General features: G+C 61.5%; 159 protein-coding genes, 2 tRNA genes and 3 pseudogenes. 92 read left to right on the forward strand and 72 right to left on the reverse strand.

Translation table 11 applies throughout. From position 1 onward, the window contains the following. Positions 1 to 145: 145 nt before the first annotated feature. Positions 146 to 403 carry a hypothetical protein gene (locus KUL93_RS01915; protein WP_217125445.1) on the forward strand — a complete coding sequence of 86 codons (258 nt, stop codon included), beginning with the start codon at positions 146 to 148 and terminating at the stop codon, positions 401 to 403. Positions 404 to 488: 85 nt separating this feature from the next. Here KUL93_RS01915 and KUL93_RS11780 read toward each other — a convergent pair. Together KUL93_RS11780 and KUL93_RS11785 are read right to left on the reverse strand one after the other, a co-directional pair. Next, positions 489 to 674, reverse strand: a pseudogene (locus KUL93_RS11780) (ISAs1 family transposase); the annotation flags it as partial. Further along, entirely contained in the window at positions 667 to 987 is a 321-nt protein-coding gene (locus KUL93_RS11785; protein WP_217125446.1) for a transposase family protein, read from the reverse strand. The gene KUL93_RS11785 and the pseudogene KUL93_RS11780, both read right to left, overlap by 8 nt. A gap of 76 nt (positions 988 to 1,063) precedes the next feature. On the opposite strand from KUL93_RS11785, the gene KUL93_RS01930 reads away from it, so the two are divergent. Next, the gene (locus tag KUL93_RS01930; protein ID WP_217125447.1) at positions 1,064 to 1,600 is read left to right on the forward strand and encodes a hypothetical protein; all 537 of its coding nucleotides are present in this window, start codon (positions 1,064 to 1,066) and stop codon (positions 1,598 to 1,600) included. Positions 1,601 to 1,665: 65 nt separating this feature from the next. Then, positions 1,666 to 2,436: pseudogene (locus tag KUL93_RS01935) on the forward strand (integrase core domain-containing protein). Here KUL93_RS01935 and KUL93_RS01940 read toward each other — a convergent pair. Next, a complete protein-coding gene (locus KUL93_RS01940) occupies positions 2,401 to 2,604 on the reverse strand; it encodes a hypothetical protein (RefSeq protein WP_217125448.1) in 204 nt (67 codons plus the stop codon). The pseudogene KUL93_RS01935 and the gene KUL93_RS01940 overlap by 36 nt on opposite strands. Positions 2,605 to 2,695: 91 nt before the next feature. Here KUL93_RS01940 and KUL93_RS01945 point away from each other — a divergent pair, with 91 nt between their 5' ends. Continuing rightward, positions 2,696 to 3,997 (forward strand): MFS transporter, encoded by a 1,302-nt coding sequence (locus tag KUL93_RS01945; protein WP_217125449.1) that lies wholly within the window; start codon positions 2,696 to 2,698, stop codon positions 3,995 to 3,997. On the opposite strand, the gene KUL93_RS01950 is transcribed toward KUL93_RS01945, so the two are convergent. Then, positions 3,966 to 4,763 carry an alpha/beta fold hydrolase gene (locus KUL93_RS01950; RefSeq protein WP_217125450.1) on the reverse strand — a complete coding sequence of 266 codons (798 nt, stop codon included), beginning with the start codon at positions 4,761 to 4,763 and terminating at the stop codon, positions 3,966 to 3,968. The genes KUL93_RS01945 and KUL93_RS01950 overlap by 32 nt on opposite strands. A gap of 97 nt (positions 4,764 to 4,860) precedes the next feature. Here KUL93_RS01950 and KUL93_RS01955 point away from each other — a divergent pair, with 97 nt between their 5' ends. The 3 genes from KUL93_RS01955 to xth are packed head-to-tail and all read left to right on the forward strand — an operon-like array spanning position 4,861 to position 8,450. After that, positions 4,861 to 6,999 carry a M3 family metallopeptidase gene (locus tag KUL93_RS01955; RefSeq protein ID WP_217125451.1) on the forward strand — a complete coding sequence of 713 codons (2,139 nt, stop codon included), beginning with the start codon at positions 4,861 to 4,863 and terminating at the stop codon, positions 6,997 to 6,999. A gap of 3 nt (positions 7,000 to 7,002) precedes the next feature. Further along, positions 7,003 to 7,614 carry a YqiA/YcfP family alpha/beta fold hydrolase gene (locus tag KUL93_RS01960; protein WP_217125452.1) on the forward strand — a complete coding sequence of 204 codons (612 nt, stop codon included), beginning with the start codon at positions 7,003 to 7,005 and terminating at the stop codon, positions 7,612 to 7,614. Beyond that, complete coding sequence (gene xth, locus KUL93_RS01965; RefSeq protein WP_119335240.1) at positions 7,611 to 8,450, forward strand: exodeoxyribonuclease III; 840 nt, start codon at positions 7,611 to 7,613, stop codon at positions 8,448 to 8,450. The genes KUL93_RS01960 and xth overlap by 4 nt, the downstream gene beginning before the upstream one ends. On the opposite strand, the gene KUL93_RS01970 is transcribed toward xth, so the two are convergent. Beyond that, positions 8,429 to 9,499 (reverse strand): alkene reductase, encoded by a 1,071-nt coding sequence (locus KUL93_RS01970; RefSeq protein WP_217125453.1) that lies wholly within the window; start codon positions 9,497 to 9,499, stop codon positions 8,429 to 8,431. The two genes, xth and KUL93_RS01970, sit on opposite strands and share 22 nt — an antisense overlap. 85 nt (positions 9,500 to 9,584) lie before the next feature. Here KUL93_RS01970 and KUL93_RS01975 point away from each other — a divergent pair, with 85 nt between their 5' ends. Further along, complete coding sequence (locus KUL93_RS01975) at positions 9,585 to 10,847, forward strand: Eco57I restriction-modification methylase domain-containing protein (protein WP_217125454.1); 1,263 nt, start codon at positions 9,585 to 9,587, stop codon at positions 10,845 to 10,847. Here KUL93_RS01975 and KUL93_RS01980 read toward each other — a convergent pair. Next, positions 10,819 to 12,306, reverse strand: a complete 1,488-nt coding sequence (locus KUL93_RS01980; RefSeq protein ID WP_217125455.1) for a DNA recombination protein RmuC — start codon at positions 12,304 to 12,306, stop codon at positions 10,819 to 10,821. The genes KUL93_RS01975 and KUL93_RS01980 overlap by 29 nt on opposite strands. A 67-nt stretch (positions 12,307 to 12,373) precedes the next feature. Between KUL93_RS01980 and KUL93_RS01985 the strand changes: the two genes are divergently transcribed. Next, positions 12,374 to 12,592 (forward strand): YgaP family membrane protein, encoded by a 219-nt coding sequence (locus KUL93_RS01985; protein ID WP_119335244.1) that lies wholly within the window; start codon positions 12,374 to 12,376, stop codon positions 12,590 to 12,592. An 8-nt stretch (positions 12,593 to 12,600) separates the two neighbouring features. Here KUL93_RS01985 and rsmA read toward each other — a convergent pair whose 3' ends face one another. The 4 genes from rsmA to lptD are packed head-to-tail and all read right to left on the reverse strand — an operon-like array spanning position 12,601 to position 17,767. Next, positions 12,601 to 13,413: a 16S rRNA (adenine(1518)-N(6)/adenine(1519)-N(6))-dimethyltransferase RsmA gene (rsmA, locus tag KUL93_RS01990; RefSeq protein ID WP_217125456.1), complete on the reverse strand. Its 813-nt coding sequence runs from the start codon at positions 13,411 to 13,413 to the stop codon at positions 12,601 to 12,603. After that, a complete protein-coding gene (gene pdxA, locus KUL93_RS01995) occupies positions 13,410 to 14,360 on the reverse strand; it encodes a 4-hydroxythreonine-4-phosphate dehydrogenase PdxA (RefSeq protein ID WP_346731614.1) in 951 nt (316 codons plus the stop codon). Before pdxA ends, rsmA begins: the two co-directional genes overlap by 4 nt. After that, positions 14,357 to 15,349: a peptidylprolyl isomerase gene (locus KUL93_RS02000; protein ID WP_217125457.1), complete on the reverse strand. Its 993-nt coding sequence runs from the start codon at positions 15,347 to 15,349 to the stop codon at positions 14,357 to 14,359. Before KUL93_RS02000 ends, pdxA begins: the two co-directional genes overlap by 4 nt. Before the next feature lie 9 nt (positions 15,350 to 15,358). Then, a complete protein-coding gene (gene lptD / locus KUL93_RS02005) occupies positions 15,359 to 17,767 on the reverse strand; it encodes an LPS assembly protein LptD (protein WP_217125458.1) in 2,409 nt (802 codons plus the stop codon). A 117-nt stretch (positions 17,768 to 17,884) separates the two neighbouring features. On the opposite strand from lptD, the gene KUL93_RS02010 reads away from it, so the two are divergent. The 9 genes and pseudogenes from KUL93_RS02010 to KUL93_RS02050 form a co-directional block, all read left to right on the forward strand. Continuing rightward, positions 17,885 to 18,910 (forward strand): aminoglycoside phosphotransferase family protein, encoded by a 1,026-nt coding sequence (locus KUL93_RS02010; protein WP_217125459.1) that lies wholly within the window; start codon positions 17,885 to 17,887, stop codon positions 18,908 to 18,910. A 9-nt stretch (positions 18,911 to 18,919) separates the two neighbouring features. Next, on the forward strand, positions 18,920 to 19,663 hold the full coding sequence (locus KUL93_RS02015) for a nucleotidyltransferase family protein (protein ID WP_217125460.1): 744 nt from the start codon (positions 18,920 to 18,922) through the stop codon (positions 19,661 to 19,663). Continuing rightward, positions 19,660 to 21,033, forward strand: a complete 1,374-nt coding sequence (locus tag KUL93_RS02020) for an aminopeptidase P N-terminal domain-containing protein (RefSeq protein ID WP_217125461.1) — start codon at positions 19,660 to 19,662, stop codon at positions 21,031 to 21,033. Before KUL93_RS02015 ends, KUL93_RS02020 begins: the two co-directional genes overlap by 4 nt. Positions 21,034 to 21,072: 39 nt before the next feature. After that, positions 21,073 to 22,062 carry a tRNA dihydrouridine synthase DusB gene (dusB, locus tag KUL93_RS02025; protein WP_217125462.1) on the forward strand — a complete coding sequence of 330 codons (990 nt, stop codon included), beginning with the start codon at positions 21,073 to 21,075 and terminating at the stop codon, positions 22,060 to 22,062. Then, positions 22,059 to 22,340 carry a helix-turn-helix domain-containing protein gene (locus tag KUL93_RS02030; protein WP_217125463.1) on the forward strand — a complete coding sequence of 94 codons (282 nt, stop codon included), beginning with the start codon at positions 22,059 to 22,061 and terminating at the stop codon, positions 22,338 to 22,340. The genes dusB and KUL93_RS02030 overlap by 4 nt, the downstream gene beginning before the upstream one ends. Positions 22,341 to 22,361: 21 nt before the next feature. Next, positions 22,362 to 23,936, forward strand: coding sequence for a bifunctional phosphoribosylaminoimidazolecarboxamide formyltransferase/IMP cyclohydrolase (purH, locus tag KUL93_RS02035; RefSeq protein WP_119335254.1), 1,575 nt, complete (start codon positions 22,362 to 22,364; stop codon positions 23,934 to 23,936). Positions 23,937 to 24,006: 70 nt separating this feature from the next. Continuing rightward, entirely contained in the window at positions 24,007 to 25,326 is a 1,320-nt protein-coding gene (gene purD, locus KUL93_RS02040) for a phosphoribosylamine--glycine ligase (protein WP_217125464.1), read from the forward strand. Beyond that, positions 25,326 to 26,294: an oxygen-dependent coproporphyrinogen oxidase gene (hemF, locus tag KUL93_RS02045; protein WP_217125465.1), complete on the forward strand. Its 969-nt coding sequence runs from the start codon at positions 25,326 to 25,328 to the stop codon at positions 26,292 to 26,294. The genes purD and hemF overlap by 1 nt, the downstream gene beginning before the upstream one ends. Positions 26,295 to 26,378: 84 nt before the next feature. Beyond that, positions 26,379 to 27,128 (forward strand): annotated as a pseudogene (locus tag KUL93_RS02050) (HDOD domain-containing protein); the annotation flags it as partial. 47 nt (positions 27,129 to 27,175) lie between these two features. On the opposite strand, the gene KUL93_RS02055 reads toward KUL93_RS02050, so the two are convergent. Continuing rightward, positions 27,176 to 27,757, reverse strand: coding sequence for a DUF1415 domain-containing protein (locus KUL93_RS02055; protein ID WP_217125467.1), 582 nt, complete (start codon positions 27,755 to 27,757; stop codon positions 27,176 to 27,178). Between the two features lie 92 nt (positions 27,758 to 27,849). Here KUL93_RS02055 and KUL93_RS02060 point away from each other — a divergent pair, with 92 nt between their 5' ends. Next, complete coding sequence (locus KUL93_RS02060; protein WP_217125468.1) at positions 27,850 to 28,710, forward strand: HDOD domain-containing protein; 861 nt, start codon at positions 27,850 to 27,852, stop codon at positions 28,708 to 28,710. Then, positions 28,686 to 30,626, forward strand: coding sequence for a bifunctional diguanylate cyclase/phosphodiesterase (locus KUL93_RS02065; RefSeq protein WP_217125469.1), 1,941 nt, complete (start codon positions 28,686 to 28,688; stop codon positions 30,624 to 30,626). Before KUL93_RS02060 ends, KUL93_RS02065 begins: the two co-directional genes overlap by 25 nt. Here the strand turns inward: KUL93_RS02065 and KUL93_RS02070 are convergent. From KUL93_RS02070 to ffh, 3 genes are read right to left on the reverse strand one after another with little or no spacing between them, the layout of a single operon-like run. Further along, the gene (locus KUL93_RS02070) at positions 30,583 to 31,329 is read right to left on the reverse strand and encodes a competence/damage-inducible protein A (protein WP_346731619.1); all 747 of its coding nucleotides are present in this window, start codon (positions 31,327 to 31,329) and stop codon (positions 30,583 to 30,585) included. The genes KUL93_RS02065 and KUL93_RS02070 overlap by 44 nt on opposite strands. Further along, the gene (locus KUL93_RS02075) at positions 31,329 to 32,180 is read right to left on the reverse strand and encodes an EI24 domain-containing protein (protein ID WP_217125471.1); all 852 of its coding nucleotides are present in this window, start codon (positions 32,178 to 32,180) and stop codon (positions 31,329 to 31,331) included. Before KUL93_RS02075 ends, KUL93_RS02070 begins: the two co-directional genes overlap by 1 nt. A gap of 10 nt (positions 32,181 to 32,190) precedes the next feature. Next, positions 32,191 to 33,546, reverse strand: coding sequence for a signal recognition particle protein (ffh, locus tag KUL93_RS02080; RefSeq protein ID WP_217125472.1), 1,356 nt, complete (start codon positions 33,544 to 33,546; stop codon positions 32,191 to 32,193). Positions 33,547 to 33,582: 36 nt separating this feature from the next. On the opposite strand from ffh, the gene KUL93_RS02085 reads away from it, so the two are divergent. The 9 genes from KUL93_RS02085 to argB are packed head-to-tail and all read left to right on the forward strand — an operon-like array spanning position 33,583 to position 44,225. Further along, on the forward strand, positions 33,583 to 34,413 hold the full coding sequence (locus tag KUL93_RS02085; protein ID WP_217125473.1) for a cytochrome C assembly family protein: 831 nt from the start codon (positions 33,583 to 33,585) through the stop codon (positions 34,411 to 34,413). After that, positions 34,410 to 35,699, forward strand: a complete 1,290-nt coding sequence (locus KUL93_RS02090; protein WP_217125474.1) for an HlyC/CorC family transporter — start codon at positions 34,410 to 34,412, stop codon at positions 35,697 to 35,699. The genes KUL93_RS02085 and KUL93_RS02090 overlap by 4 nt, the downstream gene beginning before the upstream one ends. Then, entirely contained in the window at positions 35,696 to 37,411 is a 1,716-nt protein-coding gene (gene pilB / locus KUL93_RS02095) for a type IV-A pilus assembly ATPase PilB (RefSeq protein WP_217125475.1), read from the forward strand. The genes KUL93_RS02090 and pilB overlap by 4 nt, the downstream gene beginning before the upstream one ends. 13 nt (positions 37,412 to 37,424) lie before the next feature. After that, positions 37,425 to 38,636, forward strand: coding sequence for a type II secretion system F family protein (locus KUL93_RS02100; protein ID WP_346731615.1), 1,212 nt, complete (start codon positions 37,425 to 37,427; stop codon positions 38,634 to 38,636). Positions 38,637 to 38,652: 16 nt separating this feature from the next. Then, entirely contained in the window at positions 38,653 to 39,540 is an 888-nt protein-coding gene (locus KUL93_RS02105; RefSeq protein WP_217125476.1) for a prepilin peptidase, read from the forward strand. Between the two features lie 57 nt (positions 39,541 to 39,597). Continuing rightward, positions 39,598 to 39,870 (forward strand): FmdB family zinc ribbon protein, encoded by a 273-nt coding sequence (locus KUL93_RS02110; protein WP_119335268.1) that lies wholly within the window; start codon positions 39,598 to 39,600, stop codon positions 39,868 to 39,870. A gap of 22 nt (positions 39,871 to 39,892) precedes the next feature. Next, positions 39,893 to 41,683, forward strand: coding sequence for an aspartate--tRNA ligase (gene aspS / locus KUL93_RS02115; RefSeq protein ID WP_249419186.1), 1,791 nt, complete (start codon positions 39,893 to 39,895; stop codon positions 41,681 to 41,683). Positions 41,684 to 41,698: 15 nt separating this feature from the next. Then, the gene (locus tag KUL93_RS02120; RefSeq protein ID WP_217125477.1) at positions 41,699 to 43,282 is read left to right on the forward strand and encodes a tetratricopeptide repeat protein; all 1,584 of its coding nucleotides are present in this window, start codon (positions 41,699 to 41,701) and stop codon (positions 43,280 to 43,282) included. A gap of 52 nt (positions 43,283 to 43,334) precedes the next feature. Then, positions 43,335 to 44,225, forward strand: coding sequence for an acetylglutamate kinase (gene argB, locus KUL93_RS02125; RefSeq protein ID WP_119335271.1), 891 nt, complete (start codon positions 43,335 to 43,337; stop codon positions 44,223 to 44,225). 36 nt (positions 44,226 to 44,261) lie between these two features. On the opposite strand, the gene KUL93_RS02130 is transcribed toward argB, so the two are convergent. Then, positions 44,262 to 44,525 (reverse strand): acyl carrier protein, encoded by a 264-nt coding sequence (locus KUL93_RS02130; protein WP_217125478.1) that lies wholly within the window; start codon positions 44,523 to 44,525, stop codon positions 44,262 to 44,264. A gap of 74 nt (positions 44,526 to 44,599) precedes the next feature. On the opposite strand from KUL93_RS02130, the gene KUL93_RS02135 reads away from it, so the two are divergent. The 7 genes from KUL93_RS02135 (at position 44,600) to KUL93_RS02165 (ending at position 51,811) form a co-directional block, all read left to right on the forward strand. Then, on the forward strand, positions 44,600 to 46,222 hold the full coding sequence (locus tag KUL93_RS02135; protein ID WP_217125479.1) for an AMP-binding protein: 1,623 nt from the start codon (positions 44,600 to 44,602) through the stop codon (positions 46,220 to 46,222). Positions 46,223 to 46,246: 24 nt separating this feature from the next. Continuing rightward, positions 46,247 to 47,494: a pyridoxal-dependent decarboxylase, exosortase A system-associated gene (locus tag KUL93_RS02140; RefSeq protein WP_217125480.1), complete on the forward strand. Its 1,248-nt coding sequence runs from the start codon at positions 46,247 to 46,249 to the stop codon at positions 47,492 to 47,494. Between the two features lie 10 nt (positions 47,495 to 47,504). Next, the gene (locus KUL93_RS02145) at positions 47,505 to 48,281 is read left to right on the forward strand and encodes a TerC family protein (RefSeq protein ID WP_217125481.1); all 777 of its coding nucleotides are present in this window, start codon (positions 47,505 to 47,507) and stop codon (positions 48,279 to 48,281) included. A 131-nt stretch (positions 48,282 to 48,412) separates the two neighbouring features. Beyond that, positions 48,413 to 49,669, forward strand: a complete 1,257-nt coding sequence (gene glyA / locus KUL93_RS02150; protein ID WP_119335276.1) for a serine hydroxymethyltransferase — start codon at positions 48,413 to 48,415, stop codon at positions 49,667 to 49,669. Between the two features lie 16 nt (positions 49,670 to 49,685). Continuing rightward, a complete protein-coding gene (gene nrdR / locus KUL93_RS02155) occupies positions 49,686 to 50,237 on the forward strand; it encodes a transcriptional regulator NrdR (RefSeq protein ID WP_217125482.1) in 552 nt (183 codons plus the stop codon). 13 nt (positions 50,238 to 50,250) lie between these two features. Beyond that, positions 50,251 to 51,432, forward strand: a complete 1,182-nt coding sequence (gene ribD, locus KUL93_RS02160) for a bifunctional diaminohydroxyphosphoribosylaminopyrimidine deaminase/5-amino-6-(5-phosphoribosylamino)uracil reductase RibD (protein WP_346731616.1) — start codon at positions 50,251 to 50,253, stop codon at positions 51,430 to 51,432. Then, positions 51,398 to 51,811: a sirohydrochlorin chelatase gene (locus tag KUL93_RS02165; protein WP_217125483.1), complete on the forward strand. Its 414-nt coding sequence runs from the start codon at positions 51,398 to 51,400 to the stop codon at positions 51,809 to 51,811. The genes ribD and KUL93_RS02165 overlap by 35 nt, the downstream gene beginning before the upstream one ends. Positions 51,812 to 51,844: 33 nt before the next feature. Here the strand turns inward: KUL93_RS02165 and KUL93_RS02170 are convergent, their stop codons facing one another. Genes KUL93_RS02170 through gpmA form a run of 5 tightly spaced genes read right to left on the reverse strand, consistent with a single transcriptional unit; the run spans position 51,845 to position 56,630 of the window. Further along, on the reverse strand, positions 51,845 to 52,666 hold the full coding sequence (locus tag KUL93_RS02170; protein WP_217125484.1) for a HesA/MoeB/ThiF family protein: 822 nt from the start codon (positions 52,664 to 52,666) through the stop codon (positions 51,845 to 51,847). Then, positions 52,623 to 53,069 (reverse strand): hypothetical protein, encoded by a 447-nt coding sequence (locus KUL93_RS02175; RefSeq protein ID WP_217125485.1) that lies wholly within the window; start codon positions 53,067 to 53,069, stop codon positions 52,623 to 52,625. The genes KUL93_RS02170 and KUL93_RS02175 overlap by 44 nt, the downstream gene beginning before the upstream one ends. Positions 53,070 to 53,112: 43 nt before the next feature. Continuing rightward, on the reverse strand, positions 53,113 to 54,570 hold the full coding sequence (locus KUL93_RS02180) for a S41 family peptidase (RefSeq protein WP_346731620.1): 1,458 nt from the start codon (positions 54,568 to 54,570) through the stop codon (positions 53,113 to 53,115). 9 nt (positions 54,571 to 54,579) lie between these two features. Continuing rightward, positions 54,580 to 55,875, reverse strand: a complete 1,296-nt coding sequence (locus tag KUL93_RS11645) for a murein hydrolase activator EnvC family protein (RefSeq protein WP_217125487.1) — start codon at positions 55,873 to 55,875, stop codon at positions 54,580 to 54,582. Positions 55,876 to 55,883: 8 nt separating this feature from the next. Beyond that, positions 55,884 to 56,630: a 2,3-diphosphoglycerate-dependent phosphoglycerate mutase gene (gene gpmA, locus KUL93_RS02190; protein ID WP_217125488.1), complete on the reverse strand. Its 747-nt coding sequence runs from the start codon at positions 56,628 to 56,630 to the stop codon at positions 55,884 to 55,886. 115 nt (positions 56,631 to 56,745) lie between these two features. Between gpmA and KUL93_RS02195 the strand changes: the two genes are divergently transcribed. Genes KUL93_RS02195 through KUL93_RS02220 form a run of 6 tightly spaced genes read left to right on the forward strand, consistent with a single transcriptional unit; the run spans position 56,746 to position 59,843 of the window. Beyond that, positions 56,746 to 57,060, forward strand: a complete 315-nt coding sequence (locus tag KUL93_RS02195; RefSeq protein WP_217125489.1) for an ArsR/SmtB family transcription factor — start codon at positions 56,746 to 56,748, stop codon at positions 57,058 to 57,060. 21 nt (positions 57,061 to 57,081) lie between these two features. Next, positions 57,082 to 57,519: a rhodanese-like domain-containing protein gene (locus KUL93_RS02200; RefSeq protein ID WP_217125490.1), complete on the forward strand. Its 438-nt coding sequence runs from the start codon at positions 57,082 to 57,084 to the stop codon at positions 57,517 to 57,519. Then, positions 57,516 to 57,782, forward strand: a complete 267-nt coding sequence (gene grxC / locus KUL93_RS02205; RefSeq protein ID WP_217125491.1) for a glutaredoxin 3 — start codon at positions 57,516 to 57,518, stop codon at positions 57,780 to 57,782. Before KUL93_RS02200 ends, grxC begins: the two co-directional genes overlap by 4 nt. 46 nt (positions 57,783 to 57,828) lie before the next feature. Further along, complete coding sequence (gene secB / locus KUL93_RS02210; RefSeq protein WP_217125492.1) at positions 57,829 to 58,317, forward strand: protein-export chaperone SecB; 489 nt, start codon at positions 57,829 to 57,831, stop codon at positions 58,315 to 58,317. Between the two features lie 18 nt (positions 58,318 to 58,335). Beyond that, positions 58,336 to 58,833: an SH3 domain-containing protein gene (locus KUL93_RS02215; RefSeq protein ID WP_217125493.1), complete on the forward strand. Its 498-nt coding sequence runs from the start codon at positions 58,336 to 58,338 to the stop codon at positions 58,831 to 58,833. Between the two features lie 5 nt (positions 58,834 to 58,838). Continuing rightward, on the forward strand, positions 58,839 to 59,843 hold the full coding sequence (locus KUL93_RS02220; RefSeq protein ID WP_217125494.1) for an NAD(P)H-dependent glycerol-3-phosphate dehydrogenase: 1,005 nt from the start codon (positions 58,839 to 58,841) through the stop codon (positions 59,841 to 59,843). Positions 59,844 to 59,851: 8 nt separating this feature from the next. On the opposite strand, the gene KUL93_RS02225 is transcribed toward KUL93_RS02220, so the two are convergent. The 6 genes from KUL93_RS02225 to KUL93_RS02250 all read right to left on the reverse strand — a co-directional run bounded on the left by KUL93_RS02225 (position 59,852) and on the right by KUL93_RS02250 (position 64,615). Next, entirely contained in the window at positions 59,852 to 60,316 is a 465-nt protein-coding gene (locus KUL93_RS02225) for a tRNA (cytidine(34)-2'-O)-methyltransferase (protein ID WP_217125495.1), read from the reverse strand. Beyond that, positions 60,317 to 60,844 (reverse strand): PqiC family protein, encoded by a 528-nt coding sequence (locus KUL93_RS02230; RefSeq protein WP_217125496.1) that lies wholly within the window; start codon positions 60,842 to 60,844, stop codon positions 60,317 to 60,319. A gap of 107 nt (positions 60,845 to 60,951) precedes the next feature. Further along, entirely contained in the window at positions 60,952 to 62,622 is a 1,671-nt protein-coding gene (locus tag KUL93_RS02235; RefSeq protein ID WP_217125497.1) for a PqiB family protein, read from the reverse strand. Continuing rightward, on the reverse strand, positions 62,609 to 63,244 hold the full coding sequence (locus tag KUL93_RS02240) for a paraquat-inducible protein A (protein WP_217125498.1): 636 nt from the start codon (positions 63,242 to 63,244) through the stop codon (positions 62,609 to 62,611). The genes KUL93_RS02235 and KUL93_RS02240 overlap by 14 nt, the downstream gene beginning before the upstream one ends. Continuing rightward, positions 63,226 to 63,840 carry a paraquat-inducible protein A gene (locus KUL93_RS02245; RefSeq protein WP_217125499.1) on the reverse strand — a complete coding sequence of 205 codons (615 nt, stop codon included), beginning with the start codon at positions 63,838 to 63,840 and terminating at the stop codon, positions 63,226 to 63,228. The genes KUL93_RS02240 and KUL93_RS02245 overlap by 19 nt, the downstream gene beginning before the upstream one ends. Positions 63,841 to 63,874: 34 nt before the next feature. Then, a complete protein-coding gene (locus KUL93_RS02250) occupies positions 63,875 to 64,615 on the reverse strand; it encodes a ComF family protein (protein WP_217125500.1) in 741 nt (246 codons plus the stop codon). Positions 64,616 to 64,644: 29 nt separating this feature from the next. On the opposite strand from KUL93_RS02250, the gene bioB reads away from it, so the two are divergent. From bioB to bioD, 6 genes are read left to right on the forward strand one after another with little or no spacing between them, the layout of a single operon-like run. Then, complete coding sequence (gene bioB / locus KUL93_RS02255; RefSeq protein WP_217125501.1) at positions 64,645 to 65,634, forward strand: biotin synthase BioB; 990 nt, start codon at positions 64,645 to 64,647, stop codon at positions 65,632 to 65,634. Next, positions 65,631 to 67,007 (forward strand): adenosylmethionine--8-amino-7-oxononanoate transaminase, encoded by a 1,377-nt coding sequence (locus tag KUL93_RS02260; protein ID WP_217125502.1) that lies wholly within the window; start codon positions 65,631 to 65,633, stop codon positions 67,005 to 67,007. The genes bioB and KUL93_RS02260 overlap by 4 nt, the downstream gene beginning before the upstream one ends. Continuing rightward, positions 67,004 to 68,209, forward strand: a complete 1,206-nt coding sequence (bioF, locus tag KUL93_RS02265) for an 8-amino-7-oxononanoate synthase (protein WP_217125503.1) — start codon at positions 67,004 to 67,006, stop codon at positions 68,207 to 68,209. Before KUL93_RS02260 ends, bioF begins: the two co-directional genes overlap by 4 nt. Positions 68,210 to 68,219: 10 nt before the next feature. Next, a complete protein-coding gene (locus tag KUL93_RS02270; protein ID WP_217125504.1) occupies positions 68,220 to 69,053 on the forward strand; it encodes a methyltransferase domain-containing protein in 834 nt (277 codons plus the stop codon). Next, a complete protein-coding gene (locus KUL93_RS02275; RefSeq protein WP_217125505.1) occupies positions 69,050 to 70,942 on the forward strand; it encodes an ATP-binding cassette domain-containing protein in 1,893 nt (630 codons plus the stop codon). The genes KUL93_RS02270 and KUL93_RS02275 overlap by 4 nt, the downstream gene beginning before the upstream one ends. A gap of 13 nt (positions 70,943 to 70,955) precedes the next feature. After that, positions 70,956 to 71,603 (forward strand): dethiobiotin synthase, encoded by a 648-nt coding sequence (gene bioD / locus KUL93_RS02280; RefSeq protein ID WP_217125506.1) that lies wholly within the window; start codon positions 70,956 to 70,958, stop codon positions 71,601 to 71,603. A gap of 70 nt (positions 71,604 to 71,673) precedes the next feature. Here the strand turns inward: bioD and KUL93_RS02285 are convergent, their stop codons facing one another. From KUL93_RS02285 to KUL93_RS02360, 16 genes are all read right to left on the reverse strand, one after another. Further along, positions 71,674 to 72,231, reverse strand: coding sequence for a hypothetical protein (locus tag KUL93_RS02285; RefSeq protein ID WP_217125507.1), 558 nt, complete (start codon positions 72,229 to 72,231; stop codon positions 71,674 to 71,676). Positions 72,232 to 72,479: 248 nt separating this feature from the next. After that, positions 72,480 to 73,031, reverse strand: a complete 552-nt coding sequence (locus KUL93_RS02290) for a chromate transporter (RefSeq protein WP_217125508.1) — start codon at positions 73,029 to 73,031, stop codon at positions 72,480 to 72,482. Next, on the reverse strand, positions 73,028 to 73,633 hold the full coding sequence (locus KUL93_RS02295) for a chromate transporter (RefSeq protein ID WP_119335302.1): 606 nt from the start codon (positions 73,631 to 73,633) through the stop codon (positions 73,028 to 73,030). Before KUL93_RS02295 ends, KUL93_RS02290 begins: the two co-directional genes overlap by 4 nt. A gap of 24 nt (positions 73,634 to 73,657) precedes the next feature. Beyond that, a complete protein-coding gene (ggt, locus tag KUL93_RS02300; protein WP_430408195.1) occupies positions 73,658 to 75,496 on the reverse strand; it encodes a gamma-glutamyltransferase in 1,839 nt (612 codons plus the stop codon). A 28-nt stretch (positions 75,497 to 75,524) separates the two neighbouring features. Beyond that, positions 75,525 to 76,847 (reverse strand): histidinol dehydrogenase, encoded by a 1,323-nt coding sequence (gene hisD, locus KUL93_RS02305; protein WP_217125510.1) that lies wholly within the window; start codon positions 76,845 to 76,847, stop codon positions 75,525 to 75,527. Beyond that, positions 76,828 to 77,484, reverse strand: a complete 657-nt coding sequence (hisG, locus tag KUL93_RS02310; protein ID WP_217125511.1) for an ATP phosphoribosyltransferase — start codon at positions 77,482 to 77,484, stop codon at positions 76,828 to 76,830. Before hisG ends, hisD begins: the two co-directional genes overlap by 20 nt. 9 nt (positions 77,485 to 77,493) lie before the next feature. Then, positions 77,494 to 78,765 carry a UDP-N-acetylglucosamine 1-carboxyvinyltransferase gene (gene murA, locus KUL93_RS02315; RefSeq protein ID WP_217125512.1) on the reverse strand — a complete coding sequence of 424 codons (1,272 nt, stop codon included), beginning with the start codon at positions 78,763 to 78,765 and terminating at the stop codon, positions 77,494 to 77,496. Positions 78,766 to 78,769: 4 nt separating this feature from the next. Next, entirely contained in the window at positions 78,770 to 79,024 is a 255-nt protein-coding gene (locus KUL93_RS02320) for a BolA family protein (RefSeq protein ID WP_217125513.1), read from the reverse strand. A gap of 32 nt (positions 79,025 to 79,056) precedes the next feature. Further along, the gene (locus KUL93_RS02325; RefSeq protein WP_346731621.1) at positions 79,057 to 79,842 is read right to left on the reverse strand and encodes an ABC transporter permease; all 786 of its coding nucleotides are present in this window, start codon (positions 79,840 to 79,842) and stop codon (positions 79,057 to 79,059) included. Positions 79,843 to 79,852: 10 nt separating this feature from the next. Beyond that, positions 79,853 to 80,581, reverse strand: coding sequence for an ABC transporter ATP-binding protein (locus tag KUL93_RS02330; protein WP_217125515.1), 729 nt, complete (start codon positions 80,579 to 80,581; stop codon positions 79,853 to 79,855). Next, positions 80,578 to 80,841, reverse strand: coding sequence for an STAS domain-containing protein (locus tag KUL93_RS02335; RefSeq protein ID WP_217125516.1), 264 nt, complete (start codon positions 80,839 to 80,841; stop codon positions 80,578 to 80,580). The genes KUL93_RS02330 and KUL93_RS02335 overlap by 4 nt, the downstream gene beginning before the upstream one ends. Beyond that, positions 80,834 to 81,508, reverse strand: a complete 675-nt coding sequence (locus KUL93_RS02340; protein WP_217125517.1) for an MlaC/ttg2D family ABC transporter substrate-binding protein — start codon at positions 81,506 to 81,508, stop codon at positions 80,834 to 80,836. The genes KUL93_RS02335 and KUL93_RS02340 overlap by 8 nt, the downstream gene beginning before the upstream one ends. A gap of 10 nt (positions 81,509 to 81,518) precedes the next feature. After that, positions 81,519 to 82,301, reverse strand: a complete 783-nt coding sequence (locus KUL93_RS02345) for an MlaA family lipoprotein (RefSeq protein WP_217125518.1) — start codon at positions 82,299 to 82,301, stop codon at positions 81,519 to 81,521. Positions 82,302 to 82,306: 5 nt separating this feature from the next. Beyond that, a complete protein-coding gene (gene mlaD / locus KUL93_RS02350) occupies positions 82,307 to 82,765 on the reverse strand; it encodes an outer membrane lipid asymmetry maintenance protein MlaD (protein ID WP_217125519.1) in 459 nt (152 codons plus the stop codon). Between the two features lies 1 nt (position 82,766). Further along, positions 82,767 to 83,549 carry a lipid asymmetry maintenance ABC transporter permease subunit MlaE gene (gene mlaE / locus KUL93_RS02355; RefSeq protein WP_217125520.1) on the reverse strand — a complete coding sequence of 261 codons (783 nt, stop codon included), beginning with the start codon at positions 83,547 to 83,549 and terminating at the stop codon, positions 82,767 to 82,769. After that, on the reverse strand, positions 83,546 to 84,349 hold the full coding sequence (locus KUL93_RS02360) for an ABC transporter ATP-binding protein (protein ID WP_217125521.1): 804 nt from the start codon (positions 84,347 to 84,349) through the stop codon (positions 83,546 to 83,548). Before KUL93_RS02360 ends, mlaE begins: the two co-directional genes overlap by 4 nt. A gap of 143 nt (positions 84,350 to 84,492) precedes the next feature. On the opposite strand from KUL93_RS02360, the gene KUL93_RS02365 reads away from it, so the two are divergent. Both KUL93_RS02365 and KUL93_RS02370 read left to right on the forward strand, forming a co-directional pair. Continuing rightward, the gene (locus tag KUL93_RS02365; protein WP_217125522.1) at positions 84,493 to 85,176 is read left to right on the forward strand and encodes a FlgO family outer membrane protein; all 684 of its coding nucleotides are present in this window, start codon (positions 84,493 to 84,495) and stop codon (positions 85,174 to 85,176) included. After that, positions 85,176 to 85,769 carry a FlgO family outer membrane protein gene (locus tag KUL93_RS02370; RefSeq protein WP_217125523.1) on the forward strand — a complete coding sequence of 198 codons (594 nt, stop codon included), beginning with the start codon at positions 85,176 to 85,178 and terminating at the stop codon, positions 85,767 to 85,769. The genes KUL93_RS02365 and KUL93_RS02370 overlap by 1 nt, the downstream gene beginning before the upstream one ends. Positions 85,770 to 85,813: 44 nt before the next feature. Here KUL93_RS02370 and KUL93_RS02375 read toward each other — a convergent pair whose 3' ends face one another. Continuing rightward, positions 85,814 to 87,796 (reverse strand): monovalent cation:proton antiporter family protein, encoded by a 1,983-nt coding sequence (locus KUL93_RS02375; protein WP_217125524.1) that lies wholly within the window; start codon positions 87,794 to 87,796, stop codon positions 85,814 to 85,816. Between the two features lie 58 nt (positions 87,797 to 87,854). On the opposite strand from KUL93_RS02375, the gene KUL93_RS02380 reads away from it, so the two are divergent. From KUL93_RS02380 to dacB, 9 genes are all read left to right on the forward strand, one after another. Next, entirely contained in the window at positions 87,855 to 88,853 is a 999-nt protein-coding gene (locus KUL93_RS02380; RefSeq protein WP_217125525.1) for a KpsF/GutQ family sugar-phosphate isomerase, read from the forward strand. After that, positions 88,854 to 89,387: a KdsC family phosphatase gene (locus KUL93_RS02385; protein ID WP_217125526.1), complete on the forward strand. Its 534-nt coding sequence runs from the start codon at positions 88,854 to 88,856 to the stop codon at positions 89,385 to 89,387. After that, entirely contained in the window at positions 89,384 to 90,019 is a 636-nt protein-coding gene (gene lptC / locus KUL93_RS02390; RefSeq protein ID WP_217125527.1) for an LPS export ABC transporter periplasmic protein LptC, read from the forward strand. The genes KUL93_RS02385 and lptC overlap by 4 nt, the downstream gene beginning before the upstream one ends. Then, complete coding sequence (gene lptA, locus KUL93_RS02395; protein WP_217125528.1) at positions 90,016 to 90,573, forward strand: lipopolysaccharide transport periplasmic protein LptA; 558 nt, start codon at positions 90,016 to 90,018, stop codon at positions 90,571 to 90,573. The genes lptC and lptA overlap by 4 nt, the downstream gene beginning before the upstream one ends. Beyond that, entirely contained in the window at positions 90,570 to 91,358 is a 789-nt protein-coding gene (locus KUL93_RS02400) for an enoyl-CoA hydratase (RefSeq protein ID WP_119335321.1), read from the forward strand. Before lptA ends, KUL93_RS02400 begins: the two co-directional genes overlap by 4 nt. Before the next feature lie 100 nt (positions 91,359 to 91,458). Then, positions 91,459 to 92,046, forward strand: coding sequence for a phasin family protein (locus KUL93_RS02405; RefSeq protein ID WP_217125529.1), 588 nt, complete (start codon positions 91,459 to 91,461; stop codon positions 92,044 to 92,046). 160 nt (positions 92,047 to 92,206) lie between these two features. Next, positions 92,207 to 92,410 carry an LPS translocon maturation chaperone LptM gene (gene lptM, locus KUL93_RS11650; RefSeq protein ID WP_346731618.1) on the forward strand — a complete coding sequence of 68 codons (204 nt, stop codon included), beginning with the start codon at positions 92,207 to 92,209 and terminating at the stop codon, positions 92,408 to 92,410. Then, positions 92,397 to 93,677, forward strand: a complete 1,281-nt coding sequence (lysA, locus tag KUL93_RS02410) for a diaminopimelate decarboxylase (RefSeq protein WP_217125530.1) — start codon at positions 92,397 to 92,399, stop codon at positions 93,675 to 93,677. Before lptM ends, lysA begins: the two co-directional genes overlap by 14 nt. 17 nt (positions 93,678 to 93,694) lie before the next feature. Continuing rightward, complete coding sequence (gene dacB, locus KUL93_RS02415; protein ID WP_217125531.1) at positions 93,695 to 95,131, forward strand: D-alanyl-D-alanine carboxypeptidase/D-alanyl-D-alanine endopeptidase; 1,437 nt, start codon at positions 93,695 to 93,697, stop codon at positions 95,129 to 95,131. Between the two features lie 130 nt (positions 95,132 to 95,261). On the opposite strand, the gene pnp is transcribed toward dacB, so the two are convergent. The 8 genes from pnp to purL form a co-directional block, all read right to left on the reverse strand. Next, the gene (gene pnp, locus KUL93_RS02420; RefSeq protein ID WP_217125532.1) at positions 95,262 to 97,403 is read right to left on the reverse strand and encodes a polyribonucleotide nucleotidyltransferase; all 2,142 of its coding nucleotides are present in this window, start codon (positions 97,401 to 97,403) and stop codon (positions 95,262 to 95,264) included. 71 nt (positions 97,404 to 97,474) lie between these two features. After that, on the reverse strand, positions 97,475 to 97,741 hold the full coding sequence (gene rpsO, locus KUL93_RS02425; RefSeq protein WP_217125533.1) for a 30S ribosomal protein S15: 267 nt from the start codon (positions 97,739 to 97,741) through the stop codon (positions 97,475 to 97,477). Beyond that, positions 97,731 to 98,795: a tRNA pseudouridine(55) synthase TruB gene (gene truB / locus KUL93_RS02430; RefSeq protein ID WP_430408196.1), complete on the reverse strand. Its 1,065-nt coding sequence runs from the start codon at positions 98,793 to 98,795 to the stop codon at positions 97,731 to 97,733. Before truB ends, rpsO begins: the two co-directional genes overlap by 11 nt. Beyond that, the gene (gene rbfA / locus KUL93_RS02435; protein WP_217125535.1) at positions 98,770 to 99,192 is read right to left on the reverse strand and encodes a 30S ribosome-binding factor RbfA; all 423 of its coding nucleotides are present in this window, start codon (positions 99,190 to 99,192) and stop codon (positions 98,770 to 98,772) included. Before rbfA ends, truB begins: the two co-directional genes overlap by 26 nt. Before the next feature lie 10 nt (positions 99,193 to 99,202). Then, positions 99,203 to 102,064: a translation initiation factor IF-2 gene (infB, locus tag KUL93_RS02440; RefSeq protein ID WP_217125536.1), complete on the reverse strand. Its 2,862-nt coding sequence runs from the start codon at positions 102,062 to 102,064 to the stop codon at positions 99,203 to 99,205. A 13-nt stretch (positions 102,065 to 102,077) separates the two neighbouring features. Then, positions 102,078 to 103,550 carry a transcription termination factor NusA gene (nusA, locus tag KUL93_RS02445; protein ID WP_217125537.1) on the reverse strand — a complete coding sequence of 491 codons (1,473 nt, stop codon included), beginning with the start codon at positions 103,548 to 103,550 and terminating at the stop codon, positions 102,078 to 102,080. Positions 103,551 to 103,575: 25 nt separating this feature from the next. Continuing rightward, the gene (gene rimP, locus KUL93_RS02450) at positions 103,576 to 104,010 is read right to left on the reverse strand and encodes a ribosome maturation factor RimP (RefSeq protein WP_283249540.1); all 435 of its coding nucleotides are present in this window, start codon (positions 104,008 to 104,010) and stop codon (positions 103,576 to 103,578) included. 121 nt (positions 104,011 to 104,131) lie between these two features. Then, on the reverse strand, positions 104,132 to 108,082 hold the full coding sequence (gene purL, locus KUL93_RS02455) for a phosphoribosylformylglycinamidine synthase (protein ID WP_217125539.1): 3,951 nt from the start codon (positions 108,080 to 108,082) through the stop codon (positions 104,132 to 104,134). 98 nt (positions 108,083 to 108,180) lie between these two features. Here purL and KUL93_RS02460 point away from each other — a divergent pair, with 98 nt between their 5' ends. From KUL93_RS02460 to trmD, 9 genes are all read left to right on the forward strand, one after another. Next, positions 108,181 to 108,759: a CBS domain-containing protein gene (locus KUL93_RS02460; protein ID WP_217125540.1), complete on the forward strand. Its 579-nt coding sequence runs from the start codon at positions 108,181 to 108,183 to the stop codon at positions 108,757 to 108,759. After that, positions 108,756 to 109,538 carry a phosphatase PAP2 family protein gene (locus KUL93_RS02465; RefSeq protein ID WP_217125541.1) on the forward strand — a complete coding sequence of 261 codons (783 nt, stop codon included), beginning with the start codon at positions 108,756 to 108,758 and terminating at the stop codon, positions 109,536 to 109,538. The genes KUL93_RS02460 and KUL93_RS02465 overlap by 4 nt, the downstream gene beginning before the upstream one ends. A 17-nt stretch (positions 109,539 to 109,555) precedes the next feature. Next, positions 109,556 to 110,401: a lysylphosphatidylglycerol synthase domain-containing protein gene (locus KUL93_RS02470; RefSeq protein ID WP_217125542.1), complete on the forward strand. Its 846-nt coding sequence runs from the start codon at positions 109,556 to 109,558 to the stop codon at positions 110,399 to 110,401. Then, positions 110,398 to 111,444 carry a glycosyltransferase family 2 protein gene (locus KUL93_RS02475; RefSeq protein WP_217125543.1) on the forward strand — a complete coding sequence of 349 codons (1,047 nt, stop codon included), beginning with the start codon at positions 110,398 to 110,400 and terminating at the stop codon, positions 111,442 to 111,444. Before KUL93_RS02470 ends, KUL93_RS02475 begins: the two co-directional genes overlap by 4 nt. Continuing rightward, the gene (locus tag KUL93_RS02480) at positions 111,441 to 113,024 is read left to right on the forward strand and encodes an ArnT family glycosyltransferase (protein ID WP_217125544.1); all 1,584 of its coding nucleotides are present in this window, start codon (positions 111,441 to 111,443) and stop codon (positions 113,022 to 113,024) included. Before KUL93_RS02475 ends, KUL93_RS02480 begins: the two co-directional genes overlap by 4 nt. Continuing rightward, entirely contained in the window at positions 113,021 to 113,719 is a 699-nt protein-coding gene (locus KUL93_RS02485) for a hypothetical protein (RefSeq protein WP_217125545.1), read from the forward strand. The genes KUL93_RS02480 and KUL93_RS02485 overlap by 4 nt, the downstream gene beginning before the upstream one ends. A 62-nt stretch (positions 113,720 to 113,781) precedes the next feature. After that, the gene (gene rpsP / locus KUL93_RS02490) at positions 113,782 to 114,030 is read left to right on the forward strand and encodes a 30S ribosomal protein S16 (protein WP_119335336.1); all 249 of its coding nucleotides are present in this window, start codon (positions 113,782 to 113,784) and stop codon (positions 114,028 to 114,030) included. Positions 114,031 to 114,050: 20 nt separating this feature from the next. Next, positions 114,051 to 114,566 carry a ribosome maturation factor RimM gene (gene rimM / locus KUL93_RS02495; protein WP_217125546.1) on the forward strand — a complete coding sequence of 172 codons (516 nt, stop codon included), beginning with the start codon at positions 114,051 to 114,053 and terminating at the stop codon, positions 114,564 to 114,566. Positions 114,567 to 114,578: 12 nt separating this feature from the next. Next, entirely contained in the window at positions 114,579 to 115,292 is a 714-nt protein-coding gene (gene trmD, locus KUL93_RS02500; RefSeq protein WP_217125547.1) for a tRNA (guanosine(37)-N1)-methyltransferase TrmD, read from the forward strand. Here the strand turns inward: trmD and KUL93_RS02505 are convergent. After that, positions 115,282 to 115,734 (reverse strand): Hsp20/alpha crystallin family protein, encoded by a 453-nt coding sequence (locus KUL93_RS02505; RefSeq protein WP_119335338.1) that lies wholly within the window; start codon positions 115,732 to 115,734, stop codon positions 115,282 to 115,284. The genes trmD and KUL93_RS02505 overlap by 11 nt on opposite strands. A gap of 186 nt (positions 115,735 to 115,920) precedes the next feature. Between KUL93_RS02505 and rplS the strand changes: the two genes are divergently transcribed. Continuing rightward, complete coding sequence (rplS, locus tag KUL93_RS02510) at positions 115,921 to 116,310, forward strand: 50S ribosomal protein L19 (RefSeq protein WP_119335339.1); 390 nt, start codon at positions 115,921 to 115,923, stop codon at positions 116,308 to 116,310. Between the two features lie 61 nt (positions 116,311 to 116,371). On the opposite strand, the gene lptG is transcribed toward rplS, so the two are convergent. Further along, on the reverse strand, positions 116,372 to 117,463 hold the full coding sequence (lptG, locus tag KUL93_RS02515; protein WP_217125548.1) for an LPS export ABC transporter permease LptG: 1,092 nt from the start codon (positions 117,461 to 117,463) through the stop codon (positions 116,372 to 116,374). After that, positions 117,460 to 118,524 (reverse strand): LPS export ABC transporter permease LptF, encoded by a 1,065-nt coding sequence (gene lptF / locus KUL93_RS02520; RefSeq protein ID WP_217125549.1) that lies wholly within the window; start codon positions 118,522 to 118,524, stop codon positions 117,460 to 117,462. Before lptF ends, lptG begins: the two co-directional genes overlap by 4 nt. A gap of 24 nt (positions 118,525 to 118,548) precedes the next feature. Here lptF and KUL93_RS02525 point away from each other — a divergent pair, with 24 nt between their 5' ends. The 9 genes from KUL93_RS02525 (at position 118,549) to KUL93_RS02565 (ending at position 127,858) form a co-directional block, all read left to right on the forward strand. Continuing rightward, positions 118,549 to 120,099 (forward strand): leucyl aminopeptidase, encoded by a 1,551-nt coding sequence (locus KUL93_RS02525; RefSeq protein ID WP_217125550.1) that lies wholly within the window; start codon positions 118,549 to 118,551, stop codon positions 120,097 to 120,099. Positions 120,100 to 120,108: 9 nt separating this feature from the next. Further along, positions 120,109 to 120,534, forward strand: coding sequence for a DNA polymerase III subunit chi (locus KUL93_RS02530; protein WP_217125551.1), 426 nt, complete (start codon positions 120,109 to 120,111; stop codon positions 120,532 to 120,534). Then, the gene (locus KUL93_RS02535; protein ID WP_217125552.1) at positions 120,531 to 120,959 is read left to right on the forward strand and encodes a hypothetical protein; all 429 of its coding nucleotides are present in this window, start codon (positions 120,531 to 120,533) and stop codon (positions 120,957 to 120,959) included. The genes KUL93_RS02530 and KUL93_RS02535 overlap by 4 nt, the downstream gene beginning before the upstream one ends. A 31-nt stretch (positions 120,960 to 120,990) precedes the next feature. Beyond that, positions 120,991 to 123,846, forward strand: coding sequence for a valine--tRNA ligase (locus KUL93_RS02540; protein ID WP_217125553.1), 2,856 nt, complete (start codon positions 120,991 to 120,993; stop codon positions 123,844 to 123,846). A 110-nt stretch (positions 123,847 to 123,956) separates the two neighbouring features. Then, positions 123,957 to 124,721: an ABC transporter substrate-binding protein gene (locus tag KUL93_RS02545; protein WP_119335346.1), complete on the forward strand. Its 765-nt coding sequence runs from the start codon at positions 123,957 to 123,959 to the stop codon at positions 124,719 to 124,721. 32 nt (positions 124,722 to 124,753) lie between these two features. After that, positions 124,754 to 125,512, forward strand: coding sequence for an amino acid ABC transporter permease (locus KUL93_RS02550; protein WP_217125554.1), 759 nt, complete (start codon positions 124,754 to 124,756; stop codon positions 125,510 to 125,512). Between the two features lie 3 nt (positions 125,513 to 125,515). Continuing rightward, positions 125,516 to 126,262 (forward strand): amino acid ABC transporter ATP-binding protein, encoded by a 747-nt coding sequence (locus KUL93_RS02555; RefSeq protein ID WP_217125555.1) that lies wholly within the window; start codon positions 125,516 to 125,518, stop codon positions 126,260 to 126,262. Positions 126,263 to 126,283: 21 nt separating this feature from the next. Continuing rightward, positions 126,284 to 126,883 (forward strand): MarC family protein, encoded by a 600-nt coding sequence (locus tag KUL93_RS02560; protein WP_217125556.1) that lies wholly within the window; start codon positions 126,284 to 126,286, stop codon positions 126,881 to 126,883. A gap of 33 nt (positions 126,884 to 126,916) precedes the next feature. Then, the gene (locus KUL93_RS02565; RefSeq protein ID WP_119335350.1) at positions 126,917 to 127,858 is read left to right on the forward strand and encodes a DMT family transporter; all 942 of its coding nucleotides are present in this window, start codon (positions 126,917 to 126,919) and stop codon (positions 127,856 to 127,858) included. A gap of 55 nt (positions 127,859 to 127,913) precedes the next feature. Here KUL93_RS02565 and KUL93_RS02570 read toward each other — a convergent pair whose 3' ends face one another. The 3 genes from KUL93_RS02570 to KUL93_RS02580 all read right to left on the reverse strand — a co-directional run bounded on the left by KUL93_RS02570 (position 127,914) and on the right by KUL93_RS02580 (position 129,562). Next, complete coding sequence (locus KUL93_RS02570) at positions 127,914 to 128,144, reverse strand: sulfurtransferase TusA family protein (protein WP_217125557.1); 231 nt, start codon at positions 128,142 to 128,144, stop codon at positions 127,914 to 127,916. Positions 128,145 to 128,185: 41 nt separating this feature from the next. Further along, a complete protein-coding gene (locus KUL93_RS02575) occupies positions 128,186 to 129,442 on the reverse strand; it encodes an ArsB/NhaD family transporter (protein WP_217125558.1) in 1,257 nt (418 codons plus the stop codon). A 26-nt stretch (positions 129,443 to 129,468) separates the two neighbouring features. Next, positions 129,469 to 129,562: transfer RNA gene (locus KUL93_RS02580), tRNA-Ser, on the reverse strand. Between the two features lie 75 nt (positions 129,563 to 129,637). Between KUL93_RS02580 and KUL93_RS02585 the strand changes: the two genes are divergently transcribed. Together KUL93_RS02585 and KUL93_RS02590 are read left to right on the forward strand one after the other, a co-directional pair. Further along, entirely contained in the window at positions 129,638 to 130,504 is an 867-nt protein-coding gene (locus KUL93_RS02585) for a fumarylacetoacetate hydrolase family protein (protein ID WP_217125559.1), read from the forward strand. Between the two features lie 39 nt (positions 130,505 to 130,543). Continuing rightward, positions 130,544 to 131,953: a dihydrolipoyl dehydrogenase gene (locus KUL93_RS02590; RefSeq protein ID WP_217125560.1), complete on the forward strand. Its 1,410-nt coding sequence runs from the start codon at positions 130,544 to 130,546 to the stop codon at positions 131,951 to 131,953. 122 nt (positions 131,954 to 132,075) lie between these two features. Here KUL93_RS02590 and KUL93_RS02595 read toward each other — a convergent pair whose 3' ends face one another. From KUL93_RS02595 to KUL93_RS02630, 8 genes are all read right to left on the reverse strand, one after another. Next, entirely contained in the window at positions 132,076 to 133,050 is a 975-nt protein-coding gene (locus KUL93_RS02595; protein ID WP_430408197.1) for a cytochrome-c peroxidase, read from the reverse strand. A gap of 157 nt (positions 133,051 to 133,207) precedes the next feature. Then, positions 133,208 to 134,530: a 30S ribosomal protein S12 methylthiotransferase RimO gene (rimO, locus tag KUL93_RS02600; RefSeq protein ID WP_217125562.1), complete on the reverse strand. Its 1,323-nt coding sequence runs from the start codon at positions 134,528 to 134,530 to the stop codon at positions 133,208 to 133,210. Continuing rightward, positions 134,517 to 135,092: a polyhydroxyalkanoate synthesis repressor PhaR gene (gene phaR, locus KUL93_RS02605; RefSeq protein ID WP_119335357.1), complete on the reverse strand. Its 576-nt coding sequence runs from the start codon at positions 135,090 to 135,092 to the stop codon at positions 134,517 to 134,519. The genes rimO and phaR overlap by 14 nt, the downstream gene beginning before the upstream one ends. Before the next feature lie 99 nt (positions 135,093 to 135,191). Next, positions 135,192 to 135,938: a 3-oxoacyl-[acyl-carrier-protein] reductase gene (fabG, locus tag KUL93_RS02610; protein WP_217125563.1), complete on the reverse strand. Its 747-nt coding sequence runs from the start codon at positions 135,936 to 135,938 to the stop codon at positions 135,192 to 135,194. Between the two features lie 116 nt (positions 135,939 to 136,054). Continuing rightward, positions 136,055 to 136,795, reverse strand: coding sequence for an acetoacetyl-CoA reductase (gene phbB / locus KUL93_RS02615; RefSeq protein WP_217125564.1), 741 nt, complete (start codon positions 136,793 to 136,795; stop codon positions 136,055 to 136,057). A 63-nt stretch (positions 136,796 to 136,858) separates the two neighbouring features. Then, positions 136,859 to 138,652: a PHA/PHB synthase family protein gene (locus KUL93_RS02620; RefSeq protein WP_217125565.1), complete on the reverse strand. Its 1,794-nt coding sequence runs from the start codon at positions 138,650 to 138,652 to the stop codon at positions 136,859 to 136,861. 18 nt (positions 138,653 to 138,670) lie between these two features. Further along, the gene (gene pgeF / locus KUL93_RS02625; RefSeq protein ID WP_217125566.1) at positions 138,671 to 139,429 is read right to left on the reverse strand and encodes a peptidoglycan editing factor PgeF; all 759 of its coding nucleotides are present in this window, start codon (positions 139,427 to 139,429) and stop codon (positions 138,671 to 138,673) included. 17 nt (positions 139,430 to 139,446) lie between these two features. Next, positions 139,447 to 140,397 (reverse strand): RluA family pseudouridine synthase, encoded by a 951-nt coding sequence (locus KUL93_RS02630; RefSeq protein WP_217125567.1) that lies wholly within the window; start codon positions 140,395 to 140,397, stop codon positions 139,447 to 139,449. Between KUL93_RS02630 and KUL93_RS02635 the strand changes: the two genes are divergently transcribed. Next, the gene (locus tag KUL93_RS02635; protein WP_119335361.1) at positions 140,396 to 141,193 is read left to right on the forward strand and encodes an outer membrane protein assembly factor BamD; all 798 of its coding nucleotides are present in this window, start codon (positions 140,396 to 140,398) and stop codon (positions 141,191 to 141,193) included. The genes KUL93_RS02630 and KUL93_RS02635 overlap by 2 nt on opposite strands. Positions 141,194 to 141,322: 129 nt before the next feature. Here KUL93_RS02635 and KUL93_RS02640 read toward each other — a convergent pair. Then, positions 141,323 to 141,399 (reverse strand) — tRNA-Arg (locus KUL93_RS02640). A gap of 71 nt (positions 141,400 to 141,470) precedes the next feature. Next, complete coding sequence (ppsA, locus tag KUL93_RS02645; RefSeq protein WP_217125568.1) at positions 141,471 to 143,834, reverse strand: phosphoenolpyruvate synthase; 2,364 nt, start codon at positions 143,832 to 143,834, stop codon at positions 141,471 to 141,473. A 96-nt stretch (positions 143,835 to 143,930) separates the two neighbouring features. On the opposite strand from ppsA, the gene ppsR reads away from it, so the two are divergent. Genes ppsR through KUL93_RS02665 form a run of 4 tightly spaced genes read left to right on the forward strand, consistent with a single transcriptional unit; the run spans position 143,931 to position 149,554 of the window. Then, the gene (ppsR, locus tag KUL93_RS02650) at positions 143,931 to 144,770 is read left to right on the forward strand and encodes a posphoenolpyruvate synthetase regulatory kinase/phosphorylase PpsR (protein ID WP_217125569.1); all 840 of its coding nucleotides are present in this window, start codon (positions 143,931 to 143,933) and stop codon (positions 144,768 to 144,770) included. 13 nt (positions 144,771 to 144,783) lie between these two features. Then, complete coding sequence (locus tag KUL93_RS02655) at positions 144,784 to 145,995, forward strand: DUF2863 family protein (RefSeq protein WP_217125570.1); 1,212 nt, start codon at positions 144,784 to 144,786, stop codon at positions 145,993 to 145,995. A gap of 43 nt (positions 145,996 to 146,038) precedes the next feature. Continuing rightward, positions 146,039 to 148,501 carry a DNA internalization-related competence protein ComEC/Rec2 gene (locus tag KUL93_RS02660; RefSeq protein WP_217125571.1) on the forward strand — a complete coding sequence of 821 codons (2,463 nt, stop codon included), beginning with the start codon at positions 146,039 to 146,041 and terminating at the stop codon, positions 148,499 to 148,501. Between the two features lie 60 nt (positions 148,502 to 148,561). Beyond that, a complete protein-coding gene (locus KUL93_RS02665; RefSeq protein ID WP_217125572.1) occupies positions 148,562 to 149,554 on the forward strand; it encodes an alpha/beta fold hydrolase in 993 nt (330 codons plus the stop codon). Here the strand turns inward: KUL93_RS02665 and lolD are convergent. Together lolD and KUL93_RS02675 are read right to left on the reverse strand one after the other, a co-directional pair. After that, on the reverse strand, positions 149,551 to 150,234 hold the full coding sequence (gene lolD, locus KUL93_RS02670) for a lipoprotein-releasing ABC transporter ATP-binding protein LolD (protein WP_217125573.1): 684 nt from the start codon (positions 150,232 to 150,234) through the stop codon (positions 149,551 to 149,553). The genes KUL93_RS02665 and lolD overlap by 4 nt on opposite strands. After that, positions 150,227 to 151,474 carry a lipoprotein-releasing ABC transporter permease subunit gene (locus KUL93_RS02675; protein WP_217125574.1) on the reverse strand — a complete coding sequence of 416 codons (1,248 nt, stop codon included), beginning with the start codon at positions 151,472 to 151,474 and terminating at the stop codon, positions 150,227 to 150,229. The genes lolD and KUL93_RS02675 overlap by 8 nt, the downstream gene beginning before the upstream one ends. 30 nt (positions 151,475 to 151,504) lie before the next feature. Here KUL93_RS02675 and KUL93_RS02680 point away from each other — a divergent pair, with 30 nt between their 5' ends. The 5 genes from KUL93_RS02680 (at position 151,505) to KUL93_RS02700 (ending at position 158,936) form a co-directional block, all read left to right on the forward strand. After that, positions 151,505 to 152,542, forward strand: coding sequence for a hypothetical protein (locus KUL93_RS02680; protein WP_217125575.1), 1,038 nt, complete (start codon positions 151,505 to 151,507; stop codon positions 152,540 to 152,542). Beyond that, positions 152,542 to 154,272 (forward strand): single-stranded-DNA-specific exonuclease RecJ, encoded by a 1,731-nt coding sequence (gene recJ / locus KUL93_RS02685; protein WP_346731623.1) that lies wholly within the window; start codon positions 152,542 to 152,544, stop codon positions 154,270 to 154,272. Before KUL93_RS02680 ends, recJ begins: the two co-directional genes overlap by 1 nt. Before the next feature lie 43 nt (positions 154,273 to 154,315). After that, positions 154,316 to 155,453, forward strand: a protein-coding gene (gene prfB, locus KUL93_RS02690) for a peptide chain release factor 2 (protein WP_217125588.1) whose coding sequence is annotated in 2 segments (ribosomal slippage) — positions 154,316 to 154,396 and positions 154,398 to 155,453 — 1,137 coding nt in all. Because the reading frame shifts where the segments join, the coding sequence is not laid out codon by codon here. Positions 155,454 to 155,487: 34 nt separating this feature from the next. Continuing rightward, positions 155,488 to 156,318, forward strand: a complete 831-nt coding sequence (gene map / locus KUL93_RS02695; RefSeq protein ID WP_217125577.1) for a type I methionyl aminopeptidase — start codon at positions 155,488 to 155,490, stop codon at positions 156,316 to 156,318. 17 nt (positions 156,319 to 156,335) lie between these two features. Beyond that, the gene (locus KUL93_RS02700) at positions 156,336 to 158,936 is read left to right on the forward strand and encodes a [protein-PII] uridylyltransferase (protein ID WP_217125578.1); all 2,601 of its coding nucleotides are present in this window, start codon (positions 156,336 to 156,338) and stop codon (positions 158,934 to 158,936) included. A gap of 39 nt (positions 158,937 to 158,975) precedes the next feature. Here the strand turns inward: KUL93_RS02700 and KUL93_RS02705 are convergent, their stop codons facing one another. Continuing rightward, positions 158,976 to 159,404: a hypothetical protein gene (locus KUL93_RS02705; protein WP_217125579.1), complete on the reverse strand. Its 429-nt coding sequence runs from the start codon at positions 159,402 to 159,404 to the stop codon at positions 158,976 to 158,978. Between the two features lie 120 nt (positions 159,405 to 159,524). On the opposite strand from KUL93_RS02705, the gene KUL93_RS02710 reads away from it, so the two are divergent. Beyond that, complete coding sequence (locus KUL93_RS02710) at positions 159,525 to 159,983, forward strand: hypothetical protein (protein WP_217125580.1); 459 nt, start codon at positions 159,525 to 159,527, stop codon at positions 159,981 to 159,983. Next, positions 159,961 to 161,067 carry an Sfum_1244 family protein gene (locus KUL93_RS02715; protein ID WP_217125581.1) on the forward strand — a complete coding sequence of 369 codons (1,107 nt, stop codon included), beginning with the start codon at positions 159,961 to 159,963 and terminating at the stop codon, positions 161,065 to 161,067. Before KUL93_RS02710 ends, KUL93_RS02715 begins: the two co-directional genes overlap by 23 nt. On the opposite strand, the gene KUL93_RS02720 is transcribed toward KUL93_RS02715, so the two are convergent. Next, positions 161,061 to 161,576, reverse strand: a complete 516-nt coding sequence (locus tag KUL93_RS02720; RefSeq protein ID WP_217125582.1) for a TIGR00645 family protein — start codon at positions 161,574 to 161,576, stop codon at positions 161,061 to 161,063. The two genes, KUL93_RS02715 and KUL93_RS02720, sit on opposite strands and share 7 nt — an antisense overlap. Positions 161,577 to 161,680: 104 nt before the next feature. Then, positions 161,681 to 162,478 carry an undecaprenyl-diphosphate phosphatase gene (locus tag KUL93_RS02725; protein ID WP_217125583.1) on the reverse strand — a complete coding sequence of 266 codons (798 nt, stop codon included), beginning with the start codon at positions 162,476 to 162,478 and terminating at the stop codon, positions 161,681 to 161,683. Positions 162,479 to 162,687: the final 209 nt, after the last annotated feature.

Consider the following 162,687-nt stretch of genomic DNA (forward strand, 5'->3'; position numbering starts at 1 on the left):
AGAAACGGGGCGAAAGCCAGCCGAAAATGGCGGCAAAAAAGACATTTCTTGCCCACCGAGGTGTGAATGTCGAAGGGATACGGTCACTCTCGCTCATTTCCAGTAAAATGCTTATTTGTTCAGCGTGTCCTTAGTACATTCGCCTATGAATGCCGTCATCGCCATTGTCGCCTTCCTGCTAGCCTTTGCCGCCAGCTTGGCGTTGCCCGTTTGGGCTGCGCTGCTCTTGGGTGCTGCCGTTCCGCTGCTCATTGCCCCGGCGCTGGCAGTGCTCGTGGACACCCCTTGCCACGACTCGTCATCCAGGGTACGAACGATGCGCGGTGGGACTCGAACCGACACAAGCCCCACTGGCGCGGCCTCACTTCCGGTCCGGGCACATCGCATCACCACCGCGAAGTAGTTAACCACAGCCGTGTGTCAAAGCAGGTGATCGCAAGGCAATCGCATGAACGGCTTACTGCAGGCCGAGTAGCTGAGCGCGGTGGAATGTGTTTCAAGACGGTGAGATTGTGAGCAGCATGGCCGGTAGGAGCGCGCATTTGATCATCGGCGAAGGCGACATCCAGACACCAATGCAGGCGGTTCTCCACGGCCCAATGTGCGCGTACTGCCCGGACCAGGCGGTGGGCATCGGCAGGCAGGCTGGAGAGGTAGAAGCGGCGTTCAAGGCTCGGGCTTGTGTAAGCAGTCTCGTTCGATTTCGCCGCCGTCGACCGCCACTACCGTGTCTGCACCCAGGGCCGGCAGGATCGCACCAACCCAGCGCCGGAACGCCGCTTCGAATCCCGTCGGATCGATCAGACCAAACAGCCGTCCGTAGGTGTCGGCGCCAACCAGCACCGCATTGACCGCCACTACCAACAGTTCGACCAGGTCGTGTTTGACCTTGCCTGCTTGCCTCGGATCATTGATCGATACGAATACGTCCGCCAACCGCAGCTTGTTCCCCGTCTCCATGGGCCACCCCAAGACAGCGTCATTCATGCGATTGCCCTGCACAGGAGACCCCGGCCCCCTATCTTCGCGCTACAATTGGCTAACGTGCGAAACGGAGCGAGCGATGACACAAACCCGCGTCGATGACATGCTCATCGAAATGATCACCCCGAAAGTGCGAGAGATCGAAGAGAAGTTCTCCCGCGGGGAGGGCTTGACCCAGGAGGACATCAATACGCTGCTTCTCAAAAGCCAGTACAACCACATCAACCACCTCGATCAAAAACTCGATGAGGTAACCGCAAGCGTCGTCGCGCTCGAGGGGAAGTTTCAGGCGCTGGAAGGGAAGTTTCAGGCGCTGGAAGGGAAGTTCCAGACCTTCAAGGCCGAGATGATCGCTGAGTTTGAAAGACGCATGGGGGCGTTAGAGTCCAAAATGGAAGCCCGTATGGGTGCGTTAGAATCCAAAATGGAAGCCCGTATGGGTGCGTTAGAGTCCAAAATGGAAGCCCGTATGGGTAGCCTCGAGACCAAATTCGAGCAGGCGCAAGTCAAGATGCAAGAAACCATCATCACCACCATGAAGTGGTACATCGGTGGCGCAGGGGTTATCCTCGTGGTGCTCAAGGCGCTCGATATTTTCGTCTCCAGCTCTCAATAGCCATTGACCGCATCGTTAGCGGCAATGGCCTCTTTTCTGGCGCTGCGCCCAACCCCCAAGGTCCCATATCATTGCCGCGTATTCATGCCAACCCCCGAACGACACCCCGGATTCGCCTCAAAAATCCAACAAGCACCGGTTTGGGTCAGTCACCGCGAGCTTGCCCGGACGTTCCTCAACCCCAATCTGAGCCGCTCGCGACGCTACCTGCGTCGCCACGGGGTCTCGAACCTCAGGGCACTGCAGAAGGAACGTGAAAGCATCGAAGGTAGTCCCGAAAGCACCACGCGGCAGTTCAAAGCGTACGAACCCGGATTTCTCCACATCGACGTCAAATACCTGCCGCAGATGCCCGATGAGGAGAAACGGCGCTACCTCTTTGTCGCGATCGATCGGGCAACGCGCTTTCTTGCAAACGTCCTTGCCAACGCTCCTTTCGTGGTGCGTACGGTGCTGACCGATGACGGCAAGGAGTTCTCCGACCGCTTCTCCTCCGCAGGCGAACGCCAAATCACGGGGCGCCATCCGTTCGATCGGCTCCGTGGTGAAAAGCGCATCGCGCATCGGCTCATCCAACCCCGCCATCCGCAAACCAACGGGATGGTGGAACGCTTCAACGGTCGCATTGCCGAGATTCTGCGCGCTTGAAGCGCTTTGTTTTTCCGCAGCCGACCTGCAAGAGACGCGCTCGCGATACCTTTCGCGCGTACCATCACCCCATTCCTCAACGCGCTTTGGGTCACATGACTCCCATTGAGAACCTCAGATGGTGGCAAACCGAGCGACCAGACCGCTTTGTTTCAAGGGTAGATGATGTCAAGAGTCTTGACAATTAGCCCCAGGATGAACAGGAATGCAAACCAGCTGACGACGGTATCAAGCGATTCCAAGCCCTTCTCACCGCGAAGGTACGCAATCAAAAGCGGCGGAACAAACAGAAAGGACGCGAAGGCCCATTGCATCCAGGTATGTTCGTTGATCGAAGCGAGGATCGATTTCAGCATCTCAGCACTCACTAACCGCTCGTGAAGGCTCCACTTGCTCGACGATTCCATCATACAATGCCAATCATCTACTTGCCAACCGGATGACCTGATGGCCTCAACCAATCTCACACACACTACATCATCTCAACCCTCCGCCGCAGCGCGGCGCTTGGCGCTGGTTGCCGTTGTGGCCGCTTACGTCCTCTCGTTCTTTCACCGTTTTGCGCCGGCTGGAATTGCCCAAGAGCTTGCCGCAGCGTTTCAGACCTCTGCGGCGTCGCTAGGCGTGCTTGCTGCAACCTATTTTTATGTGTACACCCTGATGCAGCTTCCCACGGGGATTTTGGCCGATACCCTTGGGCCGAAACGGGTGATCGTTGCGGGCGGGTTCGTCGCAGCGGCGGGAAGCCTGCTCTTTGCGTTGGCACCAACGCTCTCCTGGGCGATTGCCGGTCGAACCCTCACCGGTTTGGGGGTTTCGGTCACCTTCATCGCAATGCTCAAACTCTTTGCGCTCTGGTGCGACGAACGGCGATTCGCGTCGCTCGTCGGTCTTGCGCTCTTTTTGGGCAACCTGGGTTCGATGCTCGCGGGCACGCCCCTCACCGCAGTGGCGCAGCTCACCGGGTGGCGCGGCGTCTTTCTCTTTACCGCGCTACTTTCCTTCGTGGTGGCGCTGCTTTGTTGGCGGCTCATCGAAAACGAACCCAGCGAACACCGCCGCCCGATCGAACGCAGCACCGTGATGAACGGTTTGATGGCCATCGTGCGCAACCGGCGCACTTGGCCTGCCGTGGTTGCCAATTTCGGCATCGCGGGCAGCTTTTTTGCGTTCGCTGGCCTTTGGGCAACGCCCTACCTGATGAGCGTTCATGGCGCCGACAAAATTCTGGCGTCACACCACCTTTCTGCCTATTTCCTGGCGTTTGCCATCGGATGCCTGGCGTTGGGTGCGCTTTCGGATCGCCTGGCGCGCCGCAAAACCGTTTTGGTAGCCGCCAGCACCGTCTATGTGGCCTGTTGGGGAGCGTTCCTCACCCTTTCCGCACAACCCGTAATCGTTACCTTCCCGCTCTTCTTGGTGATGGGTTTTGCCAATGCGGCGTTCGTCCTCACTTGGGCGTGCGCAAAAGAGGTCAACCCGCCGCACCTTTCCGGGATGAGCACCGCGCTCACCAATATGGGCGGCTTTTTGAGCGGCGCTTTACTGCAGCCGATTGTTGGGGCGATCTTGGACGCGCTGGGGGGCGCGACGGTGGTCGATGGGGTCCGCCTCTACCCGCCCGACGCGATGACGGCCGCGATCAGTGTCTTGGCTGGGGCCGCGGTGATCGGGTGGCTGGCGGGTTTCATGGTCACGGAAACGCGCGCGCGCAACGTCACGCTAAACGGCGCCGAAACCAAGCGGTAATCGCGGTCATCACCTCGTCGGGCCGTTCGCGATGCGGAAGATGGCCGCAGTCGCGTAGGATCACTTGTTCTGCCGGCCCTACGACGCCTGCGGCAATCGCGTTGGGAAACGCTTCAGAGCCGTATTCGTCGCGATCCCCGTGAATCGCCAATACCGGTGCGGTGACTTTGGGCAGCACCGAAACAAGCGACCAATCCCGGAAAGCCGAATCGAGCCACGTTTCGGTCCACGCATCGAGTACCCATTGCGCTTTTGCTCCGTGCCAGCGGGTAAGCCGCGCACGTTGTTCGGGGTGCGCAAACAGCGCTTTCGCGGCACGAATGCCCTCGAGCGTGCGCTGCTCGACGAACGCCTGCGCCGCGATCGTCACCACGCCCGCGACGCGCTCTGGGTGGATTGCCGCGGCAGTGAGCGCCATCGCGCCCCCGACGCTGTGACCGAGCAACACACAACGGTCGATTTCGAGCGCGTCCAGTATCGGGACGATGCCCTCATCTGCTTCGTCGGCAATGAACGACAGCGTCTGCGGACCAGTTTTCGCGCTGGAGCGTCCGTAACCAAGGCGATCATAGGCATGGACCGGCACCCCAAGGGTTTGCGACAGGCGCACGGGAAAATCGCGCCACAGCCCTACACACCCCAACGAATCGTGGAGCAGCAAAAAAGGGACGTTCGCGCTACCAGAAGGCGCAACCGGATCCGGCTGCCAACTGGCTACGAAAAGCTTCCCCTTGGGGTGTTCGACAAAGCGTTCAAACTGGTTCATCTTGCGTCCTACACGCACGTGTGCACCGGGCACGGCGAATCGCGGTTGCCGCCGGTACAATTGCGGCTATCGATTCCACTCGGTACGCGATTTTCCCATGACAACGATGACAGAGAAAACCCCAACTTCCGACGACCTCACCCCTTTGCTGACCCATTGGCAATTCCCTCCGTTCGATGCGCTGACACCGGAGCGGGCAACTGCGGCGATCCGTTCTGCGCTGGCTACGGCGCAAGCCGCGGTCACTCAGGCGAAACGGGCGGTGCAGACCACAAACGCCGCGTTGACGTGGGCCGAATGGTACGCCCCTCTCGACGAAGCGCTGGAACGCTTAGGCGCGCTTTGGGGCGTGGTCGCGCATTTGCATAGTGTGCTGGACACTCCCGAGTGGCGTGCCGTCTATAACGAATTGCTGCCGGAGATGACCCGCTTTTGGAGCGAATTGGGGCAAGACCCCGATCTCTACGGGGGCATGAAGCGCTTGCTCGCGCAGGCACCGGACCTCAACGCATGGCGGCGCCGCGCTCTGGAATTGGAAGTGCGCGACCGGCTGCTTTCGGGCGCCGAACTTCCCGAGACGGCCCGTCCGCGCTTCCTTGCCATCCAGGAGCGGCTCTCTGCACTGGCAGCGAAATTTTCCGAAAACCTTCTCGATGCGACGAACGCTTATAGCGAACTCGTCACCGACGAAGCGCAATTGGCCGGGCTACCGGAAACGGTCCGTGCGATGGCGCGTGCCGCAGCAGAACGCGACGGCGCTTCGGGGTGGAAGTTCACGCTGCAGATGCCTTTTTATCTGCCGGTGATGCAGTATGCCGAAGATCGCGCCTGGCGCGCTCGCTTTTACCGAGCCTACGCGACCCGCGCCTCCGAATTCGGTCCGCCCGAACAGGACAACGGCCCGATTCTCACGGAAATCTTGGCACTGCGGCAGGAAGAGGCGCAGCTTTTGGGCTTTCCCCACTACGCCGCCTATTCGCTTGCGCCGAAAATGGCACCGTCACCGGAGGCGGTGCGCGACTTCCTGGCCGATCTAGCCCGCGCGGCGCGTCCCTACGCGGAACGGGACAAAGCGGAGTTGGAGCGCTTTGCGCGCGACACCCTGGGGGTGAGCCCACTGGAAGCATGGGACATCGCGTTCGCCAGCGAAAAGCTGCGCCAAGCGAAATACGCCTTTTCCGACGACGAACTGCGGCAATACTTTCCGCTTCCCAAAGTGCTCGACGGGCTCTTCGCGCTCATCACGCGCCTCTACGGCGTCACGTTCGAAGAGGTGGTGCTGCCCACGTGGCACGCTGACGTACGCACCTACCGGCTCGACAAAGCGGGAGAAACGGTCGGTTACCTCTACCTCGACCTCTTCGCGCGGGAGACGAAAAAAGGCGGCGCATGGATGAACGACGCGAAAAGCCGCCATCGTCACCTCGATGGTCGCGTGGATCATCCGGTGGTCTATTTGGTGTGCAATTTCGCGCCACCTGTGGGCGACAAGCCCACTACCCTCACCCACGACGAAGTCCTCACCCTCTTTCATGAGATGGGGCACGGGCTGCACCACCTACTTACCCAAGTGGAAGAGCGCGAGATCGCCGGGCTCAACCACGTGGAATGGGACGCAGTGGAACTACCCAGTCAGTTTTTCGAATTTTTCGCGTGGGAGTGGGAAGTACTGCAGACCCTCACCGCGCATGTCGAAACGGGCGAGACACTGCCGCGCGCGCTCTTCGACAAGATGACCGCCGCGCGCTTCTTCCAGGCGGGAATGCAAACGGTCCGCCAGATCGAATTCGCGCTCTTCGACTTTCGCATCCACAGCGAATTGGGCGTTGCGGCAACCCCAGAAGGACGGCATGACGTCGCGCTAGACGACGTGATGCGGATCCTCGACGAAGTCCGCGCCGAAGTGGCGGTGTTTACTCCGCCCCAATGGCACCGCTTTCCCCACAGCTTCAGCCACATCTTCGCCGGTGGTTACGCGGCAGGGTACTACTCGTACAAATGGGCCGAAGTGCTCGCCGCCGATGCGTATCAGGCGTTTCTGGAAGCGGGGAAACAGCACGGAAGCGTCGTCGATCCCACGGTGGGCGAACGATTCTGGCGAGAGATCCTTGCGGTGGGGGCAAGCCGACCCGCGCTCGAATCGTTCGTTGCATTCCGCGGGCGTGAACCGAAGATCGATGCGCTGTTGGCGCTTACACTCGGCTCCCAACCAGACACCGAACCGACGGGAGCCTGAGGGATGGCGCTGACGCACCTGCTCTATCTCCACGGTTTTCGCTCGTCGCCGCAATCGTTCAAAGCCCAGCTGCTCAAGGCCTATTTGGCGGAGCACCATCCCGAGATCGTTTGGCACTGCCCAGCGCTGCCACCGGCCCCTTTTGCCGCCGCAGCGCTGATCGACCGCTGGTACGCCGCGCTTCCTGCGGACGCGCGACTCGGGATCGTCGGTTCGTCCCTGGGCGGTTTTTACGCCACTTGGCTCGCTGCCAAAGCCGTGACTGCGCGGGTGGTTTTGCTGAACCCTGCCATCTACCCCGCACGCGATCTACGGGCGCAGATCGGTGAGCAGACCTGCTGGCATGATCCCACGCAGCGTTTCACCTTCACCGCGGCACACGTCGCACAACTGGAAGCGCTCGCCGTGGGGCTACTTCCCAATCCCGAGCGCGTTTTGCTCGTCGCCGCAAAAGGTGATGAGCTTCTCGACTGGCGTGAGATGGTTGCCCGCTACCCAGGGGCGCACCACTGGATGCTGGAAGGGGGTGACCATGCGCTTTCGAATTTTTCTGAGCTACTTCCGCAGGTAGTCGCCTTTCTGGTTGCCCACGCAGTGCCAGGAGCCGCACTATGAGCTGTGATGCGAATCGGTTCGTGACCTGGAACGTCAATTCGCTCAAGGTGCGCTTGCCCCACGTGCTGCGCTATCTGGACGAAAAGCGCCCAACGCTCGTCGCGTTGCAGGAGCTGAAATGCGTCACCGAACAGGTGCCCACGGAACCGTTCGCGGAACGGGGATACCAAATTCTGGCATTTGGACAACCCACCTACAACGGCGTCGCCCTCATCGCACCCAACGAATGGCAGGCGCAGGAAGTCCATCGCGGCATCCCTGGCTTTGCCGACGACGCCGCGCGACTCTTAGCGGTTGAGTGGCGCATTCCCGCTCAAACGCGCCCCCTCTGGACCGTTTCCGCCTATTTCCCGAACGGTCAAGCAGTGGGCAGCGAAAAATTCGCGTACAAACTCCGATGGATCGAAGCGCTCACTGCGTGGCTCGCCGCGCTCGACCCCCAGCGTCAAGCGATCTTTGTGATGGGAGACGCCAATATCGCACCCGAAGCGCGCGACGCCCACCCGAGCTGGCCCGAAGAGTCGATCCACGTCTCCAGTGCCGAACGTGCCGCGTGGGCAGAACTCGTCGCGCAGGGTTTCACCGACGCCGTACGCATCTGCCACCCAGAGGAGGTCCTCTACTCGTGGTGGGATTATCGCCAAGGGGCGTTTCGGCGCAACATCGGGTTGCGGATCGATCACATCTTGGTGAGCGCGCCGCTTGCCCGATGCGTGATCGCCGCAGGCGTCGACCGGGAACCGCGGACGTGGCAGCGCCCCTCGGACCATGCACCGGTGTGGGTGGAATGGCTTCCCCCCACAAATATGGCAACTCAATCGTCGAACTCGGTGTAACCCTTCGCCCCGCCCTGATAGAACGTTTTCGGGTCGGGGGCGCGCAGCGCTCTACCGGTACGGAACTTCTCGACCAAATCGGGGTTGCTCAGGTAGAGCGCCCCATACGCGACCGCATCGGCCAGGCCATCGTGAATCCATTGGTTACCGGTATCGCGATCCGCACCGTGGTTCGCGACGAACACGCCCGGCCACCGCTTCTTGAGCGTAAGCGGCTCGAAAAATGGCCCTGCTTTCCCCGGTTGGTCGATTCCCATGCGTGTCACATGCAGGTAAGCAAGTGGCCACGCTTGCACCATTTCGACCACCCGGGTAAACGTCGCTTCGGGGTTGGAGTCGGACATCGAATTGAACGGCTGAACGGGGGAGAGCCGCAAACCGACACGATCTGCTCCAACCGCCTGCACGACGGCGTCGAGCACTTCCATCAGGAAACGGGCGCGGTTTTCGATCGACCCCCCGTACCGATCGGTGCGGTGGTTGCTGCCGTCCCGCAAGAACTGGTCGATGAGGTAGCCATTCGCGCCATGGACCTCGACACCGTCGAAACCCACCGCGATCGCGCGCCGCGCTGCGTCGGCAAACTGCTGAACGATTCCGGGGATTTCGTCCGTTTCGAGCGCGCGCGGTGTGACGAACGGTTTAGGCCCTTCGTAGGTGTAGACCGTCCCTTCAGGCGCAATCGCTGACGGGGCAATCGGCAACGCCCCGTTGGGTTGCAAATCGGGATGGGAGACCCGGCCCACGTGCCAAATTTGACAATAGATTCGGCCGCCGGCGCGATGGACCGCTTCGGTTACGTGCTGCCACGCCGCTTGCTGGCGGTCGTTCCAAATCCCCGGGGTATAGATGTAGCCAATCCCTTCGGGCGCGACCGCGGTCGCTTCGGTGATGATCAACCCGCTTGATGCGCGCTGCGCATAGTATTCCGCCATGATCGGAGTCGGCGTACCATCACGTTCCGCACGACACCGCGTCATCGGTGCCATCAGAATCCGATTGGGCAGGGTCAAACGCCCCATCTGGAGCGGGGTAAAGAGATCGGCCATCGTCTGCTCCTTTCTTTTAGTGACTTGTTGGTTATTAACAATGGATCATCTTAAACCAGAACCTCCAAACAGTCAATCCGCCGCTGTGTCCAAACAAGCGCTTTTGGGGCAATTTTTCACGCCGCCCAATGTGGCGCGATTGATCGCGTCCTTGGTCACTCCACGTGGTCCGGTTCTTGAACCGGCGGCTGGTGATGGCGCGATTCTGCGTGCGCTCAGAGAACGCTTTGGCGCCACGCCCTTGGCGATCGTCGCGGTGGAAAGAGACCCCGCCGTTGCGCTACCGGGCACGCACCTTGCCAATTTTTTCGCTTGGGAACCCGAAGCGACGTTTGCGACCATCGTCGGTAATCCCCCGTACGTTCGTGGACAATGGATCGATAAGACCACACGCAAATTGTGGCGATCCCTGAGCGACCAGTTCGCGTTGCCCAAACTCGACGCCCGCGCCAACCTTTACCTCTATTTCATTGCCGAGGGAGTCCGCCGGCTACGCCCGGGGGGCGAACTGATTTTCATCACCCCACGCGATTGGCTCAAAGCCACCGCGGCAGTGCCGCTCAACCGCTGGCTCTTTGCGCAAGGAACGATCACCCACCTCATCGGGCTGGGTGACGCGCGGATCTTTGCCGACGCCCTCCCGAACTGTCAGATTTTTCGTTATGTAAAAAACGACTTTTCCCGCCGCACTCTGGTCGCTACCGTCAAAGGCGGTGATCCCATACCCGACGACGCGGCACGACTCACCTGGGAGCTGCGCCACTTCACCGAGTGCGCTGGCCACCTGTTGTTCCTTTCGGATCACCATCCGTTTCGCCTCAACCAGATCGCCTCGGTCAAAGTGGGGGCGGTTTCGGGTGCCGACGCGATTTTCGCGAATCCTCGCTATGCCAACCGCGAATTCGTCTATTCGGCTACGGTGCGCACCGGAAAGACGCGGCGCATGTTCTGGCCGGACCCGGCTGCCCCTGCACCGTGGTTACTCGAACACAAAACGCGGTTGATCAACCGCCGGGTACGCCGCTTCGACGAAAGCAATTGGTGGCATTGGGGGCGGAGCCACCCTCAGACCGACGCGCCACGCGTCTATGTCAATACCAAAACCCGTGCCCCAAAACCCTTTTTCCTCCACCCCTGCCGCGACTTCGAGGGTTCCGTGTTGGCGCTATTTCCCCATGACACCACCGTCGATCTGGAAGCGCTGTGCGCTGCGCTGAATCGTGTCGCTTGGGAAGCGCTCGGTTTCGTCTGCGACGGCCGTTATCTTTTCACGCAACGATCACTGGAAAATGCGCCACTTCCGGAGTGGTTCGCGCCTTTTATTCCGCAGGCAGCTCAGGATTCGTAACCGATAAGCGCTGTGTGAGATCGGCTTCTTCTTCGCACTCTGCCGCTTGCTCGGACCACGCCTCGGGAACCGTTTTCTTCGGTTTCACCCCCAGCGCTTTCAATTGCTCCGCTTGCCAGACAAGGCTACCACGGCCGCTCACCAGCCGTTTTTCGGCCGTTTCGAATGCCCGGTTCGCTTGCGCCAAGCGTTGCTTGACCTCGGTCATCGCGTCGAGAAAACCGACCAATTTGTCGTAGAGTTCCGCGCCGCGCTGCGCGATCTCCTGCGCGTTGCGGCTTTGCGCCTCTTGCCGCCACAAGTGTTCGACGGTGCGCAGCACGAAGAGCAGCGTCGAAGGGCTCGTGAGCAAGACGTTTTTGTCCCAGGCTTCGGCAAAGAGCGTTGGCGCCCGCTCCAACGCGGCGAGAAACGCCGGTTCGACCGCGACGAACAGGACGACGAAATCGAGCGTCTTACCAGGAAAGAGCGCAGGATAGTGGCGTTTCGCAAGGCCGTCGATGTGGCGCCGGATCGACGCGACGTGCGCGTTCAGTGCCCGTTCGCGCGCCGCATCTTCGGTTGCGGCGACGGCTTCGGTATAGGCAGTGAGCGACACTTTGGCGTCGATCACCAATACCCGATCGCCCGGCAGTTGCACCACCATGTCTGGCCGCAACCGTTCGCCGTCGACGGTGTGGCTCACCTGGGTGAAGTATTCGCGCCCTTCATGGAGTCCGGTCAATTCCAAAAGCCGTTCGAGCACGATCTCTCCCCATGCCCCTTGCGTCTGCTGCGTACCTTTCAACGCGTGGGTGAGTTGCCGCGCCTCTTCGGAAAGGGTCTGGTTGAGGCGCATCAGCTGCCGCACCTGCTCGGCGATTGCGGCGCGGTCCTTGCTTTCGGTGACGTAGATCTCTTCCACTTTTTGGCGAAATCCGTCCAACCGTTCGCGCAAGGGGTTCAAAAGCGCGCTCAACTGCTCTTGGTTGAGCGCCGTAAAACGCTGGCTCTTCTCTTCGAAGAGCTGGTGCGCGATCGTCTGGAACTCACGAGTAAGGGTTTCGCGTGCCGACTCCAAGAGCGCCAATTTTTCGCGCCATGCGGCGTCACGCTCGGCTTCGAGCGCGTCACGCGCCGCAAGCGCCTTTTGGTGCTGCTCTTCACGAGCGGCGAGCTCCATCCGATGGCGTTCGGTCAATGCCGCCAACATTTGCTGGTGTTGCTTTTCGAGCGCTTCGAGCGCTTCCCGGTGGCGCGCCCGCTCCGCTTCGAGCTTTTGCTGAAGCTCGCTGCGCGCCGCAGCCAATTCGGCCTCCAGGCGGGCCGCTTGCGCCAACAGGGTGGCGCGCGCGTCTGCCCAATTCTGCGCGTCATCGAAGTAGCGTTGACGCCAAATCATGCTTTGACGCCAACCCCAACCCGCCGCGACCAATGCTGCGACCCCAACAATCCACCCGATGATACTTTCACCCGCCATGCTTGTCTCTCGTCGATCAATACACTATGATATAGTGAGATTCCATAGAACCTGAAGGAGAACGACCATGAAAACCAACGTGGGTGGCATCGACAAAATCCTGCGCATTGCCGTAGGCGCAATTCTGCTCGTTCTGGCGATCATGGGAATCGGTACCCCGTGGACGTGGATTGGCGTTGTCCCGCTCGTCACCGGGCTGGTTGGATTCTGCCCCCTCTATACCATTCTGGGCATGAACACCTGTCCGGTCAAGCCGCAGCAAAACGAAGGCGGGAGCAACGGCTGACCCCGCCGTTACGGCTCTGTTTGGACGCTTGTGCGTAACGGCACACGAGTCAAACGCACGAACGCGTCCACGGGCAGCGTTTCAGCGCGCGCGTTGGGGTCGATACCCAGCGCGCGTATCGTTTCACTATCGATCTCCCCTTTGAGCGCGTTGGCCAAGGTTTTACGCCGCTGTCCAAACGCCGTGCGCACCACCGTTTCGAACCGCTTCTCGTCGAGTTGCGGATAGGGGTCTGGCCGTAACGGTTCGAGCTTCACCACGCTCGAGACCACTTTCGGTACCGGCCAGAAAGCGCCGGGCGGCACGTCGAAACATTTCGTGACGCGAAAACGGCGCTGCACCATCACGCTCAACCGCCCGTAGGTTTTACTGCCTGGCTGCGCCGCGATCCGCTCGACCACCTCTTTCTGCAGCATCAAAACGAGCCGAACGATCTGTTCGTGAAAGCGCGCGAAGTGAAAAAGCAGCGGCGATGAGACGTTGTACGGCAAATTGCCGACGATCACCAAAAGCGCACCGAACGCGGCAAAATCGACTTGCAGTGCGTCCGACGCGACCACGTTGATCGGTGCACCCTGCGCCGCGCGTTCTTGCCAGTAGGCGGCCAGGTCGCGGTCGAGCTCGACCACCGTCAATCGCCCCCCCTGCTCTGCCACGACACGGCTGAGCGGTTCGGTGAGCGCACCCCGCCCCGGGCCGATTTCGATGACCTTTTCGCCGGGTTGCGGCGCAATCGCAGCGACGATGCGCGCCACCACGTTGCGATCGCGCAGAAAGTTCTGGCCAAACCGCTTGCGAGGCGCGGGAAAAGATCGGTTCATTGCGCGAGTTCGGATGCCAGCGTTACGGCAGCAAACAAGCTACCGGGATCGGCAACCCCTTTTCCCGCAAGGTCGAGCGCAGTGCCGTGATCGACACTCGTGCGCACGAACGGCAACCCCAATGTGACATTGACCCCGGTGCCGAAGCTGGCGTATTTGAGCACCGCCAATCCTTGGTCGTGGTACATCGCCAATTGGGCGTCAGACCCTGTGAGCACCCGTGGGGTAAACAGCGTATCGGCAGGAAGCGGCCCAACGAGGTCGAGTCCTTCTTCCCGCAACCGCGCGAGCGTAGGCGCGATCACTTCGACCTCTTCGCGCCCCAGATGCCCCCCTTCACCCGCGTGGGGGTTGAGCCCAGCAACCAAGATGCGTGGCGCACCGATCCGGAAACGATGGACAAGATCGTGGTGCAGGACCCGGATCACCGCTTCGAGCCGTTCTGCGGTGATAGCCGCTGGCACTTCGGCAAGCGGCAAATGGGTGGTAGCCAACGCCACGCGAAGGCCGCCCCCCACCAACATCATCACCACTTGGGTGACCTGAGCTTTTTCCATCAAATATTCGGTGTGGCCGGTAAAGGGGATCCCCGCGTCGTTGATCACCCCTTTATGCACCGGCGCCGTGACGATGCCCGAGAATGCGCCCGCCAATGCGCCGTCGATCGCGCGATCCAGTGTGGCAAGGACATAGGCAGCATTCGCGGGATCGAGCAGACCCGGCGTGACGGGTGCCACAAGCGGAACTGGCAGGATCGATAAGGGCACCCGCTTGTTCGGTTCGTATTCCGGCAACGTCACACCATAGCGCGCAAGCAATGCGGGATCTCCGATCAGCACCAACGGGTGCGGCCAGCGCCGTTCGACCAGCCGGGCACAGAGTTCCGGGCCGATGCCAGCCGGCTCTCCCAGCGTGATTGCCAACGGAGCGCGTGCGTTTTCGTTCACCGCGGTAAACCCTCACCAGTCGGTCGCTCGATCACTGCTTCGGCTTCGAGCGATTGGACGAACGCCTCATACGCCTGCTGCCGTTTCCGCTCGCGAAGTTTGTTGCGCGCGTAATTGCGGAACGCGTCGGGATCGTCGGCAAGCGGCCGCCGCGCCACCACCTGGATCAAATGCCATCCGAACCGCGTTTTCACCGGATCGGAAACCGCGCCGACCGGCAAGCGGTTCATTACCGTTTCGAATTCCGGGACGAAATCGCCCGGCAACACCCAACCCAGGTCACCGCCATTGGCGGCCGAGCCGTCTTCGGAATGGAGGCGCGCGAGTTCCGCGAAATCTTCACCGCGGGCCAACCGCTCTTTGAGCGCGACGAGGCGCGCTTTTGCCTCCTCGTCCGTGAGGGTCGCCCCCGTTTTGTGCAGAATGTGGCGAACGTGGGTTTGCACGACGTTCGCCGCCTCTTCGGCAAAACGGCGTTTGAGGTCAGGAAACGCTGCGATGAAATGGTCGAGTTCAGCGTCACTGACGGTGTCGGACCCTTGCGTTACCCGCGCTTGCAACCGCTGCAACAGGATTTGCCGGCGGATCTCCTCTTGGAACGTGGCCCAAGAGATTCCGTCTTGCTGCAATGCGGCTTCCAGTTGCGTCCGGTCCATCCCATTGCGCGCCGCGATCGAAGCGATCGCGTCGTCCACTTCACGCGGTTCGACCTCGATCCCGAATCGCTTCGCCGCCTGCAATTGAATACGCTCGACGATGAGCGACCGCAATGCTTCGTCGGCGATCTGTTGCGCAGGTGCCGCACGCCCTTGCTGGGCCAATTGGCGTTCGATCTGGGCGCGACGCCGTTCCAGTTGCAACGAGGTAACGGGTTCCCCATTGACGACGGCAACCACACCGATGGTATCCGTAGCCCACGCAGGCGGAAGCGCGACCATGACGCTCGCCAAAACCCATCGGATCACCCAGATACCTACCCTTTTTTTCATTCGCTTCTCCTACCACCCCGACTCGAGCGACCGCTCCGGGCCGGTCGGCGCAATTCTGCCATAGCCCGGTACAGCTCGCCGCAGGAGCGTCCCCGGGTCGTTGCCCAAACTCCCTAACCCATTGAGTTCGAGTTGGAAAAAGATCGCTGTGTTGTTGCTGGAGCTCGAAAGCGCATAGCGATGCAGTACGACCCGGCCAACCCAGCAGCCGCCGTTGTATTCGAACCCAGCGAGCAGTTCCGTCCAGCGGTCTTCTTGCAGTGACCGGACGATGCGGCTCACCCCGTACCAGCGCGGCGCAAGTGGCCATTGCCCCGAAAGCGCCACTTCCTCCAGCTGATCGCGCGTGTACCGGTAGTCGAAGCCGGCTACCTTCGCTGGCCCTGCCTCATAACGCACCGCGGCGTTGAAACGGCGGTTCACTCCTTCGTCGGGATCGTATTGCCAAAAGCCTTTGGTCCGCCAGCGCGCGAAAGGCTGCCAGACCACTTCCGCGAGCAGGTCGGTCGGCCGGTTACTCCACGGCGCCTCTCCGGGGAGCAATACTTTGGGATCGTCACGGTAAAAACGCTGCGCAAGCGACGCACGGATCCGTTCTCTACCCGTTTCGGGCTCCAGCAACCGCGACGTGACCGCCACCGTGACACTGTGACCGTCCGCAACGCGATCATACCCCGTATAAGGGTTCATCATGAAGAGCTGGGCAAAGCCAAAACCGTACCGATCGGTATCAAAAAGGGGAAAATCGGACTGATCGCGATAGGGCGCGTAGCGGTAAAAGAGGCGAGGCTCCAGCGTTTGCAACCAGTTGCGGCCAAAAAGCGTCCAGTCGCGTTCGAACGCCATCTGCGCATCGAGCGCAACGATCGGCAACGCGCGCGAAAGGGTCGTTCGCCCGCCGACAACCGCAGGTTGATCGAGGGAATAGTGGCTAAGGTGCGCTTGCACGCGCGGTTCCACCGACCACCATTCGGTTGCGATGGGCAGACGCCACTCGGGGGTCGCCACCCAGCGCGTCCCTTCGGTCCAATAGAGTCCCGTAGAAGAGAGCGACCCCACATTCGGGTGGCGGAACTGCGTCACCTGCCCCGAAAAGGTCACGGTGCCAAAGCGCCCGGCATTGCCCAACGCGACGGGTGCCGACCAGAGCCGCCACTGTGGCAGCAACCGGTAGGGCGTTTCGATGGTGCGATCGAGCGTTTGATACTGCTGCACCAGCAGTTGCGAACCCCACCCCTCGCCGTGGTACCAGAGCGAACCTTGCCGCAGCAGATGAACCGTTGAAGAAAGGCTCAGGCTGTTGCTCAAATCTTTGAAGTAGTCCCGGTCGCCCACCGCGTTGTAGTCGACCGTACCGTAGAGCTGGTCAGTGAAACGCTGCTCATGCCGCCAGATTCCCAGCGCGCGCGTTCGCCCCGCTTCGCGGTCGCTCGGCAACACCTCCGCTTCGAGCGTTCCGCGCATCGATTCGGTCAGATAACGGAATTGACTGCCCAACTGCAGCCCGCGGCGGCTATAGATTCGTGGCGTCAGCGTCAGGTCGTAATTCGGTGCCAGGTTGAAATAGTAAGGCACCGCAACCTGTACCCCGGCCCGGCTCGACACCCCGAACGAGGGGACGAGCCAGCCCGATTTCCGCTCCTTCGAAAGCGGAAACTCCAACCACGGCAGCGCCACAAGCGTGGTATCGCCGAAACGCAACCGCGCATCCTGCGCATAGCCGACGTTGGTATTGCGATCCAGTGTGATGCGATCGGCTTGGAGATACCAGTCGGGGTCCGGCGCCGCACAGGTGGTCCAACTTCCCCTTTCGATTCGATATTGGTTTGCGCCTTCGAAATAGACCGCTTGCGCTGCGCCGTGGGCGTCGGTTGCGTGCGGGTTTTTTTCCGACGGGGTGAAAAAGTAGCGCGGCTGCTGGAAGACCCCCGTCTTGTTCGCCAAAGTGTAGTGCGCTTCGGGACCGGTCACCCGAACCCCCAGGGCGCGATCCTCCAGGGTTACTGCACCCGTTGCGGTCACAGTTTCCGAGGGTTCGTCGTAGGTGAGCCGTTCGGCACGCACGAACTGCCCATCCCGCGCAACGACGACATCCCCTTCTGCGACCAATGTTTTACCCCGTTCGCCGCGAATGCGATCGGCCTCGACCACCGTGCCAGCCGGCAAAAACGGCAGATCGCGCTCACTGACCCGCTGCGCAGACGTTGCCGACGTCAGTGGCACCGGGACTTCAGACTCGCGGTTCGGGTTCGCGGCATCCTTCGGCGCTGCGTCATGAGGCAGAACGGGCGCTTGCTGAGGCGGAACCGCCGAAGGAGAACCCAGCAGAGAAGGATCGACTTCGAACGGAGGCAGCCCTTCCCCCCAAGTCCATGAGGAAAACCCCATCACCGCCAACCACGCGACAATAGGACGCAACCGCAGTCGCGGTCGCCTGCCGCGACGTCCATTCGAATCAAGTACGAAAGTCACTGGGCAATCAGTTCGGTTACAATCGTCTAGCGCGATTGTACACGAAAGGGTTTGGGCTGATCGATGGACGAACGCCGTCTGGCACTGATTGCCTGGTTGCACGACTTGGGGATCGCAAGCGACAGCTTGACGCCTGCTTCGGAAGACGCCAGCTTCCGACGCTATTGGCGCGTACGGTTGAACGACGGCACGACGCGCATCGTGATGGACGCACCGCCGGAGAAAGAGGCGATCCAGCCGTGGCTACAGATTCGGGCCTGTCTTGCCGAGGCCAACGTACCCGTTCCCACGGTCGAGGCCGTGGCTGCGGAACTGGGTTTCGTGTTGCTGAGCGACTTCGGCAGCGAGACGCTGGCGACGCGGCTAAACAGCCAACCGGAAACCACCCACGAATGGTATGCCGAAGCGTTGGCCACGCTCTTGGTGCTTCAAAAGCAACCTCGTCCCGCAGCGCTTCCGGAGTACGACGCCGCCAAACTCAAAGCCGAGCTCCGTCTGTTCCCGGAATGGTACCTAGGCCGCCATCTGGGTGTCACGCTTACCGCTACTGAGCAACAGATGCTGGAGCAGAGCTTCACCGCGCTGATCGAACGCGCTCAGGCGCAGCCTCAGGTTTTCGTCCATCGCGACTACCACAGTCGCAACCTCATGGTGCTGCCGGACAACCATCCGCTGCGCCCCCTTGGGGCGTTGGGTGTGCTCGATTTCCAAGATGCCGTCTGGGGGCCGATTACGTACGACCCGGTTTCACTCTTGCGCGACGCTTACCTCGAGTGGCCGGAGGAATTCACGCTCGACCTCCTCGTCCGCTACTGGCAGCAGGCACGACGGCTCGGCGTTCCCATCCATGAGCGGTTCGACGACTTCTACGCCGATTACGAATGGATGGGCGTACAGCGCCACCTCAAAGTGCTTGGGATCTTCGCCCGGCTGGCTTACCGCGACGGCAAAACCGGCTATCTCGACGACCTGCCACGGGTTCGGCGCTACTTGTGGAAAGCCCTGATGCGCTATACCGCACTGAAACCACTACTGCGTCTTTTCGAGCGGCTCCACCCCGAAGAGGTTCAAGTCGCGCTCACCTTCTGAACGGTTGCCATGACCAGTGCCTTGATCTTGGTGGCGGGGCGCGGCGAACGGTTGCGTCCGCTCACCGACACCACCCCGAAACCGCTCGTTCCCGATGCCGGGGGAACGCCGCTTCTCGCCCATTGGCTCAGCCGGTTAGCCGACGCAGGTATCTCTTCGGTGGTCCTCAACCCCTGTTGGCTGGGGGAACAAATCGAACAGTATGTCGGTGACGGAAGCAGGTGGCGCATCACGGTCTATTACAGCAGAGAAACCCTGCCTGGACTGGAAACGGCAGGTGGCATTCGCACGGCCCTTCCCCTCATCGATAGCGACCCCTTTTTGGTGGTCAATGGCGACGTCGATCTCGCACCCGCTTGGTCACTTGCCATGTTCGTGCGCCGAGGTGAAGCACAACTGAACACCCACCCGGATCACCTTGGGTACCTGCTGCTTGCGCCCAATCCGCCGGACCATCGCGACGGCGATTTCACGGTCACCTCCAGCGGCGCGTTGCTGCCCCATGCCGATACAACCCGGGGCAATACCTATACGTTCGCTGGTGTTGCCTTGTACCGTTTTGCGTTGCTCACTTCGCTGACGCCACAGACCCGTGCCCCGCTCGGCCCCTTGCTGCGCCAAGCCATCACAGAGGGACGCATCGGTTACGAAATTACCGACGCACCGTGGTGGGACATCGGCACGCCGCAGCGGCTCGCCCGCTGGCGCCGCGAACGGCAGGCGCTCATCGATTCGACGAAAGGAGACCCATGAATCCCTCGCTTCCCTCCCCTACCCCTGAACCCCCGCAACCGCCCGTTGGTCGGCTCGACTCCGACCCCGCCCCTTTTGCTACGCGGCGAGCGCTCATCCTGGCGGCGATGGAAGCCGCTGGGGGCGGGGCGCTGTTACTGCCCACCGCACGCGAACAGCGACGCAACCGCGACACCCACTACCCGTTTCGTTTCGACAGCGACTTTTACTACCTCACGGGGTTTACCGAACCCGACGCATGGTTACTCTTGCGCACCTTTGCCGAACCGCGCGCGGTGCTCTTTTGTCGCGACCGCAACCCCGAACAAGAAAAGTGGGACGGGTTTCGGCTGGGTGTCGAACGGGCCGCCGCAGCGCTTGCGCTCGACGACGCCTTTTCCCTGGACGAGCTCGACACCAAAATGCCGGACCTCTTGGCCGGTGCTGCGAACGTCTGGGCGCCGATCCTGGAACATGAGGCTGTCGACGCCCGGCTGCGTCTGTGGAAAAGCGCGCTCGAACGCAAAACCCGGCAGGGGGTCACCCCCCCTCAGGCGTGGTACGACGTCCGGGCGTTGATAGCACGCTTTCGTCAAATCAAAGATCGATACGAAATTGCGTGCCTCAAGATGAGTGCAGCGATCGCCGCAACCGCGCACCGCGCCGCGATGCAGATCACCCGTCCCGGCGTCAGCGAAGCGGCGCTCGAAGGCAAAATCCTTGCCACGTTCCGTGAACTGGGCGCCGAAGGGCCTGCCTACCCGCCGATCGTCGCAAGCGGCGCCAACGCCTGCATTCTGCACTACGTCGAAAACCGCGCGACCATTCCCGACGGCGCGCTGGTATTGATCGACGCCGGTTGCGAATATCGCGGTTACGCGAGCGACATCACGCGAACGTTTCCCGCCAACGGCCGCTTCTCGGGCGCGCAGCGCGCACTCTACGAGATCGTCCTCGCTGCTCAGAACGCCGCGATTGCCGCAACCCGCCCCGGGGCGCCGTTTGCCGCAGCGCACGACGCCGCCACCCGCGTCTTGGTCGAAGGCCTGGTCGATCTGGGACTGCTCTCCGGCGAGGTCGACACCCTCATCGCCGAAAAGCGCCATCTGCGCTTCTATCCCCACCGCACCGGCCATTGGCTGGGGCTCGACGTTCATGACGTCGGCCCCTATCAAATCGATGGGCAATCGATCACGTTACAGCCAGGGATGGTCACGACGATCGAACCGGGGCTTTACATCGACCCTGCCGAGGATATCCCCCGCGACTTTTGGGGTATCGGCATTCGCATCGAAGACGACGCACTGGTCACTGAAACGGGATGCACCTTGCTCACCCGTGACGTCCCGGTTGCAATCGACGAGATCGAAGCGCTGATGCGCGGGGGATAGGGTATACTTTTCCCCCCGAAAACTCGAACGATACGTGCCGTGAACTACCTCGGTTTTACGCTGCGCAACAATTTGTTCGTTGCTCCGATGGCAGGCGTCACCGACCGCCCGTTCCGCCAACTTTGCAAGCGCTTGGGAGCGGGGCTTGCGGTCTCTGAGATGGTGACCTCCAATTCGCTCCTCTACGGCAGTGTCAAAACACAGCGCCGTGCCAACCACGAGGGCGAAGTCGAGCCGATCGTCGTTCAGATCGCAGGCGCCGACCCCAAAATGATGGCCGAAGCGGCGCGCTACAACGTCGATCGCGGCGCTCAGATCATCGATATCAACATGGGGTGTCCCGCAAAGAAAGTCTGCAACGTCTTCGCTGGCTCGGCGTTGATGCAAGACCTCAAACTGGCTGCGGCGATTCTCGAAGCGGTGGTCAAAGCGGTTCCCGAAACCCCGGTGACCCTCAAGATGCGGACCGGCTGGAACCGGCAAAACAAGAATGCGCCGGAACTGGCGCGCATCGCTGAAGACCTTGGGATTCGTGCGCTGGCGATCCACGGTCGGACACGAGCCGACCAATATATGGGAGAGGCAGAGTACGACACCATCGCCCGGGTCAAAAGCCTCGTGTCGATTCCTGTGATCGCGAACGGGGATATCGACACACCCGAAAAAGCCAAATACGTCCTGGAATACACCGGTGCCGACGCCGTGATGATCGGTCGGGCCGCACAGGGTCGCCCGTGGATTTTCCGGGAAATCGAACACTACCTCGCCACCGGCAAACACCTTCCGCCTCCCTCCCGTGCCGAAATTCGCGCGATTCTGCTCGAACACCTGGAAGAACTCTATGCCTTTTACGGAGAAGAGACCGGAGTCAAAATCGCGCGTAAACACATCGGGTGGTACTCGAAAGGGTTACCGGGGGGCGCCGCGTTTCGCCGGGAGATGAACCAACTGGAGTGCGCGGCGGCACAGCGCGAACTCATCGACCGCTTTTTCACCGAATCGCCTGCCTTTGAGGAGCGCGTTGCATGAATGCGCCACAGAACCCCTACCCGCACGACCCCCTTCGCCCAGACGATACGTTGTGCATCGCGGTCAAAACGATGCTCGACCGCTATTTCGTCGATCTCGACGGCGCTCCTCCATCGGATCTGCACGCTATGGTCATGAAGCGGGTCGAACGCACGCTCTTCGAATACGTGCTCATCCGAACCCACGGCAACATCACCCGCGCTTCCGAACTCCTTGGTGTGACGCGCAACACCTTGCGCCGCAAACTGAAAGAGCACGACCTCTATCCCAATGCCTGAAATCGATCGAGGAAACCACCGATGACCCACCGCACCGCGCTCTTGAGCGTCTCCGACAAAACCGGCCTCATCCCCTTTGCCCAAGCGTTGGCGCAATTGGGCTACACGCTGCTTTCTACCGGCGGCACCGCGAAAGCGTTGCGTGACGCCGGTTTGACCGTCACCGACGTTGCCGAACACACCGGCTTTCCGGAAATCCTCGATGGCCGTGTCAAGACGCTGCACCCACGCGTGCACGGCGGCATCCTCGCCGATCGCAGCAACCCCGAGCACATCGCGACGCTCGCCGCGCACGACATCCCCCCCATCGAGATCGTCGCCGTCAATCTCTATCCGTTTGCCGCCACGGTTGCCCGTCCCGACTGCACGCTGGCCGAGGCGATCGAAAACATCGACATCGGCGGGCCGGCGATGGTTCGCGCCGCAGCGAAAAACCACGGCGACGAGCAGGGTGGCGTCACCGTGATCGTCGACCCGGCCGACTACACGCCCGTGCTCGACGAACTCAAAAACCGCGGCCAAGTGAGTTACGCCACACGCTTTCGTCTTGCTGCGAAAGCCTTCACCCACACGGCGCGATATGATGCAATGGTGAGCACCTACCTCACACAACGGCTCGAAGGCGACGCCACCTGGCCCCAAGCCCTCCACCTCTCCTTCGACCTGGTGATGCCGCTTCGCTATGGTGAAAACCCGCACCAGCAGGCGGCGTTCTACCGCGACCTCAATCCGGCGCCGGGCGCGCTTGCGCTTGCCGAAACGCTGCAAGGCAAAGCCCTTTCGTTCAACAACTTGGCAGATGCCGACGCCGCGTGGGAATGCGTGAAACAGTTCGATCCCCAGCAAGACGGAGCAGCGTGCGTGATCGTCAAACACGCCAACCCGTGCGGCGTTGCCGTAGCCGAATGCGCAGCGGATGCCTACCGCAAGGCGTTCGCAACCGACCCCACTTCTGCGTTCGGCGGGATCATCGCGTTCAATACCGTGGTCGATGCCGCAGCAGCCGAAGCCCTGACGCAGCAATTCCTCGAAGTAGTGATCGCGCCCGATTACACCCAAGAAGCTCGAGCGCGCCTTGCGGAGAAGAAAAACGTCCGGGTTTTGCGCTGTCCGTGGGGTCCGGCGGTTGCGCAGCAGGATCTCAAGCGCATCGGCGGCGGATTGCTCGTCCAGTCCAACGATACCGACCTGCTCGATCCCGCTCACCTCAAAGTGGTGACACGCCGCACACCAACGCAAGACGAAATGCGCGACCTCCTCTTTGTCTGGCGCGTTGCCAAATTCGTCAAATCGAACGCGATCGTCTACGGCAAAAACGGGCAAACGATCGGGATTGGCGCAGGCCAGATGAGTCGTGTGGACTCCTCGCGCATCGCCGTGATCAAAGCGCAAAACGCCGGGCTCGAGGTGCGCGGTTCGGTCGTGGCGTCGGACGCGTTCTTTCCGTTTCGCGACGGCGTCGATGTCCTTGCGCAAGCGGGCGCCACTGCAGTGATCCAACCGGGGGGCTCGGTGCGCGACGAAGAGGTGATCGCAGCCGCAAACGAACACGGGATTGCGATGGTTTTCACGGGCATGCGCCATTTCCGTCACTGAGCGCCACTCGACACCAAAACGAAGCGGATCGGTCATACAAGAAAGAAAGGCGAAGCAGAGGAAGGGCAAGATGAAACATCTGGGTTTAACCGTGATGGTGGTTGGGAGCGGCGGTCGCGAACATGCACTTGCCTGGAAACTCGCGCAGTCGCCGCGGGTGCAGCGCGTGTTCGTCGCGCCAGGCAACCCCGGGACCGCCGCGACGGAAAAATGTCGCAACCTCCCCGCGAATGACATTCCCTCCTGGATCGACGCGGCAAAGCGCCATCACGTCGATCTCACCGTGGTGGGCCCCGAAGCGCCACTTGCGGCGGGAATCGTCGATGCGTTCCAAGCCGAAGGGCTCACGATTTTCGGACCGACGCAAGCGGCTGCCCAGCTGGAAGCCAGCAAAGCGTTCGCCAAAGCCTTCATGGCTCGGCACGGTATCCCCACGGCGCCCTACGCCACCTTCTCTGACCCCGACAAAGCGCACGCCTACGTCGACGCCCAAGGCGCGCCGATCGTCATCAAAGCCGATGGGCTCGCGGCCGGGAAAGGCGTCGTCGTTGCGCAAACGCTCGACGAGGCACATGCGGCAATCGACAAAATGTTGGTGAGCCGGGAAATGGGGGAAGCGGGCGCGCGTGTGGTCATCGAAGCGTTCCTGGAAGGCGAGGAAGCGAGCTTCATCGTGATCGCCGACGGCAAAGAGGCGTTGGCGCTGGCGACCAGCCAAGACCACAAACGCCTTTTGGACGGTGACCAGGGGCCCAACACGGGCGGAATGGGGGCCTACAGCCCTGCTCCGGTCGTCACCCCCGACGTGCATGCGCGCGTGATGCGGGAAATCATCCGTCCCACACTCGCTGCGATGGCTGAAGAGGGTACGCCCTACGTCGGATTCCTCTATGCCGGGCTGATGATCGCGCCCAATGGCGCGCCTTTTGTGGTCGAATTCAACTGCCGCATGGGTGACCCGGAAACCCAACCGATCATGGCGCGGCTCAAATCGGATCTTGTCGACCTCATCGAAGCCGCGCTCGAAGGGCGAATCGGTGACGCCACTGCCGAATGGGATCGGCGTGTCGCGCTTGCGGTGGTGCTCGCTGCCCAAGGCTATCCCAACGCGCCGAAGAAAGGGGACCCGATCATGGGCCTACCTAAAGAACCGACACCGCTTGCCATCAATGACGATTCGGTGTTGATTTTCCACGCCGGCACGGCGCAACGCGACGACGGCACCCTCGTCACCGCAGGGGGGCGAGTCCTTGCGGTCACTGCATTGGGCGACTCGGTTGCCGCGGCACAACAGCGTGCCTATGCCGTCGCCGAACAGATTCGATTCCCGGGCAAACAGATGCGTCGCGACATCGGCCACCGCGCCATTGCCAAACCGGGACGGTCGTGATGGCGTTGCCAATCGCCGAACTGCGTGACCGTTTTCTTGCGCTCCAGCGCGAAATCGTCTCGTCGCTCGAAGCGTTCGACGGTGAGCCGTTTCACACCGATGCGTGGTCTCGTCCCGCTGGTGACCGTCTGCAAGGCGATGGGCTTACCCGTCTCATCGAAAATGGCCGCTTCTTCGAACGGGGCGGCTGCAACTTTTCCCATGTCCGGGGGGCGAGCCTTCCCCCTTCCGCCACGGCGCACCGTCAGGAACTTGCTGGCCGCCCGTTCGAAGCGCTGGGCGTATCGCTCGTGCTCCACCCGCGTAACCCCTACTGCCCGACGGTGCACCTCAACGTTCGCTTTTTCGTCGCGCACAGCAATGACACACAGCCTGACGTCTGGTGGTTCGGCGGCGGGATGGATCTCACCCCGTACTATCCGTTCGTCGAAGATATCGTCCATTTCCACCGCACCTGCCGCGACGCGGTCCATGCCGGTGGCGGAGACGATACGTGCTACCGGGAATGGAAAACGTGGTGTGACCGTTACTTCTTCCTCAAACACCGCAACGAACCACGGGGCGTCGGCGGCCTCTTCTTCGACGATCTTGGCGCCGACGGCAACACCCCGTTTGACGCTGCACAACGGCTCACCTTTGCGGTCGGCGACCATTTCCTGCCCGCCTATCTGCCGATCGTCGCGCGGCGCCGCCACCACCCCTACGGCGAACGGGAGCGGCAGTTCCAATGTTACCGGCGCGGGCGCTACGTCGAGTTCAACTTGGTCTGGGATCGGGGAACCATCTTCGGCCTGCAAACAGGGGGTCGAACCGAATCGATCTTAATGTCCCTGCCCCCAGTGGTCCATTGGCGCTACGATTGGCATCCCGAGCCCGGCTCACCCGAAGCACGACTCTATGAATTGCTCACGCCCCGGGACTGGGCGTTCGAAGGGAGCCACGGCGATGAACAATCCACCTCTGAGTGAGCAGACCGCACAGCAGCTGATCGCGCGCATCGCGATCCCGCCTCGCCCCCAAATCCTGACGGAGATTTTTTTTCTGCACTCCAATCCGATGCGCCCGATTTGCGCGCACTTTCTCGGCTCGTTGCCAGCGATGTCGCGCTCTCGGCCGCCGTGTTGAAAACGGTCAATTCCCCTTTTTACGGCTTACGGCGCAAAGTGGAATCGATCGATCAGGCGGTCACCCTGCTTGGCTTGGACAACATCGCTACCCTGGTGACCGGTTTTACGGTGCGTCATACCCTTGCCACCCCAAAACTCGAGCGTTTCTGGGACAGTTCGGCACGGATCGCCCTCCTTTCCGCAGCCATTGCCAAACAACTGAAAAATCTGTCCCCTAATCTCGCTTACCTGTTCGGGCTCTTTCGCGATTGTGGGATTCCTCTGATGGCGGCCCGCTTTCCGGATTATCTCGAAACACTCCGCGCCGCCAATGCCGAATTTCAGCGCCCCTTCACCGCAGTCGAAGAAGAACGCCATCAAACCAGCCATGCGATTGTTGGGAGTCTGCTTGCCAAGAATTGGGGACTTCCAGAGCCGATTTGTGAAGCGATTGCGCACCACCATGAACTGGACTGTTTTGCTTCAGAAAGCCTCTCAAACATGGCGCTCAACCTGATCGCGACAGCCCTTATCGCTGAACAAATCGATTACCGGGCCATGCGTTTGACCGAAAACTACGAATGGGAAAAACTCGGAAATGCCGCTCTGGAATTTCTCTTACTCTCCGAAGAAGAATACAATGCGCTCTGTGACGACTTGATCGCATTGCTCGACCCCTCGAACGCCGACACCTGACCGCTCGCGCCGCGAGGCCGACCGCACGCGCAGATTTTAGGCGCGCCTTACTTTTTTTCGTCTTCCAACTCCGGCCAGATCTTCAGCTTCGCCAACCCCGACCGCCCCAATTCGCGCATCAAGGCTACGTTGCGTTGCCAGATCGCGTCGGGGTTGGGATGATCAGCAACCGCTTGCGCAATACTGGCTTCGCGCAGGAGGTGCAGCGTCGGGTACGGTGCCCGATTGGTGTAGTGGCTCCAATCCCCTTCCGGCTCCTCGGCAAATTGAAATTGGGGATGGAACGACGCGATCTGGATCACCCCAACCAAATCGTGGTCCTCCAAACAGGCTTCGGCCAGATCCAAGAAATCGTTGAACGTCGCGAAATCAGGGAAAAGGGTGGGGTGGACGAGAAGCGTCGTGTCCAGGACCTTCGGGTCAGTCGTTACGAGCCGCTCCAGCTCTTCGTCCAAATGCTCCAGAAAATGATCGATGTGGCGTGCATCGCTTACTCGGATGCGCACTTGCTGGTTGAGCCAAACGGCTTTGGCGTACGGGCATAAGTTCAGCCCGATCACGGCCCTTTCGATCCAAGCACGCATCTGCTCGACCACCGCTGCTTCATCGATCGAATCCGTTGGCTCCATTCTGTCGTCGCTCCTTGTCATCAAATCGTCATCTCGATCCGCTACCCTTTCGACCAAACACCAGCACCGACGATACCGGGAGGAAAGCGATAATGCCATCTCTGAACGCATCAGAAAAGGCGCAAGAACGAAGCGCAACCGACCCGCTTCTCGCCAACATCCCCATTCCTCCGCGCCCGCAGATCCTGTCGGCGATCGACCAGGAATTACAGCGCAAACACCCCAGCATGCGTACTATTGCCGATCTGGTCACGCAAGATCTCGCACTGAGTGCTGCGGTACTGAAAACGGTCAATTCGCCAGCCTATGGTATCGCACGTCCGTTGGAATCGATCCGCCAAGCGGTCACGCTCCTAGGTGTGGAAACGCTGGTGACGCTGGTCACCGCAATCGCGTTACGCAATCAGATCTCCACCCCAATGCCGCGGTTCTGGGACAACAGCGTACGCATTGCTTCGTTGAGTGCCGCGATCGCGTCCCATCTGGGTTGCCTCAACCCCAGCGAAGCCTACCTTTTCGGCTTGTTTCGCGATTGTGGGATTGCGCTTCTTTGGCAACGTTTTCCCGATTATCCTGAAACCTTGCACGATGCCAACCGCGAATTCACGCGCGCCTTCACCGCGGTGGAGGACGAGCGACACGCGACGAATCACGCAGTCGTCGGCAGCCTGCTCGCTTCGCATTGGCACTTGCCCAAAAACGTCGTCGATGCCATCGCCCTCCACCACGATCGCAACGTCTTTCAACTGGATCACGCACCCGAGATCCTCAACCGGATCAGTATCGCCATTTTAGCGGAACGAATCGCGAACTTATGGTCCGGACGCGACGAACACTATGAGTGGGAAAAATTGGGGCAAGCTGCACTCGACCAGCTGCTGCTCAGTGACGAAGCCTTTGCGGCATTGACAGACGAATTGCGCGACAAATGGCGCGCACACGACGCCGCTTGAACTACCATGACCGACCCAATACCAATATGCCAACCGACGCGCACCACAACGTTGCAGAAAACCCCATGAACGCGATCCATTACACGTCACACATCCGCAACGACGACACAAGTGACTGGCGACTGACATTGGACGACATTCTGTGTCGACGCGCCCTCGTTGCCCATTTCCAACCGATTTGGCGGGCCCGTGATCTCACCTGCTACGGTTGGGAAGCGCTGATCCGTGGGCCGCAAGACAGCCCACTGGCCAGACCAGACGCGCTTTTTTCCGCAGCACGCGCGGCGCAGCGTATCGCCGAACTCGATTACGCCTGCCGCGAAGCGGCGATCGCTGCCTATGCGCACCAAATCGCCAATGGTGCGCCGCACAAGCTCTTCCTCAACGTCGAGCCGCTCGCGTTCATCCAGGGCGCCCAAAAAGGGTGGACCCGCCATCTTCTCACTGCGCACGGCATGGCACCGAGCCAGGTGGTGATCGAAATTACCGAAGCATCACCACACCTGGACTATGACACGCTGCGGCAGGCAGTAACCCATTACCGCCGCCAAGGGTTCGAGATCGCGATCGACGATCTGGGCGAAGGGTACGCGTCGCTTCGTGTCTGGTCGGAAATCCGTCCCGACTATGTCAAACTCGATCGCCACTTCGTCCACCAAGCGGTAACGGACGGCGCCGTCCGCCGTTTTCTGGAAGCGGTGGTGATGCTGAGCCAGACCACCGGAAGCCGCATCGTCGCAGAAGGGGTGGAAAAAGCGGCGGAATGGCATTTGGTGCAGCAGTTGGGGTTCGACTTCGTCCAAGGTTTTCTGTTCGCGCCACCGCAAAAAACGCTGGTTGATTCGCTACCCACGGAGAAACGGCGGCAATGGCTCCAAACAGGGAACGCGCAGGTGCTCACGAAAGCGCACACCCGGAACGTGGCTTCGCTCGCACTCGCAATCCCGCCAGCAACGCTCGAAACGAACAACGAAACGATCTATGCCCGTTTCACCGCCGATCCGGATTTGAGCGCAATCCCGGTAGTCGATACGGACGAACGTCCCCTGGGTCTCATTTTCCGCCACCCGTTCCTGGAAGATTTCGCCCGTCCCTACCGCCACGAACTCTTTGGCCGCAAATCGTGTCAGCACTACCTGAGCAAAGCGTTTGCGATCCGCTCCGACGCGACCATCCACGAACTCTCCCAGCAGCTGCAAACGCTCGCGCTCACCGAGCTGGGGCGACCGTTCCTCGTCGTCGGCGAAAGCGGCAAATACCTGGGGCTTGGCGACGGGCAGGCGCTGTTGCGCACCTTGGTGGAGCTGCAACTCGAAGCGGCACGGTACGCCAACCCGCTCACCGGCCTTCCCGGAAACTTGCCGATCAACGACCGCATCCAAAGCCTACTCACACAGCAACTACCGTTTGTCGTCGCCTACGTCGACATCGCCCACTTCAAAGCGTACAACGATCTCTATGGATTCGAGCGCGGCGACGAACTGATTCGGCTGGTTGCGGAACTCCTGAAGCGCCACGTCACCCATCCGGAAGACTTCATTGGCCACATCGGCGGCGACGACTTCATCGTCCTCTTTCGCGATCCCGCGTGGCAAGAACGGATCACGGCGCTCTTTTCCGCTTACACCGCCGCGCTTCCCAGTTTCTACAGCAGCGACGACTGGCAGCGCGGCGGCATCGAAGCAGAAGATCGCCGTGGCAACGTGGTCTTTCACCCCCTTTCCGCACTAACTGTAGGCGCACTACCGGTTCTGCCCCAGCAATTCGACAGCTACCGGGCGGTGGCCGCTGCGGCTGCGGAAGTGAAAAAGCTGGCGAAAAAGTTAAGTGCCGACCAGGCCAAGAGAGGGATCGTTCCCGCCAACGCGCTCTTTACGGAGCGAAGGCAACCCCCCGCGCCGTCAGCGCCGCTTTGAGCTCCGCGATCGCTTGCGAAACCTGCGCGGCAGGCCCTTTGAACCCCAGTTCGAGCCGCCAGCGACCGCCGCTCTCCTCCTTGAGGAACGGCAAAGAAAAAAGCGTCGCTTCGGGATACTTTTCGGTAAGCTGCTGCATCAGATCCAGGAGGTCGCCTTCACGGACATCCCAGGCAATGAGGCTCTCTTCCACCCAATCTTCGCGAGCGAAATGGTCACGGTAGTAGGTATCGAGCACCCATTCGACCATCGGCCACGCCATCCGCGGGAAACCGGGAACGAAGTGGTGGTGTTCGACGCTGAAACCGGGAATCTGGTTGTACGGGTTGGGAATGATCCGCGCCCCTTCCGGGAAAACCCCCATTTCCAGGCGTTGCGGCGTCGCGTCCGCACCCAGCCGAGCCCGAATGAGCGCCTCGGCCTCCGGGTGCAAGACAAGACGCCGCCCCAGCGCGGCAGCGGCGCACTGCCGCGTATGGTCGTCGGGCGTTGCGCCAATCCCGCCGAAGCTAAAGACCACATCGCTCGTAGCGAAGCTGCGCCGAAACGCTTCAGTGAGGCGCAACGGATCATCCCCCAGATAATGGGCCCAAGAGAGGCGTAACCCACGCTTCTTGAGGATGGCGATGAGCGCCTTGAGGTGTTTGTCTTCCCGCCGCCCCGAAAGGATCTCATCGCCGATGATATACGCGCCGATATGGATCATGGCAGCAACTCCCACGTTGGTTTCGTTTCCGTCGCTTCCCGGCTCGACGTCGGCGTCGTTCTTCCATTCCCCCGCTCCCAAGCGAGCAGCTCCAGGGTAGCATGAGCAAACAGGATCCCGATCAGCACCGGCGACAGGAGATTGACGAACGGAATCCACAACAGCAAAGCCCCGACCATACCGACTGCGAAGAGCCACCCTTTGTAGCGCTCGGCTACGCGACGCAGCTCCGTGCGATCGGCGACCTCGCTCAAACAGTCATAGACAAAGGTGCGCTGGTTGAGCCAGGCGGTGAGGACGAAAGGAAAAAGGACAAGCGCACCAGGTACCCACCACAGGAGCAGCGTCGCCACCATACCCAAGAGATAGAGCAGCACCGCGACGAGGGTATTGACGATACTGCCCGCCACCGAGCCCCCATGACGGAATTCGAGCGCGGAGTAATCGCGTTGCGCGATCCGACGAATCAGCCCCGGCAGTGTCCACACCGCCAACAGCACCAGCGCCGTCACGTAGATGAGTGGGATCACCCCCAGCCAAAAGGCAAACTTCACGCCAATCGCCAGCGCCCCCGCCCACCAGGGCACGTCACCCGCTGCCGCGCCATCGGGGGAACCGGCTGCTTCGAGCCAACCGCCCACCATCGCCGTGACCGGTTCCCACGCCAGCGCACCCACGACCAGCCAGATGAGGCTGGCGACGAGCACGGGCCAGATCAACGCGCCGATCGCCTCGCCACGCAACAAAGTTCTGAGCGAACGACGAAGCGCAAGCCACAGCAGGCCACTAAGGCCATCCGGCCACCGCGGCCCAGCGAAGTCGGCCGCGTCGCTTCCCGCATGCGTCATCGCACCTCCTTTAGCGCAAGCGCGGCAACACACCGCCCAGACCGCGCATCATCTTTTTGAGTCCGCCTTTGCCCAAGCTCTTCATCAACCGCTGGGTCTGATCGAACTGTTTGAGCAAGCGGTTCACTTCTTGCACCGTCACTCCGGCACCCGCCGCGATCCGCTGTTTGCGTTTCGCTTTGATGATTTCCGGGCGCGCACGCTCTTCGGGCGTCATGCTGTCGATGATCCCCTGAATCCGTCGGATCATTTTGTCGTCGCTGCCTGCCGGGAGCTGCCCCGCCATCTGCGCGATCTGCGCGGGCATTTTGTCAAGTAGCGCGGTCATCCCGCCCATCTTACGCAACTGCACGATCTGCTCACGAAAGTCGTTGAGGTCGAACCCTTTCCCTGACTGGATCTTCTTCGCCAGTTGTTTTGCTTTCTCCTCGTCGACCTCTTTGCGCGCCGCTTCCACCAGCCCCAGGATGTCCCCCATCCCCAAGATCCGACTGGCCATGCGCTCGGGGTAGAAGGGCTCCAAGCCGTCGAGTTTTTCACCGACGCCCGCGAATTTGATCGGCGCACCGGTGACGTATCGCACTGAAAGGGCCGCCCCACCGCGCGCGTCACCGTCGAGCTTCGTGAGCACCACGCCGGTAAGCGGCAGCGCGTCGTGAAACGCTTTCGCGGTATTGACCGCATCCTGCCCCAGCATCGCGTCGACCACGAACAGGGTCTCAGTCGGTTGCAGCGCGTCGTGGAGCGCGCGAATTTCGTCCATCATCGCCTCATCGACCGCAAGCCGACCGGCGGTATCGACGATCAGGACGTCATAGAGTCGCCTTTTTGCCTCTGCCAATGCCTTCTGCGCGATCGCGATGGGCGATTCGCTCGGCTGCGAAGGGAACCAGTCGACCCCTGCTGCTTGTGCGACCGTAGCCAATTGCTCGATCGCCGCTGGGCGGTAGACGTCGGTGGAGACCGTGAGCACTTTTTTGCGTTTCGTCTCTTTGAGCCATTTCCCCAATTTGCCCACCGTGGTGGTTTTACCCGCCCCTTGCAACCCCGCCATCAAAATGACGACGGGAGGCCGCGCGTTGAGTTGCAGCGGTGCCTCACCCCCCCCCATCAAGGCTTTCAGCTCATCAAAGACGACCCCCACGAGCGCCTGCCCTGGGGTGAGGGAACCGATCACCTCTTGCCCGACTGCTTTGCTCCGCACCCGCTCGATGAAGGCTTTGACCACAGGCAACGCAACGTCGGCCTCGAGAAGCGCCATGCGCACCTCACGCAGCGCCTCCTGAATGTTCTCTTCGGTCAAGCGCGCCTGCCCGCGGAGCGTCTTCACCACACGGCTGAGGCGTTGGGTCAGTTGGTCGAGCATCTTCAAATCTCTCCGAATCGGTTACACTTTTGCATTATGACGTCGATTCTACTGCATTTGGCCGCAGCCCTTTGCTACGCCCTCGTCGCGGTCGGGGGGTGGCGCCACTGTCGTGTCTCCGACCTACAATCCTGCCCACCGCATTGGCTCCGCCCCGCCTACGTCGCCGCACTCCTGGTTCATGCCGCTGCAGTCTGGGCGATCCTCTTTGGCGGCGTGACGAGCGGGATCCGTTTGGGTGTGGCGCCGGTCTTCTCCCTCACCCTCTGGTTGGCTGGCATCATCCTGGCGTGGGATCTGCGCCGTCCCGAAGGCCACTGGGCAACGCTCATCCATGCGCCAGCAGCTGCAGCGGTTGCCATCGTTGCGGCGGTTTTGCCGCTTTCGCTCGATCCGGTGGTCGCCGCCGGTCGCCCGGCACTGGTTGCTCATCTCTTGGTTGCGATCGTCAGCTATGCGCTCTTTTCCGTGGTCGCGATCCACGCTTTTCTCATGACCCTTGCCGAACAGGCGCTGCACCGCCACCGTTTTTTCCGATGGTTGGAGCGTCTGCCGCCGCTCATGACGATGGAGCGACAACTCTTTCGCATGATTGGAATGGGATTTGCTGCGCTCACGCTGACCAACCTCACCGGAATCTTTTTTTCCGAAGCCCTCTTTGGTCTACCTTGGCGCTGGGACCACAAAACGGTCTTCTCTCTTTCGGCGTGGCTTGTTTTCGCCGTGCTGCTTCTCGGGCGCTGGCGCTATGGTTGGCGCGGCCAAACGGCGCTGCGATGGTTGTGGGGCGGGATCGTGCTCCTCGTGCTTGCTTACCTGGGTTTTCATTTCGTTCGTGATTTCTTATTGAACCATCGATCGGCATGAGCGCCTCGTCCCAACTTGTCACGGTTACACCCTGGCACTTCGTTGCGCTCGTCGCGCTCCTTGTCGGCTCTGCTCTGGCGTCGATGAGCGAAACGGTGATGATGGCGGCAAACCGTCTTCGCTTGCAGGCGCTGGCTGCGCACGGCAACCGCAGCGCCCACTTTGCCACGGTGCTCTTGGCCGACACAGACCGCCTCTTGGGCGTCATTCTGCTTTTGAACAACGTGATCAACGTCGGCGCGGCGACACTTGCGTCGGTGATCACCCTTGCCCTATTTGGCGAACACGAAAGCGCGCTCGCTGTCGGCAGCTTCGTTCTGACCTTCGTGATCCTCGTCTTTTCGGAAATCACCCCGAAAGCAATCGGCGCACGCTACGCCGACACTTTGGTTCTCTGGTTCGCCTGGCCGCTCACGGTGCTCTTGAAACTCACCGGTCCGATCGTCGATTTCGTCAATCTCTTCGTCAAGGGGCTTCTGACCCTGTTGCGCCTCAATCGACGGCGGGATCTCAACAGCTACTCACTCGAAGAACTTCGCATGCTGCTAAGGCAAACGTCGGTGTGGCGTTTCCAAAACCACCGTGAGCTGTTGCTCAACCTCCTGGACATCGAACACCTTACCGTTGCCGACGTGATGAAACCGCGACGGGCGATCGAATCGCTCGACCTTTCCGAAAACGAAAATGCGTTGCGTGAGCAGTTGGCAACGGCATACCACACCCGGCTGCCGCTTATCGACAGCCGATCGGACGAAATCTTGGGAATCGTGCACGCCCGCCAGATCTTGAGCGCGCTGTTGCAGGATCAACCCTTTTCGCGCGAACTCCTCAAAAAGCGGGCAACGCCCGCCTATTTCATCCCGGCCAAGACCCCAGTATTGACACAACTCAACGAGTTCCAAAAACGGCAACAGCGGCTTGCGTTGGTGGTCGACGAATACGGTGAGCTTTTGGGGTTGGTGACGATCGACGACATCGTCGAAGAGATCGTTGGGCAATTTACCACGTCGCTGTCGGGCTCGCACCCGATCCAGTGGGATGAACAGGGCAGGGTCACGCTACCCGGAGAGACGTTGATTCGCGACATCAACCGCGCGCTGGGAATCCGCCTGCCGGAAGATCGTGGACGGACATTGAACGGCTTACTGCTTGCGACGTTACAAGCGCTCCCGGACGGGGAGACCGCGGTCCGTTTTGACGAGGTGGTAGTCGAAATCGTGCAAACCGACTCGCGAACGGTCCGCGTCGCGCGCCTGCGTCGCGTTTCTGAGGAACGTAGCGAATGAACGCCAAACGCCACATCACGGGTCTCATGCGCGCATTGGTGCACGCGGGCTGGGTTGACGAGGGGCAATTGCAAAGCGCGCTCGCACAGCCCGACGAGGGGCCATTCGGTGTCTTGCTCACGCTGATCACGATCGCGGATCTCTCGGAAAAGCGGTTGGCCCATTTTGCCGGCGAGCAGTTCGGCATCCCGATCCTGGACTTGGATGCCGTCGATCTCGACAAAATCCCCAAAGATCTGCTCGATCGCGAACTCGCGTTCAAACACGGCGTGCTTCCCCTTTCGCGGCGGAAAGGGAAAACCGTCGTCGCGATGGCCGACCCTTCGCAAGTGGAACTGCTCGATGCGTTGCGCTTCCAAAGCGGCCAGACGATCGAACCCGTCGTCGTTCCTGCGAAGACCCTATGGCGAACGCTCAACGAATTTTTCCAATCGGCAGCCGACGCGCTCGCGTCCCTGACTGACGAAGCGCTTGACCTCTCGGCCGAAATCCACTCGGAAGAGGATCGCGCAACAGCCACCCCAAGCGACGAAAAGATCGACGATGCCCCGGTTGTCAAATTCATCAACAAAATCCTTTTCGATGCGATCAACGAAGGGGCATCCGACATCCACTTCGAGCCCTACGAAAAACACTACCGCATCCGCTTTCGCGCCGACGGCGTCTTGCGGGAAGTGGCGCGTCCGCCGCTTGCGCTCAAAGACAAGATCACGGCGCGGATCAAGATCATGGCGCGGCTCGACATCTCGGAGCGGCGCGTCCCGCAGGATGGCCGCATCAAATTGGTGCTCAACCGCCAGAAAGCGATCGATTTTCGTGTCTCGACCCTCCCCACCCTTTGGGGAGAGAAGGTGGTGATGCGCATTCTCGACCCCTCTTCGGCGATGCTCGGCATCGACGCGTTGGGGTACGAACCCGATCAGAAAGCGGCGCTTCTCGAAGCGATTCACCGTCCCTACGGCATGGTTCTGGTCACCGGGCCAACGGGGTCGGGGAAGACCGTGTCGCTCTACACCTGTCTCAACATCCTCAACCAACCCGACGTCAATATCTCGACCGCCGAAGACCCGGTCGAAATCAACCTGCCGGGGATCAACCAGGTCAATATCAACGAAAAAACCGGGTTGACCTTTGCCGCGGCGTTGCGCGCCTTTTTGCGCCAAGACCCGGACATCATCATGGTGGGTGAGATCCGCGACCTCGAAACTGCCGATATCGCGGTCAAGGCGGCGCAGACCGGCCACCTGGTCCTATCGACGTTGCACACCAACGATGCCCCCTCGACGCTCGACCGTCTGCGCTCGATGGGTCTGCCGCCCTTCAACATCGCCTCCTCGGTGATCCTCATCACTGCGCAACGGCTTGCCAGACGCCTGTGCGCATGCAAAGTACCGCAGGAGATCCCAAAACCGGCGCTCCTTGCCGCGGGCTTTACCGAAGCCGACCTCGACGGCAGTTGGACGCTCTACGGCCCAAACCCGAAAGGGTGCGAACGCTGCCACGGATCGGGGTACAAGGGGCGGGTTGGCATCTACGAAGTGATGCCCATCTCGGATGCGATGCGCGAATTGATCATGACCAACGCGACTACGCTCGACCTCGAACGACAAGCGCGCGCCGAAGGGGTGCGGAGCTTGCGGCAATCGGGGCTTTTGAAAGTCAAACAAGGGGTGACGTCGCTTGCGGAAGTGCTCGCAGTGACCAACGACTAAAAAGGAGGAGAAGGTGGCACGAGCAACAGCCCAAGAAGAGAAATTGTTCGTCTGGGAAGGAACCGACGCCGCAGGGAAAAAAACACGCGGTGAAATCCGGGCTGCGAGCGAACTGGCGGCGAAATCGGCGTTGCGCCAAAAAGGGATTCGCGTCCGCAAACTCCAAGCGGTAAAGATGCGGCGCGGCCGCGTCCAAGAAAAAGACATCGCCCTTTTCACCCGGCAATTGGCCACGATGATGAAAGCGGGGGTGCCGCTTTTGCAAGCGTTCGACATTGCGATTCGCGGCACATCGAACCCGGCGCTCGCGCGGTTGTTGAACGAGATTCGCAGCGACATCGCGCAAGGCAATTCGCTTGCGCAAGCGTTTGCCAAACACCCGCTCTACTTCGACCGGCTTTTCGTCGCGCTCGTCGCCGCGGGCGAACACGCCGGGGTCCTCGACGATCTGCTCGACCGCATCGCAACCTACCAAGAAAAGATCATCGCAATCAAAAGTAAGATCAAATCGGCACTCTTTTATCCCGCCGCGGTGGTCGTGGTTGCGTTCATCGTCATCTCGATTTTGATGATTTTCGTGATCCCGCAATTCAAAGAGATCTTTTCGAGCTTCGGCGCCGATCTTCCGGCGCCCACGCTCCTCGTCATCTCGATCTCCGAATTCTTCGTCGCGTGGTGGTGGGCCATTTTCGGTACGCTGATCGCCGCGGTGGTGGCGTTCGTGCTCACGCACCGGAAATCGCAAACGTTTCGCGACCGTGTCGATCGTCTGCTACTGAAACTGCCTGTCGTCGGGGTCATTCTCCAAAAAGCAGCGATCGCGCGCTGGGCGCGTACCCTTGCGACGATGTTCGCCGCGGGCGTGCCGCTCAACGAAGCACTGGTTTCGGTTGCCGATGCGGCGGGAAATGCCGTTTACCGCGACGCCACTGAGCAGATTCGCACCCAGGTGACCCAAGGGGTCGCACTCACCGTTGCGATGATCGACGCCGGCGTCTTTCCGGCGATGGTGCCGCAAATGGTTTCGATTGGCGAAGAGTCGGGGCAACTCGACGACATGCTCAACAAAATCGCCGAATACTACGAAAGGGAGGTGGACGACGCCGTCGCGTCGCTCTCACAGCTTTTGGAACCGGTGATCATGGTCTTCCTCGGCGTGGTCGTCGGCGGTATCGTCGTCTCCATGTACCTGCCGATCTTCAAACTCGGACAAGTGGTCGGCTAAACGCGCAGGAATTGCGATGACGCCAACACAGACATTGCCTCTGCTCTTCTGGGTCGGAGCTGCCGCACTCCTCGGCGCGGTGGTGGGCAGTTTTCTCAACGTCGTGATCCACCGCTTGCCCAAGATGCTGGAACGGCGGTGGTATCGCGAAGCCACTGCCTATTTGGCCGAATGCGCAGGCACGGCAAAGACCCTTCCGGACCCCTCTGCTGATGCGCGCGTCGAAACCGAGCGCTTCAACCTTGCGTTTCCCGCGTCGCACTGTCCGCAGTGCCACCACCAGCTGGCGTGGTGGGAAAACCTGCCGATCCTCTCGTGGTTGCTGCTGCGTGGTAGCTGTCGCGCTTGCGGCAAGGCGATTCCTGCGCGGTACCTCGTCGTCGAAGGGGTCACGGCGCTCGTCACTGCGGGCATCGTCTGGCATTTTGGCCTCACGGTCGTGTCACTCTGTGCTGCCGTGTTCGCTTGGTCGTTGATCGCGTTGGCGTTCATCGACTGGGAAACCCAGTTGTTGCCGGACGACATTACCCTGCCACTCCTGTGGGCGGGCTTGCTCGTCAACCTCGAAAACCTGTTTGCCCCATTACCCCAAGCCGTTCTCGGCGCTGCGAGTGGCTACCTGCTTCTTTGGAGCATCTTCTGGCTCTTCAAATGGCTCACAGGCAAAGAAGGGATGGGATACGGTGACTTCAAACTGCTCGCCGCGCTCGGGGCGTGGTTCGGCGCCGCACAATTACCGCAAATTTTGCTCGTGAGCGCTTCGCTCGGTGCTGTGATCGGCGTGGTGGCGCGCGTACGTGGCCACTTGGCCGCTGGCGCGCCGATCCCGTTTGGCCCATTCCTGGCGTTTGCTGGCCTCATCACCCTCTTTTGGCCCGATCTCGTGACGCGCCTCACCTTTTAGCAAACCGCGCACCCGTTTATAATTTCGCGTTTGTGCCGTGTGTTTGGGAGAACCACGATGCCGATCTACGAATATCGTTGCGAATCGTGTGGTCATGAACAAGAACACCTGCAAAAGGTGAATGACGCTCCGATCACGACGTGCCCCACCTGTGGCAGCGGCACCTACGTGAAGCTCCTTTCTGCGGCTGGGTTTGCGTTCAAAGGGGACGGCTGGTACGTCACCGACTACAAAGGCAACAGCAACACGAAAAAGAGCACGAACGCAACCGCGGACAACAGCGGATGCGGTGCGGGCGCCTGTGAAGCCTGCGCAGCAACCACCGAATGACATCACAACGATAGGAATTGCGATGCGAAGCCACTACTGCGGAACCGTCACCGCGCAACACCTCGACCAGACCGTCACCCTCTGCGGATGGGCACGCCGTCGCCGCGACCACGGGGGCGTCATCTTCATCGACCTCGCCGACCGTTCCGGGATCGTCCAGGTCGTCGTCGACCCCGACCGCCCCGAAGCGTTCCGTTTGGCCGAAACGGTGCGCAACGAATATGTCCTGCGCGTCACCGGTACCGTTCGGCGGCGTCCTGAAGGAACGGAAAACCCCAACATTCCCACCGGGGAAATCGAAGTCTTCGTCGAAACGCTCGAAATCCTCAATACGAGCGCCCCGCTCCCCTTTTCCATCGACGACGAACACCTCTCTGAGACCGTGCGCCTGACCCACCGCGTGCTCGACCTGCGTCGCCCCACCATGCAAAAGAATCTGCTTTTGCGCTACCAGGTCACGCGCGCCTTTCGCCGCTTTCTCGACGCGCACGGATTCGTCGATATCGAAACCCCGATGCTTACCAAGAGCACGCCAGAAGGGGCGCGGGACTATCTCGTGCCGTCCCGGGTCCATCCCGGCCATTTCTTCGCGCTACCGCAATCCCCACAGCTTTTCAAGCAGCTCTTGATGGTAGCTGGTTTCGATCGCTACTACCAAATCACCAAATGTTTCCGTGACGAAGATCTGCGCGCCGACCGACAACCGGAATTCACCCAAGTCGATATCGAGACTTCGTTCCTGACCCAAGAAGAGATCATCGCCCTCATGGAGGAGATGATTCGCTCGGTCTTTGCCGAAGTGCTCGACGTGACGCTACCGAACCCGTTTCCCCGCCTCACCTATGACGAAGCGATGCTGCGCTACGGCTCGGACAAGCCGGACCTGCGTGTCACGCTGGAACTCACCGATGTGACCGATGCAGTGCGCGACGTCGCGTTCAAGGTCTTTTCTGGTCCCGCCAACAGTGGTGGCAAAGTGATGGCGCTGCGCGTACCGGGCGGCGCCGCGCTCACCCGAGGCGAAATCGACGACTACACCCGTTTCGTTGCGATCTACGGGGCCAAAGGGCTCGCGTACATCAAAGTCAACGACGCCGCCCAACCGAACGAAAAGGGGCTGCAGTCGCCGATCGTCAAGAACCTGCACGAACGGGCGTTGCGAACGATCCTCGAGCGTACCAGTGCGCAAACGGGGGATTTGCTCTTCTTCGGCGCAGACAAGCCAAAAATCGTCTACGATTCGTTGGGCGCGTTGCGCGTCAAACTCGGCCACGAAAAAGGATTCCTCACGGGGGCCGAGTGGGCGCCGGTTTGGGTGGTCGACTTCCCAATGTTCGAATACGACGAAGACGAAAAGCGCTGGGTGGCGTGCCACCACCCCTTCACCAGTCCGCGCGAAGCCGACCTCCCCTATCTGGAGAGCGACCCGGCGCGCGTACGCGCGCAAGCGTACGACCTCGCGTTGAACGGCTGGGAGATCGGCGGCGGGTCGATTCGTATCTACCGCGAAGCGGTGCAGCGCAAGGTTTTCGCGGCGTTGGGGATTTCCGAAGCAGAGGCGCAAGAGAAATTCGGCTTCCTCTTGGATGCGCTGAAATACGGTGCACCACCGCACGGCGGGTTGGCATTCGGGTTGGATCGGATCGTCACGTTGATGACTGGCGCGGAATCGATCCGTGACGTCATCGCGTTCCCGAAGACCCAGCGGGCGCAGTGTCTGCTCACCCACGCGCCGTCACCGGTTTCTGAGGCGCAACTCAAAGAGCTCCATTTGCGTCTGCGCCTTCCCGAAAAGGCCACGAACGCCTCGTGATACACGGCGGCGACGATGCGCGCGCTGCTTATCGAACCCCACGGGACGACGCGCGCACTCCTGCAGTCGGCGCTCTGCGAAAGCGGTTGTACGGCAGTCGAAGTCACAGCCACCTTCGCTGCCGCACAATCCGCGCTGGCGAATCAGAAGCCGGACCTCATCGTCTCGACATGGAGTGGCCCAGACGGTAACGCCCTCGACCTACTGGAAACGGTTCGCAGCTTTCCCGACGCGCGTGCCGGAACCCCTTTCGTGGTGCTCACCCAAGAGCGGCAAATGCAAGTGATCCTCAGCACTGCCGATCTCGGACCCGACGCAGTGCTGTTGCAACCGGTCAGCAGCTGGCAGCTGCAAAAGCGCGTCCATTCGGTCACCGCCCGTTACCAAGCACTCCTTCCCCTCTGGCGGCTTTGGGGTGACCCGGAGATCGAAACCGCGCAGAATGCATTACAAACCATTCTGAGAGCCGCACCGCAATTCCGTAACGCTGCGCTGCGCCTCTACGGGCACCTGCTCGAACGCGCCGGCCACTGGGAAGCGGCGCTGGCGCACTACGACGCAATCCTTGCGGAACACGCCAAACCCTGGGCGTCGTTGGGGAAAGCGCGCACATTGCTTGCGCTCGACCGACTCGACGAAGCCCAAGCGGTCGTCACTGCCCTTACCGACGCCCACCCCCGTTTTCTCGACGCGTGGGAAGTGCAGGCACTTATTGCGGAACGGTTGGGCGATCGCGAAGCCGCGGCGGCGGCTTTTCAGCAAATCGTCACGCAAGCCCCGATCAACCGCGTGCGTCTGCAGCACGCCTTGCCGATCCTTCTTGCCGCGGGCGATCACGAAACCGCGTGGCGCGCTCTGCAACGCTTGCAAACCCACCGCATCCCACGCAACGCCGAAGACAAAATGCTCATCGTCGAAGCGATGGCGGAAACCGGCCGATGGGACGAAGCCAAAGCGCTCGTTGCCGAACTGGGAAAATGGACCAAGAGCCCGTTGGAATTGGCGATTTTCCATTTTGCCCAATTTCGCCTGGCGCACCGTCAAGGTTTGGCAGAAGAAGCCACCGACGCGTTACGGCTCGCGTTACATTACGCATGTGACTCGGCAATTCCCGATCCACTTCCTGAATGGTTCTCCCGTCTGCTCCTTGCCGGACTCTCCGACGAAACGCTACGCAGTGATGCGTTGCGCTTACTGAAGCGGTTGCGCGAGTTGCTGCGCGACCACACGACGCGCCAACACCTCGCGGCGCAGTTGCGCAACGCAGGCTATGGGCAGTTGTGGGACGACGTCGAACGGCAACTTGCCGAATCGGCGAAAAAACTCGTGCTGCAAGGCGTCTCTTACGCCCAAACGAACGACTGGCCAGCCGCGATCCAAGCAATGGCCAAAGCCGTGGAAACGCTGCCGGGAAGCCCTGCGGTTCACTTCAACCTGGCGCTTGCGTTCCTTCGCGCCCGTGCGCACGGCGTGATCCCCGCAGAAGTCGCGCAAGAACAGGCGAAGCGCGCCGCGCGCACACTGCGCCGTCTCGACCCCAACTATCCGGGTTTACAGAAGTTGGAAACGCTGCTTGCCCCCCAGCAAGAAAACCCTTGATACAATCTTTCCATCCATTCTTTTCTTGTTCGTGAGACCAGGACCCACGCCAATGAACGACAACACGATCGACCCCCGTCTCAAAGCCAGCATCCTTTCGGAAGCACTTCCCTATATCCAGCGCTTTTTCGACAAAACCATCGTCATCAAATACGGGGGGAACGCAATGACAGACCCCCACCTCAAAGCCTGTTTCGCGCAAGACGTAGTGCTCCTGAAACTGGTGGGGATGAACCCGGTCGTCGTGCACGGCGGGGGGCCGCAAATCGAAAACCTGCTGCAACGCGTCGGGAAAAAGGGCGAATTCATCCAAGGCATGCGGGTCACCGACGCCGAAACGATGGATGTAGTCGAAATGGTCCTTGGAGGCCAGGTCAACAAAGAGATCGTCCATCTCATCAACCAGCATGGGGGTAAAGCAGTTGGCCTCACCGGCAAGGATGGGGGTGGCTTCATCCGCGCGCGGAAACTCTACATGAGGATGCCCGGTAAAGACGAAGACCTGATCGACCTCGGTCAGGTGGGCGAAATCACCCGCATCGACCCCAGCATCATCTCCTTTCTCGATTCCGGCGATTTCATCCCCGTGATCGCGCCAATCGGCGTCGGTGAAGACGGCCAAACCTACAACATCAACGCCGACGTCGTCGCCGGGAAAGTCGCCGAAGTCCTCCGCGCCGAAAAACTGGTGCTCCTCACCAATACCCCTGGGGTGCTCGACAAAGCGGGCAATCTGCTGACCGGACTCACCCCCAGCCTGATCGACCAACTGGTCGCCGACGGAACCCTCTCAGGCGGCATGTTGCCCAAGATCGCATCCGCACTTGAAGCGGCGAAAAACGGCGTGCGCTCCGTGCATATCATCGACGGCCGGGTCGAACACGCCCTTCTGCTCGAGATTCTCACCGACCATGGCGTCGGCACGATGATTCGTGCCGAATGAGCAGCAAACAGGATGATCGAGCATGCACAAGGCCGATCAGTTCAAAGCATCGCCACGCAGTTCCCGCACCCAATCCGCCAGTGCTTTCGCCGATGCGAAGCGGTCGCTCGTGACCGTCTCGTCTTCGATGGTCACGCCATACTGCGCTTCGATCGCATGGAGCAAATCCAATACCGCCATCGAATCGAGCTCCGGCAACGCGCCCAACAGCGGGGAATCGGGGGTCAATTGCGCCCGTCGCTGGGGAGAGAGCTCCAGCACCGTCGCAACCAGATCGAGCATTTCCGTTTCCAGAGCCAAGATAGACTCCTGCGCGTCCGTGAAGTGAGCGATTATACGCAAGAGTTGTGCAGCGCACCAAGAAAACGAAGCCAATGATCATCACCCTTGCCGCACTCGTGACGCACCAAGCGCAGCGTACACCGGAACAACAGGCGCTCATCGAGACGCGCGCCGGCGCGCGCCGCCTTACCTACTCGCAGCTCGACGCGCACGTCACCGCAACCGCCCAAGCGTGGCAGGCGCACCTCCATCCGGGGCAGCGTGTGCTGATCTGGCTCGACAAACGCGTTGAAACGATCATCGCGCTCCTGGCGGCAAACCGCCTGGGCGCGCTCTTCATCGTCGCCAACCCTGCGCTCAAGCCAGAACAGATCGCTTACCTCGTGCACGACGCACGCCCCTCGTTGATCGTCACCAGCACCGCCCGCGCCGACGCCTTGCGCGCCCACTTGGACGCAGCGAACGCCTGGCGCCCCCACACGCCCCCGTCGCCCCTTGCCGAATTGGCCGCGCCGCACGAACGCGATTCCCTTTTGTTGCTCACGCACGCCAACCCCGCATCGAATTCCGTTCGCGAGGACGCGAATCGGATCACCGAAAACGACCCCGCGGCGATCTTCTACACCTCGGGCAGCACCGGTTTCCCCAAGGGTGTGGTCGTTTCCCACCGCAACCTGCTTGCTGGCGCCCAAACCGTCGCCCACTACCTGGGCCTCACCACTACCGATCGGATCCTCGCGCTCTTGCCGCTCTCCTTCGATGCGGGCTTTTCCCAACTCACGACTGCTTGGACCGTTGGCGCGACGGTCGTGCTCCACGACTATTTTCTGCCCCGCGATGCGCTGGCGGTCGTCGGCGAACACCAGATCTCGGTATTGACCGCCGTACCCCCCCTGTGGCGGCAACTGCTCAACCTTTCCTGGCCCACAACCTTCGCCGAACATTTCCGTTTGGGCGCGAGTACCGGCGGAAAGATGCCGCCGCGCTGGGTGGCTGAGTGGTACGACCGTTGCCCAAAGAGCCCATTCTTCGTGATGTACGGGCTCACGGAAGCGTTCCGCGCCACCTACCTGCCGCCGTCCGAATGGCCGAAACGGCCGGAATCGATCGGCATCCCCGTTCCCAACAACGACGTAATCGTCGTTCGCGAAGATGGAACACGGGCCCCCCCCGGCGAAATCGGTGAAATCGTGCAGCGCGGCCCACTCGTTTCCCTGGGCTATTGGAACGATCCGGTCAAGACCCAAGCGCGCTTTCGGACGCTTCCACCCGCGTTGCGACCGGCCAATGGCGCATTGCCGCTGCCCGAAATCGCTGTCTTTTCCGGCGATTACGGCTATTGCGACGATGACGGCTTTCTCTACTTCGTCGGTCGCCGCGACGGTCAGATCAAAACCAGCGGCTACCGCGTGAGCCCAGAAGAGATCGAAAGTGTGCTCCTTGCGCACCCCGCGGTGGTCGAATGTTGTGCGTGCGGGCTCGACGATCCCCTCCTGGGCCAGAAAATCGCGGTTGCGGTCGTCGTCTCCCTAAACAACGTCACCGCCGCCGACCTAACCGCTCACTGCCGTCGCCATTTGGCCACCTACCAGGTCCCGGCGCTGATCGATCTGGTAACCGAACCGTTACCGCGCAACCCGAATGGCAAAATCGACCGTCATGCGGTTCGACAAGCGCTGCAATCTCGCTTCTGCACCGAGGTGCCTGCCAACTGAGCCGAGCAGAAACGGAGTTCCATCGTGACCGAACCCAGCCACCATCCCTCGCTTTTCTGGACCGCTCAGCCCGACGGTACCCTCTTGATCGGCGAGACCCCTCTACCGTTGGTTGCCGCGCGCGTGGGCGCCGCCTCGTTCTACGCCTACGATGCCGAACGGCTCCGAAAGCGCATCGCCGAATGCCGAGACGCCTTTGGCCCTCAGATCCACCTCCATTACGCAGTGAAAGCCAACCCGTTTCCTCCACTCGTTGCCGCGATGGCTGCCTGGGTCGATGGCTTCGACGTCGCATCGGAAAACGAAATGGCGCTTGCGCTCGACGTCGGAATGCCCCCAGGACGGATCGCGTTTGCAAGCCCTGGGAAACGTCCGGCGGCAATCCATCGTGCCATCGCCGCCGGCGTCACGGTCACGATCGAATCGCCCGATCAGCTCACTACTGTCCTTGCCGCCGCGGAGCAGCTCGGCGTCACCCCTGCCGTGGCGCTTCGGATCAACCCAGACTTCACGATGACCCGTGCGGGGATGAAAATGGGTGGTGGCGCACAACCATTCGGTGTCGACCGCGAAGCCGCCCCAGCGCTGATCGCCCGCATTCGAGCAAGTGGTGCACACTGGACAGGACTCCACCTCTTCGCCGGTTCACAACTCCTTGATACCGAACGGTTGATTGCCGCGCACCAAAACAGTTACGAAACTCTGGCTAGGTTGTGTGATGAAGCAGGCGCGGCACCGAAATGGTTCAACCTGGGGGGCGGTCTGGGCATTCCCTATTTCGCCGGAGAATCTCCGATCGATCGCGCCGCTGTTGGCGCGGCGCTGCACCGCCTGGCGCAAATCCACCGGCAGCGCTTCCCCACCACCCAACTCATCCTCGAGCTGGGGCGCTATCTCGTCGGCGAAGCGGGGGTGTTCGTCACCCAAATCCTCGAACGGAAAACCTCGCGCGGCGAGACCTTCCTCGTTTGCGACGCTGGGCTCAACGCGCACCTTGCCGCAACGGGTAACTTCGGACAGGTGCTCAAGAAAAACTACCCGGTTGCGATCGGTAACCGGATGAACGCCCCAGCAACGGAAAAGGTGACGATCGTCGGGCCCCTGTGCACGCCGCTCGACCGGTTGGCCAGCAACGTCCTCCTGCCCCGCGCCGAACCGGGGGACTGGGTCGTGGTCTTTCAGTCGGGCGCTTATGGTGCCACCGCAAGCCCGCAGCGCTTCCTGAGCCATCCCCCCGTGAGCGAAACTCTCGTCTGGCCAGTTACTGCGTGAAAGGATCCCCATGGCACTCGTTGAGCTATCCGACCTGATCTTTGCTTTCCTGACCCTGACGGCGCTTGAGATCATCCTTGGCATCGACAATGTGATTTTTCTTGCCATCCTGGTAAACCGCCTGCCCAAAGCGCAGCAAACCAAAGGCAGAATCCTGGGACTTTCCCTGGCGATGCTCACTCGCATCGCTCTTCTCTTTTCGCTGACCTGGATGATGCGCCTGACAACACCACTCTTTTCTCTCTTTTCCTGGTCATTCTCCGGGCGCGATCTCATTCTCCTTGGTGGGGGGCTCTTTCTGATCGCCAAGAGCGTCTCGGAAATTCATGAGAGTCTGGAAGGGTCCGGGGATCGTGCCGCGCAATCGCCCAAACCCAAAGCGTTCCTCGCCGTCCTGATCCAGATCGCATTGATCGACATTATCTTTTCGCTCGACTCAGTGATCACCGCAGTGGGGTTGGTGCAAAACCTGCCGGTGATGATCGCGGCGATCGTCGTCGCCGTGCTGGTGATGATGGTTGCCGCCGCGCCGATCGCCGCATTTATCGACCACCACCCCACGGTCAAAATGCTCGCACTCAGTTTCCTGGTGGTGATCGGGGTAGTGCTCATCTCCGAAGCGTTTGGCGTCCACGTGCCGAAGGGTTATCTCTACTTTGCGATGGCCTTCTCGTTTGTCGTCGAAATGCTCAACATCCGGTTGCGCAAACGGATGAATGGCAACGCTGTCGCTTTGCACACCCCGCACATGCCCACAAACGCCCCCCAGAACGAACGCAAAGAGTAACCCTTTTCCCGTTCGCTCCCGATTTCAGGAACGGCTTTTTGCGGATTGCGCTGCCAACCAGGTGATCGCCTGCACGCAGCGCCTCTTCCGTCATGTAAAATAGCGCCTTTGCGGCACCCAAAGGAATCACGATGTTCCGTCAATCCGATACTCTCGAAACCGTCGACCCGGAAATCTGGTCGCTCATCCAGGCCGAAAACCGTCGCCAAGAAGAACACATCGAACTCATCGCGTCGGAAAATTACGCCAGCCCAGCAGTGATGGCGGCGCAAGGAAGCCAGCTGACCAACAAATATGCTGAAGGCTACCCGGGCCGTCGCTACTACGGGGGTTGCGAATTCGTCGACGGCGTCGAGCAACTCGCGATCGACCGCCTGAAAGCACTCTTCGGCGCAGAAGCGGCAAACGTGCAACCCAACTCCGGTTCGCAAGCCAACCAAGCGGTGCTGATGGCGTTTGCGAAACCGGGCGACACGATCATGGGGATGAGCCTGGCCGAAGGGGGGCACCTCACCCATGGCATGCCGCTCAACCTCTCGGGCAAATGGTTCCACGTCGTCTCTTACGGGCTCAACGACCGTGAAGAGATCGACTACGACGCCGTCGAGCGGCTCGCGCACGAACACCGGCCGCGCATCATCGTCGCGGGGGCCTCCGCCTATGCGCTCAAAATCGATTGGGCGCGTTTTGCCGCGATCGCAAGGGCCGTCGGTGCGATCTTCTGGGTAGATATGGCGCATTACGCTGGCTTGATCGCCGCCGGGGTCTACCCCAACCCCGTGCCGCACGCCGACGTCGTCACGTCGACCACCCACAAGACGCTGCGCGGCCCACGGGGTGGGGTGATCCTCATGAAGGCGGAGCACGAAAAAGCGATCAACAGCGCTGTCTTCCCCGGGCTGCAAGGCGGGCCGCTGATGCACGTGATCGCCGCGAAAGCGGTCGCGTTCAAAGAAGCGATGACGCCCGAATTCCAACGCTACCAAGAACAGGTGGTGCAAAACGCTCAGGCGATGGCCGCCGTGCTCCAAGCGCGCGGGCTTCGAATCGTCTCCGGCCGAACCGAATCCCACCTGTTCCTGGTCGATCTGCGCGCCAAGGGGATCACGGGGAAAGCCGCCGAAGCCGCTTTGGGCCAAGCCCATATCACGGTGAACAAAAACGCGATTCCGAACGATCCGGAAAAACCGATGGTCACCTCGGGCATTCGCATCGGTACTCCTGCGATCACCACCCGCGGTTTCGGAGAAGCCGAAGCGGTCAAAACCGCGCACCTTATCGCCGACGTGCTCGAGGCACCGGAAGACGCCACGGTGATCGAGCGGGTCAAGGGCGAAGTCGCTGAGCTCTGTCGGCGCTTCCCAGTCTACGAATGGAGCCGCGTCTGATCGCGGTTGCGGCGCGATGCGTTGCCCCTTCTGCAGTGCGCCTGACACCCAAGTCCTGGAGACGCGTGACAGTGCCGACGGCGCGGTGATCCGCCGCCGCCGTCGCTGTGCCGCGTGCGGGCGGCGTTTCACCACCTTCGAGCGCGCCGAGATCAAACTGCCCGCAGTGATCAAACGCAACGGCGCGCGCGAACCCTATCAACGCGAAAAACTGCGCGCCAGTTTCGAGCTGGCGCTGCGCAAACGTCCCGTCTCGAACGACGCGATCGACGCAGCGATCGACGCGATCGAAGCGAAGCTCCTCGCAAGTGGCGCCAGCGAAATTGCCTCCGACCAGCTCGGTGAATGGGCGATGGACGCGCTCAAATCGCTCGACAAGATCGGTTATGTCCGTTTCGCTTCCGTCTACCGCAACTTCGAAGACGTCGACGCGTTCGCGCAATTCCTCCGCAACGTCAAACCGCGACGGCGAAAAAAAGGGGCGAAAGAGACGCACCCCCCGCTTTCCGAGCCTGGGGACCTCTTTGCCCCTACGCCCACAGAGGCCGACCCAGACGCCGCGTTCTAGGATCCGTCGCCCCGTGAATGATCAATTCCTCGCCCACGTGACAGCTACGGTTTCGCCTCAAGACGCATCCCCTTTTGCCCAGTGGATGCGGCGTGCGCTTCGCCTGGCGCGCCGGGGGATGAACACGACAACCCCCAATCCGCGCGTCGGCTGTGTGCTCGTTGCCCCCGATGGCACCCTTGTCGGCGAAGGGTGGCACGAACGCGCAGGGGGTCCCCATGCCGAAATTGGCGCGCTGCATCAAGCAGGTAACCGCGCACGCGGCGCAACCGCTGTCGTGACACTTGAACCGTGCGCCCACCACGGCAAGACGCCGCCGTGTGCCGACGCGTTGATCGCCGCTGGCGTCACCCGCGTCGTCTATGGCATGCGCGACCCAAATCCCCTCGTTGCCGGCAAAGGGTTGGCGAAACTTGCCGCTGCCGGAATCGAAGTGGTGGGTCCGGTGCTCGAGGCAGAGTGCCGCGCACTCAACCCCGGTTTCATTCGGCGCATGACGGCGCACCGCCCCGCTTTTTTCCTCAAAACCGCGGCAACGCTCGATGGCCGCATCGCGCTGGCTAACGGCATGAGTCGCTGGATCACGGGCGAAGCGGCGCGCCGTGACGTTCACCGCTGGCGCGCCCGCTGTTGCGCCGTCCTCACCGGTATCGGAACCGTGCTCGCCGACGATCCGCTACTCACGGTCCGTCACCGCCCGACACGCCGGCGACCGATCCGGATCGTTCTCGACAGCCGCTTGCGCATACCCGAAAGCGCACAGCTTCTCTGCGACCATGAAGCGCCCACTTGGGTAATCACCTCAGACACCGCGGATTCGGAGAAAATCGCCCGCTTGACGCAGATGGGATGTACCGTCCATTGCCTGCCCACGACCGTGGACGGAAGGATCGATCTCCACGCTCTGGCGCGGTGGCTAGCCGAACAGTCGCTCAACGAAGTCTTGGTCGAAGCCGGCGCCACCCTTGCCAGCGCGTTCCTGAAAAACAGCCTCGTCGACCGCTGGCTCCACTACCTTGCCCCGAAAGCGTTTGGCGGCGACGCCTATCCCCTTTTTCCGGCATGGGAACTCACTGCGGTGGCAGCCGCCCCCAAATGGCGTATTGACCGCGTGCGCCGTTTGGGCGACGATCTCTCTCTCGAATTGGTGGAGCCCGGCAGTGACTGCGACGAACCACACCGCGCCGCACCCTGAACCCACGCCGCGCCGCGCCCTCGTGCTCTTTGCGCATGGCGCACGCAACCCCGAGTGGGCGGAACCGCTTCGGTACGCCCAGAGCGTCCTCTCTGAGCGGCTACCGGATCACACGGTAACCGTGGCGTTCCTGGAGTTCCTCTCCCCGACGTTGACCGAAGCCGTTATGGAACTCGCCCCTACCCATAGCGAAATCGTGATCGTTCCCTGGTTCGTTGCCGAAGGGGGGCATCTACAGCGCGACCTACCCCAGCTGGTCAACAATTTGGCTACACGCTACCCGGCGGTCCAATTCTCTTGTTTTCCGCCAATTGGCACCCTCGAACCGGTGATCCGGGCGATCGCAGACGCCGTCGTTGCAACGCTTGCGGCATCCTGATCGACGCAGCGCTTTGAGCGCTTCGCGCAGGAATCATTCGACGCGATTTGGGCGGTCGCGGCAAACCGGGCAAGCCGGATCGCGGGGCACACGGATAGTGCGCCACTCCAACCCCAGGCCATCGAAAAGCCACAATTTCCCCCACGACGGTTCGCCGCATCCCACGATCACTTTCAGCGCCTCGTGGGCTTGCAGTGCGCCAACGACTCCTACCAATGGCGCAAAGACACCCATCGTGGCGCAGCGCACTTCGGTCACGTTTTCCCCTTCCGGGAAAAGACAGTGGTAGCACGGTGAAGCCGATGCGCGTACGTCAAAGACCGCAAGCTGCGCGTCGAACCGAATCGCGGCACCGCTCACGAGCGGCTTGCAATGGCGTACACAGGCACGATTGATCGCATGGCGCGTTGCGAAATTGTCGGTGCAATCCAGCACGACATCGCTTGCGGCTACCAGTGCGTCGAGGTCGTGCTGCGCCAGCCGATGGGGAACCGCGGTCACGGTGACGTCTGGGTTCGCCAGCCGCAACGCGTCGGCAGCCGCATCGGCTTTGGGGCGGCCGATATCGGACTCCGTATAGAGGATCTGCCGCTGCAAATTGGTGGCGTCGACCGTATCGCCATCGGCAACAGTCAGCACACCAACGCCCGCCCGGGCCAAATAGAGCGCTGCGGGACAACCCAAGCCGCCAGCCCCCACCACCAAGACACGCGCGGATCGGATCCGCGTCTGGCCTTCGATATCGATCTCCGGCAAGAGAATGTGGCGGCTGTAGCGCAGCAGCGCTGCATCGTCGAGAAGATCGGTTGCGTCAGTGGTAGTGGCGCAACTCTTCTGGGGCGGGATCGTGGTCACCGTGGGGATGCTCCTGGTACTCTTGAACGAAGGCGGTCTGTGCCTGCTTCAGCAGCCGCTCCGGTTGTTCGAGATGCTCGCGCTGGACCGCTTCGCAGTAATGGTACCAAGCGCGCTGGACGCGCGCCGCAAGGGTGTCGTCCAGTGTAAAACCGGCCGCGATGAGCGCCTCTTCCAGCTCGACCAGCAAGTGGTCACGCACCGAATATTCGACGACGAGTGTATCGGGGGGCTCGATCTGTACCTTGAGTTTCTTGCGTTCGGCCAACTGGAACGCCGCTTGTTCCAGTGTCTGGCCTGCTTTGAGTTGCACCCGCAACGCGCGGCGCTTTTCGATTCCCGAACATGGCACCTCCGGTGCTTTGACCCGTCCAGCCAAACGATAGGGCGTTTCCCGCTTCATCGCACCACCTCCTTTCACCGCCCGCTTCGGGTCATTTCGGCGTTCACGGTTTTTGCGCGACTGTCTGCGCCGTTGCGGCTTTTGCCTCTTTCGCCCAATCCGGCAACGCTCCCTGGCGCAACCAGTATAGTGCAGCTTGGAATTGCCGGTCCTGCTCACTGCCGTATTCGATCGGTTTCGTCGGCCCCTCATCGTTCGATTGTGTGTCGGCATCCGCCCCTTCGCCCCCACCGGCGTTGCCGTTTGGTTGGGTGGATGCGGCAGGACGACGAATCTGTCCTTTCGCGTCGAGCTCGATGTGCCCTTGCAGATCGGCTTCGCGCAACGCTTTACGCTTGCCGTTTTCCCGTTCGGGGACGACGAAATCGGGTTCGATACCTTCCGCCTGGATCGACCGGCCGCTGGGGGTATAGTACAGCGCGGTGGTGAGCTTCAGCGCAGTGCCATCGTTGAGCGGTAAAATCGTCTGCACCGACCCTTTGCCGAAACTCTTTTCGCCCAAGAGCTTGGCACGGCCGTGATCTTGCAGTGCGCCCGCTACGATTTCCGACGCCGACGCCGATCCCGCATTGATGAGCACCACCATGGGGACCGTGCGGAACATCTCTGGCCAATTGGCGAGATAGTCGCGTTGTTCGTCGCTTCCGCGCAGGTAGTCCTCTGCACGCGCATGGTATGCCCGCTGCGTATCCGGCAGTCGCCCCTTCGTCTTGACCACGAGCGCCTCTTCCGGCAAGAAAGCCGCCGAAACACCGATCGCTGCATGGAGCAATCCCCCCGGGTCATTGCGCAGGTCGAGAATGATCCCTTTGATTTCCCCGTTACGCGCTTGACGCTTGAGTTGCTCAGCGAGCATCGGTCCAGTGGTTTCTTGGAAATTGGTGATGCGCACGTACACGACGTCACCCTCTGCCACCCGCTTCACCTTGACGCTGCGTACTTTGATCACTTCGCGCGTGATCTTCACCGCAAACGGTTTGTCGTTTCCTTTGCGCAGCACTGTGAGCGTGATCGCCGTGCCTGGCTCGCCGCGCATCCGCTTCACCGCGTCGCGCAACGTCATACCTTTTACCGGAGTGTCGTCGAGCTTGATGATAAGATCGCCCGCCTGCAAGCCCGCGCGCGCCGCCGGCGTCTCTTCGATGGGCGAAACCACTTTGACGAACCCATCCTCCATCGTCACCTCGATGCCCAAGCCGCCGAACTCGCCTTGCGTGCCCACCTGCAGCTCACGATACTCTTCGGCATCGAGAAACGCCGAGTGGGGATCGAGGCTTGCGACCATCCCGCGGATCGCCTCGACCACCAATTTCTTGTCGTCCGGCTCTTCGACGTAGGCTTTATTGACCACGTCGAGCACGTCGGCAAACGTGCGCAGCTCTTGCAACGGCAGCGCGTTCGTCTCCGTGCGGCCTGCCCAACCCGTCACCGTCAGGGTCAGCAACACCCCGACGAACATGCCACTCACAGACCAAGCCATTCGGCGCCAACGTGTCGTCATCATCTCTTCCTACCGTTTGAGCCAGGGGCGGGGGTCGACCGGTTTCCCGCCCTTGCGCAGTTCAAAGTATAACCCGCTCAGCGCAAATTGTTCCGTGCGCCCCACACGACCAATCGTTGCTCCCTTGCGCACCGTTTCGCCCACCGCAACGAGCGGTGCGTCGAGATTGGCGTAAATCGTGAGGAGTCCCTCTCCGTGGTCGAGGATGACGAGTTGTCCATAGCCGCGAAGCCAATCGGCAAAGGCCACGACCCCATCGGCGATCGCGTGCACGGAAGCCCCCTCAGGCGCAGACCAGAAAAGCCCCTGCCAAGTTCCCCCTTCAGCCCGTCTTTCGCCGAAACGAGCGGTCAATTGCCCTTGCGCCACGGGTGACGGCAACGCCCCGCGTGGGGCGAGCATCGCGCGCGCTGGGGTGCGATCGCTTTCGGGGATCTTGCCAGTGGTCGCTTCTTCCTGCTGCCTTGGCGCTTCTTGCTGCCGCCGACGCGCCTCTTCTTGCGCGCGGCGCTTTGCTTCGGCTTCGAGCCGCTTCACGAGTTGCGACAACGCGCGCGCGTCTGCTTCGAGCGCTTTGCGCCGTTCCTCGACGTTCGCCAACGTTTCCGCCAACGCTTCGTGCAAGACTTTCCGCTTTTCCGCCAATTGCTCCCAACGCGCGCGCTCTTTGGCCAGTTCCGCTTGTTGTGCACTGAGCGCCGCCTGTTTCTGCGCCAACGCCTGCGCCATTTTCGCGGCATGCGCCCGTTGCGCTTCGGCTTGCGCGATCCAACCCTGAACCTGCGCCGCCGCCTGTTCGCGAACGCCCTCGGCGACGACCGAAATCACCTGCGGGCCCCCGCCCAAAACGGGATCGAGCGGCAGCGTCAGCGACAGCGCTTCGGCGAGATGGGCCAAACGCTGCCGGCTTTCCTGCGCCCGTGCGTGCGCCGCCTCCCACGCTTGTTTGGCCGCGACTACCTGTTGCTCGAGTCTTTGCGCTTCCGCTTCCAGCCGTGCCAGCCGCCGGGCCAGAATGACCGCAGAAGTTTCGGCTATTTGCAATCGCCGCTCGATCTCTGCCCGGCGCTCGGCAACACCTTTCGCTTTCTGTTCGAGCGCGCGCAACTCTGCACGCAGCGCGTCCAGTTGTGATTTGGCTTCCTGGGCGTTGGTGGGGCTGGCGTCGCCACCCTGGGCGTTGGTGGGGCTGGCGTCGCCACCCTGGGCGCTCGTTGTGCCTGCGCCCCACACCGCGAAAAACAAAAGGGCAGCCGCCCAAAAGGCGCCGCCCTGCTTTTCGACTTTCTGGCGCGGGTTGCGCACCGTTGCCCTTACTTCGCCCGCCCCTGCGCGGCCACTGCCGCTTGCTGGGCGCGAATCGTCTCTTCGTCGGCCAAATAGTAGTGTTTGATCGGCCGGCAGTTAGCGTCCAACTCATACACGAGCGGTTGCGCCGTGGGAATGTTGAGCCCGACGATCGCTTCGTCCGAGACGTCGTCAAGGTATTTGATCAGCGCACGCAGGCTATTGCCGTGCGCCGCGATCAAGATCCGCTCGCCCGCCAGGATGCGCGGCACGATCACCGTCTCCCAATAGGGCACGAAACGCGCGACGGTATCCTTCAAACACTCTGTGCGCGGAAATTCGCTTTTCGGCAGATCCCAGTAACGCGGATCGTCCGCATTCAAACGCGGGTCGTCCTCGGCAAGCGGCGGTGGTGGGACATCGTACGAACGCCGCCACACCAATACTTGCTCATCGCCATATTCCGCTGCGGTTTCGGCTTTGTTCAACCCCTGTAACGCGCCGTAATGGCGTTCGTTGAGCCGCCAAGACGACTCAACGGGAATCCACAATTGATCGAGCGTTTCTAAAACGATGTGCAGCGTTTTGATCGCGCGCTTCAGCCGTGAGGTAAAAGCTCTGTCGAACGCAAACCCGTGCGCTTTGAGCAGTTCGCCAGCCGCGCGCGCCTCTTCGACCCCTTTTTCGGTCAGATCGACATCGGTCCAACCGGTAAACCGGTTTTCGCGGTTCCACACCGATTCACCATGGCGCAGAAGAACGATCTTATACATCAGCATCCTCTGATATGATTATCAAAAAATTGGCAAGGAACGTTCCATGCCCCCCAAAAGCAACGAAACATTTTATACTAGCGGCTTCACAAAGCGTTCGCGAGACCCGTGGGAAATGTTGAGTCAATCGATCGTCGAGCTCGCTGGGAAAGACGAACAGATTGAAAGGGCGGCGCAGGCGTTGAAGTCGATCGCCCATCCCCTCCGTTTGAAGATTCTGTGCGTGATCGGAGAGGACGAAGCGTGCGTGCAAGAAATCGTCGACGCGGTGGGAACGTCACAGAGTAACGTCTCACAACATCTGGCGATCATGCGCGACAAAGGCATCCTTGCTACGCGCAAAGAGGCCAACCGTGTCTATTACCGCGTTGCCGATCCCCGGACCCTTCAGCTCGTCGTCATGATGCGCGAGCTCTTTTGTCACCGCTGAACGGCAACCCAAGGAGCCAGCATGACTGTTACCGATTATCTGTTGCACCAATGGCAGTGGAGCCTTCTGGCGCTCGTGAGCGGCAGTTGGTGGGTCGTCGAGACCATCCGTGCGCTGACCGACCGTTCGCGTCTCACGCCGCTTCAAGCCACCCTGATGATCAACCAAGAAGGCGCGGTCGCGGTCGATGTCCGCAGCGACTCCGAATACCAGAGCGACCATCTTCCGGGCGCGATTTTCGTGCCTTTGGAACGCATCCCGAACGACCCGGCGCTGCAGAAGGTCAAAAACCGCCCCCTGATCCTCTACTGCGAAAGCGGCGCCCGTTCCGCGGTAGCATTGAAAAAACTGCGTCGAGCGGGTTTCGAAAAAGTCTATCATCTGGTCGGTGGCTTGGTCGAGTGGCGCAAGGCCAACCTGCCGCTCGTCACCAGCAAAACGGAGAAGAAGCGCAAATGACGACCCCCACCATTCGCATGTACGCCACCCAATATTGTCCTTATTGCGTCCGTGCCGAGCAGTTGTTGCGCCGCAAAGGCGTCACCGAGATCGAAAAGATTTTGATCGATGACGATCTTTCGCGGCGCGCCGAGATGGAACGGATCACCGGGCGGCGAACGGTGCCGCAGATCTTCATCGGCGACACCCATGTCGGCGGCTGTGATGACCTCTACGCGCTGGAACGGGAAGGAAAACTCGATACCCTTTTGGGGTTGAAGTGACGCCGTCCCCAAACTCGAATCGTTTCTTGGTAAAGGAAGCCCTACGATGAGCGAAACCCACTCTGCCCTTAGCGGCAACGACCCAAGTCAGGCGCCAATGTTCACCATCGAAAAACTCTACGTCAAGGACCTCTCCGTCGAGGTCCCGCGCGCGCCCGACTGTTTCTTAGAAACGCAAGCGCCCAATATCCAAGTCGAAATGGGCACAGCCGCGCGCAAACTCGACGCGGCTCATTACGAAGTGGCGCTCACCCTCTCGGTCAAGGCCTCTGTCGAAGAGCGCGCGATTTTCCTCATCGAGCTCACCTATGGCGGTGTCTTTCAGGTGCGCAACGTCCCAGAAAGCGATGTCGAACCGCTGCTCTTCGTAGCTTGTCCCAGCATCCTCTACCCTTATGCGCGGGAAGTGATTTCGGATGCTTCGACACGCGCCGGTTTTCAGCCGGTGCTTCTTGCGCCGGTCAATTTCGAAGCGCTCTACCTCCAACAAAAGCAACAAGCGCAGCAAGCGCCCTCCACCACTACCCCTCAGTAACGAAAAGGAGTCTGCGCCATGCTCCGCCAGCCCTTTCTGCGACGGTCGCAAGACGCTGTGCTCAGCGGGCGCTTTTCCCACTGCCTGGCGCTCCTCCTCGCTACCTGTTCGTTCCTCTCCAGTGCCTACGCTGCCGATTACCGCAGTGTCCGCGACCCGGTACCGGCGAGAACAGTGCCCGAAGAGCAGGCACCCATTGCGTTCTACTACGGCCCAGGCACCCCGGTCGAACTCATCCAAGTCCGCAACGGCTGGGCCCAAGTGCGCGACAAAGATGGGGGCGGTCTCTTTTGGATTCCGGCCGATGCGCTCACGACGCAGCGCACGGTGATCACCCGCCACGGCGAAACCGAAGTTCGTTCTGCACCGGACCAAAGCGCGGCCCTTTTGAGCGTGCTGCCGGCAAATGCCGTATTGCGCCTGGACACCACACAGCACACACCCCCCGGATGGGTCGCGGTAGAAACGGCGCAAGGAACGGGGTACGTGGCCAAAACCGACGTTTGGGGCTGGTAAACGCGATGCGCCTTACGGTTCTGGGGGCCGGTGCCTGGGGCACGGCACTGGCGATCGCATGGGGACGACACCACTCGGTCACCCTCTGGTGTCGGTCACGCGCGTTGGCGCAGGCCATGCAAACCCAGCGCACCAACGAACGCTACCTCGCAGGCCCTGTGCTTCCCCCCAGCGTGCGTGTCACGGACGAGTGCGCTGCCGCAATCAGCGACGCGGAATTGGTGGTGATCGCCACCCCACTTGCCGGGCTAGCCCAAGCAGTGACCACCCTTGCCCAGACCGCACCGCACACCCCCTTCCTTTGGGCGTGCAAAGGAATTTTGCCCGAGACGCAAGAATTGCCGCACGAAATTGCGGAACGCGTCTGGAGTGAGACTACCTCGTGTGCGATGCCCAACCACGGCGTGCTCACAGGGCCGAGTTTTGCGTTGGAAGTGGCGCAAGGACTTCCCACCGCAGTTGTTTTGGCCTCACGCGATGCCCAATGGGCCAAAGCGATCATCGATCGGCTCCACCAGCCCCGCTTTCGCCTCTACGCGCACCACGACGTCACCGGTGCCGAAGTGGGTGGCGCGATCAAAAACGTCATCGCGATTGCCGCAGGGGTCGCCGAAGGGTTGGGGTTTGGGCTCAACACGCGCGCCGCGCTCATCACGCGGGGGCTTGCCGAAATGGGGCGGCTTGCCGAAGCCCTTGGCGCCGAGCGGGAAACGTTGATGGGCCTTGCCGGCATGGGCGACCTGATTTTGACCTGCACCGGAGGGCTTTCCCGCAACCGACGGTTGGGGCTGTTACTCGCTAGCGGGGAGTCGCTTTCTGATGCGCTAGCGGCGCTCGGGCACGTCGCAGAAGGGGTACCCACCACGCAAGCGTGTGTGCAACTCGCGAATACGCTTGGCATCGAAATGCCCATTGCGCAGGCGGTGCATGAAGTGCTCTTTACCCCGGGCAGTTCCGCAGAAGCGGTGGTTGAAAAACTCCTGGCACGCGATCCAAAATTCGAGTTCTGAACTTCCTGTCACGCCCCGCCGACAAACCCGTGCTGCCGCCACGCCTCATAGAGCACCAACGCGACGGTGTTTGCCAAATTGAGGCTGCGCTGTCCCGGACGCATCGGCACGCGCAACCGGTGGGCTGAAGGGAATTCCGCATGGATCGCTGGCGAAACGCCCCGCGATTCCGCGCCAAAGACCAGGACATCTTCGGGCGCAAACGCCACCTGATCGTACCGGGTTTCGCCTTGGGTGGTCAGCAAAAACCAGCGCCCTACCGTAAGAGCGGCGCGACACGCTGACCAATCGGCGTGGACGCGCATCGTCGCCCATTCGTGGTAATCCAAGCCGGCGCGGCGCAACTGTTTGTCGGACAATGTAAAACCCAACGGCCGCACTAGGTGGAGCTGCGCGCCGGTATTGGCGCACAGCCGAATGATATTGCCCGTGTTTTGCGGGATTTCGGGCTCGACGAGCACGATGTGAAACACTTATCGCCCCTCTGGTTCCAGCACACAGACGGAGAGGACTTCGTCGAGTAACGACTGCAACGCCTGTGCGATACCTTCGGGCGTTGCTTCGGCCTCGGTATGGAAAGCAAACGGCCGCTTCCATACGGTTTGGTTGCCCGCATGCAGCGAACAAGAGCCGTGCGCCAACGCGCCCCCCTTCAGATCGGCTTCGTAACGATCGAAAACAAATTGTAGCCGCATATCGGCTCGATTGGCCAGCGCCGACAGGTCGGAAACGAATACGTACGCCGGGTAGCGCACGGCAAGTCGCGTTCGAAGCGCCTCCTGAACTTCCTCGCCAAACGGCAAAGACCACTGATAGCGGTCATCGATCGTGTATCGCACCGCATCGGCACGAACGGTCAAAGCACGTCGATCGAGCGCCTGCGGCACCGATACGGCAATCCGGACCACCCGAACGCGCTCGGGCACTGCTTCTGCCGTCGTCACGGGGCTCGTAACACCGCTGGCCGGCTGGAGCGTAAACAGGTCGGTCGTTGGCGGCACCGTGCCACACCCCCCCAGAAACCCGGCAACGACCAACGCCCCTATTGAGCGCGCAATGCGCGAATATGACGACCCCCAATGCAACACGCTTTCTTCCTTTCTGCTTTTCACCGTGCCTTGCCGCGAATCAGCGACTCAGGATGGCGCGCAAGCGCTTCCGCGAGCAGTTCGACTGCTCGGGCTGCGCGCTGCGTCGATTGCAGCACTGCCTGGAGCTGTGCGCGGGGCACACCTTGTTCCCCCCAATCTTCCGCGAGCGAGGCAGTCAGATTTTCCAAGGTCGCTAGCGTTTCCCGCACTTGGGCCAAAGTGGACATCACCTCTTGGGGCGCGCGTTCCAATCCGGCCAACAATCGATCGGTCCGCTGCAGTACCGAACGCAACTGCCGCGGTGCCGAGCGGGGATCTTGGGCGTCGAGAAGCGCGCGCAACCCGTGCGCCGCATCGCGTAGCTCGGTGACCAGTTCTTTCCATGGGGCATCACGCAAGTCGGTTGCCAACTGGGTCACGGTTCGCGCCACCTCGTCGAACGCCGCGGGCAATGCCGGGAACGTGGGGTATCCCCCTTCCCAGACCAGCTCAGCCGGGGCTGCGCGGGGGACGAACACCAAGTCGATCATCTTCTGCCCGGTGAGCAGACTCATCGGTTTGGGCTGCGCCCGCAACCCTTCCTTGACCCATGCAGCAAAAATCGCTTGGACGCGCGCTTCCTCTTTCGGCAAATCGAGGCGCTCCGGCCAGACCTCGATCCAAACCTCCGGGCTCACCCGTTCCGTGCGTTCGTCGAAACGCGGCAAGACTCCCAACACCTGTCCCACTTCGAAACCCGAGAAGAAGACTGGCGTCCTGGGATAGAGTCCGCTCACCCCCTCAGGGAGCCGCAAACGAAAGATCAAGCGGAACTCGGGTGCAGGGTTTTCCGCCTCTTGCATGTTGGCGTAGAGCGGAAAAAGATGCCCTTCTTGCGCCTGCGCCGCGTCACCCCACGGTGGTCGCCAGTCGAACGCAATGCCACCGTGCAAGAGCGCCAAACCCGAAGCCACCTCGGCAACGATTCCGCGGCCGCCGATTTCGACGCGCGCCGCCTGCTGCACCCAGAATCGACTGCCCACGCGCACCTGTTCGTCGTACGGCGCGCGCACGAATACCGAAACACGCAACGTTCCTTCCGGATCCAGTGCCGCACCGACCACTTCCCCAACGGCCAAACCGCGAAAGTAGAGGGGCGTTCCCACCTCGAGCGGCGCGACGGTGCGCGACGTCAAAACGAAACGTTTCCCGCCACCCTCTGCGGACACCAACGGCGGTTCGTTCAGCCCTTGATAGTGGGATTGCCGCGCACCGTTTTTCCCCGGATCGAACGTTATGTACGCTCCCGACAGCAAGGTCTCCAGCCCGGTAACCGCACGCGCCGTCACACGCGGTTTCACCACCCAGAAGCGGGCATCCGCTCGCAGGTGTCTCGCCACGTCACGGTTGATCGATAGCGTCACGACCACTTGATCGAGCGCTGGATCGAGCGTCACTGCGGTCACCCGACCCACTTCCACCTCTTTGTAGCGAACGCGCGTCTTACCCGCTTCGATCCCGGCAGCGGTTGGAAAACGAACGGAAACCGTCACTCCCGCGTCACGCCACGCCTGATACCCCACCCAAAACGCGATCACCAACGCCGTGATCGGCAACAACCAAATCGCCCAGCGCGCGAACCCGGCACCACTCGGCGTCGCAGGCTGAGCTTCCGGCAATTGGGTCAAAAGATTCTCATGTTCCGTCAAAATCGGACTCCCACCACAACCACCGGGGTCGAAAACGCTCGGTGGCAACCATCGTGAGCACCACCACCGCGGCAAAAGCAAGCGTTCCGGCACCCGGTGTAATCGCCGCAATCTCGCCGAACTGCACCCATGCAGCCAAGAGCGCAACGACGAAGACATCGACCATCGACCATCGCCCCAACCAGGCGATCCACCTCAACCACCGCACCGCGACCGGTTGCCAACGTCGGCGGCGCGTGCCACTCACCCAGAGCACGAACCCCAGGACCACCATCTTCGCGAACGGGATCAAGACACTGGCCACCAGCACGATCGTGGCCAGCCCCCACGAACCGACCACATAAAGGTGGATCACGCCACCAATGAGCGTACTCGGTTCCGAACGTCCCAAATTGGCGACCGTCATCACCGGTAACAGGTTCGCCGGAAAGTAGAACGCAAACGCCGCAAGGAGCAGCGCCCAAACCACGCGTCGTTCTTGCGCGGTCTCTTCAACGCGCGGCAACGTGGCCCCACAGACCGCGCAGCGGCAGCGGTCACGGGTGACCCGGCGGTTGATCGCGCCGCAATGGTCACAGCGCGCCCACCCCAACATCGTAGCGGTCACGAAACGCGGTGGCATGCCAGCCACTCTGCACGGTAGCGATCCCAATCGAAAAGCGCGTGGATCACGGCCAACGAAACGGTGAAACCAACGAACGCCCACAGGCTGAGCCCCGGAAGCAGACGCGCCATATCCCCAAGTTTCACCACCGCGACGACCACGCCCAATAGAAAGACATCGAGCATCGCCCAGTGGCGGTGCCAGTGGGCATACCGCAACAACAGACGAATTCCGGGAACCGTTCGACGGCGCCACAAGGGAACCAAAAGCCATGTGTAGGTCAGCAACAACGCAAGCGGCGCAAAGACCGTCGTCACTGAAACGATCGCGGCCAAACCCGTTTCATGCCCCCGCGCAAGCGCCGCAGCCAACGTCCATAACGTCACCTCGGTAACCTGCCCGAAAAGCTCGAGCTGCGCAAGCGGCTGCACGCCGCTCGCAAACCACAGCACCCACGCAGTGACCACCCACGGCAGCAACGCGCGAAACGGCACGCCGCTGCGCCAAACAACTGCGCCACAACGCGGACAATAGGCACGCTTACCCCGCAGCGGCTTGGGCAACCGCGTCACCAGATCACATTCCGGACAGACCACCACGTCAGCGCGCGGCATCGCACCGGTTCGAACAGCCGTTTTCATCGCGCCATTATAGCGCGCCGTCCCCAGTGGAAACGGGCGCTGCGGTCCGCGCAGCGACCAAGAAATGGACTGCGTTCGCTCCGGCTGCCCGCAATGCTTCGCTGGCGGCGGCAAGCGTCGCCCCGGTGGTCATTACGTCGTCGACCACCATCACGTTTCGTCCCGTCACCAGGCGGCGATCGCGCACGACGAACGCCTGCGCGACGTTTTCCACACGGTGCGCGCGATCAAGGGTCGCCTGCATCGCCGTTTCTTTGCGCCGCCGCAACCCGTCCGCCTGCCAAGGAATGCCCCAGATACGCGCAACCGTCCGCGTGATCTCCGCCGCCTGATTGAACCCGCGCGTTCGTTGCCGTTCTGGAGCAAGCGGAATCGGCAGCAGCAAATCGCCCCGTGGTTCGGCGGTAGTGGCAAGTGCCGTGCCCAACGCCGTCGCATACGGTAACGCCCGGTGGAATTTCAAACGGTGCACCCAGCGATCAACCGGGGCTCGGTACCAAAACGCCGCTTGCGTCGATTGAAAGCTGGGTGGTGATGCCGCGCAGCGCGTGCAGACCCCAGCGGTTTCGCCGCCCCCCGAAGCGAGCGCTTCTCCGCAACGCACGCAGGCTTGCCCGGCGTCCCACCACGGCAACGCCTCGGCACACCGGTCACACCACGGCGCGTCGCCATAATGCGTACGTTCGCAGCCGATACAAACAGTTCCTGTCAATTTCGTCAAAATTCGCGTAAAATCACTGCTGATCATTTCACCGCTTCCTTGCTCTGGAGAATGCGATGGCCTCCGTTCTGTCTGCCCCCGCCGCAACTACCCGCACCTCAGAACCCGCATTCGAAACGCGCAAAGCCCAACTGCGCGAATGGTTCTCACTGCCGTTTTTCGACCTGCTGCACCGTGCGCACGAAACCCATCGCCGCCATTTTCCGGGTCACCGCGTGCAACGCTCGACGCTGCTGTCGATCAAAACCGGCGGCTGCTCCGAAGACTGTGGCTACTGTTCGCAGTCGGCACGCTACGAAAAAGCTACCGGTTTGTCTCGGCAACGGCTCCTCTCCGTCGACGAGGTGCGTGCCCGCGCCGAAGCGGCCAAAGCGGCTGGTGCGAGCCGTTTCTGCATGGGCGCGGCGTGGCGCGGCCCCAAAGGCCAAGACCTGGATCGGGTGGCGGAACTGATCGCCTCCGTGAAAGCGCTGGGGCTCGAAACCTGCGTCACGCTCGGGATGCTCACCGACGACCAAGCGGCCCGTCTCAAAGCGGCTGGGCTCGATTACTACAACCACAACGTCGACACCTCTCCCGAATACTACGACCAAGTGATCACCACGCATACCCTGCAAGATCGGTTGCGCACGTTGGAGGCGGTACGCAAAGCAGGGATCAAGGTTTGCTGTGGTGGCATCATCGGCATGGGTGAGACCCGCGAAGACCGTATCAGTATGCTCGCACTCTTGGCCGATCTCGACCCGCCGCCCGAATCGGTACCGATCAACCAACTCGTCCCGATTCCCGGCACCCCACTCGGCGATCAACCGCCGCTCGACCCATTTGAATTCGTCCGCACCATCGCCGTTGCCCGACTGGCGATGCCGACCAGTTACGTCCGCCTCTCCGCCGGTCGCAAAACGATGAGCGACGAACTGCAGGCGCTCTGCTTCTACGCCGGCGCCAACTCGATCTTCTATGGCGACGCGCTCCTCACCACCGGCAACCCGGACGTCGCCCACGACAACGCACTCTTCGAACGCTTGGGGCTGCAACCGGAATGAGCAGCGCACACCAGCTTGTCGAACGCTCCCTAGCGGCAATCTGGCACCCGTGCACGCAGATGCAGCGTCATCTGCACCCGGACCCGGCACGCCGCATTCCCCTGTTACCGGTGGCGCGGGCCGAAGGGCCGTGGCTCTTCGACCCGGATGGGAACCGCTACTTCGACGCATTCAGCTCTTGGTGGACCACCCTTTTTGGTCATTGCCACCCGCACATCGTCGCCGCGGTGCGCGAACAGATCGCGACGCTCGACCACGTACTCCTTGCCGGCTGCACCCACGCCCCAGCGGTAGAACTCGCCGAAAGGCTTGCGGCAAAAACCGACGGCACGCTGGGACACGCCTTCTTCGCGTCGGATGGCGCCAGCGCCGTCGAAATCGCGTTGAAGCTGGCAGCCCACTACTGGCGCAACCAGGGGTACCCCGAGAAACACCGCTTCGTCGCCTTTGCCGGTGGCTACCATGGCGAAACGGTTGGCGCGCTTGCCGTGACCGACATCCCACTCTTTCGCGAAGCGTACCAACCACTCATCCGCCCCGCGGCGATGATGCCGTCGCCCGATGCGCGGCGCGGTCCCCATGCCGCAGACGAAGCGCTGGCCGCGCTCGCAGAATACTTGGCGGTACACCACGCAGAAACCGCTGCGGTCATCGTCGAACCGCTCGTGCAGGGCGCTGGCGGCATGGCGATGCACCCGCCGTCGTTCCTGAATGCGCTGCGCGACCTGTGCACCCGCCACGACGTGCTTCTCATTTTCGACGAAATCGCCGTCGGCTGCGGCCGCACCGGTCGTTTCTTCGCCCATGAGCACGCGGATGTCCGACCGGACCTCCTCACCCTCTCCAAAGGCATCACGGGCGGCACGCTTCCGCTTGCGGTGGTGCTTGCGCGCGACGAACTCTTTCGCGCGTTCCTTGCCGACGAAGTCACGCGCGCCTTTCTCCATTCCCACTCCTACACGGGCAACCCGCTTGCCTGCCGCGCCGCATGCGCCACGCTCGACCTCTTGGACAATCCGGAGGTTTGGCCACAGATCGAAACGCTCGGCGCTGCGTTCGAAGCGGCGATGGCTCAAGTCGCCGCGCAGGTGGGTGGGGTTCACCTGCGCCGCACCGGCACGATCGTTGCGTTCGACCTCCCTGACGCCCCAGGCGATTTCGCCCCGCGGGTCGCGAAAGCAGCGCTTGCGGCAGGGCTCCTCTTGCGCCCCCTTGGCAACACCTGCTACGTGATGCCGCCGTTCGCCACCCCGCCGGAACTGGCCGAATGGTTCGGCACGCAGTTGTTGCGCACCCTCACGCAGGTGCTCGAGACCGCAGCCGCATCGGACTGCTTTCAACCGGCACACCCTCAGGAACCGCCGCTGCCATGACCGCGCACGATCCTTGGCAACTGCCTGCCGAATGGCTCGCGCAACGGCGAGCGCAGGGGCTCGAACGCCGCCACCGCCCCTTTGCCCCCAGTTCAACGAGTGGGATCGCCCATGCCCGCAATCGGCAATGGGTCAATTTCGCCAGCAACGACTACCTGGGGCTAGCCCACCATCCGGCGGTGATCGCAGCGTGGCAGGCAGGCGCCACGCGCTGGGGCGTGGGGTCCACCGCGTCGGCGCTCGTCTGCGGCTATACCGAAGCACACGAAACGCTCGAAAGCGCGCTCGCCGCGTGGCTTGGCTTCCCTGCGGCGCGGCTCTTCACCTCCGGCTACGCCGCGAACCTGGCTGCGGTGACGATGCTCGCAAGCGAATCCCCTTCGACGACCGCCATTTTTGCCGACAAGCTCGTCCATGCGTCGCTCATCGACGCGCTGCTTCTTGCACGTGCCCACGGGGCGCACGTGCGCCGCTACCCGCACCGGGACACCGAAACGCTGGCGCGCTGGCTTGCCGAAAGCCCTGCCCCTCTCAAAATCATCGTCACCGACGGTGTCTTCAGCATGGATGGCGACATCGCGCCGCTTCCTGAGCTCGCCTCCCTTGCCGAACGCCACCGCGCGTGGTTGATCGTCGACGACGCCCACGGTATTGGTGTCCTGGGCAACGGTCGTGGCACCTTCGCCCACTTCGGCTGTACCCCAGCCGCGCACTGGCTCTGGATCGCTACCTTTGGCAAAGCGGTGGGCGTTGCCGGTGCGGCGATTCTGGGGAGTAAAGATGCGATTGCTTGGCTCGACCAAAGCGCGCGCACGCACATCTACACCACCGCGATGCCGCCTGCGCAGGCAGAAGCGCTCAACGCAGCGATCACCGTGATCCGCAACGAACCCGATCGCTTGGCCCACCTCCACCGATTGATCGCGCAATGGCGTCTCCTTACCGAACGCCTCCCCGCCGCAGCAGCGACACCACTCGAATCGGCAACCGCAATTCAACCGCTCATCGTCGGCGAAAGTCAGCGTGCCGTGTATCTTGCGCAGGCGCTCGAAACCGCAGGATTCTTGGTTCCAGCAATCCGCCCCCCCACCGTTCCCCCCAACACAGCGCGCTTACGCATCTCGCTCTCGGCTGCCCATGAGCCGGAGCAGCTCGCAAACCTTGCCGAAGCGCTCCAGAAATTGTTGGCACTCCAACCGTGAACGAAACCTGATGGCAACACGCTGGCAACCCCGACCCAATGCCGAAACGACGGAACTACCCGCACTTCCCAAAGCGCGCGTTCGTGCTGCGTTTGGTCGGCACGCGCGCCACGCCGCACAGCACGACGTCGCCCAACGAAAGATCGCCGCAACACTCTTTGCCGCGCTCGACGCCGCGATAGCCGCAGCCGAGGCCCCGTTGCCGCAAACGCCATGGTTGCTGGATGCGGGCTGTGGGGTGGGCCGTGACCTGCCGCACCTCAAAGCGCGTTTTCCCCACCATCGTCTCCTCGCGTTGGATGCGGCTCCGGCGCTGCTCGCGACCCTACCGCCCGAATTGGCCACCCCCATCGTGGGCGACCTCGAACAGCTCCCGTTCCCTACCCAAACGCTCGCACTCTACTGGAGCAACTGCGCGTGGCAGTGGACGACACCGGTATTGGTCGTCCAGGAAATCGTGCGCACGCTGGCGCCAAACGGCTGGGCCGCGATCAGCATCGTGCTGGCAGGAACCTTTCCGGAACTCGCCACCGCTTTTGCCGAACTGGGCGAACCGCCACCGCTCGCCCCGCTTCCCGACGAAGCCGCCTGGCGGCAGGCATTTGCCGGCCATCCGTGGCGCACCCTCCACGCTACGCACCACACGATCCCCCTCTTCTTCGCCACACCACAAGAACTCCTCGCCTCGATTCGTGGTGTTGGCGCAACCGCCACCCCGAAAACGACCAAGCGCTTCGACCGCACCCGGCCACGCCGCCTTGCGGCCGCGCTGGAACGGCTGCGCGGCCCCCACGGCATCCCCCTCACCTACCAAATCCTGACCATTCTGGCGCAACGACCATGATCCAATTGCGATCGCTCACCTTCAGCCGCGCAGACAAGCGCCTGGTGGAAAACGCCACATTGCAAATCCATGCCGGTTGGAAAGTCGGCGTCACGGGTGGCAACGGCTGCGGCAAATCGACTCTGTTCGCGCTGCTGCGCGGCGAACATCACCCCGACCATGGCGACCTGGAATGGCCAGTCACCTGGCGGATTGCGCACGTCGCCCAGGAAACCCCTGCCGTTGACACCCCGGCGATCGAGTACGTTCTGGATGGCAACACCGAATTGCGTCGCCTCGAACGTGCGCTCGCGGAAGCGGAACGCGCACACGACGGCATCCGCATCGCCGAGCTCCACGAAGCGCTCGCCGCGATCGACGGCTACGCCGCGCGCGCCCGCGCCGCGGAGATCCTCGACGGGCTCGGTTTTTCGCCCGCAGCGCAGCAGCGCCCCGTCGCCACCTTTTCCGGCGGATGGCGGATGCGCCTCAACCTGGCCCGAGCACTCGCCGCAGACGCGGAGTTGCTCCTTCTCGACGAACCGACGAACCACCTCGACCTCGACGCCGTGTTGTGGCTGGAAACGTGGCTGCAGCGATCCGCCGCCACGCTTCTCGTGATTTCGCACGACCGCGAACTCCTCGATGCCGTTGCGACCCACATCCTCAGCTTCGAAAACGGCACCCTTCGCCTCTACACCGGCAACTTCACCACGTTCGAACGCACGCGCGCCGAACAGTTGGCCCACCAGCAAGCCCTGTACGAAAAACAGCAGCGCGAAATCGCCCATTTGCGCGCATTCGTCGAACGCTTTCGCGCCAAAGCCACCAAAGCGCGGCAAGCGCAAAGCCGCTTGAAGGCGCTTGCCCGCATGGAACTGATCGAGGCGGCGCACGTCGACTCCCCGTTCACCTTCCGTTTTCTCCCACCAGAGGGAACCTCCGACCCACTGCTCACGCTGGAAGCGGCCGCGGTCGGCTACGACGGGAAACGGCTACTGACCGGTATCGACCTCACGATCCGCCCCGATACCCGGCTTGCGCTGCTGGGCCCCAACGGTGCCGGAAAATCGACACTCATCAAACTCCTTGCGGGCGAATTGCCGCTCCTTGCGGGCAAGCGGACCGAAGGGCGCAAGCTCAAGATCGGCTACTTTGCGCAGCACCAAATGGAACGGCTGCGACCGAACGAAACGCCACTGCAGCACCTGATCCGCCTTGAACCGACGACGCCGGAACAAGAGTTGCGTGATTTTCTCGGCCGCTTCGATTTTCGCGGTACTGCAGCCGACACCCCCTGCCGCGCCTTTTCGGGTGGTGAAAAGGCGCGGTTGGCGCTCGCGTTGCTGTTACGTACGCGCCCGAACCTCCTCCTGCTCGACGAGCCCACGAACCACCTCGACCTCGAAATGCGCGACGCATTGACGCGCGCGCTGCAAGAGGCAGAAGTCGCCGTCGTGCTGGTTTCGCACGACCGTTACCTGCTGCGCGCCACCGCCGACGCGTTCGTACTGGTCGCGGATGGTCGGGTAGTGCCTTTCGACGGCGACTTCGACGCCTACGCCAACTGGCTGGCGCAACGCCGTCAAACCCACCGCGCCCCGACCGTCGCAGACCGTTCGGCCAAAGCACAACGCATCGCCGACCGCGCCGCGCAAAAAGCCGCACAAGCGGAGCAGCGGCGCTTGGAAAAAGCCGCAGCGAAATGGGAAGCAGAAATCGAAACACTAACCGCTACGCTGCACGCAGTCGAAGCGCGGCTGGCCGATCCGGCACTTTACTCGGACCGCGCCGCTGCCGACGCCGTCGCCCGTGAAGCCGACGCGCTGCGCGCCCAAATCGCTGAGGCCGAAACCCAATGGCTCGAAGCGCAAACGGCATTGGAAGCACTCACCCTGGCGTCTGAATGAGGAGGACCTTGCCATGACCGCAACCGCCTATTTCGTCACCGGCACCGACACCGAGATCGGCAAAACCACCGTAACCGCGATTTTGTTACGGCAAGCCGCCGCAGAAGGCAAACGCGCTGCGGGACTCAAACCGATCGCTGCCGGGGTCGAAGCATCCGGAGCGAATGCCGACGTCGCTGCGCTCATCGCCGCAAGCAACGTCCCGCTACCCCGCGACGTCGTCAACCCCTACTGCTTCGCCGAACCGATCTCGCCGCACCTCGCGGCGCAACATGAAGGAGTCACGATCGACTTCGCAACCATTCGCCGCGCCGTAGACAACGCTCGAGCCCAGTGCGACCTCCTCTTCGTCGAAGGGGTGGGCGGTTTTCACGCGCCACTCTCAGAAACCACGACGGTTGCCGATCTGGCGGTTGCGCTCAACCTTCCCGTGCTTTTGGTGGTCGGGATGCGCCTGGGCTGCCTCAACCACGCGCTGCTCACCGTCGAGGCGATCACCGCGCGCGACCTTCTTTTTGCCGGTTGGATCGCCAACCAGATCGACCCCGAAATGGCTGCGTTCGCAGAAAACCTAGCGACACTGCAAGCGCGCCTCTCGGCACCGTGTTGGGGCGTCGTTCGCTATGGCGCCCACGCATTGAGCCACCCCGTTACACCTTAGCCGGGTAATGGTAAGGGGTGCGCATGCTCGCTCGGTTATGTTCCTCTATTCCAACACGTACGGGAAATGCTCACCACGTCCGCGGCGTAAAACCCGGCTGGTTGCACAACACCACGTCGTCGTCGGCCTGAACGAGCACGTAAAGCCCTTGTTTTTCGGCGTAGCGCACCACCTCATCCGGCGCGCCCATCGCCGCCACCGCCCCGTGCAGGAGCTTGTCGGCGAATTCGGGAAACGCCGCTTTGAAGCGGGCAAGGCGCTCCAGGTGTTCGTCGACGTCGTCGGTGGTCAAGCGGCTTTTGCACTCCACGGCAATCGCGTGGTCGCCGTTGATCACCAAAAGGTCGATCTCCATCACGGTTTGGCCCGTGTCGTCACGCGCGCGCACGTTGGGCATCACCCGATGCACGGGAATGCCCTGCTCTTGAAAGAGGCGCACCACCGCGGGCTCGACCATGTCCTGCACGAACTGGCCCAGGGGGTTCCCCAGACGCCCCAACTGGCGTTCGAGCGCGCGGATTCGGCAGTCGGTCTCTTGCATGCGGCGATCGGTCTCCTTGCTCTGTTCGGCAAGCCCCAGGATCATCGCTTTGAGGTCGTCCCAAGAGATTTCGGTGGCGGTCGTCATGGTTGGGTCGGCGTCATTTCTGAACTCACAAACCATCAACCATTTTACCACTGCGCTTTGCGTCATCCGGGCGCTACGGAATCATCTACCGGTACCTTCTCGATGCCCCACACCTCACTGCCAAAGCCGCGCAGCCAACGGTCAAGCCGCTGGGAGTCAGGTAGCGTTGCGGTAATGAGCAAAAGGTCTGCATAGCTTATGCAACTAACCCCCGATCGTCCTACTGCTACGCTTGAGCACGATGACGCTCACCCATAACCCAACGCACCGACCAACCCGCCCATCAAAATCAACCAGATCGGGGCCAGTCGGGTGCGGAGCATGCACCAAACCGTCACGGCAATCAGAAGGATTGGACCCCATGGAACCGTTTCTGCGCCATCCAGGAAGGGTTTGAGTAACACCCAACTGGTAGCCAGAAGAAGCCCCACGGTCATCGGCGCCAAACCTGCGGTGAAGGCTTGTACCCCCACGGACGTTCGGTGGGTGCGCAGCCAACGGCTGACTCGCAAGGAAAGCAGTGTCGAGGGCAGCAAAATGCCGCACAATGCGGCGAGCGCACCCACGAGCCCAGCGATCTGATATCCGACCACGGCAACGAACGTGACGTTCGGGCCTGGCGCGGCTTGCGCCAACGCGATCGAGGTCACGAACCCGGTCTCGTCGAGCCAGCCGCGCTCGACGACGAAATAGCGGTGCATCTCAGGCGCCGCAGACATCGCGCCCCCGATCGAAAGCAGCGAAAGCAACAAAAAATGGCCGAGCAGGTCGAAGAGATCTGCCGCTGAGAGTCCATTCACTCTCGATTCTTCCCCGTTTCTTGGCGCGCGAGCTGGCAAAACGCAATCCCCCATCCGGTTCCGCCAACGAAGAGCACGACCCAAACCAGAGGCACGTGCCACACCGCCACCAGCGCCACCGTGACCCCGACCAAAAGCAACGTCACACCGCGACCCAATGGGTTTCGGCGTAATGCGGCAATGAGCTTGATCGCCATCGCGATCATCAAGCCTGCCGCGACCGCTCCCATACCGCGCAGTGCGCCCGCCACCATGGGCAAATCGGCAAACTGCTGGTAGCTGGCGGCAAGGGTCAAAACGATGGCGATTGGCGCGGTCAACATCCCGGCAAGCGCCGCGAGCGCGCCTGGCCAACCGAAGAAACGATCACCAAGCATCAACGCCAGATTGACGACGTTCGGCCCGGGCAGCACTTGGGCAACCGAATAGAGCTCGAGGAACGCCTCGCGGCGTAACCAGCGCTTGCGATCCACCAACTCCCGCTGCGCAACGGCCAGAACACCACCGAAACCTTGGAGCGCCAGGACGGTGAACGTCACAAACAGCTCAACCAACGATTGCGGTCGGGAAGTGGGTTCGTGTTCGGGTGCCGAATCGTTCATGGAGAAACGCTACGCCGTTTCAACCTAAAACCCCGCCGCTACCCCTTCGCGCCGCGAATCGGCCGCCCCCAGCCAGCGCCCTCCCCTAAGCCCATTCGCCAATGGGGCAGGCGTGCCGTCGCGCAGTGGCGCCGTGCGAACGATCGCGTGAATGCCGCTCGCCATCTCGCGCGCCCGCACCTGATGCCCTTTCGCGGTGAGCGCCGCGGCTACCTCAGGCGTATCGAGCACCGTGCCTGCTTCCACCCAGGTGGTGGCGCTGCGCTGCGCGTCGAAGTGCGGCTGTTCGATCGCGTCGGAAAGCGGCAGACGCCAGTCGATGAGGCCGATGAGCGTCTGCGTCACGTAGTGGATGATCGCGCTACCTCCCGGTGACCCCAGCACCGCGAGCAGATCGCCGGTGTTGGCATCGAATACCATCGTGGGAGCCATCGAACTGCGCGGGCGCTTGCCGCCCGCGACGCGGTTCGCCACCGGCCACCCGTTTTCGTCGACAGGACGAAACGCAAAATCGGTGAGTTGGTTGTTGAGCAAAAACCCTTCGACCATCAGCAGGCTGCCGAACGCGTGTTCGATCGAACTGGTGAGCGCCACCGCCCGTCCGGCGCCATCGATGATCGACAGGTGGGTGGTCGACGGAAACGGCACCGTTTCTCCTCTTCCCCACACCGTTTCGTCCGTCACTCCCGGCGGCTGTCCGGCGACAGGGGTACCGAGCGTGCGCTCGCGATCGATCAACTGCGCCCGTTCTGCCAAATAGCCCGAATCGAGTAGCCCCCGGACGGGCACCGCGACGAAATCGGGATCGGCCACGTACCGTTCGCGGTCGGCGAACGCCAAGCGGTACGCTTCGCTGACCAAATGGATCGCCTCGGGAGAATCGGGCGACAACGCAGCCAGATCGAACCGCTCCAGCAGTTTCAACGTTTGCAACACCGTAACGCCGCCGGAGCTGGGCGGCGGCATGCCGCAGATCCGAAAGCGCGCGCGGTAGGTGGCGCAAACCGCTTGGCGCACCACACTGCGATACGCTGCCAAGTCATTTTCGGTCATCAGTCCCGGGCGCGGGTCTTGGGCGATGCGGGTGACGATCGCGCGCGCAATCGCCCCGTGGTAGAACGCATCCGCGCCGTGCGTTGCGATCGCTTCGAGCGTTGCCGCGAGCTCCGGATTTTTCAGCCGGGCGCCCACCGGCTTCGGATCGCCTTCTGCGGTCAAAAAGAGACGAGAGACCGTTTCGCCGCGGGCGCGAATACGCTCGACGTTGCGGGCGATCAGCGCATGCAGGCGCGGCGAGATCGCAAATCCCTCCCGGGCGATGCGTATCGCAGGCGCAAAGAGTTCGGCCCAGGACAAATTCCCGTGCGCGCGGTGCGCCGCTTCGAGCATCCGCAGCAATCCGGGTACCCCAACCGACAAGCCGCTATCCACCGCAGCGAAAAAGGGAAGCGGCTTGCCGTCCGCATCCAGAAACCGATCGGCGCGGCTTGCGAGCGGTGCGGTCTCCCGCCCGTCGTAGGCGTGCACCTGCTCCGTGCTCGGATCGAAAAAGAGGAGAAATCCTCCGCCGCCGATTCCCGAGGATTGCGGTTCGACGACGTTCAAGACGAGCTGTGCCGCGATGGCTGCGTCTACCGCACTCCCCCCGCGACGCAGCATTTCAAGTGCGGCCTCGGTCGCCAACGGGTGCGCGGTCACCGCGATGGCACGATCGGCACTGGCAGACGGACGAAGCTGCCGCCCGGCTGCCCCTTCGGGCGCGATCGTTTCGGAACCTTTCGCACCGCCTGCGAACGCAACCCCGGCGGTGCAGAGCAACAGTGCAAAGGCGCACCACCACCGCGCAATGCGGCGCGGTGCCACAGTGCGCCCAGCACGCCGTTCGAACACGTTAGCCCCGGAACCGCGCCGATGCGGCGTGCGCGGCAAGCCCTTCCCCGTCGGCGAGCAACCCGGCGATCGGCGCGAGCTTCGCGGCTCCTTCGCGCGAGACTGCAAGGAGACTGGTGCGTTTTTGAAAGTCCCAAACGCCCAAGGGTGAGGAAAAACGAGCGCTGCGCATCGTCGGCAGTACGTGGTTGGGCCCCGCGCAGTAATCCCCGAACGCTTCCACCGACCAATGGCCGAGGAAGATCGCGCCGGCGTGGCGGATCTCCGGTTCCCAGGCTTCGGGGTCTTCGACGGCGAGCTCAAGGTGTTCGGGCGCCACCCGGTTGGCGATCGCGATCGCCGCCGCACGGTTGGGCGCGTAGATCAATGCGCCGCGATTCGCGAGCGACTGCGCGATGATCGCCCGGCGCGGTTGCTGGGGCAACAACCGCGCGATCGATTCCTGAACGCGCTCAAGGAACGCGCGATCGGTGCTCACCAAAATGGCTTGCGCGAGTTCGTCGTGTTCGGCTTGGGCGAAGAGGTCCATCGCCACCCAGTCGGGGTTGCCGGAACCATCGTTCAGGATCAACACCTCCGACGGCCCGGCGATCATATCGATCCCCACCACCCCGAAAACGCGCCGTTTCGCTTCGGCAACGTAAGCGTTCCCGGGGCCGACGATCTTGTCGACCTGCGGGATCGTCTGCGTGCCATACGCCAGCGCCGCCACCGCCTGCGCACCACCGATCGTGAAGACCCGATCGACTCCCGCAAGATAGGCCGCCGCGAGCACGAGCGGGTTGCGTTCGCCGTGCGGCGTGGGGGTCACCATGATCAATTCGGAAACACCAGCCACTTTCGCCGGAATCGCGTTCATCAATACCGAACTCGGGTACGCGGCGCGTCCACCCGGCACGTAGAGCCCGACGCGATCGAGCGGTGTCACCTTGAGCCCCAAGCGCGTTCCGTCGGCCTCTTCGACCATCCACCCTTCGGCTTTCTGCCGTTCGTGGTAGCGGCGTATCCGTTCCGCGGCCACTTCGAGCGCCGCCCGCTGCGCGTCGCTCAACGCGCGCCATGCCGCTTCCCATTCGGTACGTGGCAGCTCGAGTTCAACCATCGCGAGCGCGTCGAGCCCGTCGAAGCGGCGGGTGTATTCGAGCACGGCGGCATCCCCGGTGGCACGCACCGCGCGCAGGATCTCGTCGACCCGCTCGACGATCGCGCGATCGGTGTCGCTCTCCAGCGTGAGCAGCACGTCGAGCGTCGCAAGAAAATCGGCTTGGGTCGCGTCGAGCCGACGCACCTCGGGTACGACGAACTCATTGGGCGATTCGGTCACGGCTCTTCTCCTCGAAAACGTCGATCAGCGGCTGCAGGAGCGCACGTTTCACTTTGAGTGCCGCCTGATTGACCACCAGGCGGCTCGAGATCGCCGCAATGGTCTCCACTTCGACGAGACCATTGGCGCGCAGCGTCGCGCCCGTGGACACGAGGTCGACGATCGCGTCCGCTAGCCCCACGAGTGGCGCCAGTTCCATCGAGCCATAGAGTTTGATCAGGTCGACATGCACCCCTTTCGCGGCAAAGTGGGCACGGGCGCTCTTGAGATATTTCGTCGCCACCCGAATCCGGCTACCCAACCGCACAGCCTGCGCGTAATCGAACGTGCGCGGCACCGCCACACAGAGCCGGCATTGGGCAATACCCAAGTCGAGCAGTTGGTAGAGCCCCTCCCCGCCGTGTTCGAGCAGCACATCCTTGCCTGCGATGCCCAGATCGGCACCACCGTACTGGACGTACGTGGGTACGTCGGTAGCGCGCACGATCAAGAGCCGCACGTGCGGCAAATTCGTAGGGATGATGAGCTGGCGCGACGCTTCGGGATCACAGGCAGGGGTGATACCCGCTGCGGCCAACAGTGGCACCGTCTCTTCGAAAATTCGCCCTTTGGACAGGGCCAGCGTGATCGTTTCCATGCCGGGATTTTAGCCGATTTCGCGGCCATCCTCGGTCAGACGCGCCACCTCGGCACCCAACGCCTGCAATTTCGTTTCGAGCCGTTCATAACCGCGATCGAGGTGGTAGATGCGGTCAATCACCGTCTCTCCTTCCGCAACCAACCCGGCAACCACCAGTCCCGCAGAAGCGCGCAGGTCGGTGGCCATCACCTCGGCCCCTTCCAGGCGGTCGACGCCAGTGACGACCGCGGTTGCCCCGTCGATATGGATGTTTGCGCCCAGGCGCTGCAACTCCACCGCGTGCATGAAGCGGTTTTCGAAAATCGTTTCGCGAATCACTGCGCTACCCTGCGCCACCGTGTCGAGCGCCATGAATTGCGCTTGCATGTCGGTAGGGAAACCCGGGTACGGGGCGGTGCGGATATCGACCGCTTTGAGGCGCGTTGGCGCCGTGAGCGCAATCCAGTCGTCGCCACACCGGATCGCGCACCCTGCTTCGCGAAGCTTCGCGACCACGGCATCGAGCGCCGTAACGGGTGCGTTGCGGAGCACGATCTCCCCCCCCGTGATCGCCGCGGCGCAAAGGTAGGTTCCCGCTTCGATGCGGTCGCTCATCACCCGGTAGGTCGCGCCGTGCAGCCGTTCGACCCCTTCCACCACCAGGGTGTCACTCCCGATTCCCGAGATTTTCGCGCCCATCGCCACCAAGAGGTTCGCCAAATCGGCCACTTCCGGTTCGCGCGCCGCGTTTTCGATCACCGTGACGCCGTCAGCGAGCACCGCAGCCATCAAGAGGTTTTCCGTACCGGTCACGGTGACCACGTCAGGGACGATCCGCGCCCCAGTTAGGCGCGCCGCGCGGGCATGGATGTTGCCATGCACCACATGCACCTCCGCGCCCATCGCGGCTAGCCCCTTCAGGTGCTGATCGACCGGGCGCGCGCCGATCGCGCAGCCGCCGGGCAAACTCACTTCGGCCTCCCCCACGCGCGCCAGGAGCGGCCCAAGCACCAGGATCGACGCGCGCATCGTCTTCACCAGCTCGTAGGGTGCCACCGGTGCAGCGATGGTTGCTGCGCACAAGGTCACGGCATCCCCGTCGCGCGAGACGGTTACCCCAATGCGCGCCAAGAGCTTCAAGAGCGTTTCGACATCGTTGAGCGCCGGAACCCCAGTGATCGTCACCGGCTCTGCGGTGAGCAGCGCGGCGCAGAGCATCGGCAACACCGCATTCTTCGCGCCCGAACAGGCGATTTCGCCCTCCAGGCGTTTGCCACCGACAATACGGAGTTTGGCCACAGTACTACTCCGCAGCACCGTTTTGCGCCTGCCACTCCGCTGGGGTCAGCGTGGTCAATTGCAGCGCGTGGATCTCGTTCCCCAGTTCGGGGCCGATCGCCTGATAGACCAACTGATGTTGCGCCACGCGCCGTTTCCCTTCGAATGCCGACGAAACCACGAGCGCGGTGAAATGGACGTTGTCGTCGCTCACCACTTTGACGATCGCATCGGGCATCGCTGCCTGGATGCGCGCTTGGATCACTGACGCATCGATCATCCTGCTTTGCTCCTATCCCCTGTGGTTCCCATTCACTGCCGCAGTTTGTAACCCGTGGCGATCCAACGGTAGGCCCATGCAATCACCGCGAGGGTCACCACTAAGCCAACCGCAAGGCTCAGCCGCGGATCGGTGTCCGATTGCCCAAAAAAGCCGTAGCGAAACCCGTCGATCAGAAAGAAAAAGGGGTTGAGATGGCTCACTTGCTGCCAAAAGGGTGGCAGCGCCGCAACGGAATAGAAGACGCCGGAGAGCATCGTGAGCGGCATCACCAAAAAATTCTGAAACGCCGCAAGGTGGTCGAACTTTTCTGACCAGATTCCGGCGATGATGCCGAAAGACCCCATGAGGAGCGCGCTCACGCACGCGAACGTGAGCGCCCACAGCGGTTCGGCCAATGGCAAGGCGACGAACGGTGCGGTGATGAGCAACACCGCAGCGCCGACCACCACGCCCCGTACCGTCGCGGCCAGTGCGTACCCCCAGAAAAAAGTGGCATTCGAGAGCGGCGCAAGCAGAATGAAGACCAGGTTGCCGGTGATCCGGCTCTGGATCAGCGACGAACTGCTGTTCGCAAAAGCGTTTTGCATCACGCTCATGATCACAAGCCCCGGAATCAGAAAAGTGGTATAGGCCACCTCTCCGTACGTGGTGACGTGGCGATCGAGCACGTTACTGAAAATCAGCAAAAAAAGCAGCGCATTGAGCACCGGCGCCGCAATCGTCTGTAACGCCACCTTCCAAAAACGGAGCACCTCTTTGGTGAACAACGTGACGAACGCCACCCACTCGGCATGGGGGGGCGCTTCGATGCTCAGTTGCGGGCGCTCAAGCGGTGCCACGCATCACCTCCAAAAAAACGCGTTCCAAATCTTTCCCTCCGGCGCGCGCAAGCAGTTCTCGGGTGCGGTCAAGCGCAACGATCCGTCCCCCTTTCATCATCGCGATGCGATCGCACAACGTTTCCGCCTCCTCCAAATAGTGGGTCGTCAAAATGATCGTGTGCCCCGCCTTGTTGAGTTTCATCACGAATTGCCAAAGACTTTGCCGCAGTTCGACATCGACCCCGGCAGTCGGCTCGTCGAGGACGATCACGGGCGGCCGATGCACGAGCGCTTGCGCCACCATCACCCGCCGCTTCATCCCACCCGAAAGGGTTCGCAGATTCGCATCCGCTTTCGCAGCTAGCCCCAACCCCACGAGCAGTTCGTCGATCCACGCCTCGTTGTGCCGAATGCCGTAATATCCGGATTGAAAGCGCAAACACTCACGGACCGTGAAAAAGGGGTCAAAGACCAACTCTTGGGGGACGACCCCGATCGCGCGGCGTGCGCGGCGGTAATCGGTTGCAACGTCGAACCCCATCACCCGCAGCGTCCCTTCTGTCGGTTTGACAAGCCCAGCAAGCATCGAGATGAGCGTCGTCTTTCCCGCACCGTTGGGACCAAGTAGCCCAAAGAATTCCCCTTGCGCGACGGTGAGATCGATTCCAGCCACCGCGGTGAAGTCACCAAAGCGCTTCACCGCGCCCCGAATCTCAATCGCAGACGGTTTCATGAGACGAGCGACGTCACGCCGTAGATGTTAGCCAACGCAAGCGCACTTTCGGGTAGGTTTCGTACCGTGATCGTCGCCCCCTCCCGGCTTGCCCGGCGGCGCCACGCGAGCAACAACGCGATGAGCGCCGAATCACACACCGTAACCGCACCGGCGTCCACGGTGATCGACGCGGCGCCTGCCGGGTAACGATCCACCCACTCATGCGCGGTATAGACGGTGATTACCCCCGAAAGCGCAAGCACACCACCGTCAGCCATTGGCGCCCTTTCCTGGCCCGGGCACTGGGTCGCTCTCACCTTTGGCATTCTTCTCAGCCAACAAGCGGATCAACCCGTCGATGCCGTTGCGGTTGATCTCGGCCGAAAAACTCCCGCGGTAGTTGGTCACCAGGCTCACCCCAGCAATCACCACGTCGAAGATCCGCCACCCGTTGCCGCTATTTTGAAGCACATATTGCACGTCGATCGGTTCACTCCCAGCGCGAACGATTCGCGCCGCGACGCGAACGATCGCATCGTCTGCCCCACCTCTTTGCGGAACGAATTCGAGGGTTTCGTCTTTGTACGCCTTCGCCGCATTCGAATAGGTGCGCAACAGCAGTTTTTTGAACTCGTCGGTGAGCTGCGCGCGCTGTTGCGGCGTAGCCTGCCGCCAAGCCGGACCGACTGCCAAGGCCGTCATGCGCGGCATGTCGAAATAGGGCAGCACATTGGTTTCGACAAAGGCAGCGAGCGCCTCGCGACTCGGCTCATCAACCACCGGATGCGCTTTGAGGTAGGCAAAGACCGCATCCGAGAGACGCTGCACGAGCGCTACCGGGTCTTCATCCAACTTGAGTTCGGCTGCGCTCAGGTGCCGCCCGCGAGCAGCCACCCAAATGATCCCGCCCAAGATTGCGCTGAGAAAAACACGCCGGCTTGCCATGTTCTCGATCCTATTCATAACGTTCATACACGACGGGAGGATTACCGTCGTAAATCAGATACTGGCGCCGTTGCAGATAAGAATCACGGACATACGCATATCTGTCGATCGCCGCATCCGCCTGGGCATCGAGCGGCAACAGCCGTGCCCGGGTTTCGACGATCTCGAGGCTCTTCGCCGCAAAGCGCGCCGTGTCATCCTCGAGATGGGTCGTGGGATCGCCCAGCCGATCGACCGGCCATGCGGCGGCGTCGCGTAAGGTTCTTGGTCCCAGAATAGGAAGTACCAGGTACGGGCCGCTCCCCACGCCCCAGCGCGCCAACGTCTGACCAAAATCTTCGTTGTGTTTGGGAAGCCCAGCTTCGGACGCGATATCGAAAAGGCCGAACACCCCAAAGGTCGTGTTGAACGCAAAGCGCATCCAATCGTTCGCCGCTGCCCCGGGTTTGCCTTGCAACAAATTGTTGAACCCGATCCAGAGATCCCCCAGGTTTCCGAAGAAGTTGCTCACCCCTTTTTTCACCGGTTCCGGCGCCACGGTGTCATACGCCTGCGCCACGGGCTTCACCACCGCACGATCGAGCGCTTCGTTCACCGCGAACATCGTGCGGTTGAACCCTTCCCATGGGTCGACTGGCGTTGCGCGCACCGCAGCGTTCGTCGACGACGCATCCGCGCTAACCCCTCCCCGCTGAACGGCGGTTGCACAGCCGCTCGACGCAACCGCGAGCGCTCCGATCGCCAATGCGCGGCCCAACCACGTACTGAACCCCTTTTGCGTCACGTGCTGCATGGGCGTTACTCCGCTGCTTTATTGACCAAAAACTGGCCGATCAATTTTTCCAAGACCACCGCCGATTGCGTCAACACGATGCGGTCGCCATCCTGAAGGTTTTCCAAATCGGCACCCGCTTCGATCCCCACGTACTGTTCCCCCAGCAACCCCGCGGTCAAAATGCTGGCGCTCGAATCCTTCGGGAAAGGGATTCTCTTACTGAGTTCCATCGTCACCTCAGCACGGTAGTTTTTCGGATCGAGTCGAATCGCGGTCACCCGTCCGACCAGCACTCCGGCACTCTTTACCGGCGCTTTCACCTTCAATCCGCCGATATTGTCGAAATAGGCGACAACGCGGATCGTCTCACCGTCGATCCGCGATGTAGCGGCACTGGAGACCTCGAAGGCCAGGAAAAAGAGCGCCGCCATCCCCAGCAAAACGAACAGCCCGACCCAAACGTCCCAACTTTTGCGTTCCATCTCAGCGTCCAATGAACAGGAATGCGGTCAGCACGAAATCGGCCGCGAGCACCGCCAACGCCCCAAAAACCACGGTTTTGGTGATCGCGCGCGAAACCCCTTCCGCAGTCGGCGTGCAACTCCACCCTTGAAACACGGCGATCCAGGTGACAATGACCCCGAAGATGAGACTTTTCACAACGCCGTTGCGCACGTCTTCCTCGAAATCGACCGCGTTCTGCATCTGCGACCAGAAGGTACCGTGATCCACCCCGATCACCACCACACCGATGAACCAACCGCCCAAAATCCCCACCGCGGAAAAGATCGCCGCCAGCAACGGCATCGCAATCACCCCCGCCCAGAACTTCGGGGCGATGACGCGCGCGATTGGGTTTACCGCCATCACGTCCATCGCATCGAGCTGCTCGGTTGCCTTCATCAATCCGATTTCAGCGGTCATCGCGCTTCCGGCGCGACTGGCGAACAACAACGCGGCAACCACCGGCCCGAGCTCACGCAGTAACGAAAGCGCCACCACCCCGCCGAGCGCCGTTTCCGAGCCAAAACGTTGGAGCGTATCATACCCTTGGAGCCCCAGCACCAAACCGACGAACGCCCCCGAAACCACGATGATCAGGATCGACAACACCCCAGCGAAATAGAGGTCACGGATGAGCAACGGCAAGCGGCGAAAGGTCATGCCAGAGTGGTGGAGCAACGCGATCACGAACCGCGCAGCCAATCCCAGTTGGACCACCGCGTCGATCGTTGCCCGCCCTAGGCGCGCGACTGCTTCGATCATTGCCCCTCCATCAGCGCTTCGGCTAAGGGCGGCGCCGGATAGTGGAACGGCGCCGGCCCGTCGATTTCGCCGCGGACGAACTGGCGCACATAGGGGTCGCTCGCGTTGCGGATTTCGTCCGGTGTGCCGTGCGCGACGATGCGCCCACGCGAAACGAAATAGACATAATCAACGAGCGCGAGCGATTCGACCACATCGTGGGTGACCACCACCGACGCCGCCCCGAGCGCATCGTTCAAACGGCGAATCAGCGTTCCGATCGTCGCAAGGGAAATGGGGTCGAGCCCCGCAAACGGTTCGTCATAAAGGATCAACTCCGGATCCAGCGCAATGGCGCGGGCCAGCGCCACCCGCCGCGCCATACCGCCCGAAAGCTCACTCGTGCGTAAGCGCGCCGCACCCCGCAACCCAACCGCTTCCAGTTTGAGTAATACCAGATCGCGGATCAACGGCTCCGGCAGTCGGGTATGCTCCCGCAACGGGAACGCGACGTTTTCGAATACGTCGAGATCGGTGAAAAGCGCCCCGAATTGAAAGAGCATCCCGATACGGCGCCGCAGCGCGTAGCGTTGCGCTTCCGAGGCTTGCTCGAGGCGGACACCCAAAACCTCAACGGCGCCAGACCATGGGCGTAATTGCCCGGTCATGAGGCGCAACAGCGTCGTCTTGCCCGAACCCGATCCCCCCATGATCGCGACCACCTGGCCGCGATGAACGGTGAAATCGATGCCGTGCAGGATCTGCCGCGTCCCATACCCGGCGTCAACCCCGGACAACGAAGCGACCAATCGTTCTGTCACGCATTGTGCCATTTTTGAGCGAAGCTCTCATTATACCTGATCGGCAACGTGCGAAATTGCGCGCATTTTTCCCCGTAAAATCCCCTCAAGTTTTTTGCTTGGTTGCCGATAATGCACACAAACTACCATCAGGAGTCATCACCATGACACCGCGTTCACTGTTAGGGGTCCTCTTTGCGGCACTCACGGCTGCCGGTTGTTCGTCGGTCACCGTAAACGCACATCATGAGACCTCCAACCCAATCGCAAATGGCGAGCGACAAGGAGCCACCACACCCGAGTACGCCGCTGCAACGCCGTCGATCGAAATGCGCCCGGCGTTTCGTCCGCCACGTCAAGTGACCACTCCATCTCATTCGGTCGCCGAAGCGCTCAACTTGATGGCGGAACAGCTCGACGCCAATACCAAACATAAGAGCGCCTATCCCGCAGTGCTTGCTGCGACCTTCGTCAACCTCGACCGGATCGACGACACGGCACCACTTGGGCGGCTACTCACCGAAGGGTTGGTCGCGCGCTTGCAGGTTCGTGGCTGGAACCTCTATGACGTGCGCCTCAGTAAAGCGGTTGCGGTCACGCCAGAGGGCGAGTTCGTCCTCTCCCGCGATCCCAAGCGGCTCGAATACCAGTATGCGGCTGCGGCTGCGCTCACGGGCACCTACAGCGTGACCAGTAACGAAGTCATTCTCCACGCACGGATCACCGATGTCGCAACTGGCGTCGTGGTAGCCAGTTCCGAGGTGCGGCTTCCCATCGACGACACGGTAGCCCACCTCCTCACCGATCACGACAACCTGCGCCCGATGCGGATCATTCGGGGCAACTGATGCGGCAACCCCCAAAGCGCAGACCCGTGCCGATGCGGTGTAAGTGGCCCCAACGCTTCGCGCTGGTCGCGCTTACGAGCACACTTCTGGGGTGCGCACAAACGGCCGTTTCGCTCACGGAATCGCTCAGCGATTGCGCCACATTGTTGCGCGAGCGGCTCGGAAAAGACGCGGCGCAATTGTGCAGATGCCAAGGCTTGACGTGTACAACCCCTGTGGTCATCACCGACTTCGTCGCGGTCGACGATTACCGGCCGCAGCGAATCGGCAAACGTCTTGGGGAAGAGTTTCGCTTGGCGTGGCAACAACAGTGCCAGCGCCCGGTCCGTACCGTTGAACTCGCTGCCGACTTTCGCCTCGACGAAAGCGGGCTCCGTGCGCTCACTCGCGACGTTGCGCAATTGATGACCACGACCACCACGGATCCGCTCGCTTTCGTTGGCACCTACCGTTTGGAAGGAAGCGATCGCATCCGCTACTTCATCCGCCAGGTCCATCTGCCCACGCAAACCTCCACGACCATGGCCGGAGGCTACTTGCCGCGACGCTGCATCGATCCTATGATGCCGCTGCCCACCCGCCTCACCGACTGAGCGGCAAGCTCACAGAGCCCTTCCGTGTGCTCCTTACCCCCCGCTCAATCTGGCCCAGCCAAAAAGCGCTCGCGCGCCGCCTCGAGCGCCGCGATATCCCCGCGCACGATCAGCGCGTCCCCCCGCTGCAGGCGGAAACTCGCGTCCGGCGCCGCCCCGCGAATCCCCCGACGCCGCACCGCAACCACTTCGACGCGTAACGTATCGAGCGCGAGCGCCCCCAGCGTATGCCCCACCCACGGAGAATCGTCGCTCACTACGAAGGTATCCAGCCGGACACCGTCTGCATCGGGTTCTTCGTCTGCGGCGTCGCTCACTCCGGAAAAGAAACCGCGGAACAGCCCATACCGCTCCTCGCGCAAGGCACGCAGTCGGCGTACCAGTTTCGGCAACGGCACGCCGATCAGCGCCAGCGTCTGCACCGCCATCATGATGGCCACCTCGATCGCTTCCGGAATCACCTCGGAGGCGCCAGCGGCGAACATCCGCTCGATGTCGCCCTCATCACGCACCCGGACCACCACGGGCGCCTCTGGCCGCAACGCTTGAACCGCCGATAGGATGCGCAGCGCTGCGTCGCGATCGGCGAAGGTGACCACCACCGCTTGCGCCCGCATCAACCCAGCCGCTTTGAGCACCTCAGTGCGCGCCGCATCCCCATAGACGACGTTTTCCCCTGCCGCCTGCGCGCGCCGCACCCGTTCCGGATCCAGATCGAGCGCGACGACGCTGATCCCCTCCTGGTCGAGGAGCTTTGCCATGTGTTGCCCGGTTCGACCATAGCCCAGCAGCAGTACCGGCGCCTTGATCTTCACCGTCCGCGCCGCAATCTGCGTGAGCTCCAACGAGCGCCGCGTCCATTCGCTCGCCACCACGCGCAAAACGAGCTTGTCGGAAAACTGCACGATCACCGGCGCGATCAACATCGACAACACCAGCGACGCCGCGATTACCTGTGGCCACGGTTCGGGCATCAACCCGTGCCGCTCGCCCAAGGCAAGGACCACGAAACCGAACTCCCCCGCCGTACACAACCACAAAGCGGAGCGCAGTGCGGTGCTTGCGTCACTGCCCAACACCCGTGATCCTGCCCAAACGATCACCCCTTTGAGGATCAGCACCACCACGATCGTCACCGCAACCCAAGGCAGAAAGCGAAGCACCACGCCGATGTCGAGAAACATCCCGACGGTGATGAAAAAGAGCCCCAGGAGCACGTCGCGAAACGGCTTGATATCCTCTTCTACCTGGTAGCGGTATTCGGTTTCGGCAATCAACATCCCGGCCAGGAAAGCCCCGAGCGCGAGCGACAACCCCAGGAGCTCGGAAAGCATCGCCATGCCGATCGTGACCAAAAGGACGTTCAACGTGAAGAATTCACTCGAGCGTTGCCGCGCCACCCAACCGAACCAGCGGCGCATCACGGGTTGGCCGAAGCGCAACACGAGCGCCAGCGCCACCGCCGCTTTCACCAGCGCCAGCCCCATCGGCAAGAGCCACTCTCCCCCCGCTTCGCCCCTGCCGAGCGCAGGCAGCAAAATGAGGATCGGCACCACGGCGAGATCTTGAAAGAGCAACACGCCGATCACTTCTCGCCCGTGGGGTTTTTCCAACTCCATCCGCTCGGTGAGCAATTTCGACAAAATCGCCGTCGAGGACATCGCCAACGCAGCGGCGAGTACGAAAGCACCGATCCACGGCAACCCCAGGGCCCCACCGACTCCCATCAACACCACGATCGTCACCAAGACCTGGATCGCCCCAAGGCCGAAGACGACGCGGCGCATCGCCTTGAGGTGACCCAGCGAAAATTCCAAACCGATCGAAAACATCAAAAAGACGATGCCGAATTCGGCGACGAACTGCGCCGTGGCAGGATCGCGAACCAGATTGAGGGTACTGGGGCCGACGAGCACCCCGACCATCAAATAGCCGATGATCGGCGGCAAGCCCAATTGCCGCGTGAGGGCCACCGCGACCACCGACCCCGCCAGAAGCCCAACCAGCAAAAAAAGGCTTTCGTGCATTCCGTTCCCCGACAGATGGGTTTGCTATACTACGCGCCAGTATAGCGGAAAGGACATCATGGTCGGTTCGTTAGCGCCCATCGACCCAGAGCGTCTGATCGCTCGGGGCGAAACCACATTGGCGATCGAAATCGCTGGGCTTGAGGCGGTCAAAGCACGCCTGCGGCATGACCAGAGTTTCGTCCGCGCCGTCACGGTGATCCTCGAGGCCAAAGGGCGGGTGATCGTGACCGGCGTGGGGAAATCGGGCCACATCGGGCGCAAGATCGCCGCCACCCTGGCTTCGACCGGCACCCCCGCCTATTTCGTCCATGCGGCGGAAGCCGCGCATGGCGACCTCGGAATGATCACACCCGAGGACGTGGTGATCGCGATCTCCTATTCGGGCCAATCGGACGAACTTCTGACCATCCTGCCAGCGATCAAACGCTTCGGCGCCCACCTCATCGCGATCACCGGCCGAGCCCATTCGCCGCTCGCACAAGCCGCCGAGGTCCATCTCGACGTCTCTGTACCGCAAGAGGCGTGCCCGCACAACATCGCGCCAACTGCGAGCACCACGGCGACGCTCGCGCTCGGGGATGCGTTGGCGATGGCGCTTTTGGAAGCGCGCGGTTTTGGTCCCGACGATTTTGCCCGCACCCACCCCGCCGGTGCGCTGGGGCGGCGGCTGTTGCTGCGGTTGAGCGACGTGATGCGGCCCCGCGCCCGCTGTCCGGTCGCAACGGCCCAGACCCCGTTCACCGAAGCGCTCTTGACGATGACCCAAGGGGGCATGGGGATGGTGATCGAAGTGGACGAGCGTGACCACCCGATCGGCATCTTTACCGACGGCGATCTGCGTAGGCTCCTAGAGCGCGGCACCGATTGGCGCCATGCCCGTTTCGGCGATGTGGCCCACCCTGCCCCCAAAACGCTCCCGGCAACTGCGCTTGCCGCCGAAGCGGCCCGCTTCATGGAGACGCACCGCATCAACCACATCCTGGCCGTACACGCAGACGGAACCCTTGCGGGTGCGGTCCATATGCACGATTTGATGCACGCCAAGGTGATTTAGATGGATGCTCGAGCCAAAGCGCGCGCCGTGCGTCTCATGGGGTTTGACATCGACGGGGTGATGACCGACGGCCGCCTCTATTACGGCCCCGACGGCGAAACCCTAAAAGTTTTTCACAGTCGCGATGGACACGGCCTGAAACTGCTGATGCGCGCCGGAATCGTCGTCGTGGTGATCTCGGGGCGGCGCTCTGCAGCGCTCGAAGCGCGCTGTGCCGAACTCGGTGTGCACGAATGCCACTTGGGTGTCGAAGACAAACTCGCGACGCTGCAAACCATCCTTGCCCGGCGCAACTTGACGCGCCAACAGGCCGGATATATGGGCGACGACATCGTCGACCTCGAAATTCTCTGCCAGTGCGGGTTTTCGGCGGCGCCTGCCGACGCCCATCCGGAGGTCTGCGCCCGCGTCGACTACCGTGCGGCGCTGCCTGGCGGTCACGGCGCCGTCCGTGAAGTGTGTGATTGGCTGCTCAAAACGCAAAACCGTTACCATCAGCTGGTTCAAGAAGCCTTGGGGTCCGCTGCGCCATGACGTTGACGGCAACGACCGCTCGTACCACGCTCCTCTTGACTGCGTTGGCGGTGATCGCCTCAGGGCTTTGGTGGCTTGCTGAGCGCGAAATGGCCGCACTCACCCCCCCTTCGCCACCAGCGCCACAGATCGACGGCACCGCCTATCAGACCTTCACCCGCATCTATGACCGATCGGGCCGGTTGCAGCAGACGCTCACCGCGGCGCGGCTTGACCACGAACGCCTCAGTGCACAAGTGCTGCTCACCCAGGTCACGTTCGAATCGTTCCGCCCCCCATACCATACCGTGGCATTCGCCCAACAGGCGCGGTGGCTCGAAAACGAAGGGCGGCTCGACCTTTGGAATACGGTGCGCATCCGCCGCGATGCGCTCGATGCCCCGCCGCTTGCGCTCGCAACGGAAGCGCTGACGCTCTGGCCCCATGAAGGGCGGGGCAGTAGCGCGACGCAAACCTGGTTACTCCAAGGGGCGCGTTGGGCTGTCGGTGATACCCTGACTGCCGAACGCGACTTCACCCATATCGTCTTGGCCGGAAACGCGCACGTTCACTGGCCGGCGCCGCCTTCGCCTCGGCAACGCGTACCGCAACCCAACGCACCCTCCGCACGACCCGGTAAAGGATCAGGATGAGCACGCTTGTCTGCAGCCATTTACGCCCGCTCGCGTTGACCGCACTCACAGCGCTGATCGTGGCATTGCCCGGACCGCTCTACGCGAAAAAGAGCGATCGCGACCAACCGGTTGCAATCGACGCCGACCGGATCACCGTCGACGAACGCGAACGCACCCACCGCTTCGAAGGCAACGTCCTGCTGCGCCAAGGTACGCTGGAAATTCGTGCCGACGAGGTAATCGTGACACAGGACGACCGGGGGTTTCGCACGGGAACCGCGATCGGCAAAGGGCGCTTGGCCACCTTTCGCCAACAGAAAGAGGGTTCGGACGAATGGATCACGGGGCAAGCGGAACGGCTCGACTATGACGCGCGGGCCGAACGCTTGACGCTGACCGGCCGCGCCCGCGTCACCTCGGGTGCCGACATCGTCGAAGGCGCGGTGATCGTCTATGAAGTGGTCAACGAAACCTATCGCGTGACCAAAAGCGGCGCGACCTCCTCTGCCCCGAACGGGCGGGTGCGCGCGATCATTCAACCCAAAAACCCACCCAAGGAGCAAAAACCATGAATGAAACCAGCCATTCATCCGTCGTATTGACCGAAGTCCATGGCAAAGTCGGGCTGATCCGCATCAATCGCCCGGAACGGATGAACGCGCTCAACGACGCGGTGGTTGATGCGATCGGCGCTGCGCTCGACACTTTTGAGGCCGACGACGCCATCGGCGCGATCGTCATCACCGGCAACGAAAAGGCCTTCGCGGCAGGCGCGGACATCGGCGCGATGGCCGAGTTCGACTATCAGCACGCCTACCGAACCGACTACATCACCCGCAACTGGGAGCGCGTGAAGACCTGTCGCAAACCGATCATCGCTGCGGTTGCCGGCTATGCGCTGGGGGGCGGGTGCGAGTTGGCGATGATGTGCGATTTCATCATTGCCGCCGACAACGCGAAGTTCGGACAACCGGAGATCAAGCTCGGAATCCTACCCGGTGCCGGCGGAACGCAGCGGTTACCCCGTGCGGTCGGAAAGGCAAAAGCGATGGACATGTGCCTTACTGCGCGCTTCATGGACGCGGAAGAGGCCGAACGTGCGGGGCTGGTGTCGCGGATCGTCCCCGTCGACCGATTGCTCGACGAGGCACTCTCTGCCGCGCAGACCATCGCCTCGTACTCACTGCCCGTGGTGATGATGGTCAAAGAGTGCGTCAACCGTGCGTTCGAAAGCTCGCTTGCCGAAGGGCTCCTCTTCGAGCGCCGCGTCTTCCATGCCGCGTTTGCGCTCGAAGACCAGAAAGAGGGCATGAAAGCGTTTCTGGAAAAACGCCCGCCCCAGTTCAAAAACCGCTGAGTTGTGCACTGCACAAAAAAATGTTGACTTTCTCCCGATGGGTCGATATAGTATGAATTGTTGCACTGCAACATTTTTGAACTCATCGGGAGGTATCGCCATGAACACGCAATTCATTGAACAACTCGCCAACAACCAGCGCAAAATTTCGGAAGCCTGGCTCGCCATCGCCAACCAAAACTTCGCGCTCGGCGAAAAGCTCACCAACATCACGCTCGAAATGCTGCGCGGCAACATGGAGCGTTTCGCGCAACAAAGTCAGGCGCTCGTGACGCAAAAAGATCCGCAAGCTGCGTGGCAAGAGGTGCAGAAATTCGTCACCAGCAACGTCGAAGAGCTGGTGAACCAGCAGCGTCAAGTCGCGGAGCTTTTGAAACAGCACCGCAACGAACTCAGCAAGGTCGCCGAAGAGCAGATCAACGCAATCAACAAAGAGATCGCGGAGCTCCTCGACAACCTGAGCAAATCGGCTCCTGCGGGTTCGGAAGTCGCGATCAACGCCGCGAAGTCGGCTTTGGCCGCTACGAGCGCTGCCTACGAAAACATTCAGAAAGCGTTCCAGCAGGTGAATGAAATCGTCGAAGCGAACCTCTCCGCCGCGGCGAACGCCGCGACCAAAGCGGTGAGCACCGCTGCGCAAACCGCGCAAAAAGCGCAACCGGCTGCGGGCGCGAAGAAGTCGGCGTAATGCGCGGCTGACACCACACCGGTTGTGGGGGTGCGTGCAGATCACCTGAGCGTTGCCCTCAGTTCCAGGATCCTCAACGCCCTGCTTCGTGCAGGGCGTTTTGTTTGGCAAAAGCGCCGCTCCTTTGTTAAGATTTCGCTTTTGTTGCGACGAACCGGCCATGCGTCTGAGATTGCTGTTGCTTGTTCCGTGCGCGCTTGCACTCACTGCCTGTGGCGTCAAAGGGCCATTGACCCTACCACCAAAACAAACGTCCGCACAAGCGGCCTTTGCAGAGGAAGCGCCGCTGGCATTCTCACCTACTTCGGCAGCCACGGCCCTATTTGCCCCATTGGAAGCAAACCACGATCATGACGCCTTCTGACCTTTTTCCCATGCCGACCCTCTCTCGCCGCAATGGGACGCTCACGTTGGAAGCGACCCCGTTGACTGTGATCGCGGAACGGTACGGCACTCCGTGCTACGTCTATTCCGAAGCAGCGATCCGCGCGGCGTGGGCAGCCTATCGCGAAGGTCTGCCCCCAGAAGCCGGTACGATCCATTATGCGGTCAAGGCAAACAGCAACCTGTCGATCCTGCGCCTTTTCGCCGAGCTCGGCGCGGGCTTCGACATCGTCTCGGGTGGCGAACTCGAACGGGTGGTCGCAGCAGGCGGAAAACCGGAAACGGTGGTCTTCTCCGGTGTCGGCAAAGCCGTCTGGGAGATCGAACGCGCACTCGAACTCGGCATTGGCGCGTTTCACGTCGAGTCGCTCCCCGAACTCGAACGCATCGCGACGATCGCGCAAGCGCACGGTGTCTCGGCACCGATCAGTTTCCGCGTCAACCCGGACGTCGACCCGAAAACCCATCCCTATATCGCCACGGGTCTGGCGCGTAGCAAATTCGGTGTCACTCTTGACGAAGCGCGCATCGGCTACCGACAAGCGATGGACCATCCCGCGTTGTCCGTGGTCGGGGTCGCCTGCCACATCGGCTCGCAACTGATTGACGACGCGCCACTCCTTGAGGCCGCGGAACGAATCCGTCGTTTTGTCGAAGAGCTCGCTGATGAGGGCATTCGGCTCACCACGATCGATCTCGGCGGTGGCATCGGGATTCGCTATCGCGACGAATCGCCGCTGGACGTCGCCCAAACGCTGCGTCGCCTGCGTGCGGTTTTCGCTGGTCGTCCCGAACGGCTCGCTGTCGAGCCCGGTCGCTCCCTCGTCGGTGCGGCGGGGCTGTTGCTCACCCGTGTCGAATACGTCAAAATCCGCGATGACCATACCTTCTTCGTCGTCGACGCCGCGATGAACGACCTGATGCGACCGGCACTCTACGAAGCGTGGCATGAGATCGTCCCGGTCGTCGACCGCCCCGAGTGTCCGCCGCGCACGGGCGACGTCGTCGGGCCGGTGTGCGAAACGGGGGATTTTCTCGGTCTCGACCGCACGCTCGCTGTCGCAGCGGGCGACCTGCTTGCCGTTCTCTGCGCGGGTGCCTACGGAATGGCGATGAGCTCCAATTACAATACCCGTCCCCGCGCCGCCGAGGTTTTGGTGCGCGACAGCAGCCACCAGCTCATCCGGCCCCGCGAGAAACGGGAGCAGCTGTGGGCAGACGAGTTCGCGCTGCTGCCCAACGCGTAAGGCGCGGCGTCCCGACGATGGCGAAAAAGGGGCCCCAGGCGCGCGCTCCACTTGCCTGCGCGCTTGCTTTTTTGCTGCTTCTCCTGCCCGAACTGCTACTTGCTGCGGGATTGCCCAGCGCGGTCGCCAAAACCCTTACCCAAGCGGGTATCCCCACCGAATCGCTCTCCGTCTGGATCGCGCCGCTTGACGGCCGCGACGGGCCAAAACTCTACTACCACGCGGACACCCCGCGCAACCCCGCTTCGGTGATGAAGCTCATTACTACCTTTGCCGCGTTCGAAACCTTTGGCGCGAGCGCACGATGGCAGGTCGTGTTGCAAACCCGTGCCGAATGGCAGGGAGAGACGCTCTATGGGACGCTTGAGCTCGTCCACGATGGCGATCCGGCGCTCACTGCCGAGCGGTTGTGGACGCTCCTTCGCACCGCGCGCGCGATGGGCATTCGCCGCATCGCGGGCTTTACCGTCACTGCGCCCGCGCTTCGCTTGCCGCCGTGGGATCCCAACGCCTTCGACGGACGGGGCGAAGCCCCCTATACCCAAGGGCCGGCTGCGGCGCTCGCGCACTTCAACGCGATCGTCGTAACCCTCACCCCGCACCCCGAGGGGAAACGGGTGATCGCCACCACCCACCCACCCCTTCCCGTGCCGCTCGATACCCAAGCCCTCACTGCAGTGCCAGGAAGCTGTCCGCAAGAAGCCCGCCATTTGGTCGCGGCAACGTTCCTCTCCAACCGCTTGGTGCTTTCTGGGCGCTACCCGGTTGCGTGCGGCTCTCAGACGTTGGCGCTCGCGCCGCCAGACCCGAACCGCTACCTCGAATGGCTCCTGACCGCGATCTGGGGGGAGCTCGGCGGCACGATCGACCCCAAATTGGCGCGCTCAGGAAGCGCACGTACCCCGTTTCGCATCGCGGTGAGCGAATCGCCGACCCTCACCGAAATCGCGTATCAGATGAACAAATGGTCGAACAACGTGATCGCGCGCCAACTCCTTGCCCTCATCGGGTACGAGACTGCGCCCGATGCTCCGGACCATGTCGCCGCCGGACGCGACGCGGTGTTGGCACTCCTGAAGGCGCGCGCAATCGACGACGGCCAGACGGTGATCGACAACGGCGCGGGGCTTTCGCGCACCGCGCGCATCACGGCTCGGACACTTGCGCAACTCCTCACCTATGTGGCGCACCAGAACTACGCCGCCGAATTTTTTGCCGGCCTGCCACGCCTAGGGGAAGACGGCACGGCACGACGGCGCTACCGCGACCATCCGCTTGCCGGTGACGCGCACGTCAAGACCGGGACGCTACGCGACGTACGGGCGCTTGCCGGGTATGCACGGGACCGCAACGGCAGGCCGTACGTGGTCGCGATCCTGCTGCAACACCCCAACGCGTCCGCTGCCGCTTCGGTTTTGCCCTTGCTCCTCGAGTGGTTGGCACAACACGGCTGACCACCGCACCGCGCAACGAAAAAACGCCAAACCCAGCGCTGGGTTTAGCGTTTTGCGAAGCACTTATCGGTGAGAAAAGACCCGCAGCGCGTTCGGATCGCGGGGCGCTGTGGCCGCGGGCGTGACGGCGCTATTGCGCGCCTTCTTCGGTTGTGGCGCCTTCCGTGGATGCCGCGCCGCGTTCCTCCTGCGCGACCCCTTTGAGCGAAAGTTTGATCCGGCCGCGATCGTCGGTCTCGAGCACTTTGACGCGGATTTTTTGCCCCTCTTTGACGTAATCGGAGACATTATTGACGCGCTCGTTCGCGATCTGTGAGATGTGCAACAGCCCATCGCGGCCGGGGAGGATATTTACGATCGCGCCGAAGTCGAGAATCTTGAGGACTGTCCCTTCGTACTCTTTTCCGACCTCGACTTCGGCGGTGATCGCCGCAATGCGCTCTTTCGCTGCGTCGATTCCAGCGGCACTCGAAGAGGAGATGGTCACGGTACCGTCTTCGGCGATCTCGATCACCGTACCGGTCTCTTCCTGCAGCGCCCGGATCACCGCCCCGCCTTTGCCGATCACGTCGCGGATCTTGTCGGGATGGATCTTGATCTGTGCCATGCGGGGCGCGTAGGCAGAGAGCTCACCGCGCGCTTCGCCCATCGCCTCCCGCATCAACCTGAGGATGTGCAGACGCGCCTCTTTGGCTTGCGCGAGCGCCACCTGCATGATCTCTTTGGTGATCCCTTGGATCTTGATGTCCATCTGCAGTGCGGTGACGCCATCCTCGGTTCCCGCAACTTTGAAATCCATATCCCCCAGATGGTCTTCATCGCCGAGGATATCGGTAAGCACCGCGAAACGGTTCCCCTCTTTGATGAGCCCCATCGCCACTCCTGCGACATGCTTCTTGAGGGGGACCCCTGCGTCCATCAGCGCGAGCGACGACGAACAGACGGTGGCCATCGAACTCGACCCGTTCGATTCGAGGATTTCGGAAACGACGCGAATCGTGTACGGAAACTCATCCTGGCTGGGGATGAGCGCTTTCAGCGCCCGTTTCGCGAGGTTGCCGTGGCCGATTTCACGCCGCTTGGGAACCCCGAAACGCCCGGTTTCGCCGGTCGAAAACGGCGGGAAATTGTAGTGGAGCATGAACGGCTCACGGTATTCGCCCGCCAGCGCGTCGATGATCTGCTCGTCGCGCCCGGTTCCAAGCGTTGCCACCGCCAGAGCCTGGGTTTCGCCGCGGGTAAACAAGCACGAACCGTGGGTGCGCGGCAACACGCCGACACGGATGTCGATGGGGCGCACGGTGCGGGTATCGCGCCCGTCGATGCGCGGTTCGCCCGCGAGGATGCGGCCGCGGACGATTGCCGACTCCAGGTCGAAAAGGATCGCGTTGATTTCGTTGAGGGACGGCATCGGCTCGAACGATTCGAGCACCGCTTGCGTCACCTCAGCGCGAATCGCCTTGAGCGCGTCGTTGCGCGCTTGCTTGGCGGGAATCGCAAACGCTGCCGAGAGCCGCTCATGCGCCAGTTCCTGGATGCGCGCTTTGAGCGCTTCGTTGGGCAGCGGCGGCTGCCAATCCCAAGCAGGCTTGCCCGCTTCGGCAACCAGTTCGCGGATCGCTTCGATCGCAACCTGCATCTGTTCGTGGCCAAAGACCACCGCGCCGAGCATCACCTCTTCGGGGAGCTCCTTTGCTTCCGACTCAACCATCAGCACCGCGTTTTCGGTGCCCGCGACGACGAGGTCGAGGGCGCTTGCTTTGAGCGCGCTTTGCGTTGGGTTGAGTACGTATTGGCCATTGATGTAGCCGATGCGGCATGCCCCCATGGGGCCTTGGAACGGAATCCCGGAAAGCGAAAGCGCGGCGCTGGCGGCGATCATCGCCGGAATGTCGCCGTCGATCTCGGGATTGAGCGACAGCACCTGGACGATCACCTGGACTTCGTTGGTGAAACCGTCCGGAAAGAGCGGACGAATGGGGCGGTCGATGAGGCGCGACGTCAAGGTCTCTTTTTCACTCGGTCGCCCTTCCCGCTTGAAGAAGCCGCCAGGGATACGCCCTGAAGCGTAAAACTTTTCCATATAATCGACGGTGAGCGGGAAGAAATCCTGCCCCTCTTTCGCCTCTTTCGCGGCGACGACGGTGGCGAGCACCACCGTTTCGTCCATGTCGACCAGCACGGCACCGCTTGCTTGGCGTGCCATTTCCCCCGTCTCGATGCGAACGGTGTGCTGGCCATAGGTAAAGGTTTTGCTGACTGCTTGTGGCATAGCGTTTTGTCTCTCCCGAAACCGAAGAGCCCTCGTCGGGGACGAGGGCTCTTCTTCGTATCAATAAGCGGTTACTTGCGCAGCCCCAGACGTTGAATCAGGGCAAGGTAACGGTCTGGGTCGGTCCGCTTCAGGTAATCCAAGAGCCGCCGACGCTGAGAGACCATTTTCAGCAGCCCACGACGCGAATGGTGATCTTTTTTATGGGTGGCGAAATGGTCCTGCAATCCGTTGATGCGGGCAGTAAGGAGCGCCACCTGGACTTCCACCGAACCGGTGTCGTTTTGGCCGCGACCGAATTCGGCAACGATTTTTGCTTTGGTTTCTTTATCCAGCATAACGGTACTCTTTCACATCCTCAAAGGTTCGGTTCCAGACAACGTCATTCCCGATGGCTTCAGGCAGCGTTGGCGAAGAATGCAATAGTTTAGCAACAACTCGCTTGGGCGACAAGACCCCAGCCTGCGGCTGCCATTCGCCGACCCCCAAAAAACGGTAACCGCTCCCGTCGCGCAGATAGACGCGAACCGATAGTGCCCGTTCCGTTGCGCGCAGTTGCACCCCGCTGTTTGATTGCGCTGCCAAGCGATGTGCATTCGTGCGCTCGCGAAGCGTCACCGGCTGCCCGTGCCGAAAACGCTCGGCCTGGGCCGAGTCCAGAGCGATTGCAGGCAGGTGGCGAACGAGGGTGTCGACCGGCAGCAGCCGCGCGCGCGCGTATTCCGAAGGAAGTGCGCACCACGCCGCCAGCGACAAAGCCGAGTCACACGAAAAAGGTCCCACCGCGTCGCGGTGCAGTCGATCGACGTGCGCCGGAGCGCCAAGGGCCGCGCCGATCGCTTCCGCGAGCACGCGGATATAGGTTCCTTTGCTGACGGTGGCAGAGAGCACCGCGCGTTGCGCCGCTTCGTCAAACGCAATACATTCAAGGCGGTGGATGGTCACCTGCCGCGGCTCCCGCGCCACCGTCACCCCTTCGCGCGCCAACCGATAGAGCGGTTTGCCGTCCCGTTTCAACGCCGACACCATCGGGGGAATCTGTTCGATCTCGCCGAGGAAACGGGGCAATACCGCGTGAAGCGCCGCTTCGGTCACCGAAGTCTCCGCAGTGCGCACGACCGCGCCCGTTGCGTCGCCGGAGTCGGTCGCCACACCAAAAACCACGCGAAAGGTATAGGTCTTGTCGGCCTCCAACCACGCTTGGGCAAATTTGGTCGCTTCGCCGAACGCGATCAGCAAAAGCCCCGTCGCCATCGGGTCGAGCGTTCCACCGTGCCCCGCCTTCTGAGCGGCCAGATGGCGCCGCAGTTGCTGCAACGCGTGATTGCTCGAAACGCCTTCTGGCTTATCTAGGAGCGCAACCCCGTCAATCGCGTCGCTCTGTCGCGCCATCATCGCGCTTCCCTGCGTCAGCCGTTGGCGCTGCGTCGCTGGCGCGCCGTTCGGCCGCAACACGGTCGATGAGTTGCGTGAGCGCAACGCCGCGCTCAATCGACGTGTCGTAAAGAAAATGGAGTTGGGGCACCTTGTAGGTGGTGAGGCGCTTCGCCAAATGCTGGCGGAGAAACCCTTTGGCGCGTTCAAGCCCGACAATCGCCTCGCGGACCCGTTCCGCTCCTTCCCAGCTGGAGAGGTACACCTTCGCGTGCGCGAGATCGTTCGAGACCTCGACTGCGGTAATCGTGACCACGCCAACGCGCGGGTCTTTAACCTCGCGCCGGATGAGTTCGGCCAGGTGCTGTTGAATCGCATCCGCAACGCGTCGGGCGCGGGGAAAGTCCTTGGGCATCGATCGCTCCTTACAGCGTGCGCGCAACCTCTTTCACTTCGAAGACCTCGATCTGGTCCCCCTCTTGGATCTCCTGGAAGTTCTTGATCGAAAGCCCACACTCATAGCCTGCTTTGACTTCGCGCACGTCTTCCTTGAACCGTTTGAGCGAATCGAGTTCGCCTTCGTAGATCACCACGTTGTCGCGCAACACCCGAACGCGGGCGCTGCGGCGCACCACCCCTTCGAGGACGTAGCACCCAGCGACGGTCCCCACTTTCGGCACGCGGAAGGTCTGGCGCACTTCGACAAGCCCCAGGGTCTCTTCCTTGCGCTCGGGCGAAAGAAGCCCAGCCATCGCCGCCTTGACCTCGTCGACCGCATCGTAGATGATGTTGTAGTAGCGGATGTCGACGTCGTAGGTCTCGGCCAGTTTGCGGGCGTTTGCGTCAGCCCGCACGTTGAAGCCGATGATCACAGCACCGGAAGCCTGCGCCAAGTTCACGTCGCTTTCGGTGATCCCGCCCACGCCGGAGTGGACCACCTGCACCTGCACTTCGTCGGTGGAGAGCTTGGTGAGCGCTTGGGCAAGCGCCTCGGCAGAACCTTGAACGTCGGCTTTGACGATGATCGGCAATTTCTTGACATCGCCCTGCCCCATCTGGTCGAAGAGATTTTCCAGTTTGAGGGCTTGACTCTTCGCCAGCTTCTGCTCACGGTACTTCCCTTGACGGTAGAGGGCGATCTCCCGCGCTTTGCGTTCGTCCGGTAGGACGTAGAACGCCTCACCCGCTTGCGGCACCTCTTCAAGCCCCAGGATCTCCGCGGGCATCGACGGCCCTGCTTCGTCGATTTGCCGTCCGGTTTCGTCGAGCATCGCGCGCACCCGACCCCAGGTGGCGCCCGCCAAGACGACGTCCCCTCTGCGCAGCGTCCCGCTTTGCACCAGCACGGTGGCAACCGGCCCGCGGCCGCGGTCGAGCCGCGCTTCGATCACCAGTCCTTTCGCGGGGCCCGTTTTCGGCGCTTTGAGTTCGAGGACCTCGGCCACCAACAGGATCGACTCCAGGAGTTCGTCGATGCCTTGCCCGGTCTTCGCCGAAACATTGACGAAAATGGTGTCCCCACCGTACTCTTCCGGAATCACCCCTTCGGCGACCAGCTCCTGACGGACCCGGTCGGGGTTCGCTTCCGGTTTGTCGATCTTGTTCACGGCGACGACGATCGGTACATTGGCCGCTTTGGCGTGGTGGATCGCCTCCCGGGTCTGGGGCATGACGCCGTCATCCGCCGCAACGACCAGGACGACGACGTCGGTTGCCTGCGCTCCACGGGCGCGCATCGCGGTAAACGCCTCGTGGCCCGGGGTATCGAGAAAGGTAACCACCCCTTTTGGCGTTTCGACGTGGTACGCGCCGATGTGCTGAGTGATGCCCCCCGCTTCACCCGCCGCGACCTTGGTGCGGCGAATGAAGTCCAGAAGCGACGTCTTACCGTGGTCGACGTGCCCCATCACCGTGACGACCGGAGGCCGCGGTTCGGGCGTCCGGTCGAGTTCGGCGCCAAAGGTCTCGAGGAACGCATCAGGGTCGTCGAGTTTCGCGGCAACCGCTTTGTGCCCCATCTCTTCGACGGCGAGCATCGCGGTCTCTTGGTCGAGCACCTGGTTGATCGTCGCCATCACCCCCAATTTCATCAACGTCTTGATGAGGTCGACCGCTTTGACCGCCATCGCGTGCGCCAACTCGGCAACCGTGATCGTTTCGGGCACATGGATTTCCCGCACGACCGGTTCGGTCGGTGCTTGAAAACCGTGTTCTTCGTCGCGCTGCTGACGTTTGTTGCCCTTCTTCTTGCTTCCTTTCCCTTTCCAGCCGCTCTCGCCATCGTCAAGCGCGCGCACCTTGAGGCCACCCTTGCGGTTGGCCCGCTCTTCGCGCTCTTTCTCTTTGGTTTTCTTGCCCTTCTCTTTTGCCTTCTTGGCCGTTTCCGTCGCGGTAACTGGCGTCACCTCTTGCAAAGCGTCATTGTCTGCACTAGGCTTGTCCTCCTCTGCGGCACCCTTTTCGGCAGCTTCGGCTTGTTTGGCTGCCTGCCGCGCCGCTTCGCGCGCCCGACGTTCGCGCAGTTCCGCTTCCTGAATCGCGCGCAGTTTCGCTTGCCGCTCGGCTTCTAGTCGGCGCCGTTCGAGCTCTTCTGGCGACAAGACCGGGTGCAAGGTTCGATCCTTCGCAACCGGTTCACCCGGCTTTGCCTCTGCCCCTTTCTGCGCTTTCGCTTTGCGCTTGACGCTGCTGGTAGCAGGCTGAGCGACCGGCTGCGCCTTGCCAACCGCTTCCGGGGGTTCGAGGGCAGGTTCTGGTCGCGCTGCCTCGTTGGGTTCGGTCGATGCCGCGTTGGCGGATACATCGTTCCCACCCTCCTGTGGCGGTCTCGCCTTCTCAGCGGCCGATACGGTCGCGTGCGCCGTTTCCGTTTGGGCTGTCTCCGAAGCGCGCACGGGTGACTCGGAGGCGCTTGGCGCCGCTAAGGGGGTTTCGCCAGCGCGCAGCGCTGCTTCCACCTTCGCTTTTTCTTCCTGAGTCTTCGCAAGGAGCGCTTCTTTCTTCACCAAGACCCGTTTTTTGCGCACTTCGACCTGAACCGTGCGGGCGCGGCCAGACGCGTCAGTGGCACGGATCGCGGTGGTCTCCTTACGCTTGAGGGTGATGCGCTTCTCATCCCCAGCGCCATGTTGGCGTTTGAGGTAATCGAGCAGTTTGGCTTTGTCGTCTGCGGTAAGCGGACTTTCGGGCCCTTCGGCGGAGACTCCGGCTTCGCGAAGCTGGGTAATGAGTTTGGCGACGGGAACGCCCAGCTCTTGCGCAAATGCTTTGACGTTTTCGGTATCCATGGCGGCTCCTCCCTTATTCGAACCAGTGGGCGCGCGCCTGGCTGATCAGCGATGCAGCCCGCTCAGCGTCGATCCCTGTGATCTCGACCAATTCGTCGGTTGCCAGCTCGCCCAGATCGTCGCGCGTGACGATGCCGGATTTGGCCAGTTTGACCGCGATTTGACGATCCATCCCTTCCAATGCCAACAACTCGGGCTCCAGTTTCTCGATCGCCTCCTCTTCGGCGATCGCGTCGGTAAGCAACGCGTTGCGCGCGCGCTCACGCAACGCTTGGACGATCTCCTCATCGAGCCCTTCGATCTCCAAGAGCTCCGCAATCGGAACGTACGCAACCTCTTCGAGCGTGGTAAACCCTTCGTCGATCAAGAGATCGGCCAGATCGTCGTCGACGTCGAGTTTTTCCATGAAGAACTGGCGCAACGCCTGCCGCTCCGCCTCTTTGCGTTCGCGCGACTCCGATTCGCTCATCAGGTTGATCGTCCAGCCGGTGAGCTCCGAGGCGAGCTTGACATTCTGCCCGCCACGACCGATCGCGATCGCCAAATTGGCATCATCGACCACGACGTCCATCGCGTGCTTCTCTTCGTCGACGACGATCGAAACCACTTCTGCGGGCTGCAGCGCAGCGATCACGAATTGCGCCGGGTCCGGCGACCAGACGATGATGTCGATGTGCTCCATCGCGATCTCTTGCCGCACCGCCATCACGCGCGTCCCTTTCATTCCGACGCACGCCCCCACGGGATCGAGCCGCGGGTCATGCGAATGGACCGCGATCTTCGAGCGTAGGCCCGGGTCGCGTGCACACCCTTTGATCTCGATAATCCCTTCTTCGATCTCCGGCACCTCCAATTCGAAGAGCGCGACGACAAATTCGGGCGAACTGCGCGACAAGATGATCTGCGGGCCCCGCCCCTGACGGTCGATCCGTTTGACCACCGCCCGCACGCGGTCGCCGACGCGCAACGCTTCGCGCGGGATCATCTCTTCCCGCGGCAGCAGCGCCTCCAACCGACCGATCTCGACAAAGGCGTTTCCCCGCTCCATGCGCTTGATCACGCCAGTGACCAGGCGATCGTCGCGCTCAAGGAACTCTTTGAGCATCTGCTCGCGTTCCGCGTCGCGAATCTTCTGCAAAATGATCTGTTTCGCGGTCTGCGCGCCGATGCGCCCAAGTTCGACCACCGGGATCTCTTCTTCGTAGTAGTCGCCGGGTTTGATGTCTGGTTTGAGCTCGCGAGCGTCGATCAGACCCATTTCCCGCTCGTCGTTCTTGACTTCGGCATCGGGCAGCACCAGCCAACGGCGCCACGCGCGATAGGTGCCGTGCTCGCGATCGATCTCGACCCGCACGTCGGCGTCTTCATGCAGATGCTTTTTCGTGGCCGAGGCGAGCGCCGCTTCGAGCGCGGAAAAAACCACTTCCTTCGTGACATTTTTTTCGTGCGCCAACGCATCGGCCAAGAGCAACATTTCCCGACTCATCGCAACGTCCTTTCCCTCATTCTTTTCACTCGAAGCGCGGGACCAAGCGCGCTTTGTCCAGCATATCCCACGCGACCACGACCGCAACGCCGTCGTCCAGCATCAAGGTCACCGCTTGGTCGGTAACCTGGGCGATCTGCCCGACGAAATGACGCCGCCCGTCGATCGCCTCCCGGGTGCGCAACTGCGCCCGTTCTCCCAGGAATCGGGCAAAATGGGCCGGCTTTTTCAACACCCGGTCGAGCCCGGGGGAAGAGACCTCCAGTCGGTCGTAGTCGACCCCTTCGACCTCGAAGAGGTGTTGCAGCTGGTTGCTCACCCGCTCACAATCGTCGAGCGTGATCCCCGTGGGGGCGTCGATGAAGACGCGGATGAGCCGCCCCCGCGGGCTCAATTCCAAATCCAGCAGCTCGTAGCCAAGCCCTTCGGCTACGCGTTCGATCATCTGTTCCAGGTTCATAAGAGTCACAAACAAAAAATGGGCGTTATCGCCCATTTTCCGAAAAAGAGACGGAAACGGCGAAGCGGCACTTGGCCCCTTCGACAATCGTTATTATGATAACTCGAATCGCGACAAAAGGCTAGCCTATCCAGCGACGCGCATTGGCAAAGAGCCGATACCAGGGGCTTTTCTCGCCAAGCCCCTCGGGTGCCCAGCTCCACTGCACCGTTCGGAATGCCCGCTCGGGGTGCGGCATCAGAATCGTGAACCGTCCGTCCGCTGTCGTGAAGCCGTTGAGCCCCCCCGGCGAGCCGTTGGGGTTGAACGGGTAGCGCTCGGTGGCGCGGCCATAATGGTCGATGTAGCGAATCGTTGCCAACGCCTGATGTTGCCGATCGGGATCCTCCCAATGCGCCCGACCCTCCCCGTGGGAGACGACGATCGGTAGCCGCGCCCCGGCCATATCGGTAAAGAGGATCGAGGGGCTGGGTAGTACCTCGACCATCGCGAAACGCGCTTCGAACCGTTCGGAACGGTTCGCGACGAACTTCGGCCAGTGTTCCGCTCCCGGGATGATCGGCGCAAGGTGCGCCATCATCTGACAGCCGTTGCAGATCCCGAGCGCAAAGGTATCCGGGCGGGCAAAAAATTCGGCGAACTGCGTTTTCAGCGCCTCATTGAAGAGGATTGCCGTAGCCCAGCCACGTCCGGCGCCCAGCACGTCACCGTACGAAAACCCGCCGCACGCGGCAAGCCCTACGAACTCGCGCAGATGGCGCCGCCCCGCGATGAGGTCACTCATCGTCACGTCGACCGCTTCAAACCCTGCCGCGTCGAATGCGGCGGCCATCTCGCGATGGCTATTTACCCCCTGTTCGCGCAGGATCGCGACCCGCGGACGCACGCCAGTGGCGATGAGCGCAGCGGCGGGATCTTCGTCGGGGTCGAAGGTGAGGACGCAATGAAGCCCCGGATCTTGGGCATCGCCCAACGCCTCGAATTCGGATTCGGCACAGACTTCGTCGTCACGGAGCCGCGCGATGCGTCGGCTCACTTCGCTCCAACGCTGCCACAGCACGGTTCGCTTCTCGTGAAAAAGCAGCGCCCCTTCCAGCCAGATGCGCAATTCGTCGTAAGTATTGAGGGTGCCGACGAAATGGAACGTCAGCCGATGCTGCTGCAAAATCGCGAGCACCGCGTCGCGATCGCTGCGGCGAATCTGCACAAGCGCCCCAGGCGCTTCGCTAAAGAGCGCGGCAAGCGCCGCGTCGTTGCGCCGCCCAGCCACCGTGTCGTTGCGCTTGGTGTAGTCGATGTCGTGCGTGGCGCGGTCATACGCCAAGGTATCGAGCTGCAGCGTCACCCCGACACCCGAAGCGAACATCATCTCGGCCGCGGTCGCGAGCAGCCCGCCATCGGAGCGGTCGTGGTAAGCCAGGATCAGGTCGTTTGCTTTGAGCGCTTGCAACGCCTCCCAGAACGCCACGAGGGTTTCCGGCGCGCAGTCAGGGGGGGTTTCCCCTTGCGAATCGAACACCTGCGCGAGAATCGAGCCACCCAAGCGGTTGCGCGCGCCGTCCAAGTCGATCAGCAATAGCTCGGTTTCGGGGGTGTCGCGATCGAGCACGGGAGTAAGCGTCCGCCGAACGTCGGTGACCGCAGCAAATGCGGTGCAGATCAGGGAAACGGGTGCGATCACCGCTTTCGCTTCCCCCGTTTCAGGGTCGTGCCAGACCGTTTTCATCGACAGCGAATCTTTGCCCACGGGGATCGCAAGACCGGACGCGACGCAGAAGTCGCGCGCCGCCTCTACGGCGCGGTAAAGGTTCGCGTCTTCGCCACGATGCCCTGCTGCGGCCATCCAGTTTGCGGAGAGTTTCACCGTGGTAAGCGGTCCGCGCACGTCGGCAGCCGCCAGATTGGTGACCGCCTCGGCAATCGCCAGGCGAACCGACGCCGCAGGGTCGTTGATCGCAACGGGCGTTCGTTCGCCCATCGCGATCGCTTCACCGCCGAACCCGACGAAATCGGCAGCGGTCACCGCGACGTCGGCAACCGGTACCTGCCAGCGCCCCACCAGTTGGTCGCGCGCGGTCAATCCCCCGACGGTGCGGTCACCGATCGTGATCAGGAACTTCTTGCTCGCCACTGCGGGGTGAGCGAGGACTCGCATCACCGCGTCGCGCAGATCGATGGTGGTGAGGTCAAAGGGGGGCAAAAAAATGGTGCGACTTGCCACCACCCGTTTCATGCGCGGGGACTTACCCAGCAGGATCTCCATTGGGAGCGCAACTGGATCGTTAGCGAAGAGGCGGTCATGCACGCGGAGCATCCCATCCTCGGTCGCTTCGCCGACGACCGCGAACGGGCACCGTTCCCGCGCACAAATCGCCGCGAACCGCTCCAGTTGCGTCGGATCGATCGCCAGCACGTACCGCTCTTGCGCCTCGTTACACCAGATTTCACGCGGGCTCATCCCGGGCTCTTCGATGGGCACCTCGCGCAACTCGATCGTAGCACCCAGTCCCGCCCCATCGACCAGTTCGGGAAGGGCGTTCGAAAGGCCCCCGGCACCCACGTCGTGGATCGAGAGAATCGGGTTCTCTGCCCCCAAGGCCCAACAACGGTCGATCACCTCCTGACAACGGCGCTGCATTTCCGGGTTGTCACGCTGCACCGACGCGAAATCGAGTTCCGCGTCGTTCGCGCCCGTAGCCATCGACGAAGCCGCACCGCCCCCGAGACCGATGAGCATCCCCGGCCCACCCAACTGCACCAGGAGCGTTCCGGGCGCAAAACCGACTTTGTGGCTCTGTTCCGCAGCGATCGCGCCCAAACCGCCTGCGATCATGATCGGTTTGTGGTAGCCGCGCACCTCGCCTTGGACTTCGCGCTCGAACGTACGGAAATAACCACACAGATTGGGACGCCCGAATTCGTTATTGAACGCCGCGGCACCCAGCGGCCCTTCGATCATGATCTCGAGCGGCGACGCGATCCGATCGGGCTTGCCGTAGGGTTTTTCCCACGGTTGGACGAAATCGGGCAAGTGCAGGTTCGAGACGGTAAACCCAACCAACCCCATTTTCGGGGAAGCGCCACGGCCGGTCGCCCCTTCGTCGCGGATCTCACCGCCTGCCCCCGTCGCGGCGCCCGGATAGGGAGAGATCGCGGTGGGGTGGTTGTGGGTTTCGACCTTGCCCAGATAATGGGTGACCATTTCGTGCGCGCACCAGACCCCTTCCGAATCCGGAAACCACCGCGCCACGGTTCGTCCGGTGAAAATCGCCGCGTTGTCGGCGTATGCGACCACCGTCCCCTCCGGATGGGCTGCGTGGGTATCTCGGATCATCGCAAAGAGCGACTGCGCCATCGGCCGGCCGTCGATCACCCACTCGGCGTTGAAAATCTTGTGACGGCAATGCTCCGAATTGGCTTGCGCGAACATCGTCAGTTCGACGTCGGTAGGATCGCGCCCCAGTTCGGTGAAAGCAGCGAAGAGGTAATCGATCTCGTCTTCGGAAAGCGCGAGCCCCCATTCGCGATTCGCCCGTTCGATCGCGGCACGCCCTTCGGTCATCACCGGCGCGGTAGCGAGTGGTTTCGGGGAATAATGGGCAAAGAGCGCCTCCCCTGCCTCCGAGTCCTTTAGAATCGATTGCGTCATCCGATCGTGGAGCAATGCGGCAACGCCAGCTTGTTGCTCGGGGGTCAAGCTCTCCCATTCGGCGACGCGAATCGCCGTACCGTGTTCGATGCGCTTCACCGCGGTCAACCCACACTGATGCAGAATTTCGGTGGCCTTCGACGACCACGGTGAAATCGTCCCCAGCCGCGGCGCCACCAGAAACCCTGCGCTCCAACCGGGCACTTTTTGCCGTTCTGCCTGCAAAATTTGGGTCAAACGCGCTTCCAGCAACGCTGCATCCCCGTGGTCCGGCGCCAATTCCAGCCAATACCACGCATACGCGGTCACCGTCACACGGGTGCCCACCGCACGCGACACGCGCGCACTCGCGCTCGCTTCACGCGCCGCAGACCAAATAGGGGAACCCAGGAAATGCCAAATCGTCAGTGCAGAAGCGGGCATCGCAAAACGCCTTTCACAGAATCCGTTGCCATCAACCGCAATTGTACGCGGTTCTTTCGTTACAATGAGAATAGGCCCAACCACACAAGGAGACAACCATGACTGGAAAAGCGCTGCAACCGATCCCGTTCCCCCAAAAGCCCTTCCTGTTGCAACCGCCGCGCGCCGATCGGCCGGCTACGCTCAACGCCCCGGCGATCGAGGTGCTGACCGATTTTTCCCGGACACCGCCGGTGGTCACCACCCCGGAAGAGTCGGTGGTAGACGCCGAGCAGCGGATGATCCGCCGTGGCGTGCGTTCCGTACTGGTCCTCAACGCAGAGGGACGAATCGTCGGCATTCTCACCGCTGCCGATATCTTGGGCGAAAAGCCACTGCGTTTCGCGCAAGACAACAATCTGGCCCCCACGGAGGTTCGTGTCGGGGATATCATGACCCCGATCGAGAAGATGGATGCGCTGACCTTCGAGCAGGTCAGTCGCGCAACGGTTGCCGATATCGTCGCGACGCTTCAGGCCTTGGGGCGCCAACATACGCTGGTCGTCGAAAAGCGTGACAGTGAATGGGTGGTGCGCGGCATCTTCTCCTCGACCCAAATCGCGCGCCAGCTCGGTACCGAAGTGCCAATCCTCGTGAAAGCCCGCACCTTCGCCGAAATCGAAGCGGAATTGAAGTGATCCGCTCGCTCCTCGTCTCGGCACTGCTCTTTTTGGGGGTCGGTTACGGGCTAGGTACGCTTCCGGCAAACGAGACGCTCTTTCGCGTCATCAACCAAGGCGCCGCGGGTTTGCCCGCCTCTTTTTGGGCAACGCTCACCAACCTGGGCGCGACGAGCGTCGCGGTGGCGCTGCTGGTTGCCGTCACCCCCTGGTCGATGCGACCGTTGTGGCTCGCGGCACTTGCGGCCCTTCCTACGACGCTGCTCGTCCATGGCCTCAAAAAGGCGGTCGCAGCCCCTCGCCCCGCCGCGGTTCTCGAGCCGCAGCAGATCGTCTGGTTCGACCTGCTCCCCAAAAGCGGCGCGTTTCCGTCCGGTCATACCGCAACCGCTGTCATTCTGGGCGGGGCGCTCCTTTGCGGATTTGCTGTGCGTCGTAAGCGGGTGGCGGCTCAACAACGCACTCTGCCCGAGGCAAGGATCTGGCTCATTGGCGCGGGGTTTGTCTTGCTGGTTTTCGCGATCGCGTTGTCGCGGGTCGCCGTTGGTGCCCACTGGCCCAGTGACGTGATCGGCGGGCTCGGCGCGGGGCTCTTTGGCTTGACCGTTGCCGCTTTTCTGATTCGCCGTTTTCCCGAACCATCCCCACAAACGACCCGATTTTTGCTCGTCGGAGGGCTTGCGACGGCTGCCTACGCCCCTTTCGACCACGCAATTTATCCCAGCGGCGCCGCGCTCGTCTGGGTGGTTGCGCTCGCGGCGTGGGTCGGCGCCATACGGCGTTTTGGGGGGCAGTAGTGGGCCGAGCAGTTCGCATGATGGTCGCGATCGCCGTCACCGTCGGGTTGGCGGCGTGGTTCTTCCACCAGTACCACGACGCGGTCACCACCGCGCCTTGGCAGCAGTGGAACCTGCGCGATTTCGCTGGTCCTGCACTTCTCATCGTCGCAAGCCACCTGCTGCGTGCGGCGCGCCTCCATGCGGAACTGCGCGCGCTCTCTTTTGCTGCCTGTTGGCGACTGCTTGCGTACCATACCTTCTGGGTCAATATCCTGCCGATGCGCAGCGGCGAGATGGCGCTGCCGTTGCTCCTGGCGCGACACCACCAGGTTCCACTCGTTCGCGCGACCGCAACCCTTTTGTGGCTGCGCGTGCAGGATCTGATGGTGCTCATCCTCCTGGCAGCGATTCTCTGGCCTGAACTCCCCTTGTTCGTCCGTTTGGGTATCGTCGCACTCCTCGTTGTAGCCCTCCTGCTTCTGCCCTTTTGGCTGGCGCTCGTGGAACGGTTGCGTTGGCCGTGGCTTGAACGCTTCATCGCCGCGCTGCACATCGCGATTACCCATTCCCACTCTGTCTGGCATTGGACGATTGCCAATTGGTGTGTCAAAATCGCGGCGGTCGGGTGGCTTCTCGCTGCACTGCTGCCACTCGACGGTTTCGCAGCGTTGGGTGGCGCATTGGCCGGAGAACTCGCGGCGATTCAACCCGTTCAAGGCATTGCCGGATTTGGTCCTTATGAGGCGGCAGTGGCTGCGCTGTGCCAAACGTTTTATGCGATCCCCCTCGCTTCTGGCGTCGTGGCGGGGTTTGCCGCACACCTGCTGCTGTTGGCCGTGAGTACACTCATGGCGTTTTTGGCTTGGATCGGAAACCAATGAATTTGCCCGAACACCGTCTGTCGATCGTGGTCCCGTTCTACAACGAAGAAGAGAACATCGCGCCGTTGGTGGCGCAAGTGCATCAAGCGTTAGCCAACTACCCCCATCCGTGGGAGCTGATCCTGGTCGACGACGGCTCAACCGACCATACGTTGGAACGCATCATTGAAGCGCAGCAACACTACGGCGGTCACGTCCGACTGGTTGCGTTGCAACGCAATTTCAAACAGACCGCTGCAATGCAAGCCGGCATCGATGCCGCACGCGGCGACGTGATCGTCACGATGGATGGCGATCTGCAAAACGACCCGGCGGATATCCCCAGACTTGTGGGCCGCCTGCTCAGCGAAGAGCTCGATCTCGTCTCCGGTTGGCGCAAAGAGCGGAAAGACGACTTTCTGCTGCGCACGTTCCCCTCGCGCCTCGCCAATGCGCTGATCGGACGGATCACCGGCGTCAAACTCCACGATTACGGGTGCAGCTTGAAGGCCTACCGCGCCAGCGTTCTGAAAAATGTCACACTCTATGGCGAAATGCACCGCTTCATCCCGGCGTGGATGGCCACGGTCACGCACCCGCGTCGCATCGCAGAAGAAGTGGTGACACACCACCCCAGGCGTTTCGGTCAATCGAAATACGGACTGTCGCGCACGTTTCGCGTGATTCTCGATCTGTTGTTCGTCTATTTCTTCATGCGCTTTCGCACTCGCCCCGGCCACTTCTTCGGCGGCATCGGCATTGCGGTCGCTGCGCTGGGCGGTCTGATCTTGACTTATCTCTTGGGTGTCAAACTTTTTCTGGGGGAATCGATCGGCGGGCGACCGCTTCTTCTTGCCGGTTTTTTCTTGGTTTTGAGCGGCGTGCAGTTCCTCACCACCGGGGTGCTTGCCGAAATGCTCACCCGGGTCTATCACGAATCGGGAGAGCGAACGCAGTACCAGGTGCGTACGATCACCCCCACGGATGCCGAAGCGGGGTGGCATAAGCCCGCGCAGTCTGAACCGAAAACGAACGATCCCGCACACGGAGTCGCATCCGTATGAACGGACGGATTGGGTTTTGCCCCGAACCGGTGGCAACGTCGCTGCGCGTCCGTAGCGTCTGGGCGCTCTTGCTGCTCTCCCTGGTCGTTGGTTTCGTCTTTTTTGCCCATTTGGGAGGGTACCCGCTCTTCGATGTCGATGAAGGGGCATTTGCTGAAGCGACGCGAGAAATGGTCGCGAATGGTGACTACGGCTTCCCCGTGCTCGACGGCGCTCCGCGGTTCGACAAACCCATCCTCATTTACTGGCTGCAAGCGGTAGCGATGACGCTTTTTGGCGTCGAGACGTGGAGCGCTCGCTTCCCTTCTGCCGTCGCTGCAGTCCTTTGGGTCTTCGCTACCTGGCATTTCGCCCGCCATCGCTTCGGTGACCGCCCGGCGTTCCTAGCCGCCGCGATTTTGGCCACCGCAATCGGCCCGTGGGCGATCGGTCGCGCGGCAACTGCCGATGCGTGGTTGAATCTTTGGCTGGCGCTTGCTGCGTTCGACGCTTGGCGCCACATCGAGTCGCACCGCCGCACACCACTTGTTCGGGCCTATTTGTGGATGGCGCTTGGCTTTCTCACCAAGGGCCCCGTCGCGGTGCTCGTTCCTGGAGCGGCGGTACTCCTGTATTGTGCCGCTCAAGGCAATTGGCGCCGTTTTTGGGCGATGCTGCGCAACCCGATCGGTTGGCTGGTGTTCCTTGGGGTCGCCCTTCCCTGGTACGGTTACGCGTTGTGGCGTGAAGGGTGGGCGTTCGTCGAAGGATTTTTCCTCAAGCACAACGTGCAGCGTTTTGCCGACACCTTGGAACGACATGGCGGCGATTGGTGGTATTTCCTCGCGGTCACACCGCTTCTCCTCGCACCGTGGACCTTCCTGCTCCTTCCCGCCCTCACCCGGATATGGGCCGACCGCACCGTGGCGCTACGCCGTTTTCTCTGGTTCTGGGCGGTTTTCGTCGTGATCTTCTTTTCGTTGGCCCAGACGAAACTGCCCCACTACGCTCTCTACGGCATCACTCCGCTCGCCCTTTTGCTCGCCAATCACCAGGACCATGCCCGTGGGAAATGGTTGGCGACCGTCCCCGTGCTTTCGGCGCTCATCGTCGTGATCACCGCAACCCTTCCTGCGCTGCTGGTCGAAGTGGCGCAACGCTCGGATCGACTCTCCCCCTTCCACCAAGCGCTCGCCGCGGGCGCTTTCGAAGCGTGGCCCGTTGAAGCGTACCTCGCTGCGGGTGCGGCACTGCTGCTCATCGTTGCGTTTTGGCGCTGCCAATCACTGCTCAGCTCCGAGATCAGCGCACTCCTGAGTGCCGCGGTGGCGTCTCTCTGGCTTGCGTTCCGTCTGTTACCGTGGGCCGGGGAGGTGCTTCAAGGCCCCATTTACCGCGCGGCGGTTGCCGCGCAGGGGCAACCGGTGGTCAATATCGGGCTACGCGCGCCGAGTTTCAGTTTTTACCGTCAAGCGATCACGCCGAAACGGCCGCCCGCCCCCGGCGAGTGGTTCGTGACTCGGATCGACCGACTGCCGGAATTCCCCTATACGCTTCGTTTCGAGGCGCGTGGTGTCGTGCTGGGAGAACGCACGCAATGAAGCTGCGCCCGTTGCGCGTTACCCTGACGTTCGTTGCAATCGCTGCGCTCGCCACATTTACCCTACTATGGATCGCGCCGCCCCCACCTGCCGATTGGGAAGCCGCGCCACCGTGGCATGCCCGACAAAACGGTGCGTACTGGCAAGTCATGGGATGGACGCTGGGCGCCACCACGCCCGAACAGGTCGCGAAACGGCTCGGCAGCGACGTGCAGTGGGCGATTCTGCGTCGACCCGAGCAACCCGTCGTACTCGAAGGCTGGGTACCTGAGTTCGCCGTTCAGGGGCTAACGGGAAAATTGCTGCTCCAATTCGAACTGCCGGAACCGCTGCAAGCGCTCGCCGAAGCCGAAGGACGGGGCGCCGAAATCACGGCAAGCGGCAACCTGCGACGCGAATTCGACCCCTTGCACCAGAGCGACCCCCGCTGGCGACAGGCAACACAGTTGCAACTGCTCACCTTCCTACCGAGTGTGCGCATCGATGCCGCAACCCTCGAAGCGCGCTTCGCTGCGCTGGGAACAGCGCCACACCGCTGGCAAGACGAAACGCAGGCGTCGCACTGGCTCTATGCGCTTTCCTGCGCCGCACCTTGTACGCCCTTGGGCGTCCATATTGCATTACCGGCTGAAAACGGTCGCCCGGTGATCGAGTACGCGCTCCTCGAACGGTTCGCTGCGCTCCTCCCTTCTTGATTTTCCCGCCTTTTTCGTTATAATGCGCTGCTTTCCCAACTAACGATTAGGAATCGACTCTCATGGTGGTGATTCGTCTTGCCCGTGGCGGCGCGAAAAAGCGCCCGTTCTATAGCGTCGTCGTTACCGACTCGCGCAATCGGCGTGACGGTCGTTTCATCGAGCGTGTCGGCTTCTACAACCCCGTGGCCTCTGGCAACGAAAAGCCGCTGTCGCTCAATCTGGAACGCGTCGATTATTGGGTAAGCAAAGGGGCGCAGCTTTCTGACGCCGTTGCGCGCTTGGTGAAGCAAGTCCGCCGCGCTGGCTAACTCGTTTTCGTATCGCTGCAATGAGCGAGGTCATCGTACTCGGACGACTTACCTCGCCCTTTGCGATCAAAGGCTGGTTCAAACTCCACCCTTTCGGCGACGACCCCGAATCGTGGCAGGCAATGCCACAGTGGTGGGTGTCGCCGGAGAGCGGCGCGCCACTCGATGCGTGGCAGCAACTGACCTTAGAAGCGCTAACCCCACATGGAAAGGGGTGGATCGTCAAATTTCAGGAAATTTCCGACCGCACTGCTGCGGAAGCGTACCGTGGCTGGTACGTCGGGGCGCCGCGTTCCGCACTGCCCGAACCCGAAGCCGACGAATTTTACTGGGGCGATCTCGTCGGCTGTAGGGTCGAAACTCCAAAGGGCGAGGTGTTGGGCGTGGTGATAGAGCTCATTTCGGCCGGTGCGCACGATGTCTTGGTCGTGCGCAATGACAAGAAAACGCACCTCATCCCGTTCGTCCGCGCCTATGTCCCCACGGTGGATCTCAACGAGCGGCGAATCGTAGCCGATTGGTCCCCCGAATGGTGATCTGACCCGTTCGTGCGTTGCGACATCGTCACCCTTTTCCCCGAAATGTTTGCCGCGCTCACCGAGTACGGTGTGACGGGACGCGCCGCGAAAAGGGGGCGTTATACGCTCGTCTTCCACAATCCTCGCGACTACACCCCGCTCCCCCATCGTCAGGTAGACGATCGCCCCTACGGCGGGGGACCCGGCATGGTCATGCGGCCCGAACCCCTCACCGCGGCGATCCGCGCAGCGAAAACCGCCCAACATGCTGAGCTGGGTTTCACCGGCCCGGTGATCTATCTTTCACCCCAAGGCAAACGCTTCACCCAAGCCGATGCCCACCGGCTTGCGCAGTACCCGGCGTTCACGCTGTTGTGTGGACGTTACGAAGGGATCGATCAGCGCGTGATCGACCTCGAGGTCGACGAAGAGCTGTCGCTGGGTGATTTCGTCTTGAGCGGTGGCGAACTCGCGGCGATGGTGGTACTCGACGCCACGATTCGGTTGCTTCCCGGTGTTTTGGGTGATGCCGAATCGGCCCGTCGCGACTCGTTCCAGGCGGGATTACTCGACCATCCCCACTATACGCGCCCGGAAACCTTCGAAGGGTTACGTGTGCCCTCGGTACTGCTTTCAGGCAATCACACTGCGATACAAAAATGGCGGCAGGCGCAAGCGATGGAACGCACTGCGCGCTGCCGCCCCGATCTTTTGGACGATCGCAAAGACGCATTCAACCCTTGATTTCGATCCGTTTCGGCTTCACCGCTTCACTCTTGCCGATCCGTACTTCGAGCACCCCGTCTTTGAACTGCGCGGAGATCTGATCCGGATCGGCATCTTCGGGCAACGTGAAGCTGCGAACGAACCGACCATAGACCCGCTCGACGCGGTGATATTTCTTGTCTTTCTCTTCTTTCTCTTGTTTGCGTTCGCCACTGATCGAAAGCACCCCGTTTTCCAACGTCACATGGACGTCGTCCTTCGCAAGGCCGGGCAAATCGGCTTTGATCAGATAGCCGTTTTCGTTCTCCTCGATATCGACGAGCGGCGCCCAGTCAGCCATCCGCATCGCTTCCTGCCCTTCGCTGCTCGGCACGAGCGAACGGCTCATCAACGCCGCCAGTCGATTTTGCAGTTCTTCCAGTTCCCGAAACGGATTCCATGGCATGATGCGCGTGGTCATGGTGACACCTCCTTTCGTTGCTTCCTCAGTCTTAGTTTTTTATTTAGGGTCACACTTGCGCTTTTCAAGAGGTTTGGCAACGAATGCCCCCGCTTTTCTTTTTGTTTCACTTTGGTACAATTCCGGCTTTTCACTGCACCACCAACCCTCGGGTTGCTCTGGGCACGAAGTCGAAAGGAGCCAATCATGAACCTGTTGGAACAACTCGAACGCGAAGAGATCGAACGCCTCACTCAGGGTAAGACCATCCCCAACTTTCGCGCGGGGGATACGGTGAGTGTCGCAACGCGCGTCGTCGAAGGGAACCGTACACGGATTCAGAACTTCGAAGGCGTCGTGATCGCCAAACGCAATCGCGGGCTCAACTCGTCGTTCATCGTCCGCAAAATCTCTTCCGGCGTCGGGGTCGAGCGCACCTTCCAACTCTATTCCCCGCTCATCGAGTCGATCACAGTAGTGCGCCGCGGTGACGTGCGCCGCGCCAAGCTCTACTACCTGCGCAACCGCTCCGGGAAGTCGGCGCGTATCAAAGAGTTGGTTGGCGCCAAAGCGCAGAAAGCCTCGCGCGCCATCTAACCCGTTTTTCTCGATCCCGCAAAAAGCCCGCGAATGGTTCGCGGGCTTTTTTACGATTCCTTCAACGTTGTTCGATCCGCCACCACAAGGCGATTGCCAAGAACGCAAAGAAGAGGACCGGCAGCAGCGCGGAAACGAACGGCGAAACCCCCCAAACGGCAACGATTCGGCCGCTCAGTTGCGTGAGCAGGAAAAACGCCACGCCCAACATCGTCCCGGCAAAGACCCGCCACCCCAACTGCACCGTTCTGCTGTGCCCCATCACGAAAGGAACGGCAAGGGTGGCCATCACCACCAACAAGAGCGGCAACAAAACTTTACGCCAAAACGCTGCCTCGAACGGTTTGCTCTCTCCCCCGTTCTTTCGCAAAAATTGAATGTAGCGGTAAAGGACGTCGAGCCTCATCCGCTGCGGTTCGACCCAGAGCACTGCCAGGGTTTCCGGCGTGAGCTCACTACGCCAGAAGTGGTCCCGGAGCGTTTCCTGACGGACTGCGTCATCCTGAAAGGTACGCCGCTCGACCTCGGGAAAGTACCATCCCTCTTGCGCTGCATCGTAAATCCCTTCAGGCGCATGATCGATCGCCTGCAACCGCGGTTTATCGCCCGGTTCGAGCCGATACCACCAGACATCGCCAATCGTTTGCGCGTCGCGCACGGCACCGATGTGCACGAAACGGTCCCCATCGCGGACCCACAAACCGCGTCGCGGCGAACGCTGCGCCGCATCGACACCGATCCCCTCATCCCATTGCCGCGCCAGCCGTTCGGTCACCGGTACAACCCATTCGGCCAGCGCCATCGTCGCCGCGGCGACCGCCAGCGCGGCAATCGCAACCAGCCGCCACAATCGATAGGGGGACAACCCCACGGTGCGCAACACCGCCAACTCCGAATGACGCGCCAGTTGCGCCAATGCGACCAACGTTCCTACCAACAACGCAACCGGTGCCATTTCGACCCATCGCCCGGGTTGCAACAACAGCGCGTACCCCAATACCCGAAAAACCGTCCATCCGGGTTGTCCCAAGCGATCCAGCGCGTCCAAAAAATCGAAAAAGAGCAACAAGCCGCCAAAAACCGCGCCGACCAAAAGGGTTCCGCGCAGAATGTTCCCGACCAGCCAACGCGATACCAGGTGGTTGCACATCATCGCGTCCGCCTCATGCGCCACAGATAAGCAAGCACCAGCAGCGCAAAAAAGAGCAGGTGCGGCGCCCAGAAACCCACGGCAAAGGGCGTTCGTCCTCGAACGACATACGCCTGAGCAAGCGACAACAGATTCACATAGGCGAAGAACACGAGGAGCGCAACGAAGAGCGTCACACCGCGCACCGTGCGCGGTTCAGCTTCGGCAAGCGGTAACGCGAACACCACGAGCAGCAAAGCGGCAAACGGTAAGCCGAAGCGCTGCACCAACTCACCTGCCGCCGCCCGGTGCCCCTCGTGCGCCATCTGCCACAGGGACGCGGTCGCGACGGCACGGACACGCTGCACCTCGGAAACCGGTTTGGGCGGCGTCACCCAAAGCGCCTGTTCGCGAAATTCGATCACACGAAAGGCCAAAGGAGACGACCCCTCCTCATACCGCGCCCCTGAGACCAAAACCACCCATTTGCCATCGTCGCGATTTTCGACGCGCGCACCATCGGCAACGACGATCGTTTGTCGCCCCGCTTGCCAATGGCGCATGAAAAAAAGACCCACGGCGTTCTCGCTCCGAGGGGCGACGAAAAGGACCCGCTGCCCATCCTTCGACTCGCGAAATATCCCAGGGGCAACGGTCTGCGTCTCGTCTCGTGCTTGTGCCACAGCTTTCAAACGATCCTTCTGCTGCTCGGCGAAGGGCACCAACCAGGTCGTCAAGAGCGCCAGTCCAAGCGCCAAAACCACGCCCAACCCCAACACCGGCGCCGCCAAACGCCAACGCGACACTCCCAGCGCGCGCCAAACCGCCCATTCGCTCTCACGCACCCACCGCTGCATCACAAGCAGCGTTGCGGCAAAGGCGCTCAGCGTCACGATGAGCGGCAGCTTCTCACTGATGGCCCACGGCAGATACGGCAAATAGAGGTCAGACGGGAGATCGCCCGCGGCAACCGTCCCCAACAGACGCACCATCGATACCGCGGTCAGGATCAATGTGAGCGCCACCGCAATGAGTAGCGCCGTGCGGCCGATCTCGGCTAGAATGGAACGATCGAAAACCTTCATCGAAACAAAGGGAGCAGTAAACCCATGAAATTTACCATATCGGATCTCCCCTTCGAAAAGATTGCGGCAACGACCCTCGTCGTACCGCTCTTTACCGACGAAACCGATCCCAATCGGGAACGGCTCGACAAAGTGACGAAAGGCAAATTCGGTCGCTTGTGGGCGCAAGAGGTCGACCGCGACGTCGTTGGGCAAATCTTCCGCTACACCGATCTTCCTGGCCTTGCGGCTTCACGCCTTCTGGTAGTTTCCCTCGGGGAACGGGGCAAATTCACCGCGCAAAAATGGGCCAAAGCAGCACAAGCCGTCGCGACCGCGCTCGCCAACGGCCCGATCGGCTCGGCTGCGCATCTTTTAGCAAGCGTCGACCTGCCGCAGATGCCGCTCGCGCAACGGCTGCGCCTCCTCACCTACTGGTTCCGTCAGGCACAGTACCGCTACGATGCCACGCTGGGCGAAAACAGTGCGAAGGCAAAATCGCCCAAAGGCGCGGATCGCGTCGAACACCTGATCCCGGAAGCGGCAACGGACGCTCTTTACCGCGCGGTTGCCGAAGGGGACGCGATTGCCGAAGGGGCGCTCCTCACCCGCCAACTCGGTGACCTACCCGCAAACGTCTGCACCCCCGAATACCTCGCGGAAACCGCCGAAAACCTGGCCAAAGCGCACGATCTGAAATGCCACGTGCTCGACAAAAAAGAGGCGGAAAAACTGGGCATGGGCGCCTTTTTGGCGGTTGCGGCCGGAGCCAAGCGTCCGCCGAAGCTCATCGTGCTCGAATACCGGGGTAGCGGCGTGAAGAAAGCGGAACGCAAACCGATCGCGCTCGTGGGCAAAGGGATCACCTTCGACACCGGCGGGATCTGCCTCAAACCCGCGGCGCAAATGGATGAGATGAAATACGACATGTGTGGTGCAGCAACGGTATTGGGGACGATGAAAGCGATCGCGCTCATGGCGCTGCCGCTCGATGTCGTTGCCGTGATTCCAGCCACCGAAAACATGCCAGGCGGTTCGGCAACGCGTCCGGGCGACGTCGTCACCACCCTTTCGGGGAAAACGGTGGAAATTCTCAATACCGACGCCGAAGGGCGGCTGATCCTCTGCGACGCGCTCACCTATGTGCAACAGCGCTATCAGCCCAGCAAAGTGGTCGATATCGCAACACTCACTGGCGCGATCCTCATCGCACTGGGTAAAGTCGCAACAGGCCTCATGGGCAACGACGACACGCTCCTTGCCGAACTCAAAGCCGCTGGCGACGAAGCGTTCGATCGCGCCTGGCCGCTTCCGCTCTGGGACGATTACCAGGAGCTCCTGAAGAGCCGTTTTGCCGACATCCCCAACATCTCGAGCGGGCGCGACGCGGGTTCGATCACCGCAGCGGCATTCCTCTCCCGCTTCATCGAACCGGGCACCCCGTGGGCCCACCTCGACATCGCCGGAACCGCATGGCTTAGCGGCGAACAGAAAGGAGCAACGGGCCGCCCGGTGCCGCTGCTGACCCACTGGTTGCTGAAAGAAGCCGAACGCGCCCATGCGGCGCACGCCGAAACGGACCAACCGGCCGATTGACCCGCGACGATGGTGTGCCGCGTCCGCTTCTTTCCCGATCAAAGCCATCCGCTGGATACCGCGGTGCGCCTCATTGAGCGCGCCTATCGCAGTGGCCGCCAGGTTGCGGTTCGTCTCGAAGACGAACCACAACTGGCGGCGCTCAGCAAAACTTTGTGGGAATCCCGTCCGGGGTTTTTTCTGCCCAACGTCCGGGTGAGTGACCCCATTGCCGCAGAAACCCCGATCGTTTTGCTGCTTGCCGAAGAGACCGTTCCCACGCCACGCCCCGTTTGGGTGAACTTGGCGCGCGCCGCGTTTGCGTCGCTCCCGGACTGCGAATGGCTTTTCGAAATCGTCGGAACCAGTGAAGCGGACAAAGCGCCCGCGCGTAAACGCTACCGATACTACCGCGCTTTGGGTTGCGCGGTCGATGTTGCCCGAGGAACGCCATGATGGTTCGCCCCCCTTTTGCCGATGACGACCGCCCCGCATGGGAGACTCCCTTGCGTTCCACCGCCAACACCGCTGCGCTCACCTTGCCGGAAATCCCGCCGGTACCGCTCGACGCGTTGCCGGTGTTGACCGAAAAAGCGGAGCTTGCGGCTTCCCAAACCGTGCAAGCGCCTTGCGTTTCACCACCTCCGCCAGAAACAGCCACCGCCACAACCGCAGCCAAACCCTTGTCACCCGGAGTCTCTGACCCAGTTCCCAACGCTCCGGCCGTGGTAACAGAAGCGGAGGACGAAGCGTTTGCGCGTTGGGTTGCCGAACGCACCGCCGCGCTCGTGCAGGAAGAGCTCACGGCGCTCACCGAACGGGTCGTTGCGCGGCTCGAATGGGAACTCAAGCAAAAACGGCGCGAGCGCAACCGGCTATAATTCCCCTTTTACCGATGCAACCCGGACGACGATGGAACTCGAGAAAAGCTTCAACCCTGCTGCGATCGAACAACCGCTCTACCGCCATTGGGAAAGCGCGGGTTATTTCAAAACGGGTTTCGACCCCGGCAAAAAACGGGCCTACTGCATCCTGATGCCGCCCCCCAACGTCACCGGAACGCTCCACATGGGGCACGGCTTCAACCAGACGATCATGGACACCCTCATCCGCTGGCGCCGAATGAGCGGCGACAACGTGCTTTGGCAACCCGGAACCGACCACGCCGGTATCGCCACGCAGATCGTCGTCGAACGGCTGCTCGAAAAAGAGGGACGGACCCGTCAAGAGCTCGGCCGCGAAAAGTTCCTGGAGCGCGTCTGGCAGTGGAAAGAGTACTCGGGCAGCACCATCACCCAACAGATGCGCCGGCTCGGCTCCTCCGCCGACTGGAGCCGCGAACGCTTCACGATGGATGAGGGGCTTTCGCGCGTCGTGATCCAGACCTTCGTTCGCCTCTACCGCGAAGGGCTGATCTACCGCGGCAAGCGGCTCGTCAACTGGGACCCCAAACTCAAAACCGCCGTCTCCGACCTCGAAGTGAGTGCGGAAGAAGAGGAGAGCTTCCTGTGGTCGATCCGCTATCCGCTTGCCGACGGCCCCGTGGATGGCGTCGAGGGCGTGATCGTCGCCACCACCCGCCCCGAAACCCTCTTTGGTGACACCGCGGTGATGGTCCACCCCGACGACGAACGCTACCGCCACCTCATCGGTAAAACGGTTCTGTTGCCGCTCGCGAACCGCCGCATCCCGATCATCGCCGACGAAGCGGTCGACCCCACCTTTGGCACCGGCTGTGTCAAAGTCACACCGGCGCACGACTTCAACGACTTCGCGGTGGGGCAACGCCACAACCTCCCGATGATCAACATCATGCGGCTCGACGCCCACCTCAACGACAACGTCCCCGAGCCATTCCGTGGGCTCGACCGCTTCGTGGCGCGCGAACGCGTGGTCGAAGCGCTCAAGGCAGAGGGGCTACTCGTCGACGTCAAACCCCACCGCGCGATGATCCCGCGCGGCGACCGCACCGGTGTCGTTCTTGAACCGATGCTTACCGACCAGTGGTTCGTTGCCACCACCAAGCCTGCGCCCGACGGCAAATCGCTCGCGCAGAAGGCGCTCGAGGCCGTTGATACCGGCGAAATCCGTTTCATCCCGGAAAACTGGACCAACACCTACCGTCAATGGCTCACCAACATCCAAGATTGGTGCATCTCCCGCCAACTCTGGTGGGGGCACCAGATCCCCGCTTGGTACGCCGCCGAAGACGAGGGCAAAGAGAACCCGCGCTTCTGGGTTGCCCATGACGAAACGGAAGCGGCGCAGCTTGCCGCTGCCGATGGTTACAGCGGCCCGCTCGTGCGCGACCCCGACGTGCTCGACACCTGGTACTCGTCCGCGCTCTGGCCCTTTTCGACCCTCGATTGGACACCGGAATACCCGGCGAAATCGAACCCGGCGCTCGACCTCTACCTCCCCTCGTCGGTGTTGGTGACTGGCTTTGACATCATCTTTTTCTGGGTGGCGCGCATGGTGATGATGACCACCCACATCACCGGGAAAATCCCGTTCCGCGACGTTTACGTGCACGGGCTCATCCGAGACGCCGAAGGGCAGAAGATGTCGAAGTCGAAGGGGAACGTGCTCGACCCGATCGACCTCATTGATGGCATCTCGCTCGATGCGCTCATCGAAAAACGCACCTTCGGTTTGATGAACCCGAAGCAAGCCGAAACCATCGCCGCGCGCACCCGCAAAGAGTTCCCAAACGGGATCCCCGCGTTTGGTGCGGACGCGCTGCGCTTTACCTTCGCCAGTCTCGCCTCACCCGGGCGTGACATCAAGTTCGACTTGAACCGGTGCGAAGGGTACCGCAACTTCTGCAACAAATTGTGGAACGCCGCGCGCTTCGTGTTGATGAACACCGAAGGACACGATTGCGGCTTGGCAGACCACCAGCCGAATGCCTGCCAAGGCGAATACCTCGACTTTTCGTTTGTCGACCGTTGGATCGTCTCGCGACTGCAACGCGCCGAACACGAAGCCGACCAGCATCTCAACGCCTACCGTTTCGACCTTTTGGCACGCACCCTCTACGAATTCATCTGGGACGAGTATTGCGACTGGTACCTGGAGCTCGCGAAAGTCCAGCTCAAGAACGGCACCGCGGCCCAACAACGCGCCACACGGCGAACCCTTCTGCGGGTATTGGAAGCGACATTGCGCCTTGCCCATCCGGTGATCCCCTTCATCACTGAAACCCTGTGGCAAGCCGTCGCCCCGGTTGCCGCGCGCAAAACCACCGACTCGATCATGCTCGCGCCCTACCCTGTCGCGCAACCCGAACGTATCGACGAAGCGGCGGAAGCCGCGATGGCCGACCTCAAAGCGATCATCAACGAAGTGCGCAGTATTCGCACTCAGATGGGGCTCAAACCCGGCGAACGTGTTCCGTTGCTCGTCACCGGCTTCGACGCCGCGCAAGCCGAGCGGTTTGCCCCTTACATCGAAGCACTGGCCAGGGTCTCGGCGGTTCGAGTCGTTCCCGAACTGCCTGAGCAACTCCTTGCCCCAGTCGCCGTTGCCGCAGGCGGGCAATGGATGCTCGAAGTCACCGTCGATCTCGAAGCCGAAAAGGCTCGGCTGACGAAAGAGCGGCAGCGGCTCACCAACGAAATCGCGCGCGCCCAAGGGAAACTGGCAAACGAAGCGTTCGTTACGCGCGCTCCTGCAGCGGTCGTTGCCCAAGAACGCGAACGTCTGGCGAAATTCACCGAAGAGTTGGCCCAGATCGACGCACAGCTGGCCAGACTCGAACGGCGCTGAGTGCGCTAGCAAAAACAGGAACTTCTGTCAAGGCGGGGAAATCCCGCTTTCCCCGTTTTGACCGATTCACTACAATCGTGCGGTTCGTTCGATTGCGTGGAGGTACCGCGATGAAGCGCCTGCTGATCACTGTGTTTGCCGCATTGTCTGTACTGACTGCCCCAGCATGGGCACGGGACTGGCAGACCATCCAGGCTTCTGGGAAACTGCACGCGATCACCGAGGGCGCTTTCTATCCCTTCAACTACTTCGAAGGACAAACGCTCACAGGGTTTGAAGTGGAACTCGCTGAAGCGATCGCCAAAGAACTCGGGCTTGCCATCGAATGGCGTACGGTGCCCTTCGACGCGCAGATCGCTGCAATCCAGCAGGGACGGTACGACTTCGCAATCGCTTCGCACGGGTACACCGAACAACGCGCCAAAGCGGTCGATTTCACCAACCCGCACTATTGCACTGGTGGGATGATCGCGGCCCGCAAAGACGGCCCGTTGACCGTCAAAGCGCTGGCTGGAAAAACGGTGGCGGTTCAAATTGGCACCAGCTACCTCGAAAACGCACGCAAAATTCCCGGACTCAAAGCGCTGAAAACCTACAAATCGGACCCGGAAGCGTTCGCAGCGCTCAAAGCCGGCAAAGTCGACGCCTGGATCTCCGACCGTTTTCTGGTCAAAGCCACGCTCGAGAAAAACGGTGATCCCAACCTGGCAGCTGGCGAACAAGTTTTCTATGAGCGCGTCTCGATGATTCTGCAAAAGAACAACCCCGAACTCAAGGAAAAACTCAACGAAGGGCTTGCCGCGATCATGCGCAACGGTGTCTACCAACGCCTGTCGCAAAAATACTTCGGCGAAGACGTCTCCTGCCCCGAGTGATCGGTTGATCCTGCGCGGAGCTCGACCTCATCATGGACTGGATTCGCCACCATCCTGGCGCAGCGATCTTTACCGCGCTGATCGGTCTGTTGATTTTCCTTTGGGGGATGGCGATCCCCCTCTCCTACGCCCCAGAACCGATCGGCCCCGCGGCGGAGCTCTTTGCCGAAGGAACGCGGGTGACCGTCGGGCTCACGGTCGTCTCCGGTCTTGCCGGGCTGGTCCTTGGTGTCCTCGTTGGATTGGGTAACCTGTCCCCGATCAAACCGATCCGTTGGTTCTGCGCGTTTTACGTGTGGGTCCTGCGTGGCACCCCGCTCCTTCTACAAATCTTGTTCGTCTGGTTGGTCCTTCCCACCCTCTTGCCCGCGCAATGGTCGCTCTCTGACTTCACCCTGGCCGCAATCGCCCTTTCGCTCAACATCGGCGCCTACAATTCGGAATGCGTCCGGGCCGGCATCCTTGCCGTTCCCCATGGGCAGATCGAAGCCGCAAAAGCGCTCGGGTTCTCCCCCTTCCAAACCTTCTGGGACATCGTCCTGCCCCAAAGCATGCGGATCGCGCTCCCGGCTTTGGCCAACAACCTGGCGTCGCTCGTCAAAGATTCGTCGCTTGCCTACGCGATCAGCGTGGTCGAACTCACGATGGTCGGCTACCGCATCCAAGCCGAAAGTTACCAACCGATCCCTGTGTTTCTGACCGTCGGAGCGATCTATCTCATTCTCACTACGGCGTTTACCACCATGACCAACGCGATCGAGCAGATGCTCGACGTCGGCCGGAAGCGCTGAATCATGAACGAACACCCGATCATCGAAGCCATCGACGTCCATAAACGGTACGGCGCTTTTCACGCGCTCAAAGGGGTGACCGCCCGGTTCTATCCCGGCGAAGTCACCGCCATTTTGGGCCCTTCCGGTTCGGGCAAGTCGACATTCCTGCGCATGCTCAATCGACTGGAAAAGCACGACGCAGGTCAAATCTTCATCGACGGCATCGAACTCAACGACGATCCGAAGCACCTGGCTGCCATCCGACGGGAAGTCGGGATGGTGTTTCAGAATTTCAACCTATTTACCCACCTCACCGTTCTGCGCAACGTCGCTCTGGCACCGATGCGCATTCGTAAAGTCGCCCGCAAAGCAGCGGAAACGAGAGCAATGGCGCTTCTTGAACGGGTGGGCTTGGCCGACCACGCGCACAAATACCCGATTCAACTCTCAGGGGGGCAACAACAGCGCGTGGCGATTGCCCGCGCACTGGCGATGGACCCCAAAGTGCTCCTCTTCGACGAACCGACCTCCGCCCTCGACCCCGAAATGGTCAATGAGGTTCTGACGGTAATGCGCGAACTGGCCCACACCGGCATCACGATGCTCGTGGTCACCCATGAGATGGGATTTGCCCGCGAAGTCGCCGATCGCGTCCTCTTTTTCGACCAGGGCAGCATCCTGGAAGACACCACGCCAGACCGCTTCTTCAACGATCCGGCACACGAACGCGCACGCGCGTTTCTGGCACAAGTCAAACACGGGTTCTAAAATTTTCCGCTTCGGTGCGCTATGACCAACGAACTGCTCTCGCTGCTCGTCCTGTTGCTGATCCTGTTGGATCCGGTTGGCAACATTCCACTGTTGATCTCGTTGCTGCGCGGCGTCGCCCATGAGCGACGCGTCCACATCATCGTGCGGGAAAACCTGATCGCAGCAGCACTGCTCGTCCTCTTCGTCTTTTTTGGCGACTGGCTCCTTTCCACCCTACGCCTCACCCCTGCTGCATTGGAAATCTCGAGCGGAATCATCCTGTTTCTGATCGCAGTGCGTATGGTTTTCCCTTCGCCCACCTCTGCACCCGAAGAGGCGATGCGACAAGAAGAACCGCTGATCGTACCGATTGCCGTTCCGATGATCGCCGGCCCTGCGGCGCTTGCCACCGTATTGCTCACTGCGCGCCAAGGGTTCGAACCGCTCACCCTGATCCTGGCGATTCTGGCGGCAGTAGCGATCAATACCGTTGCCCTTTTGGCGGGCGAGCGCATTGCGCAACGCCTAGGTCGCGCCGGTATGGCTGCAATGGAACGGCTGATGGGGCTGATTCTCACGACGATGGCCGTGCAGATGCTGATATCCGGTTTGCGCGCCGCCTTTTTCGCCGCGTCGTGAGCGTCACGATCAGCCACCATTAGGTAACCGACGATGAGCCCCCGTACTGCCGACCTGTTGCTGCTCACCGCTGCAGCCATCTGGGGCAGCACCTTCGTGGCCCAAAAAGAAGGGATGGACCATTTCGGTCCGTTTCTCTATACGGGTCTGCGTTTTTTCTTGGGTCTGTCGCTCTTGGTTCCGCTGGCGCTAAGACAATGGCATACCTACCGCCGGCGCCATGCCACGCCCACGCCTCGGCAGCTCTGGCCCATTGCCGGGTTGGGACTCTTGCTCGGTACTGGGATCGTCCTCCAACAGATCGGGATCGTTTCCACTACGGTCAGCAATGCGGGCTTCTTGACCGCGCTTTATATTCCTCTGGTCCCGATCCTCGCGTGGTTACTCGACGGCAACCGACCCCATTGGCTCGTTTTCCCGCTCACACTCCTCACTTTTTTTGGCACCTTCCTCTTGGCTGGCGGCCAGTTCGACGGGTTCAACCGTGGTGATGGGTGGGTCATCCTCAGTAGCCTCTTCTGGGCACTGCACGTCCATTTCGTCGGTCACGTCGTCGCCCGCTTAGGAATGCCCATCGTGATCGCGTTCGGGCAATATCTGGTCTGTGCGGTGCTGACGACTGCCCTAGGGTTGCTGTTCGAGCCGTTCGACCTGGCTGCGCTTCAGGCCGGTTGGCTGACGATCGCCTACGGCGGGATACTCTCGGTTGGTATCGGCTTTACCCTGCAGGTGATCGCACAACGCCACACACGCCCTTCGGAAGCAGCGATCATTCTGAGTTCGGAAGTGCTTTTTGCGGCGCTGGGGGGCGTTCTCTATTTCGGCGAACGGCTGACTCCGCTCCAATGGCTCGGCGGGTTGCTGATTTTCGTCAGTATCGTCCTCATCCAGCTCCCGTGGCCTAAGCGCGCGATCGCTGCCGCACCTCAGCACGGCACGACGCTATGCGCTTCACAAAAAGAAGAGCGCTCTTGACGACGCGCGCAACGGGATTTCCGTGGCTCACGTGACCACCGAAAACCCTTGTTGTTTACCGCCGCTTGAGAAAAAATTCGAACGACTTGTCGTCGCGTTCCGTCACCGCCAACAGTTCGTTGCCGGACTGTTTGGCGAACGCCGTGAAATCGGGCACCGAGCCCGGGTCGGTGGTCAGCACGCGCAGCACTTCGCCCGATTGCATTTCCGCGAGCGTCTTTTTCGTCTTCAAAATGGGCAGTGGGCAGTTGAGCCCACGCGCGTCCAATTCACGATCGAATTGCATTGGATTCCTCATTTAGGATATGGGTGATGACTATTGTACCGTCAAGGCGCAACGAGCGAAAACCACCCGAGCACCACCAGAAGAGAAGCGAACGTTACCCAAACGCCGGAACGAAAATAGGTAGCAAAGCTAATGGCCACACCGTAACGCGCCGCCTGCTCCGCGACGATCAAATTGGCGATGCTGCCCACCAGCAGGAGATTGCCAGCAAAGGTACTGACCACTGCGAGCAAATACCAGAGCGACACCTGCTCAGGCGACAAAAACTGCATGAGGAGCATCACCGCAGGGACATTGCTCACGACATTGCTCAACACCACGGTCAACGTCGTGAAAAAGAGCGGCTGCGTGACCTCACCCCCGCGCTGCGCCAACCACGCCATCACCGCCTCTGGTGCTCCGGTGGTACGGAGAAGACCGACGACGACAAACAACGCCAAAAAAAGGGTGATCAAATGCCAATCGACCCGCTCCAACAGTGCTCGGGTGGCCATCCGTCGCGAAAGCAGCAAAAGGCCAGCACAAACAAGCGCCGAATGTTCGCGCGGAATTTCGGTAAAGAAAAGGGCCACCAAACCCGCCAAGAGGGCGATCCCCTTGCCGCTCTGCCAGGCATCGAAGGGCGGCTTTCCAGACGCCAATTCGGCAAGGTCAATCATGCCGACAGCCCGCTTTGCGAGCGCGCCACGAAATTGCCACCACAGAATGGCGTACGCAGAAGCCAACGACAACACCACGGGAACCGCGCTCCACGCCGTATAGGAGCCAAAATCAAGCGCACCAACCTGTCCGATCAACATATTTTGGGGATTGCCGATCAGGGTAGCCGCCGAACCGATGTTCGCTGCCATCGCTAGCCCCAACAGGTGCGGCAGTGGTGCAATGCGTGCGGCGCGGCAGGTTTCCACCAACACAGGGGCAACCGCCAAGCAGATCACGTCGTTGGAAAGAAACGCCGCAAGCGCCGCACTCGCTGCCATTTGCCACGCCAGGAATCGTCGAGGCGATTCGCTCACGGAGTCCACCAGCCGAAGCGCCAAAAACGTGTAAAAACCCCCCAGTCGCAACTGCGCTGAAAAGAGCATCAACGCATAGAGAAGTGCCATCGTCGGCCAATCGACGAGCAATGTGAGGGTTGCGGCATCGGCGTTCGCGACCAAACCCATCGCCAACGCACCAAGGAGCGCCACCCCAGTGCGATCGATCGCCAATCGCGGCAGCCGACCCAATGCGATGCCCAGATAGGTGAGAAGAAAGAGCGCGATCAGCGCTTCATTTTGGGTGGGTGACCAGGACATTCAGGAAAAGAGGATCGCAGAACGGGTGGCGGAGACGGAGGGATTCGAACCCTCGATACCGGTTTTAGCCGGTATGCTCCCTTAGCAGGGGAGTGCCTTCGACCTCTCGGCCACGTCTCCGGAAAGAGCCGCCATTCTACCCGAAAGCGGTACAATGGGTCAATCTTTGTGTGTGCCACGCAGAAAGGAAAAACGGTGAAACTGGCTCGCTATGGACTGCCAGGACAAGAACGTCCGGCGCTGGTCGACCCCGATGGGCAGCTACGCGATCTCTCAGCACTCATTCCCGATCTCACCGCCACGCACCTCACCCCAGAAACACTCGATGCGCTGCGCGCCCTCGACCCTTATCGCCTGCCGTTGGTCAGCGACCCGGTTCGTTTGGGCGCGCCATTTACCGGCACGCAAAAATTCATTGCGATTGGACTCAACTACCGCGACCATGCGCGAGAAGCCAACCTCCCCATTCCCGAACGGCCGGTGGTTTTCCTCAAAGCGACCAGCACGATTCAGGGGCCGAACGATCCCATTATCCCGCCACCGGGCTTTTCGAAACTCGACTTCGAAGTCGAATTGGGCGTGGTGATCGGGTCCGTGACCCGACAGATCCCCGTTGCGCGCGCGTTGGACGCCGTTGCGGGTTACTGTCTGATCAACGACGTTTCGGAACGCGCACTGCAAATGGAAGCCGGTGGCGGACAATGGGCGTTGGGTAAAAGCTGTGACACGTTCGGCACCGTCGGCCCGTGGTTGGTCACCAAAGACGAGATCCCTGATCCGCAAGCGCTCACCCTCTGGCTCGACGTCAATGGCGAACGTCGGCAAACCGGACACACGCGTGAGATGATTTTCACCGTGGCTCAGTTGATCAGCTACCTCTCCCACTACATGACCCTCACCTCCGGTGATGTGATCGCCACCGGAACGCCTGCAGGCGTTGCGATGGGAGAGAACCCGCCGCGCTATTTGCAAATCGGCGACACGATTCATGCCGGTTGCGACCTGCTTGGCGAACAACGGCAACGCGTGCTGGCCCCCGGTTCGTCCTTCTCACCATGTTAGAATGAATAAGTCTTTCATGATTTACTACTGGAGAATTCCATGACCTCCGCCACCCGTTCTGTCGACGTTGCGATCATCGGTGCCGGAACCGCAGGGCTCTACGCGCTGCGCGAAGTGCGCAAACGCGGGTGCTCCGCGGTGCTCATCGACCATGGTCCGCTGGGCACCACCTGTGCCCGGGTGGGCTGCATGCCCTCGAAAGCTGCGCTGCACGTGGCGCACCTGTGGAACGCCGCACGCACTGCCACACACTGCGGGTTTCCTGCACCTGCGGCTGGTAGCGAACCCGATTTGACCGCCGCATGGGCAGAGGTGCGGCGCAAACGTGATTTTTTCGCGGACCGCACCGCAGAGCGGACCAGACAGTTCGCCGGGGACGATTTGATCATGGGCAGTGCCCGCTTTATCGCTCCGCACGCGGTCAAGGTGGCGCGCGACGATGGCGAAAAGGTGATCGTCGAAGCCAAAGCGTTCGTGCTGGCGGTGGGCTCTCGCCCCTTCCTGCCCCCAAACCTGATGTCGATCAACGCTACCCGGCTCTTGACCACCGATTCCCTGTTCGAGATCGACACACCCCCGCGGCGGATCGGTGTCGTAGGGCTTGGCGCGATCGGCATCGAAATGGGACTTGCGCTCTCCCGCTTGGGCGTAGATGTAGTGGGCGTCGAGCAGGCGCCAACCTTGGCCGGCATCAGTGACCCGGAAGTTCGGGCCAAAGCGCTTGCCCGTTTTCAGCGTGAGTTCCCGATTCGCCTGGAAACGGCCGCAACGTTCGAAGAGCGTGCTGCGGACATCCTGATTCGGTTCCCCGACAGATCGCAAGCCGTTGTCGATGCGCTTCTGGTCGCCACGGGACGGCGCAGCAACCTGGATCGCGTCGATCTGCCGGCAGCAGGCGTCACCCTGAACCCACGCGGCTTTCCGGAACGTTTCGATCCCGAAACGTTACAAGCCGGGGGCGCGCCCATTTTCATCGCGGGCGACGCCAATGGGTTGCTGCCGCTCATGCACGAAGCGGCCGTGGAAGGGGGTGCGGCAGGCAGAAACGCGGCGCTGGTGGCGAAGGGAGAAACCCCGCTTCCGCGCAAAGTGCTCCCCCCGTTGGCAATCGTTTTCAGCGACCCGGACGTGGTCCGCGTTGGCGCACGCTTTGCCGATCTCGACCCAGAAACGATCGTGATCGGTACCGGTAAGGGCGAAGAGAATGGTCGTTCGCGGGTGCTCGACGAAACCGAAACGCTCGTTCGTGTCTATGCCGAGAAGGGAAGCGGTAAACTGCTCGGCGCCGAACTCGTCGCGGCACAGGGGGAGCACTTGGGCCACTTTTTGGCGCAAGCGATCGCACGCGGGGAAACCGTGCGGGATCTCCTGGCGCTCCCTTACTACCACCCGACGGTAGAAGAGCTCTTGCAAAGCGCCCTTTTGGACGCCGCAAGCAAGGTAAAGTAACCAGTCAGGCTCTTCAGGCGGTACTGCCGCTTGCATCGGCACCCTACGGTATAGGGGGCTTCGCCAAGCGGCAGTCGACCCAAAATTTGCCTCAAAGGGTCAAACTCAGAACATCGGTCCCATCATTTGAACGGATCGGGGCGGGGTGTATTGGGTCCTGATGCGGGCAAGAGCGGAAGGACATCTTGCGGACGTTCTCCAGTCAAGGCATGGAGAAAGGCAACAACTTTTTTCACCTCATCGTCACTGAACGTTCTGCCAAGTTGGAGACGCCCCATGAGGACAACCGCCTCTTCGAGCGTACTGGCTTCGCCATCGTGGAAGTATGGGTAGGTGAGCTCAACGTTACGCAAAGTTGGTACTTTGAAAAACCAGCGGTCCTCATCCTTCTTGGTGACTGCAGCGCGCCCTTCAGCCGGAGAGGAACTCCGGTACGGCTCAACCACCCCCATCTTCTGGTACGAATTCCCACCTAAGTTGGGCCCATTGTGACAGGCAACACACCCGCTTTCGTAGAAGATCTTCAACCCAGCGATCTGTTCGGCTGTCATAGCCTTATCATCGCCTCTTAACCAGCGATCGAAGGGTGAATTGGGTGTAACCAGTGTCTCTTCATAAGCTGCAATGGCATCGGTAATGTGGTCCAACGAGACTTTGTCCGTGCCATAAATTGCCTGAATCTGCGAAACATATCCCGGGATAGACTGAATCACCTCAACGGCCAAGGTGTGAGGCATTGCCATTTCGACGGGAGCTTGAATCGGCCCAGCAGCTTGTTCCTTCAAATTGGCAGCTCGACCATCCCAAAATTGAGCCAAATTGAGCTTGGAATTGAATACCGTTGGTGCGTTCACAGGCCCCGGTTGCCACTTATGACCGATGGAAGTCTTGAGATTGTCGACCCCACCCAACATAACGTTGTGGCAGGTGTTGCAGGAGATGATCCCAGACATCGACAATCTGGGGTCGAAAAAGAGCTGCTTGCCTAATTCAACTTTAGCTTTTTGATCAGCAGAAATAACGACTGGTTGTATGGGTTGTATCAGCTTTGCCACCTCAGCCCGCAGTTGCGCGTCTGCAATTGCGACACTGCTCATCCCGACAACCGATAGCGAAACGATTAGCTTCCGTACTTTCATGATTACGCTCCCTGAGAAAAACCACTAACAGGGTACCGCAATAGCACAAATTTAGTATTGATTTAGGTCAAGTGACGTGATTTTCAAAAACAATGACCTCGATTGATAAATACAATCAGACCGTCTCCGCATAGAGATCATGGACGTCGCAATCGACCACCCGCACACGGGCAAACTCGCCGGGGGTAAGCGCCGCGCCATTGGCGACATAGACCAAGCCGTCGATTTCCGGCGCATCGGCCGCCGAGCGGGCAACCGCGCCCTCTTCGTCGATTTCCTCGACGAGGACGTCGATTTCCCGCCCGATCCACCGCTCGAGCCGCTGCGTCGAGATGTCCTCTTGAAATGCCAACAGCCGGATCCGCCGTTCTTCACGGATCGCTTCCGGGACAGGATCAGGGAGTTCGTTCGCCGCTACTCCCTCGACGGGCGAATAGGGGAAAACTCCGACTCGGTCGAGCTGCGCCGCTTCTAAAAATTGCAACAGCAATTCGAAATCGTATTCGGTTTCGCCTGGGAAACCGGTGATGAAGGTGGAGCGGATGGTGAGATCGGGGCAGATCGACCGCCATTTGCGAATGCGCTCCAAGACCTTTTCGGTAGCGGCTGGGCGTTTCATCAACTGAAGGATTTTGGGGCTTGCGTGTTGAAAGGGGATATCGAGGTACGGCAGGATTTTCCCTTCGGCCATCAGCGGAATCAGCTCGTCGACGCTCGGGTAGGGATAGACGTAGTGCAGGCGAACCCAGACCCCCAATTCGCCCAAGAGCTTGGCCAATTCGGTGAGTCGCTGTTTGACCGGTCGCCCCTGCCAGAAACCGGTGCGGTAGTTGAGATCGACCCCATAGGCGCTCGTGTCTTGTGAGACGACCAAAATCTCTTTGACGCCAGAGGCAACAAGCGCTTCTGCCTCTTCCATGATCTCATGGATGGGCCGGCTCACCAGGTCGCCACGAAGTTGAGGAATGATGCAAAAGGTACAGCGGTGGTTGCACCCTTCGGAAATTTTCAGGTACGCATAATGCGCCGGAGTGACCCGTACGCCTTGGGGCGGTACGAGATCGACGAACGGATCGTGGGGTTTGGGCAGATGGCGATGCACGAGCGCCATCACTTCGTCGGTGGCATGCGGCCCTGTCACCGCAAGCACCTTGGGGTGGGCTGCAAGGATCACGTCACGGCGTGCGCCCAAACAGCCGGTGACGATCACTTTGCCGTTTTCCTGAATCGCTTCGCCGATCGCATCGAGCGACTCTGCCACGGCTTCTTCGATGAAACCACAGGTGTTGACGATGACGAGATCGGCTTCGCCGTATTCGGGTGTGATTTCATACCCTTCGGCACGAAGTCGCGTCAAAATGCGTTCGGTGTCGACGGTGGCTTTGGGGCACCCCAAACTCACCATGCCGACGCGCGGCGTGGGGTCACTTCGATTCATCTTGCGATTGCGGGTTTTTCGAGGTGGGATTGGATTTGGGATAGAAAGCTTCGAACCAGCTCAGCGCTTGGCGCTGCATCTGTTGGTTCATTTGATGCCATAAGTTTTGGGTTTGCTCGAGGTAGGCATCGAGCATCGACTGCATCGCTTTCGGTTGCAGTGAAAGAAACTGGGCGAGGATCTCTGGCCCCATCACCGCGTTGTCACCGTAGATTGCGCGAAAGCGCTCTTGCATGCGGCTTTGCAGTTCCAGGAACGTTTTCAGGCTGTTTTCCAGGTATTGACCAAAAAGCGTCTGCGACGCCTGGCCGTAGAAACGAATGATACTGGCGAGCATTTCGGTGGAAAAGATGGGCTCTCCCCCCACCTCTTCTTCCATCAAAATCTGCAGCAAAACGCTGCGCGTCAGATCTTCTTGCGTTTTGGCGTCGATCACACGCACCGGCTCGTGATGAAGGATCATCTCTTTGATTTCCGCCAGCGTAATATAGGTGCTGGTTGCGGTATCGTAGAGCCGCCGGTTGGGATATTTCTTGATGACGCGTTCGCTTCCCGCGTTCATGGAGCACTCTCATGGTCACGCGGCTCGGCCGCAATCGGGCAATTATACCGCCGTTCGCAGCCCAGCCGCCAAAAAGTCTCGTTTCGTCAAACGAGTGGCTCAGTACATGTGCAGACCGCCATTGACGTTGAGCGTTGCCCCCGTGATGTAAGCAGCTTTCTCACTGGCCAAGAACGCGACGCACGCCGCGATCTCTTCCGGTTTGGCCAGGCGCTTCATCGGCACGGTGTCGATGATCGCTTGCCGGATGTCTTCGCGGATCGCCATCACCATCTCGGTGGCGACGTACCCCGGCGCGATCGCATTCACTGTCACCCCTTTAGCAGCGAGTTCGAGCGCCAGTGCTTTGGTGAAACCAAGGATCCCGGCTTTCGCTGCGGCGTAGTTGGTCTGCCCCGCTTGCCCTTTGACGCCATTTACCGAGGAGATGTTGATGATCCGCCCCCAGCCCCGTTCCGCCATCTTCGGCGCGATGTCACGGGTGACGTTGAACATGCTGTCGAGGTTCACGCGCAGCACGGCGTCCCATTGCGCCTTTTCCATCTTGTGGAAAAATTTGTCCCGCGTGATCCCCGCGTTATTGACCAGGATGTCGATCGGCCCCACTTCAGCTTCGATTTTCGCGACCATCGCTTTGCACTGGTCGTAGTCGGCAACGTCAGCCTCGGCGGCTACGAAATCGAAACCTTGTGCTTTTTGTGCAGCCAGCCACTCCTCCTTCTGCGGGAAGCCCGGAATGCAGTTGGCAACGACGCGATACCCCTCTTTGGCGAGCTCCTGGCAAATGGCCGTTCCGATCCCGCCCATGGCGCCGGTTACCAGTGCGATACGTTGTGTTGTCATCATGACTCCCTTCGTTCGGTGTGTTGAATAAAAAAAACCGCTTGGTGGGATGCCAAGCGGTACTATTGTATCGCGAAATTGTTGCGCTGCAACAATTTCGCGTTGAGGGATGGTCTCCCTCAATACATATGTTGTCCTCCGTTGATCGCGATGTTGGCACCCGTGACGAACGCCGCTTCGTCGCTCGCCAGGTAGGCGACGAGCCCCGCTACCTCTTCCGGTTTACCCAGACGCCCCAACGGGATCTGCGGCAGGATTTTGCTTTCGAGCACCTCTTTGGGAATCGCCATCACCATCTTGGTACCGATATAGCCCGGCGAAATGGTGTTTACCGTCACGCCATATTTCGCGACTTCGAGCGCGAGCGACTTGGTAAACCCGTGCATCCCGGCCTTGGCCGCCGCATAGTTGGTTTGCCCAAACGCCCCTTTCGTGCCATTGACCGACGAGATGTTGATGATGCGCCCCCACCCCTTCGCGATCATCTCTTCGATCACCTGCTTGGTCATATTGAAGACGCTGTCGAGGTTGGTGCGCAGCACCGCATCCCAGTCGGCTTTGGTCATTTTCCGGAACGTCATGTCCCGGGTGATCCCTGCGTTATTGACCAAGACATCGACGGGCCCGACTTCGGCTTTGACCTTCGCGACACATTCGACGCACGAGTCGAAGTCGGCGACATCGACGGGATAGGCCCGGAAGTGGTAGCCCATCTCCGCCATTTTGGTCAACCATTCGGGGGCTTTGGTGTTGTTGAGCGAATGGGTGACGACGACGCGATACCCCATCGCAGCGAGTTTGATGGAGATCGCTTCGCCCAACCCCCCCATACCTCCGGTTACCAATGCAATGCGACTCATGATTGCTCCCTCCTTGTGGTGTTGAAAACCATTTGACCCTCCCTTTTTCGATTCCACCGCTACTCACACGGCCGCGGCTTCACGCGCTCCTCGCACGAGCGGCAGCGCCGGTTCTTTGACGTAGCGTCCCGGAGCGGGTTCGATCGGTGGGTATTTGTCGTTTCCGAGCGACTCACGCGCAGGCACCGTTTTCCCTTTGTGCTCCTTCAGCCAATCGGCCCAATCGTTCCACCAACTCCCGGGGCATTCGCGCGCCGCGGCAAACCATTCGTCCGGCTCCTGCGGCAATTCGGGATTGACCCAATAACTGCGCCGATTCTTCTTCGCGGGATTGATCGCACCCGCGATATGACCGCTTGCGCCCAACACGAACCGTTTTTCACCCCCCAAAAGCTGCATCGAATGGTATGCCCCGCGCCACGGAACGATGTGGTCTTCCCGCGCCGCCATTACGTAGGCGGGCGCGGTGATGGCACCGAGATTGACGGGGTAACCCAGCATGTTCAATTTATTGGGCAAGCGCAGTTCGTTTTCCAGATACATATGGCGCAAGTAGTAGGTGACGAACGGCCCGGGCAGATTGGTGCTGTCGCTGTTCCAATAGAGCAGATCGAAGGGCTTGGGTTTTTCCCCCTTCAAATAGTTACCGACGACGTAATTCCAAATGAGGTCGTTTGCCCGCAACATCGAAAAGACTTGCGCGAGTTCCGACCCCAACATCAAGCCACCTTGGCCGATCGTCGCCTCCCGAGCCGCAACGCTCGCCTCATCCACTAAGCACCCCAGTTCCCCGCTTTCGGCAAAATCCAAGAGTGTCGTCATCAGGGTCAGACTATGCACGGGCGGATCGCCACGGGCAACCGCAACCGCGAGCGCCGACGCCAGGATCGTTCCGCCGACGCAGAATCCCAACACGTTGGGATCGGGACAACCGGTGATTTCCCGCACGACTTCGAGCGCTGTGAGCGGCCCCAACGCCAGGTAGTCGTCCCAGCCGAAATGGACCTCGGAAACCCCTGGGTTTTTCCACGAGATGAGGAAAACCGTATACCCTTGTTCGACCGCAAAGCGCACGAGCGAACTTTCCGGCACAAGATCCATGATATAGAACTTGTTGATGCACGGCGGTACGAACAAAAGCGGCCGCTCGCCGACGGTTTCGGTAAGCGGTGCGTATTGGATGAGCTGCATCAACGGGTTTTCATAAACGACCGCACCCGGGGTCACCGCGAGGTTCTTGCCCACTTCGAACGCGGTTTCGTCGGTCATCGAAATGCGGCCTTTGCGCAGGTCTGCCAGAAGGTTTTCGATACTGCGACGAATGCTCTCCCCCTGCGTAGCCATCGCCGTTTCGATGAATTCCGGGTTGGTTGCCGGGTAATTACTGGGGGCAAGCGCATCGAGCCATTGACGCACCACGAATTTCACCCGGCATTTGGTCTTTCCGTCCGGGAAATCGGACGCTTCGACCAGCTCCATCACCAGTTGGCTGAACACAAGGTACGACTGCCGCCAATAGTCGGCAATCGGGTTCGCTTTCCATGCCGGTGCGGAGAAACGCCGGTCCTGCTCAACCTCCGGCACCACGGGTTCGGTACGGCGATGGATGAAGCGATCCCACAATTGGCTCTGCGCGCTCAGCCACCGATTGCCCCATTCGCGCCATTTCTCTGGCCGCTGCATCCAGCGCGCGAAGAGTTCCGTGAGTTCGGGTGGCATCGGCGGCAGCGCGGGCATACCCGGAAAAGAGGGCATGCCTCCGCCCGGCATGGGGAAGTTCGGCACGCCAGGAAATGGGCTACCGCTGGCGGCATTGGACATCATCGCGGCGGGAAACGCGAAGGGAAATGGTTGCATCGGGTGACTCCTCCTCTCCTAGGGGTATTCTGGTCGCGGTTGTAATGCGGCCAACGTCGCGAACCGTCCGGTTTGCGGCCCGTCTCGGCGATGAGAATACCATAGCCCATTTTCCCAGGTACAGAGTCCGCTGGGAAGGACGGATTGCGCGCCCAAACGCTTCAACTGCTCGGCGGCAATCGCGCCAAGGTCAACCGTGTAGTGGCCCGCGCGCTTTCCGTTACGCACGGCTTGCGCCACCCAAGGGCCGAGTGCGGTGAGCGCTTCGATCACCGGAGCATCGACCTCGTAGCACCGGCCGCAGATCGCGGGACCGATCCACGCGGCGAACGGGGCATCCCCGAGCGCGGCGACAGCGCGCGCCAAGATACCAGCAGCCAGCCCTCGCCACCCTGCATGCGCCACCGCAAGCCGCGCCCCATCGCTCCGTACCAGGACCACCGGCAAGCAGTCCGCGGTAAGTAGCGCCAGCCAACGCCCCGCGCGCGCCGTGGTTGCCCCGTCGGCTTGCGGAGGAGCGTGGCCGGATGGATCGGCTGCGTCCGCATCCCAAATGGTCGTGCCATGCACCTGCTTGAGCCACAGTGGGTCGCTGCCCAAGGTTGCGCGCAACCGCGCGCGGTTTTCCGCAACTGCGGCCGTGTCGTCGCCAACGTGGTCAGCCAGATTGAGCGCGTGATAGCCACCTGCGCTGACGCCACCGGTACGCGTCGTCAGCCGGATTGTCACGCCGTAGGGGCGCAGTGCAGTAACGGTAAGGAGCAGTAATTCGTCCATGTTTTCGTTATAGCCGCTCATTGCGCGGCGCGCAACGTGTGCAACAGTTCGGCCAAGTCGTCCGGTAATGGCGAATGAAACGTCATCGTCTCGTCATGGACCGGATGGCGAAACGTGAGGCGACTGGCGTGTAGTGCCTGGCGTGCCAACGGCCATTGGCGCACTTTCGCATTGCCGTAGAGGGGGTCGCCAATCAGGGGGTGGCCCAGATGGGCGAGATGGACGCGAATCTGGTGGGTGCGCCCCGATTCGAGATCGCACTGCACGAGGGTAGCCGTGTCGCCGAACGTTTCCAACGGCGTCACATGGGTGACGGCAGGTTTGCCATGCGGCACCACGGCCATCTTGACCCGCTGTGTGGGGTGGCGTCCAATCGGCGCCGCAACGGTGGTCTTGCGTTCGATCCGACCGACGGTTATCGCCCAATAGCGGCGCGCGATCGTGCGCGCGGCCAATGCAGCGACCAATTGCTGATGGGCAACGGGCGTTTTCGCCACCACCATCAGTCCGCTGGTCTCTTTGTCCAACCGGTGAACGATGCCCGCGCGCGGGAGGTTCGACAGCGCGGCGTCGTACGCCAAGAGCCAATTCATCAGGGTGCCACTGCGGTGTCCCGCGCCCGGATGGACCACCCAACCCGCTGGCTTGTCGAGCACCAGCAGATGATCGTCTTCGAAGACGATGGGCAAAATCCGTGGCTCTGGCCGATCGACGCATACCGGTTCGATCGTGACGGCAGCCACCACCTCAGCGCCCGGCGCCAGCGTATGTTTTGGGGAACAAATCGGTTCGCCGTCGACGAGTACGCACCCTTCCCGGATCCACCTCTGCCACTGCGAGCGGGAAAATTCCGGTGCGTGCTCGGCGAGCCATTTGTCCAGGCGCACGAACGACGCGTCGGACGCGACCCGCCAATGGTATTCCGTTCTATAATCGTCAAGCTCTTCCACAGATGAGATAGTATTCATGAAACGTTGGTTTCTTGTGACGATGGCCGCCGCAACACTTGCCGGCTGTGGGTTGCTCCCCGAAAAGATCGACGAAACGCGCTCATGGAACGCGCAAAAGCTCTATAGCGAAGCGCGGGCGGCAATGGACGATGGCGACTATCAGCGTGCTGCCGAGCTCTTGGAAAAGCTGGAATCGCGCTACCCCTTCGGCCGTTATGCGCAGCAGGCGCAAATCGAAACGGCCTATGCTTACTACAAACAAGGGGAGCCGGAGCTCGCGCTGGCGGCGATCGAGCGCTTCTTGCGGCTCCACCCGGACCATCCGAACCTCGATTATATGCTCTACCTCAAAGGGCTGATCCTCTTCAACGAAGACCGCAGCCTCTTTGCCGCGCTCGGCAACCAAGACATGAGCGAGCGCGACCCGAAAGCGGCAAAAGAGTCGCTCGAAGTATTCCTGGAGCTGTTGCGCCGCTTTCCGGAAAGCAAATACGCGGAAGACGCCGAGGCCCGGGTCATCTACTTGCGCAACAGCCTGGCGCGGCATGAGCTCCACGTGGCCCGTTACTATCTCAAGCGCGGCGCTTATCTGGCCGCGGCCAACCGCGCGAAGGTGGTCGTGACCGATTACTCCGATACCCCACTCGTCGAAGACGCGCTTTGGCTGATGCGCGAAGCGTATGACCGCTTAGGGCTCACCGATCTCAAAACCGACGCGGAACGTGTGTTACAACTCAACTTTCCCGATTCCGACTACCTCAAATATGGGGAGCGGCGAAGTAAAGACGAAAAACCGTGGTGGCAGTTCTGGTGATCTGTCACGCGGTTTGATCTCTTTCGCGCCGAGAGCCTGATGAAGCGCCCACGATGGGCGCTTTTTCGTCTTCATTTGCGTGCAAAAAACAAAAAAGCCCCGGATTGAACCGGGGCCTTAGGTATTCTTTGGCGCGCCCGGAAGGATTCGAACCTCCGACCACCTGGTTCGTAGCCAGGTACTCTATCCAACTGAGCTACGGGCGCTTCGCGTTGCGCGAGACCGTTATTCTAGCAAAACCGCATGCCTTGTCAACGGCCCCGCAGACGCTTTAGGTTTATTGCTTGCGGTGGTTCGCCAGTCGCAACCAGGTATCGATCACGGTATCCGGGTTGAGCGAAATCGTTTGAATTCCGCGATCCATGAGCCACTCGGCAAAGTCGGGGTGGTCCGACGGCCCTTGACCGCAGATCCCGACGTACTTCCCGAGTTTGTTGCACGCGTCGATCGCCATCCCAAGGAGGATGCGAACCGCCGGATCGCGTTCGTCGAACGATTCGGCAACCAACCCCGAGTCGCGGTCAAGCCCAAGGGTCAGTTGCGTGAGGTCGTTCGAACCGATCGAGAAACCGTCGAAGCGCGCCAGGAACGCTTCCGCCAACAGCGCATTGCTGGGCACCTCACACATCATGATGAGTTCAAGCCCGTTTTGGCCCTGCACAAGGCCGTTCGCCGCAAGGAGCTTGATCACCCGTTCGCCCTCTTTCACCGTCCGGACGAACGGCACCATGATCTTGACGTTGGTGAGCCCCATCACGTCGCGGACTTTCTTGAGCGCTTCGCACTCCATTTCGAAGCAGTCGCGGAAGCTCGGCGCAATGTAGCGTGCAGCACCTCGGAAACCGAGCATCGGGTTCTCTTCTTCCGGCTCGTAGATTTCACCGGCAAGGAGTTTGCGGTATTCGTTCGACTTGAAGTCGGAAAGACGAACGATCACCGGGTTGGGGTAGAACGCCGCAGCGATCGTCGCGACCCCTTCGGCCAGTTTTTCGACGAAGAAGGCGCGCGGGCTTTCATAACCCCGCGCACGGCGCTCGATCTCTTCGCGGATCGACGCCGGAATGCGGTCGATTTCGAGAATCGCGCGCGGGTGGATCCCGATCACGTTGTTGATGATGAACTCAAGCCGCGCCAATCCGACACCGGCGTTGGGAATCTGGGCAAACTCGAACGCGAGCTCCGGGTTGCCGACGTTCATCATGATTTTCACCGGCAATTCGGGCAGTTCGCCGAGATCGGTGCGCTGCACTTCGAATTCGAGCGCCCCACGATAGACGTAACCGGTATCCCCTTCCGCACATGAGACGGTAACCGTTTCACCGTCTTTGAGGACTTCGGTGGCGTCGCCACACCCAACGATCGCAGGCACCCCCAGTTCCCGCGCGATGATCGCCGCGTGACAGGTACGCCCACCCCGGTTGGTGATGATTGCCGCGGCGCGCTTCATCACCGGCTCCCAGTTGGGGTCGGTCATGTCGGTGACGAGCACGTCACCCGCCTGCACTTTTTCGATTTCGCTGATGTCTTTGACAATACGCACTTTACCGACGGCGACCTTCTGGCCGATCGCCCGCCCTTGCACGATCGCTTTGCCGTGCTGCTTGAGGCGGAATTTTTCGAGCACGCGGCCACTTTCCTGAGATTTGACCGTCTCAGGACGCGCTTGCAAGATGTAAATCTTGCCGTCGATCCCGTCTTTCCCCCATTCGATGTCCATCGGCCGCCCGTAGTGCTGCTCGATGATCAGCGCATAGCGGGCGAGTTCGAGGATATCCTCGTCGCTGATACAGAAACGATTGCGCTCTTCCGGGGTGGTGTCCACCTCTTTGACGCGCCCTGCTTCGCCGGGCGTCGTGAAAACCATCTTGATCAGTTTGGAGCCGAGCGAACGGCGGATGATCGCCGGTTTGCCCTGCGCCAAGGTAGGCTTGTGCACGTAGAATTCGTCCGGGTTCACTGCGCCCTGGACGACCATTTCCCCCAGGCCGTAGGAGGCGGTGATGAAAACGACGTCGCGAAAGCCCGATTCGGTGTCGAGCGTAAACATCACCCCGGACGCACCGACGTCGGAGCGCACCATTCGCTGCACCCCCGCCGAAAGCGCCACCTCGGCGTGACGGAACCCTTTATGGACCCGGTACGCGATCGCACGATCGTTGTAGAGCGACGCAAACACCTCTTTGATCGCGTGCAGGATGTTTTCGATGCCGCGCACGTTAAGGAGCGTCTCTTGCTGCCCAGCAAACGAAGCATCGGGCAGATCTTCGGCAGTGGCCGACGAACGGACGGCAAAACTCCCTTCACCCTCGCGGGTGATTTCGGCGTACGCGGCACGGATCTGCGCCTCGAGCTCTGCTGGGAATGGCGCTTGCATCACCATTTGACGGATCGCAGCGCCGGTGCGCGCCAGTGCCGCAAAGTCGTCGACGTCAAGCCCTTCGAGCAGATCGTGAATCTTTTGCCGCAACCCATTGTCGTCGAGGAAGCGCCAAAAGGCCTCGGCCGTCGTGGCGAAACCATCCGGCACGCGGACACTGTCAGGCAACTGGCTGATCATTTCACCCAGCGACGCGTTCTTGCCACCGACTTGGGCCACATCGGACATGCGCAACTCGCGCAATGGGATCACGTAACGGGTCATGCCAATACTCCCTGGAGGATCGGATAAAATAACTAGCCATTATTCTAATGGCTTTACTGCCATTTCAATCCTTTTTAGCCGATCAAGGATGCTCCGATGCCGATTCCGCGCAAACGCCACGTCTTTTATGTCTCCGACGGTACGGGCGTCACCGCGGAGATGTTGGGCGAAAGCCTCCTGGCCCAGTTTCCCGACCTCGACTACGTGGTGGTGCGCGCCCCGTTCGTCGATTCCCCGCAAAAAGCGGGCGAACTGGTCAGCAAGATTGAACGGGTCGCCCAAGGAAGCGGTTTTCGTCCTATCGTCTTCTCGACGCTGGTCAAACCGGAAGTCCTGGCCGTGATCCAGAACGGTCCCGGCCTGGTGATGGACCTCTTCGGCGCCTTCATCGACCCGCTCGAGCGCGAATTCGGCATGGAGAGCACCCACACCGTCGGCCGCTTTCACGGAATGCGGGACACGCACAGCTATCACCGCCGCATCGAGGCGATCAACTTCGCATTGGCGCACGACGATGGCATTACCCAAGACCATACGCTGGTCGAAGCCGACATCATCTTGATCGGGGTTTCGCGTTCGGGCAAAACCCCGACCAGCCTCTACCTTGCGATGACCTACGCGATCAAAGCGGCCAATTACCCACTGATTCCCGAAGACCTAGAGCGCATGCGCTTACCGGAAGCGCTGCGACCGCACCGTGAAAAACTCTTCGGGCTGACGATTGCACCCGAACGCTTGGCGCAAATCCGTTCCGAACGGCGCCCGAACAGCGCCTACGCCGATTTGGCCAATTGCCGCCGTGAAATCGAACTGGCGCTGGAGTTGATGCGACGGGAAGGAATCCCGTGGCTCGACACCACGACGAAATCGATTGAAGAGATCGCGGCAGTGGTGATGCTCCATCTCGAAAAGATCCGCCGCTACCAAGACTTGTAACGAAAGGGAACCGATGAACAATCCCAAAAATCCCCAACCCAAAAAACGACGCAACCGCCCCAGTGCGATGGCACCGAGCGCCGAGCACCTCTGCTGGCTGGCTCAAGGCCTGGCGCGTTCAGGCAGCCGAGTCGAAGACCGTTGGTGGGAGCAACAGATCGAAGCTGCGGTTCGTCAGCTTCTCGAGGAAGGCAACGACAACGTGATCGAACAGGCGCTCGAACACCTCTACCGCAGCGACGAATCGGCCTACGGAGAGCTGTTGGATGCGGTGGAGAGCGAAGCCGAAGTCGTCACCGGCGAAAAGGAAACGCTGCTCCTGATTGCCGCGCCGGTACTGGCGTGGTCCCGCTTTTCGGTGCCCGCGAAGACCATTCCCACCGCTGCGCTCGAACACCTGCGCACTGCATTGGCTGCACACGTCTTCGCACCAGGGGTTCGGTTTGCGATCGCGAACCACCTCTTTAGCCCAGACCAACTTCCAGACGGCTACATTCCCACCCAGCACCTGCTCAAAGCGATGCAAAATGCCGCACTCGCTAACGAAGACTATCCGGTCGATAGCGACCGCCTCAACGAGACAATGGTGTTCCTCTCCGACATCCGTTACCTGCTGATCGCCGCAGCGATTCCGAACGGAGAAGCGATCTTCCGTTGGCACTTGCCGGAAGGGGATCGCGAGCAAGCGTTTGCGGCGTGGCGCAAACGGGCTCATCCGGTATTCGAACGGCTGCTGATCGGCTGCGGTATCGAATTGGAGCCGCCTGACGCTTACTTCACTGCCAGTCGCAAGGCAAACCGCGACTCGCGCGTTTTCGCAATCTTCGCAGCGGTTGCCTACCTGGCAACCGAGTTCGATATCGCGTCGAGCCGTCTGCGCGCGGTGATCGCCCCGTGTGAAGGCAACGGCGAATTCGAATACCGCATCGGTTTTTGCTTGAAACCGAGCGGCCAAGTGATCCATGGGGTGCCTTGGCCGCTCATTGGTACCGACGAAAACGAAGAGGAGACGGTCGAACGGATCGTCGCGACGCTGCGCGACAGCGGCGTCACCGATACGCTGGTGTTGCGCCGAACACTGCCACTCGAATTTTGCGAGGACTGCGGCGCCCCGCTCTTTCCCAACCCCCATGGGGAACTGGTCCATGCCGAAATGCCCGGCGAAAACCCCAACGGGGAGGAACCATCTGGCCATGGCAATCCCCCGCCGCGCTATCTCCACTGACCCCAGCGCGGGCCGATCGCGCCGCTGAGCGTGGAGTGGTGCGATGCCGATCGTCGCCCTTGCCGTCGGTTTTCTCGTTGGCGCGGTCGCATGGCACCAAACGTCCGCTTTTCCTGCAAGATCCCTCACCTGGGGTGCGTGCGCGCTGGGCTTCGTTCTTGTCGTATGGGCGCTGCGAAGCGGAGTGCTCACGCCACACGACGGAACAGGGGCGTGCGCCCGCAGCACCGGACGCCTGGGATGGCTGGGGTTATGGGTTGGCGCGGCACTCATCGCATGGGGAAGCACCGCTGAGCGCAGTCGCTCTTTTTTTGACGACACGCCACCGGAATCGTGGTTCACCAGCCGAACGCTACCGGTCACGCTCACGGTCTTGGAGCGGATTCCCCTGGCTGGCGGGCCACCGCGCGCCGTCGTCGCGGCGTTGTCCGATGGCAGGAACACGCACCGCGTCCGCCTCACTCTCCCGGATCGCGGGGCTCAAGGCAATTGGTTGCCAGGGGAACGGTACCACGCAACCGTGCGGCTGCGGCCGATTCGCGCAAACATCCAGCCGGGCGCATTCGACAGCGAATGGTGGGCTTTTCGCTTCCGACTGGCTGCTTGGGGCAAAATCGTCAGCGCCACGCCACTGGAGCACGCCCCCCATTGGACCGATGCATTGGTTCGGCTGCGTATTGATCTGGCAGAGCGCCTCGAGAAGTTGCCCCCACGCCACGGGGCGTGGCTGCGCGCGTTGGCGCTGGGCGATCGTTCGAGTTTCGACGATACCACGTGGCAGTTGGTGCAACGGACCGGAACCGCGCACCTCGTGGCGATTTCGGGGATGCACGTGACGCTGGTGGCGTGGCTCTTGGGCGGCATCGTCGCGCGCCTGTGGCAACGCGCATACCGCGCCACGCTTTGGATCGCTGCGCCGCGCGTCGGCTGGCTGGTCGCGATCGCTGTAGCCTGGGGTTACGCGCTCCTCGCCGGCTTGGGCATTCCTGCGGTACGAGCGGCACTCATGCTCACCCTTGCAGGCTTGGCCATGCTCCACGCGCAGCGGCTTCCCGCTTCAGGCGTCCTTGCGGCAACGCTCCTTGCGGTCCTCGTTTGGGATCCTTGGGCAGTGGGCGACGCCGGTTTTTGGCTTTCGTTCGCTGCCGTCGCGCTGCTTTTCCTGCTTGGGCGCGCAGAGGCACCCTGGCGTATGGGCGATGCCCCCTCTGCGGCCTCTCGATCTTTTGGGCAACGTCTCTGGGCAGCATTCCGGTCGTTCGTAACCGTCCAATTGGCGCTGACCTTGGCGCTTGCCCCCCTCACCCTCCTATTTTTCGGTCAAGCCGCACTGCTCGGCGCAGTGGCCAACTTCGTCGCGATTCCGCTCATCGCCTATGCCGCAACCCCTCTGGCGCTGCTGCTTTTGATCGTTCCCGCTCCCCTTCTGGGACAAGGTTTTGCGGAGGTGATCGACCGAACGCTCGATCTCCTCACTTGGGCGAGCCACCTTCCAGCAGCGGTGCGGACCGCGCCCGAAATCCCCGCTGGCCTCTGGTGGGTTGCCGCAAGCCTCCTGCTGCTTGCGCTCTTTCTTCCCCGGGGAATCGCGCCGCGCCTCTTGGCACTGCCAGCGCTGCTGTTGCTCTTCGTCCCCAACCCCCAACGCCCGGAAGTGGGCGCGGCACAGATCACCGTGCTCGATGTCGGTCAAGGGCAAGCGATTCTCATCACCACCGCGCACCATGCGCTCCTTTACGACGCTGGCCCAGCGTCGAACCGATGGGACAGTGGGCACATGCTCGTCCTTCCTTATCTCCAGCGAAGCGGCATCGAGCGGCTCGATGCGGTCGTGCTTTCCCATTTCGACCGCGACCACACGGGCGGTTTTGCCGCAGTAGCGCAAGCGCTTCCCATTGCCACGGTCTGGTATGGTGCGCCACCCGGAACTCTGCCGCCTGACGACGTCGCACCGCTTCGCAACACGCTTTCCGCCCGCCCGTGTCGCCGTGGAACTGAATGGGAGTGGGATGGCGTGCGGTTCGCGTTCCTTTGGCCAACAGACGCGCCGCACCAGAAAGCGATGAGCGACAACGCGGCGTCGTGTGTCTTGCGCGTCACGAGCCGCGCCGGAACCCGCTTTCTGGTCAGTGGCGACTTGGGCGTTCGCGAAGAGCAGACGCTCGTTGCGATGGAGTCCCAGTTCGGCAGCGACATAGTGGTCATCGGGCACCATGGGAGCCACACCTCGTCGTCACCCGCGTGGGTTGGCACGCTCACCCCCCGCTATGCGCTCGTGAGCGTCGGTGCGTTCAACCCCTTCGGCCACCCCCGCTGTGACGTCTTGGAGCGCTGGCGCACGCAGGGCGCGACGATACTGCGCACCGACCGCGACGGCGCGCTCACCTTGACACTGCCGGCAAACGGCAACACGATCGCAGTGGACACCGCCCGCGGCAAGAATGGGCGCTACTGGCATCGCCCCTTCCCGGCCTTTGCTGAATGTGGCGAGCACCGCACACGGTGACCCAAATCGTGTGGTTCCGGCATTCCGTAATGAAAATCCAACAAACAAAGGAGAATCACCATGCGCTTTTGGCAACGGCTGCAAGCCCTTTTCGCCCCAGGGGGTCGCTCCGCGCACCCGGAGCAGGAGACCGCATCGACGTTGGCAAATCCCCCACGCACGACGGGACAAGAGGCACCCATACCCGAACCCCAAACGCTTCCCCATCCGCCGCGCATCGATTGGGTGAACTGCTCCAATACCGCTGGCACGCACCGCATGATCTACTACGAATGGGGCGCGCCCGACAATCCCGAAGTCGTCTTGTGCGTTCATGGTTTGACGCGAACCGGGCGTGATTTCGACGCGCTTGCGGCCCATTTGAGCCGCCGCTATCGGGTGATCTGTCCCGACGTGGTTGGACGCGGACTTTCGGACTGGCTCCCCAACAAGAGCGAATACGCAATCCCACGCTACGCAAGCGACCTCACTACGCTCATTCAGAAAATCCAGCCCCAGAAACTTTACTGGGTGGGTACTTCGATGGGCGGGTTGATTGCAATGGCGATCGCAGCGCAACCCATTTCACCGATCGCAAAACTGGTGTTGAACGACGTTGGCGCTGTGTTGCCGCGGGCGTCGTTGCAACGGATCGGCTCGTATCTCGGAACCGAGCCCCACTTTGCAACGTTCGATGACGCCGTTCGCTACATGCAGACCATCTTTGCCCCGTTTGGCCCCCTCAGCGAACCCCAGTGGCGCCATTTGACATGGCACGCGGTCCGTCAGGAACCGGACGGACGCTGGGTGTTGCGCTATGACCCGGGAATCGCCGTTCCGTTTCGCATCGCGTTTCCTGCACAAGATGTGGCGATGTGGGAGCTCTACGATGCGATTCGCTGCCCGACGGTGCTCGTGCGTGGAGCGGAATCAGACCTCTTGACGCGGGATGTGGCCGAAGCGATGACGCGCCGCGGCCCGCGGGCGCGACTCGTCGAAATTCCCGGTGTGGGCCACGCACCGGCGCTGCTCGATCGCGACCAGATCGACGAAATCAGCGCGTTTCTCGATTAGCCCCGTTCAATCAGTTTCCCCCCCATCAGATGGCAAGTGCGATCGAGCCGCGCCGCCAGGGTTTCGTCGTGGGTCACCACGACGAGCGCGGCGCTGCGCTCGCGTGCAGCCGCTTGCAACAACGCAAACACCTGTTCGGCGTTGCCGCGGTCGAGGTTCCCAGTCGGTTCGTCGGCCAACACACACACCGGTTGCGTCACCAACGCGCGCGCAATCGCCACCCGCTGGCGCTCACCGCCGGAAAGCTGAGCGGGACGGTGGTGCGCACGGTCGGCCAACCCAACGGTAGCCAGCAGCGCGCGTGCGCTCCGTTCTGCCGACTCGCGCGCTTCACGCCGGATCAAAAGCGGCATCATGACGTTCTCGAGCGCCGTGAATTCCGGCAACAGGTGGTGGAACTGATAGACGAAGCCAAGCGCCTGGTTGCGCAAGCGCCCCTTCGCGCGCTCAGATAGCGTGTGGATGCGCGCCCCCAACAACACCACTTCGCCTGCTGTCGGGGTATCGAGCCCAGCCAACAGGTGCAGCAACGTGCTTTTCCCCGAGCCAGAAACCCCAACGACCGCCACCGACTCCCCACGGCGTACGGTCAAATCGACCCCGGAAAGCACGGTCACCGCAGTGCCCGCGTCCTGGTAGCGCTTGGTCAACCCGTGCGCGATCAAAACCGCTTCACTCATGGCGCAACGCCTCCGCAGGTTGGACGTGCGCGGCGCGCCAACTGGGGTAGAGCGTCGCCAGCAGGGTAAGCGCAAACGAAACCCCCACCACCAACGCCACGTCACTCGCGAGCACCTTGGACGGTAAGTCGCTGATGAAATAGACCTCTTTGTTCCACAACGTCGCACCGGTCACCGCTTCCAAAAAAGCCACCACTTCGGAGACGTGGTGCGCCAACCACAACCCCAGCACAGTGCCTGCTGAAAGACCGATCACGCCAATCGCCGCGCCCTGAACGACGAAAATTGCCAAAATCGAAACCGGAGCGGCCCCGATTGTGCGCAGAATCGCGATATCGGCATGCTTATCCTGCACGCTCATCACCAGCGTCGACACCAAGTTGAACGCCGCCACCGCGACGATCAGAAAGAGAATCAACGTCATCATCGTCTTCTCCAATTGAACCGCGCGGAAGAAATTGGCATGGCGGCTGGTCCAATCGCTAAGCCATAGCCCTGCTGGCAACTTCGGTGCCCATTCTCGAACCTTGCGCGGCGCGGCAAGCGGATCGGTGAGCCGAATCCGAATTCCAGTCACCGCATCCCCCATCCGGAAAAAGGCTTGGGCATCGGCAAGCGACAGCAACACCAACCCGGAATCGAACTCATACATCCCGGAATCGAAAATCGCCGCGACACGAAACGCGCGCATTCGTGGCTGCAGCCCGGTTGGCCCAAGCATTGCATCGGGCGCGATCAAAACCAGCGAATCTCCAAGATCGATTCCCAACTGGCGAGCCAAGTCGATGCCAATCGCCGCATGAAACGCGCCTGGTGTGAGCGTATCGAGTGACCCCGCCTTCACGAACTTCTGCCATGCCCCCACCTGCGCCTCTTGCTCGGGCAAAACGCCGCGCACCATCACCCCGTGCGCCACGCCGCCGTGGGTCGCCAACGCCTGCCCAGCGACGAAAGGGGCAGTCGCGACCACCTCCGGATCGGCGCGCAACTGCTGCGCGACAGGCTGCCACGCTGCGAGCATGCCGCCGCTACCGGTCACTTCGAGATGCGCGGCAACCCCCAAGATGCGTGCCCGCAACTCCTCCTGGAACCCATTCATCACCGAAAGCACCACGATGAGCGCCGCAACCCCCAGCGTCATCCCCAACATCGACGCAAGCGCAATGAACGAAACGAACCCCCCTTTTCCGTGCCGCTGGCGGCGCACGTACCGCCAACCGATCCACCACTCGAACGGCAAAGCGTTCTCCTTTCCGGTACCATTACACCTATGGAGCTGATTCTACCCGGGGCGCTCTGGCCCAACCCCAACGCCACGGCGTTTGCCCCCATCGAAAGCCACCCGACCTTGGCGCGCTGGCTGGGGAAAAGCGTCCGCACGCCGCACGCGCGATCGTATCAAGAAATCGTCGCCGAGCGCATCGGTGCCCCAGCGCACACAACGGCAGAACTGCGCTGGCGGGGCGAAGCGCTCGACCGTGCGGGCACCAACCTACCCTCTTTGGCCGAAAGCGGAACGATCCTCTGTGCCGATCCCGTCCACCTCTACCTAGCGCGTGACCACCTGGTCGTCACCGAGCTAGGAGAAACCGCGCCGCAGCAGGAAGAAGCCGAGCGACTTGCCACCGAACTCACCGCGCTCATCCGTACCGAATGGCCGCAGGCAACGCTGGTTGTGGTAACCCCAACCCGCTGGTACCTGACGGGAATTCCCTCCGACGCATGCGCGAACACCACGTTCACCCCGCTTGCCGAGGCATCGAGCCGCCCCTACGCCGAAGTGCTGCCGCACGGTGCCCACGCCCGCGCGTGGCTGCGCCGCATGAACGAATGGCAGGTCTTTCTTGCCAACCACCCGATCAACCGCGCACGCGAGCAGCAAGGACTTCCGCCGATCAACGCGCTGTGGCTCTGGGGCAACCATTCCGTTACGCCACCGAACTCTGCGAAACCGCGTTCCCAGCCACTGCACGTGTTCGTCAATGACGACGCCGATCCGATTCTGTTGGGTTGGTTAGCAGCGCAGCGCATTCCCTTTACCTGCCATCGCACTTGGCCCGCCGCATCCGCGTGCCGTCCTGATCTCGTCATCCTCGACGCCCTGGCCGAAGCGGCACGACGCCTCGATTGGCATGCTTGGCAACGCGCGCTTTCGAATGTGGAGACCCACTGGTTTTCCCGTTTTCCGCGACCACCACGGGCGATTCACCTGGCCGCGACACGAGCTAGCATCACCGCCACCCCCGTTTGGTGGCGCCGGTTTGCCAAACCGCTATCGCTGGAACTGCTCAACCGTTGCTGCGCATGATGACGCCCCATCGCTTCCAGATCCGCACCGCCCCCGCTCGCGTCGTCCACCGCCTGCAACAAGCCGGCGCCGATCCACTCACCGCGCGGCTCTATGCAGCGCGTGGCGTTTCAGACCCAAGGGAACTCAGCACCGAACTCTCGGCGCTCCCCCCACCCGAAGCGCTCAAAGGAACCGACGCGGCGGCGACCCTTCTTGCCGACGCAATCGAAGCGGGTGCGCGGCTCGTCATCGTCGGCGACTACGACTGTGACGGGGCAACCGCGACGGCGCTCGCGGTTCGCGCGCTCAGGGCGATGGGCGCACGGGTGAACTATCTGATTCCGAATCGCTTCACCGATGGCTACGGCCTCACCCCGCGCATCGTCGAAATCGCCGCGCAACGCTTTTCGCCCAACCTCCTCATCACCGTCGACAATGGCATCGCCAGCCACGAAGGGGTAGCCGCTGCTCTGCAACGCGGCATCGAGGTCGTGATCACCGACCACCACCTCCCGGGCGCGTCGCTCCCTGCAGCGAGCGCGATCGTCAACCCCAACCAACCCGGCTGTCCTTTCCCCAGCAAAACCATCGCCGGGGTGGGCGTGATCCTCTACGTGATGATGGCACTGCGCAGCGCGCTGCGCGCGCGCGGCTGGTTCGGCGCCCACCGTCCCGAACCCAATCTCGCCCAATGGCTCGATCTGGTCGCGCTCGGCACCGTAGCCGACGTCGTTCCGCTCGAACATACCAACCGCATCCTGGTCGCGCAGGGGTTGGCACGGATTCGCGCCGGACGGATTAGCCCCGGAATCGCGGCGCTCTTTCACGCCGCGCGACGCGACCCCCGGACGGCAACGACGCAAGACCTTGGCTTTTTCATCGCGCCGCGTGTCAATGCCGCTGGGCGCCTACAAGAGATGACCGTCGGCGTCGAATGCCTGATCACCGACGACCCCATTCGGGCGCAGCAATTGGCCACAATGCTCGACCAGATCAACCGGACGCGGCAGAGCATCGAAGCGAAGATGAAAGACGAAGCGTTGGCACTCCTCGACGGCGAGCCGCTGCACGAAAAACAGACGTTGACGCTCTTTCACCCCGAATGGCACCAAGGGGTGATCGGCATCGTCGCCGGCCGCATCAAGGAGCGTTACCACAAACCGGTATTCGCGTTCGCGCCGCACGAAGACGGGCTGGTGAAAGGGTCAGGGCGCAGCGTCCCAGGGCTGCACCTCCGCGACGCGCTCGACTGGATCAGCAAGCGCGAACCCGAGCTGCTCATCACCTTTGGCGGCCACGCAATGGCCGCTGGGGTGACGTTGCGCGCCATTGACCTCGATCGCTTCGCCAATGCGTTCGAGGCAGCCGCAGCTACGTTGGCGCCGGAAGGGCTCGACCCGCGCACGGTGACCACCGATGGTTCCTTGGCGTGTGACGCGCTGACGCTGGAGACTGCGGAACAGTTGGCCGCAGGCGTCTGGGGACACGGCTTTCCCGCTCCACTTTTCCTCGACCCGTTCCAGTTGCTGGAACAGAGGTTGGTCGGGGATGCCCACCTCCAATTGCGCCTCCGACGCACGGATCGCGTATCAACGCCCCTTGCTGCGATCCTCTTTCGCCACCGCGATCCCCTACCGCCGCACTTTACCGCAGCATACCAACTCAACGTCGACCGTTGGGGCGGAAACCAACGTCTGCGGCTGCACATCGAAACCGTTGCACCGTCCGATGCGCCGAATCTGGGATAATTGCACACTAATCACGTAGCACAGATGGAGAAAGCAAACGATGATGGATCCGCAAGAAATCAACGCGATCGAAGGACAACTGCGCTCGATCCTGGAGCGTAACGACGAACTCCGGAGGTATCTTTGACTACGCCGACCTGAAGCGGCAACTCGAAGAGACCGACCTGGCGCTGCAAGACCCGGAAGTTTGGAACGATCCCGAAAAAGCGCAGGCGCTCGGCAAGCAAAAACGACAACTGGAAGCGCTGATCGAACCGCTCGAAACCACGGCAGACGAGGCCAAGAGCCTGCTCGAACTCCTGGAACTGGCGCGCGAAGAAGCGGACGAAGCCACTCTGACTTCGATCCGTGACGATGCCAAGCGCCTCGACGACGCGATCGCCAAGCTGGAGCTGCGCCGGATGTTCAACGACCCGATGGATCCGAACAACTGCTTCATCGAGATCCAAGCGGGCGCCGGTGGCACCGAAGCGCAGGACTGGGCGTCGATGTTGCTGCGCATGTACCTGCGTTACTGCGAGCAAAAAGGGTTCGAAACCGAAATCCTCGAAGAATCGGAAGGCGAAGTCGCGGGGATCAAAAGCGCGACGGTGAAGGTGAGTGGGGATCATGCATACGGGTATTTGCGCACCGAAACGGGGATTCACCGCCTGGTCCGCAAGAGCCCGTTCGACGCGAATGCGCGCCGCCACACCAGTTTCGCCTCGGTCTTCGTCTACCCCGAGGTCGACGACAAAATCGAAGTCGAGATCAACCCTGCCGATCTGCGGATCGACACCTACCGCGCGTCGGGTGCCGGGGGACAGCACGTGAACCGGACCGATTCGGCGGTACGCATCACCCACATCCCAACCGGTATCGTCGTCCAGTGCCAGAACGACCGTTCGCAACACAAAAACAAAGCCGCGGCGATGGCGATGCTCAAGTCGCGCCTCTATGAATTGGAACTGCGCAAACGGCGCGAGCAACAGCAGGCGCTGGAAGAGTCGAAGAGCGATATCGGCTGGGGCCACCAGATCCGCTCCTATGTGCTCGACCAATCCCGCATCAAGGATCTGCGCACCGGGGTCGAGATCGGCAACACCCAAGCGGTACTCGACGGCGACCTCGACCCGTTCATCGAAGCCGCGCTGAAGCAAGGCGTGAGCGGCACGAAACCTTCCGCCGCGGAAACGGAGTAACCGAGACCCTCTCCCCCAACGGAGCGCGAACCCCATGGCCATCGACATCAAAACCCCTGAAGAGATCGAAGCGATGCGCGTTGCCTGTCGCCTTGCCTCCGAGGTGCTCGACTACATCACGCCGTTCGTTCAACCCGGCGTGACCACCGCGGAACTCGACCGCCTGTGCCACCGCTACATCGAAGACATGCAACAAGCGGTCGCAGCGCCGCTCAACTACCCACCGGGAAGTCCGAACCCCTTCCCCAATGCGATCTGCACCTCGGTCAATCACGTCGTCTGCCACGGGATTCCCAACGAAAAACCGCTCAAAGAGGGGGATATCGTCAACCTCGACATCACCGTACAGAAAGACGGTTGGTACGGCGACACCAGCCGGATGTTCGTCGTCGGCAACAAACCGTCGATTTTGGCGCGGCGGCTCGTCCAGGTAACCTACGAATGCCTGTGGTTGGGGATTGCGGCGGTCCGCCCTGGCGCACGGCTCGGTGACATCGGCGCGGCGATCGAACGCCACGCCCACCACCACGGCTACTCGGTGGTGCGGGAATATTGTGGCCATGGGATCGGTCGGCGCTTTCACGAAGAACCACAGGTACTCCATTACGGCAAACCGGGAACGGGCATCGAACTCGTCCCGGGAATGACGTTTACCATCGAACCGATGATCAACGCCGGCAAAGCGGCCACCTCGGTGCTCGCCGACGGTTGGACGGTGGTCACCAAAGACCGCAGCCTCTCTGCGCAATGGGAACATACGGTTCTGGTCACGGAAACGGGCGTTGAGGTACTCACCACCTCGGCAGGCTGTCCGAAACCACCCGAAATCGTCCGCGACCGTTTCGGTGACGGATTCATCGGCTAGCTTCGGACTTGTTCGCGATGTCCCCGTCGGTCTCTCCCCACTTGTCCGCGATCGCCACCCGCCTGGCCGAGGGCCGTGCGCAGCTCGCGGCACAATTCGCGGATGGAACCCTAACCCCTTTGCAATACCTCCATCGCCACGCCCGGTTGGTGGATACCACACTCGTTGCGCTCACCCGGGCTGTTCCGCTTCCCCGTGGCGCCAGCATCTTGGCGGTAGGGGGTTACGGGCGGCGCGCGCTCTACCCGATGAGCGACATCGACTTGATGCTTTTGGTCCCCGCGCCGTTGCAAGGGGCGGACGAAGCGCGCGCGCAAGCGTTCGTCGCGGCGTTGTGGGATATCGGGCTCGAGGTGGGCATGAGCGTGCGCACCCCAACGGAAGCGCTCACCCTTGCGCAAGAGGACATCACCGTCCAGACGAACATGCTTGAGGGGCGGCGGGTAGCGGGCGCGGTCGCACTCGCCAACGATTTTCTTGCCGCGTTGCGTCGTGCGCTCGACCCGGCCGCGTTTTACCGCGCCAAGGCAGCCGAACAAGAGCGCCGTCACAGTCGTTGGCTTTCCCCTTATACCCTGGAACCCAACGTCAAGGAGCACCCAGGTGGGCAGCGCGATTTGGATCTACTTCTGTGGATCGCCCAAGCATTGGGGTATCGTGGACGTTGGGCGGCCCTAGCGAAAGCGGGACTGTTGCTGACAGAAGAAGCCCGCGAACTCGACCGAAGGCACCGCTTCCTGGCACGGGTGCGCATCGCGCTCCACCTTTTGGCGAAACGGCGGGAAGATCGGCTGCTTTTTGACTACCAAAACGCATTGGCAGCCCAATTCGGCATTCGCGCGCAAGGCGAGCAACGCCCCGCCGAACGCTTCATGCGGCAATACTATCTGAACGCAAAAATCGTACTGCAGCTCAATACCGTGCTGATGGCCGCGTTTTCCGAACGCCTATCCCCTTCCGAAACGGAATCGGCCGAACCGATCGATGACTACTTCGTGCGTCGCGGCAACCGACTCGATCTGGTCCGCGACGGGATCTTTGCCGACCATCCCGAAGCGTTTCTCACGCTCTTCCTCCGCATGGCGCAACACCCCGAACTCACCGGCCTTACTGCACGGGCGGCCCGACGGCTTTGGGCCGAGCGCGACCGTATCACCCCGGAATACCACCGGGTGCCCCGTCACCAACACCTTTTTCTTGAGATTCTCAAACAACCCCGCGGCATCGTCCATGAGACGCGGCGCATGAACCAGTTTGGGATCCTTTCCCGCTACCTGCCGGCGTGGCGGCGCATCGTCTGCCAGATGCAGTACGACCTCTACCACGAATACACCGTCGATCTGCATACCCTGATGGTGATCCGGAACCTGCGCCGTTTCACGATGGAGGAGCACGCGCACGAATACCCCGAAATGAGCGCGCTGATGAGCGAATTCGGGGAACCGTGGCTGCTCTATCTGGCTGCAATCTTTCACGACATTGGCAAAGGACGCGGCGGTGACCACAGCACGATCGGCGCCGAAGCGGCGCGTGCGTTTCTCAGCATCCACCCGATCGACCCCGAAGCGGTCGACCTCGTTGCCTGGCTGGTGCAAGAACACCTGACGATGAGCCGAATCGCGCAGAAAGAGGACATCACCGATCCGGAAACCATCGCGCGTTTCGCGACGCTGGTGGGCGACGAACGGCGACTGATCGCGCTCTATCTCCTCACCCACGCCGACATTCGCGGCACCAGCGCCAAAGTGTGGACTCCTTGGAAAGCGCGCCTACTTGCCGATCTCTTCCACGCCACCCGGCAATGGCTCCAGCAGCACCCGGCGAACGCGGTTGAGGCGCTTCGGCGCGGCGAACCGCTCCACGAACGGCAAGAACGCGCCCGCGCGATCCTGCGCTTCCACGGCATTCGCCCAGGCGAGGAGACCGCGTTCTGGCGCCGGGTAGGCCAAGACTATTTCCTTCGCCACCACGCCGAGACCATCGCGTGGCACACACGGGTCCTCTACTGGCGTCATCAAACCGGCAAACCGGTAGTTCGCGCCCGCCTCCTACCTGACGGCAGCGGGGTCCAGGTGATGGTTTTCGCCCCGGATGCCCCGTTCTTGTTGGCGCGGTTATTGGAAGTCTTCTACTGCCTGGATGCCGATGTCTGGGAGGCGCGGATCTACACCACACCTGACGGGTGGGCGCTCGACACCTTCGTCCTCGACTTCCCGCCCGACCGCCCTACCCGTGAGACGCTCAACCTCTTGGAATATGAACTGAGCGCCGCGCTGGACCAACCCACCCCCACGCTCCCCGAACCGCCGCGCTGCCAACGCCGGCTCCCCCGGCTTGTCCGCCACTTCGGTTTTCCGCCGCAAGTGACGATTACCCCTGATGAAAGCGGCAAGCGGTTCGTCCTTACCGTGATCGCGCTCGATCGACCGGGAACGCTGCTGGCGATCGTCACCGCGCTCGCGCATTGGAACGTTTCTATTGAACTTGCCCGCATCCACACGGCCGGCGAACGCATCGAAGACGCGTTCGTCGTCAGCGGCCCAGGACTCGACCGTCCCGAACGGCAAAACGCGATCATCCAAGCGCTGACTCGGGTATTGGAGCGGTTGGGTGCGTAAGTAGCCCCAAACCGTTTATCGGGAAAACCCGCGCTACCGCTAACCGTGCGGCCAGAGCCGCCACAGAAGCAGCATCACCGCGCCAAATTGACTCAGCCAGAAGAGAAAACTCCACTTCAGAATCGACGAGCGGGTCTCGGCAGCGGTGATTGCCACCTGAGCACGAACCCCCTCGATCTCTTTGGTGAGATCCGCGCGTACCTGCTCGATCTCCTTGGTGAGCTTGAGTTCAATCGCCTTCACCTCTCCCCGAACCTGTTCGATCTCTTTGGTGAGATTCGCGCGTACCTGTTCGATCTCTTTGGTGAGCCTGAGTTCGGTTTCTGAGAGGTGACGAACGGTAACCAGATAGTCGAGATGGGGATAACGCGACTCCAGGAGATCAAACGCTTCGGCAATGACTCGGGCCCGCGTCTCTTCGTCTGGCGCGTGACGTAAGCGGTCGTAGAGGTCGAGAACTGCGCTCATGCTGCACTCCCCTCGTCTGAGATTAATTATTCTCGCACAAGATGCACCCCCTTGGAGTAGCTCTTTGGAGCGTCACGACCGCAAGACTGCTCTTTCTACAATCAGAGAGGAAGCAACGCGTTGCATAAAACCATGAGCCACTTAGACGAACACAGCTTCCGCGCCGTCGTACAAAGGTTGCAACCCCGTCAATGCCCGTTTGCTCAAGCGCTCGATGAGGGGTGCGGGCACTGCCCCTACAGCGACTACGCGCTCCTAGCCGAACGACAGATTCGCCTCTGTCGCCACGAAGCACACCATGAGCTGTGCTTTCGTTTTCTCAAAGCAGTTCGCGTTTCTGCCGTGCTTGTCCTCAAACTTCCCCCGCCATCCAAAAAACTCACCCACCGCCAAGCGCTGCGCCTACAATGTGGTGCGCTAGTGGCGCTTCGGCAATGGCTCGAAAGCAAAGCGTCTGTCGATACTCCGGTTGCCGAGCAGGTCGCTCTCTTTTTTCGACACTCTGCCGAGCGCCCCCACCCTTTTCTTGATCTCATCCCTTATCTGGTGACTTTCGGTGAACGTCCCATATCACTTTGACCATCTCATCAACCAAATCCAACGCAATTGCGCCATTGCCGATGCGCAATATGCGCGCAACCAAACGCTATGCACCTATCTTTTGCAGATGCGCGAATACTACCGGTGGGCGCACGAAATCCCGCTGGGCGCACCGCTTCCGCACCGCGAAGTAGCCCGATGGATCCGCGAACAAGAACGTACGTGGGAACCTCTTGAAGCAGAGGAGCTCAAACCGCTTATCTGGCAGGAACGAACGTTTGACCCGTTCGACGAGGAAGGCCTCAACGCGCTACTCCTTCCTATTGGCTTTGTGTACACTGCGGGGATCGGTCGTTTTGGCAAACCACACTTTGCGCTTGCTGAGCTCAAGCAGAAAACGGTCTGCGCTGGAATCGAGTGTTGGCACCTCGGCCGCGAGTACGCACGCGATCTGTCGCTATTGCCAGCCCTTTACCGCGAAGGGCGAATCGTGATTCGCCGCGACGCGCTTACCCGAATGCTCTGGGAGAAGTGGGAACTTTGGCGCAGCCAACAAGAGGCGTTGCCCAAAGACCGGGCGCTGGTCTTTCAATGCTACCGTTTGGAAGACAACGGATGTCGCCTGGAAACGCTCACTGAGGATGCCGCGACGCTGCTGGTTTGGCATGAAATTGGCGAACACCAGGCAGAAGAGCGACTACCTACTGAGTGGCCGCAGATGGTCGCTGCTGCTGGCGATCGCGCCAACGAAGTGGTGCTGCGCACGGTGCGCGATCTCGTTGCCGACGCGCTCAGCGTCTATCCCCGCCTGGCCGAGCATGACGCCGGGCTCCTCACTGCGCTACACTTTGCGCTTACCGATGGATTGCGGCGGCAATGGGTGAGGAACCTCACCGCAACGCTTTTTGCCTCGCATCAGCCGGCGCCTTCACGGCAACCGCTGCGAACGCTCGCTTCAATTGAAGCAGATCGCTGGCTAAAACTCGCCAACAAGATGCGCACCGCCTACCTCCGTTCGCCAGCGCAATTTCCGCTCTGGCTCCGACGCTGGCGGGAACGACTGCATCAGCAAACCAAGCCAACCCCCAAAGCCGCGTACGACACGGTTTCAACCACTCAGTGACCGCTTCCTCCACCGCGCTGAACCCGATCCATGACCGCATACAAAAGGGCAGAAAAGACAAAAACCAGATGAAGCCCCGTTTGCCACCAAAGGACCCGGTCTTCGATGTTGTGGACGTTGAGAAACGACTTCAGGAGCTCGATCGCCGAGATCGCGACGATCGAACCGATCAGTTTGATCTTGATATCGGCAAAGCCGATATGGCCCATCCAATCGGGACGATCTTCGTGGCTATGGAGATCTTCCATCTTCGAAACGAAATTTTCATAGCCACTGAAGATGATGATGAGGATCAGGTTCATCACAAGCGCCGCGTCGACGAGTGACAACACCCCGACGATCACCTCGGATGAGCTGGCAGTGGGCAGAGCGATCACCATTTCCCACCCCTGCTTCGCGAACTTGTAGAGCATCACCAGAAGCGCCCCCACCAGCCCAAGATAGACTGGGGCGAGCAGCCAACGTGACGCAAAAAGCAGATGCTCGATTGTTTTCTCAACGTGACGCATTCGTTTCCCCCTTCACTGATCCCTCGCAATGGCCAGGGACAGATAACCTACCGATCATACGCATCGAAAAACGCACGCTTTCGCCATTCACAATTGCTCCATTCCTAGCGAACCAGAACCCACCACACCACTGCCGCGAGCGCAATCCGGTACCAAGCAAAGAGCGCGAACGAATGGCGGCTGATATACGCCAACAACCAGCGCACCGCGATCAACCCGGCCACAAACGCCGCAACGAACCCGACCGCGATCTCGTGCAGGTTCGTGACCGTCAGCGCGTGCCAATCTTTGGCCAGGGTGTAGAGCGTTGCAGCGAACATCGTGGGAATCGCCAGAAAAAAAGAGAATTCGGTCACAGCGGTGCGGGAAAGGCCAAAAAGAAGCCCCCCTAAGATCGTCGCGCCCGAGCGGCTTGTTCCGGGAATGAGCGCCAAGCACTGCGCACACCCCACTTTGAGCGCATCAATCCAGGTCATCTCCTCGACACACGCAATCCGCGGTGTGGGGCGGAACCGCTCGACGAGGAGGATCGCCACCCCACCCAACGCCAACATGGTTGCGACCACGCTCGGCGAAAAGAGGTGCGCTTTGATCGCTTTGCCCGCCAGCAACCCTACCACCGCAGCGGGCAAGAACGCGACGATGAGATTGACGACCAACCGAACGGCCGGGGCGTCGCGGTGCATCAACCCGGTGAGGACCGCGGCGATTTTCCCGCGGTAGTGCCAGCAGACCGCGAGAATCGCCCCCAATTGGATCGCGATCGCAAAGGTCTTGTCCGCTTCGCTCGTGCGCGCCAACAACGCCTGCGCCACGATCAAATGGCCGGTGGAAGAGATCGGCAAAAACTCAGTCGCGCCCTCGAGTATGCCAAGCGTGAGTGCCATAAGCAAATCGTTCATCGGTATGCTTTCGGAGTGCTTTTTGAAAGCAGGAGATTATAGCGGCAGTAGCTTGACAATTCTTTCCGGCACAGCGAGAATTTCCAGACCCACTATCTGGGTTTGATAGATGTCAGGTCCCATATCATTATATTCCCCGAAGTCGTGCTAAACTCTTCGAAGCGTACCGACTCCTTGAGCGCTTGTTCCAAGGCCGGAAAGCATTGAAC

It is taken from the genome of Hydrogenophilus thiooxidans, assembly GCF_019049855.1.
Taxonomy (GTDB): Bacteria; Pseudomonadota; Gammaproteobacteria; order Burkholderiales; family Rhodocyclaceae; genus Hydrogenophilus; species Hydrogenophilus thiooxidans.

Bases quoted from the DNA above. Each gene is read 5' to 3' on its own strand.
- KUL93_RS01915 (WP_217125445.1), top strand. From the start codon at position 146: ATGAATGCCGTCATCGCCATTGTCGCCTTCCTGCTAGCCTTTGCCGCC.
- KUL93_RS11785 (WP_217125446.1), bottom strand. From the start codon at position 987: ATGAATGACGCTGTCTTGGGGTGGCCCATGGAGACGGGGAACAAGCTG.
- KUL93_RS01930 (WP_217125447.1), top strand. From the start codon at position 1,064: ATGACACAAACCCGCGTCGATGACATGCTCATCGAAATGATCACCCCG.
- KUL93_RS01940 (WP_217125448.1), bottom strand. From the start codon at position 2,604: ATGCTGAAATCGATCCTCGCTTCGATCAACGAACATACCTGGATGCAA.
- KUL93_RS01945 (WP_217125449.1), top strand. From the start codon at position 2,696: ATGGCCTCAACCAATCTCACACACACTACATCATCTCAACCCTCCGCC.
- KUL93_RS01950 (WP_217125450.1), bottom strand. From the start codon at position 4,763: ATGAACCAGTTTGAACGCTTTGTCGAACACCCCAAGGGGAAGCTTTTC.
- KUL93_RS01955 (WP_217125451.1), top strand. From the start codon at position 4,861: ATGACAACGATGACAGAGAAAACCCCAACTTCCGACGACCTCACCCCT.
- KUL93_RS01960 (WP_217125452.1), top strand. From the start codon at position 7,003: ATGGCGCTGACGCACCTGCTCTATCTCCACGGTTTTCGCTCGTCGCCG.
- xth (WP_119335240.1), top strand. From the start codon at position 7,611: ATGAGCTGTGATGCGAATCGGTTCGTGACCTGGAACGTCAATTCGCTC.
- KUL93_RS01970 (WP_217125453.1), bottom strand. From the start codon at position 9,499: ATGGCCGATCTCTTTACCCCGCTCCAGATGGGGCGTTTGACCCTGCCC.
- KUL93_RS01980 (WP_217125455.1), bottom strand. From the start codon at position 12,306: ATGGCGGGTGAAAGTATCATCGGGTGGATTGTTGGGGTCGCAGCATTG.
- KUL93_RS01985 (WP_119335244.1), top strand. From the start codon at position 12,374: ATGAAAACCAACGTGGGTGGCATCGACAAAATCCTGCGCATTGCCGTA.
- rsmA (WP_217125456.1), bottom strand. From the start codon at position 13,413: ATGAACCGATCTTTTCCCGCGCCTCGCAAGCGGTTTGGCCAGAACTTT.
- KUL93_RS02000 (WP_217125457.1), bottom strand. From the start codon at position 15,349: ATGAAAAAAAGGGTAGGTATCTGGGTGATCCGATGGGTTTTGGCGAGC.
- KUL93_RS02010 (WP_217125459.1), top strand. From the start codon at position 17,885: ATGGACGAACGCCGTCTGGCACTGATTGCCTGGTTGCACGACTTGGGG.
- KUL93_RS02015 (WP_217125460.1), top strand. From the start codon at position 18,920: ATGACCAGTGCCTTGATCTTGGTGGCGGGGCGCGGCGAACGGTTGCGT.
- KUL93_RS02020 (WP_217125461.1), top strand. From the start codon at position 19,660: ATGAATCCCTCGCTTCCCTCCCCTACCCCTGAACCCCCGCAACCGCCC.
- KUL93_RS02030 (WP_217125463.1), top strand. From the start codon at position 22,059: ATGAATGCGCCACAGAACCCCTACCCGCACGACCCCCTTCGCCCAGAC.
- purH (WP_119335254.1), top strand. From the start codon at position 22,362: ATGACCCACCGCACCGCGCTCTTGAGCGTCTCCGACAAAACCGGCCTC.
- purD (WP_217125464.1), top strand. From the start codon at position 24,007: ATGAAACATCTGGGTTTAACCGTGATGGTGGTTGGGAGCGGCGGTCGC.
- hemF (WP_217125465.1), top strand. From the start codon at position 25,326: ATGGCGTTGCCAATCGCCGAACTGCGTGACCGTTTTCTTGCGCTCCAG.
- KUL93_RS02055 (WP_217125467.1), bottom strand. From the start codon at position 27,757: ATGGAGCCAACGGATTCGATCGATGAAGCAGCGGTGGTCGAGCAGATG.
- KUL93_RS02060 (WP_217125468.1), top strand. From the start codon at position 27,850: ATGCCATCTCTGAACGCATCAGAAAAGGCGCAAGAACGAAGCGCAACC.
- KUL93_RS02065 (WP_217125469.1), top strand. From the start codon at position 28,686: ATGGCGCGCACACGACGCCGCTTGAACTACCATGACCGACCCAATACC.
- KUL93_RS02075 (WP_217125471.1), bottom strand. From the start codon at position 32,180: ATGACGCATGCGGGAAGCGACGCGGCCGACTTCGCTGGGCCGCGGTGG.
- ffh (WP_217125472.1), bottom strand. From the start codon at position 33,546: ATGCTCGACCAACTGACCCAACGCCTCAGCCGTGTGGTGAAGACGCTC.
- KUL93_RS02085 (WP_217125473.1), top strand. From the start codon at position 33,583: ATGACGTCGATTCTACTGCATTTGGCCGCAGCCCTTTGCTACGCCCTC.
- KUL93_RS02090 (WP_217125474.1), top strand. From the start codon at position 34,410: ATGAGCGCCTCGTCCCAACTTGTCACGGTTACACCCTGGCACTTCGTT.
- pilB (WP_217125475.1), top strand. From the start codon at position 35,696: ATGAACGCCAAACGCCACATCACGGGTCTCATGCGCGCATTGGTGCAC.
- KUL93_RS02105 (WP_217125476.1), top strand. From the start codon at position 38,653: ATGACGCCAACACAGACATTGCCTCTGCTCTTCTGGGTCGGAGCTGCC.
- KUL93_RS02110 (WP_119335268.1), top strand. From the start codon at position 39,598: ATGCCGATCTACGAATATCGTTGCGAATCGTGTGGTCATGAACAAGAA.
- aspS (WP_249419186.1), top strand. From the start codon at position 39,893: ATGCGAAGCCACTACTGCGGAACCGTCACCGCGCAACACCTCGACCAG.
- KUL93_RS02120 (WP_217125477.1), top strand. From the start codon at position 41,699: ATGCGCGCGCTGCTTATCGAACCCCACGGGACGACGCGCGCACTCCTG.
- argB (WP_119335271.1), top strand. From the start codon at position 43,335: ATGAACGACAACACGATCGACCCCCGTCTCAAAGCCAGCATCCTTTCG.
- KUL93_RS02135 (WP_217125479.1), top strand. From the start codon at position 44,600: ATGATCATCACCCTTGCCGCACTCGTGACGCACCAAGCGCAGCGTACA.
- KUL93_RS02145 (WP_217125481.1), top strand. From the start codon at position 47,505: ATGGCACTCGTTGAGCTATCCGACCTGATCTTTGCTTTCCTGACCCTG.
- glyA (WP_119335276.1), top strand. From the start codon at position 48,413: ATGTTCCGTCAATCCGATACTCTCGAAACCGTCGACCCGGAAATCTGG.
- nrdR (WP_217125482.1), top strand. From the start codon at position 49,686: ATGCGTTGCCCCTTCTGCAGTGCGCCTGACACCCAAGTCCTGGAGACG.
- KUL93_RS02175 (WP_217125485.1), bottom strand. From the start codon at position 53,069: ATGAAGCGGGAAACGCCCTATCGTTTGGCTGGACGGGTCAAAGCACCG.
- KUL93_RS02180 (WP_346731620.1), bottom strand. From the start codon at position 54,570: ATGACGACACGTTGGCGCCGAATGGCTTGGTCTGTGAGTGGCATGTTC.
- gpmA (WP_217125488.1), bottom strand. From the start codon at position 56,630: ATGTATAAGATCGTTCTTCTGCGCCATGGTGAATCGGTGTGGAACCGC.
- KUL93_RS02195 (WP_217125489.1), top strand. From the start codon at position 56,746: ATGTTGAGTCAATCGATCGTCGAGCTCGCTGGGAAAGACGAACAGATT.
- KUL93_RS02200 (WP_217125490.1), top strand. From the start codon at position 57,082: ATGACTGTTACCGATTATCTGTTGCACCAATGGCAGTGGAGCCTTCTG.
- grxC (WP_217125491.1), top strand. From the start codon at position 57,516: ATGACGACCCCCACCATTCGCATGTACGCCACCCAATATTGTCCTTAT.
- secB (WP_217125492.1), top strand. From the start codon at position 57,829: ATGAGCGAAACCCACTCTGCCCTTAGCGGCAACGACCCAAGTCAGGCG.
- KUL93_RS02215 (WP_217125493.1), top strand. From the start codon at position 58,336: ATGCTCCGCCAGCCCTTTCTGCGACGGTCGCAAGACGCTGTGCTCAGC.
- KUL93_RS02220 (WP_217125494.1), top strand. From the start codon at position 58,839: ATGCGCCTTACGGTTCTGGGGGCCGGTGCCTGGGGCACGGCACTGGCG.
- KUL93_RS02240 (WP_217125498.1), bottom strand. From the start codon at position 63,244: ATGCCACCGCGTTTCGTGACCGCTACGATGTTGGGGTGGGCGCGCTGT.
- KUL93_RS02245 (WP_217125499.1), bottom strand. From the start codon at position 63,840: ATGCCGCGCGCTGACGTGGTGGTCTGTCCGGAATGTGATCTGGTGACG.
- KUL93_RS02250 (WP_217125500.1), bottom strand. From the start codon at position 64,615: ATGATCAGCAGTGATTTTACGCGAATTTTGACGAAATTGACAGGAACT.
- bioB (WP_217125501.1), top strand. From the start codon at position 64,645: ATGGCCTCCGTTCTGTCTGCCCCCGCCGCAACTACCCGCACCTCAGAA.
- KUL93_RS02260 (WP_217125502.1), top strand. From the start codon at position 65,631: ATGAGCAGCGCACACCAGCTTGTCGAACGCTCCCTAGCGGCAATCTGG.
- bioF (WP_217125503.1), top strand. From the start codon at position 67,004: ATGACCGCGCACGATCCTTGGCAACTGCCTGCCGAATGGCTCGCGCAA.
- KUL93_RS02270 (WP_217125504.1), top strand. From the start codon at position 68,220: ATGGCAACACGCTGGCAACCCCGACCCAATGCCGAAACGACGGAACTA.
- KUL93_RS02275 (WP_217125505.1), top strand. From the start codon at position 69,050: ATGATCCAATTGCGATCGCTCACCTTCAGCCGCGCAGACAAGCGCCTG.
- bioD (WP_217125506.1), top strand. From the start codon at position 70,956: ATGACCGCAACCGCCTATTTCGTCACCGGCACCGACACCGAGATCGGC.
- KUL93_RS02285 (WP_217125507.1), bottom strand. From the start codon at position 72,231: ATGACGACCGCCACCGAAATCTCTTGGGACGACCTCAAAGCGATGATC.
- KUL93_RS02295 (WP_119335302.1), bottom strand. From the start codon at position 73,633: ATGAACGATTCGGCACCCGAACACGAACCCACTTCCCGACCGCAATCG.
- hisG (WP_217125511.1), bottom strand. From the start codon at position 77,484: ATGGAAACGATCACGCTGGCCCTGTCCAAAGGGCGAATTTTCGAAGAG.
- KUL93_RS02320 (WP_217125513.1), bottom strand. From the start codon at position 79,024: ATGATCGATGCGTCAGTGATCCAAGCGCGCATCCAGGCAGCGATGCCC.
- KUL93_RS02330 (WP_217125515.1), bottom strand. From the start codon at position 80,581: ATGAAACCGTCTGCGATTGAGATTCGGGGCGCGGTGAAGCGCTTTGGT.
- KUL93_RS02335 (WP_217125516.1), bottom strand. From the start codon at position 80,841: ATGGCTGACGGTGGTGTGCTTGCGCTTTCGGGGGTAATCACCGTCTAT.
- KUL93_RS02340 (WP_217125517.1), bottom strand. From the start codon at position 81,508: ATGGCAAGCCGGCGTGTTTTTCTCAGCGCAATCTTGGGCGGGATCATT.
- KUL93_RS02345 (WP_217125518.1), bottom strand. From the start codon at position 82,301: ATGCAGCACGTGACGCAAAAGGGGTTCAGTACGTGGTTGGGCCGCGCA.
- mlaD (WP_217125519.1), bottom strand. From the start codon at position 82,765: ATGGAACGCAAAAGTTGGGACGTTTGGGTCGGGCTGTTCGTTTTGCTG.
- mlaE (WP_217125520.1), bottom strand. From the start codon at position 83,549: ATGATCGAAGCAGTCGCGCGCCTAGGGCGGGCAACGATCGACGCGGTG.
- KUL93_RS02365 (WP_217125522.1), top strand. From the start codon at position 84,493: ATGACACCGCGTTCACTGTTAGGGGTCCTCTTTGCGGCACTCACGGCT.
- KUL93_RS02370 (WP_217125523.1), top strand. From the start codon at position 85,176: ATGCGGCAACCCCCAAAGCGCAGACCCGTGCCGATGCGGTGTAAGTGG.
- KUL93_RS02375 (WP_217125524.1), bottom strand. From the start codon at position 87,796: ATGCACGAAAGCCTTTTTTTGCTGGTTGGGCTTCTGGCGGGGTCGGTG.
- KUL93_RS02380 (WP_217125525.1), top strand. From the start codon at position 87,855: ATGGTCGGTTCGTTAGCGCCCATCGACCCAGAGCGTCTGATCGCTCGG.
- KUL93_RS02385 (WP_217125526.1), top strand. From the start codon at position 88,854: ATGGATGCTCGAGCCAAAGCGCGCGCCGTGCGTCTCATGGGGTTTGAC.
- lptC (WP_217125527.1), top strand. From the start codon at position 89,384: ATGACGTTGACGGCAACGACCGCTCGTACCACGCTCCTCTTGACTGCG.
- lptA (WP_217125528.1), top strand. From the start codon at position 90,016: ATGAGCACGCTTGTCTGCAGCCATTTACGCCCGCTCGCGTTGACCGCA.
- KUL93_RS02400 (WP_119335321.1), top strand. From the start codon at position 90,570: ATGAATGAAACCAGCCATTCATCCGTCGTATTGACCGAAGTCCATGGC.
- KUL93_RS02405 (WP_217125529.1), top strand. From the start codon at position 91,459: ATGAACACGCAATTCATTGAACAACTCGCCAACAACCAGCGCAAAATT.
- lptM (WP_346731618.1), top strand. From the start codon at position 92,207: ATGCGTCTGAGATTGCTGTTGCTTGTTCCGTGCGCGCTTGCACTCACT.
- lysA (WP_217125530.1), top strand. From the start codon at position 92,397: ATGACGCCTTCTGACCTTTTTCCCATGCCGACCCTCTCTCGCCGCAAT.
- dacB (WP_217125531.1), top strand. From the start codon at position 93,695: ATGGCGAAAAAGGGGCCCCAGGCGCGCGCTCCACTTGCCTGCGCGCTT.
- pnp (WP_217125532.1), bottom strand. From the start codon at position 97,403: ATGCCACAAGCAGTCAGCAAAACCTTTACCTATGGCCAGCACACCGTT.
- rpsO (WP_217125533.1), bottom strand. From the start codon at position 97,741: ATGCTGGATAAAGAAACCAAAGCAAAAATCGTTGCCGAATTCGGTCGC.
- truB (WP_430408196.1), bottom strand. From the start codon at position 98,795: ATGGCGCGACAGAGCGACGCGATTGACGGGGTTGCGCTCCTAGATAAG.
- rbfA (WP_217125535.1), bottom strand. From the start codon at position 99,192: ATGCCCAAGGACTTTCCCCGCGCCCGACGCGTTGCGGATGCGATTCAA.
- infB (WP_217125536.1), bottom strand. From the start codon at position 102,064: ATGGATACCGAAAACGTCAAAGCATTTGCGCAAGAGCTGGGCGTTCCC.
- nusA (WP_217125537.1), bottom strand. From the start codon at position 103,550: ATGAGTCGGGAAATGTTGCTCTTGGCCGATGCGTTGGCGCACGAAAAA.
- rimP (WP_283249540.1), bottom strand. From the start codon at position 104,010: ATGAACCTGGAACAGATGATCGAACGCGTAGCCGAAGGGCTTGGCTAC.
- purL (WP_217125539.1), bottom strand. From the start codon at position 108,082: ATGCCCGCTTCTGCACTGACGATTTGGCATTTCCTGGGTTCCCCTATT.
- KUL93_RS02460 (WP_217125540.1), top strand. From the start codon at position 108,181: ATGACTGGAAAAGCGCTGCAACCGATCCCGTTCCCCCAAAAGCCCTTC.
- KUL93_RS02470 (WP_217125542.1), top strand. From the start codon at position 109,556: ATGATGGTCGCGATCGCCGTCACCGTCGGGTTGGCGGCGTGGTTCTTC.
- KUL93_RS02475 (WP_217125543.1), top strand. From the start codon at position 110,398: ATGAATTTGCCCGAACACCGTCTGTCGATCGTGGTCCCGTTCTACAAC.
- KUL93_RS02480 (WP_217125544.1), top strand. From the start codon at position 111,441: ATGAACGGACGGATTGGGTTTTGCCCCGAACCGGTGGCAACGTCGCTG.
- KUL93_RS02485 (WP_217125545.1), top strand. From the start codon at position 113,021: ATGAAGCTGCGCCCGTTGCGCGTTACCCTGACGTTCGTTGCAATCGCT.
- rpsP (WP_119335336.1), top strand. From the start codon at position 113,782: ATGGTGGTGATTCGTCTTGCCCGTGGCGGCGCGAAAAAGCGCCCGTTC.
- rimM (WP_217125546.1), top strand. From the start codon at position 114,051: ATGAGCGAGGTCATCGTACTCGGACGACTTACCTCGCCCTTTGCGATC.
- KUL93_RS02505 (WP_119335338.1), bottom strand. From the start codon at position 115,734: ATGACCACGCGCATCATGCCATGGAATCCGTTTCGGGAACTGGAAGAA.
- rplS (WP_119335339.1), top strand. From the start codon at position 115,921: ATGAACCTGTTGGAACAACTCGAACGCGAAGAGATCGAACGCCTCACT.
- lptG (WP_217125548.1), bottom strand. From the start codon at position 117,463: ATGATGTGCAACCACCTGGTATCGCGTTGGCTGGTCGGGAACATTCTG.
- lptF (WP_217125549.1), bottom strand. From the start codon at position 118,524: ATGAAGGTTTTCGATCGTTCCATTCTAGCCGAGATCGGCCGCACGGCG.
- KUL93_RS02525 (WP_217125550.1), top strand. From the start codon at position 118,549: ATGAAATTTACCATATCGGATCTCCCCTTCGAAAAGATTGCGGCAACG.
- KUL93_RS02530 (WP_217125551.1), top strand. From the start codon at position 120,109: ATGGTGTGCCGCGTCCGCTTCTTTCCCGATCAAAGCCATCCGCTGGAT.
- KUL93_RS02535 (WP_217125552.1), top strand. From the start codon at position 120,531: ATGATGGTTCGCCCCCCTTTTGCCGATGACGACCGCCCCGCATGGGAG.
- KUL93_RS02540 (WP_217125553.1), top strand. From the start codon at position 120,991: ATGGAACTCGAGAAAAGCTTCAACCCTGCTGCGATCGAACAACCGCTC.
- KUL93_RS02545 (WP_119335346.1), top strand. From the start codon at position 123,957: ATGAAGCGCCTGCTGATCACTGTGTTTGCCGCATTGTCTGTACTGACT.
- KUL93_RS02550 (WP_217125554.1), top strand. From the start codon at position 124,754: ATGGACTGGATTCGCCACCATCCTGGCGCAGCGATCTTTACCGCGCTG.
- KUL93_RS02555 (WP_217125555.1), top strand. From the start codon at position 125,516: ATGAACGAACACCCGATCATCGAAGCCATCGACGTCCATAAACGGTAC.
- KUL93_RS02560 (WP_217125556.1), top strand. From the start codon at position 126,284: ATGACCAACGAACTGCTCTCGCTGCTCGTCCTGTTGCTGATCCTGTTG.
- KUL93_RS02565 (WP_119335350.1), top strand. From the start codon at position 126,917: ATGAGCCCCCGTACTGCCGACCTGTTGCTGCTCACCGCTGCAGCCATC.
- KUL93_RS02570 (WP_217125557.1), bottom strand. From the start codon at position 128,144: ATGCAATTCGATCGTGAATTGGACGCGCGTGGGCTCAACTGCCCACTG.
- KUL93_RS02575 (WP_217125558.1), bottom strand. From the start codon at position 129,442: ATGTCCTGGTCACCCACCCAAAATGAAGCGCTGATCGCGCTCTTTCTT.
- KUL93_RS02590 (WP_217125560.1), top strand. From the start codon at position 130,544: ATGACCTCCGCCACCCGTTCTGTCGACGTTGCGATCATCGGTGCCGGA.
- KUL93_RS02595 (WP_430408197.1), bottom strand. From the start codon at position 133,050: ATGAGCAGTGTCGCAATTGCAGACGCGCAACTGCGGGCTGAGGTGGCA.
- rimO (WP_217125562.1), bottom strand. From the start codon at position 134,530: ATGAATCGAAGTGACCCCACGCCGCGCGTCGGCATGGTGAGTTTGGGG.
- phaR (WP_119335357.1), bottom strand. From the start codon at position 135,092: ATGAACGCGGGAAGCGAACGCGTCATCAAGAAATATCCCAACCGGCGG.
- fabG (WP_217125563.1), bottom strand. From the start codon at position 135,938: ATGATGACAACACAACGTATCGCACTGGTAACCGGCGCCATGGGCGGG.
- phbB (WP_217125564.1), bottom strand. From the start codon at position 136,795: ATGAGTCGCATTGCATTGGTAACCGGAGGTATGGGGGGGTTGGGCGAA.
- KUL93_RS02620 (WP_217125565.1), bottom strand. From the start codon at position 138,652: ATGCAACCATTTCCCTTCGCGTTTCCCGCCGCGATGATGTCCAATGCC.
- pgeF (WP_217125566.1), bottom strand. From the start codon at position 139,429: ATGGACGAATTACTGCTCCTTACCGTTACTGCACTGCGCCCCTACGGC.
- KUL93_RS02635 (WP_119335361.1), top strand. From the start codon at position 140,396: ATGAAACGTTGGTTTCTTGTGACGATGGCCGCCGCAACACTTGCCGGC.
- KUL93_RS02630 (WP_217125567.1), bottom strand. From the start codon at position 140,397: ATGAATACTATCTCATCTGTGGAAGAGCTTGACGATTATAGAACGGAA.
- ppsA (WP_217125568.1), bottom strand. From the start codon at position 143,834: ATGACCCGTTACGTGATCCCATTGCGCGAGTTGCGCATGTCCGATGTG.
- ppsR (WP_217125569.1), top strand. From the start codon at position 143,931: ATGCCGATTCCGCGCAAACGCCACGTCTTTTATGTCTCCGACGGTACG.
- KUL93_RS02655 (WP_217125570.1), top strand. From the start codon at position 144,784: ATGAACAATCCCAAAAATCCCCAACCCAAAAAACGACGCAACCGCCCC.
- KUL93_RS02660 (WP_217125571.1), top strand. From the start codon at position 146,039: ATGCCGATCGTCGCCCTTGCCGTCGGTTTTCTCGTTGGCGCGGTCGCA.
- KUL93_RS02665 (WP_217125572.1), top strand. From the start codon at position 148,562: ATGCGCTTTTGGCAACGGCTGCAAGCCCTTTTCGCCCCAGGGGGTCGC.
- lolD (WP_217125573.1), bottom strand. From the start codon at position 150,234: ATGAGTGAAGCGGTTTTGATCGCGCACGGGTTGACCAAGCGCTACCAG.
- KUL93_RS02680 (WP_217125575.1), top strand. From the start codon at position 151,505: ATGGAGCTGATTCTACCCGGGGCGCTCTGGCCCAACCCCAACGCCACG.
- recJ (WP_346731623.1), top strand. From the start codon at position 152,542: ATGACGCCCCATCGCTTCCAGATCCGCACCGCCCCCGCTCGCGTCGTC.
- map (WP_217125577.1), top strand. From the start codon at position 155,488: ATGGCCATCGACATCAAAACCCCTGAAGAGATCGAAGCGATGCGCGTT.
- KUL93_RS02700 (WP_217125578.1), top strand. From the start codon at position 156,336: ATGTCCCCGTCGGTCTCTCCCCACTTGTCCGCGATCGCCACCCGCCTG.
- KUL93_RS02705 (WP_217125579.1), bottom strand. From the start codon at position 159,404: ATGAGCGCAGTTCTCGACCTCTACGACCGCTTACGTCACGCGCCAGAC.
- KUL93_RS02720 (WP_217125582.1), bottom strand. From the start codon at position 161,576: ATGCGTCACGTTGAGAAAACAATCGAGCATCTGCTTTTTGCGTCACGT.
- KUL93_RS02725 (WP_217125583.1), bottom strand. From the start codon at position 162,478: ATGAACGATTTGCTTATGGCACTCACGCTTGGCATACTCGAGGGCGCG.